This window comes from Aquabacterium humicola (genome assembly GCF_030167915.1).
Lineage (GTDB): Bacteria > Pseudomonadota > Gammaproteobacteria > Burkholderiales > Burkholderiaceae_C > Pseudaquabacterium > Pseudaquabacterium humicola.
This window is the reverse complement of record NZ_JARGNB010000002.1, coordinates 1-225,082: the sequence shown is the minus strand read 5'-3', so window position 1 is coordinate 225,082 and position 225,082 is coordinate 1. Positions and strand designations below refer to the sequence as shown.

The 225,082-nt window shown below is 70.9% G+C and carries 208 protein-coding genes and 1 other RNA gene (1 of these 209 cut by a window edge); 122 read left to right on the top strand and 87 right to left on the bottom strand.

The annotated features are described in order from the left end of the window. Both P1K89_RS11300 and rsgA (P1K89_RS11295) read right to left on the bottom strand, forming a co-directional pair. Positions 1-626: the 5' portion of a GGDEF domain-containing protein gene (locus P1K89_RS11300; protein ID WP_284616554.1), read on the bottom strand. The gene continues 589 nt to the left of window position 1, outside the view; the window shows 626 of its 1,215 coding nt (coding positions 1-626); its start codon is at positions 624-626; the stop codon falls past the left edge of the window. 53 nt (positions 627-679) lie between these two features. After that, the gene (rsgA, locus tag P1K89_RS11295) at positions 680-1,771 is read right to left on the bottom strand and encodes a ribosome small subunit-dependent GTPase A (protein ID WP_284616553.1); all 1,092 of its coding nucleotides are present in this window, start codon (positions 1,769-1,771) and stop codon (positions 680-682) included. A gap of 403 nt (positions 1,772-2,174) precedes the next feature. On the opposite strand from rsgA (P1K89_RS11295), the gene P1K89_RS11290 reads away from it, so the two are divergent. Beyond that, a complete protein-coding gene (locus P1K89_RS11290) occupies positions 2,175-2,429 on the top strand; it encodes a hypothetical protein (RefSeq protein ID WP_284616552.1) in 255 nt (84 codons plus the stop codon). A gap of 126 nt (positions 2,430-2,555) precedes the next feature. Next, entirely contained in the window at positions 2,556-3,386 is an 831-nt protein-coding gene (locus tag P1K89_RS11285) for a DUF3047 domain-containing protein (protein WP_284616551.1), read from the top strand. Here the strand turns inward: P1K89_RS11285 and P1K89_RS11280 are convergent. The 4 genes from P1K89_RS11280 to P1K89_RS11265 are packed head-to-tail and all read right to left on the bottom strand — an operon-like array spanning position 3,383 to position 6,341. Then, the gene (locus P1K89_RS11280; protein ID WP_284616550.1) at positions 3,383-4,669 is read right to left on the bottom strand and encodes a sensor histidine kinase; all 1,287 of its coding nucleotides are present in this window, start codon (positions 4,667-4,669) and stop codon (positions 3,383-3,385) included. The genes P1K89_RS11285 and P1K89_RS11280 overlap by 4 nt on opposite strands. Then, positions 4,666-5,364: a response regulator transcription factor gene (locus P1K89_RS11275; RefSeq protein ID WP_284616549.1), complete on the bottom strand. Its 699-nt coding sequence runs from the start codon at positions 5,362-5,364 to the stop codon at positions 4,666-4,668. Before P1K89_RS11275 ends, P1K89_RS11280 begins: the two co-directional genes overlap by 4 nt. Positions 5,365-5,377: 13 nt before the next feature. After that, positions 5,378-5,890 (bottom strand): methyltransferase family protein, encoded by a 513-nt coding sequence (locus P1K89_RS11270; protein WP_284616548.1) that lies wholly within the window; start codon positions 5,888-5,890, stop codon positions 5,378-5,380. Further along, complete coding sequence (locus P1K89_RS11265) at positions 5,862-6,341, bottom strand: Spy/CpxP family protein refolding chaperone (RefSeq protein ID WP_284616547.1); 480 nt, start codon at positions 6,339-6,341, stop codon at positions 5,862-5,864. The genes P1K89_RS11270 and P1K89_RS11265 overlap by 29 nt, the downstream gene beginning before the upstream one ends. A 107-nt stretch (positions 6,342-6,448) precedes the next feature. On the opposite strand from P1K89_RS11265, the gene P1K89_RS11260 reads away from it, so the two are divergent. The 6 genes from P1K89_RS11260 to P1K89_RS11235 are packed head-to-tail and all read left to right on the top strand — an operon-like array spanning position 6,449 to position 13,771. Beyond that, entirely contained in the window at positions 6,449-7,078 is a 630-nt protein-coding gene (locus P1K89_RS11260) for an RluA family pseudouridine synthase (protein WP_284616546.1), read from the top strand. A 30-nt stretch (positions 7,079-7,108) separates the two neighbouring features. Beyond that, positions 7,109-7,864 (top strand): SDR family NAD(P)-dependent oxidoreductase, encoded by a 756-nt coding sequence (locus P1K89_RS11255; RefSeq protein ID WP_284616545.1) that lies wholly within the window; start codon positions 7,109-7,111, stop codon positions 7,862-7,864. A gap of 6 nt (positions 7,865-7,870) precedes the next feature. After that, a complete protein-coding gene (locus P1K89_RS11250; RefSeq protein ID WP_284616544.1) occupies positions 7,871-9,613 on the top strand; it encodes an ABC transporter ATP-binding protein in 1,743 nt (580 codons plus the stop codon). Then, entirely contained in the window at positions 9,600-11,411 is a 1,812-nt protein-coding gene (locus tag P1K89_RS11245; protein WP_284616543.1) for an ABC transporter ATP-binding protein, read from the top strand. Before P1K89_RS11250 ends, P1K89_RS11245 begins: the two co-directional genes overlap by 14 nt. Continuing rightward, on the top strand, positions 11,408-12,637 hold the full coding sequence (locus tag P1K89_RS11240; protein ID WP_284616542.1) for an MFS transporter: 1,230 nt from the start codon (positions 11,408-11,410) through the stop codon (positions 12,635-12,637). The genes P1K89_RS11245 and P1K89_RS11240 overlap by 4 nt, the downstream gene beginning before the upstream one ends. Positions 12,638-12,685: 48 nt before the next feature. Continuing rightward, positions 12,686-13,771: a GGDEF domain-containing protein gene (locus P1K89_RS11235; RefSeq protein WP_284616541.1), complete on the top strand. Its 1,086-nt coding sequence runs from the start codon at positions 12,686-12,688 to the stop codon at positions 13,769-13,771. Positions 13,772-13,970: 199 nt separating this feature from the next. On the opposite strand, the gene P1K89_RS11230 is transcribed toward P1K89_RS11235, so the two are convergent. Both P1K89_RS11230 and P1K89_RS11225 read right to left on the bottom strand, forming a co-directional pair. Next, on the bottom strand, positions 13,971-15,488 hold the full coding sequence (locus P1K89_RS11230) for a S10 family peptidase (RefSeq protein WP_284616540.1): 1,518 nt from the start codon (positions 15,486-15,488) through the stop codon (positions 13,971-13,973). Positions 15,489-15,528: 40 nt separating this feature from the next. Further along, positions 15,529-16,296, bottom strand: coding sequence for a 2OG-Fe dioxygenase family protein (locus tag P1K89_RS11225; protein WP_284616539.1), 768 nt, complete (start codon positions 16,294-16,296; stop codon positions 15,529-15,531). Positions 16,297-16,378: 82 nt separating this feature from the next. Here P1K89_RS11225 and P1K89_RS11220 point away from each other — a divergent pair, with 82 nt between their 5' ends. From P1K89_RS11220 to P1K89_RS11210, 3 genes are all read left to right on the top strand, one after another. Beyond that, positions 16,379-16,588 (top strand): hypothetical protein, encoded by a 210-nt coding sequence (locus P1K89_RS11220; RefSeq protein ID WP_284616538.1) that lies wholly within the window; start codon positions 16,379-16,381, stop codon positions 16,586-16,588. 50 nt (positions 16,589-16,638) lie between these two features. After that, complete coding sequence (locus tag P1K89_RS11215; RefSeq protein ID WP_284616537.1) at positions 16,639-19,734, top strand: hybrid sensor histidine kinase/response regulator; 3,096 nt, start codon at positions 16,639-16,641, stop codon at positions 19,732-19,734. Positions 19,735-19,831: 97 nt separating this feature from the next. Then, positions 19,832-20,533: a PEP-CTERM sorting domain-containing protein gene (locus tag P1K89_RS11210; protein WP_284616536.1), complete on the top strand. Its 702-nt coding sequence runs from the start codon at positions 19,832-19,834 to the stop codon at positions 20,531-20,533. A gap of 6 nt (positions 20,534-20,539) precedes the next feature. On the opposite strand, the gene P1K89_RS11205 is transcribed toward P1K89_RS11210, so the two are convergent. Continuing rightward, positions 20,540-22,591: a M3 family metallopeptidase gene (locus P1K89_RS11205; RefSeq protein WP_284616535.1), complete on the bottom strand. Its 2,052-nt coding sequence runs from the start codon at positions 22,589-22,591 to the stop codon at positions 20,540-20,542. A 154-nt stretch (positions 22,592-22,745) separates the two neighbouring features. On the opposite strand from P1K89_RS11205, the gene P1K89_RS11200 reads away from it, so the two are divergent. Genes P1K89_RS11200 through P1K89_RS11185 form a run of 4 tightly spaced genes read left to right on the top strand, consistent with a single transcriptional unit; the run spans position 22,746 to position 26,767 of the window. Then, positions 22,746-23,276, top strand: a complete 531-nt coding sequence (locus tag P1K89_RS11200) for an SRPBCC family protein (protein WP_284616534.1) — start codon at positions 22,746-22,748, stop codon at positions 23,274-23,276. Next, positions 23,273-24,316, top strand: coding sequence for an oxidoreductase (locus tag P1K89_RS11195; RefSeq protein ID WP_284616533.1), 1,044 nt, complete (start codon positions 23,273-23,275; stop codon positions 24,314-24,316). Before P1K89_RS11200 ends, P1K89_RS11195 begins: the two co-directional genes overlap by 4 nt. Before the next feature lie 10 nt (positions 24,317-24,326). Next, positions 24,327-25,190 carry a KPN_02809 family neutral zinc metallopeptidase gene (gene ypfJ, locus P1K89_RS11190; protein WP_284616532.1) on the top strand — a complete coding sequence of 288 codons (864 nt, stop codon included), beginning with the start codon at positions 24,327-24,329 and terminating at the stop codon, positions 25,188-25,190. 47 nt (positions 25,191-25,237) lie between these two features. Beyond that, positions 25,238-26,767 (top strand): AMP nucleosidase, encoded by a 1,530-nt coding sequence (locus P1K89_RS11185; protein ID WP_284616531.1) that lies wholly within the window; start codon positions 25,238-25,240, stop codon positions 26,765-26,767. Positions 26,768-26,783: 16 nt separating this feature from the next. Here the strand turns inward: P1K89_RS11185 and P1K89_RS11180 are convergent, their stop codons facing one another. Further along, positions 26,784-27,716 (bottom strand): MBL fold metallo-hydrolase, encoded by a 933-nt coding sequence (locus P1K89_RS11180; RefSeq protein WP_284616530.1) that lies wholly within the window; start codon positions 27,714-27,716, stop codon positions 26,784-26,786. Between the two features lie 66 nt (positions 27,717-27,782). Here P1K89_RS11180 and P1K89_RS11175 point away from each other — a divergent pair, with 66 nt between their 5' ends. From P1K89_RS11175 to fusA, 6 genes are all read left to right on the top strand, one after another. Next, the gene (locus tag P1K89_RS11175) at positions 27,783-28,286 is read left to right on the top strand and encodes a MerR family transcriptional regulator (protein WP_284616529.1); all 504 of its coding nucleotides are present in this window, start codon (positions 27,783-27,785) and stop codon (positions 28,284-28,286) included. Between the two features lie 74 nt (positions 28,287-28,360). After that, positions 28,361-29,848, top strand: coding sequence for an efflux transporter outer membrane subunit (locus tag P1K89_RS11170; RefSeq protein WP_284616528.1), 1,488 nt, complete (start codon positions 28,361-28,363; stop codon positions 29,846-29,848). Continuing rightward, a complete protein-coding gene (locus P1K89_RS11165) occupies positions 29,845-31,167 on the top strand; it encodes an efflux RND transporter periplasmic adaptor subunit (protein WP_284616527.1) in 1,323 nt (440 codons plus the stop codon). The genes P1K89_RS11170 and P1K89_RS11165 overlap by 4 nt, the downstream gene beginning before the upstream one ends. A gap of 67 nt (positions 31,168-31,234) precedes the next feature. Then, positions 31,235-31,954 carry an ABC transporter ATP-binding protein gene (locus tag P1K89_RS11160; protein ID WP_284616526.1) on the top strand — a complete coding sequence of 240 codons (720 nt, stop codon included), beginning with the start codon at positions 31,235-31,237 and terminating at the stop codon, positions 31,952-31,954. A 6-nt stretch (positions 31,955-31,960) separates the two neighbouring features. Next, a complete protein-coding gene (locus P1K89_RS11155) occupies positions 31,961-33,178 on the top strand; it encodes an ABC transporter permease (RefSeq protein ID WP_284616525.1) in 1,218 nt (405 codons plus the stop codon). Between the two features lie 159 nt (positions 33,179-33,337). Continuing rightward, entirely contained in the window at positions 33,338-35,410 is a 2,073-nt protein-coding gene (gene fusA / locus P1K89_RS11150) for an elongation factor G (RefSeq protein WP_284616524.1), read from the top strand. Here fusA and P1K89_RS11145 read toward each other — a convergent pair. After that, on the bottom strand, positions 35,407-35,964 hold the full coding sequence (locus P1K89_RS11145) for a hypothetical protein (protein ID WP_284616523.1): 558 nt from the start codon (positions 35,962-35,964) through the stop codon (positions 35,407-35,409). The genes fusA and P1K89_RS11145 overlap by 4 nt on opposite strands. Before the next feature lie 134 nt (positions 35,965-36,098). Between P1K89_RS11145 and P1K89_RS11140 the strand changes: the two genes are divergently transcribed. The 3 genes from P1K89_RS11140 to P1K89_RS11130 all read left to right on the top strand — a co-directional run bounded on the left by P1K89_RS11140 (position 36,099) and on the right by P1K89_RS11130 (position 41,038). Next, positions 36,099-36,662, top strand: a complete 564-nt coding sequence (locus P1K89_RS11140; RefSeq protein WP_284616522.1) for a YaeQ family protein — start codon at positions 36,099-36,101, stop codon at positions 36,660-36,662. 141 nt (positions 36,663-36,803) lie between these two features. After that, positions 36,804-38,903 (top strand): prolyl oligopeptidase family serine peptidase, encoded by a 2,100-nt coding sequence (locus P1K89_RS11135; protein ID WP_439897988.1) that lies wholly within the window; start codon positions 36,804-36,806, stop codon positions 38,901-38,903. Further along, the gene (locus P1K89_RS11130) at positions 38,900-41,038 is read left to right on the top strand and encodes a prolyl oligopeptidase family serine peptidase (RefSeq protein ID WP_284616520.1); all 2,139 of its coding nucleotides are present in this window, start codon (positions 38,900-38,902) and stop codon (positions 41,036-41,038) included. The genes P1K89_RS11135 and P1K89_RS11130 overlap by 4 nt, the downstream gene beginning before the upstream one ends. Positions 41,039-41,231: 193 nt before the next feature. On the opposite strand, the gene P1K89_RS11125 is transcribed toward P1K89_RS11130, so the two are convergent. Beyond that, positions 41,232-42,098 (bottom strand): MBL fold metallo-hydrolase, encoded by an 867-nt coding sequence (locus P1K89_RS11125; RefSeq protein WP_284616519.1) that lies wholly within the window; start codon positions 42,096-42,098, stop codon positions 41,232-41,234. Between the two features lie 65 nt (positions 42,099-42,163). Between P1K89_RS11125 and P1K89_RS11120 the strand changes: the two genes are divergently transcribed. The 4 genes from P1K89_RS11120 (at position 42,164) to P1K89_RS11105 (ending at position 45,256) form a co-directional block, all read left to right on the top strand. Continuing rightward, on the top strand, positions 42,164-43,123 hold the full coding sequence (locus tag P1K89_RS11120) for a GlxA family transcriptional regulator (RefSeq protein ID WP_284616518.1): 960 nt from the start codon (positions 42,164-42,166) through the stop codon (positions 43,121-43,123). Positions 43,124-43,275: 152 nt separating this feature from the next. Next, complete coding sequence (locus tag P1K89_RS11115; protein ID WP_284616517.1) at positions 43,276-43,860, top strand: DUF924 family protein; 585 nt, start codon at positions 43,276-43,278, stop codon at positions 43,858-43,860. Between the two features lie 13 nt (positions 43,861-43,873). Further along, positions 43,874-44,710 carry a helix-turn-helix domain-containing protein gene (locus tag P1K89_RS11110; RefSeq protein ID WP_284616516.1) on the top strand — a complete coding sequence of 279 codons (837 nt, stop codon included), beginning with the start codon at positions 43,874-43,876 and terminating at the stop codon, positions 44,708-44,710. A gap of 87 nt (positions 44,711-44,797) precedes the next feature. Further along, positions 44,798-45,256 (top strand): VOC family protein, encoded by a 459-nt coding sequence (locus P1K89_RS11105; RefSeq protein ID WP_284616515.1) that lies wholly within the window; start codon positions 44,798-44,800, stop codon positions 45,254-45,256. A gap of 51 nt (positions 45,257-45,307) precedes the next feature. Here P1K89_RS11105 and P1K89_RS11100 read toward each other — a convergent pair whose 3' ends face one another. Continuing rightward, the gene (locus tag P1K89_RS11100; protein WP_284616514.1) at positions 45,308-47,014 is read right to left on the bottom strand and encodes a long-chain fatty acid--CoA ligase; all 1,707 of its coding nucleotides are present in this window, start codon (positions 47,012-47,014) and stop codon (positions 45,308-45,310) included. 134 nt (positions 47,015-47,148) lie between these two features. Further along, the gene (locus P1K89_RS11095) at positions 47,149-49,119 is read right to left on the bottom strand and encodes a serine/threonine protein kinase (RefSeq protein WP_284616513.1); all 1,971 of its coding nucleotides are present in this window, start codon (positions 49,117-49,119) and stop codon (positions 47,149-47,151) included. 186 nt (positions 49,120-49,305) lie between these two features. Between P1K89_RS11095 and P1K89_RS11090 the strand changes: the two genes are divergently transcribed. Then, positions 49,306-49,821 (top strand): putative pterin-binding protein, encoded by a 516-nt coding sequence (locus P1K89_RS11090; protein WP_284616512.1) that lies wholly within the window; start codon positions 49,306-49,308, stop codon positions 49,819-49,821. A 2-nt stretch (positions 49,822-49,823) separates the two neighbouring features. Further along, positions 49,824-52,037: an ATP-binding protein gene (locus P1K89_RS11085; protein ID WP_284616511.1), complete on the top strand. Its 2,214-nt coding sequence runs from the start codon at positions 49,824-49,826 to the stop codon at positions 52,035-52,037. A 120-nt stretch (positions 52,038-52,157) separates the two neighbouring features. Here the strand turns inward: P1K89_RS11085 and murB are convergent, their stop codons facing one another. Then, the gene (gene murB / locus P1K89_RS11080) at positions 52,158-53,186 is read right to left on the bottom strand and encodes a UDP-N-acetylmuramate dehydrogenase (protein WP_284617479.1); all 1,029 of its coding nucleotides are present in this window, start codon (positions 53,184-53,186) and stop codon (positions 52,158-52,160) included. 189 nt (positions 53,187-53,375) lie between these two features. On the opposite strand from murB, the gene P1K89_RS11075 reads away from it, so the two are divergent. Together P1K89_RS11075 and P1K89_RS11070 are read left to right on the top strand one after the other, a co-directional pair. Continuing rightward, positions 53,376-53,876, top strand: a complete 501-nt coding sequence (locus tag P1K89_RS11075; RefSeq protein WP_284616510.1) for a YajQ family cyclic di-GMP-binding protein — start codon at positions 53,376-53,378, stop codon at positions 53,874-53,876. 4 nt (positions 53,877-53,880) lie between these two features. Then, positions 53,881-54,522: a retropepsin-like aspartic protease family protein gene (locus P1K89_RS11070; protein WP_284616509.1), complete on the top strand. Its 642-nt coding sequence runs from the start codon at positions 53,881-53,883 to the stop codon at positions 54,520-54,522. 16 nt (positions 54,523-54,538) lie between these two features. On the opposite strand, the gene P1K89_RS11065 is transcribed toward P1K89_RS11070, so the two are convergent. Continuing rightward, positions 54,539-56,071 carry a methyl-accepting chemotaxis protein gene (locus tag P1K89_RS11065; RefSeq protein WP_284616508.1) on the bottom strand — a complete coding sequence of 511 codons (1,533 nt, stop codon included), beginning with the start codon at positions 56,069-56,071 and terminating at the stop codon, positions 54,539-54,541. Positions 56,072-56,266: 195 nt separating this feature from the next. Here P1K89_RS11065 and P1K89_RS11060 point away from each other — a divergent pair, with 195 nt between their 5' ends. Continuing rightward, a complete protein-coding gene (locus tag P1K89_RS11060; RefSeq protein WP_284616507.1) occupies positions 56,267-57,448 on the top strand; it encodes an acyl-CoA dehydrogenase family protein in 1,182 nt (393 codons plus the stop codon). 11 nt (positions 57,449-57,459) lie between these two features. Next, on the top strand, positions 57,460-58,575 hold the full coding sequence (locus P1K89_RS11055; protein ID WP_284616506.1) for an acyl-CoA dehydrogenase family protein: 1,116 nt from the start codon (positions 57,460-57,462) through the stop codon (positions 58,573-58,575). A gap of 5 nt (positions 58,576-58,580) precedes the next feature. Here P1K89_RS11055 and P1K89_RS11050 read toward each other — a convergent pair whose 3' ends face one another. Beyond that, on the bottom strand, positions 58,581-59,483 hold the full coding sequence (locus P1K89_RS11050) for a LysR family transcriptional regulator (protein WP_284616505.1): 903 nt from the start codon (positions 59,481-59,483) through the stop codon (positions 58,581-58,583). A gap of 137 nt (positions 59,484-59,620) precedes the next feature. Between P1K89_RS11050 and P1K89_RS11045 the strand changes: the two genes are divergently transcribed. From P1K89_RS11045 to P1K89_RS11020, 6 genes are all read left to right on the top strand, one after another. Further along, on the top strand, positions 59,621-59,794 hold the full coding sequence (locus P1K89_RS11045; protein WP_284616504.1) for a hypothetical protein: 174 nt from the start codon (positions 59,621-59,623) through the stop codon (positions 59,792-59,794). Positions 59,795-59,809: 15 nt separating this feature from the next. Continuing rightward, the gene (locus P1K89_RS11040) at positions 59,810-60,190 is read left to right on the top strand and encodes a tautomerase family protein (RefSeq protein WP_284616503.1); all 381 of its coding nucleotides are present in this window, start codon (positions 59,810-59,812) and stop codon (positions 60,188-60,190) included. Positions 60,191-60,260: 70 nt separating this feature from the next. Beyond that, a complete protein-coding gene (locus P1K89_RS11035; RefSeq protein ID WP_284616502.1) occupies positions 60,261-61,241 on the top strand; it encodes a P1 family peptidase in 981 nt (326 codons plus the stop codon). 25 nt (positions 61,242-61,266) lie between these two features. Next, the gene (locus tag P1K89_RS11030; RefSeq protein ID WP_284616501.1) at positions 61,267-62,643 is read left to right on the top strand and encodes a twin-arginine translocation pathway signal; all 1,377 of its coding nucleotides are present in this window, start codon (positions 61,267-61,269) and stop codon (positions 62,641-62,643) included. Then, a complete protein-coding gene (locus P1K89_RS11025) occupies positions 62,643-63,371 on the top strand; it encodes a pseudouridine synthase (protein ID WP_284616500.1) in 729 nt (242 codons plus the stop codon). The genes P1K89_RS11030 and P1K89_RS11025 overlap by 1 nt, the downstream gene beginning before the upstream one ends. Positions 63,372-63,378: 7 nt before the next feature. Further along, positions 63,379-64,338 (top strand): bifunctional riboflavin kinase/FAD synthetase, encoded by a 960-nt coding sequence (locus P1K89_RS11020; RefSeq protein WP_284616499.1) that lies wholly within the window; start codon positions 63,379-63,381, stop codon positions 64,336-64,338. A 3-nt stretch (positions 64,339-64,341) separates the two neighbouring features. On the opposite strand, the gene P1K89_RS11015 is transcribed toward P1K89_RS11020, so the two are convergent. Continuing rightward, the gene (locus P1K89_RS11015; protein WP_284616498.1) at positions 64,342-64,755 is read right to left on the bottom strand and encodes a VOC family protein; all 414 of its coding nucleotides are present in this window, start codon (positions 64,753-64,755) and stop codon (positions 64,342-64,344) included. Positions 64,756-64,860: 105 nt separating this feature from the next. On the opposite strand from P1K89_RS11015, the gene P1K89_RS11010 reads away from it, so the two are divergent. Then, positions 64,861-65,502 (top strand): TetR/AcrR family transcriptional regulator, encoded by a 642-nt coding sequence (locus P1K89_RS11010; protein ID WP_284616497.1) that lies wholly within the window; start codon positions 64,861-64,863, stop codon positions 65,500-65,502. 13 nt (positions 65,503-65,515) lie between these two features. On the opposite strand, the gene P1K89_RS11005 is transcribed toward P1K89_RS11010, so the two are convergent. After that, positions 65,516-66,316 carry a MipA/OmpV family protein gene (locus P1K89_RS11005; RefSeq protein WP_284616496.1) on the bottom strand — a complete coding sequence of 267 codons (801 nt, stop codon included), beginning with the start codon at positions 66,314-66,316 and terminating at the stop codon, positions 65,516-65,518. A gap of 243 nt (positions 66,317-66,559) precedes the next feature. Between P1K89_RS11005 and ileS the strand changes: the two genes are divergently transcribed. Continuing rightward, entirely contained in the window at positions 66,560-69,442 is a 2,883-nt protein-coding gene (gene ileS, locus P1K89_RS11000) for an isoleucine--tRNA ligase (RefSeq protein WP_284616495.1), read from the top strand. Between the two features lie 144 nt (positions 69,443-69,586). Here the strand turns inward: ileS and P1K89_RS10995 are convergent, their stop codons facing one another. After that, a complete protein-coding gene (locus tag P1K89_RS10995) occupies positions 69,587-70,255 on the bottom strand; it encodes a GNAT family N-acetyltransferase (protein ID WP_284616494.1) in 669 nt (222 codons plus the stop codon). Positions 70,256-70,448: 193 nt separating this feature from the next. On the opposite strand from P1K89_RS10995, the gene lspA reads away from it, so the two are divergent. Further along, positions 70,449-70,961: a signal peptidase II gene (gene lspA / locus P1K89_RS10990; protein ID WP_284616493.1), complete on the top strand. Its 513-nt coding sequence runs from the start codon at positions 70,449-70,451 to the stop codon at positions 70,959-70,961. Further along, a complete protein-coding gene (locus P1K89_RS10985; protein WP_284616492.1) occupies positions 70,958-72,475 on the top strand; it encodes a hybrid sensor histidine kinase/response regulator in 1,518 nt (505 codons plus the stop codon). Before lspA ends, P1K89_RS10985 begins: the two co-directional genes overlap by 4 nt. 6 nt (positions 72,476-72,481) lie before the next feature. Here the strand turns inward: P1K89_RS10985 and P1K89_RS10980 are convergent, their stop codons facing one another. Continuing rightward, positions 72,482-73,465, bottom strand: a complete 984-nt coding sequence (locus tag P1K89_RS10980; RefSeq protein WP_284616491.1) for a quinone oxidoreductase family protein — start codon at positions 73,463-73,465, stop codon at positions 72,482-72,484. 174 nt (positions 73,466-73,639) lie between these two features. Here P1K89_RS10980 and P1K89_RS10975 point away from each other — a divergent pair, with 174 nt between their 5' ends. Beyond that, positions 73,640-74,410, top strand: coding sequence for an SDR family oxidoreductase (locus P1K89_RS10975; RefSeq protein ID WP_284616490.1), 771 nt, complete (start codon positions 73,640-73,642; stop codon positions 74,408-74,410). Here P1K89_RS10975 and P1K89_RS10970 read toward each other — a convergent pair. Both P1K89_RS10970 and P1K89_RS10965 read right to left on the bottom strand, forming a co-directional pair. Beyond that, positions 74,407-74,919 (bottom strand): RNA polymerase sigma factor, encoded by a 513-nt coding sequence (locus P1K89_RS10970; protein WP_284616489.1) that lies wholly within the window; start codon positions 74,917-74,919, stop codon positions 74,407-74,409. The two genes, P1K89_RS10975 and P1K89_RS10970, sit on opposite strands and share 4 nt — an antisense overlap. Next, positions 74,919-75,116 (bottom strand): YgaP family membrane protein, encoded by a 198-nt coding sequence (locus P1K89_RS10965; protein ID WP_284616488.1) that lies wholly within the window; start codon positions 75,114-75,116, stop codon positions 74,919-74,921. The genes P1K89_RS10970 and P1K89_RS10965 overlap by 1 nt, the downstream gene beginning before the upstream one ends. A gap of 184 nt (positions 75,117-75,300) precedes the next feature. Here P1K89_RS10965 and P1K89_RS10960 point away from each other — a divergent pair, with 184 nt between their 5' ends. Beyond that, positions 75,301-75,918, top strand: coding sequence for a histidine phosphatase family protein (locus P1K89_RS10960; protein ID WP_284616487.1), 618 nt, complete (start codon positions 75,301-75,303; stop codon positions 75,916-75,918). Positions 75,919-75,958: 40 nt separating this feature from the next. Here the strand turns inward: P1K89_RS10960 and P1K89_RS10955 are convergent, their stop codons facing one another. The 5 genes from P1K89_RS10955 to P1K89_RS10935 form a co-directional block, all read right to left on the bottom strand. Next, positions 75,959-76,597, bottom strand: coding sequence for a glutathione S-transferase family protein (locus P1K89_RS10955; protein ID WP_284616486.1), 639 nt, complete (start codon positions 76,595-76,597; stop codon positions 75,959-75,961). A 107-nt stretch (positions 76,598-76,704) separates the two neighbouring features. Continuing rightward, positions 76,705-77,553 carry an archaetidylserine decarboxylase gene (asd, locus tag P1K89_RS10950; protein WP_284616485.1) on the bottom strand — a complete coding sequence of 283 codons (849 nt, stop codon included), beginning with the start codon at positions 77,551-77,553 and terminating at the stop codon, positions 76,705-76,707. Positions 77,554-77,635: 82 nt separating this feature from the next. Next, positions 77,636-78,796, bottom strand: a complete 1,161-nt coding sequence (locus P1K89_RS10945; protein WP_284616484.1) for a tetratricopeptide repeat protein — start codon at positions 78,794-78,796, stop codon at positions 77,636-77,638. A 130-nt stretch (positions 78,797-78,926) separates the two neighbouring features. Next, the gene (locus P1K89_RS10940) at positions 78,927-79,715 is read right to left on the bottom strand and encodes an SDR family oxidoreductase (RefSeq protein WP_284616483.1); all 789 of its coding nucleotides are present in this window, start codon (positions 79,713-79,715) and stop codon (positions 78,927-78,929) included. A 30-nt stretch (positions 79,716-79,745) separates the two neighbouring features. After that, positions 79,746-80,657 carry a DMT family transporter gene (locus tag P1K89_RS10935; protein WP_284616482.1) on the bottom strand — a complete coding sequence of 304 codons (912 nt, stop codon included), beginning with the start codon at positions 80,655-80,657 and terminating at the stop codon, positions 79,746-79,748. Positions 80,658-80,857: 200 nt separating this feature from the next. On the opposite strand from P1K89_RS10935, the gene P1K89_RS10930 reads away from it, so the two are divergent. After that, the gene (locus P1K89_RS10930; protein ID WP_284616481.1) at positions 80,858-83,170 is read left to right on the top strand and encodes a response regulator; all 2,313 of its coding nucleotides are present in this window, start codon (positions 80,858-80,860) and stop codon (positions 83,168-83,170) included. A 119-nt stretch (positions 83,171-83,289) separates the two neighbouring features. Here P1K89_RS10930 and P1K89_RS10925 read toward each other — a convergent pair whose 3' ends face one another. The 7 genes from P1K89_RS10925 to ompA form a co-directional block, all read right to left on the bottom strand. After that, entirely contained in the window at positions 83,290-84,798 is a 1,509-nt protein-coding gene (locus tag P1K89_RS10925) for a tripartite tricarboxylate transporter permease (protein WP_284616480.1), read from the bottom strand. A gap of 10 nt (positions 84,799-84,808) precedes the next feature. Then, the gene (locus tag P1K89_RS10920; RefSeq protein ID WP_284616479.1) at positions 84,809-85,273 is read right to left on the bottom strand and encodes a tripartite tricarboxylate transporter TctB family protein; all 465 of its coding nucleotides are present in this window, start codon (positions 85,271-85,273) and stop codon (positions 84,809-84,811) included. Positions 85,274-85,391: 118 nt separating this feature from the next. Continuing rightward, positions 85,392-87,233 carry a GspE/PulE family protein gene (locus P1K89_RS10915; protein ID WP_284616478.1) on the bottom strand — a complete coding sequence of 614 codons (1,842 nt, stop codon included), beginning with the start codon at positions 87,231-87,233 and terminating at the stop codon, positions 85,392-85,394. A 129-nt stretch (positions 87,234-87,362) separates the two neighbouring features. Then, positions 87,363-87,739: a transfer-messenger RNA gene (ssrA, locus tag P1K89_RS10910) on the bottom strand. A gap of 14 nt (positions 87,740-87,753) precedes the next feature. Beyond that, entirely contained in the window at positions 87,754-88,431 is a 678-nt protein-coding gene (gene gph / locus P1K89_RS10905) for a phosphoglycolate phosphatase (RefSeq protein ID WP_284616477.1), read from the bottom strand. Positions 88,432-88,498: 67 nt separating this feature from the next. Then, positions 88,499-89,203 carry a bifunctional 2-polyprenyl-6-hydroxyphenol methylase/3-demethylubiquinol 3-O-methyltransferase UbiG gene (ubiG, locus tag P1K89_RS10900; protein WP_284616476.1) on the bottom strand — a complete coding sequence of 235 codons (705 nt, stop codon included), beginning with the start codon at positions 89,201-89,203 and terminating at the stop codon, positions 88,499-88,501. Positions 89,204-89,330: 127 nt separating this feature from the next. Next, positions 89,331-90,014: an outer membrane protein OmpA gene (gene ompA / locus P1K89_RS10895; RefSeq protein WP_284616475.1), complete on the bottom strand. Its 684-nt coding sequence runs from the start codon at positions 90,012-90,014 to the stop codon at positions 89,331-89,333. A 276-nt stretch (positions 90,015-90,290) separates the two neighbouring features. On the opposite strand from ompA, the gene gyrA reads away from it, so the two are divergent. From gyrA to lapB, 10 genes are all read left to right on the top strand, one after another. Next, entirely contained in the window at positions 90,291-92,927 is a 2,637-nt protein-coding gene (gene gyrA, locus P1K89_RS10890; protein ID WP_284616474.1) for a DNA gyrase subunit A, read from the top strand. 11 nt (positions 92,928-92,938) lie between these two features. Beyond that, positions 92,939-93,535, top strand: a complete 597-nt coding sequence (locus tag P1K89_RS10885; protein ID WP_284616473.1) for a DUF2059 domain-containing protein — start codon at positions 92,939-92,941, stop codon at positions 93,533-93,535. A gap of 22 nt (positions 93,536-93,557) precedes the next feature. Next, positions 93,558-94,661 carry a 3-phosphoserine/phosphohydroxythreonine transaminase gene (gene serC, locus P1K89_RS10880; RefSeq protein ID WP_284616472.1) on the top strand — a complete coding sequence of 368 codons (1,104 nt, stop codon included), beginning with the start codon at positions 93,558-93,560 and terminating at the stop codon, positions 94,659-94,661. Continuing rightward, positions 94,654-95,772: a prephenate dehydratase gene (gene pheA, locus P1K89_RS10875; protein ID WP_284616471.1), complete on the top strand. Its 1,119-nt coding sequence runs from the start codon at positions 94,654-94,656 to the stop codon at positions 95,770-95,772. The genes serC and pheA overlap by 8 nt, the downstream gene beginning before the upstream one ends. Before the next feature lie 27 nt (positions 95,773-95,799). Further along, the gene (locus tag P1K89_RS10870; protein ID WP_284616470.1) at positions 95,800-96,687 is read left to right on the top strand and encodes a prephenate dehydrogenase; all 888 of its coding nucleotides are present in this window, start codon (positions 95,800-95,802) and stop codon (positions 96,685-96,687) included. A gap of 55 nt (positions 96,688-96,742) precedes the next feature. Continuing rightward, on the top strand, positions 96,743-98,749 hold the full coding sequence (locus P1K89_RS10865; protein ID WP_284616469.1) for a bifunctional 3-phosphoshikimate 1-carboxyvinyltransferase/cytidylate kinase: 2,007 nt from the start codon (positions 96,743-96,745) through the stop codon (positions 98,747-98,749). A gap of 213 nt (positions 98,750-98,962) precedes the next feature. Further along, on the top strand, positions 98,963-100,678 hold the full coding sequence (gene rpsA / locus P1K89_RS10860; RefSeq protein ID WP_284616468.1) for a 30S ribosomal protein S1: 1,716 nt from the start codon (positions 98,963-98,965) through the stop codon (positions 100,676-100,678). A 155-nt stretch (positions 100,679-100,833) separates the two neighbouring features. After that, entirely contained in the window at positions 100,834-101,148 is a 315-nt protein-coding gene (locus tag P1K89_RS10855) for an integration host factor subunit beta (protein ID WP_284616467.1), read from the top strand. Positions 101,149-101,237: 89 nt separating this feature from the next. After that, positions 101,238-101,561, top strand: a complete 324-nt coding sequence (locus P1K89_RS10850) for a lipopolysaccharide assembly protein LapA domain-containing protein (protein WP_284616466.1) — start codon at positions 101,238-101,240, stop codon at positions 101,559-101,561. Between the two features lie 9 nt (positions 101,562-101,570). Beyond that, positions 101,571-102,725: a lipopolysaccharide assembly protein LapB gene (lapB, locus tag P1K89_RS10845; RefSeq protein WP_284616465.1), complete on the top strand. Its 1,155-nt coding sequence runs from the start codon at positions 101,571-101,573 to the stop codon at positions 102,723-102,725. Between the two features lie 7 nt (positions 102,726-102,732). Here the strand turns inward: lapB and P1K89_RS10840 are convergent, their stop codons facing one another. From P1K89_RS10840 to P1K89_RS10830, 3 genes are all read right to left on the bottom strand, one after another. Further along, positions 102,733-103,515 carry a fibro-slime domain-containing protein gene (locus P1K89_RS10840; RefSeq protein ID WP_284616464.1) on the bottom strand — a complete coding sequence of 261 codons (783 nt, stop codon included), beginning with the start codon at positions 103,513-103,515 and terminating at the stop codon, positions 102,733-102,735. Positions 103,516-103,633: 118 nt separating this feature from the next. Then, positions 103,634-104,596 carry a lipopolysaccharide heptosyltransferase I gene (gene waaC / locus P1K89_RS10835; protein ID WP_284616463.1) on the bottom strand — a complete coding sequence of 321 codons (963 nt, stop codon included), beginning with the start codon at positions 104,594-104,596 and terminating at the stop codon, positions 103,634-103,636. Between the two features lie 82 nt (positions 104,597-104,678). Beyond that, positions 104,679-105,335 (bottom strand): DUF4254 domain-containing protein, encoded by a 657-nt coding sequence (locus P1K89_RS10830; RefSeq protein ID WP_284616462.1) that lies wholly within the window; start codon positions 105,333-105,335, stop codon positions 104,679-104,681. A gap of 106 nt (positions 105,336-105,441) precedes the next feature. On the opposite strand from P1K89_RS10830, the gene P1K89_RS10825 reads away from it, so the two are divergent. From P1K89_RS10825 to P1K89_RS10810, 4 genes are read left to right on the top strand one after another with little or no spacing between them, the layout of a single operon-like run. Continuing rightward, positions 105,442-106,422 carry a glycosyltransferase family 9 protein gene (locus P1K89_RS10825; RefSeq protein WP_284616461.1) on the top strand — a complete coding sequence of 327 codons (981 nt, stop codon included), beginning with the start codon at positions 105,442-105,444 and terminating at the stop codon, positions 106,420-106,422. Then, positions 106,419-107,531: a glycosyltransferase family 4 protein gene (locus P1K89_RS10820; RefSeq protein ID WP_284616460.1), complete on the top strand. Its 1,113-nt coding sequence runs from the start codon at positions 106,419-106,421 to the stop codon at positions 107,529-107,531. The genes P1K89_RS10825 and P1K89_RS10820 overlap by 4 nt, the downstream gene beginning before the upstream one ends. Before the next feature lie 8 nt (positions 107,532-107,539). Then, positions 107,540-108,805 (top strand): glycosyltransferase, encoded by a 1,266-nt coding sequence (locus P1K89_RS10815; RefSeq protein ID WP_284616459.1) that lies wholly within the window; start codon positions 107,540-107,542, stop codon positions 108,803-108,805. Continuing rightward, positions 108,802-109,500: a class I SAM-dependent methyltransferase gene (locus P1K89_RS10810; protein WP_284616458.1), complete on the top strand. Its 699-nt coding sequence runs from the start codon at positions 108,802-108,804 to the stop codon at positions 109,498-109,500. Before P1K89_RS10815 ends, P1K89_RS10810 begins: the two co-directional genes overlap by 4 nt. On the opposite strand, the gene P1K89_RS10805 is transcribed toward P1K89_RS10810, so the two are convergent. The 3 genes from P1K89_RS10805 to dnaE form a co-directional block, all read right to left on the bottom strand. Further along, positions 109,497-110,729, bottom strand: coding sequence for a patatin-like phospholipase family protein (locus tag P1K89_RS10805; RefSeq protein ID WP_284616457.1), 1,233 nt, complete (start codon positions 110,727-110,729; stop codon positions 109,497-109,499). The genes P1K89_RS10810 and P1K89_RS10805 overlap by 4 nt on opposite strands. 74 nt (positions 110,730-110,803) lie before the next feature. Further along, entirely contained in the window at positions 110,804-111,307 is a 504-nt protein-coding gene (locus P1K89_RS10800) for a hypothetical protein (RefSeq protein WP_284616456.1), read from the bottom strand. A gap of 62 nt (positions 111,308-111,369) precedes the next feature. After that, a complete protein-coding gene (gene dnaE / locus P1K89_RS10795; RefSeq protein WP_284616455.1) occupies positions 111,370-114,963 on the bottom strand; it encodes a DNA polymerase III subunit alpha in 3,594 nt (1,197 codons plus the stop codon). 39 nt (positions 114,964-115,002) lie between these two features. Between dnaE and P1K89_RS10790 the strand changes: the two genes are divergently transcribed. Continuing rightward, positions 115,003-115,734: a sulfurtransferase gene (locus P1K89_RS10790; protein ID WP_284616454.1), complete on the top strand. Its 732-nt coding sequence runs from the start codon at positions 115,003-115,005 to the stop codon at positions 115,732-115,734. Between the two features lie 3 nt (positions 115,735-115,737). Continuing rightward, positions 115,738-116,694 carry an alpha/beta fold hydrolase gene (locus P1K89_RS10785; protein ID WP_284616453.1) on the top strand — a complete coding sequence of 319 codons (957 nt, stop codon included), beginning with the start codon at positions 115,738-115,740 and terminating at the stop codon, positions 116,692-116,694. 19 nt (positions 116,695-116,713) lie between these two features. On the opposite strand, the gene P1K89_RS10780 is transcribed toward P1K89_RS10785, so the two are convergent. The 4 genes from P1K89_RS10780 to P1K89_RS10765 form a co-directional block, all read right to left on the bottom strand. Next, a complete protein-coding gene (locus P1K89_RS10780; protein ID WP_284616452.1) occupies positions 116,714-118,039 on the bottom strand; it encodes a DUF1501 domain-containing protein in 1,326 nt (441 codons plus the stop codon). 121 nt (positions 118,040-118,160) lie between these two features. Next, positions 118,161-119,930, bottom strand: coding sequence for a DUF1800 domain-containing protein (locus P1K89_RS10775; RefSeq protein ID WP_284616451.1), 1,770 nt, complete (start codon positions 119,928-119,930; stop codon positions 118,161-118,163). 89 nt (positions 119,931-120,019) lie between these two features. Next, positions 120,020-120,733, bottom strand: coding sequence for a DUF599 domain-containing protein (locus P1K89_RS10770; RefSeq protein ID WP_284616450.1), 714 nt, complete (start codon positions 120,731-120,733; stop codon positions 120,020-120,022). Positions 120,734-120,779: 46 nt separating this feature from the next. Further along, entirely contained in the window at positions 120,780-121,481 is a 702-nt protein-coding gene (locus P1K89_RS10765) for a pirin family protein (protein ID WP_284616449.1), read from the bottom strand. Positions 121,482-121,599: 118 nt separating this feature from the next. Between P1K89_RS10765 and P1K89_RS10760 the strand changes: the two genes are divergently transcribed. Genes P1K89_RS10760 through P1K89_RS10750 form a run of 3 tightly spaced genes read left to right on the top strand, consistent with a single transcriptional unit; the run spans position 121,600 to position 123,902 of the window. After that, a complete protein-coding gene (locus P1K89_RS10760; protein ID WP_284616448.1) occupies positions 121,600-122,589 on the top strand; it encodes a LysR substrate-binding domain-containing protein in 990 nt (329 codons plus the stop codon). 16 nt (positions 122,590-122,605) lie between these two features. Continuing rightward, on the top strand, positions 122,606-123,496 hold the full coding sequence (gluQRS, locus tag P1K89_RS10755; protein ID WP_284616447.1) for a tRNA glutamyl-Q(34) synthetase GluQRS: 891 nt from the start codon (positions 122,606-122,608) through the stop codon (positions 123,494-123,496). Positions 123,497-123,545: 49 nt separating this feature from the next. Then, positions 123,546-123,902 carry an FKBP-type peptidyl-prolyl cis-trans isomerase gene (locus P1K89_RS10750; protein ID WP_284616446.1) on the top strand — a complete coding sequence of 119 codons (357 nt, stop codon included), beginning with the start codon at positions 123,546-123,548 and terminating at the stop codon, positions 123,900-123,902. Here P1K89_RS10750 and P1K89_RS10745 read toward each other — a convergent pair. Beyond that, positions 123,824-125,884, bottom strand: coding sequence for an acetoacetate--CoA ligase (locus P1K89_RS10745; protein ID WP_284616445.1), 2,061 nt, complete (start codon positions 125,882-125,884; stop codon positions 123,824-123,826). The two genes, P1K89_RS10750 and P1K89_RS10745, sit on opposite strands and share 79 nt — an antisense overlap. A 250-nt stretch (positions 125,885-126,134) precedes the next feature. On the opposite strand from P1K89_RS10745, the gene P1K89_RS10740 reads away from it, so the two are divergent. Beyond that, positions 126,135-126,731 (top strand): DUF2087 domain-containing protein, encoded by a 597-nt coding sequence (locus P1K89_RS10740; RefSeq protein ID WP_284616444.1) that lies wholly within the window; start codon positions 126,135-126,137, stop codon positions 126,729-126,731. A 64-nt stretch (positions 126,732-126,795) separates the two neighbouring features. Here the strand turns inward: P1K89_RS10740 and orn are convergent, their stop codons facing one another. Continuing rightward, positions 126,796-127,389, bottom strand: a complete 594-nt coding sequence (gene orn, locus P1K89_RS10735) for an oligoribonuclease (protein ID WP_284617478.1) — start codon at positions 127,387-127,389, stop codon at positions 126,796-126,798. 72 nt (positions 127,390-127,461) lie between these two features. Between orn and P1K89_RS10730 the strand changes: the two genes are divergently transcribed. Genes P1K89_RS10730 through rsgA (P1K89_RS10720) form a run of 3 tightly spaced genes read left to right on the top strand, consistent with a single transcriptional unit; the run spans position 127,462 to position 129,984 of the window. Further along, positions 127,462-128,733: a M48 family metallopeptidase gene (locus P1K89_RS10730; RefSeq protein ID WP_284616443.1), complete on the top strand. Its 1,272-nt coding sequence runs from the start codon at positions 127,462-127,464 to the stop codon at positions 128,731-128,733. Positions 128,734-128,749: 16 nt separating this feature from the next. After that, the gene (locus tag P1K89_RS10725) at positions 128,750-129,085 is read left to right on the top strand and encodes a 4a-hydroxytetrahydrobiopterin dehydratase (RefSeq protein WP_284616442.1); all 336 of its coding nucleotides are present in this window, start codon (positions 128,750-128,752) and stop codon (positions 129,083-129,085) included. Next, positions 129,082-129,984, top strand: coding sequence for a ribosome small subunit-dependent GTPase A (gene rsgA, locus P1K89_RS10720; protein WP_284616441.1), 903 nt, complete (start codon positions 129,082-129,084; stop codon positions 129,982-129,984). Before P1K89_RS10725 ends, rsgA (P1K89_RS10720) begins: the two co-directional genes overlap by 4 nt. A gap of 8 nt (positions 129,985-129,992) precedes the next feature. Here rsgA (P1K89_RS10720) and P1K89_RS10715 read toward each other — a convergent pair whose 3' ends face one another. From P1K89_RS10715 to rpsP, 6 genes are all read right to left on the bottom strand, one after another. Next, positions 129,993-130,979 (bottom strand): CobD/CbiB family protein, encoded by a 987-nt coding sequence (locus P1K89_RS10715; RefSeq protein WP_284616440.1) that lies wholly within the window; start codon positions 130,977-130,979, stop codon positions 129,993-129,995. Positions 130,980-131,025: 46 nt separating this feature from the next. Further along, complete coding sequence (locus tag P1K89_RS10710) at positions 131,026-131,700, bottom strand: CoA pyrophosphatase (protein WP_284616439.1); 675 nt, start codon at positions 131,698-131,700, stop codon at positions 131,026-131,028. Between the two features lie 170 nt (positions 131,701-131,870). Further along, positions 131,871-132,224 (bottom strand): 50S ribosomal protein L19, encoded by a 354-nt coding sequence (rplS, locus tag P1K89_RS10705; protein ID WP_284616438.1) that lies wholly within the window; start codon positions 132,222-132,224, stop codon positions 131,871-131,873. A 139-nt stretch (positions 132,225-132,363) separates the two neighbouring features. After that, entirely contained in the window at positions 132,364-133,116 is a 753-nt protein-coding gene (gene trmD, locus P1K89_RS10700) for a tRNA (guanosine(37)-N1)-methyltransferase TrmD (RefSeq protein WP_284616437.1), read from the bottom strand. A 13-nt stretch (positions 133,117-133,129) separates the two neighbouring features. Next, positions 133,130-133,717: a ribosome maturation factor RimM gene (gene rimM / locus P1K89_RS10695; protein WP_284617477.1), complete on the bottom strand. Its 588-nt coding sequence runs from the start codon at positions 133,715-133,717 to the stop codon at positions 133,130-133,132. Positions 133,718-133,749: 32 nt separating this feature from the next. Beyond that, positions 133,750-134,025, bottom strand: coding sequence for a 30S ribosomal protein S16 (gene rpsP, locus P1K89_RS10690; protein WP_284616436.1), 276 nt, complete (start codon positions 134,023-134,025; stop codon positions 133,750-133,752). 252 nt (positions 134,026-134,277) lie between these two features. On the opposite strand from rpsP, the gene P1K89_RS10685 reads away from it, so the two are divergent. Beyond that, complete coding sequence (locus tag P1K89_RS10685) at positions 134,278-134,718, top strand: NINE protein (protein ID WP_284616435.1); 441 nt, start codon at positions 134,278-134,280, stop codon at positions 134,716-134,718. Between the two features lie 21 nt (positions 134,719-134,739). Here P1K89_RS10685 and P1K89_RS10680 read toward each other — a convergent pair whose 3' ends face one another. The 9 genes from P1K89_RS10680 to murJ form a co-directional block, all read right to left on the bottom strand. Then, positions 134,740-135,756 carry an inorganic phosphate transporter gene (locus tag P1K89_RS10680; protein ID WP_284616434.1) on the bottom strand — a complete coding sequence of 339 codons (1,017 nt, stop codon included), beginning with the start codon at positions 135,754-135,756 and terminating at the stop codon, positions 134,740-134,742. A gap of 31 nt (positions 135,757-135,787) precedes the next feature. Continuing rightward, entirely contained in the window at positions 135,788-136,435 is a 648-nt protein-coding gene (locus P1K89_RS10675; protein WP_284616433.1) for a DUF47 domain-containing protein, read from the bottom strand. A 179-nt stretch (positions 136,436-136,614) separates the two neighbouring features. Beyond that, positions 136,615-137,088: a 2-amino-4-hydroxy-6-hydroxymethyldihydropteridine diphosphokinase gene (gene folK, locus P1K89_RS10670; RefSeq protein WP_284616432.1), complete on the bottom strand. Its 474-nt coding sequence runs from the start codon at positions 137,086-137,088 to the stop codon at positions 136,615-136,617. After that, positions 137,085-138,716 carry a polynucleotide adenylyltransferase PcnB gene (gene pcnB, locus P1K89_RS10665; RefSeq protein ID WP_284616431.1) on the bottom strand — a complete coding sequence of 544 codons (1,632 nt, stop codon included), beginning with the start codon at positions 138,714-138,716 and terminating at the stop codon, positions 137,085-137,087. Before pcnB ends, folK begins: the two co-directional genes overlap by 4 nt. After that, positions 138,713-139,381: a histidinol-phosphatase gene (locus tag P1K89_RS10660; protein WP_284616430.1), complete on the bottom strand. Its 669-nt coding sequence runs from the start codon at positions 139,379-139,381 to the stop codon at positions 138,713-138,715. Before P1K89_RS10660 ends, pcnB begins: the two co-directional genes overlap by 4 nt. Beyond that, positions 139,378-140,043, bottom strand: coding sequence for a DnaA regulatory inactivator Hda (gene hda, locus P1K89_RS10655; protein ID WP_284616429.1), 666 nt, complete (start codon positions 140,041-140,043; stop codon positions 139,378-139,380). Before hda ends, P1K89_RS10660 begins: the two co-directional genes overlap by 4 nt. Continuing rightward, a complete protein-coding gene (locus P1K89_RS10650) occupies positions 140,040-141,101 on the bottom strand; it encodes an AI-2E family transporter (protein WP_284616428.1) in 1,062 nt (353 codons plus the stop codon). Before P1K89_RS10650 ends, hda begins: the two co-directional genes overlap by 4 nt. A gap of 138 nt (positions 141,102-141,239) precedes the next feature. Continuing rightward, positions 141,240-142,106 carry a SirB1 family protein gene (locus tag P1K89_RS10645; RefSeq protein ID WP_284616427.1) on the bottom strand — a complete coding sequence of 289 codons (867 nt, stop codon included), beginning with the start codon at positions 142,104-142,106 and terminating at the stop codon, positions 141,240-141,242. Between the two features lie 10 nt (positions 142,107-142,116). Further along, entirely contained in the window at positions 142,117-143,682 is a 1,566-nt protein-coding gene (murJ, locus tag P1K89_RS10640) for a murein biosynthesis integral membrane protein MurJ (RefSeq protein WP_284616426.1), read from the bottom strand. An 80-nt stretch (positions 143,683-143,762) separates the two neighbouring features. Between murJ and rpsT the strand changes: the two genes are divergently transcribed. Next, entirely contained in the window at positions 143,763-144,077 is a 315-nt protein-coding gene (rpsT, locus tag P1K89_RS10635) for a 30S ribosomal protein S20 (protein ID WP_284616425.1), read from the top strand. A 78-nt stretch (positions 144,078-144,155) separates the two neighbouring features. Here the strand turns inward: rpsT and P1K89_RS10630 are convergent, their stop codons facing one another. After that, the gene (locus P1K89_RS10630; protein WP_284616424.1) at positions 144,156-144,503 is read right to left on the bottom strand and encodes a DUF3579 domain-containing protein; all 348 of its coding nucleotides are present in this window, start codon (positions 144,501-144,503) and stop codon (positions 144,156-144,158) included. Positions 144,504-144,735: 232 nt separating this feature from the next. On the opposite strand from P1K89_RS10630, the gene P1K89_RS10625 reads away from it, so the two are divergent. The 6 genes from P1K89_RS10625 to P1K89_RS10600 all read left to right on the top strand — a co-directional run bounded on the left by P1K89_RS10625 (position 144,736) and on the right by P1K89_RS10600 (position 150,929). Next, positions 144,736-145,938 carry an aspartate aminotransferase family protein gene (locus P1K89_RS10625; protein WP_284616423.1) on the top strand — a complete coding sequence of 401 codons (1,203 nt, stop codon included), beginning with the start codon at positions 144,736-144,738 and terminating at the stop codon, positions 145,936-145,938. Positions 145,939-145,951: 13 nt separating this feature from the next. Then, positions 145,952-146,911 carry an ornithine carbamoyltransferase gene (gene argF, locus P1K89_RS10620; RefSeq protein ID WP_284616422.1) on the top strand — a complete coding sequence of 320 codons (960 nt, stop codon included), beginning with the start codon at positions 145,952-145,954 and terminating at the stop codon, positions 146,909-146,911. 53 nt (positions 146,912-146,964) lie between these two features. Further along, positions 146,965-147,708, top strand: coding sequence for a metallophosphoesterase family protein (locus P1K89_RS10615; RefSeq protein ID WP_284616421.1), 744 nt, complete (start codon positions 146,965-146,967; stop codon positions 147,706-147,708). Continuing rightward, entirely contained in the window at positions 147,698-149,227 is a 1,530-nt protein-coding gene (locus tag P1K89_RS10610; RefSeq protein ID WP_350080912.1) for a serine/threonine protein kinase, read from the top strand. Before P1K89_RS10615 ends, P1K89_RS10610 begins: the two co-directional genes overlap by 11 nt. Before the next feature lie 94 nt (positions 149,228-149,321). After that, entirely contained in the window at positions 149,322-149,588 is a 267-nt protein-coding gene (locus P1K89_RS10605) for a helix-turn-helix domain-containing protein (protein ID WP_284616420.1), read from the top strand. 6 nt (positions 149,589-149,594) lie between these two features. Beyond that, the gene (locus P1K89_RS10600) at positions 149,595-150,929 is read left to right on the top strand and encodes a type II toxin-antitoxin system HipA family toxin (RefSeq protein WP_284616419.1); all 1,335 of its coding nucleotides are present in this window, start codon (positions 149,595-149,597) and stop codon (positions 150,927-150,929) included. Positions 150,930-150,935: 6 nt separating this feature from the next. On the opposite strand, the gene P1K89_RS10595 is transcribed toward P1K89_RS10600, so the two are convergent. After that, positions 150,936-151,385 carry a DUF3052 domain-containing protein gene (locus tag P1K89_RS10595; RefSeq protein WP_284616418.1) on the bottom strand — a complete coding sequence of 150 codons (450 nt, stop codon included), beginning with the start codon at positions 151,383-151,385 and terminating at the stop codon, positions 150,936-150,938. On the opposite strand from P1K89_RS10595, the gene P1K89_RS10590 reads away from it, so the two are divergent. The 6 genes from P1K89_RS10590 (at position 151,366) to P1K89_RS10565 (ending at position 157,637) form a co-directional block, all read left to right on the top strand. Next, positions 151,366-151,713: a YkgJ family cysteine cluster protein gene (locus P1K89_RS10590; RefSeq protein WP_284616417.1), complete on the top strand. Its 348-nt coding sequence runs from the start codon at positions 151,366-151,368 to the stop codon at positions 151,711-151,713. The two genes, P1K89_RS10595 and P1K89_RS10590, sit on opposite strands and share 20 nt — an antisense overlap. A gap of 79 nt (positions 151,714-151,792) precedes the next feature. Further along, entirely contained in the window at positions 151,793-152,419 is a 627-nt protein-coding gene (gene kynB / locus P1K89_RS10585; protein ID WP_284616416.1) for an arylformamidase, read from the top strand. A 2-nt stretch (positions 152,420-152,421) separates the two neighbouring features. Next, positions 152,422-153,726 (top strand): kynureninase, encoded by a 1,305-nt coding sequence (gene kynU, locus P1K89_RS10580; RefSeq protein WP_284616415.1) that lies wholly within the window; start codon positions 152,422-152,424, stop codon positions 153,724-153,726. 23 nt (positions 153,727-153,749) lie between these two features. Further along, positions 153,750-154,625 carry a tryptophan 2,3-dioxygenase gene (gene kynA / locus P1K89_RS10575; RefSeq protein ID WP_439897987.1) on the top strand — a complete coding sequence of 292 codons (876 nt, stop codon included), beginning with the start codon at positions 153,750-153,752 and terminating at the stop codon, positions 154,623-154,625. Between the two features lie 41 nt (positions 154,626-154,666). Then, complete coding sequence (locus tag P1K89_RS10570) at positions 154,667-155,473, top strand: ABC transporter substrate-binding protein (protein ID WP_284616413.1); 807 nt, start codon at positions 154,667-154,669, stop codon at positions 155,471-155,473. Positions 155,474-155,489: 16 nt separating this feature from the next. Continuing rightward, positions 155,490-157,637 carry a sensor histidine kinase gene (locus tag P1K89_RS10565; protein WP_284616412.1) on the top strand — a complete coding sequence of 716 codons (2,148 nt, stop codon included), beginning with the start codon at positions 155,490-155,492 and terminating at the stop codon, positions 157,635-157,637. A 4-nt stretch (positions 157,638-157,641) separates the two neighbouring features. Here P1K89_RS10565 and P1K89_RS10560 read toward each other — a convergent pair whose 3' ends face one another. Continuing rightward, the gene (locus P1K89_RS10560; protein WP_284616411.1) at positions 157,642-159,111 is read right to left on the bottom strand and encodes a Do family serine endopeptidase; all 1,470 of its coding nucleotides are present in this window, start codon (positions 159,109-159,111) and stop codon (positions 157,642-157,644) included. Between the two features lie 132 nt (positions 159,112-159,243). Then, positions 159,244-159,651, bottom strand: a complete 408-nt coding sequence (locus P1K89_RS10555) for a ribonucleotide reductase subunit alpha (RefSeq protein WP_284616410.1) — start codon at positions 159,649-159,651, stop codon at positions 159,244-159,246. A 160-nt stretch (positions 159,652-159,811) separates the two neighbouring features. Here P1K89_RS10555 and P1K89_RS10550 point away from each other — a divergent pair, with 160 nt between their 5' ends. The 16 genes from P1K89_RS10550 to P1K89_RS10475 all read left to right on the top strand — a co-directional run bounded on the left by P1K89_RS10550 (position 159,812) and on the right by P1K89_RS10475 (position 175,528). After that, positions 159,812-160,975, top strand: coding sequence for a CaiB/BaiF CoA transferase family protein (locus P1K89_RS10550; protein ID WP_284616409.1), 1,164 nt, complete (start codon positions 159,812-159,814; stop codon positions 160,973-160,975). Between the two features lie 43 nt (positions 160,976-161,018). Beyond that, the gene (locus tag P1K89_RS10545) at positions 161,019-162,053 is read left to right on the top strand and encodes an AraC family transcriptional regulator (RefSeq protein ID WP_284616408.1); all 1,035 of its coding nucleotides are present in this window, start codon (positions 161,019-161,021) and stop codon (positions 162,051-162,053) included. A 215-nt stretch (positions 162,054-162,268) separates the two neighbouring features. Further along, positions 162,269-163,252, top strand: coding sequence for a Bug family tripartite tricarboxylate transporter substrate binding protein (locus P1K89_RS10540; protein ID WP_284616407.1), 984 nt, complete (start codon positions 162,269-162,271; stop codon positions 163,250-163,252). A gap of 136 nt (positions 163,253-163,388) precedes the next feature. Continuing rightward, positions 163,389-164,573, top strand: a complete 1,185-nt coding sequence (locus tag P1K89_RS10535) for a lipid-transfer protein (RefSeq protein ID WP_284616406.1) — start codon at positions 163,389-163,391, stop codon at positions 164,571-164,573. A gap of 19 nt (positions 164,574-164,592) precedes the next feature. Further along, complete coding sequence (locus tag P1K89_RS10530; protein WP_284616405.1) at positions 164,593-165,036, top strand: MaoC family dehydratase N-terminal domain-containing protein; 444 nt, start codon at positions 164,593-164,595, stop codon at positions 165,034-165,036. A 19-nt stretch (positions 165,037-165,055) separates the two neighbouring features. Then, positions 165,056-165,475, top strand: a complete 420-nt coding sequence (locus P1K89_RS10525) for a MaoC family dehydratase (protein WP_284616404.1) — start codon at positions 165,056-165,058, stop codon at positions 165,473-165,475. 19 nt (positions 165,476-165,494) lie between these two features. Continuing rightward, complete coding sequence (locus P1K89_RS10520) at positions 165,495-166,655, top strand: acyl-CoA dehydrogenase family protein (protein ID WP_284616403.1); 1,161 nt, start codon at positions 165,495-165,497, stop codon at positions 166,653-166,655. 132 nt (positions 166,656-166,787) lie between these two features. Then, complete coding sequence (locus tag P1K89_RS10515; protein WP_284617475.1) at positions 166,788-168,482, top strand: long-chain-fatty-acid--CoA ligase; 1,695 nt, start codon at positions 166,788-166,790, stop codon at positions 168,480-168,482. A gap of 35 nt (positions 168,483-168,517) precedes the next feature. Beyond that, a complete protein-coding gene (locus P1K89_RS10510) occupies positions 168,518-169,507 on the top strand; it encodes a Bug family tripartite tricarboxylate transporter substrate binding protein (protein WP_284616402.1) in 990 nt (329 codons plus the stop codon). Between the two features lie 112 nt (positions 169,508-169,619). Then, complete coding sequence (locus tag P1K89_RS10505; RefSeq protein ID WP_284616401.1) at positions 169,620-170,036, top strand: PaaI family thioesterase; 417 nt, start codon at positions 169,620-169,622, stop codon at positions 170,034-170,036. Positions 170,037-170,047: 11 nt separating this feature from the next. Then, the gene (locus P1K89_RS10500) at positions 170,048-171,580 is read left to right on the top strand and encodes an acyl-CoA synthetase (RefSeq protein WP_284616400.1); all 1,533 of its coding nucleotides are present in this window, start codon (positions 170,048-170,050) and stop codon (positions 171,578-171,580) included. After that, positions 171,577-171,981: a PaaI family thioesterase gene (locus P1K89_RS10495; protein ID WP_284616399.1), complete on the top strand. Its 405-nt coding sequence runs from the start codon at positions 171,577-171,579 to the stop codon at positions 171,979-171,981. The genes P1K89_RS10500 and P1K89_RS10495 overlap by 4 nt, the downstream gene beginning before the upstream one ends. Beyond that, entirely contained in the window at positions 171,978-172,790 is an 813-nt protein-coding gene (locus P1K89_RS10490) for an SDR family oxidoreductase (RefSeq protein ID WP_284616398.1), read from the top strand. The genes P1K89_RS10495 and P1K89_RS10490 overlap by 4 nt, the downstream gene beginning before the upstream one ends. A gap of 22 nt (positions 172,791-172,812) precedes the next feature. After that, positions 172,813-173,592 carry an enoyl-CoA hydratase/isomerase family protein gene (locus P1K89_RS10485; RefSeq protein ID WP_284616397.1) on the top strand — a complete coding sequence of 260 codons (780 nt, stop codon included), beginning with the start codon at positions 172,813-172,815 and terminating at the stop codon, positions 173,590-173,592. 41 nt (positions 173,593-173,633) lie between these two features. Beyond that, a complete protein-coding gene (locus P1K89_RS10480) occupies positions 173,634-174,551 on the top strand; it encodes an SDR family NAD(P)-dependent oxidoreductase (RefSeq protein ID WP_284616396.1) in 918 nt (305 codons plus the stop codon). Positions 174,552-174,568: 17 nt separating this feature from the next. Beyond that, on the top strand, positions 174,569-175,528 hold the full coding sequence (locus P1K89_RS10475; protein WP_284616395.1) for an NAD(P)H-dependent flavin oxidoreductase: 960 nt from the start codon (positions 174,569-174,571) through the stop codon (positions 175,526-175,528). Here P1K89_RS10475 and P1K89_RS10470 read toward each other — a convergent pair. Then, positions 175,525-177,264 carry a biotin/lipoyl-containing protein gene (locus P1K89_RS10470; protein WP_284616394.1) on the bottom strand — a complete coding sequence of 580 codons (1,740 nt, stop codon included), beginning with the start codon at positions 177,262-177,264 and terminating at the stop codon, positions 175,525-175,527. The genes P1K89_RS10475 and P1K89_RS10470 overlap by 4 nt on opposite strands. 252 nt (positions 177,265-177,516) lie before the next feature. On the opposite strand from P1K89_RS10470, the gene P1K89_RS10465 reads away from it, so the two are divergent. After that, positions 177,517-178,026, top strand: a complete 510-nt coding sequence (locus P1K89_RS10465) for an endonuclease V (protein ID WP_284616393.1) — start codon at positions 177,517-177,519, stop codon at positions 178,024-178,026. A gap of 24 nt (positions 178,027-178,050) precedes the next feature. Here P1K89_RS10465 and P1K89_RS10460 read toward each other — a convergent pair whose 3' ends face one another. Continuing rightward, positions 178,051-179,313: an MFS transporter gene (locus P1K89_RS10460; protein ID WP_284616392.1), complete on the bottom strand. Its 1,263-nt coding sequence runs from the start codon at positions 179,311-179,313 to the stop codon at positions 178,051-178,053. Between the two features lie 215 nt (positions 179,314-179,528). Here P1K89_RS10460 and P1K89_RS10455 point away from each other — a divergent pair, with 215 nt between their 5' ends. Beyond that, complete coding sequence (locus P1K89_RS10455) at positions 179,529-180,965, top strand: aminotransferase-like domain-containing protein (RefSeq protein ID WP_284616391.1); 1,437 nt, start codon at positions 179,529-179,531, stop codon at positions 180,963-180,965. Next, positions 180,965-181,312, top strand: coding sequence for a hypothetical protein (locus tag P1K89_RS10450; RefSeq protein WP_284616390.1), 348 nt, complete (start codon positions 180,965-180,967; stop codon positions 181,310-181,312). Before P1K89_RS10455 ends, P1K89_RS10450 begins: the two co-directional genes overlap by 1 nt. Here P1K89_RS10450 and P1K89_RS10445 read toward each other — a convergent pair. Next, positions 181,207-182,327 (bottom strand): IS3 family transposase gene (locus P1K89_RS10445; RefSeq protein WP_284616389.1). Its coding sequence is split into 2 segments (ribosomal slippage): positions 181,207-182,072 and positions 182,072-182,327, totalling 1,122 coding nucleotides; the frame shifts between segments, so codons are not numbered across the junction. The two genes, P1K89_RS10450 and P1K89_RS10445, sit on opposite strands and share 106 nt — an antisense overlap. Positions 182,328-182,356: 29 nt before the next feature. Between P1K89_RS10445 and P1K89_RS10440 the strand changes: the two genes are divergently transcribed. Continuing rightward, positions 182,357-182,635: a DM13 domain-containing protein gene (locus tag P1K89_RS10440; protein ID WP_350081436.1), complete on the top strand. Its 279-nt coding sequence runs from the start codon at positions 182,357-182,359 to the stop codon at positions 182,633-182,635. Between the two features lie 105 nt (positions 182,636-182,740). Here P1K89_RS10440 and P1K89_RS10435 read toward each other — a convergent pair whose 3' ends face one another. Together P1K89_RS10435 and P1K89_RS10430 are read right to left on the bottom strand one after the other, a co-directional pair. Further along, complete coding sequence (locus P1K89_RS10435) at positions 182,741-186,805, bottom strand: COR domain-containing protein (protein ID WP_284616388.1); 4,065 nt, start codon at positions 186,803-186,805, stop codon at positions 182,741-182,743. Positions 186,806-186,891: 86 nt separating this feature from the next. Next, positions 186,892-187,803: a LysR family transcriptional regulator gene (locus tag P1K89_RS10430; protein ID WP_284616387.1), complete on the bottom strand. Its 912-nt coding sequence runs from the start codon at positions 187,801-187,803 to the stop codon at positions 186,892-186,894. A gap of 144 nt (positions 187,804-187,947) precedes the next feature. On the opposite strand from P1K89_RS10430, the gene P1K89_RS10425 reads away from it, so the two are divergent. The 6 genes from P1K89_RS10425 (at position 187,948) to P1K89_RS10400 (ending at position 194,706) form a co-directional block, all read left to right on the top strand. Then, a complete protein-coding gene (locus P1K89_RS10425; protein ID WP_284616386.1) occupies positions 187,948-188,946 on the top strand; it encodes a Bug family tripartite tricarboxylate transporter substrate binding protein in 999 nt (332 codons plus the stop codon). A 29-nt stretch (positions 188,947-188,975) separates the two neighbouring features. Beyond that, positions 188,976-190,493: a class I adenylate-forming enzyme family protein gene (locus P1K89_RS10420; protein WP_284617473.1), complete on the top strand. Its 1,518-nt coding sequence runs from the start codon at positions 188,976-188,978 to the stop codon at positions 190,491-190,493. 71 nt (positions 190,494-190,564) lie between these two features. Next, positions 190,565-190,969, top strand: a complete 405-nt coding sequence (locus P1K89_RS10415; protein WP_284616385.1) for a Zn-ribbon domain-containing OB-fold protein — start codon at positions 190,565-190,567, stop codon at positions 190,967-190,969. After that, on the top strand, positions 190,966-192,144 hold the full coding sequence (locus tag P1K89_RS10410; RefSeq protein WP_284616384.1) for a thiolase family protein: 1,179 nt from the start codon (positions 190,966-190,968) through the stop codon (positions 192,142-192,144). Before P1K89_RS10415 ends, P1K89_RS10410 begins: the two co-directional genes overlap by 4 nt. Positions 192,145-192,160: 16 nt before the next feature. Continuing rightward, a complete protein-coding gene (locus tag P1K89_RS10405; protein WP_284616383.1) occupies positions 192,161-193,525 on the top strand; it encodes an MmgE/PrpD family protein in 1,365 nt (454 codons plus the stop codon). Positions 193,526-193,548: 23 nt separating this feature from the next. Beyond that, positions 193,549-194,706, top strand: coding sequence for an acyl-CoA dehydrogenase family protein (locus P1K89_RS10400; RefSeq protein ID WP_284616382.1), 1,158 nt, complete (start codon positions 193,549-193,551; stop codon positions 194,704-194,706). A gap of 28 nt (positions 194,707-194,734) precedes the next feature. On the opposite strand, the gene P1K89_RS10395 is transcribed toward P1K89_RS10400, so the two are convergent. After that, entirely contained in the window at positions 194,735-195,400 is a 666-nt protein-coding gene (locus P1K89_RS10395) for a GntR family transcriptional regulator (RefSeq protein ID WP_284616381.1), read from the bottom strand. Positions 195,401-195,529: 129 nt separating this feature from the next. Between P1K89_RS10395 and P1K89_RS10390 the strand changes: the two genes are divergently transcribed. Next, on the top strand, positions 195,530-197,260 hold the full coding sequence (locus P1K89_RS10390; protein ID WP_284616380.1) for a 2-hydroxyacyl-CoA lyase: 1,731 nt from the start codon (positions 195,530-195,532) through the stop codon (positions 197,258-197,260). Between the two features lie 14 nt (positions 197,261-197,274). After that, the gene (locus P1K89_RS10385; protein WP_284616379.1) at positions 197,275-198,825 is read left to right on the top strand and encodes a class I adenylate-forming enzyme family protein; all 1,551 of its coding nucleotides are present in this window, start codon (positions 197,275-197,277) and stop codon (positions 198,823-198,825) included. Between the two features lie 3 nt (positions 198,826-198,828). Here the strand turns inward: P1K89_RS10385 and P1K89_RS10380 are convergent, their stop codons facing one another. The 3 genes from P1K89_RS10380 to P1K89_RS10370 all read right to left on the bottom strand — a co-directional run bounded on the left by P1K89_RS10380 (position 198,829) and on the right by P1K89_RS10370 (position 201,024). Next, positions 198,829-200,025: an alpha/beta hydrolase family protein gene (locus P1K89_RS10380; RefSeq protein ID WP_284616378.1), complete on the bottom strand. Its 1,197-nt coding sequence runs from the start codon at positions 200,023-200,025 to the stop codon at positions 198,829-198,831. Positions 200,026-200,176: 151 nt separating this feature from the next. Continuing rightward, positions 200,177-200,590 carry a nuclear transport factor 2 family protein gene (locus P1K89_RS10375; protein ID WP_284616377.1) on the bottom strand — a complete coding sequence of 138 codons (414 nt, stop codon included), beginning with the start codon at positions 200,588-200,590 and terminating at the stop codon, positions 200,177-200,179. After that, positions 200,587-201,024 carry a MerR family transcriptional regulator gene (locus tag P1K89_RS10370; protein WP_284616376.1) on the bottom strand — a complete coding sequence of 146 codons (438 nt, stop codon included), beginning with the start codon at positions 201,022-201,024 and terminating at the stop codon, positions 200,587-200,589. The genes P1K89_RS10375 and P1K89_RS10370 overlap by 4 nt, the downstream gene beginning before the upstream one ends. 80 nt (positions 201,025-201,104) lie before the next feature. On the opposite strand from P1K89_RS10370, the gene P1K89_RS10365 reads away from it, so the two are divergent. From P1K89_RS10365 to P1K89_RS10355, 3 genes are all read left to right on the top strand, one after another. Beyond that, positions 201,105-201,323, top strand: coding sequence for a cysteine-rich CWC family protein (locus tag P1K89_RS10365; RefSeq protein WP_284616375.1), 219 nt, complete (start codon positions 201,105-201,107; stop codon positions 201,321-201,323). 98 nt (positions 201,324-201,421) lie between these two features. Next, positions 201,422-201,892 carry a DUF2214 family protein gene (locus P1K89_RS10360; RefSeq protein WP_284616374.1) on the top strand — a complete coding sequence of 157 codons (471 nt, stop codon included), beginning with the start codon at positions 201,422-201,424 and terminating at the stop codon, positions 201,890-201,892. A gap of 153 nt (positions 201,893-202,045) precedes the next feature. Further along, on the top strand, positions 202,046-202,228 hold the full coding sequence (locus P1K89_RS10355) for a hypothetical protein (protein ID WP_284616373.1): 183 nt from the start codon (positions 202,046-202,048) through the stop codon (positions 202,226-202,228). A gap of 99 nt (positions 202,229-202,327) precedes the next feature. On the opposite strand, the gene P1K89_RS10350 is transcribed toward P1K89_RS10355, so the two are convergent. After that, on the bottom strand, positions 202,328-202,696 hold the full coding sequence (locus tag P1K89_RS10350) for a GFA family protein (protein WP_284616372.1): 369 nt from the start codon (positions 202,694-202,696) through the stop codon (positions 202,328-202,330). A 199-nt stretch (positions 202,697-202,895) separates the two neighbouring features. Here P1K89_RS10350 and P1K89_RS10345 point away from each other — a divergent pair, with 199 nt between their 5' ends. Both P1K89_RS10345 and P1K89_RS10340 read left to right on the top strand, forming a co-directional pair. Continuing rightward, positions 202,896-203,078, top strand: coding sequence for a hypothetical protein (locus P1K89_RS10345; RefSeq protein WP_284616371.1), 183 nt, complete (start codon positions 202,896-202,898; stop codon positions 203,076-203,078). Between the two features lie 350 nt (positions 203,079-203,428). Further along, positions 203,429-203,647, top strand: coding sequence for a hypothetical protein (locus P1K89_RS10340; protein WP_284616370.1), 219 nt, complete (start codon positions 203,429-203,431; stop codon positions 203,645-203,647). A 75-nt stretch (positions 203,648-203,722) separates the two neighbouring features. On the opposite strand, the gene P1K89_RS10335 is transcribed toward P1K89_RS10340, so the two are convergent. The 3 genes from P1K89_RS10335 to P1K89_RS10325 are packed head-to-tail and all read right to left on the bottom strand — an operon-like array spanning position 203,723 to position 205,298. Beyond that, entirely contained in the window at positions 203,723-204,178 is a 456-nt protein-coding gene (locus tag P1K89_RS10335; RefSeq protein ID WP_284616369.1) for a GNAT family N-acetyltransferase, read from the bottom strand. Further along, entirely contained in the window at positions 204,175-204,816 is a 642-nt protein-coding gene (locus P1K89_RS10330) for an FMN-binding negative transcriptional regulator (protein WP_284616368.1), read from the bottom strand. Before P1K89_RS10330 ends, P1K89_RS10335 begins: the two co-directional genes overlap by 4 nt. Positions 204,817-204,827: 11 nt before the next feature. Next, positions 204,828-205,298 carry an OsmC family protein gene (locus P1K89_RS10325; RefSeq protein ID WP_284616367.1) on the bottom strand — a complete coding sequence of 157 codons (471 nt, stop codon included), beginning with the start codon at positions 205,296-205,298 and terminating at the stop codon, positions 204,828-204,830. A 79-nt stretch (positions 205,299-205,377) separates the two neighbouring features. Here P1K89_RS10325 and pdxR point away from each other — a divergent pair, with 79 nt between their 5' ends. Beyond that, on the top strand, positions 205,378-206,808 hold the full coding sequence (pdxR, locus tag P1K89_RS10320; protein WP_284616366.1) for a MocR-like pyridoxine biosynthesis transcription factor PdxR: 1,431 nt from the start codon (positions 205,378-205,380) through the stop codon (positions 206,806-206,808). Between the two features lies 1 nt (position 206,809). Here the strand turns inward: pdxR and P1K89_RS10315 are convergent, their stop codons facing one another. Further along, the gene (locus P1K89_RS10315; RefSeq protein ID WP_284616365.1) at positions 206,810-208,054 is read right to left on the bottom strand and encodes an ATP-binding protein; all 1,245 of its coding nucleotides are present in this window, start codon (positions 208,052-208,054) and stop codon (positions 206,810-206,812) included. A 131-nt stretch (positions 208,055-208,185) separates the two neighbouring features. Beyond that, the gene (locus P1K89_RS10310) at positions 208,186-208,869 is read right to left on the bottom strand and encodes a response regulator transcription factor (protein WP_284616364.1); all 684 of its coding nucleotides are present in this window, start codon (positions 208,867-208,869) and stop codon (positions 208,186-208,188) included. Positions 208,870-208,974: 105 nt separating this feature from the next. On the opposite strand from P1K89_RS10310, the gene P1K89_RS10305 reads away from it, so the two are divergent. Continuing rightward, a complete protein-coding gene (locus P1K89_RS10305) occupies positions 208,975-210,378 on the top strand; it encodes an NAD(P)/FAD-dependent oxidoreductase (protein WP_284616363.1) in 1,404 nt (467 codons plus the stop codon). Positions 210,379-210,461: 83 nt separating this feature from the next. Continuing rightward, positions 210,462-212,273 (top strand): aminopeptidase P family protein, encoded by a 1,812-nt coding sequence (locus P1K89_RS10300; protein ID WP_284616362.1) that lies wholly within the window; start codon positions 210,462-210,464, stop codon positions 212,271-212,273. A 77-nt stretch (positions 212,274-212,350) separates the two neighbouring features. Here the strand turns inward: P1K89_RS10300 and P1K89_RS10295 are convergent, their stop codons facing one another. The 3 genes from P1K89_RS10295 to P1K89_RS10285 form a co-directional block, all read right to left on the bottom strand. Beyond that, positions 212,351-213,892 carry a methyl-accepting chemotaxis protein gene (locus P1K89_RS10295; protein WP_284616361.1) on the bottom strand — a complete coding sequence of 514 codons (1,542 nt, stop codon included), beginning with the start codon at positions 213,890-213,892 and terminating at the stop codon, positions 212,351-212,353. A 67-nt stretch (positions 213,893-213,959) separates the two neighbouring features. Beyond that, positions 213,960-215,492, bottom strand: coding sequence for a methyl-accepting chemotaxis protein (locus P1K89_RS10290; RefSeq protein ID WP_439897986.1), 1,533 nt, complete (start codon positions 215,490-215,492; stop codon positions 213,960-213,962). Positions 215,493-215,550: 58 nt separating this feature from the next. Then, a complete protein-coding gene (locus P1K89_RS10285; RefSeq protein WP_284616359.1) occupies positions 215,551-217,350 on the bottom strand; it encodes a methyl-accepting chemotaxis protein in 1,800 nt (599 codons plus the stop codon). 137 nt (positions 217,351-217,487) lie between these two features. On the opposite strand from P1K89_RS10285, the gene P1K89_RS10280 reads away from it, so the two are divergent. Continuing rightward, positions 217,488-218,462, top strand: coding sequence for an ROK family protein (locus tag P1K89_RS10280; RefSeq protein WP_284616358.1), 975 nt, complete (start codon positions 217,488-217,490; stop codon positions 218,460-218,462). Between the two features lie 51 nt (positions 218,463-218,513). Here P1K89_RS10280 and P1K89_RS10275 read toward each other — a convergent pair whose 3' ends face one another. Continuing rightward, on the bottom strand, positions 218,514-219,317 hold the full coding sequence (locus tag P1K89_RS10275) for a LytR/AlgR family response regulator transcription factor (protein ID WP_284616357.1): 804 nt from the start codon (positions 219,315-219,317) through the stop codon (positions 218,514-218,516). After that, positions 219,314-220,426, bottom strand: coding sequence for a sensor histidine kinase (locus tag P1K89_RS10270; protein ID WP_284616356.1), 1,113 nt, complete (start codon positions 220,424-220,426; stop codon positions 219,314-219,316). The genes P1K89_RS10275 and P1K89_RS10270 overlap by 4 nt, the downstream gene beginning before the upstream one ends. A gap of 332 nt (positions 220,427-220,758) precedes the next feature. Here P1K89_RS10270 and P1K89_RS10265 point away from each other — a divergent pair, with 332 nt between their 5' ends. Beyond that, positions 220,759-222,300, top strand: a complete 1,542-nt coding sequence (locus P1K89_RS10265) for an outer membrane protein assembly factor BamB family protein (protein ID WP_284616355.1) — start codon at positions 220,759-220,761, stop codon at positions 222,298-222,300. A gap of 127 nt (positions 222,301-222,427) precedes the next feature. Here the strand turns inward: P1K89_RS10265 and P1K89_RS10260 are convergent. Then, the coding region (locus P1K89_RS10260; RefSeq protein WP_284616354.1) for a zinc-dependent metalloprotease at positions 222,428-225,082 on the bottom strand (2,655 nt) is incomplete at its 5' end.

Genomic DNA, 225,082 nt, shown 5'->3' with positions numbered 1-225,082 from the left:
AAGACCGCCAGCACGAAGGCGAAGCCCGCGCCCATGATGCTCAGGAAGGACATCAGGAAGGTCAGGCCCTGGCCGAGGCTGGCCTGCAGCAGGTCGGTGTATTCCGCGGCGTTGAACCACGCGTGCACCGCGCGCACCAGCAGCGCGCCGGCGGCCAGTCCCATCGTGACGGCGACCGTGCGCAGCGAGCGTTCGGCGTTCCAGCCATGGCGCACGACGACCCACACCGCGGGCAGCAGCAGCACGACGAAGAACAGCGACACCACCGCCGTGCGCTGGTGCAGCGGCCACGGCAGCAGCGCAACGATGCCCAGCACGAAGCCGCCGCAGCCCACCGCCTGCCAGCGCGGCAGCGGCGCGTCCAGCAACATGCGGTAGAGCGCCCGGGTGTACATCAGGATGCCGAGGCAGATCAGGCCGTTGCCGATCACGATCGACATCGACACCGGCAGCACCAGCCGCGCGGCCAGCATCGCGAAGCCGCCGAACAGCGCCCAGCAGCCCCAGGTCCAGCTGCGCAACTCCGGCCGGTTGTGCAGCCGGCGCAGCGCCACGCCGAGCTCCAGCGTCAGCAGCAGGAAGCCCAGCAGCAGGGCGAGCATCAGGGTCGGGATGTGCAGGGTCATGGGCCGCCGCACAGTATGCCGCCGGGCTCCGCGGCCCTTCCCTGCCGCGGCGCTCAGCCCGATCGTTTCGCGCGAATGCGTTGCGCCGCCGCACGGCCACGCGCCTTCCACTGCGACACCACCTCGCGTTTCTCCAGCGCGGTCAGCGTGTCGCGCTTCGCCTCGCGCTGCAGCTTGTGGAAGTTGCGCACGCGCTCCGGCGCCACCTCGGCCCGCACCGCGCAGCCGGGCTCCTCCTGGTGCCGGCAGTTGCGGAAGCGGCAGGCCGTCGCCCACCGCGCGATGTCGCCGAACACCTGCTGCAGCTGCTGCTCGTCGCCGACATCGAGCCGCAGGGCGCGCAGGCCCGGCGTGTCGATGATGCAGGCGCCAGACGGCGTGCGGTGCAGCGTGCGCGTGGTCGTCGTGTGGCGGCCGCGGCTGTCGTCGTCGCGCACGGGCCCGGTGTACTGCAGCGCCTGGCCGGTCAGCGTGTTCGTCAGCGTGCTCTTGCCGGCGCCGCTGGAGCCCAGCAGCACCAGCGTCTGGCCAGCGACCAGCCACGGCGCGAGCGCCGCCGCCGATGCCGGGTCACGGCCGTCGAGCGCGAACACCGGCGTGCCCTCCGGCACGCAGCCGCTCGCCTGCTCGATGCGCCGCGCCATCAGCGAAGGTTCCGCCTGGTCGGCCTTGGTCAGCACCAGGGCCGCGGCTATGCCCGCCAGCCGCACCAGCGCCAGGTAGCGTTCCAGCCGCCGCAGGTTGAAGTCATGGTCCAGGCCCATGACCAGCAGCGCCGCGTCGACGTTGGCCACAAGCACCTGCCGCTGCGGGCTGCCGCGGCCGTCGTTCGTGCGGCGCGACAGCTGCGTCGAGGGCGTCAGCCGGTCGACCACCCGCCAGCCGAGCGGCGGGTCGGGCCGGCCCAGCACCCAGTCGCCGACGGCCACCGCGTCGTCGCCGCTGTCCAGCAGGCGGATCAGCGCGTGGTCCAGGCGTCCGCGGGCGAGCGCCTGGCCGTCATGCAGCAGCAGGTGCTCGCGCTGCAGTTCGACGACGCGCATCAGGCGCACCGCCGGGTCCAGCATCAGCGTGTTCAGTTGCTGGAGGATGGGCGCGCGCAGCCCGATGCTGCGCAGCGCCTCGAAGTCGAGGAATTCCAACATGTCGGATCGATCCGTTCGATGCTCGAGAGAGGTCCGCGCCGCGCGGCACAGGGCCGGTGGCAGCGGTTCGGCAAACGAGGGTCGGCGGCGAGCAGGCGCCGCGGCGGAATCGATCCGGGCCGAAGGACCCGAGAAGCGGGTGAACGCCTAGCGCGAGGAACGCGCCGCCGACAGGGCAAGGGCAATCTGCGTGGCAGTCATCGTCGGCCTCCTGTCGGCTGGGTTGAAGAAGGCCGCGAGTGTGAACGCAGCGAGCGCCCGCGTCAATGCGGGACCCGAAGTTTGCGAAATCCTCACGGTCGCCAGTGATTTAGGTGTTTACCCTAGGCGTTGGCTAAGTACTAACCCTATACTGCACCGCAACACGAAACCAAACCGGGTTCGTTTCAACGGAGAACACACCATGTCCGCCTCCATGACCTTCGGCCGCGCTACACGCCTGTCGGCTCCCCGTGGGTCCATCTGGTTCGCCAACGCCGCCGCCGCGCTGATCAGCTTCCTGCGCCGTCTCGACCAGTGGCAGCTCGAGCGCGCGAAGGCCGAACCGCAGAACGCCGAAGAAGTCCTGCAATGGGCCCGCAGCATCGAAGGCTCGGACCCCGGCTTCGCAGCCGACCTGCGCGCGGCGGTCTACCGCTCGCAAAGCCGCGACAACTGATCGCGAACTGATCGGGATGGACCTGCTGTTCGGTCAATTGCCCGTCAGCAACGACCGTTAACATCCGCGCCGCCGGTGGTCGACGCAAGGCCGCGTCGCTTGCCGGCTGATGTTCAAGGATGTGGCATGCCCCCGCAGTATCCGCTGGTCGCCGATGACGACCAGCCCCCCGGCGCCCGCCGCGCCGTCTTCCGCCGCTTGGTTGGCCTCGGTGCGCTCGGGCTCGGGGCCTGCGCGCAGCGGGGTCCGCTGATCGACGAGGCGGCCCCCGCCGTGTCGTCGCCGATGCCCGATGCGATCGCGCCGTTCTCGTCGGCGACCGCCGGCACCCGCCCGCCCGCGGGCTGGCAGCCTTACGCGCTGCGCAAGGACAAGGCGCCGACGCGCTACAGCGTGGTGCGCGACAACGACCGAATGGTGCTGCACGCGCGTTCAACCGCCGGCGCCACCGGCCTGCGCTGCCCCGTGCGCATCGATCCGAAGCAGCACTCGACGCTCCAGTTCAGCTGGCGCGTGCAGCAGGTGCCGAGCCAGGCCAGCGTCGACGTGCCCGAATACGACGACGCCCCGGCTCGCGTGATCCTGGCCTTCGACGGCGACGATGCCCGCCTGTCGCTGCGCGACCGTCTGATCTTCGACCAGGTCGAGCTCTTCACCGGCCAGCGCCTGCCTTTCGCGACGCTGATGTACGTGTGGTGCGCAACGCTGCCGCCGGAGTCGGTCGTGCGCAACCACCGCACCTCGCGCATCCACTACCTGACGGTGGAGAGCGGCGCCAAGCGCACCGGCCAGTGGCTGCACTACGAACGGGACGTGGTCGCCGACTACAAGCGTGTCTACGGCGAAGCACCCGGCATGATCAGCAGCGTCGGCGTCTTGACCGACAGCGATGCGCTGAAGCACGAGCAGCAGGCCTGGTACGGCGACATCGTGCTGAACCGGCCGAAACGCGGCTAACGCCAAGGCAGCTCGGCCGTCACCTCCAGCCCGGGCTGCGCATTGCGCAGCGTCAGCCTGCCGCCGTGCGATTCGGCGACCAGCCGGCACAGGTACAGGCCCAGCCCGACCCCGCCGCCGCTGCGGCTGCGCGCGGCATCGGGCCGGTAGAACGGCTGCGCCAGCTTCTGCAGATCCTCGTCGGCGACACCGGGCCCGGCGTCGCGCACGACGATGCGCACCGACGTGCCGTCAACCGGCGATGTGCTCAGCCGCACCGGCGTGCCGGACCCGGCGTTGTGCCGCAGCGCATTGTCCAGCAGGTTGCGCAGCAGCATCCGGATGCGCGCCCGGTCCAGCAGCAGCGGCGGCAGCGCATCGTCGAGCGCCAGTTCGACCGCCTGCCCGGCGAACTGCTGCGTGACGAGCTCCGTCGCCAGTGCGTTGAGGTCCAGCCGCTCGGTCTGCAGCGCCGCCGCGCCGCCGGCCAGGCGCTCGCTCTCCAGCAGGTCGCTGATCAGGTCGCGCATCAGGTTCAGGTCGCGCAGCAGCGCGTCGCGCGACGTGCCCTCGGCCACCAGCTCGGCATTCAAGCGCGCGCGTGTCAGCGGCGAGCGCAGCTCGTGGCTGATCGCCAGCAGCAGCCCGCGCTGGCCTTCGAGCAGGCGTTGCAGCCCGTCGGCCATGCCGTTGACCTGCGCCGCCAGGTCGCCCAGTTCGTCGCGCCGGCGCAGCGGAATCGGCTGGCTGAAGTCCCCGGCGCCGTAGCGCAGCGCGCCGGCACGGATGTCGTCGATCGGCCGGAACAGGTGCCGCACGTAGCCGTAGGCCAGCAGCAGCAGCAGCAGCAGGCCGGCCAGCATCCACCAGCCGACGCGCCGGGGCCGGTCCTCGTTGTGCCAGACGTCGCCGAGGCCGAAGCGGATCGTGTGGCCGTCGGCCGTGCTGCGCGTCAGCAATGCGGCGAAGGCCGCGTCCTTCGGCCCCGACGGCCGCTCGTGCGAGGCCCAGTTGACCGCCGGCCCCTCGATGCGCACCGAGATCGGCAGCCGCTGCACCAGCGCCTGCGCGCGGGCGACGTCGGGCGGGCTGCCGACTTCGTTCGCGAGGCGATCGACGTAGTCGCGGAACAGCGGCTGCACCAGCTGGCGCCAGCCGCTGCCGACCATCTGCCGCGTGCCGCCGATGAAGACGAAGGACGTGCACACCGCCAGCAGCAGGAACAGCGTGACCAGGCGCCAGCGCAGCGAATGGCGCAGGCGCTTGTGCCAGGGCCGCGGCGGGCAGTGCCGTCGGTGTTTCATGCGCTGCGCGCCAGCGCGAAGGTGTAGCCGGCGTTGCGCAGCGTCTTGATGCAGGCCAGCGGCTCCAGCTTGCGTCGCAGCCGGCTGACCAGGATGTCGACCGCCCGCGTGTAGAGGTCGGCATCGCGGCCGCGCAGCCGGTTCAGGATGTCGTCGCGGTGCCAGACCTTGTTCGGCTCGCGCGCCAGCAGCAGCAGCAGCTCGAACTCGGTGCCCGTCAGCTCGACCGGCTCGCCCTGGCGCCGCACCTCGCGGCGCTCGACGTCGATCGACAGGCCATCGAAGCGCAGCTGCATCGGCTCGGCAACGGCGCCTGCCGGCGGCGCGGCGGGACGCAGCCGGCGCAGGATGGTCTGCAGACGCGCGGCGAGCTCGCGCGGCTCGAAGGGCTTCGGCAGGTAGTCGTCGGCGCCGAGCTCGAGGCCGACGATGCGGTCGGTGACGTCGCCACGCGCGGTCAGCATCAGCACCGGCACCTCGCGGTTGTCGCGACGGATGCGGCGGCAGACCTCGAAGCCGTCCATCTCCGGCAGCATCACGTCGAGGATCACCGCGTCGATGCCGCCGGCGGCCAGCCGCGCGAGGCCGTCGCTCGGCCGCAACGCCGATTCCAGCTCGAGGTCGAAGCGCTTCAGGTACACCGCCAGCGGCGCGGCCAGGTGCTCGTCGTCGTCGATCAGCAGGATGCGGTGCATCACCTTCAGGACATCAGATCCATCGCCGAACGTCGGCAGCGTAGTCACTGTACCAACCACCGAAACGGCGGCGCAGCCGGGCTTCCTCGAACGGGATGTGCAGCCGGTCGACGATCAGCACGAAAGCCACCGCCGCCAGCGCCAGCAGCGGCGAGCCGAGCGCGACGCCGCCGCCGGTGATCACCAGCGCCAGCCCCAGGTACATCGGGTTGCGGCCGTAGCGGAACGGCCCCTCGTCGACCAGCACGCGTGGCTCCGCGGTCGGCAGCACCGGCGTCGCCGCGCGGCGGAAGCACCACCACGCCCACAGCACCCAGGCCGCGCCGGCCGCGGCGATCAGTGCGCCGACCGCCGGCAGCCGGCCCAGCGGCGCCTCGATGCCCCACAGCGCCGCATGCAGCGCCACCGCCGCGGCCATCAGCGCCTGTGCGATGCGCGGCGGCCGCAGCGTCACCCAGCGTGGCGGCGATCGGTCCACCGCGCCGGGCGAGGCGGCCTCAGCCGCGGAAGAAGTGACGGTGGCCATGGCCGCGGTTCATGTAGTCGCGCAGCTTCTGCTGCTGCTCGGGGCGCAGGCTGTCGTAGAAGTCGCCGAAGGCGGTGATCAGCGACGGCGCCTGCTCGCGGATCGCGCTCGTCTTGCCGTCGATCAGCGCCTGCGCCTTCGCGCGATCGAACTGCGCGCCGGCGACCAGCGACTGCAGCGCATCGCGCGGCCGCTCGCCGCCGCTCATCAGCGCGTTGCGCTGCGCCTTGATGGCATCGGCGAGCACGCCGAGGCGGGCCTGCTGCGCGGCGTCGAGCTCGAGCGCACGCGTGGCCTTGTCCATCACCCGCTCGCGCAGCTTGGCGATCTCGGCCTCGGTCATCGGCGTGCCGCCGTGCTGGCGGTGGTGCGAGCAGGCCGCGAGGCCGCCGCCGATCAGGAAGGTGGCGCCGATCGCGCCGATGAAGGTTCGTTTGAGCCAGCGTCGCATGGGGAGTCCTTTCGTGGGCCTTGCGGTGAAGATGCACGCCATCGTCGCGGCCGCGCCGCGCGGCGTCCTTTCGCCGCGGTTTCGCCGTGTATCGTTTCTTTTCACCGATGACGACGACGCTGATCCACCTCGACGACGCGCTGATCGCCGCCGACAAGCCCGCCGGGCTGCTGGCGGTGCCCGGCCGCGGGCCGGACAAGGCCGACTGCCTTGCCGTACGCGTGCAGGCGCTGCATGCCGATGCGCTGATCGTGCACCGGCTCGACATGGCGACCTCGGGGCTGATCGTCTTCGGCCGCGGCGCGGCGATGCAGCGTGCGCTGTCGATCGCCTTCGCCGAGCGGCGCGTCGACAAGACCTACGTCGCGATCGTCGACGGGCTGGTCGCCGACGACGAAGGCGAGGTGAATCTGCCGATGATCTGCGACTGGCCGAACCGCCCGCGGCAGAGGGTCGACCACCAGCATGGCAAGCCCTCGCGCACACGCTGGCGCGTGCTCGAACGCGACCCCGAACGCGGCCGCACCCGCATCGCGCTGCAACCGGTCACCGGCCGTTCCCACCAGTTGCGCGTGCACCTGATGGCGATCGGCCATGCGATGCTCGGCGACGAGCTGTATGCCCCGCCCGATGTCGCCGCGGCGGCACCGCGCCTGCTGCTGCACGCGAGCCGCTTGCAGCTCGCACATCCTTCCACCGGCGACGCCCTCGATCTGCACAGCCCCCCGCCCTTTTGAGCGCCTCGTGCTGGCGTATGCTGCCGCGCCATGCAACACCATCTCTACATCGTCACCGGCTCGTCGCGTGGCCTCGGCGCTGCGTTGGTGGGCCGGCTGCTGAAGCCCGAGCACGTGGTGCTGGGCATCGCGCGCCATGCCAGTCCCGCCCTGCAGGCGAAGGCCGAAGCCGCCGGCAGCGCGCTGGCGCAGTGGCCGCTCGACCTGAACAACCCGCTGCCGGTGGCCGAGCGCCTGCGCGCCTGGTTGTGCGACGTCGACGCGGCGCAGATCGCCAGCGCGACGCTGATCAACAATGCCGCGGCGATCGGCGGCGGTGCACCGCTGCAGCAGGTGCCGCTGACCGCCCTGTCGAACGCCCTGCGCGTCGGCCTCGAAGCGGCGCTGCTGCTGTCGGCCACCTTCCTCGACGTGACGGCCCACTGGAGCGGCCAGCGCCGAGTGCTGAACATCTCGTCGGGCCTCGGCCGCCGCGCGATGGCGGGCAGCGCCGCGTACTGCGCGGCCAAGGCCGGCATGGACCACTTCAGCCGCGCGCTGCAGCTGGAGCAGGCGACCGAAGCGAACCCGGCGCGCGTGGTGTCGATGGCGCCCGGCGTGATCGACACCGACATGCAGGTCGAGCTGCGATCGGCCGATCCCGAGCGCTTCCCGGAGCGCGAACGGTTCGTCAAGCTGCAGGCCGACGGCCTGCTGGTGACGGCCGACACCTGCGCCGAAGCGCTGCTCGCGCGGCTCGAACGCGACGACTTCGGCAGCGATCCGATCGGCGACCTGCGCGACTGACGCCGCATGTCCCTGTCCCGTCTGATCGGGAGCTTCGTGCTCCGCCACTGGCGTGCCTATGCCGCGTCGGGGGTGATGCTGTTCGGCATCGCGCTGCTGATCGTCTGGCTGCCGCGGCAGATCGGATCGATGGTCGACGGCCTGGTCGCGCGCCAGCTGAGCGGGCCCGCGCTGTGGCGTGAGCTGGCGCTGCTGCTCGGCGCCGGCGCGCTGATCTACGGGCTGCGCGTGGCGTGGCGGCTGCAGCTGTACTCGGCCGCCTACCGCATGGGCGTCGAGCTGCGCACTTCGCTGTACCGGCGGCTGTCGCTGCAGGGCCCGCGTTTCTTCCAGACCCGCCGCACCGGCGACCTGATGGCGCTGGCCACCAACGACGTCGACGCGGTCGAGATGGCCGCCGGCGAGGCGATGCTCGCCGGCTTCGACGGCACGCTGACCTTGATCCTCGTCGTCGCGACGATGACGCTGGGCGTCGACTGGCGCCTCGGCCTCGTCGTGCTGCTGCCCTTCCCGGCGATGGCGCTGTCGTTCTGGTGGATCTCGCGCCATGTGCACGACGCCTCCCGCGCGTCGCTGGCCGCCTTCGGCACCTTGAACGACCATGTGCAGGAGACGCTGGCCGGCGTGCGCACGCTGCGCGCGCTGGGGCTCGAAGCGCGCAGCGCGCAACGCTTCGGCGAGCTCGCGCGCGGCGCCGCCGACGCCAGCTTCCAGGCCCAGCGCTGGGAGGCGAGCTACGAGCCGGCCGTCGGCTTCACGCTGACCACGGCGATCGTGCTCGCCCTCGGCTTCGGCGGCTGGCTGGTGTGGCGCGGCGAGATGACCGTCGGCCAGCTCACGAGCTTCGGCATGTACCTCGGCCAGCTGATCTGGCCGATGTTCGCCACCGGCTGGGTGCTGTCGCTGATCGAGCGCGGCCGCGCCGCGTGGGGCCGCCTGCAGCCGGTGCTCGACGAGCCGCTGACGGTCGACGACCACGGCACCGCCGCGACGCTGCAGCCGGGCGCGCTGGATGCCGACGGCGTGCGCTTCGCCTACCCCGGCCAGGCGCAGCCGGCGCTCGATGGCGTGACGCTGCACCTGCCCGCAGGGTCGACGCTCGGCCTGGTCGGCCCCACCGGCGCCGGCAAGAGCACGCTGCTGAAGCTGCTGTTGCGCCAATGGCCGCCGCAGGCCGGCAGCCTGCGCTGGGGCGGCGTGCCCCTGGCCGACTACACGCTCGACGCGCTGCACGCCGGCATCGCCTGGGTGCCGCAGGAGGCCTTCCTGTTCTCCGCCAGCGTGGCCGAGAACATCGCACTGGCGCGGCCGGATGCCACGCGTGAACAGATCGAATCCGCCGCCCGCGCCGCCGCCGTGCACGACGATATCGTGCACCTGCCGCAGGGCTACGACACGCCGGTCGGCGAACGCGGCGTCACTTTGTCCGGCGGCCAGCGCCAGCGTGTGGCGATCGCTCGCGCGCTGCTGGCCGATGCGCCGCTGCTGCTGCTGGACGACGCGCTGTCGGCCGTCGACACCGAGACCGAAGCGCGCATCCTGGCGTCGCTGCGCGATGCGCGGCGCGGCCGCACGGTGATCATCGCCAGCCATCGGCTGTCGACGCTGCAGGACGCCGACCAGGTGGTGGTGCTGCGCCATGGCCACGTCACCGAACGCGGCAGCCACCGCGAGCTGGTCGAGCTCGGCGGCTGGTACGCGACGCAATGGCGGGTGCAGCAACTGGAGGCGTCGCTTGAGTCCGACTGAGAACGCCGCGGCCGCACCGCGTGGCGAGAAGCGCGCGGCCCTCGAACTGCTGCTGCGCGCCGCGCTGCCCGAGGTCGCGCTGCTGAAGACGTCCATTGCCTGGCTGGTGCTGGCCGCCGCGCTCGAAGCCGCCGGCCCGGCGCTCGGCAAGGCCTTCATCGACCACTACCTGCTGCCGCGCAACGCCGACATCCCGGCGATCGTCGGCCTGCTCGGCGGCGCGCTGGTCACCGGCTGCCTGGCCAGCTGGGTCCGCTACGGCCAGCTGGTGCGCCTGGCGGGGCTCGCGATGCGCTCGGTGCAGCGCATCCGCGAGTCGGTCTACGGCCATGTGCTGCGGCTGCCGATGCGCTTCTTCGACCGCGCGATCACCGGCCAGCTCGTCAGCCGCGTCACCAACGACACCGAGGCGGTGAAGACGCTGTACGTGCAGGTGCTGTTCGTGATGCTCGACAGCGTGATCTCGCTGCTCGGCATGATGGCGATGATGGCCTGGCTCGACTGGCGGCTGATGCTGATCGTCGCCACGCTGGTGCCCGCGGTCTTCGGCATCGTGTGGCTTTACCAGCGCCTGTCGGCCCCGGCGGTGACACGCAGCCGCGCGCTGCGCAGCGACCTCAACGCGCAGGCCGCCGAGTCGATCGCCGGCATGGCGGTGATCCAGGCCAGCGGTGCGGCGCCGACCTTCAGCGCACGCTTCGCCGCGACCAACGCCGCGCACTACGCGGCCCGCCGCGACGAGCTACGCGCGAACGCCTGGCTGCTGCGGCCGGCGCTCGACTTCCTGAACGTCGCGATGCTGGGCGCCGTGATCTTCGTCTTCAGCCAGCGCAGCGGCGGCGGCGGCGCCGGTGGCCTGTCGGCGATCGAGGTCGGCGTGCTGTACGCCTTCGTCGCCTACATCTCGCGCGTCGTCGAGCCGCTGATCCAGATCACGATGCAGTTCTCGCAGCTGCAGCAGGCGATGGTCGCGGCGGCCCGCGTCAACACGCTGCTCGACGAAGCCGAAAGCCTGCCGGCCCAGGACCACGGCGAGGTCAGCGACGGTGCGATCAGCATCCGCGGCCTCAACTTCGCCTACCTGCCCGGCCGCCCGGTGCTTCACGACATCGACCTCGAGATCGCGCCCGGCAGCTTCGTCGGCATCGTCGGCCACACCGGGTCGGGCAAGAGCACGCTGCTGTCGCTGCTGCTGCGCTTCTACGAGGCGCCGCCGGGTGCGCTGCTGATGGACGGCCAGCCCATCGACCAGCTCGGCGATGCCGCGTTCCGCCGCGCCGTCGGCCTGGTGCCGCAGGAGCCCTTCCTGCTTGCGGCCAGTGCCCGCGAGAACATCGACATGGGCCGGGGCCTGAGCACCGACGAGATCGAGGCCGCCGCCCGCGCTGCGCATGCCGACGGCTTCATCCGCCGGCTCGAGCACGGCTACGACACGCCGCTCGGCGAAGGCGGCGCGCGGCTGTCGGTCGGCGAGAAGCAGCTGATCGCGATCGCCCGCGCGCTGGCCGGCGAGCCGAAGATCCTGTTCCTCGACGAGGCCACCTCGCACATCGACAGCGAGACCGAAGGCGTCGTGCAGCAGGCCCTCGCCGGGCTGCGCGGCCACGTCACCGTGGTGGCGATCGCGCACCGGCTGTCGACGATCCGCGATGCCGACGAGATCGTCGTGCTGAACCACGGCCGGCTCGCCGAGCGCGGCCGCCATGCCGCGCTGATGGCGATCGACGGCGGCCTCTACCAGCGCCTGGTGCAGCTGCAGCAGCTCGAAGCGCTGGACGAGGAAGAAGACGAGCAGTGAGCGACGGGGCCGCCGCCGCGACGCCGGGCCTGCTGCGCCAGCCCGACTTCTTCCGCTTCTGGTCGGCGCGGCTGGTCGCCACCGCGGCCGGCCAGATGATGATGGTCGCGCTCGGCTGGCAGATGTACGACCTGACCGGCAGCGCGTGGGACCTGGGGCTGATCGGCCTCGCGCAGTTCGTGCCCGCGCTGGTGCTGGCGCTGCCCGCCGGCCATGCGATCGACCGCAGCGATCGCAAGCGCGTGCTGGCCGCGTCGATGGCGGTGCAGCTGATCGTCGCCGCGGTGCTCGCGCTCGGCTCGTGGCATGACGCGCTCGGCCGCACCAGCCTGCTCGCGCTGTCGATGGTGCTGGGGGCCGTGCGCGCCTTCCAGATGCCGGCGTCGCAGGCGCTGCTGCCGCAGCTGGTGCCGGTGGAATCGCTGCCGCGTGCGCTGGCGCTGTCGTCGTCGGCGATGCAGGGCGCGATCATCGCCGGCCCGGCGCTCGGCGGGCTGCTGTACGGGACCGGCGCGGCGGTGGTCTACGGCAGCGCAGCCGCCGGCTTCGCGCTGTCGACGATCGCCATCGCGCAGTTGCATCCGCGGCCGGCACAGCTGTCGCGCGAGCCGATGTCGCTGGCGACGATGCTCGCAGGGCTGCACTTCATCATCGAGCGCAAGGTGGTGCTGGGCGCCGTGTCGCTGGACCTCTTCGCGGTGCTGCTCGGCGGCGCCACCGCGCTGCTGCCGATCTTCGCGAAGGACATCCTCGACGTCGGTCCGAGCGGCCTGGGTCTGCTGCGCGGCGCGCCGGCGGTCGGCGCACTGGGCATGTCGCTGGCGCTGGCGCGCTGGCCGATCGAGCGCCGCACCGGCACCTGGCTGCTCGGCTCGGTGGCCGCCTACGGCATCACGATGGTGGTGTTCGGGCTGTCAAAGGGGTTCTGGCTGTCGCTCGTGGCGCTGGCGCTGTCGGGCGCGGCCGACATGGTCAGCGTGGTGATCCGCCACACGCTGGTGCAGCTGGAAACGCCCGACGCGATGCGCGGCCGGGTGAGCGCGGTCAACTCGGTGTTCATCGGCGCCAGCAACCAGCTCGGTGAATTCGAGTCGGGGGCTGTCGCCGCGTGGCTCGGCCCGGTAGCATCCGCGGTCACGGGCGGCATCGGCACGGTGCTGGTCGTATTGACGTGGACCCGGCTGTTCCCCGCCCTGGCGCGGCGCGACCGCCTGGTCCGCGACTAGCGCCAACACCAAAGGCACCACCACGGGCTGCTGGGGAGGGACCACGGCTTGAACGAGGCTGACTTTCTCGCGCTCGCGCAACTGCTCGAGGGCCAGGGCCTGGGTTTCGCGCTGACCGACACGGTCGGCCGGGCGCTGGTCAGCAACAAGCTGCACCGGCACGGCGCGTCGCGCGGCCACACGCTGACCCTCAACGATGGCCGCCGCGTCGCGATCCTGCCGCGCCCGGTGGACACCGACCTGCGCTTCAAGCTGCTGGCCGAACACTCCACCGACCTGATCGTCGCGGTCGATGCCGACCTCGCGATCCGCTACGCGTCACCGGCGACCCGAACGCTGCTCGGCAGCCAGCCGCCGGAGCTGCACGGCCACACGCTGGCCGAGCTGCTGGTGCCCGAGGACCGGGCCGCCTTCATCACCCGCCATTTCACCAAGACCGCGCAGCAGGCCCGCGGGCCCGACCTGTTCCGCGTGCTGCGGCGCGACGGCGGCACGCGCTGGGTCGAGGCGCGTGTTGCGTCGCTGCCGCCGGGCAACGGCCTCGGCGACTACCTCGTCACCCTGCGCGACGCCGAGCAGCGCCGCCGCGCCGAGGAAGCGCTGGGCCAGGCGAATGCCGAGCTGTCCGCGCTGGCCTCGACCGATGCGCTGACCGGCCTGCCGAACCGGCGCCAGTTCGACGCGACGCTGCAGAAGGAGTGGTACCGCGCGCTGCGCGACGGCGCGCCGCTGGCGCTGATGATGATCGACGTCGACCACTTCAAGGCGCTGAACGACCTCTTCGGCCACCAGACCGGCGACAGCTTCCTCGCCCGCGTCGGCCGGCTGATCCGCGACAGCGTGCGCCGCGCCGGCGACATGGCCGCGCGCTACGGCGGCGAGGAGTTCGCGGTGGTGCTGCCCGGCACCGGTTCGTCCGGCGCGCTCGACACCGCCGAAACCATCCGCCGCGCCGTCGCCAGCGCCGACTACTCGGCGATCGTCGAAGGCGGCTACCCGATCAGCGTGAGCATCGGCGTCGCCGCCAGCGTGCCGCTGGCCGGCGCCGGCGCCGCCGCGCTGGTGCACAACGCCGACGCGGCGCTGTACCAGGCCAAGCGCAACGGCCGCAACCGGGTCGAGATCCTCCAATAGCTGAAAAAAATCCCCTGGTGCGGTCACACACCAGGGGAAATGCTCCTCATCGCTTTCGCCGCTGTCGGAGGGCCGGAAGCATCGGTTCCGGCACAGCAGCGAGTGCAGACTACGCCCGCACCGGCTGCCGTGCATCCGTGAAAAACCAGAGGAACTTTTGGCCCCGTGCCGTATTCCACGGCAAACGCCTTGCCGCGTGTCAACGCGATCCGGCTTCCAGCCATGCAGCGAGATCGTCCTTCAGCTGCTTCAGGTCCGCCGGCCGGGTGTAGAACATGTGCCCGGCGTCGTAGTAGCGGTGCGTCACCCGCTTCATGACCTCGGCCGGCACGTCGAGCTGCGCCAGCGACCAGTCCGATGCCGAATACGGCGTGCCCAGGTCGTAGCGGCCGCTGGCGGCCAGCACCCGCAGGTGCGGGTTGCGCCGTAAGGCCCTTCCCAGGTCGACGCTGGTGCAGGTGAACCCGTTGGCCTCGTGCATGCCCTCGCCGCTGCCGCGCGTCCATTTCCAGCCCCGGTTGACCTCTCGCGACAGCACCTCGTAGCGTGTCTCGGTCGGAATGCCGAGCGCGGCGTAATTGGCCAGCGCCGCCGTCGTGTACGGCGCGGCGATCGCCTCGATGCCGGGATCGAACTCCCAGTCGCGCGTGCGGCTCGCGGCCATCGGACCGGTGACGCGCGCCTCGAGCCGGCCGACGATGCGGCCCTCGTCGCGCAGCGCCTCGAAGAAGAAGGTCTGCTCGCTGATGCGCAGGTTCTTCTCCTGCACCAGCGCCGGCGCCAGGCCGGTCAGTTCGGCGATGCGCTTCTCGATGCGCGTGCGCGCGCGCCCGTCCAGGCGCGCGCCCAGGTGCAGCGCGCCAAGATAGTCCTCGGCGACGAAGGCCTCGGCGGCAGCGCGTGCGGCCTCCGGCGATTCGCTCAGCGAGCCCTTCAACCGGCCGTGGAACTGCGCGACGTTGGCGAAGGCCGGCAGGAACAGCGCGTAGGGCAGGTCGTTGCGCGGCGCGAAGACCAGCGTCTGCAGGTCCATCGCGCAGGACACCAGGATCACGCCATCGAAGACCAGCCCGAGGTCCAGCATCTTGTCGGCCAGCGCCGCGCCGCGCGTGGTGCCGTAGCTCTCGCCCGCCAGGTACAGCGGCGCGCCGAAGCGGCCGTTGCTCGCCAGCCAGTGGCGCATCGCCTCGGCCAGTGCGTCGACGTCGCCGTCGACCGACAGCAGCGTCTTGCGCGCGGCGTCGTTCACCGCCAGCGAGTAGCCGGTGTGCGGCGGATCGATGAACACCAGGTCGAAGTGTTCGAGCCAGGTCAGCGGGTTGTCGACCAGCGTGTAGGGCGCGCGCGGCATCGTGCCGTCGTCGTTGATCGGAACCCGCTTCGGGCCCAGCGCACCGAAGTGCAGCCACACCGAGCTCGAGCCGGGCCCGCCGTTGAAGGCGAAGCACACCGGGCGCTGCTTCCCCTCCTGGGGCGCGACGCTGTAGGCGATGGTGAAGATCGCCGCCTGCAACTCGCCGCGCTGCGCGTCGATGCCGCCCTGCGCCACCGGCACGAAGGCGGCGCGCACGCCGTAGTCGAGGCGCCGGCCGCCGGCCAGCGTCACCGAGCCGCTGCCGAGCGCCGGTGCGCGGGCCAGCAACTGCTCGACCTTCTCGCGCTGGCGCTTGTCGGCATCGGCATCCTGGGGTTTGTCGTTGTTCGTCTTGTCGCTCAAGGTCGTCTCCGCAATGTCGTTGTCGTGGGGACCCGCCGGTTCAGGCGGGACCCTGGAAGCCATGCCGGCGGAAGGTCAGCACCAGCGTGTCGCGGTGCCGCGGCTCGTTCGGCGAGGCCGGCTGGATCGGTGTCGTCTCGTGGATCACGCGCTCGTCGTCGAGCAGCAGCACGCTCCACGGCTCGGCCAGCGTGAAGCGCATGCCCTGCGGGCCGCGTGCGTCGAACACCCGCGTCTCGCCGCCTTTCACGCCGTGGCGGCCGACCATCAGCACCGCGACGAGGTCGACGCCGTCACGGTGCGCGCCTTCGGGTGTCGGTCGGCCGATGCCGTCGGTGGTGTCGATGCGGAACGGGTGCGCCTCGACGTACCACGGCGCATCGGCCGCGCCGTCGCCGCGAAGGTGGGAGGCCCGGTCGGCCAGCGCGACCAGCAGCTTCGCCCAGTGAGGATCGTCGGTCATCGCCGGCGCCATCGGCTCGAACCAGCGCTCGATGCCGCCGTGCAGCGCGTTGTACTCGACGGGCTGCCAGTGCGCCCGGTGCGGCGCCGCCTGCAGCCGCGACACCGCGCCGGCCGAACCCGGCGCGACAACGAAGCAGCCGTGGCGCCGCCGCCGGTAGCGGCCGCCGTCGCGCAGGTGCGGATCAGGCGGCAGCGCGTCCCAGCAGCCCCGCCAGGCCTCGAAGTCGGCCACCGCGACACCGGCCAGGCGGGCCAGCGACGGGGCGTCCAGCACCGCATAGCCGCTGGCGGCGAGTTGCGCATCCAGGTCGGCCAGCGCGGTCAGGGGCGGCGGCAGGCTCATCAGAGTCCTCTCTCTAGCGGTGGTCGGCTTGTCGGCGCCGCGGGCCGTCGCAACGTTGAGTGCTGACGCATTCTCGCTTGCCATGAACGACGTCAACGCCTCCACCCGCCTGCTGGTCGACTGGGTCGACCTCAAGTGGCTGATGGCCGCCGAAGGCCACTGCGTCGACCTCGACCGGCTGACCAGCGACCCGCTGTACGCCTCGCGATGCTGCGAGCTGGCGCAGGCCTCGCCGCAGGCCGCGCTGCGCCGGCTGGCGAAGCGGCTGCGCGCGGCGCAGGTCGCGGTTTAGACTGCGCCGACCTCCTGCCGCCCGACGGCTGTCCTGCCGGCGGCCTTTCGATGACGCCGCAGCACCCGCCGGCCCCGCCGGACATCGCCGCCTACGAGTTGCTCGACCTGCCGGTGGCGCTCACCGATGCGCAGGGCCGGCTGCAGGCGGTCAACCAGGCCTTCGTGCGTTTCACCGGCTTCGCCGACCCGGCCCGCTGGGTCGGCCACCGCTTCGACGAACTGCTGTGCGACAGCAGCACCGATCCGGCGCTGCGGTTGTGGCTGCTCAAGCGCCTGCGCACCGGCGAGGGCTTCGCGCCAGTCGACTTCAACGGCCAGGACGCGCGCGGCGCGGCACTGCATGCGCAGCTGGGCCTGCGTTTCGCGCCCGACGGCAGCGGGGTCCTCACGCTGCAGCCAGCCGCGCGCACGCAGGCGCTGGTGGCCGACCGGCGGCGGCTGACCGAGCTGCTGGACATGGCGCAGGACTACGGCCACATCGGCGTCTGGGAACGCGACGTGCGCACGCTCGAAGGCCGCTGGGATCGCCATGTGTGGCAGTTCTGGGGCCTGGACCCGCGCAGCGGCGCGTTGAGCTTCGACACCGCGCTGAGCGGCGTCGTGGCGGAGGACCGCGAGCCGCTGGAGACGCTGTTCAAGCGCTCGCTGCAGCGCTGCGGCCGCTACGCCATCCGCTTCCGCCTGCGCTCGGGCGACGGGCGGCTGCGCCATGTGCGCTCGCAATGGGAAGTGCGCCCCGGCGCCGACGGCATGCCCGAGCGCGCGCTGGGCGTGCTGATGGACGACACCGAGGCCTTCCAGCTGGCGCAGACCTACGGCGAGACCCATGCCCAGCTGCGGCTGGCGATGGACCTGGCCGACATCGCGCTGTGGCGCTACGACGCGGCGCGGCGCCGCGTATATGCCAATGAACGCGGCTGGGCGCTGCTGTCGCGGCCGGCCCCCGAGGACGGCCTGCCTGTGCGCGCGCTGCTGCGACTCGTCGACCACGGCGATCGCGCCGAGCTGCGCGAGCGGCTGCGCCAGGCGCGCGCGCAGGACGGTGCGGTGGAGATCGGCCTGCGCATGCGGCGCGGCGACGGCGAGCTGCGCTACCTGATGGCGCGCTGCATCGCCCAGCACGCCGAAGCCGGCCCCGCGCTCGGCGCCTATGTCGGCGTGGCGATCGACATCAGCGAGCGCTTCGAGCAGTCGAGCCGCGAACTGGCGCTGGCGCGGCGCCTGGAGATGGCCACCGGCGCCGCCGGCGTCGCCGTGTGGACGCTGTCGCTCGACACCGGCGAGGTGCACTGGGACGAGCAGATGCGGCGCCTGCACGGCGGTGCCGAGGCGGTCGTCTCGCCGACCGTGGACGATTACATCACGCGTTATCTCCATCCCGACGACCGGGCCGCCGCGCTGAAGGCGGCGCAGGCGACCCTCGGGCGCCAGGGCCGGCTCGTCGACGTCGACCTGCGCATCCTCCGGCCCGACGGCAGCGAGCGGCGCGTGGCCTCGCGCACCTCGTTGGAGATCGGCCCGGGCGGACGCACGCTGGCCGGCGTGATGCTCGACGTCACCGAGCGCCACGCCGCGGAGGCACGCCTGCGCGAGGCGGCGGAGCGCATCGCGCTGGCCACGCGCGGCGCCGGCATCGGTACCTGGACCACCGACGTGGTCGCCGAACAGGGCTGGTGGGACGAGCAGATGTACCGCCTGCGCGGCCGCGCCCCGCTGGACGGGCCGATCAGCCGCGAGCTCGCGCTGACCTGGGTGCATCCGGCCGACCGCGAGATGGTGACGAACGAGATCCGCGCCTCGAGCGCCGATGGCCGCGCGTCGAACTACGCCTTCCGCGTCGTCTGGCCCGACGGCAGCGTGCACTGGCTGGCGTCGCGCTCGGTGGCGATGCACGACGACAACGGTCGCACGGTGCGGCGCATCGGCATCAACTGGGACATCACCGACGCGCGCGCCGCCGCCGAGGCCCAGGACGAGATCCGGCTCGCGCAGCGCGAGAGCCAGGCCAAGTCCCGCTTCCTCGCGCGCATGAGCCACGAGCTGCGCACCCCGCTGAACGCGGTGATGGGATTCGCGCAGCTGCTGCTGGCGGACGGCCCGGCCCAGGACGCGGCGATGGTGCAGCGGCGCGCCGAGCACATCCACGCCGCCGGCAAGCACCTGCTGCTGCTGATCAACGACGTGCTCGACCTGTCGAGCCTGGAGTCCGGCGAGCGGCCGCTGGAGCTCGTCGCCGTGCCGCTGCAGCCGCTGCTGCAGTCGGTGCTGCCGCTGATCGAGCACATGGCGCAGGCGGCGGACGTCGCGATCCGCTGCGGTGCGCTCGAGGGCGCGGTGCGCGGCGACCCGATGCGCTTGCGCCAGGTGCTGATCAACCTGCTGACCAACGCCATCAAGTACAACCGCGCCGGTGGCTGGGTGCGCATCGGCGCCGAAGCGGCCCCGGCCCCCGAGACCGGGCGCGTGCGGCTGGTCGTCGAGGACGGCGGTCGCGGCATGACCGCCGAGCAGCTGCAGCAGGTCTTCGAGCCCTTCAACCGCCTCGGCCGCGAAGCCGAGGGCATCGACGGCACCGGCATCGGCCTGGCCATCGTGCAGGCCTCGGTGCAGCGCATGGGCGGGCGCATCGAGGTGCGCAGCGAAGCCGGCATCGGCAGCGCGTTTGCCCTGGTACTCGACGCGGCCGATCCGGCCGACGACACGCTGCCCGACAGCGGCTTCCAGCCGCTGGCCGCCGAGGCGCAGGCGCCGCCGGCGGCCGCGCGGCGGGTGCTCTACATCGAGGACAACCCCGTCAACCTGCTGATCGTCAGCGAGCTGCTGAGCCGCCGGCACGACCTTCACTTCGATGCCGCCCCGGACGGCCTGAGCGGCATCGCGCGCGCCCGGGCCACGCAGCCGGCGCTGATCCTGATCGACATGCAGTTGCCCGACATCGACGGCCACGAGGTACTGCGCCGCCTGCGCGCCGACCCGTCGACCGCCTGTATCCGCTGCGTCGCGCTGTCGGCCAATGCGATGCCGGACGACATCCGCCGGGCCCTGGCGGCGGGCTTCGACGACTACTGGACCAAGCCGCTGGACCTCCGCCGCTTCATGGCCTCGCTGGAGGCCCTGCTGAGCCCCGCGCCGCCCCCCGCTTGAGTGGCCCCGACGTCGGGGGAAGCGGGACTTATTGCCGCTCGAGTATCACTTTTAGCACCTAGACTCCGGTTCGTTGCAATTTGTATCCGGAGCCTCCATGCCCTTCCCGTCCCCGCGTCGTCTCGTGCAGGCCCTCGCCGCGCCCCTACTGGCGGCCGCCGCACTCTCGGCGCAGGCCGCACCCGTGTCGGTCGCCGTCAGCGGCTTCAGCTTCACACCGGGCGGTGGCTACGGCGTCGATGCGGCCGAGAACAGCGGCACGCTGCTGGACGTGCTGTTCAGCAGCGCCGGCTTCGGCGGCAGCAGCTTCTCGCTGGCCACCGCCGGCGCGGCCTACACCTTCGACGTGGGCAGCGTGCAGCTGCGCGAAGCCAACGCCCACGGCGGCATCCGCGCCGCCGAAACCGACGGCCTCGGCGTGCTGGCGACGCTGACCTTCGCCAGCCCCTTCGCCGCCCCGCTGGCCTTCCAGTTCACCGGCGACGCCGTCGCCGGCTCGGTGTCCGACAGCTGGGTGGACCTGACGCTGTCGTGGACGCCGATCGAGTGGGTACTCGCCGATGGTGCCGTGCTCGGCATCGCGCTGAATGCGCTCGAGTTCACCACCCAGCAGACCCTGACGCAGACCGCGACGGTCACGCTGCTGCAGGCCGCGCCGGTGATCACCGTGCCGGTGGACAACGGTCCGACCGGCGGCACCGCCGGCACCGGCGCCGCCGCAGTGCCGGAGCCGAGCGCGTGGCTGCTGGCCCTCACCGCCCTCGGCGCGCTGGGCCTGTCGCGCCGCCGCCGCGGCTGAAGGCGCCTACAGCAGCCCGCGGTCCTTGAGCATCGGCTCGAGCCGCGGGTCGCGGCCGCGGAAGGCGCGGAACGCGGCCCCCGGCTCGACGCTGTTGCCGCTGCCGTAGATCCACTGCCGCAGGCGTGCGGCGGTCGGCGCGTCGAACGCGTCGCCGGCCTCGACGAAGGCCTCGAAGGCGTCGCAGTCCAGCACTTCGGCCCACAGGTAGACGTAGTAGCCGGCCGCGTACGACGCACCGGAGAACAGGTGCTGGAAGTGCGGCAGCCGGTGGTTCATGCCGGCGGCCGCCGGCGCGCGCCGGTCGGCCAGCACGCGGCGCTCGAAGTCGACGATGTCGTCCACCGGCTCGGCCGCCTCGTGCGCGGCCATGTCGACGATCGCGCTGGCGGTGTAGCGCACCGTCTCGTAGCCCTGCCCGAACTTGCGCGCGGCCTCGATGCGCTCGATCAGCGCGTCGGGGATCGGCTCGCCGGTCTGGGCATGCAGCGCATGGGCCTTGAGCACCTCGCGCTCCTGTGCCCAGTGCTCGAACAGCTGCGACGGCAGCTCGACGAAGTCGCGCAGCACCTTGGTGCCGGACAGGCGCGCGTAGCCGACGTCCGACAGCAGGCCGTGCAGGCCATGGCCGAACTCGTGGAACAGCGTGCGCACGTCGTCCAGCGACAGCAGCGTCGCTTCGCCCGGCGCGGCCTTCGCGAAGTTGTTGTTGTTCAGGATCACCGGCCGCACGGCCTCGGCGCCGTCGCCGCCGTTGCGGTGCTGCCAGCGCAGTGCGCTCATCCACGCGCCGCTGCGCTTGGCGGGGCGCGAGAAGTTGTCGTGCAGGAACAGGCCGATCGAACGCCCCGCGGCATCGCTGACCTCGTAGGCCAGCACGTCGCCGTGGTAGGCGGCGAGGTCGTCGCGGCGGGTGAAGCGCAGGCCGAACAGCCGGCCGGCGCAGTCGAAGACCGCGGCCACCATGTTGGGCAGCGCGAAGTACGGCTTCAGCTCGGCTTCGTCGACCGCGAAGCGCGTCAGGCGCACCTTCTCGGCCCAATAGCGCCAGTCCCAGGGCTCGATCGGGCCGGTCACACCGGCGCGCGAGCGCGCTTCGTCGAGCAGCGAACGTTCGGCGTCGAAAGCCACCAGCGCGCGTTCCCAGACCTCGTCCAGCAGCTTCCAGACCTGCGCGCGCGTCTGCGCCATCGTGTCGCTGAGCGCGTAGTCGGCATAGGTCGGGAAGCCGAGCAGCTGCGCCTGCTCCCGGCGCAGCGCGAGGATCTCGCGGGCCAGCGGGCGGTTGTCGTGTTCGCCGGCCTGCTCGCCGCGGCCGACCCACGCGCGCCAGGCCTGCTCGCGCAGGTCGCGGCGCTCGGAGAAGGTCAGGAAGGGCACGATCAGCGAACGCGACAGCGTGACCACCGGCCCGTCCAGCCCGCGTTCGCTGGCCGCCTGGCGGGCAGCCGCGCGCACGAAGTCGGGCAGCCCGGCCATCGCGGCCTCGTCCGGCAGCGGCAGCGTGTAGGCGGCCTCGTCGTGCAGCACGTTCTGGCCGAACGCCGTCGTCAGTTCGGCGAGCTTCTGCACCACCGCGGCATAACGCGCACGTGGCGCGTCCGCGAGTTGCGCGCCGGCGCGCACGAAATCGATGTGGAAGCGTTCGACCAGGCGCTGCTGCTCGGGCGTCAGGCCGCTGTCCGCGCGACGCGCGTGCACCGCGTCGACGCGAGCGAACAGCGTCGCGTCCTGGTAGACGCTGCTCCAGTGCGCGGCCATCGGCCCGGCCAGCTCGCGCTGCACCGCCTGCAGCGCGGGCGAGGTGGCCGACGCGGTCAGGTTGTAGAAGGCGGCCTCGATGCGGGTGAGCAATTCGCCGGCACGGTCGAAGGCGGCGATGGTGTTGTGGAAGTCGGGCGCGGCGGCCTGCTGCGCGATCGCCGCCAGCTCGGACTTGTGCAGCCGCATCGCACGTTCGAGCGCCGGGCGGAAGTGTTCGGGCTTGGCCTGCGCGAACGGCGGCAGTCCGAAGGGCAGGTCCCAGTCGACCAGCAGCGGGTTGGTTTCGGCGTCCAAAGAAGTCTCCATGTCTGCGCGGGTGGCCGGCTCGTGGCCGCCTCGCGCCAAGGTCTTGCCAGGGTCTTGCGATCGGCGGCAATGATGCCATTGCGCCCCGACACGAATCTGGTGAGACTGCGCGCCACACTGGACACCGCAGGGGCATGCGCGCATGAAGCTCGTCAAGTGGCTGCTGATCGCCGTGCTCGGCCTGGCGGCCGTGCTGTTCGTCGGCGGCCTCTTCCTGTCGCCGCAGTTCAAGGTCACGCGCAGCATCACCATCGCCGCGCCGGCCGACAAGATCTACGCGCTGATCGCCGACCCGCGCGCATGGAACCGCTGGGCGGTGTGGAACCAGCGCGACCCGCAGATGAAGATCGAGTACAGCGGGCCGCCGTCCGGCAAGGGCGCCACCTGGGCGTGGCAGAGCAAGAGTGAAGGCGATGGCCGCATGACCTTCACCGAGGCCGTGCCGGGCCGCCACGTGATCTACGAGCTGTACTTCCCCGATTTCGGCACCACGTCGCACGGCGAGATCGAGATCGCGCCCGACGGCGCCGGCCACCGCGTGACCTGGGCGATGAACGGCAACATGGGCCGCAACCCGCTGTTCCGCTGGCTCGCGCTGAATGCCGACAGCATGGTCGGCAACGATTTCGACGCCGGGCTCGCGAACCTGAAGGCGCTGGCGGAGAAGCCGTGACCGCTGCCTTGAACGTCGGCCTCGTCGGCTTCGGTTATGCCGGCCGCACGCTGCATGCGCCGCTGATCCGCGCGACGCCCGGGCTCGTGCTCGCCGCGGTGTCGAGCCGCGATGCCGGCGCGGTGCAGGCCGCACTCGGCCCGGACGTCCGCGTGCATGCCAGCGCCGACGCGCTGATCGACGACGCTTCGCTGGACCTCGTGGTGCTCGCGTCCCCGAACGCCACGCATGCGCCGCTCGCGCGCCGCGCGCTCGAGGCCGGCCGCCACGTCGTGATCGACAAGCCGATGGCGCTGCACGCCGCCGAAGCCGCGCCGCTGCTGCCGCTGGCGCAGGCAGCCCGGCGCGTGCTGAGCGTCTTCCACAACCGGCGTTTCGACGGTGACTTCCTCACCGCGCAGGCGCTGCTGGCCGACGGCACGCTGGGCCGCATCACCGAAGCGCGGCTGCATTTCGACCGCTACCGGCCGCAGGTGCGCGCCCGCTGGCGCGAAAGCGCCGAACCGGGCGGCGGGCTCTTCGCCGACCTGTCGCCGCACCTGATCGACCAGGCGCTGCAGCTCTTCGGCGAGCCGGTCGCGCTGTCGGCCGACATCATGATCCTGCGCGACGGCGGCCTGACCGACGACGCTTTCGAGTGCCGGCTGCGTTATGCCAGCGGCCTGCGCGTGACGCTGGCCGCGAGCATGCTGGCCGCGCTGCCGGGCCCGCGTTTTGCGCTGCATGGCACGCGCGGCAGCTGGACCTCGTGGGCGCTCGATCCGCAGGAAGACGCGCTGAAGGCGGGCCTGTCCCCGGATGCCGCCGAAGCCGCCCCCGGCGAGCTGTGCATCGTCGAGGGCGACGCCGGCGAGCCCCGCGCACGGGCCTGGCCGACCCGCTCGGGCCGCTGGAGCCACTACTACGCGCAGCTGCGCGACGCGATGCTCGGTCGCGGGCCGAACCCCGTGCCGCCCGACCAGGCATGCCGCGTGCTGAAGCTGCAGGACCTCGCCCGCGCGGCTGCCGCGGCGCGGCGCGAGCTGCCCGTCGAACCTTGAGGAGACCGTCATGCGACTCGATGGCCATCGTGAAAGCTCGAACGTCGAGGATGCCCGCGGGCTGGGCGGCGGTGGCGGCCGGCGCTTCATCGGCGGCCGCGGCATCGGCATCGGCACGGTGGCGGTCGCGCTGGTGGCCGGCTGGATCTTCGGCATCAACCCGCTGACGATCCTCGGCGCGCTCAGCGGCGGCGGCATGCCGGTGGCCGAGCAGCAGGCCCCGGCCGGCGCGCCGCCGGCGGACGATCCGAAGGCGCGCTTCGTCTCGATGATCCTGGCCGACACCGAGGACGTGTGGCGCGCGCAGTTCCAGGCCATGGGCCAGACCTACCGCGAGCCCAAGCTGCGCCTGTACAGCGGGTCCGAGGTCACCGCCTGCGGCGGCGGCGAAGCGGCCATGGGACCGTTCTACTGCCCGGCCGATCAGAAGGTCTACATCGACCTGTCGTTCTACGAGGACATGCGCAGCAAGCTCGGCGCGCCGGGCGACTTCGCACAGGCCTATGTCATCGCGCACGAGGTCGGCCACCATGTGCAGAACCTGCTCGGCACGTCCGAACGTGTGCAGCAGGCGCGCGCCCGCAGCGACCAGCGCACCGGCAACCAGCTGAGCGTCGCGCTCGAGCTGCAGGCCGACTGCTACGCCGGCGTCTGGGCGCACCACGCGCAGCGCGCGCGCCAGGTGCTCGAGCAGGGCGACATCGAGGAAGGCCTGAACGCCGCGTCGAAGATCGGCGACGACGCGCTGCAGAAGGCCGCCGGCCGCCGCGTCGTGCCCGAGAGCTTCACGCACGGCAGCAGCGCGCAGCGCGTGGCGTGGTTCAAGCGCGGCCTGCAGGGCGGCTCGATGCAGCAGTGCGAGACGCTGCGCTAGCGTAGCGCACGTCGGGCGCGCGTCCGCCCGCGCTGGCAAAATGGGCCATGACGAGCCCGACGCTGATCACGACGCAGACCTTCGCCGACGCCGACGCGGCCCTCGCGCACGCGGCGACCATCTACCAGAGCGGCATCCAGTACCTGCGCCAGACCTTGCAGGACTTCGTGACCGGGCACACGCCGTCCGCCCGCGTGCGCGCCTGCTACCCGTTCGTGCGCGTGCGCACCCACACCGTCGTGCGGGCCGATTCGCGGCTGTCCTTCGGCTTCGTCGCCGGCCCCGGCGTCTACGAGACGACGCTGACGCGGCCCGACCTCTTCGCCGACTACTACCGCGAGCAGTTCCAGCTGCTGCTGAAGAACCACGGCGGCGTGCTCGAAGTCGGGCTGTCGAGCCAGCCGATCCCGATCCACTTCTCGCTGGCGCAGCACGACCACCTCGAAGGCACGCTGTCGCCCGAGCGCCGCGTGCTGATGCGCGACCTGTTCGACCTGCCCGACCTCGCGGCGATGGACGACGGCATCGCCAACGGCACGCAGGAACTGCGCCCCGGCGACCCACAGCCGCTGGCGCTGTTCACCGCGCCGCGCGTGGACTATTCGCTGCACCGGCTGCGCCACTACACCGGCACGAACCCCGAGCACTTCCAGAACTTCGTGCTGTTCACGAACTACCAGTTCTACATCGACGAGTTCGTGCGCCTGGGCCACGAGATGATGGCCAAGCCGCTCGGCCAGGGTGGCGGGCTGCTCGGCGACGCGCCGGAGCAGGCCGTCGGCAGCGACGGCTACGTCGCCTTCGTCGAGCCGGGCAACGTCGTCACGCGGCGTGCGGGCATGGCGCCGGAACCCGAGGACCAGCTCGGCGCGCCGCCCCCGCGGCTGCCGCAGATGCCCGCCTATCACCTGATCCGACCGGATCGTTCGGGCATCACGATGGTCAACATCGGCGTCGGCCCGGCGAACGCCAAGAACATCAGCGACCACATCGCGGTGCTGCGCCCGCACGCCTGGCTGATGCTCGGCCACTGCGCGGGCCTGCGCAATACGCAGCAACTGGGCGACTACGTGCTGGCCCACGGCTACGTGCGCGAGGACCACGTGCTCGACGAGGAGCTGCCGCTGTGGGTGCCGATCCCGCCGCTGGCCGAGGTGCAGCGCGCGCTCGAGCAGGCGGTGGCCGACGTCACCCGGCTCACCGGCTTCGAGCTCAAGCGCCTGCTGCGCACCGGCACCGTCGCGTCGACCGACAACCGCAACTGGGAGCTGCTGCCGCACCCGGGTCCGGAGCGCCGCTTCAGCCAGAGCCGCGCGGTGGCGCTGGACATGGAAAGCGCGACCATCGCCGCCAACGGCTTCCGCTTCCGCGTGCCCTACGGCACCCTGCTGTGCGTCAGCGACAAGCCACTGCACGGCGAGATCAAGCTGCCCGGCATGGCCAACCAGTTCTACCGCGAGCGCGTCGACCAGCACCTGCGCATCGGCATGCGTGCGGTCGAGCTGCTGCGCCGCCAGCGGCTGGACCAGCTGCATTCGCGCAAACTGCGCAGCTTCGCCGAGGTGGCCTTCCAGTAGCGCCCGCCACCGGCCTTCAGTCGATCCAGGCGGGAAAGCGGCCGAGCCGGTCGAACACGGCGCCGTCGTGCGCCGGCACGATGACCAGCGCCGGGTCACGCGCGGCCGCGGCGCGGATGCGCTCGATCGCCCGCTGCGTGCCGTCCACGTCGGCATCCACCAGCAGTCGCGCGGCCCAGATCTTGGGCCGACCCTCGGCCAGCGCGCCGCTGTGCCAGAGCACGTCGCCGACGAAGAAGAAGCGCCGCCCCGAACCGGTGGTCAGGAACAGGCCCACCGAGCCGGGCGTGTGGCCGCGCATCGGCACGAACACCACGCTGCCGTCGCCGAACCAGTCGCGGCTGGTCTCGAAGCCCTCGTGCGCCGGTCCGTCGAACACCAGGGCATGCCAGCTCAGCGGCTTGTCGCTGACCTGCGAGGGCCACGCGGTGGCGACGCCGGCGCGGGCCTGGCGGATCTGCGCCAGTTCCTCGGCGGCGGCGTAGACCTCGGCGCCGGGAAACTCCTCGAGCGCGCTGGCATGGTCCCAGTGCGCATGGCTCAGCACGATGCGCTGCGGCAGCGGGACGCCCGCGGCCCGCAGCTGCGCAGCCGCGGGCCGCACCGGCTGCTCGTAGCCGAAGGCGCCGCGGGCCCACCACGGCATGTCCTGCGCGAACTGTTCGGCGATGCGGCCGCCCAGGCCGGTGTCCAGCATCAGCGTCTGGTCGCCATGGCGGATCAGGAACGCGGCGAAGACGCTGTGCGCCTTCTCGCCGAAGCGGCCGCCGGCGAAGAGCATCGCCTCGCGCACCGTCACCTGGCCGGTCGGCAGGATCGTGAAGCTGGCCTGGGGCCGCGCCGCGACGGTCGGCGCCCGCGCCGCGGGCGCATCGGGCGCGGCGGCGGCGTCGGTGCCGTGAACCACGCAGAGGATTGAGACGAGCAGCGCTTGCAGCAGGGTCGGCATGGGGTCGGGACCGGAGGGTCGGCGTGTGGACAATGGCCGGCAGCCTAAAGTCTGGAGTCCACTCCAATGTCAAGCCTTCCGCGCCCGTCGTCGATGAGCATCGGCCTGCTCGCCGAACAGAGCGGCGTGTCCACCGACACGCTGCGCTTCTACGAGCACCAGGGCCTGCTCGACACGCCGGCACGCGGTGCCAACGGCTATCGGCGTTATGGACCGGAGGCCCTTGCCCGCGTGCGCTTCGTGCGCGGCGCACAGGCGCTGGGCTTCTCGCTCGCCGAGATCCGCAGCATCGTCGGCCGGCTGGCCGCGGGCCTGGTGGGTCGCGCCGACCTGGAGCGCGCGCTGCAGGTCAAGATCGACGATGTCGACGCGCACATCCGCCGCCTGCGGGACCTGAAGCGCGCGCTGCGTGCGGCCGCCGGCATGCTGGACTGCGTGCCGGCCGACGCGGTGCCGATCGCGAGCGCGACGCCGAAGGCGCGCAATCCGCGCACACCCGCCGCGCGGGCTTCGCCGAAGCGGCGTTCGCCAGGGGCATCGCGTCATCCCCCATTCGCAGGGGGGCAATGATTCTTTACCGCCCGCCGCCGAACGCTTGACGCCGGCTCGGTACAAACCCGAGGACGATGATGACGCGCCCCCGGATGAGCCTCCCGAACCGCACCCCGCTCGTGCTGCTGCTGGCCGCCGCGCTGGCGGCGGGTTGCGCCGCTCCGCCGCGGCGTGAGGCGGCGTCGACGCTGCAGCCGCCGTTGGCCGAGCGCTGGCAGCGTGCGCCGGCCGACGTCGCTGCCGGCCCGGCCGATGCGCAGGCGCTCGCCGCGTGGTGGCGCGGGGTCGACGATCCGCTGCTCGCCACGCTGGTCGACGAGGCGCTGGCCGCCAACCTCGACCTGAAGAGCGCGCAGGCCGCGCTGGCCCGGGCGCGGGCACTGCGCGACGTCAGTGCCGCCGGCGCCTCGCCGCAGGTCGGCAGCAATGCCTCGGCCAGCCGCAATCGCAGCAATGAACGCAACAGCACCAGCCTGTCGCTGGGCCTCGACGCCAGCTGGGAGCCCGATGTCTTCGGCGCGATCGGCGCCGGCATCGCCGCTGCCGACGCGCAGGCCGAGGCCAGCGCGATGAACCTCGCGGCCACGCGCATCGCGGTCGCCGGCGAGGTGGCGCTGGCCACCCTGCAATGGCATGGCACGCGGCGCCAGATCCGCGTCGCCGAGGACAACCTCGCGCTGCAGGCCGAGTCGCAGCAGGTCGCCGAATGGCGCTCGGGCGCCGGCCTCGCGACGGTGCTCGATGTCGAGCAGGCGCGTTCGTCGGCCGAGCAGACACGCGCGCGCATTCCGGCGCTGCGCTCGACCCTGCAGCAGACCGAACACCGCCTCGCGCTCCTGCTGGGCCAGCCGCCGACGGCATTGACCGAGCGCCTGTCGCGCATCAGCGTCCCGGCGACCGCCGCCGCGCTGCCCACGTTGCCGGCCCTGCCCGCGGTCGGCCTGCCCGCCGACCTGCTGCGCCGGCGCCCGGACATCCGCGCCGCGGAAGCGTCCGCCACCGCGGCCCTCGCGACGCTCGCGCAGCGCGAGGCCGAGCGCCTGCCGAGCTTCTCGATCAGCGGCCGGCTCGGCCTGCAGGCGCTGACACTGGCCGCGCTGGGCCAGCCGGGTGCGCTGGTCGCCGGCCTGACGGCGGCTGTGCAGTGGCCGGTGATCGACGGCGGCGCGGGGCGCGCGCAGGTCGCCGCGCAGCAGGCGGCGCTGGACAGCGCGCGCTTCGCCTACCGCTCGGCGGTGCTGGTCGCGCAGCAGGACGTGGAGAACACGCTGGCGGCGATCGTCGCCGGGCGCGACCAGGTCGCCAGCCTCGAACGCGCCGCCGCGGCGGCGACCGAAGCCGCATCGCTGGCGCGGCTGCGCTACCAGTCCGGCACGATCGACTTCACGCCGCTGCTCGATGCGCAACGCAGCGCTTTGTCGGCCGACGACGCGCTCGCGTCCGCACGCACCGAGCTGGCGCTGAACCAGGTGCGCCTGTACAAGGCCCTCGGTGGGGGCTGGGATCCGTCCACCACCGCCGGCACGCCGGCTGCCGCGTCCGCTTCGACCTCCACCACCATCGCCGGGACCCGACCATGAAACCCAGCTCCCGCGAAGAAGCCGCCGCGCTCGGTGCCGTGCTGGGCGACGCGGCCCACCGCCCCTGGTGGAAGCACACCACCGTCTGGCTGATCGCCGCCGCGCTGCTCGCGGCCATCGCCGGCCTCGCGTGGTGGAACCAGTCGAACCAGGCCGCCCAGGCGCCGCGCTACGTCACGACGCCGCTGGCGCGCGGCAACCTCGCGGTCACCGTCACCGCCAACGGCACGCTGCAGCCGACGCGCTCGGTGGCCATCGGCAGCGAGCTGTCGGGCACCGTCGCGCGCGTGCTGGTCGATGTCAACGACACGGTCAAGAAGGGCCAGCTGCTGGTCGAGCTCGACACCGCGAAGCTGCAGGACGCGCAGGCCGCCTCGCGCGCCGACCTGGCCGCCGCCGAAGCGCGCCAGCGCCAGGCGGCGGCGACGGTCACCGAGGCCACCGCGGCGCTCGGCCGGCTCGACGAGCTGGCCCGGCTGTCCGGCGGCAAGCTGCCGTCGAAGGCCGAGCTCGACGCCGCGCGCGCGACGCTGGCCCGTGCCAACGCCGATGCCGGCTCGGCGCAGGCGGCGGTGACGCAGGCGCGCGCCAACCTGTCGACCGCGCAGACCAACCTCGGCAAGGCGGCGATCCGCTCACCGATCGATGGCGTGGTGCTCAGCCGCTCGGTCGAGCCGGGCTACGCGGTGGCCGCCTCGCTGCAGGCGGTGACGCTGTTCACGCTGGCCGAGGACCTGTCCAAGCTGAAGCTGTCGGTCAATGTCGACGAAGCGGACGTCGGGCAGGTGAAGGCCGGCCAGAACGCGCGCTTCACCGTCGCCGCGCAGCCGGGCCGGCAGTACCCGGCCACCGTCACCCGTGTCGCCTACGGGTCCACGACCACCGACAACGTCGTCACCTACACCACGCTGCTCGACGTCGCCAACGCCGACCTGAGCCTGCGCCCGGGCATGACCGCCACCGCCACCATCGCCGCCCAGGAGCGCCGCGGCGTCTGGCTGGTGCCCAACAGCGCGCTGCGCTTCAGCCCGGCCGACAGCGCCGCCGCGGCCGGCGGGCGCAGCAGCAGCGATCCGGGCATCCTCGGCCGGCTGTTGCCGCGGGCGCCGGGCCTGGGCGGCCGCCGCGGCGGCAACAACGCCGACGTGCGCGGCGGCACCGGCGAAGGCCGCATCTGGGTGCTGCGCGGCGGCCAGGCGGTGCAGCTGAAGGTGAGCAAGGGCCTCAGCGACGGCCGCCACACCGAGGTGTCCGGCGAAGGCCTCGCCGAGGGCCTGCCGGTGATCACCGACCAGACCGCCAACGGCGCGTCGACATGAGCCCGCACGGCCGTCCGAAGGGCGAATTCCCCCTTGGGGGGACGGGCCGCAGGCCCAAGGGGGCCACATGAGCGAGGTGCCGCTGATCCGCCTGCGCGGACTGACCAAGACCTACGGCACCGGCAGCGCCGCGTTCCAGGCGCTGCGCGGCGTCGACCTGCAGATCGAGGCCGGCGAGTTCGTCGCGGTGATGGGCCCCAGCGGCTCGGGCAAGAGCACCGCGATGAACCTGATCGGCTGCCTCGACACGCCGACCGCCGGCAGCTACCGCTTCCGCGGCATCGAGGTGGCCTCGCTCGACCGCGACCAGCGCGCGCTGCTCAGGCGCCACCAGTTCGGCTTCGTCTTCCAGGGCTTCCACCTGCTCGCCCGCACCACCGCGCAGGAGAACGTCGAGCTGCCGCTGCTGTACCGCGGCAGCGGCCGCAAGGAGCGCCAGGCCCTCGCGCGCGAGGCGCTGGCCCGCGTCGGCCTGACCGGCTGGGAGACGCACACGCCGGCGGAGCTGTCCGGCGGCCAGCAGCAGCGCGTGGCGATCGCCCGCGCGATCGTCACCCGCCCGACGGTGCTGCTGGCCGACGAACCCACCGGCAACCTCGACAGCGCGCGCAGCGTCGAGATCATGGAACTGCTGACCGAGCTGAACCGCGACGGCATCACGGTGGTGATGGTGACGCACGAGCCGCCGATGGCCGCGTACGCGCGCCGCATCGTGCACTTCCTCGACGGCGTCGTGGCGCGCGAGGAGCGGCCGGCGACGCAGTCCGCCGTGCCCCAGGAGGCGTGACGTTTCATGTGGGGCAATACGCTGCTGCTGGCGCTGCGCGCGATCCGCCGCAACCTGATGCGCTCGGTGCTGACGACGCTGGGCATCGTCATCGGTGTCGCCGCGGTGGTCACGATGGTCACCGTCGGCCAGGGCGCGACCTCGGCGGTGAAGACGCAGATCGAGAGCCTGGGCAGCAACCTGCTGATGGTGCGGCCGGGCCAGCGCATGGGCCCGGGCAGCGGCGGCGGCGGTGCGCCGACCTTCAAGATGGCCGACGTGCAGGCCATCGCCAGCCAGATCGGCGGCATCGCGGCGGTGGCGCCGGAGGTTCGTTCCGGCGTCACCGTGGTGGCCGAGGGCAGGAACTGGTCGACCAGCGTCGCCGGCACCACCAACGAGTACTTCCAGACCAACAACTGGCGCCTGGCCGCCGGCCGGGTCTTCGAGCCGGCCGAGCTGGAAGCCGGCGCCCCGGTCTGCGTGATCGGGGCGACGGTGCGGCGCGAGCTCTTCGGCCGGCGCGATCCCGATGCGGTGCTGGGCCAGCCGCTGCGCGTCAAGCAGTTCAGCTGCACCGTGGTCGGCCTGCTGGCCGGCAAGGGCCAGGCGGCGATGGGCATGGACCAGGACGACACCGTGATCCTGCCGCTGGCCACGGTGCAGCGCCGCGTCACCGGCTCGACGCGCATCAATACGCTGCTGGTGTCGATGAACGCCACCAGCGACGCCGAGCGCGTGAAGGCCGCGCTGACCGACCTGCTGCGCGAGCGCCGCAAGCTCAATGCCGGCGACGAGAACAACTTCAACATCCTCGACACGCAGCAGGTGGCCGAGACGCTGTCGGGCACCACGCGGCTGCTGACCTCGCTGCTCGGCGCGGTGGCCGCGGTGAGCCTGCTGGTCGGCGGCATCGGCATCATGAACATCATGCTGGTCAGCGTCACCGAGCGCACCCGCGAGATCGGGCTGCGGCTGGCGATCGGCGCCTTCGAGCGCGAGGTGCTGGCGCAATTCCTGGTCGAGGCGGTGGTGCTGGCGGCGCTGGGCGGCCTGGCCGGATTGATGCTGGCGACGCTCGCGTCCTGGGCCATCGCGCAGCTGATGAGCGTGCCCTTCCTCTTCAACCCCGGCATCAACCTGCTGGCCTTCGCCTTCTCGGCGGCCATCGGCGTCGTCTTCGGCTTCGTGCCGGCGCGGCGGGCGGCCCGGCTGGATCCGATCGAGGCGCTGCGGCACGAGTAGGGGGGCGCCGGGCCCTCCCGCCGCCACCCCCTGTCCGGCGGTCAGCCGCGTTGATTTCCCCCGATTGCGTTGCGCCGCCGACAGGCATAGGCTGGGCTCACGAAGACGGCGGCCCGTTCCCGCCCGGCCCGGGTGGACGGCGCACGCGAAGGAGAACGCATGCCAAGCCCACTCCCGTCCGGCGCCGCCACGGTGGCCGACATCCGCACCCTGGCGCTCGTCGGACCTGCCGCCGCCGGAAAGACCAGCCTCGCGGAGGCCTTGCTGCACAAGTCGGGCGCGATCGGCGCCCAAGGATCCCTGGAGCGCGGCTCCACCGTCAGCGACTGGGACCCGCTCGAACGCCGCATGCAGCACTCGCTGAACGCCAGCGTGATGCACACCGCGCATGCCGGCACCCGCATCCACTTCATCGACACCCCTGGCGGACCGGACTTCGTCGGCCAGAGCCTGCCGGCGCTGGAAGCGGTGGAGACCGCAGCCGTGGTGATCAACGCCGCCGTCGGCATCGAGCCGATGGCCGTGCGCATGATGGAGTACGCCGCCGAGCGCCAGCTCGACCGCATGATCATCGTCAACAAGATCGATGCGCAGGGCATCGACCTGTCGGCGCTGCTGGGCCAGATCCAGGCCGCCTTCGGCAAGGAATGCCTGCCGCTGAACCTGCCCGACGAGGGCGGCGCGAAGGTGGTCGACTGCTTCTACAACCGCGAAGGGCACTCGGACTTCGGCTCGGTCGACGCGGCGCACCGCGCGCTGGTCGAGCAGGTGGTCGAGGTCGATGCCGCGTTCGTCGACCGTTATCTGAACGACGGTGACATCGACGCCAGCGAGCTGCATGCCCCGCTGGAGCAGGCCCTGCGCGAAGGCCACCTGATCCCGGTGTGCTTCGTGTCCGCACGCACCGGCGCCGGCATCGCCGAGCTGCTGGACGTGATCGTCAAGCTGCTGCCGCACCCGGGCGAGGGCAATGCGCCGGACTTCCTCAACGGCGAAGGATCCGACGCGGTGCTGATGCACGCGCAGCCCGACCCGGACGCCCATGTGCTGGCGCATGTGTTCAAGATCGCGGTCGATCCCTACGTCGGCAAGATGGGCGTGATCCGCGTGCACCAGGGCACGATCACGAAGGACAGCCTGCTCTACGTCGGCGACGGCCGCAAGCCGTTCAAGGTCGGCCACCTGTTCATGCTGCAGGGCAAGGACCATGTCGAGGTGCCGCGCGCGATTCCCGGCGACATCTGCGCCATCGCCAAGGTCGACGAGCTGCACTTCGACGCCGTGCTGCACGACGCGGCCGAGGACGACCACATCCACCTGAAGCCGCTGCCCTTCCCGGTGCCGGTGCACGGCCTGGCGATAGCGCCCAAACGGCGCGGCGACGAACAGCGCATGTGGGAGATCATGAGCAAGCTGGTCGACGAGGACCCGTGCCTGAAGATCGAGCACGTGCCGACGACCAACGAGACCATCATCTACGGCCTCGGCGAGCTGCACCTGCGCATGCTGCTGGACCGGCTGCGCGAGGTCTACCGGTTCGAGGTCGACACCCGCCCGCCGCGCATCGCCTACCGCGAGACCATCACCGCGAATGCCGAGGGCCACCACCGCCACAAGAAGCAGACCGGCGGCGCCGGCCAGTTCGGCGAGGTGTACCTGAAGGTCGAGCCGCTGCCGCGCGGCGCGGGCTTCGAGTTCCTCGACCAGGTCAAGGGCGGCACGATTCCCAACCAGTTCATCCCGGCGGTCGAGAAAGGCGTGCGCGAGGTGCTGGCCACCGGCGCGATCGCCGGTTATCCGGTGGTCGACGTACGGGTGATCGTCTACGACGGCAAGAGCCACTCGGTCGACAGCAAGGAAATCGCCTTCGTCACCGCCGGCAAGAAGGCCTTCATGGCGGCAATCCGCGAGGCGCGGCCGATCGTGCTGGAGCCGATCGTCAACGTCGAGATCACCGCGCCCGATTCGGCGATGGGCGACATCACCGGCGACCTGTCGGCCAAGCGCGGCGTGGTCAGCGGCACGCACAACGGCGTGGGAACCGGAGGACAGGGCACGATGGTCGTCCAGGGCCAGGCGCCGCTGTCGGAGCTGTCGGGTTACCAGTCGCGCCTGAACGCGATGACCAGCGGCCAGGGCCGCTACACGCTGGCGCTGTCGCACTACGAGCCGGTGCCGCCCACCGTGCAGCAGCAGCTGATGGGCAGCTTCAAGGCCAAGGACGAGGACTAGGGACGTTCGGTCCGGCCCGGTGCGCTGCCGAAGGCCGGCACCTTCGGCACCGCGGGCATGGCGGCCGGCGGCTTGAACTCGGCGCGCGACCGGCCCTCGTGCCACCAGGCCGCGGCGCCGATGACGGCGAACACCGTCACGACGACGGCGAGCACGCCGGCGGCGCGCGCCGCCGGGCTCCACCGCCCGAGCAGAGTCGACGCCGCGCCACCGGCTGACGGCCGCTCGAGCCGCGCGAGGATGAGCCGCCACGCGGCGGCCTCGTCGACGCCCGCCGCACCGGCCTGGCGCGTGATCTCCCAGTCGAAGAAGCGCCGCAGGAAGGCGAGCAGCGCCGCCTCGGAGTCGAAGTGCTCCAGGCCGGTCCACTCGCCGTGGTCGGCGCGCACGAAGCGGCGGCCGTCGAAACGGATCGTCGTGCCGCCTTCCTTGTGCGAGGTGGAGAACCGGGCGCCGCGGCGCAGGCCGCGCACCACGGCGCGCTGCAGCTCGGCCACGTCGCCCGAGGGCTCGGCGCCGGGCCGGGGGGATGCATCGGGGGCGGAGGTCGGCACGGTGCTCCTGTTCCGTCGGTATCGGATGGCGACGGCCCGGACTGTGCGCGATGGCCGTTTCATGCACATCGCGCACGATGCGCCGGCTTGTTGCGATTGTTGCCCGCGGCGTTCGAAGTACCATCCCGCCCCTCATGGCCCTCAAGTCAACCATCTACAAGGCGACGATCCAGCTCGCCGACATGGACCGCCACGTCTACGGCGAATACCCGCTGACGCTGGCGCTGCACCCGTCGGAAACCGAAGAACGGCTGATGGTGCGCGTGCTGGCCTTCGCGCTGCAGCTGCCGGCCGACGACCAGCGCGGCATGCTGCAGTTCGCGCGCGGGCTGTCGGACACCGACGAGCCCGACCTGTGGCAGAAGGACCTGACCGAGCAGATCGTGCACTGGATCGAGGTCGGCCACCCCGACGAGCGCCGCATGGCCAAGGCCTGCGCGCGCTCCGAACGGGTGACGATCTATGCCTACGCCGCGTCGACGCCGGTCTGGTGGGCGGGCCTCGAGACCAAGATCACCCGGCTGCGCAACCTGCAGGTCTGGCAGCTGGCGGCCGACGAGTCGCAGGCGCTGGCGGCGATGGCCCAGCGCTCGATGCAGCTGCAGGTGCAGATCCAGGACGGCCACGTCTGGGTGCGCGACGAGAAATCGGCGGTCGAGGTGCTGCCCAAGCCGCTCTGGCGCCCAGAAAACCCCTGACGCCTCGCACCCGGCCGGGCTTTTATCATCCGGCCACCGCCCCAACACCAGCGGCCCCATGAGGGCCGCTGTCGTTTCATGCCCCGCGTTCTGACCTCCCTGCTGCCCGCGCTGCTGCTGGCCGCCACCACCCCCTTGACGATGGCCGCCACCCCGACCGACTCTTCCACTGGCGCCGCCGGCCCCACCAGCACGGCCACCGCCGACGACCCCTACCTCTGGCTCGAAGACGTGCAGGGCGACAAGGCCCTGGCCTGGGTGCGCGAGCGCAATGCGCAGTCGCGCGCCCTGCTGCAGGCCTTCCCGCGCTTCGGCACGATGCGCGACACCTTCCGCGCCATCCTCGATTCGCGCGAGAAGATCCCCTACGTCAGCCGCCGCGGCGGCCACCTCTACAACTTCTGGCGCGATGCCGGCAACCAGCGTGGCCTGTGGCGCCGCACGACGCTGGACGAGTACCGCAAGCCGAACCCTGCGTGGGAAACGCTGATCGACCTGGACGCGCTGGCCAAGGCCGACAACGAGAACTGGGTCTGGTCCGGCGCCGACTGCTTCGGCCCCGACTACAACCGCTGCCTGCTGAAGCTGTCGCGTGGCGGCGCCGACGCGGTGGTGGTGCGCGAGTTCGACATCGCGAAGAAGGCCTTCGTCGCCGGCGGCTTCACGCTGCCCGAGGCCAAGACGCAGATCGAGTGGCAGGACGCCGACACGGTGTACGTCGGCACCGACTTCGGCCCCGGCTCGATGACCGACTCCGGCTACCCGCGCATCATCAAGCGCTGGAAGCGCGGCACGCCGCTCGCCGAAGCAAGCACGGTGTTCGAGGCGCAGCCGAAGGACGTCTACGCCTATGCCAGCGTCGACCGCACGCCCGGCTTCGAGCGCACCGTGTTCGGCCGCGCGAGCGACTTCTACAACACCGAGCTCACGCTGCTCGAAGGCGGCAAGCCGGTGCGGCTGGAACGCCCGAGCGACAGCGACTTCACCTTCTGGCGCGACCAGTTGCTCATCCAGCTGCGCAGCGACTGGAAGCTCGGCGACGTCACCTGGAAGAGCGGCTCGCTGCTGGTGACCGACGCCAAGGCCTACCTCGCCGGCGAGCGCCGCTTCACCGCCCTCTTCACGCCGACGGCGACGCGTTCGCTGGGCGGCATCAGCACGACGCACGGCACGGTGGTGCTGACGGTGCTCGACAACGTCGCCGGCCGGCTCGAGGAGTGGCGGCACGTGGACAAGCGCTGGCAGCGCCGCGAGGTGAAGGCGCCCTTCCCCGGCACCCTGGGGGCGAGCAGCCTGCACGACCCGCTGCTGAAGGACGATGCGCTGGCCGAGTCCTACCTCGTGACGTACACGGACTTCGTCACGCCCGATTCGCTGATGCTCGCGCGCACCGGCAGCGACGAGCGCACGCTGCTGAAGGCGCGGCCGGCCTTCTTCGATGCCAAGGGCATCAAGGTCGAGCAGCGCTTCGCGACCTCCAAGGACGGCACCAAGGTGCCCTACTTCATCGTCTGGCCGCCGGGGGCGAAGGCCGATGGCCGGAACCCGACACTGCTGTACGGCTACGGCGGCTTCGAGGTGTCGCAGCAGCCGTGGTATTCGGCGGGGTTCGGTACGGCCTGGTACACCCAAGGCGGCGTGCTCGTCGTTGCCAACATCCGGGGCGGGGGCGAGTACGGCCCCGCCTGGCATCAGGCTGCCACGAAGGCCAACAAGCAGAAGAGCTACGACGACTTCGCGGCCGTCGCCGAGGACCTGATCGCGCAGAAAGTCACCAGCGCGCAGCACCTGGGCATCGAGGGCGGCAGCAACGGCGGGCTGCTGGTCGGCGCGGTGATGCTGCAGCGGCCCGAGCTGTTCAAGGCCGTCGTCTGCCAGGTGCCGCTGCTGGACATGCGCCGCTATCACAAGCTGCTCGCCGGCGCGTCGTGGATGGCCGAGTACGGCGACCCGGACAAGGCCGACGAGTGGGCCTGGCTCTCGAAGTACAGCCCGTACCAGAACGTCCGGCCCGGCATGAAGCTGCCGAAGGTGCTGTTCACGACCTCCACCCGCGACGACCGCGTGCATCCCGGCCATGCCCGCAAGATGGCCGCGCGCATGCTGGAGCAGGGCCATGCGCCGCTGTACTACGAGAACATCGAAGGCGGCCACGGCGGCGCGGCCGACAACGCGCAGCGCGCCGACCTGATGGCACTGGAGTTCTCGTTCCTGTGGCAGCAACTCTCCACGGCGCCATGAAGGCCTCGCTCGTGAAGGTGATCGCCGCCGCGCTGCTGCTCGGCGCCGCCCTCGGCACGGCCCGTGCCGACGGCCCGGTGGCCGACCCCTACCTGTGGCTCGAGGACGTGCAGGGCGAGCGCGCGCTCGACTGGGTGCGCGCGCAGAACAAGGCAACGCGCGCCGTGCTGGAAGTCCACCCGAGCTTCGCCGCGACGCGCGAGCAGCTGCGCGCGGTGCTCGACTCGACCGCGCGCATCCCGCAGGTCACGCGCCACGGCGCGCAGCTCTACAACCTGTGGCGCGATGCCGGGCATCCGCGCGGCCTCTGGCGGCGCACGACGCTCGACGAGTACCGCAAGGCGGAGCCGGCCTGGGAGACGGTGCTCGATCTCGATGCGCTGGCCGCGGCGGAGAAGGAGAACTGGGTCTGGGGCGGCGCGCAGTGCCTCGGTCCGAGCTACCGCCGCTGCCTGCTGAGCCTGTCCCGCGGCGGCGCCGATGCGAAGGTGCTGCGCGAGTTCGACACGGTGGACAAGCGCTTCGTCGACGGCGGCTTCACGCTGCCGGAAGCCAAGTCCGACGTCACCTGGGCCGGTGCGGACACGCTGTACGTCGCCACCGACTTCGGTGCCGGCTCGATGACGACGTCCGGCTACCCGCGCATCGTCAAGCGCTGGCAGCGCGGCACGCCGCTGGCCGCCGCGACCACCGTGTTCGAAGCCGAGCCGGCCGATGTCGGCGCCGATGTCGAGGTCGACTTCAGCGACCGCGGCCGCGCGCGCACCGTGCTGACGCGCTACGTCAGCCGCTGGGACATCCGCCGCTCGCTGCTCGGCGAAGACGGCCGCCTGCAGGCCATCCCGATCCCGCGCGACGCCCGCCTGCGCTTCTGGGGCCCGCGCGCGCTGATCGAGCTGAAGAGCGACTGGCAGGGCCATGCGCGCGGTGCGCTGCTGGTGGCCGACTTCGCCGCGCTGATGCGGGGCGAAGCGACATTCGAACGCCTCTTCGAGCCGACCGCGAAACGCTCGCTCGCAGGGTATGCGACGACGCGCACGCAGCTGCTGCTGAACGTGCTGGAGGATGTCGCCGGCCGCCTCGAAGCCTGGGCACCTGCGGCCGACGGCTGGCGCCGCCGCGACATCGCCACCCCGGCGCCCGGCACGCTGACCCTCGCCGGCCTGCACGACCCGTGGCTCGCCGACGATGCGCTGGCCGAGGCCTATTGGGTCACGCACACCAGCCTGCTGGCGCCGGACACGCTGTACCTCGCCGACACCGCACGCGACCAGCTGCAGCGCACGAAGGCGCTGCCGGCGTTCTTCGATGCCGACGGCGCACGCGTCGAACAGCGCTTCGCCGTATCGAAGGACGGCACCAGGGTGCCCTACTTCATCGTCTGGCCCAAGGGCGCCAAGGCCGATGGCGACAACCCGACGCTGCTCTACGGCTACGGCGGCTTCGAGATCGCGCAGCTGCCGCGGTATCTGCCGACCTACGGCAGCGCGTGGGTGGCGAAGGGTGGTGTCTTCGTCATCGCCAACATCCGGGGCGGCGGGGAGTACGGCCCGGCCTGGCATCAGGCTGCCATCAAGGCGAACAAGCAGAAGAGCTACGACGACTTCGCGGCGGTGGCCGAGGACCTCGCCGCCACGAAGGTCACCCGCGCGAAGCGCCTGGGCATGCTGGGCGGCAGCAACGGCGGGCTGCTGGTCGGCGCGGTGATGCTGCAGCGGCCGGAGCTCTTCGGCGCGGTGGTCTGCAAGGTGCCGCTGCTCGACATGCAGCGCTACCACAAGCTGCTCGCCGGCGCCTCGTGGATGAGCGAATACGGCAACCCCGACAAGCCCGAGGAATGGGCCTGGATCGCGCCCTACAGCCCCTACCAGAACGTCCAGGCCGGCGCGAAGCTGCCGAAGGTGCTGTTCACCACCTCGACGCGCGACGACCGCGTGCATCCGGGCCACGCCCGCAAGATGGCCGCGCGCATGGTCGAGCAGGGTCACGCGCCGCTGTACTACGAGAACATCGAAGGCGGCCATGCCGGGGCCGCCGACAACGCGCAGCGCGCTGACCTGCTGGCGCTGGAGTTCGCGTTCCTGTGGCGCCAGCTGGGCGGCCTCGACAGCGCCGCCCGATCCTCAACGCGCTGAGGGCGCGGCGCCGCCCGATGCGCTTGGCCGTCGCCGAGTAGCGGAACGCCCGGCGGCGTCGATCCACTCGATCGACCCCGTGACCCGACCTGGCGCCGTCGCCGATGTCGGACAGTGGTCGTTCCGATAACTCAGGAAGTGATCGAGCACGAGCGCGTCGAGAAGAGGCTCGTCGGACGAAGAACAACCGACGTCATGGCAGGCCGATGGTGTCGAGGGCCGGGGTGGCGGGCGGCCGGCGGGCGCCGCAGTGTTCGCCGGCAGGTGACGTGTCCGTCCGGCCGGCGTCGAAGCACATCGTGTCGCCGTCCTCCGGCACGAGGAAGCGCGCGCCCAGTCCGCGCGTTGCCGCCTGCGCGCGCAGGCTGTCGCGGCGCGTGGGGCAATGGTCCAGCGCCTCGAGGTGGTTGGCGATGAAGACGCCGTCGCCCGCCAATGCCAGTGCCAGGGCCTGCGCGCCATCCATGATCAGCTCGCCGCCGAGGTCGAAGGCGGCGCCGCCGGCCGGCACGATGCTCACCGCGGGGCGGCGATCGGTCACGCACCGGCGCACGTCGTCCGTCAGCACGGTATCGCCGGCGATGTACAGGCTGGGCTCGCCGGGGTGCTCGATCAGGTAGCCATGGCCGTGCGCCATCAGGCGCCCGAGCATCCAGCCTTCGCCGTGCAGGCAGGGGACCGGGCTGATGCGCAGGCCGTCGACAGTGCTAGTGCCCTCGGCCGCCAGCGCCTCGACCGCGAGGCCGCGCCGGCGCAGGTGCTCCGCATCCTCGGGCATGCACAGCACGGGCAGCTGCCGTTCGCGCAGCCAGCGAATGCCGGCGCGGTCGAGGTGGTCGAAGTGCCCCTTGCGGCAATGCGTGATCAGCGCCCGCGTGGCCGTGTCCAGCAGGCCCGGCGCCTGGGGCGGCAGATCGACCAGCGGATTGCGCCGGCGGCGCGGGGTGAACCACTTCAGCGAAGGCAGGGCGCCCTGCTTGGCGAGCATCGGGTCGACCAGCAGGCGATGGGGGCCGATCTCGACGAGAACGGTGGCGTTGCGCAGTTGGGAGATCTTCATGCCGCGATGCTGCGCCAGCGTCGCCCCGGCTACCATGGCTTGTTCTGACAATTCTGGTGCGATTCATGCCAACCCTCGATGTCGGCCTCCTGCTCTACCCGCAGTGCATGCCGGCCGGGCTCTTCGCGGCGGCCGACCTGTTGCAGGCAGCGAACGTGCGGGCGAACAAGGCGCTCTTCAGCTGGCAGTTCGTGGCCTTGCGGGGCGGTGCCGTCCGATGTGCCCACGGGATCGAGCTGCACGCTGCGCTCGCCGTGGAGGACGCGCGATGCCAGGTGCTGCTGGTGCCCGGGTTCTGGGCCAACTCGGCCGCCAAGGTGGCGGCGGCGGTCGACGCGCAGGCACCGCTCGTCGGCGCGCTGCGAGCGCTGGATCGCCGCGTGAGGTGCTGGGGCTACTGCACGGGCGTGGCGCTGCTGGCGGCGGCCGACCGCCTGCGCGACGAGCCGGCCACGGCCAGTTGGTGGATGGGTCCGTGGCTGTCCGAACGCTTCCCGCGCATCGACTGGCAGTGGGGCCACAGTGCCGTGATCGCCCGTCGGAATTCGACGGCGTCGGGCACGCACGGCTACCAGCCGATCGTCGCGGCAGAGGTCGAGCGGGTACTCGACGCCGAAGCCTGGCGCGACATCGCCCGCTTCGTCGTGCTGCCGCAACCACCCCCTGCGCCCTCGGTGTTCCAGCGGCTGGAGATGGTCGATGCCGATCCCCTGCTGCGCCGCCTGCGCCTCGTCGTGGAGCGGACGCCGGCCTGCGACACACGCCTGGCGTCGCTGGCGGCCGCGCTGGCGACGACACCACGCACGCTGGCGCGCAAGGTGAAGCTGGCGGCGGGATGCAGCGTCGGCGAGCACGTTCGGCTGCTGAAGCTGCGGCAGGCCGGCGAGCGGCTCCTGCAGTCGTCGCAGACGGTGGCGCAGGTCTGTCACGGCCTCGGCTACGCCGACGATTCCAGCTTCCGGCGGGCGTTCAGCCGCGTCGCAGGCATGACGCCGACGGCGTTCAGGCGGCGGTACGCAACCTGACCGCGATCGACGGCCGCCGCGCCACCGGCTCGCCCCTCCCGCCGGCCGGGGTTCGGCGCCGCCGGCCTTCGCATCGCTGCTATCGTGCGCAGCCAGCCAGCCCCCGCCGCGCGAACCGGTGCGCGGCTTCGCGCGAACCCATGACCGCCGCCATGCCACCCGATACGGCCCGTGCCGTGCTTCACTTCTGGTTCGCCCCGCCCGGCGATCCGGAGCACCTGCAGACGCGCGCCGTCTGGTTCCGCAAGGACGAGGCCTTCGACGCGCAGATCCGCGAACGTTTCGGCACGACCATCGACGCGGCGATCGCCGGTGGCCTCGACGCGTGGGCGGCGACACCGGAAGGCGCGCTGGCGCAGGTGATCGTGCTGGACCAGTTCACGCGCAATGCCTTCCGCGGCACCGCGCGCGCCTTTGCCGGCGATGTGCGCGCACTGGCGGTGGCGCGGGCGATGGTCGCCAGCGGCGCGGACCGCGGGCTCGCCGGCGTGCAGCGGCAGTTCGTCTACCTGCCCTTCGAACATGCCGAGGACATCGATTGCCAGCGCGAGGCGCTGCGGCTCTTTGCGCAGCTCGAAGCCGACGAGCCGGCGCTGGCCGGGCTGTCGCGCTGGGCACAGGCGCACCACGACATCGTCGAGCGCTTCGGCCGCTTCCCGCACCGCAACGCGGCGCTCGGCCGCGCGAGCACGGCCGAAGAAGTCGCCTTCCTGCAGCAGCCGGGATCGAGCTTCTGACGGGTCGCCAGCGATGGCCGTCGACACGCCGCCCCCCACAGCGCCGAGCCGCCGCCCGGCACCGCCGCTCGATCGGTTCATCGAGCGCCTGTGGACCAGCGAGCGCCACTCGGCCGCCCCGCATGCGCGCGAGTGGAACCTGCCGACCGGCTGCGCCGACCTGGTCGTGCCGCTGACGCAAGGCGCGCTGCGCCGCTTTGCCGGCCGCGACGATGCGCGTGGCCATTGGCTCGCCGGCGGCGTGCTGCAGGGTGCGCAGCAGCACGCGACCCTGCGCGACACCGGCGGCGCGCTGGCGGTGGTCGGCGCGCACTTCAGGCCCGGCGGCTTGACCGCCTTCGTCGACGCGCCGGCCGACGAATTCACAGGCCGCAGCATGGCGCTGGACACGCTGTGGCCGGGGTTCACCGCCGCGCTGCAGGACCGGCTGGTTCGCGGCGGCACGCTGGCGACACCGGCCGCGCGGCTCGACGCGCTGGAAGCCGCGCTGCGCGCCCACCTGAGGCCCGAGGCCGACCTCGAGCGCTGGCTCGGCTGGGCGGTGAGGCGGCTGGCCGCGGGCGCGCGCGTCGGCGACGTGCAGCGCGACATCGGCCTGTCGCCGGCGCGCTTCATCGACCGCTACCGCGCGACGGTCGGCCTGGCGCCGAAGGTGCACGCCGCGCTGCTGCGCTTCAACGGGCTGCTGCACGCCGCGGACCCCGGCACGCCGTGGGCCGAGGCCGCGTCCGATGCGGGTTATGCCGACCAGGCGCACCTGGCGCGCGAGTTCCGCCGCTTCGCCGGCTTCACGCCCGGCGACTACCGGCGCGGCGCCACCCACTTCCCGAGCCACGTCGCCTGCCGCTGACGCGCGCGCCGCGCGGCGAAAAAACGTTCAAGACCGCGCCGCGCGTGCGACGTAAGCTGAACGCATCCCGATTCAAGGAGGCACGCGATGAGCTCCAATCCCCCGGTGATCCACGAGGTCTTCCCCTACCTGCGCGTCAAGGGTGCGGCCGATGCGATCGCCTTCTACGTCAAGGCATTCGGCGCGGTCGAGAAGATGCGGCTCGTCGAGCCGTCCGGCCGCATCGGCCACACCGAGCTGCAGCTCGGCCCGACGGTGCTGATGCTCAGCGAGGAATACCCGGAGTACGGCCTGCACGCGCCGCAGGGCGAGACCTCGATCGGCGCGTCGATCCACCTGCACGTCGACGACTGCGATGCCTGCGCCGCACGCGCGGTGGCCGCGGGCGCGACGATGGAGATGGAACCGGCCGACCAGTTCTACGGCGAGCGCAGCTGCCGCCTGCGCGACCCCTTCGGCCACCAGTGGCTGATCGGCCACCACCTCGAGGACCTGTCGACCGAAGAGATGCAGCGGCGCTACGACGAGCTGATGAAGCGGGCTTGACGCGGCGAACGGCCGCTCCGATGGCCGCTCGATGGCCGCTCGTTTCGTCGCCTAGGCGGCGGCCGCTTCCTTCTCCTGCAGCAGCCGCCACATCACCTTGCCCGAGCCCGACTTCGGCAGCACGTCGACGAACTCGACGATGCGCGGCGCCTTGTAGGCGGCCATGTGCTCGCGCGCCCAGTCGATGATGTCCTGCTCGGTCGTCTTGCCGCGCGCCTCGGGCTTCAGCACGATCACCGCCTTGACGGTCTCGCCGCGGTAGGCGTCGCGCGCCGAGATCACGCAGGCTTCCTGCACGCCGGGGCACTTGAACAGCAGCAGCTCCACTTCGCTCGGCCAGACCTTGAAGCCGCTGGCGTTGATCATGCGCTTCAAGCGATCGGTCATGAAGAAGTAGCCTTCCTCGTCCATGCGGCCGAGGTCGCCGGTGCGGAAGAAGGGCTTGCCGTCGATCTCGATGAACGCGGCCTTCGTCGCCTCCGGGTGGCCCCAGTAGCCCTTGAAGACCATCGGGCCGTGGGTGACGATCTCGCCGACCTCGCCGACCTCGCCGGGCGGCAGCTCGGCCAGCGTCTCGGGATCGATCACCCGCGAGTCGGTGCCGAAGATCGGGATGCCCAGGCACTGCAGCTTCGCGCGCTCGGGCGGGTTGGCATGCGTGGGCGCGGCGGTCTCGGTCAGGCCGTAGCCCTCGGCGAAGGTGATGCCGAACTCCTTCTGCAGCCGCTCGGCCACCGCGAACGGCATCGCCGCGCCGCCGCCGGACAGGTAGCGCAGGCTCGACAGGTCGAAGCTCGCGAAGTTCGGGCTCGCCATCAGGTCGATGATCATCGTCGGCACGCAGGTCCAGTGCGTCACCCGGTGGCGCGACAGCAGCCGCCCGGCGAGCTCGCGTTCCCAGCGCGGCAGGATGATGGTGGTCGCGCCGCCGGCCGGCGAGCTGAGCACGCCGTAGACGAAGCCGGTGATGTGGAACATCGGCACCACGCCCAGGCTGATCGTCTCCGGCCCGCTGCAGCCCCACTGGCTGGCGCCGAAGACGTTGTGCATCAGCGTGCGGTGGGTGTGCATGCAGCCCTTGGGCAGGCCGGTGGTGCCCGAGGTGTAGGGCAGCAGCGCCAGGTCGTCCGGCTGCGCGGTGTGCGGGCCGGGCACGTGGCCGGCGGCCAGCACCTCGGGCCAGCGCTGCGTGCCGGCGGGCAGCGGCGGGTCGGCCTGCAGCCATTGCAGCACCGCCTCGCTCGGCCGCTCCTCGGGCTCGATCTCCGCGGGCAGCGCGTCGGCGTAGCGCGTGGCGACCAGGTGGCGCAGGCGCTGCGACTCGGGCAGGCGGCTGTCGGCCTCGGCGACGATGCCGGCGAGGTCGGCGCTGCAGATCACCACCTTCGCACCCGAATCGGTGATGTAGTGGCCGAACTCGTCGGCCTTGTTCATCGGGTTCACCGGCACGACGACAGCGTCGGCGCGCAGGATGCCGTGCACCGCGATCGGAAACTGCGGGCAGTTCTGCATGAAGACGATCACCCGGTCGCCCTTGGCGACGCCTTGTGCCTGCAGCCAGCCGGCCAGCGCCTCGGCCTGGCGCTTCATGTCCGCATAGCGCAGCGGGCGGCCGAGGAAGCGGTACGCGGCCCGCTGCGGGAAGCGGGTCGCGGCGACCTCGAGGTTGAACCACAGGCTGGTCTCGGGCAGGACCAGTTCGCGCGGCAGGCGCTGGGGCCAGATCGCATGGTGCGGGCGGACGGCGGGCAGGCTCATGGTGGCGGCAGTGGAAGGGGACTGCCGCTGGTGTAGCCCAGCCGCCAGCGCGCCGCATCCCGGCGAACCCGCGACTTGTCACCCTGGTGACGCGGCCTTCGCCGCCTAGATCCGGGGACCGTGTCGCCTGCGCGTCACTGCGGGTTCATGCGCTGCCGCGTGCGTTCCTCGATCGCCCGCACTTGCACGCACTCGGGGTGCTCGGCGTAGGCGGGCTTGGCGCATTCGCGCACCAGGCACAGGTGCAGCGCGATCAGCATGCGGCTGCCGCAGTTCTCGCGCGGATCGCGCGCGGCGGCCACCGGCGCGGGCGCGGGCGTCTCACGGGCCGGCGGTGGCGGTGACGCCGGCTCCGGACGGGTCGGCAGCGTCGCGCGGCCGCTGCCCGGGCCGGGGCCGGTATCGGTGGTGGTCGTCGGGCGTTGCGGCAGCGGCCGCAATGCGGCGCTGGCCACCGACATCTGCGGGCTCGGGGCCGGGACCTGGGCCGTGGGCGCCGGTAACGTGGGCCGCGGTGCGGGGGCGGGCGTGGCGGCGACCGGCGCCGCCGGACGCTGTTGCGCGGAGGGAGCGGGCGCGGGCGTGGTCGCCACGGGCGCGGGCGTCGGCGCGGGGGCCGGCGCGGGTTCGGGCGTCACCGCCACCGGCGCGGGGGCGGATGCCGGCTCGGCCGCCGGCGCGGGCACCGAGGCCATGGCGGCCGGGGCCGGCGCGGATGCGGCCTGCGGCGGCACCACGACGGGCGGGGCGTCGGGCCGGGTCAGCATCCACACCAGCGCGGCGGCAGCGGCCGCGACGGCCCCACCGCCGGCGATCCAGGGCAGGCGACTCGGCTTCGCGGCCGAGGCGCTGGACGCCGCGCGTGGCGCCGGTGCGGGCGCGCTGTGCATGGGCATCGGCCGCGACGGCACGAAGTCCAGCCGGTCCAGGGCCGGCTGCGCCGGCCGCGGCGCGGCGCGCGTGGCGGTCGGCGGCACCGTGTCGCGGCGCGGCGCGGCGCGTGTCGTCTCGTCGTCGCGGTTGAGCTCGGGATCGACGCGCCGCGACACGGTGCCGGTCGGCGCGACCGGCACCGGCATCGGCAGCGGTTCCTGGTGCACGATCGAGGTGGTCGGCACCGGCGCGGCGGGCGGGTGGTAGAGCTCGGTGCGCTGCCAGGCGGTGGCCGACGGCGGCGGCAGCGAACGCACCGGCACGCCGCGGCGGCCGGCCAGCACCTCGCGCAGTTCGGCCACCGATTGCGGCCGGTCCTGCGGCCGCGGCGCCAGCATCCAGTCGACGACGTGCAGGAAGCCTTCGGAGATGCCTGGCCGCGGCAGGCTGGCCAGCGGCGGCACGTCGTCGCTGATCGTGCGCACGGTGGCCGGGGCGGGCGGCGACTCGGTGATCAGGTAGTGCAGGGTCGCGCCCAGCGCGTAGAGATCGGTCCACGCGCCCTGGCGCAGGTTGTTCGCCTCGCCGTACTGCTCGATCGGCGCGTAGCTGGGCTTGAGGATCGCGGTCAGCGTCTGGCTGCGGCCGTGGATCACGTGGCGCGCGGCGCCGAAGTCCAGCAGCATCGGCACGCCGTCGTCGCCGATCAGGATGTTGTCGGGCGCGATGTCGCGGTGGAACACGTCCTCGCGGTGCAGCACCTCCAGCGCGCCGAGCACCGGGTCGAGCACCCCGCGCAGCCAGGCCTCGGTGGGCGGCTGCTCCATCAGCCGGCGGGCCTCGCGCAGCGTGCGGCCGCGCAGCAGCGGCATCACCATGTAGGCGGTGCCGCGCTCTTCCCAGAAGCGGTGCACCTTGATCAGCGAGCGGTGGTCGAAGCGGGCCAGCAGCTTGGCCTCGTTGACGAAGGACCGCAGGCCGAGCTTGAAGGTTTCCTCGTTCGACGGCGAGGTCAGCGAGACATGCAGCGATTCGGTGCGCGACGCCAGCGACGACGGCATGTACTCCTTGATCGCCACCTCGCGCTCGAGGCCGTGGTCGAAGGCCATGTAGACGATGCCGAAGCCGCCGGCGCCGATGACGCGGCGGATCTCGAATTCGCCCAGCCGCGTGCCCTTGGGCAGTGCGTTGGCCTGGCCGCCTTGAGTGGTCGGTCCCAAGGTGGAAGACATCAGGCGACGGCGGTGGAAAGGATGGAAATCATCAATCCGGCAGCTTAACGCAGCAAGTGCTCGCGTCACCCCCTCCAAGTGCTGATGCACCAGCCAAGCGTGCGCAGTTGTCATCCGGGTCAACCCTTGGCAGACCGGCGGTTAATATCGCTCCCCCCACGATTGCCAGCCGCCTTCCCGCCTCCGATGCAGCGCCGTTCCCTGCTGAGCTTCGCCGCCTTGCCCTGGCTCGGTGCCAGCCTGGCGGTCCGGGCACTCGACAACCCCGAGGGCCCGGTCGTGCTCACCGTCAACGGGCGCGTTCGCCTGCCCAACCGGCAGACCAATGGCGAGCCGCAGGCCGAGTTCGACATGGCGATGCTGGAGAAGCTGCCGCAACAGAGCTACACCACGCGCACGCCCTGGTACAGCCAGCCGCGCAAGTTCACCGGCCCGCTGCTGCGCGACGTGCTGTCCGCGGCGTCCGCGCAGGGCCAGGCGCTGCGCGCGACGGCGCTGAACGACTACCGCGTCGACATCCCGTTCGACGACGTTCAGCGCTTCGACGTGCTGCTCGCGCGCCTGCTCGACGACAAGCCGATGTCGGTGCGGGACAAGGGGCCGCTGTTCATCATCTATCCGTTCGACAGCAACGCCACCCTGCGCAAGGCGCTGTACTACACGCGCTGCGCCTGGCAGCTGCGCAGCATCGAGGTGACCTGAGCATGGAGGCGCCGGCGCCGCCACCGCAGCGTCTGACGCCGTGGTTCGGCGTCACCGGCCTGCTGTTGCTGGCGACGCTGCTGGCGGCCGCCTTCGTGCAGGTGCGGCAGTACGCGCTGCTGAGCACCACCGTGCAGTACCAGGACGACTACCTGGTGCTGAGCCTGTACCAGCTGGAAACCGAATACCTGCGGCTGCGCGAGCAGTGGCGCCAGGATGTCGAACCGACCGTCGGCACGCCGGCGCAGCTGCAGCTGCGCTACGACATCTTCGTCAGCCGCGTCACGCTGCTGCGCACCGAGCGCGCGAACCGGCTGCTGCGGCAGGTGACCGGGTACGAGCAGGCCCTGCGCCAGATCGACCGCTTCACCGCGCGCGCCGATCTCTACCTCAGCGCCCAGCCGCGCGGTCCCTTGAGCCCGCAGGCGGCGCGGGCGCTGCTCGACGAATTGATCGCACTGTCCGATCCGATCCACCAGTTGCTGCTCGACGCCTCGCACCAGGTCGCCGCGCAGGTCAGCGAGCGCCAGGACAAGGTGCGCCAGCACAACCAGATCGGGCTGGCGCTGACCGGCTTCCTGTCGGCGATGGTGCTGGTGTTCGCGATCATCGCGCTGCGCCAGATGCGCAAGCTCGAGCAGCGCCGCCGCCACCTCGAGGCGCTGGCCGACGAGCTGCGCGACGCCCGCATCGAGGCCGAGGCGGCGAGCCACGCCAAGAGCGAGTTCCTCGCCGACATGAGCCACGAGCTGCGCACGCCGCTGCACGGGCTGCTGGGCATGCTGGCGCTGCTGAGGCAGCCGCAGGCCGACCCCGCGCAGTCGGCCGCGTGGCTGCAGACCGCCGACGAATCCGCCGCGCACCTGCTGCGACTGCTCGACGACATCCTGGACCTGGCGAAACTCGAGTCGGGCACGCTGGCGCTCGCGCCGCAGGTCGTCGACCTGCCGGCGCTGCTGCAGGAAGTGCAGGCGCTGATGCTGCCGCAGGCCACCGCCAAGGGCCTGGCGCTGGAGCTGCGCATGGACGAGCGCCTGCCCACCCACGTGCGGCTCGACCCCACGCGCACGCGCCAGGTTCTCTACAACCTGCTGAACAACGCGATCAAGTTCTCCGAGCGCGGCAGCATCGTGCTCGGCTGCCGCGCGCGCAGCACCGAGGACGGCCAGCGGCAGCTCGAATTCGACGTCACCGACAGCGGCATCGGCATGGACCCGACGACGGTCGACCGCCTGTTCCAGCGCTTCACCCGTGCCGACGATCCGCTGGTGCGGCGCCAGGGCGGCACCGGTTTGGGCCTGGCGATCTCGCGCAACCTGGCGCAGCTGATGGACGGCGAGTTGCTCGTGCGCAGCATGCCGGGCGCCGGCAGCGTGTTCTCGTTCCACTGTCCGCTGGTGCCGGCCGCCGCGGTGCAGCCGGCGCCGGCGCCGGCCGACGCGGCGCACGCAGGCGGGCTGCGCGTGCTGGTAGCCGAGGACCATCCGGTCAACCGCCTCTACCTGGGCGCGCTGCTCGAGCGCCTCGGCCACCACGGCCACCAGGTCGGCAACGGGCTGGAGGCGGTGCAGGCGATGCGCGAGCAGCCCTTCGACCTGGTGCTGATGGACGTGCACATGCCGGTGATGGACGGCGTCACCGCCACCGAGGCGATCCGCGCACTGCCGGCGCCGGCGTCGCGCATACCGATCATCGCGTTGACGGCCGACGTCTTCGCCGACACCCGCGAGCGCTGCCTGCGCGCCGGCATCGACGAGGTGATGACCAAACCGGTGAGCCTGGAGGCCTTGTCGGCCCTGTTCGCGCGCCATGCCGGCGCGCCCCCGCAGCCGGCGCACCCGCCCGCCGCCGAAGCCGCGGCCACGGCCCCCGGCCTGATCGACCACGCGGCCCTCGCCGCGGTCACCGAGCTGATGGGCGCGGCCCGCTCGCCGGCCCTCTATGGCGACTTCTTCGCCCAGGCCGACGCCGCCGCGCACCGCATGCGCGACGCGATGCGCGATGCCGACACCGACCGCCTGCGCGAGGCCGCCCATGCGGTCAAGGGCGCGGCGCTGAACCTCGGGCTGCCGGCGCTGGCCGATGCCGCGGCGGTGCTCAACCGCGATGCCGGCACGCTGGGTGCGCCGCAGCTGGCGCTGGCCGTTCAGCGCTTCGAGGAACTGGTGCTGGCAACGCGGCGGCTGTGCGAAGCCGAGGGCATCGTCGAGGCGTAGCCCCCCAAGGGGGTCGCGAGCCGCCTTGGGGCGGCCCTGCGGCCGTCATGAGGCCCCCACGTCGCTTCGCTCCTGCCCCCCAAGGGGGCCGCGAGCCGCCTTGGGGCGGCCCTGCGGCGGCTAGACAACCACCGGCTCCGGCTCCAGCCGGATGCCGAAGCGGCCGTAGACGCTTTCCTGGATCGCCCGCGCGAGCGTCACCACCTCGGCGCCGCTGGCGCCGCCGCGGTTCACCAGCACCAGCGCCTGCTTCTCGTAGACGCCGGCGCGGCCGATCGACTTGCCCTTCCAGCCGCAGGCATCGATCAGCCAGCCGGCGGCCAGCTTGAAGCGGCCGCCGTCGATCGGGTAGTGCACGATGTGCGGGTCGCGCGCGATGATGTCGCGGCACTGCTCGGGGCTGACCACCGGGTTCTTGAAGAAGCTGCCGGCGTTGCCGATGTCGGCCGGGTCGGGCAGCTTGGCGCGGCGGATCGCGCAGACCCAGTCGAAGATCGTGCGCGCATCCGGCTGCGTGATGCCGGTCTCGGCGATCTTGCGCTCGAGGTCGAGGTAGCCGATCACCGCATGCCAGGGCTTCGGCAGCTTCAGCCGCACGCGGGTGATCAGGCTCTTGCCGGCGAGGCCGCCGAAGCCCGTCTGCTTGAACACGCTGTCGCGGTAACCGAAGTTGCAGGCCGCGGCCGACAGGGTGACGCTGCGGCCGGTGACGAGGTCGACCGCGTCGAGGGACTCAAAGCGATCCTTCAGCTCGATGCCGTAGGCGCCGATGTTCTGCACCGGCGCGGCGCCGACGGTGCCGGGGATCAGCGCCAGGTTCTCCAGCCCTGGCCAGCCCTGGTCCAGCGTCCAGGCGACGGCCTCGTGCCAGGTCTCGCCGGCGCCGAGCTCGACGATCCAGGCGTCGTCGCGTTCCTCGACGAGGCGCCGGCCCGCCACCTCGACGCGCAGCACCACCGCCTGCGGGTCGCGCGTCAGGATCAGGTTGCTGCCGCCGCCGAGGACCAGCTTCGGCGCGCGGCCGTGCTCGGGATGGCCGAGCAGGCGCCGCACGTCGGCATCGCTGGTGATGCGCACCAGCGTGTGCGCCACCGCCGGCAGGCCGAAGGTGTTCAGCTCGCGCAGGCTGACGCCGTGATCGATCTGCAGGGCTGGCGCGGTGGACATCAGCGCCCGCCCGGCCGCCCATAGAAGGGCGCTGAGCCCCCATGGATCCCGGGAGGGATCCTTCGGATCCTTGGGGGAGCGAACGAAGTGAGCAGGGGGCAGACCATCAGTGGATTTTCGCCGAAGCAGGTCAAGTTCCCGGGCGGGGCCGCGTGGCAGAATTTCGACCCCATGCCAAGCTTCGACACCGTCCTCGAACCCAACCTCGTCGAACTGCGCAACGCGGTCGAGCAGAGCAACAAGGAAATCGGCACGCGCTTCGATTTCAAGGGCTCGTCCGCGCACATCGAGAGCGTGGAATCCGGCAAGGACCGGTCGCTGCAGTTGCTGGGCGACAGCGATTTCCAGATCGGCCAGGTCAAGGACATCCTGCTGGCCAAGCTGACCAAGCGCGGCGTCGACGTGCGCTTCCTCGATTTCAGCGCCAAGATCGAGAAGATGGGCGGCGACAAGGTGCGCCAGACCGTGCCGGTCAAGCAGGGCATCGACTCGGACACCGCGAAGAAGATCCAGCAGCTCATCAAGCAGAGCAAGATGAAGGTGCAGGCCGCCATCCAGGGCGACAGCGTGCGCATCACCGGCGGAAAGCGCGACGACCTGCAGGCGGCGATCGCGCTGCTCAGAAAAGAAGTCAGCGACGTGCCGCTGGCCTTCAACAACTTCCGCGACTGATCCCATGCGCCGCGGCCTCGCGTTGCTCGCCGCTGCCCTGCTGCCATTCGCGGCCATGGGACAGAGCGTCAGCCTGTCCGGCAGCCTGGGCGCGAGCAAGGCGCTGCTGCTGATCGACGGCCAGCCGCACACGGTGTCGGTGGGTGCAACGGTCAAGGGCGTGACCCTGACGCGCATGGGCGATGGCGAGGCCGAGGTGGTGGTCAATGGCCGCGCCAGCCTGCTGCGGCTGGGCGCGGCGCCGGCCGCTGTCGTCGGCGCGGGGGCCACCTCCAGCAGCGGCAGCCAGATCGTGCTGCCGGTCGGCCAGGGCGGGCATTTCACCGCCAATGGCAGCATCAACGGCAAGCCGGTACGCTTCATGGTCGACACCGGCGCGACGGTGGTGGCGATGAGCGCCAGCGAAGCGAACCGCCTGGGGCTCGATTGGCGGCGCGGCGAACGCGCCGTCTCCAGCACCGCCGGCGGGCTGGTGCCGGTGTACCAGGTGATGCTGCAGTCGGTGCGCATCGGCGACGTCGAGGTCTTCAACGTCGAGGCGGTCGTGATGCAGGCCGAGATGCCGTTCACGCTGCTGGGCAACAGCTTCCTCGGCCGCTTCTCGATGCGCCGCGACGGCGACACGATGCGGCTGGAGCGGCGCTAGAGCCGCCGCCTCGGGTTCACACCCGGAAGACCTGCATCGCCTGCGCCATCTGCGCGGCCTGCACCTTCAGGCTCTCGGCCGCCGCAGCGCTCTCCTCGACCAGCGCCGCGTTCTGCTGCGTCACCTGGTCGAGCTGCGCCACCGCGTCGCCGACCTGGCCGATGCCCTGGCTCTGCTCGTGGCTGGCGGCGCTGATCTCGCCGATCAGCTGATTGACCCGCTTCACCTGCGCGACGATCTCGTCCATCGTGCGGCCGGCTTCGCCGACCAGCGAGGTGCCGGACTCGACCTTGCCCGCGCTCTCGCCGATCAGCGCCTTGATCTCGCGCGCGGCCTGCGCGCTGCGCTGCGCGAGCGCACGCACCTCGGCGGCCACCACCGCGAAGCCGCGGCCCTGCTCGCCGGCGCGGGCGGCTTCCACCGCGGCGTTCAGCGCCAGGATGTTGGTCTGGAATGCGATGCCATCGATGACGCCGATGATGTCGGCGATCTTCTTCGCGCTGGCGTCGATCGCCTCCATCGTCGTGACGACGCGGCCGACGACGTCGCCGCCCTGCGCCGCGGCATCGGCCGCCTGCGCGGCGATCTGGCTGGCGGTGCGCGCGGTCTCGGCGTTCTGGCGCACGGTGGCGGTCAGCTCCTCCATCGACGCGGCGGTCTGCTGCAGGTTGCTCGCCTGCTCCTCGGTGCGCTGGCTCAGGTCGGCATTGCCGGTGGCGATCTGCGACGAGCCGGTGGCGATCGAGTCGCTGGCGTTGCGCATCTGCGTGACGATGCCGGCGAGGCTGTCGTTCATGCGCTTGAGCGCGCCCAGCAACTGGCCGGTCTCGTCCGTCGCGCGGGTGTCGAACTGCTGGCGCAGGTCGCCGGTGGCGACGCCTTCGGCCAGCTGCACGGCCTGCGCGAGCGGCGCGACGATCGAGCGCACGAGGCGCCAGGCCCACAGGCCGGCGCCGGCGACGACGATCGCGGCGATCACGATGCTGCGCCACAGCGCGGCGCTCGCCGCTTCCTGGCTGCGCTGGTACTGCGCCTCGGCGACTTCCAGCTGCACCTGCATCAGCGCCTCGACGACGCCGGCGATCGGATCGATCACCGGGTACATGTCCTTGGCCGCGAAGGCGCGCAGGGCCTCGGTGTCGTTGGCCTTCATCAGCGCGACCAGCTTCTGCACGCTGGCATCGGCGGCGGTCAGCAGCGGACGGCCCTTGTCGATCAGCGCTCGTTCCTGCGCATTGCGCTGGCCCTCGGTGAAGGCCTTCCACTGCGCGTCGATCGCCGTGCGGGCCTCGGCAACGGCCTTCATGCCGGCCTCGGGCGTCATGCCGCCGTCGCGCACCTTGTGCGCCGCGTCGACGATGCCGACGGCATACCCGTCGGCGACGACCTTCAGCTGCTTCAGCGGCACCACGCGGTCGTGGTACAGCTCGCTGAGCGTACGGCTGGCCTGGCCGGCCCGCAGCACCGTCAAGGCCACCGAGGCCACCAGCAGCGCCAGCAGCGCCGCGACGAGCAGGCCCAGGCGGGCCTTGATGCTGAACTTGTTCAAGTGGGACGCTCCGTATACAGCTTGACTAAGCGGTGCCGGCATTGTCAGGAGACCTTGACCGGCGCGGTCCGGCGACAAGGGCGGCCTTCGCCCGTCACTTCTTGCCCCGCATCAAGCCCTGGCCTTGTCCCGGCCGGGACAGAAGGAAAGCGAACGGTCGTGCTAAAACCCGTGGCGCGGCCAAATGGAGACGCCATGGACCTGAACTTCACCGCGGAAGAACTGGCCTTCCGCAACGAGATCCGCGAATGGGTCGCGGAGAACCTGCCGAAGGACCTGAGCCACAAGGTGCTCAATTCGCTGCGCCTGTCGCGTGACGACATGCAGCGCTGGGCCAAGATCCTCGGCAAGAAGGGCTGGCTGGGCTACGGTTGGCCCAAGCAGTTCGGCGGCCCCGGCTGGAACGCGGTGCAGAAGCACCTCTTCGAGGAGGAGTGCGCGCTGGCCGGCGCGCCGCGCATCGTGCCCTTCGGGCCGGTGATGGTGGCGCCGGTGATCATGCACTTCGGCACGCCCGAGCAGCACAAGCGCTTCCTGCCCGGCATCGCCTCCGGCGAGGTCTGGTGGAGCCAGGGCTACAGCGAGCCGGGCTCGGGCTCGGATCTGGCGTCGCTGAAGACGCGCGCGGAACGGGTCGGCGACAAGTACATCGTCAACGGCCAGAAGACCTGGACCACGCTCGGCCAGTACGGCGAGTGGATCTTCTGCCTCGTGCGCACCAGCAGCGAAGGCAAGCCGCAGACGGGCATCTCGTTCCTGCTGATCGACATGAAGTCGCCCGGCATCACGGTGCGCCCGATCATCACGCTCGACGGCGAGCACGAGGTCAACGAAGTCTTCTTCGACAACGTCGAGGTGCCCGCCGAGAACCTGATCGGCGAGGAAAACAAGGGCTGGACCTACGCCAAGCACCTGCTGGCGCACGAGCGCACCAACATCGCCGACGTCAACCGCGCCAAGCGCGAGCTCGAGCGGCTGAAGCGCCTGGCCAAGGCCGAAGGCCTCTACGACGACCAGCGCTTCCGCGACCAGATCGCGCTGCTGGAGGTCGACGTGGTCGCGCTGGAGATGATGGTGCTGCGCGTGCTGTCGGCCGAAAAGAGCGGCAAGGCGAGCCTGGACATCGCAGGCCTGCTGAAGATCCGCGGCAGCGAGATCCAACAGCGCTACACCGAGCTGATGATGCTGGCCGCCGGCCCGTCCACCGTGCCCTACGTGCACGAGGCGATGGAAGCCGGCTGGCAGGGCGACTTCGCCGGCGCCGCGATCTGCGCGCCGCTGGCCGGCACCTACTTCAACTACCGCAAGACGACGATCTACGGCGGTTCGAACGAAGTGCAACGCAACATCGTCGCGCAGACGGTGCTCGGTTCCTGAGGAGGCAAGACATGGACTTCGAATTCACCGACGACCAGGTCTCGCTGCGCGACGCGGTGGCCCGCTGGGTCGACAAGGGCTTCACCTTCGAGCGCCGCCATGGCATCGCCAAGGCCGGCGGCCGGACGCGCGAGGTGTACGCCGAGCTCGCCGAGCTGGGCCTCGCCGGCCTGATCGTGCCCGAGGCGCACGGCGGCATGGGCTTCGGCCCGGTCGAGGCGATGGTCGTGATGGAAGAGCTCGGCCGCGGGCTGGTCAACGCGCCCTACGCGGCCGCCGCACTGATGGCGCCCGCGCTGCTGCAGGCCGGTTCGCCGGAACTGCAAGCCGCCTGGCTGCCGAAGATCGCAGGCGCCGAATCTCTCGTGATTCCCGCGTGGCAGGAACGCGGCGCACGCTACCGGCTCGACAAGATCTCCACGAGCGCGACGGCCCAGGGCGCGGGCTTCGCTCTGAGCGGCGCCAAGCACGTCGTGCCGGCGGCCGACGAAGCCGATGCCTTCATCGTGCCGGCGATGCTGGACGGCCGGGTCGCGCTCTTCCTCGTCGAGAAGGCCGCGGCGGGCGTCGAGGTCAAGGCCTACCCGACGCAGGACGGCGCGCGCGCCGGCGAGCTGAAGCTGGCCAACGCGGCGGCGACGCTCATCACGAAGGACGGCCTCGCGGCCCTGGAGACCGCCACCGACATCGGCATCGCCGCGGCTTGCGCCGAAGGCGTCGGTGCGATGGACAAGCTGGTCGCGCTGACGGTCGAGTACCTGAACACGCGCAAGCAGTTCGGCGTCACGCTGGCCACCTTCCAGGCGCTGCGCCACCGCATCGCCGACGTCAAGATGCAGCTCGAGCTCGGCCGCTCGATGAGCTACTTCGCCAGCCTGAAGCTCGGCGAGCTTGGCGCCCAGCGCCGCCGCGCGCTGTCGCAGGCCAAGGTGCAGCTGGGCAACAGCATGCGCTTCGTCGGCCAGCAGTGCATCCAGATGCACGGCGGCATCGGCGTCACGGACGAGTACATCGGCAGTCATTACTTCAAGCGCCTGACGGTGCTCGAGATGACGCTGGGCGACACGATGCACCACCTGGGCGAGGTGTCCAACCGCATGCAGGACACCGCGGGCGTTTTCGCGTGAACTGATCAGGCCGGCCGGCTGCCGAACCAATCTGCCCAGAAGTCCAGGCAGGCGCGGATCTTCGGCAGCCGCTGCCGCGCCGACGCGGTGACGGCGTAGATCGGCACCGGCTGCGGGTCGCTGAACGCGGGCAGCACCGGCACCAGCCGGCCTGCCTGCACCAGCGGCGCGCCGACCAGCGTCGCGAGGCGCCCGATGCCCAGGCCCTGCAGCACCATGTTCGCGGCCAGGCCGGTGTCGTTGGTGCGCCAGAAACCGTCGACCGAGAGCTTCATCGCGCGGCCGTCGACGATGAACGGCCAGTGGTTCAGCTGCGTCGCCGCGGTGTTGGCGACCAGCCGGTGGCGGTGCAGGTCCTCGGGCTGTGCGGGCAGCCCATGTCGCTCGGCGTAGAGCGGCGACGCGTACAGCGCACGGCCGAGCTCGCCGATGCGGCGCGCGATCATCGTGTCCGGCAAGGCGCTCGAGGTGCGGATCGCGATGTCGATGCCGTCGCGCGCCATGTCCACCAGCCGGTCGCTGACCTCCAGTTCAACGCGCAGCTTCGCATGACGCTCGGCCAGCGTCGCCAGGCTGGGCAGCAGCTGGTACTGCGCGATCACCGTGCTCGCGGCGACCCGCACCAGCCCGGCCGGCTCGCGCGCCGAGTCGGCGAATTCGCCTTCGAGCGACTCGATCGTCGAGCCCAGGCGCTGGCAGTAGTCGAGGAAGGTCTCGCCCTCGGCGGTCAGCGCCAGCGCATGCGTGGAGCGGTGCACCAGGCGCGCGCCGCAGGTCTTCTCGATGCGCGCCAGCGCGCGCGACACCTGGCTCACCGGCACATCGCGCTCGCGTGCGACCGCCGACAAGGTGCCCAGTGCGGCGACACGGGCGAAGAGTTTCAGGTCGTCGAAAGCCAGATCGTCCATGGGCCTGCATCGTAGGTTGAAGCCAGCGGTGGTGCAGCCGGTGTTGCAGATGCCGCAAGACCGATTTGGGCGGCGCGCCGTTTCCGAGTCGGCCGCCGATTCCTAGAGTGGCGTCACACCATTCGAAGGAACCCGCCATGCATCAGCCCCTGCCTCTTCAACTCCTCACCCCGCGCGATCGCAGCGCGCTGACCGCCGCCGCGCGGCGCCGGGCCATCGAACTGCGCGAGCAGGCCCGCCAGGACTTCTGGAACGCCGTGGCACGCCGGCTGCGCTCGCTCTTCGCCGCCGCGCGCCCCACCACCCGCTGACCGGAGATTCCCACCATGCCCCTCGTCACCCTGACCCTGCGCGAGCAGCACCCGCCCGCCTACAAGACCGCGCTGCTCGACGCGGTGCATGCCGCGCTGGTCGCCACCGGCGTGCCAGCGGCCGACCGCTTCCAGCGCGTGATCGAGCTGAAGGCCGACAACCTGCGCGTCGATGCACGCTATCCGGACCTCGAGCGCGACCGCAACGAGCAGTTCGCGATCATCGAGATCCTGTGGTCGGCCGGCCGCAGCGTGAAGGTCAAGCGCGGGCTGCTGAAGGACCTGATGACCCGGCTGGCGGCGCAGGACGTCGACACCGAGCAGGTGATGGTGATCTTCCAGGAAACGACCTGGGAGAACTGGGCCTTCGGCGGCGGACGGCAGCCGCACATCTAGGCCGGCTCATAGGGCCGATCCTGACGCGTCGACGACGCGTCCGCCTGACGGCCGGTGATACGCTGGCCGCATGCATTCCGGTTCTCTCGTCGACGTCCGCGGCCTGAAGGTCGGCCACTTCACCGACCCTCGCCGGCCCACCGGCTGCAGCGTCGTGCTGTGCGAAGCCGGCGCGGTCTGCGGCGTCGATGTGCGCGGCGCCGCGCCGGGCACGCGCGAGACCGACCTGCTGCATCCGAGCAACGTGATCGAGCACGTGCATGCCGTGCTGCTGTCCGGCGGCAGTGCCTTCGGCCTGGCCGCGGCCGACGGCGTGATGCGCTGGCTCGAGGAGCGCGGCATCGGCGTCGAGGTCGGTCCCGCCCGCGTGCCTATCGTGCCAGCCGCGGTGCTGTTCGACCTGTGGGTCGGCGATGCGCACATCCGCCCCGATGCCGCGGCGGGCCATGCCGCCTGTGCGGCCGCGAGCACCGACGCCCCGGCGCAGGGCTCGGTCGGCGCCGGCGCCGGCGCGTCGGTCGGCAAACTCTTCGGCATCGACCACGCGATGAAGGGCGGCATCGGCAGCGCGTCGATCAAGGTCGGCGCGATCACCGTCGCGGCGCTGATGGCGGTGAACGCGATTGGCGACGTCATCGACCCGGCCAGCGGCCGCCTGCTCGCCGGCTCGCGCGCCGACGATGGCCGCACACCGCGCGACACCATGGCCGCGATCCGCGCCGGCGCGCTGCCCGCGCGCCTGCTCGACGGCATGGCGACGACCATCGGCGTCGTCGCGACCGATGCCGCACTCACCAAGGCGCAGGCCAACAAGCTGGCCTCGATGGCCCACGACGGCCTCGCGCGCAGCATCAACCCGGTGCACACGCTGACCGACGGCGATACGCTGTTCGCGCTGGCCACCGGCGCCAGCGGACGGGCCGGCCACCTGACGGTGCTGGGTGCGCTGGCCGCGGAGGTCACGGCGCGCGCGGTCGTGAACGCGGTGCGCGCCGCCAGCGGATTGAACGATCCCCCCCTGCCCTCGTCGAGCGAACTCGGCTGGGGCTGAACCAGAAGACGCGAGGAGACCGCCGATGAGATTCACCCGCCGTTCGCTGCTGCTGCTGATCCCCGCCGGGGCCGCGCTTCTCGCGGCCTGCGCCAGCGGCAGCCCGCCCGCGTCCGAAGCGACGCCGCCGATCGTCTTCGTGCATGGCAACGGCGACACCGCGGCGCTGTGGACCACCACGCAGTGGCGCTTCGAATCCAACGGCTGGCCGCGCGAGCGCCTGCACGCGGTGCACTTCCCCTACCCGCTGGCGCGCGACGACGACGCGAAGGAGCAGCCCGGGCGCAGCTCGTCCACCGAGCAGCGCGAGCACCTCGCCGCCGAAGTGCAGCGCGTGCTGAAGGCCACCGGCGCCGACAAGGTCGTGCTGATCGGCAACTCCCGCGGCGGCAACGCGATCCGCAACTACATCCAGAACGGCGGCGGCGACAGGATGGTCTCGCACGCCATCCTCGGCGGCACGCCGAACCACGGCGTGTGGGCGAATCCGACCTTCCGTCCGGGCAACGAGTTCAACGGCGCCGGCCCCTTCCTCACCGCGTTGAACGCGCCGAAAGGGCCCGACGGTGCGGAGGTCACCCCCGGCGTGCGCTGGCTGACGGTGCGCTCGGACAACAACGACAAGTTCGCACAGCCCGACGGCGTGTGGATCGGCGCCAAGGGCACGCCGACCAACGTCACGTTCGACGGCCCGGCGTTGAAAGGCGCAGAGAACGTCGTGCTGCCGGGCCGCGACCACCGCGAGGTCAGCTACCACGCCGAGGCCTTCGCCGCGGCGCACCGCTTCCTCACCGGCTGCGCGCCGGCGACGCTGGCGATAACGCCTGAAGCACGCGTCACGCTGGACGGCCAGGTGTCCGGCCCCGGTCCGGGCGGGCCGACCAACCTGCCGCTGCCGGGCGCGAAGGTCGCGGTCTACGCGGTCGATCCTGCCACCGGTGCACGGCGCGGCGCGGCGCTGATCGACAGGACCGTCGGCGCCGATGGCCGCTGGGGCCCGGTGACGGTGGACAGCGGCACCGCGCTCGAGTTCGAGGTCGCCGCGCCCGGCCTGGCGACGACCCATGTCTACCGCTCGCCCTTCCCGCGCTCGTCCGACCTCGTGCACCTGCGCGCCGAGCGTCTGGCCGATGCCGACAAGGACGCCGCATCGGTGGTCACGCTGAGCCGGCCGCGCGGCTACTTCGGGCTGCCGCGCGACCGGATCGTCTTCGACGGCCAGGCGACGCCACCCGGCATCCCGCCCGGCGTCGCCGGCGTGTCGGCGTCGAAGCTCAAGCTCGCCGACGCCGGCCGGCCGGTGGTGGCCGACTACCGCAGCGGCGACATCGCCGAGCGCATCGTCGGCGTCGCCTGGCCGGCGCGCGAGAACCGCGTCGTGCTGATCGAGCTGCACCACTGATGGCGAAGAAGGCAGAGGCGGCGACGCAGCGGCTGGACGATCTGCTGTTCTCGCAGGGCTTCGGCACGCGGCGCGTCGTCGCCGGCCTGATCGACGCCGGGCTGGTGTGCATCGGCGGCGAGGTGCGGCGCGATCCGGGCGAACGTTTCGCGACCGACGGCCTGGCCTTCGAAGTCGAGGGCCAGCCGTGGACCTATCACGCAAAGGCCCTGGTGCTGCTGCACAAGCCGGCGGGCTACGAGTGCTCGCAGAAGCCAGCGGCCTGGCCCAGCGTGCTGCTGCTGCTGCCGCCGCCGCTGCGCCAGCGTGGCGTGCAGCCGATCGGCCGCCTCGACCAGGACACCACCGGCCTGCTGCTGCTGACCGACGACGGCGCGCTGATCCACCGGCTGACGAGCCCGAAGAAGCAGGTGCCGAAGGTCTACGAGGTCACGACGGACCGCCCGGTCGACGAGCACCAGATGCAACGGCTGCTCGGCGGCGTGATGCTCGACGACGAGCCGACACCGGTGCGCGCCGAAGGCTGCGAGATCACCGGTGAGCGCGCGCTGCGGCTGACGCTGGTGCAGGGCAAGTACCACCAGGTCAAGCGCATGGTGGCGGCGGTGGGCAACCACGTGGTCGGCTTGCACCGCAGCCGCTTCGGCGCGCTGGTGCTGCCCGACGATCTGGCGCCCGGCAAGTGGCGGTGGCTGGACGGACCCGGCGCCATCACCGGGCCACAATAAGCCCACGATGCGTGTCTTCCGCGGCTTCCACCATCCTGGCCTGGCAAGCGCCTGCGCGCTCACGATCGGCAACTTCGACGGCGTGCACCGCGGGCACCAGGCGATGCTGGCGCTGCTGACGAACGAGGCGCGGCACCGGCACCTCGCGAGCTGCGTGATGACCTTCGAGCCGCATCCGCGCGACTACTTCGCGCGGCTGATGGGCCAACCCGGCGCGGCGCCCGCGCGCATCGCGACGCTGCGCGACAAGCTCAGCGAGCTGGAACGCTGCGGCGTCGACCAGGTCGTGGTGCTACGCTTCGACGCGCGCTTCGCAGGCCAGAACCCGCAGGCCTTCATCGACGACGTGCTGCTCGATGGCCTGCGCGCGCGCTACGTGCTGGTCGGCGACGACTTCCGCTTCGGCGCGAAACGCGCCGGCGACTATGCGATGCTCGACGCGGCCGGCACCCGGCAGGGCTTCGATGTCGCCCGCATGATGAGTTATGAGGTGCACGGGCTGCGCGTGTCGTCGTCGGCGGTGCGCGATGCGCTGGCCGCCGGCGACATGGAGCGCACGGCCGCGCTGCTGGGCCGGCCCTACAGCATCAGCGGCCACGTGGTGCATGGCCGCAAGCTCGGCCGCGAGCTCGGCTTCCGCACGCTGAACGTGCGTTTCCCGCACCCCAAGCCGGCGGCGATGGGCATCTTCGTCGTGCGCGTGCACGGGCTGGCGGGCGCACCGCTGCCGGGCGTCGCCAGCCTGGGCGTGCGGCCGACGGTCGAGGACGCCGGCCGCGTGCTGCTGGAAGTGCACTGCCTCGACTGGCCGCTGCCGATGGACGCCGGCTACGGCCGCGTGCTGCAGGTCGAGCTGCTGCACAAGCTGCACGACGAGCGCAAGTACGCGTCGCTCGACGCGCTGCGCGAAGGCATTGCGCGCGACGAGGCGGACGCGCGCGCCTGGTTCGCTGCGGCTGCGGGCTGACGTTCAGCTCGCCATCATCTTGCCGCCGTTGATCAGCCACGGCGTGCCGAAGCGGTCGGTGACCATGCCGAAGATCTCGACCCAGAAGGTCGGCTCCAGCGGCATGCCGACGGTGCCGCCTTCGGACAGCGCCGCGAACACGCGCTTCGCCTCGGCCACGGTTTCGAAGGCCAGCGTGACGCCGAAGCCCTGCATGCCGGTGTAGGGCTGACCCGGCATCGTGTCCGAGGCCATCAGCGAGTGGCCGGCGATGTCCAGGTGCGCGTGCATCACGCGTTCTGCCGCCTCGGGCGGGCACGGCATCTCGGGCACGTCCTTGAAGCGCATCAGGTCCAGCTTGCCGCCGAACACGGATTGGTAGAAGGCCATCGCTTCGGCCGCGTTGCCGTCGAAATTCAGGTAGGGGCGAAAGTGCATCGTGTGCTCCGGTTGGTGGGGTGGATCGGTGTTTTGTGTACACCGTCCACAAACCATAGCAGACATAATGGACAGTGTCCACATCGTTGTTCATCTGCCCAGCCGATGGCCACCCGCCCCGCCCCGCCGAACCGCGCCGCCTACCGCCACGGCGACCTGCGCAATGCGCTGCTGGAGGCCGGCCTGGCGCTGGCGCGCGACGGCGGTCCGGACGCGGTGGTGCTGCGCGAAGCCACGCGCCGCGCCGGCGTGGTGCCGAACGCCGCCTACCGCCATTTCGCGAGCCGCGACGACCTGCTGGCCGCGGTGCGTGATGCGGCGGTGGCGATGGTCGCGCGGGCGATCGAGCAGGAGCTCGCCGCGCTGGGCGATCCGAAACCGTCGGCGCGCTACGCGCGCGCGACCCTGCGCGCCGTCGGCACCGGCTACATGCGCTTCGCGCGCGCCGAGCCGGGCCTCTTTCGCACCGCGTTCGCGCGGCGTTTCGACCCCTCGGGGCCGGCCGGCCCGGCCACGGCGGGCGACAGCGGCCTCGGACCTTTCGGCCTGCTGCGCCGCGCGCTGGACGCGATGGTCGCCGCCGGTGCACTGCCGGCCACACGCCGGCCGGGCGCGGAGTTCCTCGCCTGGTCCGCGGTGCACGGTCTCTCGCTGCTGGCGATCGAAGGCCCGCTGAGCGGCGTGCCGGCCGCGATGGTCGATGCGCTGTCGGAGCGTCTGCTGGAGATGGTCGAGCGCGGGCTCTGACCCGCGCCGCGCATCAGAAGCGCCAGGCGAGGCCGGCGCCCAGGCTCCAGTTCGCCGCGCGCCGGGTCAGCGGGCTGTCCGCGGCCGGGCCGATCAGGCGCGAGACGCCGAGGTTCGTGAAGCCGACCCAGTGCGGGCCGAAATCGGTGCGCAGGCCGACGCTGGCGCCGACGTCGCGCAGCCCCGAGCCGGGGCGGTAGACCGGGTGGCCGGAGCGCTGGCTCTCGGCCTCGGTGATGCCGAAATAGCTCTGCAGGTGGCGCGCGTCGGCCCAGGTCGCGCCGACATTGGCGTTCGCCCGCACCGTCGGCGTCAGCGCCCAGCCGTAACCGAGGCCGGCATCGACATAGCTGCCGCCGTCGCGGTTCAGCAGATCCGGGTTCCAGCCGGCGCGCACCTGCCAGCCGCCACCGAGGGTGCGCGCGACGCCCAGACGGCCCCGCAGCGTCGAGCGGCGCTTGTCCAGGCCGGCCAGCGCGGCATCGCTGCCGGGATCGCGCCCGCCGGCGAAGCGGAAGGACAAGCTGACGCGAAAGTCGTCGCGCTGCACCAGCTCGGCCGCCAGGCCGCCGCGGGTCGATTCGTCGGTCGACGAACGCGACGCGAAGCCGCTGGTCGTCGTGACGCTGAAGCGGCCGTAGCGCAGGAACAGGCCCGGCACGACGCGGCTGCGGTGCTCGGTCGCGCCGGCGTAGGTGGGGCCATGGCGCAGCACGAGGCCGATGGCGCCTTCCCAGCCGTCGCGGGCAGGCTTGTCGGCCTTCGGCGGCTCGTCGGCACGGGCGGCGGGCAACAAGGTCAGTCCGGCCAACATCGCAGCGGCTGCCGGCGCTGCGAGGGCCCTGGCTAGAATCGGCACCGTGGCATTGTGCATGGTCCCCCCCTGGCAGCCGCGCGGTACCGACCCGCGCGGTCACGCCGCCACGCGCCGGCAGACCACGCGCGATCGAATTCGGCGTTCACTCGTCTGAGTGCCACGCGGCGCCCGCACGCGCCGCGACCGTTCGCCCCTCCAACGATGCGTGCGCCGGCCCCTGCCCCGGCGTGAGAGCCCGCCATGACCGAATCGACCACCCCCCTTCCCGCAACCAGCGCCGCGACGACCGACTACCGATCGACGCTGAACCTGCCCGACACCCCGTTCCCGATGCGCGGCGACCTTGCGCAGCGCGAGCCCGGCTGGGTCAAGGCCTGGCAGGACCAGGGCCTGTACAAGCGCCTGCGCGACGCGCGCTGCGGCGCCCCGAAGTTCATCCTGCACGACGGCCCGCCGTACGCCAACGGCCAGATCCACATGGGTCATGCCGTCAACAAGGTGCTCAAGGACATGATCGTCAAGGCGCGCCAGCTCGCCGGCTTCGACGCCCAGTACGTGCCGGGCTGGGACTGCCACGGCCTGCCGATCGAGAACGCGATCGAGAAGGCGCACGGCCGCAACCTGAGCCGCGACGACATGCAGGCCAAGAGCCGCGCCTATGCCACCGAGCAGATCGCGCAGCAGATGGCCGACTTCCAGCGCCTGGGCGTGCTCGGCGAGTGGGGCCGCCCGTACCGCACGATGGACTTCGCCAACGAGGCCGGCGAGATCCGCGCCTTCAAGCGCGTGATCGAGCGCGGCTTCGTCTACCGCGGCCTGAAGCCGGTGTACTGGTGCTTCGACTGCGGCTCGTCGCTGGCCGAGTTCGAGATCGAGTACGCCGACAAGAAGAGCCAGACGCTCGACGTCGCCTTCCCCTGCGCCGAGCCCGACCGCCTGGCCGCCGCGTTCGGCCTGCCGGCGCTCGACAAGGAGGCCTTCGTCGTCATCTGGACCACCACCGCGTGGACCATCCCGGCCAACCAGGCGCTGAACCTGAACCCGGGGCTGGACTACGCGCTGGTCGACACGCCCAAGGGGCTGCTGGTGCTGGCCGCGTCGCTGGTCGACAAGTGCCTGGAGCGCTACGGCCTCACCGGCACCGTGCGCGCGACCACCGCCGGCGAGAACCTGGGCGGCATCCAGTTCCGCCATCCGCTGGCGCATGTGCACCCGGGCTACGACCGGCCGAGCCCGGTGTACCTGGCCGAGTACGCCACCGCGGACGACGGCACCGGCATCGTGCACTCGTCGCCCGCCTACGGCCTGGACGACTTCCAGTCGTGCGTCGCGCACGGCATGAAGTACGAGGACATCCTGAACCCGGTGCAGGGCAACGGCGCCTACGCGCCTGACTTCCCGCTGTTCGGCGGCCAGCACATCTGGAAGGCGGTGCCGGTGATCATCGACGCGCTGCGCGATGCCGGCCGCCTGCTGCACACGACGACGATCACCCACAGCTACCCGCACTGCTGGCGCCACAAGTCGCCGGTGATCTACCGCGCCGCGGCGCAGTGGTTCATCCGCATGGACGAAGGCCCCGGCGTCTTCACGAAGGACAAGGCGCCGAAGACGCTGCGCCAGATGGCGCTGGACGCCATCGACCAGACCGGCTTCTATCCCGAGAACGGCCGCGCGCGCCTGCGCGACATGATCGCCAACCGGCCCGACTGGTGCATCTCGCGCCAGCGCAGCTGGGGCGTGCCGGTGCCCTTCTTCCTGCACAAGGACTCGGGCGAGCTGCACCCGCGCACGATGGAGATCCTCGACCAGGCCGCGGACATCGTCGAGAAGGGCGGCATCGAGGCCTGGAGCCGCGTGACGGCCGAGCAGATCCTGGGGCCCGCTGACGCACCGCACTACACCAAGAGCAGCGACATCCTCGAGGTCTGGTTCGACTCCGGCTCGACCTTCTGGCACGTGCTGCGCGGCACGCATGCCGAGCAGCACGGCAGCCAGGGCTTCCACGACAAGGGCCCCGAGGCCGACCTGTACCTCGAAGGCCATGACCAGCACCGCGGCTGGTTCCACTCGTCGCTGCTGCTGGCCTGCGCGCTCGAAGGGCGTGCGCCGTACCGCGGCCTGCTGACGCACGGCTTCACCGTCGACAGCCAGGGCCGCAAGATGAGCAAGTCGCTCGGCAACGGCATCGAGCCGCAGGCGGTGAGCAAGAAGCTGGGGGCCGAGATCATCCGGCTGTGGGTGGCCGCCAGCGACTACTCCGGCGACATCGCCGGCGACGACAAGATCCTCGCGCGTGTCGTCGATGCCTACCGCCGCATCCGCAATACGCTGCGCTTCCTGCTCGCGAACACCAGCGACTTCGATCCGGCCGCCGATGCCGTCGCGCCGGCCGAGATGCTGGAGATCGACCGCTGGGCGCTGGCGCGCGCCGCGCAGTTCCAGGCCGAGGTGCTCGCGCACTACAACGTCTACGAGTTCCACCCGGTGGTCGCCAAGCTGCAGGTGTTCTGCTCGGAAGACCTGGGGGCGTTCTACCTCGACGTGCTGAAGGACCGCCTGTACACCACGGCGCCGAAGAGCCTGGCCCGCCGCAGCGCGCAGACCGCGCTGTGGCAGATCACGCACGCGATGCTGCGCTGGATGGCGCCTTTCCTGAGCTTCACCGCCGAGGAAGCGTGGACGGTGTTCGGCAAGGGGCCGTCCATCTTCACCGAAACCTACTGGCAGTTCGATGCCACGCTGGCCGGCGACGCCGCGCTGCTGCAGAAGTGGGCCCGCATCCGCGAGGTGCGCGAGGCGGTGAACAAGGCGATCGAGGACGTGCGCGGCTCGGGCGCGGTCGGCAGCTCGCTGCAGGCCACCGTGCGCGTGACGGCGCCGGACGACGTGCACCCGCTGCTGGCCTCGCTCGGCGACGACCTGAAGTTCGTCTTCATCACCTCGGCCGCGACGCTGGCCGCCGGCGAGTTGGCGGTCGAGGTCACGCCGTCCACGGCGACCAAGTGCGAACGCTGCTGGCACTGGCGCGACGACGTCGGCCACGATGCCGCCCACCCGACGATCTGCGGCCGCTGCACGAGCAACCTGTACGGCAGCGGCGAGCAGCGCCAAGTCGCCTGAGCGCACTAGCCTTCGTCGGTCTGACTGGAGTCTCCCTCGCGGAGGGAGGCTGGAGGGAGCGGTCCGACGCGCTGGAGCCCCCTCTCGGAGGGGGCTCGGGGGAGCACAACACTCTGCAGCGCGCGCTGCTTAGGCGCCCGGCGCCTAAGCGGCGATCCGTTCTGCCGGCTGCGCCGTCTCGGGCGTGTCGAACAGCGTCACGTCCGGGTGGTAGGTCTCGAAGATCGTCGTGTAGAGGGTGTGGCGGCCTTCGAACCAGTTGCGCTCGGTGGCGACGATGTCGAGCGCCAGGATGCGGTGCTCGAGGCCGCCGCCGTGCGCCAGCGGCAGCGGATTGCCGTGCTCGAAGGCGTCGACGAAGCCCAGCCGCTGGTAGATGCGCACCAGCGCCTCGCTGCGCGCGCCGATCACCATCCAGCGGATCTGGTTCGCGGCGCAGAACAGGAAGCTGGCCTTGACCAGCATCGTGCGCAGCGCCGGGTCGGCGCCGGGCATCACCGCCAGCCGCGAAACCTCGGCGCGCGGGCGCGCGGTCAGCCAGTCGGGCAGGTCGACGTCATGCTCCAGCTCCACCGGCGATCGGGGGGCGCGGCGCTGCACGCGGGCGGTGCCGATCGGCTGGCCGCTGGCCTTGTCGCGTGCCAGCAGCACCGCGGTGCCGGGGTCGCGGTCGACCTCATCCGGCTGCGCGAGCGCCGCCTTCAGTTGCGGCAGGTGGTGGCCGTAGGCGGCGGCGCGCACGGCGCAGGCATCGTGCAGATCCTGCGAAGAGCGGGCAACGCCCAGGCGAAAGCTGAGCCAGGCAGTGGACATTCAGATCCCCAACGACATGCGGCGTTTTGAATGGCTCTTGTTGTCATCCACCGGGTCTGCCGGTGGCGTGGCCACGCCTCTTGAACGCTTGGAACAGGGCAACCCCAACGACCGCCGATGTCCCGGACCGCTACAGTAGCGCCCGTTCTGTGCGCCACCGTGCAGTATTTCCACTGATCAGCCTGACGCCGAGATGACAGCTTCCCGTTCTTCGTCCACCCCGATGGCGCTGTGGCTCGGCCTCGCGCTCGCGGTGATCCTGCTCGACCAGCTGACCAAGGTGCTGATCCTCGGCGAGTTCGCGCTGCACGACAGCCGCACCATCACCTCTTACTTCAACCTGGTGCGTGCGCACAACACCGGCGCGGCCTTCTCCTTCCTCGCCGACGCCGCCGGCTGGCAGCGCTGGTTCTTCGTCGCGCTCGGCTTCGTGGCCTCGGGCTTCATCATCTGGATGCTGAAGACGCACCCCGAGCAGCGGCTCTTCTGCTTCGCGGTGTCGATGATCCTCGGCGGCGCGCTCGGCAACGTCATCGACCGCCTGCTGCACGGCTACGTCGTCGACTTCCTGCAGTTCCACTGGCGCTGGCTGGCGCCGATGTTTCCCGGCGGTTACTTCCCGAGCTTCAACCTCGCCGACAGCGCGATCACGCTCGGCGCGGTGTGCCTGGTGATCGACGAGCTGCGGCGGGTGCGCAAGGCGTGAAACCGATCCGCCGCAGCAGCCGCCTGCCGCGCCGCGACGACAGCGCGCCGCCGCAGCCGCTGCTCGGGTTTGACGAACTGCGCCACTACGAATGGCTGCAGCTGCCGATGTGGGTGTTCGACGCCGACCGCTCGGCGATCCCGTGGGCCAACGAGGCGGGCCTGGTGTTCTGGCGCGCGACCACCGGCGACGAGCTGGCCGCACGCGACTTCTCCGACATCTCGCCCGCCGCGCGCGAACGGCTGGTGGCCAGCATGGCGCAGCACGCGCAAGGGCGGCTGGTGCGCGAATCCTGGACGCTGTACCCACGCGACGAGCCGCTGACCTCCGAGCTGGTCTCGCGCGGCGTGCGCCTGCCCGATGGCCGGCCGGCGATCCTGTTCGCGTCCGAACCGCTGGCCGCCAGCTATGACGCGAGCATGCTGCGCGGGCTGGAGGCGCTGCGCCATGCGGCGGTGCGCGTCGCGCTGCACCGCATCGACGGTGGTCCGGCGCTGATGCGCAACCCCGCCGCGCTGGCCGCCTTCGGCCCGATCGACGGCGCCGACGCGCAGCCGGAACCGACGCTCGACGCGCTGCTGGTCGAGCCGGCGCTGACCGAAGCCATCGTCGAGACCGTGCGCGACGGCCAGGCCTACGCCGGCGAGGCGCTGCTGCGCACGCGCGACGGCGAACGCTGGCACGCCATCGACGCCCGCGCGGTGCGCGACCCGGTCACCGGCAACGCGGTGCTGCAGTTCAACGCCCGCGACATCAGCGACCTGAAGGCCGCGCTCGCCGCGCTGGAAGCCGCGCGCGATGCCGCGGAAGCGGCCAACCGCGCGAAGAGCGCGTTCCTGGCCAACATGAGCCACGAGCTGCGCACGCCGATGAACGGCGTGCTGAACCTGACGCGCCTGGTGCTGGAAACGCGGCTCGAACCGCGCCAGCGCCACTTCCTCGAGCTGTCGCTGCAGTCGGCACAGGGGCTGATGCAGATCATCGACGACGTGCTGGACCTGTCGAAGATCGAGGCCGACAAGATGCAGCTGGCGCCGCTGCCGGTGTCGCTGAACGAGGTGCTGCGCGGTGCGCTGGCGCCGCTGCAGGTGCAGGCCACGCAGCGCGGCCTGGCCTTCGACTGGACCATCGACGCCGACGTGCCCGACGCGGTGGTCGCCGACGCGCCGCGCTGGCGCCAGATCCTGCTGAACCTCGCCGGCAACGCGCTGAAGTTCACCGAGCAGGGCGGCGTGCGCGTGCACCTGCAGAAGCTGGCCGCCGACGCGTCGCACGCGCTGCTGGCGTGCAGCGTGAAGGACAGCGGCATTGGCATGACGGCCGAGCAGCTGGCCGTCGTCTTCGAGCCTTTCACGCAGGCCGACTCCAGCGTCACCCGGCGCTATGGTGGCACCGGGCTCGGCCTGTCGATCGTGCGGCGCCTGGTGCAGCTGATGGGCGGCCGCATCGAGGTCGACAGCCACCCCGGCGTCGGCAGTTGCTTCCGCTTCGTCGTGCCGGTGGGGATCGCCTGACGCCGGTTACGGCAGCAGCACGCTCGAGCCGGTCGTATTGCGGGCCTCGAGTTCCACATGCGCCCGGGCCACGTCGGCCAGCGGATAACGCTGGTCGATGCGGATCTTCACCGCGCCGCTTTGCACCACGCCGAACAGGTCCTCGGCCATCGCCTGCGTCGCCTCGCGCGTCGCGATGTGGGTGAACAGCGTCGCGCGCGTCACGTACAGCGAGCCCTTGGGGCCCAGGATGCCGGGCGCGAACGGCGGCACCGGGCCCGACGCGTTGCCGAAGCTCGCCAGCAGGCCGAACGGCCGCAGCACGTTCAGCGAGCCTTCGAAGGTGTCCTTGCCGACCGAGTCGTAGACCACCTTGACGCCGGCGCCGCCGGTGATCTTCTTCACCTCGGCGACGAAGTCCTGCGTGCGGTAGTTGATCGCATGCGCGGCGCCGTGCGCCAGCGCCAGCGCGCACTTGGCGTCGCTGCCGGCGGTGGCGATCAGCTGCAGGCCCATCGCCTTCGCCCACTGGCAGGCGATCAGCCCGACACCGCCCGCCGCGGCATGCCACAGCACGTGGTCGCCCGCCTGCAGGCCGCCCTGCGGCTGCGTCTTCTTCAGCAGGTACTGCGCGGTCAGGCCCTTGAGCATCATCGCCGCCGCGGTGTCGAAGGCGATGTCGTCGGGCAGCTTCACCACGCACTTGGCCGGCATCACCCGCGCCTGCGAATAGCTGCCCGGCGGGTTGCTGGCGTAGGCCGCGCGGTCACCGGCCTTGAGGTGCGTGACGCCCTCGCCGACCGCCTCGACGATGCCGGCGCCCTCCATGCCCAGGGTCAGCGGCAGCGGGTTCTGGTACAGGCCGGTGCGTTGGTAGACATCGATGAAGTTCAGGCCCACCGCGTGGTGGCGGATGCGGATCTCGCCCGGGCCGGGTTCGCCGACCGCGACGTCGACGAGCGTCAGCACCTCGGGGCCGCCGTACTGCTGGATCTGGATCGCCTGCGTCATGTGCCGCTCCTCGGGTGCTGTGGGAATCCCGGAGAGCCTACGCGATGTCGCAACAACCCTGCACGAGCGAGATGATTGACGCACGCGCTACCGCTGGCACCTTGGCGACTGTCCGCCGGCGTGGGCGCGGTGAAGATCGCGACCGATCGATTCGCTGCACTTCGGGAGACTTCCATGTCCGACCTCTTCTCGCTCACCGGCCGCGTCGCGCTGGTCACCGGCGGCTCGCGCGGCATCGGCCGCATGATCGCCGCCGGCTTCCTGCGCGCCGGCGCCGCGCGCGTCTACATCACCGCGCGCAAGGCCGACGCCTGCGTCGCCGCGGCGGCCGAGCTGTCGTCGCTGGGCCCCTGCATCGCGCTGCCGCACGACATCTCGACGCACGTCGGGCTGCAGGCGCTGGTCGACGAGATCACGGCGCGCGAACCTGCGCTGCACATCCTCGTCAACAACGCCGGCGCGGCCTGGGGCGCGGCCTTCGACGAGTTCCCCGAGAGCGGCTGGGACAAGGTGATGAACCTCAACGTCAAGACGCCGTTCTTCCTGACGCAGGCGCTGCACGCGCCGCTGAAGAAGGGGGCGACCGAAGCGCAGCCGGCCAAGGTGATCAACATCGCGTCGATCGACGGGCTGTCGGTGAACCCGATGGAGACCTACTCGTACGCCGCCAGCAAGGCCGGCCTGATCCACCTGACCAAGCGCATGGCGCTGCGCCTGGTGCAGGACCACATCGTCGTCAGCGCGATCGCGCCCGGCGCCTTCGCGTCCGACATGAACAAGGACGCGCGCGACCACGGCGATGCGGTCGCCAAGCGCATCCCGTCCGGCCGCATCGGCGTCGACGACGACATGGCCGGCGCGGCGATCTACCTCGCCTCGCGCGCCGGCGACTACGTCGTCGGCACGACGCTGACGGTGGACGGCGGCGTGACGCTGGCGCGCTAGGCAAGAAGGTACTCGCGCGCCATCTCGCGCGCGCGGTGCAGCCGGCTCTTCACCGCCGCCGGCGTCAGCTGCAGGCGCGCGGCGAGCTCGGCGATCGACAGCTCCTCGAAATCGCGCAGCAGGATGACCTCGCGGTAGTGCGCCGGCAGCGACTGCAGCGCCTGCGCGAGCTCGACGCGCAGCTGGTCGGTCGTGCGCACCGCGAGCCAGCGTTCGAGTTGCGCTTCGTCGTAGGGGTCATAGCGCAGCGCGACGCGGCCCAGGCGCCGGCACTCGCGCTGCACGATGCGGATCAGCCAGCCCGAGAACGCCGCCAGCGCACGCAGCTGGTGCACGCGCCGCGCCAGCACCCACAGCGCTTCCTGCACCGCATCGTCGACGTCGCTGATCAGGCAGTGGCGCTGCGCGTAGCGGCGCACGTCCGGACGCGCGATGCGCAGCAGCTGCTGCAGCGCGTTGGCGTCGCCGGCATGCGCGGCGACCAGCACCGGTTCGGCGCCGGTGAACATCAGTTCAGCTTCCGGCCGACCATCGCGCAGGCGGGGCACCAGCCCAGCAGCCCCGACACGACGAGGCCGCCGACGCCCGCGGCGACCAGCCAGCTCGTCGGCGCCGGCAGCAGCAGCAGCGCCGCCACCGCCCCGCAGCCGCCGCCCACCACGCGCAGCACCCGTTCCCATCCCGGCACATTCTTCACGTACAGCATGTTCTCACTCTCCGAAGTTGATCGAGGACGACCCTCGCCCCCCAAGAGGCGCGCAAGATGCGGATGGATTCGCGCTGCAACGAAAAAAAGTTCGCCCTCGGGTCCTCCCACAATTGAAGCGGCCCGGCGTGGCCGCTAGCCTGCATCGCTTCGCCCCCTCCCGCCTGCCGACCACGCGCCGCCGATGACCCTGCTGTTGATCCGCCATGGCGAGACCGCGCACAACGCGGGCCGCGTGCTGCAGCCCGCGGACACGCCGCTGTCGACGCGCGGACAGGCGCAGGCGCGCGCGCTGGCGAAACGGCTGGCCGGCGCCGGCATCGCCGGCATCGCGACGAGCAACCTGCCGCGCGCGCACCAGACCGCCTGCGCGATCGCCAAGGCCTGCGGCCTGCCGCTGATCGAGCTGCCGCTGCTGCAGGAGCGCAACTTCGGCGTGCTGCGCGGCCGGCCCTACGACGAGCTCGGCTTCGATCCGCTGGCCATGGAAGAAGCGCCCGCGGGCGGCGAATCCGCGCGCAGCTTCGAGGCCCGCGCCGCCGCCGCGTTCGAAGCGCTGCTGCCGCTGCGGCGCGAGTTCGGCGGGCCGCTGGCGGTGGTCACGCACGGCCTGCTGCTGCGCGCCTGGCTGCAGCGCGGGCCGCTGCAGCTCGACAGCGGCCAGGCGCCGCCGACCTCCATCGCCAACGCCTCGATCACGATCGTCACCGCGCGCCCGCCGCACCACGTGCTGCGCGTCAACGACACCGAGCACCTCGACGACGGCGTGCGCGGCGCGGGGCGCACGCTGGCCGGCGGCTGAACCGGACGCACAGGACGCTGGCGAACAACGGGCGGAAGCCCTAAGGCTGCTGCGGCCAGTGCCGCTCGAACACCGCGACAAACGCCGGGTGCTGCTCGACCTTCTCGAAGACCAGCGCCCAGGCCGGCCGCGCGGCGCGCAGATGCGGGCGCGAGCCCGACCACTTCGACACCACGGTGGCCAGGATGTCCAGCGCGCTCGGCGCCGCGCCGCCGAGGAAGGGATGGGCGGGAAACTGGTCGGCGAAGCGGTCCCAGAGCTCATGCAGCCGCGCCCGGCTGCGCTGCACGACGCGCTTGGCTTCGTCCTCGCTGGGGCCGGGCAGCACGCGCTCGGGGTAGTCGATGACGCCGATCGTCGCGTAGCAGTTGGCGGCGATGTAGACCAGGCCGCGCAGCACCGTCGCGCGGCCGGCCGGGTCTTCCGGCAGCAGGCCGCTCGCCGGATGGCGCAGGCCCAGCTCGATCAGGATCGCGGCGCTCTCGCTCATCACCGTGCCGTCGTCGAAGACCAGTGTCGGGATCTGCGCCAGCGGGTTCACGCGCTTCAGCTCGTCCAGCGACGACGCCGGGTCCCAGCTGGCTGCATTGACGAGCTGGTACGGCCGGTCCACCAGGTTCAGTGCCGCTTCGATCGCGGCGGAGCCGCTGCCCTGGTAGCCGTACAAGGTCAATGACATGCCGATCGCTCCTGAGGCCAAGTGCAGGGGAAGAGGGAGCCCTCCGCGGCAAGCCGCGTGCCGCAGCCGTCCGTCACGAACAAGAGACGTTGCGCGCCGGGCCGCCGTCAGCCCGACGTCGCCATCACTTCGCCCATGCGGATCGCGCCGCCGGGCGCCCAGCGCGGGTTGAAGCGCAGGGCCTGCTTCGGGAACAGCATCACCACCGTCGAGCCGAGCAGGAAGCGCCCCATCTCGTCGCCCTGCTTCAGCAGCACCGGCGCGCCGTCGTCGTAGCGCCACTCGCGCAGCTGCCCGCTGCGCGGCGGGTTGACGACGCCGTGCCACACCGTCGCCATGCTGCCGACGATCGTCGCACCGACCAGCGCCAGCACGAAAGGACCGAGCGGCCCGTCGAAGACGCAGACCACGCGCTCGTTGCGGGCGAAGAGGCCCGGCACGCCGCGCGCCGTCGTCGGGTTCACCGAGAAGAGGTCGCCCGGCACGTGGATCATGCGCCGCAGCCGGCCGTCGCACGGCATGTGGATGCGGTGGTAGTCCTTCGGGCTCAGGTACAGCGTCGCGAACCAGCCGTGGTCGAACAACGCGGCCAGCGTCGCGTCGCCGCCGACCATCGCGGTCGTCGAGTACCGGTGCCCCTTGGCCTGGAAGATCTGGTCGTGCTCGATCGCGCCGAACTGGCTGATCGCACCATCGACCGGGCAGATCAGCGCCGCGTCGGCAAGCGGCCGCGCGCCGGCCTTCAGCGCGCGGGTGAAGAACTCGTTGAAGCTGGCATAGGCCGCCGGATCGGGCTCGGCCGCCTCGGCCATGTCGACGCCGTAGCGCGCGATGAAGCGCCGGATCGCCGCCGTCGTCAGCGCACCCGCGCGCCGCGACGCGAACGCACCGGCCAGCGTGGTCAGCGCCTGCTTGGGCAGCAGGTATTGCGGCAGGACGGCGAGGCGGTCGGACACGGGGGCGGGGCCTGCGGGCCTTCGAAGCGGGCCGCCAGTGTAGCGAGGCGGACTCCGCGCGCCGCGGAGCCGGGCTCGCCGCTCAGTGCACCGCCGCCGCCTTCAGCTTCGACAGCTTCGCCGAGTACCGCATCTGGTCCTCGCGCGTGCCGCTGTTCTCGGCGGCGATCGCCAGGTGCTTGCGCGCCTGCGCCGCATCGCCCAGGTGCAGGTGCGCGAGCGCGAGCCAGAAGTGGAACTCGTGGTAGTCGGGGTCGCGGCGCAGCTCGCGTTCGAAGGCGCTGCGCGCGGCGCGGTAGTCGGCGCGGCGCATCGCTTCGAGGCCCTCGTTGAAGTGCTTGAACGGCGGGTCGGGCTGCAGCTTGGCCAGCGTCGCCAGCAGCTGCTGCGATTCCTCGTGCTGGCCGCGGTCGGCCAGCAGCTGCGCGAGGTTGCCCATCACGTTGGTATTGCGCGGCTCCAGCGCCAGCGCGAAGCGCAGCACGCGTTCGGAATCGTCGATGTTGCCGTGGCGGCGGTAGACGACGCCCAGCGTGTTGTAGGCGATCAGCAGCTGCGGGTCCTGGCGTATCGCGGCGCGGGCGTACCAGTAGGCCTCGTCGAGCCGGTTCGCGGCCATCGCCTCGGCGGCGCGGTTGTTGAAGTACATCGCCACCAGCGTCTCTTCGTCGACCAGCTCGAAGCGCTGGCCGCGCAGGTCGGCCTGCGGCAGGAAGTCGATCGTCAGCCAGTCGGGGCGGCCGAAGTCGGCGCCGGGCATGCGGGTGAGCAGCCGGCCGAGCGAGACGTTGACATGGCCGAAGGTGAAGTACAGGTCGCCGCGGCGGCCCCAGGTCGGGTCGACGAAGACGCTCTGGTAGCGCACCGGCATGCCGGCATGCTTGGCGAAGGCCGCGGTCATGATGACCAGCGACATGCAGTTGCCCGCGCGTGCCTCGAAGGCCTGCGCGGCGCCGCGGGTGAACTCGTTGTCGTAGCGCAGCTTGAGCCGGTCGCTGGTGTACAGCGCCTCGATCAACCCGCGCTGCATGCCCTGGCGGCGCTGCATCGGCTCGACCACCTGGTCGTAGTACTCGCGCATCGCCGGTGTCATCTCGAAGACGCTGGCCGGGTCGATGCGCTCGGCCGGCGGCGCGAAGGCGCCGTCGTTGAACAGCACCTGGGTGCTCGTCGTCGGCACCACCGGCTTGGCCGCGCACGCGGCCAGCAGGACCGTCATCAGCCACAACACCCAACGTCTCATCGCCCGCTCCTTCCGGCACCACGTGCCCACGGACCGCCTGCCAGCGCGAGTCCGCGGCCGCCGCGCTCGTCATGCAACCAGCATAGGCGATCGGAGGTGTCCGCGGCGAGCGTGATGCGATGGGCGGCGGTCAGAACGTGCCAGGGTACGCGCCGCCGTCGATCAGCAGGTTCTGCCCGGTCAGGTAGCCGGCGTGGCGGCTGCACAGGAACGCGCAGGCCTGGCCGAACTCGTCGGCGTTGCCGAAGCGCTGCGCCGGAATCGCCTCGCGGCGCGACGCGGCGATCTCGTCGGGCAGCCGGCCGCTCTTGGCCGCGGCGTTGCGGAAGCCGGCCTGCAGGCGGTCGGTGTCGAAGGCGCCGGGCAGCAGGTTGTTGATCGTCACGTTGCGCCCGGCCAGCCGCGGCTGGCGCGCCAGCCCGGCGACGAAGCCGGTCAGCCCGCTGCGGGCGCCGTTGGACAACCCCAGCGTGTCGATCGGCGCCTTCACCGCGCCCGAGGTGATGTTGACGATGCGGCCGAAGCCGCGCTCGGCCATCGCATCGACGGTCGCCTTGATCAGCTCGATCGGCGTCAGCATGTTGGCGTCGAGCGCGCGGATCCAGGCCTCGCGGTCCCACTCGCGGAAATCGCCGGGTGGCGGGCCGCCGGCGTTGTTGATCAGGATGTCGATGCGCGGGCAGGCGGCCAGCGCCGCGGCACGGCCCTCGGGCGTCGTGATGTCGCCGGCGACCGTGCGCACCTCGATCGCCGGATGGATCGCGCGCAGTTCGGCCGCGGTGGCCTCCAGCGCCTGCGGCCCGCGCGCGGTGACCACCAGGTTCACGCCCTCGCGCGCCAGCGCCTGCGCGCAGCCCTTGCCGAGGCCCTTGCTCGCGGCGCACACCAGCGCCCAGCAGCCTGCGATGCCCAGATCCATCGTCCATCCTTTCGAGAGAAGAAAACCGTGTCAGCGCCAGCGCGCCAGCAACCAGACGCCGGCCAGCACGCCGAGCGTGCCGGTGGCGGTCCACGACGTGAAGGGTTCGCCGAGGATCAGCACACCCATGATGATCGTGCTGACCGGCCCGACCATGCCGATCTGCGAGGCCAGCGCCGGTCCCAGGCGCTCGATCGCCAGCATCGTCAGCAGCACCGGCGTCACGGTGCAGGCCACCGCGTTCAGCAGCGACAGCCCGATGACCGGCGCCGGCACGATCGCGTCGCCCAGCGGCCGCAGCAGCAGGAACTGCGCGATGCACAACACGCAGGCGACGGTGCTGGCCAGCCCCGTCAGCCGCAGCGCACCGAGGCGCTGCACGACCTCGCCGCTGAAGAGCAGGAACAGCGCATAGCTGGCCGTGCTGCCGAGCACCAGCAGCGCGCCGAGCGCGATCTGCGGCCGCTGCAGCCCGAGCTCGTGGCCGAAGACCAGCGCGACGCCGGCATAACTGACGCTCATCGCCAGCACCTGCCGACCGGTGATGCGGCGGCCGTGGCGCCACCAGCCGAGCAGCAGCACGAAGGTCGGCGTCAGGTACAGGATCAGCCGCTCGAGGCTCGCGCTGATGTACTGCAGGCCGGCGAAATCGAGGTAGCTCGCGAGGTAGTAGCCGCTGAAGCCGAGGCCGAACACCGCCAGGCGGTCGCGCCGGTCCAGCGGCAGCCGGCCGCGACCGGCCCACCAGGCGATCAGCACGAACAGCGGCAGCGCGAACAGCATGCGGTACATCAGCAGCACGACCGCGTCGACATCGTGGCGGTAGGCCAGCTTGACGATGATGGCCTTGCCGGAAAACGCGATCGCGCCGCCGAGCGCGAGCGGCAGGCCGGGCCACAGCTGCACGGGCGCCGCCGCGGCGGACGAAGGAGGGGAACTCACCGGCTCATTCTCGCCGCCCCCCGGCTGGAGGGTTCGACCCCCCGCCGATGCGGGGCTTGCGCCGATGCGTCGGCCGGGATGCCGGTGCTAGGCTGCGAAATCCTCGCCGTCGCCGAAGCGCGCGCATGCCCTCCTCCATCCACTCGACCCCTTCCTCGCCCGTCGCCTTGCCCGGGTCCGGCACCATTCCCGTGACCCCGATGGCGCGGCTGGCACTGTCGCTGCTGCTGGTGGCGGCGGTGCCGCTGCTCTGGCAGCTGAGCCCGCAATACGACATCTCCGGCGTGATGGTCGCGCCGCTCGTGCCGGCGCTGGCACTGGCGCTGGCGGCCACCGCCTGCATCGGCTGGCGCGCGCTGCCGGCGCTGGCCGCCGGCGCGGCGATCGGCGCCGCCGGCTGGCCGCTCGGTGCGCCAGGCGCGGTCGGCATCACCGACGCGCTGACGCTGCTGGCGCAGGCGGCCTTCGGCGGCCTGCTGATGCGGCGTTCGGGCCGCCCCGATGACCTCGCACTGGAAACCGACGGCGCGATCCGGCGCCTCGCCGCGTCGGCGCTGGCCTGCGGACTGATCGGCGGCTTCGCGCGGCTGGCGCTGGACCTCGCCTGGGCCGACTCGCCGGCGCAGCGGCCGCTGTTCGTCGCGCTGGTGCGCGCCACCGCCGACGGCGCCAGCGTGCTGCTGCTGACGCCGGTGCTGCTGGCCTTCCTCGCGCCGCAGAAGCAGCGCTGGCAGGCGCGCCGGCGCACCGTCGTGCTGCCGCTGGCGCTGCTGGTGGCGCTGTCGCTGGCGGCTTTCGCCGGCATCGAGAACCGCGAGCGCGGCCACGCCCAGGCCCGCTTCGAGCGGGATGCCGATGTCGTCTTCGCACGCACGCAGGCGCTGCTGGACGCCCCGGCGCTGGCGGTGCAGGCGCTGGGCGGCGCGATGCGCAACGCGAACCCGGCCCTGAGCGCACCGGCCTTCGACGCGCTGGCGCGGCCCTGGCTCGCGCGCATGTCGGGCGTGGCCCATCTCGGCTGGCTCGACACGCCGCGTGGCGACGGCAGCGGCGCACCGACGGTGCGTCACCTGATCGGCCGGGGCGCGACCGCCGGCGGCGCGCCCGCCGCGGACACCGACACCCTGCCGGCGAGCCTGCTCGCCCGCAACGGCCTGGGGCGCACGCTCACCGCCGATGCGGTGCAGGCGTCGCCGCTGGCGTCCATCGGCAACGACCGTTCGGGCTTCGTGCTGTACCAGGCCTTGCCGCTGGAAGCCGGCGCCAGCGCCCGGTCCGTCGTCTTCGCCACCGTGCTCGGCGATGCGCTGATGACACCCTTGCTGGCCTCGCGCACCGACGCGCTGCGGGTGTGCCTGGTCGATGCCGACGGGCGCTCCGAACGCCGCCGCCTCTACGGCGGCAGCGGCTGCGAGAGCGCGATCGGTGCCGACAGCAGCGGCTTCGCGCGCGAAGCCGGCTTCGACTTCGGCGGGCGCCGCTGGACGATGCGCATCAGCCAGCCGCTGCGCACGCCCGGCGGCGTCTGGCTGTTCGCGCTGCCGGCGCTGGCCGGCGGCGGGCTCTTCGCACTGCTGCTGCTGAAGGTCACCGGCCGCGTCGAGCGCATCGAGGCCGACGCGCGCAGCCGCACCGGCGAGCTGCGGCGCGAGATCGAGCAGCTGCGCCAGGCGCACCACCGCGACGAACAGGCGCTCGATGGCGCCTTCGAGGCCGCCCAGACCGGTCTCGCGCTGCTCGAAGCCGACGGCCGCGTGCAGCGCGCCAACGCGGCCTTCGCCGAGCTGGTCGGCCTGCCGGTGGCCGACGTGAAGCGCAAGCCGATCGACGAGCTGCTGGGCGACGCGACGCGCCCGCAGCGCGACGCGCTGGCGACGATGCTGCACGAGGCCGGCAACGAGCTGGTGCACCAGACGCTGCGGCTGAAGCTGCCGTCGGGCCGGGTGCTGCCGGCGCTGGTGACCCTGCGCGTGCTGCGCGACACCGACGGCCGCGCGACGGCCGCGGTCTGCGCGCTGCACGACCTGTCCGACCAGCTGCGCCGCCGCCACGCCGAACGCGTGCTCGGCGAGGTGATGGATCTGTCGGGCAGCAACCCGCCGACGCTGCCGCCGCCCTTGCGCACGACGACGCGCAGCGTCCCGACATCCGCGCAGCGCATCCTGTGCATCCACCGCGATGCCGCGCACGCGGCGGTCGTGCACCAGGCCCTGGCCGACCGGCCGCAGGTGCAGCTGGCGCTGGCCGAGAGCGGTGCGAGTGCCCTGTCGCGGGCGGTGGCCGATGCCCCGCACCTGATCGTGCTCGACGCCGAGCTGGCAGACGGCGACGGCCTGCAGGTGCTGCGCCAGCTGCAGGCCGACCAGCGCACGCGGTCGATTCCGGTGGTCGTGCTGTCGGACGATCCGCGCCCGGCGCGCATCGATGCCGCATTCGCCGAAGGCGCGCGGGCCTACCTGACCCGGCCCGTCGACGCGGCCAAGCTGTCGGCGACGATCGACGAGCTGATCTGATCGCCGCCTCGGCCGCGACGCGGCCGGAGCAGCCACAAGAAAAAGCCGGCCCGCGGGCCGGCTTTTCTTGATGGCAGCGGACGAGCGGCCAGCCGTTCGGTGGCCGCTCCTCTGGGGCGCTAGTCCTCGTCCTGGAACGCTTCCTGGCGCTTGGCCTTGATCGACGGCAGCATCACGATCGCGATCAGCGCCGCGGCGGCGAGCAGCAGGCCGGCCGACAGCGGCTTGGTCCCGAAGGTCATCCAGTCGCCACGCGACAGCAGCAGCGCGCGGCGCAGGTTCTCCTCCATCATCGGCCCGAGGATGAAGCCCAGCAGCAGCGGGGCGGGTTCGCAGCCGAGCTTGTAGAACGCGTAGCCGACGACGGCAAAGACGGCCGTCATGTAGACGTCGAAGCTGTTGTTGTTCAGCGTGTACGTGCCGATGCAGCAGAAGGTGACGATGGCCGGGAACAGGAAGCGGTAGGGCACCGTCAGCAGCTTGATCCAGATGCCGATCAGCGGCAGGTTCAGCACCACCAGCATCAGGTTGCCGATCCACATCGACGCGATCAGGCCCCAGAAGAGCTGCGGGTTGCTGGTCATCACCTGCGGACCGGGCTGGATGCCCTTGATCGTCATCGCGCCGACCATCAGCGCCATCACCGCGTTCGGCGGGATGCCCAGCGTCAGCATCGGGATGAACGAGGTCTGCGCACCGGCGTTGTTGGCCGACTCGGGGCCCGCGACACCGCGGATGTCGCCCTTGCCGAAACGGCCGCTCGGTCCGGCGATCTTCTTCTCGAGCGTGTAGGCCGCGAAGGACGACAGCAGCGCCCCGCCGCCCGGCAGCACGCCGAGGATCGAGCCCAGGGCCGTGCCGCGCAGCACCGCCGGCCAGGCTTCCTTGAAGTCCTGCTTCGTCGGCCACAGGCCCTTGACGTCCTTCGTGAAGACCTCGCGGTGCTCGGCCGGGCGGCCGAGGTTGGCAACGATCTCGCCGAAGCCGAACACGCCCATCGCGATGACGACGAAGCCGATGCCGTCGGTCAGTTCGGGGATGTCGAAGCTGTAGCGCGGCACGCCGGAGATCACGTCGGTGTTGATCTGCCCCATCAGCAGGCCGAGGATGATCATCGCGATCGCCTTGATCAGCGAGCCGGAGGCCAGCACGACCGCGCCGACGAGGCCCAGCACCATCAGCGAGAAGTACTCGGCCGGGCCGAACTTGAAGGCCAGCTCGGTCAGCGGCGGCGCGAACGCGGCGATGACGATGGTGCCGACGCAGCCGGCAAAGAACGAGCCGAGGCCCGCGGCGGCGAGCGCCGCGCCAGCGCGGCCCTCGCGCGCCATCGCGTAGCCGTCGATCGCCGTCACCACCGAGCTCGACTCGCCCGGCACGTTGATCAGGATCGCGGTCGTCGAGCCGCCGTACTGGGCGCCGTAGTAGATGCCGGCCAGCATGATCAGCGCCGGCGTCGCGTCGAGCGCGTAGATCGACGGCAGCAGCATCGCGATCGTCGCGACGGGTCCGAGGCCCGGCAGCACACCGATCAGCGTGCCCAGCACCGCGCCGCCGAAGGCGTACAGCAGGTTCTGGAACGTGAAGGCGACGCCGAAGCCGAGCGCGAGGTTTTGCAGCAGTTCCATCGCGTCGTCCTCAGGTGGTCAGGAAGGTCGGCCAGAGCGGGATCACCAGCTTCAGGCCGAGGATGAAGATCAGGTACGAGCCGATCGTCAGCACGAGCACGCTGATCACCGCGTCCTTCCAGTGGAACTCGTCGCCCGCGAGGCTCGTCATGATGATCAGGATCGGCAGCGAGATCGCCATGCCCAGCCGAGGCAGCAGCAGGCCGAAGACCACGACCGCGACAACGATCGTGATCAGCGGCTTCCAGGCCCAGGCGCCGATCGGCTCGCCGTCGTCGGTCTCGATGGTCAGCGCCTCGAACAGGATGAAGGCGCCCAGGATGGCCAGCAGCACGCCGAGGCCGAACGGGAAATAGCCGGGCCCGGGACGGGCGGCCGCGCCGAAGCTGTAGTTCGTGGCGCCCCAGGCGAAACCGACGCCGACGGCAACGAACATCAACCCCGACCAGAAGTCTTTCTGGCTCTTGATCTTCACGACCACTGTCTCCTCGGGAACCACCCCCGGATGCGAAAGATTCTAGGGAGCGGTCCCGGGGCCTGCGGTGTGGTTTCCACGCATGCGGCCCGAAGCCGTCGGCCCCGTTCGCCGCGCTTCAGGCTTCGTTCCAGCCCGGGGTCGAGCGCAGCACTTCGTCGATGGTGGTCAGGCCTTCGGCGACCTTCATCGTGCCGGCCAGGCGCAGTGGCCGCATGCCTTCCTTGACGGCCACCTTGCGCAGCGCGGCGACATCGAGCTGCGGATGGATCGCGCGCCGCGCGTCATCGCCGAGGACCAGCAGCTCGTAGAGGCCGACGCGGCCGCGGTAGCCGGTGTTGCGGCATTCGAGGCAGCCCACCGGCTTGTACGGCCGCACGCCGCCGGACAGCCGCCACGGCTTCGAGAAGTCGTCAAGCGCGTCGCGCGTCAGCGTTTCGTCGCGCGCCTTGCAGGCCGGGCACAGCGTGCGCGCGAGCCGCTGCGCGAGCACGCCGATCACCGTCGCGGTGATCAGGTAGGTCGGCACGCCGAGGTCCGCCAGCCGGGTGATCGCCGAGGCCGCGTCGTTGGTGTGCAAGGTGCTGAAGACGAGGTGGCCCGTCAGCGCGGCCTGGATCGCCATCTCGGCCGTGGCCAGGTCGCGGATCTCGCCGACCATGATGATGTCGGGGTCCTGCCGCATCAGCGCGCGCAGTCCTTCGGCGAAGCCCATGTCGAGCGCGGCCTGCACCTGGGTCTGGTTGAACGCCGGCTCGATCATCTCGATCGGGTCCTCGATGGTGCAGACGTTGACCTGGTCGGTGGCCAGCGACTTCAGCGTCGAATAGAGCGTCGTGGTCTTGCCGCTGCCGGTGGGGCCGGTGACGAGGATGATGCCGTGCGCCCGCCCGATCAGCGACTGCCAGCGCTCGCCGTCGTGCGACGAAAAACCGAGCGCCTCTACCGTCTTGACCACCGTCTCCGGATCGAAGACCCGCATCACCATCTTCTCGCCGAAGGCGGTGGGCAGCGTCGACAGGCGCATCTCGACCTCGCCGCCGGGTCCTTCGGGCGTGTCCGGCCGCTTGGTCTTGATGCGCCCGTCCAGGGGCCGCCGCTTCTCGACGACGTCCATGCGGCCGAGCAGCTTGATGCGCGCGATCATCGCGTTCATGACCGTCAGCGGCACCTGGTAGACCGTGTGCAGCACGCCGTCGATGCGGAAGCGGATCACGCCCATCTCGCGACGCGGCTCCAGGTGCAGGTCGCTCGCGCGCTGGTCGAAGGCGTACTGCCACAGCCAGTCGACGACCTGCACCACGCCCTGGTCGTTGGCATCGAGCTGCTTGTTGCTCTTGCCCAGCTCGACCAGCTGCTCGAAGCTGGCGGTGGCCGACGCCTCGCCGGTCTTCTGCGCATGGCGCACCGACTTCGCCAGCGCGTAGAACTCGGTCGTATAACGCGCGATGTCATCGGGGTTCGCGACCACCAGCTTCACCCGCCGGCGCGCATGCGATTCGATCTCGCCGACCCAGCCGGTATCGAAGGGCTCGCTGGTAGCGATGGTCACCTCGGTCACGCTGACGTTGACCGGCAGCACCTTGCGCATCTCGGCGTACTGCACGCTCATCACGTCGGCGACGCGGCCGACGTCGACCTTCAGCGGGTCGATGCGCAGGTACGGCAGCTTCGCGCGGCCGGCCAGCCACTCGGTCAGCGCTTCGGTGTCGAGCGCCCTGTTCCCGCGTTGCAGGCCGGCCCGGCCCAGCCGCACCAGCGCCGGCAGGCTCGAGTCGCCGGCGCCGAAGCGCTTGCCCACGCGCTCGGCATCGGCCGGCTGCACCCAGCCGTCCTCGCGCAGCCAGTCCAGCAGCTGGCGCCAGTCGAGCCGGCCGCGCGGCGCGGCGGGCGGAGACGGCGAAGCCGGCGCCGAAGCGGCAGCGGGAGGTCGAGGACGCGGCGCATGGGTGGCGGTCATCGGGCCCCATCTTAGCCCTGGCCCGGCGCGCGCCTGCCGAGGGCCCCGCCAGCCGTCTCCTATCTCACGAAAGACGCGGCCAAGCGACAAAAAAAAGGCCCGCCGTCCGGCGGGCCTTCGCTGTGGTCTTGGTGGAGCCGGCGGGAATCGAACCCGCGTCCGCAAGCCGTCATCGGCCAGTTCTACATGCGTAGCTGTCTGATTTGAGTCTCGCGGTCCCGGTCGCGCAGCAGCACGCTACCGGACCCGCCAGTCACTTGAGTCTCGCTCCGTCCCGAATGACGCGGGACGGCACCAGCCAATGTGAATAACCTCGCAGGCGTCGACCCTTGCGGATCTCAGCCCCGGCCCATCGGCCAACCGTTGCGAGGCTCACCGGTGTTAAGCGGCGAGGGCGTACGAAGTATCGTTCGCAGTTACTTTGTTTCCAGTTGGATTTACGAGCTCACTGGCGCTCGGCATGCCCTGAACCGACTCTGTACCCACGTCGAAGCCAGGTCGGCCCCAGCGAAGCGGTAGTTTAGGCCAGACCCGGCCATTTCAAGAGCGCAGGGGGTTCTTCGAGGATCGCATCGGCGCCCCAGCGCTCGATCGGCTCGCTCGCGCCCAGGTAACCCCAGGCGGCGGCCAGCGTCGGCATGCCCGCGGCGCGGCCGGCCTGCATGTCGCGCAGGTCGTCGCCGACGTAGATGCAGGCCGACGGATCGAGGTCCAGCCGGCGTGCGGCCTCCAGCAACGGCGCGGGATGCGGCTTGGCGTGCGGCGTCGTGTCACCGGCGATCAGCACCGCCGCGCGCCGGTGCAGCCCGAGGCCTTCGACCAGCGGCGCGGTGAAGCGCATCGCCTTGTTGGTCACGATGCCCCAGCGCCGGCCGCTGGCCTCCAGCGCCGCGAGCACGGGCGCCATCGCCGAAAAGACCTGCGTGCGCTTGAGCAGGCCCTGCTCGTAGCGGGCGAGGAAGGCATCACGCAGGCCCTCGAAACGGTCATCGCCCGGCGCCACGCCGAAGGCCGCGCCGACCATGCCGCGCGCACCGCTGCCGACCATCGGCCGCAGGGCTTCGTACGGCAGCGGCGGCAGGCCGTGCTCGGCACGCAGGTCGTTGGCGGCGCCGGCGAGGTCTGGCGCGCTGTCGACCAGCGTGCCGTCGAGGTCGAACAGCACCGCCTCGCAGCGCAGGGACACGGCGTCGGTCATGAGACCCACTTGGCGCTGCGCGCCGTCCCCCCGAGGGGGAATTCGCCCTTCGGGCGGCCGTGCGGGCTCATGACGGGCGCCGGCAGGCCACGAGGTAGTTCACCGAGGTGTCGGCGCTGAGCCAGTAGCGCTGCGTCAGCGGGTTGTATTCCATGCCCTTGAGCTGATCGACCACCAGACCGGCCTCGCGCGCCCAGCCGGCCAGCTCGCTCGGGCGGATGAAGCGCGCGTACTCGTGCGTGCCCTTGGGCAGCATCTTCAGCAGGTGCTCGGCGCCGACGATCGCGAAGGCGAAGGCCTTGGCGTTGCGGTTGATCGTCGAGAAGAAGACCCAGCCGCCGGGCTTGACCAGCGCGGCGCAGGCCTGCACCACCGAGGCCGGCGTCGGCACGTGCTCGAGCATTTCCATGCAGGTGACCACGTCGAAGCCGGCGGGCGCTTCAGCGGCCAGCGCCTCGGCCGCGACCTCGCGGTAGTCGAGGTTCTCGACGCCCGCTTCCATCGCGTGCAGCTGCGCGACGCGCAGCGGCTTCACCGACAGGTCGATGCCCAGCACCGACGCGCCACGCGCGGCCATCGACTCGGCCAGGATGCCCCCGCCGCAGCCGATGTCGACGACGCGCCGGCCCTTGAGCTTCGCGAGCCCGTCGATCCAGTCCAGGCGCAACGGGTTGATCTGGTGCAGCGGGCGGAACTCGCCCTGCGGGTCCCACCAGCGGTGGGCCAGCTCGCCGAACTTCGCGAGCTCCTGGGGATCGGCGTTGATCGTCATGAGGACGCCATCGTAACGGTGCGCGAAGCACTGCTTCACGATCCCGGTCAGGAAAAGAAAAACCCCGCCGAGGCGGGGTTCGCAGATCGGGTCCGCGCGATGCGGACCCGGGAGCGGCTACAGGCGCTTACTTGCGCGTGCGCGTACCGACGACCTCGATCTCGGTGCGGCGGTTCTTCGCGCGGCCTTCGTCGGTCTTGTTGTCGGCGACCGGCTGCTTCTCGCCCTTGCCTTCGGTGTAGACCCGGTTCTTCTCGACGCCCTTGCTGACCAGGTACTCCTTGACGGCTTCCGAGCGCTTCACGGAGAGCTTCTGGTTGTAGGCGTCCGAGCCGATCGAGTCGGTGTGGCCGACGGCGATGATGACCTCGAGGTTGATGCCCTGGGTCTTGCTGACCAGGTCATCGAGCTTGGCCTTGGCTTCCGGCTTCAGCACCGACTTGTCGAAGTCGAAGAACGCGTCGGCGGCGAAGGTGACCTTCTCGCTGACCGGGGCCGGCGGGGCGGGCGGCGCAGCGGGCGCGGCGGCCGGCGGCGCGGCCGGAGCGGGTGCGGCCGGAGCGGCGGCCGGGGGCGGGGGCGGCGCGACCGGAGCCGGCGGCGGCTTGATCTCGCCGTCGCAACCCGGCGCGGCGGTCGCCGGCGTCCAGTTCGCATTGCGCCAGCACAGCGTGCCGTCGCCATTGCGCCAGACGGTGGCGTTGTCGGCCGCGCGCCAGTTGTCGATCGACTTGGCCTGCGCGAAAGCGACCATCGGCACGGCCAGAGCGGCCGAGGCGAAGAGCACCGCCACCTTGTTCAGTTTCTTCATGATTCTCCTCTCGAGGAAAGCCGCAGTAGCCTGCGAAACGTCCAAATCGGAAGCAAGAAAAGCTGGCAAAGACCTGTTTTGGCGAGCCTTCACCACCGACGAGTCATTGTGCCAGCAGGATTTCGCGCAAGGCCTGTTTTGGCCGCCGCCGGCCCGGCCGCTCCGCCGCGATGTTGCTCGGCCGCGACAGCGTTGGGCGCCGCATAGAATCACCGATTGCCGCACGGGCCGTTCCGCCGCGGCCGCCCTCGCCTCGGCCTCCGCGCCAACCCCTCGATGACCCAGTTCGCCAAGGAAACCCTCGCCGTCAGCCTCGAAGAGGAGATGCGGCGCTCGTACCTCGACTATGCGATGAGCGTGATCGTCGGGCGTGCACTGCCCGACGCGCGCGACGGCCTGAAGCCGGTGCATCGCCGCGTGCTCTTCGCGATGCACGAGCTGAACAACGACTGGAACCGCCCGTACAAGAAATCCGCGCGCATCGTCGGCGACGTCATCGGCAAGTACCACCCGCACGGCGACACCGCGGTCTACGACACCATCGTGCGCATGGCGCAGGACTTCAGCCTGCGCCACATGCTCGTCGACGGCCAGGGCAACTTCGGCTCGGTCGACGGCGACAACGCCGCGGCGATGCGCTACACCGAGATCCGCCTGTCGAAGATCGCCCACGAGATGCTGGCCGACATCGACAAGGACACCGTCGACTTCGCGCCCAACTACGACGGCTCCGAGAAGGAGCCCACGGTGCTGCCGACGCGGCTGCCGAACCTGCTGGTCAACGGCGCGGCCGGCATCGCGGTGGGCATGGCCACCAACATCCCGCCGCACAACCTCAACGAGGTGGTCGACGCCTGCCTGCACCTGCTGAAAGCCCCGCAGGCGACGCTCGAGGAGGTGATGGAGATCATCCCGGCGCCGGACTTCCCGACCGCGGGCATCATCTACGGCCTCAACGGCGTGCGCGAGGGTTACCGCACCGGCCGCGGCAAGGTGATCATGCGGGCGAAGTGCCACTTCGAGGACATCGACCGCGGCCAGCGCCAGGCGATCATCGTCGACGAGATCCCCTACCAGGTCAACAAGAAGACGCTGCTCGAGCGCATCGCCGAGCTGGTGCACGAGAAGAAGATCGAGGGCATCAGCCACATCCAGGACGAGTCCGACAAGTCGGGCATGCGCGTCGTCATCGAGCTCAAGCGCGGCGAAGTGCCCGAGGTGGTGCTGAACAACCTGTACAAGCAGACGCAGCTGCAGGACACCTTCGGCATCAACATGGTCGCGCTGATCGACGGCCAGCCGAAGCTGTGCAACCTGAAGCAGCTGCTGGACATCTTCCTGGAGCACCGGCGCGAGGTCGTCACGCGGCGCACCGTGTTCGAGCTGCGCAAGGCGCGCGAACGCGGCCACGTGCTCGAGGGCCTGGCGGTCGCGCTGGCCAACATCGACGAGTTCATCGCCATCATCAAGAACTCGCCGACGCCGCCGGTGGCCAAGGCCGCGCTGATGAACAAGGGCTGGGACTCGTCGCTGGTGCGCGAGATGCTGGCCCGCGCCGAGGCGGACACCGCCGGCGGCCGCGCCGCCTACCGCCCCGAGGGCCTGCCGACGCAGTACGGCCTGCAGGCCGATGGCCTGTACCGCCTGTCCGACGACCAGGCCGGCGAGATCCTGCAGATGCGCCTGCAGCGCCTGACCGGCCTGGAGCAGGACAAGATCATCGGCGAGTACAAGGAGGTCATGGCGCAGATCTCCGACCTGCTCGACATCCTCGCCAAGCCCGAACGCGTGACGACGATCATCGCCGACGAGCTGACCGCGCTGAAGGCCGAGTTCGGCACGACGAAGCTCGCCGCGCGCCGCAGCGTGATCGAGCACAACGTGCAGGAGCTCGGCACCGAGGACCTGATCACGCCGACCGACATGGTCGTCACGCTCAGCCACACCGGATACATCAAGAGCCAGCCGCTGGCCGAGTACCGCGCGCAGCGCCGCGGCGGCCGCGGCAAGCAGGCGACGCAGACCAAGGAAGACGACTGGATCGACCAGCTCTTCATCGCCAATACGCACGACTGGATCCTGTGCTTCAGCAACCGCGGCCGCGTCTACTGGCTGAAGGTCTGGGAAGTGCCGCAGGGCTCGCGCAACTCGCGCGGCAAGCCGATCGTCAACATGTTCCCGCTGCAGGCGGACGAGAAGATCACAGTCGTGCTGCCGCTGACCGGCGAGTTCCGCAGCTTCCCGGCGGACCACTACATCTTCATGGGCACCGCGCTCGGCACGGTGAAGAAGACCTCGCTCGACGAGTTCAGCAACCCGCGCAAGGCCGGCATCATCGCCGTCGACCTCGACCCGGGCGACCACCTGATCGGCGCCGCGCTGACCGATGGCAAGCACGACGTGATGCTGTTCAGCGACGGCGGCAAGGCGGTGCGCTTCGACGAGGACGACGTGCGCCCGATGGGCCGCCAGGCCCGCGGCGTGCGCGGCATGATGCTCGAGGACGGCCAGCGCGTGATCGCGATGCTGGTCGCCGAAGACGAGACGCAGAGCGTGCTGACGGCCACCGAGAACGGCTACGGCAAGCGCACCTCGATCGTCGAGTACACGCGCCACGGCCGCGGCACCAAGGGCATGATCGCCATCCAGCAGAGCGAGCGCAACGGCAAGGTCGTCGCCGCGACGCTGGTGCGGCCGACCGACGAGATCATGCTGATCACCGACCGCGGCGTGCTGGTGCGCACGCGTGTCTCCGAGATCCGCGAGCTCGGCCGCGCGACGCAGGGCGTCACGCTGATCGCGCTCGACGACGGTTCGCAGCTGTCGGGCCTGCAGCGCATCGTCGAGAACGATGCCGCCGACGGCGCCGGCGATGCCGACGTCGACGCCGATTCCACTCCTCCGACCCCTTGAGACCCATGACCATGAAGCGTTGGATCGCGGCCGCCGTCCTGGCCGCCACCGCGGGCGTTTGCGCCGCACAAGGCGGCGCCGTCTCGCCGGCCAAGAAGGAGCTGGTGCAGAAGGTGCTGGCGCTGCAGAAGCAGAGCCTGGAGGCGATGGGCAATGCGCTCGTCGGCCAGGTCGGCAACCGGGTGCTGCAGGCCGCCGCGCAGGCGGCGTCGCGCGCGGCGCCCGACAAGCGCGAGGCCCTCGGCGTCGACATCAAGGCCGACGTGCGCAAGTTCTACGACGAGACCGCGCCGGTGGTGCGCGAGCAGGCCGTCAAGCTGGGGCCGACGCTGATCGGCAGCGCGCTCGAGGAGAAGTTCAGCGAGGACGAGCTGAAGATCCTGATCACCTGGCTCGAGTCGCCGGTGAACCGCAAGTTCCAGGAGTTCGCCGGCGAGATGCAGCGGCAGCTGCAGCAGAAGCTCGTCGCCGAGACGCGCCCGACGCTGGAGACCAAGCTGAAGGCCCTCGACCAGACGATCGCCCGGCGCTTGACCGAAGCCGGCGTGCCGACCGCGGCGCGCAGTGCGTCGGCGCCGGCGTCGAAGCCGGCGGCAGCGAAGAAGTGATGCGGCTTCCGACCTCCACGCGATGAGCACGACCCGACGCCCGTTCAACTTCGCTCCCGGCCCGGCCACGCTGCCCGAGTCGGTGTTGCGCCGTGCCGCCGAGGAGATGCTCGACTGGCACGGCAGCGGCATGGGCGTGATGGAGATGAGCCATCGCGGCCCCGAGTTCGTCTCGATCGCCGAGAAGGCCGAGAGCGACCTGCGCACGCTGCTCGCGGTGCCGGCGCAGTTCCGCATCCTGTTCATGCAGGGCGGCGGCCTGGCCGAGAACGCGATCGTGCCGCTGAACCTGTCGCGCGGCGGTGCGGTCGACGTGGTGGTCACCGGTGCGTGGTCGCAGAAGTCGGCCAAGGAAGCCCGGCGTTATGCCGACGTGCAGGTCGCCGCGAGCAACGAGGCCGACGGCCACACGACGCTCCCTGACCCGGCCACCTGGCAGCTGCGGCGCGGCGCGAGCTACGTGCACGTCTGCACCAACGAGACCATCCACGGCATCGAGTTCAACACGCTGCCGGACCTGAAGGCGCTGGGCAGCGATGCGCCGCTGGTGATGGACTGCTCGTCGCACATCCTGTCGCGTTCGATCGACTGGTCCAAGGTCGGCCTCGCCTTCGCCGGCGCGCAGAAGAACATCGGCGCGGCCGGTGTCACCGTGGTCATCGTGCGCGAGGACCTGCTGGGCCATGCGCTCGCGGCCTGCCCGTCGGCCTTCGACTACAAGACCGTCGCCGACAACCGCTCGATGTTCAACACGCCGCCGACCTACGCGATCTACATCGCCGGGCTGGTGTTCGAGTGGATCGCGGCGCAGGGCGGTGTCAGCGCGCTCGAGGCCCGCAACATCGAGAAGGCGCGCCTGCTGTATGCGGCGCTCGACGGTTCCGACGGCTTCTACGACTGCCGCGTCGCGAAGAACGCACGCTCGCGCATGAACGTGCCGTTCTTCCTGCGCGACGAGTCGCTCAACGAGGCCTTCCTCGCCGCCGCGAAGGACCGCGGCCTGCTGCAGCTGAAGGGCCACAAGAGTGTCGGCGGCATGCGCGCGTCGATCTACAACGCGATGCCGCTCGAAGGCGTGCAGGCGCTGGTCGACCACCTGAATGACTTTGCCCGCCGCCATGGCTGACACCCCTGCCTCCCCGCCCGCGCCGGTGCAGCCCGAGCTGCTCGCACTGCGCGAGCGCATCGACGCGGTCGACCGCGATCTGCTGGCGCTGCTGAACCGGCGCGCGCAGCTCGCGCTGGAAGTCGGCGAGATCAAGCGCCGCGAAGGCTCGGTCGTCTTCCGGCCCGAGCGCGAGGCCCAGGTCATCGACGGCCTGAAGGCGGTCAACCCGGGTCCGCTGCAGAACGAGAGCGTCGCGCCGATCTGGCGCGAGGTCATGTCGGCCTGCCGCGCGCTCGAGACGCCGACGCGCGTCGCCTACCTCGGCCCCGCCGGCACGTTCAGCGAAGAGGCCGCGCTCGGCTTCTTCGGCAGCTCGATCGTGCGCGTGCCTTGCGCGAGCTTCGACGAGGTCTTCCGCGCCACCACCGCCGGCGCCGCCGACTTCGGTGTCGTGCCGGTCGAGAACTCGACCGAAGGCGTGGTCGCACGCTCGCTCGACCTGTTCCTGACGACGCCGCTGTTCATCATCGGCGAGACCAGCCTGATCGTGCGCCACAACCTGCTGCGCAAGCAGAACGCGCTCGAGGGCATCCGCACCGTCTGCGCGCATCCGCAGGCGCTGGCGCAGTGCCACGACTGGCTGAGCCACCACCTGCCCGACGTCGAGCGTCGCCCGGCGTCGAGCAATGCCGAAGGCGCGCGCCTGGCGTCGCTCGATCCCTCGCTGGCGGCCATCGCCAGCCCGCGCGCGGCCACCGAGTTCGGCCTGCACATCGTCGCCCCGGCCATCCAGGACGACGCGCACAACCGCACCCGCTTCGCGATCATCACGCACCCGGACCGCCACCCGGCGCCGAAGCCCTCCGGCCACGACTGCACCAGCCTGATCGTCTCGGTCGACAACAAGCCCGGCGCGGTGCATGACATGCTGGTGCCGCTGAAGGCGCATGGCGTGTCGATGACGCGCTTCGAATCCCGCCCCGCGCGCTCGGGCCAGTGGGAGTACTACTTCTACATCGACATCGAGGGCCATCCTGACGATGCGCGCGTCGGCACCGCGTTGCGGGCCCTGCGCGAGGCCTGCGCCTTCTTCAAGGTGCTGGGCACCTACCCGATCGACGTGCACTGACGACAGAAGCGAAAGAACGAATCGGCGATGTTCAACCAGCTCGGCGTCATCGGATGCGGCCTGATGGGCGGCTCGTTCGCGCTTGCGCTCAAGCGCGCGGGGCTGGTGCGCCGCGTGATCGGCTACAGCAAGTCGCCATCGACCACCGAGCTCGCGAAGCGCCTGGGCGTGATCGACGACGCGGCCGAATCCGCGCTGCTCGCGGTGGCCGGCTCCGACATCGTGCTGCTGGCGGTGCCGGTGGCGGCCACCGAGGCCACCTTCAAGGCCATCCGCCACCTCGTCGAGCCGGGCGTGCTGTTCATGGATGTCGGCTCGACCAAGCGCGACGTCGTCGACACCGCGCGCCGCGTGCTGAAGGAACGCATCGGCTCCTTCGTGCCGGCGCATCCGATCGCCGGCAAGGAAAGCGCCGGCGTGACGCATGCGGACGCGGCGCTGTACAGCGGCCGCCAGGTCATCCTGACGCCGCTGCCCCAGACCGATCCGGTGCTGGTGCAGAAGGCCACCGACGTCTGGTCGAAGATCGGCTCGCAGGTGCTGAAGATGTCGGCCGAGAACCACGACGCGGCCTTCGCGGCGGTGAGCCACCTGCCGCACCTGCTGGCCTTCGCGTACTTCTCGGCGATCATCAACCAGCCCGCCGGCCGCGACTTCCTGTCGCTGGCCGGCCCCGGCTTCCGCGACTTCACCCGCATCGCCGCCAGCGACCCCGCGGTCTGGCGCGACATCCTGCTCGCCAACCGCGAGGAAGTGCTGAAGCAGACGCAGCGCTTCCGCCATTCGCTCGATGCGATCGAGCATGTCATCAAGGCCGGCAATCCGCAGGCGCTCGAGGACCTGATCCGCGGCGCCGCCGACGGCCGCAGCGGCTGGCAGATCGGCGGCGGCCGCGGCGGCTCGTCCGGCAAGTAGCCCTTCCCTTTCCGCGCCGGCCGCTCGCGGCCGGCTCCTCGATCCCCGACGCGCCATGTACGACCTTCCCCACCTCGACCTGCCGCCGCTGCGCGAGGCCAGCGGCCGCGTGCGCCTGCCCGGATCGAAGAGCATCTCGAACCGCCTGCTGCTGCTGGCGGGACTGAGCGAAGGATCGACGCGGCTGCACGACCTGCTGGAGTCGGACGACACCCGCGTGATGCTCGCCGCGCTGCGTGCGCTGGGCTGCGGCATCACGCACGAAGCGGGCGGCAGCGTGACCGTCGAGGGTCTCGGCGGCCGGCTGGCCGTGCATGAGGCGTCGCTCTTCCTCGGCAATGCCGGCACCGCGATGCGGCCGCTCGCCGCGGCGCTGGCGGTGCTGGCCGCGCTGCAGGGCGGCTCGTTCGAGCTCTCCGGCGTGCCGCGCATGCACGAGCGGCCGATCGGCGACCTCGTCGATGCACTGCGCCAGCTCGGCTGCGCCATCACCTGCCTCGGCCAGGACGGCTACCCGCCGCTGCGGCTGGCCGGCGAGGCCGGCGGCCAGCTCCGGACGCAGGCCCCGATCCACGTGCGCGGCGACGTCTCCAGCCAGTTCCTCACCGCGCTGCTGCTGGCGCTGCCGCTGGCCAGCGACGCCGGCCCGGTGACCATCGCGGTCGACGGCGAGCTGATCAGCAAGCCCTACGTCGACATCACGCTGAACCTGCTGACGCGCTTCGGCATCGCGGTGCACCGCGACGGCTACGCGTCCTTCACGATCCCGCAGGGCAGCCGCTACCGCTCGCCGGGCGAGCTGCATGTCGAGGCCGACGCGTCGTCGGCCTCGTACTTCGTCGCGCTGGGCGCGATCGCCGGCATGCACGGCGCGGTGCGCATCGACGGCGTCGGCCTCGATTCGATCCAGGGCGACATCCGCTTCGTCGACGCGGCGCGCGCGATGGGAGCGCTGGTCGAGGGCGGCCCCGGGCACCTGGAGGTGCGCCGCGGCGCCTGGCCGCTGAAGGCGATCACGCTCGACTGCAACCACATCCCCGACGCCGCGATGACGCTGGCGGTGATGGCGCTGTACGCCGACGGCACGACGCGGCTGACCAACATCGCCAGCTGGCGCGTCAAGGAGACCGACCGCATCGCCGCGATGGCCGCCGAGCTGCGCAAGATGGGCGCGACGGTCGACGAAGGCCCGGACTGGATCGCGGTGACGCCGCCCGAGCGCTGGACGACGGGATCGATCCACACCTACGACGACCACCGCATCGCGATGTGCCTGTCGCTGGCGGCCTTCAACCCGGCGCGGCTGCCGGTGCGCATCCTCGACCCGAAGTGCGTCGCGAAGACCTTCCCGGACTACTTCGAGACGCTGTTCTCGATCGCCCGCACCGAACCCGAAGCGATCCCGGTGATCACCATCGACGGCCCGACCGCCTCCGGCAAGGGCACGCTGGCGGCCAGCGTCGCCGCGCGCCTGGGCTGGCACCAGCTCGACTCGGGCATGCTGTACCGCGCCACGGCGCTCGCCGCGCAGCGCCAGGGCGTCGCGGCGGACGACGAGGCCGCGCTGGCGCGCGTCGCCCGCCACCTGCAGCTGCGCTTCGACGGTGAGCGCGTGCTGCTGAACGGCGACGAGGACGTGGCCACCGAGCTGCGTTACGAAGCCGTCGGCGCGATGGCCTCGAAGATCGCCGCGCTGCCGGCGGTGCGCGCGGCGCTGAACGCGCTGCAGCTGTCCTTCCGCCAGCTGCCGGGGCTGGTCGCCGACGGCCGCGACATGGGCACGGTGATCTTTCCGGACGCGCCGCTGAAGGTCTTCCTCACGGCCAGCCCCGCGCAACGCGCGGAACGCCGGCATAAGCAATTGATTTCTAAGGGAATTTCGGCTAGCATCGCCGACCTTCGGGCCGACCTCGAGGCACGCGATGAGCGGGACAGAAACCGTGTCGTGGCCCCGTTGAAGGCTGCGGAACATGCGCTTTTGCTCGACAACTCGGGCCTCTCGATCGACCAATCGGTCGACCAGGTGCTCGGATGGTGGAACCAGCGCAACCCGTTCGGCTGAACGGGAATCGGAAGTCGAATCCCCGTTGTTTGAACGGGGAGTCGGAAATCGAGTCGAATCAGCCTTTAGCCGTCCCGCTGCGCTTCCCGCCCTTCGTCGCCTGACGAGCCCCGAGCGCCGCGGATCCTGCAACCAACCGCAGCCCTCGGCTGCATCACCCCCGCCGGCTCTACACCACCAACCTTGGGTTCCGCCGGCACCAAGGAAATCCACATGTCCCAAACCCAAACTGCCACCACGTCCAGCGGCATGGAAAGCTTTGCCGCGATGTTCGAAGAGTCGCTGCAACGCAGCGACATGCGCGCCGGCGAAGTCATCTCCGCCGAAGTCGTTCGCATCGAGTTCAACCACGTGGTGGTGAATGCCGGCCTCAAGAGCGAGGCCTATGTCCCGATCGCCGAATTCAAGAACGACCAGGGCGAGCTCGAAGTCCAGGTCGGCGACTTCGTCTCGGTGGCCATCGACGCCATCGAGAACGGCTACGGCGACACCATCCTGTCGCGCGACAAGGCCAAGCGCCTGGCGTCGTGGCTGTCGCTGGAGAACGCGCTCGAGTCCGGCGACTTCGTCACCGGCACCGTCTCCGGCAAGGTCAAGGGCGGCCTGACCGTGCTGGTCAACGGCATCCGCGCCTTCCTGCCCGGCTCGCTGATCGATACGCGTCCGGTCAAGGACCTGACGCCGTACGAAGGCAAGACGATGGAGTTCAAGGTCATCAAGCTCGACCGCAAGCGCAACAACGTCGTGTTGTCGCGCCGCGCCGTCGTCGAGGCTTCGATGGGCGAAGAACGCGCCAAGCTGCTCGAGACGCTGACCGAAGGCGCCATCGTGCACGGCGTGGTCAAGAACATCACCGAGTACGGCGCGTTCGTCGACCTCGGCGGCATCGACGGCCTGCTGCACATCACCGACATGGCCTGGCGCCGTGTCCGGCACCCGAGCGAAGTGGTGACGGTCGGCCAGGAGCTGACGGCCAAGGTCCTGAAGTTCGACGCCGAGAAGAACCGCGTCTCGCTGGGCATCAAGCAGCTGGGCGACGACCCGTGGCACGGCGTGTCGCGCCGCTACCCGTCGGGCACGCGCCTGTTCGGCAAGGTCACCAACATCGCCGACTACGGCGCGTTCGTCGAGATCGAGCCGGGCATCGAAGGCCTGGTGCACGTCTCCGAAATGGACTGGACCAACAAGAACGTGGCCCCGGCCAAGGTCGTCTCGCTGGGCGACGAGGTCGAGGTCATGGTGCTCGAGATCGACGAGGACAAGCGCCGCATCAGCCTGGGCATGAAGCAGTGCAAGGCCAACCCGTGGGAAGAGTTCTCTTCCAACGTCAAGCGCGGCGACCGCGTCAAGGGCCCGATCAAGTCGATCACCGACTTCGGCGTCTTCGTCGGCCTGTCGGCCGGCATCGACGGCCTGGTGCACCTGTCCGACCTGTCCTGGCACGAAGCGGGCGAGCAGGCGGTGCGCAACTACAAGAAGGGCCAGGAAGTCGAAGCGATCGTGCTCGGCATCGATGTCGAGCGCGAGCGCATCTCGCTGGGCATCAAGCAGCTCGACGGCGACCCGTTTGCCAACTACACCTCGGTCAACGACCGCGGCGTGCTGGTCAACGGCAAGGTCAAGTCGGTCGACCCGCGCGGCGCCGAGATCCAGCTGACGGAAGACGTCACCGGCTACCTGCGCGCTTCCGAAATCAGCCGCGACCGCGTCGAGGACGCCCGCAACGTGCTGAAGGAAGGCGACGAGGTCTCGGTGATGATCATCAACGTCGACCGCAAGGCGCGTTCGATCCAGCTGTCGATCAAGGCCAAGGACGCCGTCGACCAGCAGGAAGCCATGCAGCGCCTGGCGCAGAGCAACGAGCGCGAGACCGCCGGCACGACCAGCCTCGGCGCCCTGCTGCGCGCCAAGCTGAACGACCGCGAGTAGTTGTTGGCCCCGGCCGCCTGGCGGCCGCCCCCGAGGGGCTGACCAAACCGGACCGGGAAACCCGGATCCGGTTTGGCGCTCCGACAGGGACCGCGCTCCCCAGGCCGCCTTCGGCGGCCTGTCCCCTCCGGGGAATACAAGGCTGAACCACCGACATGACCCGATCCGATCTCGTGGCCAAGCTGGCCGAACGCTTCGGCCAGCTGACGCAGCGCGACACCGAATTCGCGGTCAAGACGATCCTCGATGCGATGACCGACGCGCTCGCGCGCGGCCACCGCATCGAGATCCGCGGTTTCGGCAGCTTCTCGATCAACCGGCGGCCGCCGCGCGTCGGGCGCAACCCGCGCAGCGGCGAGAAGGTGACGATCCCCGAGAAGCTGGTGCCGCACTTCAAGCCCGGCAAGGCGCTGCGCGAATCGGTCGACGACCGCCTGCCGGTGCTCGACGACGAACCGCCGTCGCGCTGAAGCGGCCCGCGTCAAGACTGTTTCGAGGGACCCACACGGGTCCCTTTTTCATGGAGCCGCCCGAGCACCATTCATAGAATGGCGCCGCGATGCGCATCCTCGTCTGGGCCGTGCGGGCCTTCATCTTCTTCACGCTGTTCGCGTTCGCGCTCAACAACGAACAGCAGGCGGTCGTGAACTGGTTCTTCGGCGCGCAGTGGCGCGCGCCGATGGTGATCATCGTGCTCGCCGCGTTCGCCGGCGGCGCCGCCCTGGGCGTGCTGGCGATGGTGCCGGCATGGTGGAAGCATCGCCGCGTCGCGCGCCGCGCCACGCCAACGCCCCCCCCGCCGCCGAAGCAAGCGGCCACCGAGCCCATCACCGTGACGCCGTCCGAGTTCGGACCCGAGCACCCGCCGCGCGAAGGCCTGTAGACGCGGCGCATGGAGAACTTCGACTTCTTCCAGTGGTTGCTGATCGGCCTGCCGGTCGCCTTCGCACTCGGCTGGACCGCCTCGCGCTTCGACCTGCGGCAGTGGAAACGCGCCGACCGCGCCGCGCCCAAGGCCTACTTCAAGGGCCTGAACCTGCTGCTCAACGAACAGCCCGACAAGGCCATCGATGCCTTCATCGAGGCGGTGCAGGCCGATCCGGACACCAGCGAGCTGCACTTCGCGCTCGGCAACCTGTTCCGCCGGCGCGGCGAGTTCGAACGCGCGGTCCGCGTGCACGAACACCTGCTGCAGCGGGCCGACCTGGCGACGGCCGACCGCCAGCGCGCGCAGCATGCGCTGGCGCAGGACTACATGAAGGCCGGGCTCTTCGACCGCGCCGAAGAGGCCTTCCGCGCGCTCGAAGGCACGCCCTTCGACACCGAGGCGCGGCTGGCGCGCCTGGGCCTCTACGAACGCTCGCGCGACTGGCGCGGCGCCGCGGAAGTGGCCGTGCAGCTGGAAAAGAGCGGCACCGGTTCCTTCGCCACCCGCATCGCGCATTACCAGTGCGAACTGGCGATCGAAGCCGACGACCGCGGCGACAGCGCGGCCGCCGACACGGCGCTGGCGAAGGCCCACGAGGCCGCGCCGCATGCGCCGCGGCCCCTGCTGCTGCGCGCGCAGCGCCTCGCGCGGCAGGGACGCACGGACGACGCGATGGCCGCCTGGGCCGAGCTGCGCCAGCGTGCACCCGAATCCTTCGCCCGCCTCGCGCACGAATTCGCCGCCTTCGCCCAGTCGGCCGGCCAGACCGAGGCGGCGCTGCAGGTGCTGAAGCAGCTGTACGAACGTTTGCCGGGCATCGACCTGCTGCGCGCGCTGGCGACGCTGGAAGGCACGCCGGCGGGCGCCGCGCCGCAGCTGCTGGAGCTGCTGCGCAGCCAGCCCAGCCTGTCGGCGGCGCTGGAGCTGCTGGACACGCCGCGCGCCACCTGGCCCGAGTTTGCGCGCCAGAGCGTGCGCGACGCGGTGGCCCGCGCCGCGCGGCCGCTGCAGCGCTACCGCTGCGCCGCCTGCGGCTTCGAGGCCCAGCGGCACTTCTGGCAGTGCCCGGGCTGCCTCAGCTGGGACAGCTTCCCGCCCCAGCGCATCGAGGAGCTCTGAGGCCTGCTCAGCCTCGGCGCGCCATGCGGCGCGACGCCGCCCCGAGCGCGGCCAGCGCAAGCGCCACCAGCGCCAGGCCCGGCGGCTCGGGGATCCCCGGTGGCGGCGGCGGCGCCAGCACCAGCGACGTCTCGATGTGCAGCGTCGATGCCGAGGTGTGCCGCTCGGCGAAGAAGAAGTCGAAGCTGTAGGTGCCGGCCGCCTTCGCGCCGGGCGTGCCGAAGCCGAACAGCGTGTCCAGGCTCACGGTGGACGAGGCCGCGCCATGCACGCCGCCCAGGTCGATGCCGATGATCTTGTCGAAGTAGACCCAGACGTCGTCGTCGCCGGTGAAGCTGAAGGTCTGGCCGGTGCCCGGCGCGTAGTCGAACGTGGCGGCGATCTGGTAGGTGAAGTGGAAGTTGGTGCCCGGCACGCCGGTGTTCAGCAGCAGGCCGTCGATCGGGAAGAAGCTGAGGTCGGTGTACTCGTAGATGCCGGGGCTGCCGGCCTTCTCGGTCAGCGTCAGCGCGAGCGGCATCGAGTCCGCGGCCTTGGTGTACCAGAGCGGGAAGCCGCCGGCACCGGCGCTGCTGATCAGCGTCGAGCCGAAGGCGGTCAGCGTCGGCGAGGGTCCGGCGAGCGTCGGGCTCACCAGGCCCGGGACGAGGCCGATGATCGACCCCTCGAAGTTGACGCCGTCGGCGGCGAAATCGCGCACCGTGCCGGTCAGGGTGATGGCCGCCTGGGCGGCGATGCTGCCGGCGCACAGCAGCGCCGCGGCAGCGAGGTGGGGCAGGCGCATCGACATCAGGGCCTCCTCTCGACGACACACAACAGGTGTCGTTGTGCGCCAGTGTTGCACTGCGCGCGGCCCCGTGGCGTCTGCGTGCTAGGGGTCACCCCGCGTTCGCGGGAGTCGATGGCGCTCAGCCGCGCGGCCGCTTCAGGTGCTCTTCCAGCTTCGCCAGCACCGCCTCGCACGTCGGCACCTGGCCCTTGCCGCCGAGGCTCCCGACGCGCCCCGGCCCGGTGATGCCGGCCAGCCCCGGCTCGTGGTCGCAGTAGATGCCGATCGTCGGTGCGCCGAACGCGGCACCCAGGTGCGAAAAGCCGGTGTCCAGCCCGACCACCTGGCGCGCCTGGCCGAGCACCGCGGCGGTCTCGGCGACGGTCAGGAACGGCGGCACGAGGCCGTCGCAGCCGGCGGCGATGCGCTCGGCGCGCTGGCGCTCCTCGTCGTTGCCCCACAGCACGACCGGCTTCAGCCTGGCCCGCACGAGACGCTGGCCGACGGCGATCCAGTGGTCTTCCGGCCACAGCTTCTCCGGCCGGCTGGCGCAGGGGATCAGCGCGGCACCGAGCACCGGCGCTTGCCACGATCCCGAGGGCGGCGCGTGGATCCCGAAGTCGGGCGGTTCGGGCGGCATCGGGTAGGCCAGGTGCGCGGCAGCGAGGCGGCGGCAGCGCTCGACGGCATGCAGCTCGCGCGACACCGCGGCGGTGCGCTGGTAGCACAGCGCCGCCAACGGCTCGCGGATGCTGGCGCGGTCGTAGCCGACCAGCGGGCCGCGCGCCTGCAGCCCCCACATCACGCTCTTCAGCAGGCCCTGCAGGTCGAGCACGAGGTCGTAGGACTCGCTGCGCAGTTCGTCGCGCAAGGCCGTCATCGCTGCGCGCGTCTCGCGCTGCAGCAGCGACTTGCGCCACTTGCGCCAGGCCAGCGGCAGCACGCGGCGCACCGCCGGATGCAGGCGCGGGATCGCGGCGAACGGCGCCTCGACCAGCCAGTCGATCACCACGCCCGGCCGCAGCCGCCGGATGTCGCTGATCGCCGGCAGCGCATGGACCACGTCGCCCATCGACGAGGTCTTGACGATCAGCAGCTTCACGTCACTGGCCCCTCGGCGGCGGAGTACCGCCACCGGTCCCCCGAGGGGACTTCGCCGGCCTTGGGGCGGCCCGGCGGCCGGCTCACCCGCGCGCCTTCTCGGCCACCAGCGCCGGGTTGAAGCGCGGATCGTTGTACATCTTGAACTGCCGATAAACCTTGAAGTACGCGCGTCCGGCGGCCGCATCGGCCAGCAGCGCATCGAGGCATTGCCCCAGGTCGGCGCGCTGCTGCTCGAGCCGCGCCAGCTTGCCGCGGCTGGAATCGACGTGCGCCGCGTCGACGTCGGTGCGCAGCGTCTGCGCCCGCATGGCGTGCACCTTCAGCGCCATGATCGACATGCGGTCGATCATGCTGCCGGCGGTCTCGCTGTTCAGGCGCGCGCCGGCGGGCACGGTCGACACGGGCGCGTCGGTGCGCGCCGAGGCCGCATCGACGAGGCCCAGCGCGATCAGCAGCAGCTCGTCGACCCGTTCGGTGGCGTCGTTGCGGGCCTGGTTGAAGCCGTCGATCGCGCGCTTGTTGGCGGCGATCTCGCTGTCGGACACCTTGGTGCGGCGCGCCAGGTCTTCCTCGGCCCACAGGCGGCAGTTGAAGCGGTGGTTGCTCTGCACCCAGCGCCACAGGCCGTCGTCGCGGGGGGCCGGCTCGTCGCCGGGCCAGTCGGCGCGCGCCAGCAGGTCGTCGTGCAGCGCGATCACCTCGGCGGCGCGCGGAAGGGTCGGCGGTGAATCGCTCATGGTCGCGGATGGCAGAATGCGGACCCGGAATTATCCTTGGCTTGCTCAGCGCCCGGCACGGCGGCGCCAACGCCGTCCCCCGTAAAGCATGACGCCGCCTCGCCCGTTGATCGTTCGCCTGCGCAACTGGGTGGGAGACGTGATCCTCGGCGTGCCTGCGCTGCGGCTGCTGCAGTCGCACGGCTACGAGCTGCAGCTGGTGGGCGAGCGCTGGGCCGCGCCGCTGCTGGCCGGCGAACAGTGGGCGACGCATGCGCGGCCCAAGCGGTTGAAGGAGCGTGTCGCGCAGCTGCGCCGACTGCACGTCGACGCGGCGGCACGCGACCCCGGCTTCGACCGCCGCGAGAACGCGCTGGTGCTGCCGACCTCCTTCTCCAGCGCGCTCGAGATGCGCCTGGCCGGCCTGAAGGCGGTGGGCTACCGCCAGGAAGCCCGCAGCCTGCTGCTTCGCCGCAGCGAGCCCCTGGTCTACGGCGGCCATGCGCTCGCCAGCTACTGGCAGCTCGCCTGCCGCTTCCTGCGCATGGACGCCGCGCCGCCGCCGGTGATCGATCTGAAGACGCGCCCGGCCGACCAGCAGCGGGCCGACGAGGTGCTCGCGCGCGCCCAGGTGCGGCCCGGCTTCGTCGTGGTCTGCCCGTTCGCCGGCGGCCTGTTCGAGGACCAGGAGAAGACCTGGCCGGCCTTCCCCGAGTTCGCGCTGGCGCTGCAGCGCTGCGGCCGCGATGTCGTCGCCTGCCCCGGGCCGGGCGAAGACGCGCTGATCACCTCGCACTACCCGGGCGTGAAGCTGCTCGCCGGCGTCGACCTCGGCGCCTACGGAGGGCTGCTGCGGCGGTCCGCGCTGGTGGTGTCGAACGACACCGGGCCGGCCCACCTCGCCGCCGCGGTCGGTGCGCCGGTGCTCAGCGTGCTCGGACCGACCAAGCCCGAACAATGGGCCCCCTGGGGGCCGACCGTGCAGATCGTGCGCCGCTGGCCCGAGTGGCCGTCGGTCGACGAGGTGATCGAGCGCGTGCAGGCGCACCTGGCCGATGGCGGAACCGCGGCACCCGCGCCCGCACCGGCCGAGACCCGCATCGGATGAGCCCTTCGCCGCCGCTGCGCCACGTCGGCATCGGCCTCGGCCACATCCGCCACTGGAACGACGGCCTGGGCGAGTTCTCGCGCCAGCTGTGCGGCGCGCTCGCCGCGCGCGCCGACGAGCTGCGCGAAACCGAGCGCATCGCGCTGCACTTCCACCTGCCGGCCGCGTTCCAGGGCCTCTTCGGCGACCGCGTCGGCTACCTGCCGACCCACACGCTGCAGCGGCTGCTGCATGTCGCCGCGCCGCGCTTCGCGGCCGAGGGCGGCCAGCGCTTCGACCTCTGGCACACGCTGCACCAGCACAACCGCCTGCGCGCGCCGCTGGGGTCGCGCCGACGCATCGAGACGGTGCACGACCTGAACTTCCTGCACACCAAGAGCGGCGCCAAGCGCGAGCGCTATCGCGCACGCCTCGCGCGGCGGCTGGCGCCGCTGGACGCGGTGGTCGCGATCACGCACTACGTCGCCGGCGACCTCGCGCGCGAGCTGCCCGCGCTGCGCACGCCGCCGGTCGTGGTCCACAACGGCGCGACCGACCTGACGCGCATCGCGCAGACCCGCCCCGAGGGCCTGCCCGAACGGCCGTACCTCTTGCACGTCAGCAGACTGGCGCCGACGAAGAACATCGCCGCGCTGCTCGACCTGGCCGCGGCCTGGCCCGACCACGCGCTGGTGCTGGCCGGCGCGACCAGCGACTACACCGCCACCGTCGAGCGCGGCATCGCCGAACGCGGCCTGGCCAACGTCACGCTGCGCCTGGACATCAGCGAGGCCGAGAAGGCCTGGCTCTACGCCCACTGCGAGGGCTTTCTGTTCCCGTCGCTCGCCGAAGGCTTCGGCCTGCCGCCGATCGAGGCGATGCACTTCGGCAAGCCGGTGTTCCTGTCACGGCTGACCTCGCTGCCGGAAGTCGGCGGCGACGCGGCCTACTACTTCGACCGCTTCGACGCCGCGCACATGCGCGCGGCCATCGAAGCCGGCCTCGCTGCGCACCGCACGCCCGGCCGGGCCGAGGCCACCACCGCCCATGCCCGCCACTTCGCGTGGCCACGCTGCGCGGACGCGTACCTTGGCGTCTATCGGCGCGTCCTGGCCTCCGGCCGGGGGTGACGGGCAGCATGAAGCGCATCGCCATCGTCGTGCAGCGCTACGGGGCCGAGGTCAACGGCGGCGCCGAGCTGCACGCGCGGCTGCTGGCGCAGGCGCTGCGCCCGTTCTACGAGATCGACGTGCTGAGCTCGCGTGCGCTCGACTACCGGCATTGGCATCCGCACTATCCGGCAGGCGAGTCGACGCTGGACGGCTGCCGCGTGATTCGCTTCGACCATCCGCCGCGCACCCGCGGTCGCCAGCGCAACCTGCCGCTGCGCCACAAGCTGCGTTTCCTGCTGCGCGGCTGGCTGCCGCGGCTCGGCCTGCGGCCAGTGGCCGAACCGGCGGGCGACGAGGTGCTCGACGGCGTGCGTTACCTGCGTGCGCAGGGCCCGACGATGGACGGCCTGATGGCGCACCTCGCGCAGCACGCGGCCGACTACGCGGCGCTGATCTTCCTCACCGCACGCTTCCATCCGACCGCGCTGGGCGTGCTGGTCGCGCCCACGCGCAGCCTGCTGGTGCCGACGCTGCACGACGAGAAGACGATGGTGCTGCCGCATTTCCACCGCGTCTTCCGCGCGCCGCGCCGCATCCTCTACAACACCGCGGCCGAGCAGGCCGTCGCACGGCGCCTGTACGGCGACGACCTGGCGCCCGGCGAGGTGGTCGGCGTCGGCATCACGATGCCGGCTGCGCAGGACGAGACGGCCTGGCCGGCGCTGGCCGCGAAGCACGGCCTCGCCGGCCGCTACCTGATCTACGTCGGGCGGGTCGATGCCAGCAAGGGCTGCGACGAGCTCTTCGACCACTTCGCGCGCTTCGCCGATCGGCATCCCGAACCGCTGCAGCTGGTCGTCTGCGGCAAGCTGGTGATGCCCGCGCCGGCCCATGCGCGCATCGTGCTCGCCGGCTTCGTCGACGACGCCGAGCGCGATGCGCTGGTCGCGCACGCCGCGGCGCTGGTGGTGCCGTCGCGCCACGAGAGCCTGTCGCTGGTGCTGCTGGAAAGCCTGGCGCAGGGCTGCCCGGTGATCGTCAACGCCGGCAGCGAGGTGCTGCGCCGGCATGTGCAGGACAGCGGCGTCGGCGCCAGCTACGAGGGCTTCGAGGGCTTCGCAGGCGCGGTCGCGCGCACGCTGGCGCTCACCGAAGCCGAGCGGGCCGACCAGGCCGAGCGCGGCCGCCGCTACGTCGCCGAGCGCTACGGCTGGCCGCGCATCGTCGCGCGCTACCGGGCCCTGATCGAAGAGATCGACGCCGGCCCCCGAAACCCCGAGACGCCCCGATGAACGCCCCGACGCAGGAACTGACGGACTACACAACCTGGAAGCAGTGGGACGCGGCGCAGTTCGGCCGCTGCTCGCGCGGCGATGCGCGCTACTTCGCCTGGCACCTCGCGCGCTGCCACCCGGCGCCGATCGCCCAGGCGCTCGAGATCGGCTTCGGCAACGGCAGCTTCCTCGGCTACGCCCGCAGCCGCGGTGTGACGGTGGTCGGCATCGAGACGCAGGACGAGCTGCGCCGCCGCGCGGCAGCCGCGGGCATCGAGGCCCATGCCGCTATCGACGGGCTCGGCGAGCGGCGCTTCGACCTGATCGCCGCCTTCGATGTCTTCGAGCACATCGAGCAGGCCTCGCTGATCCCGCTGTTCCAGCAGCTGGCCGGCCTGCTCGAACCGGGCGGCGTGCTGCTGTGCCGCGTGCCGAACGGCGAGTCGCCGTTCGGCCGCATCTACCAGCATGGCGACCTGACGCACGTGACGACGCTGGGCCTGTCGAAGCTGCGCCAGATCGCCAGCGCCAGCGGGCTCGTGATCACCTGCCATGGCGAGGTGCCGTGGTATCGCAGCGCGCGCAATCCGAAGCGCCTGGCGCGCGCCGGGCTGCGGCGGCTGATCGAACGTGTGGTCGCCTTCGCCTACCACTGGGACGCCGAGGCGCTGGCGCCGAACCTGGTGGTCGGCTTGCGCCGCGCCGGCAGCTAACGCGCCAGGAGAGCGTTTGCCGCCGGCGCCCGCGAGACCGTCGCCGGCTGCCAGCCGAAGAAGCTCAGCACCTCGTCGCGCCGCGCCATCGCATCGGCCATGCCCAGCGCCATCAGCTCGCGCGTGTACGAGGCCTCGAACAGCAGGTAGCTGGCCAGCGCCGCGCCGCGGGCATCCTGGCCCGAGCCGCTGACGCCGACACCACGCAGCAGCGCCCGCACCGGCGCCGGCAGGTCGTGCTGGTGGCGCGCGGCGATGTCGTCCAGGCGCTGCGACGGCGCGATCACCAGCGCCTGCAGGCTGCGCAGCGGCGTCTTCAGCCGCGCCTCCTCGGGCAGCAGCGCCAGCGTGCGGTTGACGCGCTCCATGCGCTCGACATCGAGCATCAGCGCATCGAGGAAGATGCCCGACAGCGCATGGCCGGCGATCTGCGCCAGCGTCGGGTAGCCGGTGTTGGCCACATGGCGTCCCGGTGGTTCGTGCATGCGCCCGGCGCCGATGATCACCAGCCGCTGGGCCCCGAGGTGGATCGCCGGCGAGATCGGCGCGGTCTGGCGCATCGAGCCGTCGCCGAACCATTCGCGGTGGTCGTCGCGGGGCAGTTCGGCGGCCGGGAAGACGAACGGGATGGCCGACGACGCCAGCAGGTGGGTGTGGTCCATCCGCGCCGGCACCGCAACGCGCTGCGAGCGGGTCCACGGCTCGACCGCGCTGGCTGCCTGGTAGAAGGTGACGTGCTCGCCGCTGGAGTAGCTCGACGCGGTGATCGCCAGCGCCTGCAGGTGGCGCGAGGCCAGCAGCGACGGCAGGCGGTCGAACTGCACCGTGCGCATCAGCAGGTCGTGCAGCGGGCTGTTGTCGAGCAGCGAACGCGGCCGGGCGCGGCGCCAGCGCGCCAGCACCCAGCCGATCGACAGCATCGTCAGCCATTGCGCGCCGCTGCGGATCACGCCGAGCGAATCGGCGCGGTAGACCTGCTCGGCATGGAACTCGCGCCAGACGCGCGACAGCACCTCGACCGCCGCATCGAAGCGGTCGGCCTGGCAGGCCAGCGCCGCGCCGTTGATCGCGCCGGCGGAGGTGCCGCAGATGACGGCGAAGGGGTTGCGGCGCAGGTCGGTGCCCGACTCGCGCCGCAGCTTGGCCAGCGCGTTGAGCACGCCGACCTGGTAGGCGGCACGCGCACCACCGCCGGTGAGGACCAGGCCGGTGATGGGCGTTTCGTACATGGCGACATTCTGTCGCCGGGACGACGGGCAACCCGCTCGGGAGTTGCCCGAAGCGGACGGTCACTCGCAGCGGATCAGTCGTGCTTGTTCTTGTGCTTGCCGTGGCCTTGGCCATGGCCTTTCCCCGGATGGCCGTCGCCGCGCACGTGCTGGTTGTACCAGCGGTCCTCGACGAAGTAGACCGGCACGCCGCAGGCACCGTAGTGCTTGCAGTGATGGCGCCAGTTCTTGCGGTGACCCGGCGGCACCCACATGTAGACCGGCTGCACCGGCTGGGCTACGACGACCGGCCCAGGCTGGTGAATGATCACCGGTTGCGGCAGCACGACCGTCGGCTGGGGGAAGCGACCGATATCGATGCGGCCGTAGACGCCGGGCTGGCTGATGCCGATGGACACGCCGACGTCGGCGGCGTGCGCGGTGCTGCCGAGGGCACCGAAAAAGACGGTCAGGCCGATCGATGCGGCGGTGATGGTTTTCATGAGGCACTCCTCGACCCGGCGGGTCGTCGAACGATATTTCAACGGGGGCCCGGCGCCACCCGTTGTCAGCGGACATGCCGTCGTCGCGTCAGCCATGGCTTGCGAGCTGTGCAAGATGTCACGGACTGGCGATCCGGCCGCGTCGGCGACCCGCGGCGCTAGCCTTCGTAGACGATCGCCGCCTGCCCGTTGGTCAGCGCCTGCCAGCGCTGCAGCGCCTCGTCGCTGGGCCAGAAGCGGCCGTCGTCGCCGAGGTCGAGCTCGGCGCTGGCGGTCGGCCGGCGGATCGCGAGGCGCACGCCCAGGCCCTGCACGAGGTCGCCCTGCTCGGTGCTCTCGCGCTTGGCCGGCCAGTCGCGCAGCAGGTCGGTCAGCGGCCGCAGCTCGCCGTCGAGCGCCCCGTTAAGTGCGCCGTTGAGTGCGCCGTTGAGTGCCACCTGGAGATAACGTCCGAAGCGGGCGCGTGCCGCGGCCAGGCTCCACACCTGGTTGACATTCAGCCGCAGGCCGCCGGAGAAGCGGTCCGGCTGCACCTTGCCCTGCACCACCAGCAGCTCGTCGTCCTTCAGCAGGTCCTTGTTCGCCTCGATCAGGTCGTCGTTGGCGACGGCCTCGATGGCTTCGCTCTTGTCGTCGAGCTTGAAGATCGCGACGCGGCCGCGCTGGCCGTTGACGAATCGCAGCTCGCTGACGATGCCGGCCAGCATCTGCGGCTCGCGGCTGTCGACGAGGTCGGCGATGCGCCGCTTGCAGAAACGCCGCACCTCGGCTTCGTTCTGGTCGAAGAGATGGCCGCTGAGGTAGAAGCCCAGCGCCGTCTTCTCGTGACCCAGGCGCTCGCGGATCGTCCAGTCCTCGCCGGGCTGCAGCGGCGGCTCCTGCGTCGACGAGCCGTGCACGTCGCCGAGGTCGTCGAAGAGGCCGCCCTGCGAGGCGTTGACCACCTGCGTCTCCGCCCAGTCGAAGGCCAGGCCCACCGAGGCCAGCAGGCTCGACCGGTCGGGGTTCATTGCGTCGAAGGCGCCGCCCTTGATCAGCGCCTCGACGACGCGCTTGTTGACGCGCTTGCGGTCGACCCGCGCGCAGAAGTCGAAGAAGCTGCGGAAGGGGCCGTCCCCGGTGCCGGAGGCACCTGCGGTGCCGGAGGCACCTGCGGTGCCGTCGCGCGCCTCGACGATCGCCTCGATCGCGCCCTGCCCGGTGCCCTTGACCGCACCGAGGCCATAGCGCACCAGCTTGTCGGTCACCGGCTCGAAGCGCCAGACGCCGCGGTTGACGTCGGGCGGCTCGAAGGCCACCGCGAACAGCTTCGCATCGTTCAACAACACCTTCAGCTTGTCGGTGTTGTCCATTTCGATGGTCATGTTGGCCGCGTAGAACTCGGCCGGGTGGTGCACCTTCAGCCAGCCGGTGTGGTACGCGAGCAGCGAGTACGCGGCGGCATGGCTCTTGTTGAAGCCGTAACCCGCGAACTTCTCCATCAGGTCGAAGACCTCGTCGGCGGTCTGCTCCGGGATGTCCTTCTTCGCCGCGCCCTCGCGGAAGATGATCCGGTGCTTGGCCATCTCCTCGGGCTTCTTCTTGCCCATCGCGCGGCGCAGCAGGTCGGCGCCGCCGAGCGAGTAGCCGCCCAGCACCTGCGCGGCCTGCATCACCTGCTCCTGGTAGACCATGATCCCGTAGGTCTCGGCCAGCACGCCCTCGAGCAGCGGGTGCGGGTACTCGACCTTCTCGCGGCCGTGCTTGCGCGCGACGAAGCTCGGGATCAGGTCCATCGGGCCCGGCCGGTACAGCGCGTTCAGCGCGATCAGGTCCTCCAGCCGGCTCGGCTTGGCGTCGCGCAGCATGCCCTGCATGCCGCGCGATTCGAACTGGAACACGCTTTCGGTGAGGCCCTCGCTGAAGAGCTTGTAGACGCGCGGGTCGTCCAGCGGCACGGTCTCGAAGGAGAAGCCCTTCTTCTCGGGATGGCGCGCGACGATGAAGTCCTTCGCCAGCTCCAGGATCGTCAGCGTCGCCAGGCCCAGGAAGTCGAACTTCACCAGGCCGATCGCCTCGACGTCGTCCTTGTCGTACTGGCTCACCGCCGAGTCGCTGCCGGGCTGCTGGTAGAGCGGGCAGAAGTCGGTGATCTTGCCCGGCGCGATCAGCACGCCGCCGGCGTGCATGCCGATGTTGCGCACGATGCCCTCGACACGCGTGGCCAGCGCCAGCAGCTCGGCCACTTCCTCGTCGGACTGCTCGCGCTGCTCGAGCTCGGGCGCTTCCTTGCGGGCGTAGATGATGCTGCTGTCGGGTTCGTCGGGCACCTTGGCCAGCGTGACGGTCTTGCCCGGGGGCGCGGGGATCAGCTTGGCGATCGAGTCGACGTGGCCGTAGCCCATGCCCAGCACGCGGCCGATGTCGCGCAGGGCGGCCTTCGCCGCCATCGTGCCGAAGGTGGCGATCTGGCTCACCGCCTGGCGGCCGTACTTGTCCTTGACGTAGTCGATCACCCGGTCGCGGTTGCCCTGGCAGAAGTCGATGTCGAAGTCGGGCATCGACACGCGCTCGGGGTTCAGGAAGCGCTCGAACAGCAGCTTGTACTGCAGCGGGTCGAGGTCGGTGATCTTCAGCGCATAGGCCACCAGCGAGCCGGCGCCCGAGCCGCGGCCGGGGCCGACCGGGCAGCCGTTGTTCTTCGCCCAGTTGATGAAGTCCGCGACGATCAGGAAGTAGCCGGGGAAGCCCATCTTCAGGATCGTCGCGATCTCGAACTCGAGCCGCTCGACGTACTCCGGCCGCACCGCGTCGCGCTTCGCGGCGTCGGGGTACAGCGCCAGCAGGCGATCCTCGAGGCCCTCGAAGCTCAAGCGCCTGAAGTACGCGTCCATCGGCATCGGCGCGCCGTTCTCGATCGGCGTCGGGAAATCCGGCAGGTAGTTCTTGCCCATCGCCAGCTGCAGGTTGCAGCGGCGCGCGATCTGCACGCTGTTGGCGATCGCCGAGGGCACGTCGGCGAACAGCGCCTCGATCTGCGCCTGGGTCTTGAAGTACTGCTCGCGCGAGAAGCGCTTGGTGCGTTTCGGGTTCGCCAGCGTCTCGCCGTCGGCCACGCACACGCGCGCCTCGTGCGCGTCGAAGTCGTCCGGTGTCGCGAACTGCACCGGGTGCGTCGCGACGACCGGCAACTGCAGCTCCGCGGCCAGCGGCACGGCGGCGCGCACGTGCGACTCGTGCGTCGCGAGCCCGGCACGCTGCAGCTCGATGTAGAAGCGCTGCGGGAACAGCCCGGCCAGCCGCCGCGCGGCCATCGTCGCGCGTGCGATGTCGCCGGCCAGCAGTGCCTGTCCGACCGCGCCGAACTCGGCGCCCGACAGCGCGATCAAGCCGCCGCCCAGCTCCTCGAGCCATTCGAGCTTCAGCCAGGCCTGCGCCCGCTGCGCGTTCTGCACCCAGCCGCGCGCGAGCAGCTCGCACAGGTTCAGGTAGCCCTGCCGGTCCTGCACCAGCAGCAGCAGGCGGCTGGGCTGCTTGCCGTCGCCGCCGAGCGAGGCGTCGGGCTCGAGGAAGACATCGGCGCCGATGATCGGCTTGATGCCCTTGCCGCGACAAGCCTTGTAGAACTTGACCGCGCCGAACAGGTTCGACAGGTCGGTGATCGCCAGCGCCGCCTGGCCGTCCGCCTTGGCCGCGGCGGCCGCATCGTCGATGCGCAAGGTGCCGTCGACGACGGAATATTCGGTGTGAGTGCGCAGGTGGACGAACGGCATCGGCGGATTTTAAGGACGCGACTTCTAGAATCCGGCGCCGTGTCGCCCGTGCTCAACATCTCCACCTATCGTTTCGTGCCGCTCGACGGGCTGCCCGCGCTGCGCGACCACCTGTTCGCCGAAGCCGAGGCCCGCGCGCTCAAGGGCACGGTGCTGCTGGCCGAGGAAGGCATCAACCTGTTCCTGGCCGGCGCACCCGAGGCGATCGACGGCTGGCTGGACGTCCTGCGGGCCGATGCGCGCTTCGCCGGGCTGGACGCCAAGCGCAGCTTCAGCGACACGATGCCGTTCAAGCGCCTGAAGGTGAAGGTCAAGCGCGAGATCATCCGCATGAACCGGCCCGCGGTGCGCCCGGCGACGGGCCGCGCGCCCGCCATCAGCGCGAGCACGCTCGCGCGCTGGATCGGCCAGGGCCACGACGATGCCGGCCGGCCGCTGCTGATGCTGGACACGCGCAACGGCTTCGAGGTCGACGCCGGGGCGTTCGAGGGCGCGGTCGACTGGCGCCTGCACAAGTTCAGCGACTTTCCCGCAGCGCTCGAAGCGCAGCGTGCCGCGCTTCAGGACCACACCGTCGTCAGCTACTGCACCGGCGGCATCCGCTGCGAGAAGGCGGCGCTGGTGATGCAGGCGATGGGCCTCGAGCACAGCTTCCAGCTCGAAGGCGGCATCATGAAGTATTTCGAGGACACCGGCGGCGCCGCACCCGGGTGGCGCGGCCGCTGCTTCGTCTTCGACGAACGCGTGGCGCTCGACACCTCGCTGAGCTGACCCATGGGCCGGGTCGCACTGCGTTTCATCGGCCTGCTGCTGATGTTCACCGCGCTCGCGGTGCCGCTGCTGCGCGCGCCGGCACGCAGCGTCGAATCGCTGGTGCACCGCTGGGCACCGCCGCCGTCGGAGTTCCTCGACCTGAACGGCCAGCTCGTGCACTACCGCGACGAAGGGCCGCGCGGCGACGCCCTGCCGATCGTGCTGGTGCACGGCACCTCGGCCAGCCTGCACACCTGGGAAGGCTGGGTGCGCGCACTGCGCGGCCAGCGCCGCGTGATCACCTTCGACCTGCCGGCCTTCGGCCTGACCGGGCCGTTCGCCGGCGCCTACGCCGGCCGGCCCTACACCGGCCCCGAGTACGCGCGCTTCGTGCTGGATCTGCTCGACCGACTGGGCGTGCAGCGCTTCGCCATCGGCGGCAATTCGCTCGGCGGCGAAGTGGCCTGGCAGGTCGCCGCGGCCGCGCCGGCGCGGGTCGACCGGCTGGTGCTCGTCGACGCGGCCGGCTACGCGTTCCAGTCGCAGTCGGTCCCCATCGGCTTCCAGGTGGCGCGCCTCGGCGGCGTCGACACGCTCGCCGAGTGGTTCCTGCCGCGCGCGATGGTCGCCAGCAGCGTCCAGAACGTCTACGGCGATCCCGCGCGCGTCACCGATGCGCTCGTCGACCGCTACTTCGAGATGTCGCTGCGCGAAGGCAATCGCCGCGCGCTGGTCGAGCGCATGCGCGAGGCCGGCAAGCCGAAGGACGAGGCGCGCATCGCGACGCTGAAGCTGCCGACGCTGGTCCTCTGGGGCGGCCGCGACCGGCTGATCCCGCCGGCCAACGCCGCACGTTTCGGCAAGGACATCGCCGGCAGCCGGGTCGTGATGTTCGAGGCGCTGGGCCATGTGCCGCACGAGGAGGACCCGGCCGCGACGGTGGTCCCGGTGAAGGCCTTCCTCGGCATCGCGCCCTGACGACGACGCCGCTGCCGGCTCAGGCGTTCATCAACCCGATCTCGCGATCGAAGTAGCGCAGCCGCGGGAACACCTCGTCGGTCAGCGCGGGGTCGGCGCCGAACCAGCGCGCGAGCTCGCCGCCCAGCTGGTCGAGCGCGAGCCCGGGGATCCAGACGCCCTGCCCGACGTCGTCGGGGCCGCCGATCGCCAGCTCCGGGAAACGGCCGACGATGCGGCCGCCGCGCACGGCACCGCCGACCACCCACTGGTGCGCGCCCCAGCCGTGGTCGGTGCCGGCGCCGTTGGAGGCGAAGGTGCGGCCGAAATCGCTGGCGGTGAACAAGGTGACGTCGCGCGCGACGCCGAGCTCGACGGTGGCCGCATGGAAGGCCGCGACTGCGCCGGCGATCTCTCCGAACAGCTCGTTCTGCCGCTGCAGCTGGTCGTCGCCGTGGGTATCGAAGCCGCCGATGCTGGCGAAGAAACACTGCCGCGACAGGCCCAGCGCAGCACGCGCGCCGATCAGCCGCGCGGCCATCTGCAGCTGCCGGCCGAGCCCGGTGTTCGGGAAGGTCGTCGTCAGCGCCGCCGCATCGAGCGCGCCGCTCAGCACGCGCTGGTTGTCGATCGAGCGGCCCATCAGGTTCAGCCAGGTCTGCTCGAAGGGATCGGCGCGTGTTTCGCCCAGCACGCCATTGATCGCCACCGACAGCGGATCGGTGCCGGCCGGGTCGTAGAAATCGAAGCCGAACTCGCCGCTGGACGACACGCGGTAGGGCGACAGCCCGCGGTCGCCGGCTTCCCACAGGTTGCCGCCGGCAACGCTGACCGCGCAGTAGCCGCGGTTGCTGGTGCCGGCGGCCACCGCACGCTCCAGCAGCCGCCCGCCCCAGCCGCTGCGGCCGCCGCCGTCGGCCACCGCGCTCTGCCAGGCCGACTGCTGATCGCTGTGCGAATAGAGGTTGGCGGGCAGCGGCACCGAACGCGCCTGGTGCTGCGCCTTCGTCGTCGGCACCATCAACGGGCCGACATTGGCGACCAGCGCGGCCTGGCCGCCGTCGAACAACGGCTTCATCGGCGCCATCGCCGGGTGGATGCCGAAGCCGTTCGCCGTGCCGCCCGGCGCCAGCGGGACGAGCACATTGCGCGATAGCGCGAGGTTCGGCCGCGCGCGCTGGTACAGCGTGTAGCGCGCATCGTCGGTCGGCACCAGCAGGTTGTTGGCGTCGTTGCCGCCGAACATGAACAGGCACACCAGCGCGCGGTAGCCCGGGCCGCCGGTGGCCTGCGCCAGCAGCGACAGCGGGGTGAACGGCGTGGCGGCCAGTGCGGCCGCCTGCAGCAGCGTGCGTCGTTGAATCATCGGAGACCTCTCTAACCGTGGCAGGTCGGGTTCGGCCAAGCGGCCGCCGCGGAGCCGGCTCTGCCGGGCCGCTGGCGGCGCCCCCTTGAGGGGGAAGCGCCGAAGGCGCTCCGGGGGTGGGTCATTTCTGGATCACATGGTCGGGCGACAGCGCGACCAGCGTCAGCGCCGACTTCACCCGCTGCAGCCGCTTGTCGGCGTTGGTGCCGGGCAGCGCCTGGATCAGCGTCGACAGGCGCTGCCGCGTGCTGGCGCTCATCTGGCGGTCGAAGAACAGCCCGTCGAGCCGGTCGATCAGCGCGGCGCCGTTGCCGTCGGCCAGCGGCACCAGCGGCGCGAAGTCCAGCATCAGCTTCGAATCGCCGCTGCCGTAACCACCGCGGCGGAAGAACGCGGCGAAGAAGTTCAGCGACCCGACGACGGTGGTCTCGCTGGTGATCTGGAACTCCGGCGCGACGAGACCGGCCGTGGCCAGCGGCCCCGCGGGCCGGAAGCTCGGCGAGTAGAAGTTGAAGACCGAGGGCGCGAGCAACGGGCTCTGGCCGAGCGCGTCGTCGGCGCCGTCGAGGTAGTGGATGGAGTTACGCCCGTTTGCACTCTTGGCGTTCAGCGCGCGCAGGAACATCGCGAAGCGCAGCACCGGCTCGCGCTGCTTGCCGAAGCGCGCGCGGCCCGCCGCATCGTCGCCGCGCGCTTCCGCGTCCAGCAGGATCGCGCGCACCACCGCGCGCAGGTCGCCGCGCACGCCGTGGCCGTTGTCGGCGAAGACGCGCGCGATGCGCTCGATGTAGGCGCCGCTGGGGTTGCTGGTGACCAGGCGCTGGATCAGCTGGCGGCCGACGAAGGGCCCGACGTTCGGGTGCTGGAAGATGTTGTCGAGCGCGTCCTTCAGGTCCTTCTGCGCGGTCTGGCCGGCCGGCAGCGTGCGGCCATCGAGCAGGGTCTTCGCGCCCTCGTCGTGGTACGCGGCCCAGGCCTGCATCGGCGTGATCCACAGCGCCTCGACGTTGTCGTCGTAGTGGTAGAAGAGCTTGGCGTTCGAGGTATCGCGACCGCCGTGGCTGAAGCCGCTGAAGGCCTTTGCGAAGCCCTTGACGACCGCTTCGTCGTAGGTCGGCACCGGCTTGCCGGCCGCATCGAGCTGGGGCGTGCCGTCGGGGTTGAGCTTCACGAGGCCGATCGAGAACAGCTGCAGCACCTCGCGCGCGTAGTTCTCGTTCGGGTGCGTGCCCTTCTTCGGATCCTCCTTCGCCGACCCCAGCATGTTCAGGTAGTAGCCCATCGCAGGGTGCAGCGTGACCTCCTCCAGCAGTTGCCGGTAGTTGCCGAAGGCGTTGCGGTTCAGCAGGTCGAGGTAGCTGCTCATCGCATGCGGCCGCAGGTCGGGCGCGATGTTCGAGATCACGAAGAGCTGCAGCAGCGCCCACGACACGCGCGCGCGCAGCGGGTCGGCACCGAACAGCCACTGCTGCCACACCGACTCGTAGCTCATCTCGTCCTGCGGCTTGCCGTGCTCGTTGCGCGTGCGCTGCTCCTCGAGGTAGGCGACGTGGTTGACCGAGGCCGGCGCCTCGAACTGCTGCTGCAGCCACTGCTCGAAGCCAGTCGCGCGCAGCGCTTCGACTTCTTCCGTGGAGCGCGGACCGAAACTGGCCTGGCTGAGGAAACGCGCGGCGTCGCGGGCGCTCGGCGGCGTCGCCGGCGGTGGGGCCGGCGGCGGCGGCGAAGGGGATGCCGGCCCCTGGCCACCGCCGCCGCTGTCGCCCCCGCCACCGCAGGCCGCCAGCATCAAGGCGGCGGCCGCGGCGGCATTCAGCCGAAGCGGCGTCTCGACACCGCCAGGCGCGACCTCGTCGGCGACCATGCCGGTCGTCCCGTGCTCCTCGTCCATCGTGCGCTCCCCGTGCGACCGAAGGGCCGCACTGTGCGCGCGCAAGCTTTGCTAGCGGCTACCAGCTGTAAACATCGTCACGATGGCGATCAGCTCAGGCCTTCGCGCAGCGCGCCCAGCACCTCGGAGCGGAACTCGCGCCGGTACAGCACCCACAGCACCGCCACCGTGCCGGCGATGAAGGCCCAGGGCGAGAAGAACCAGCCGATCACCGCGAAGGACATGTAGTACGCGCGCAGCCCGTCGTTGAAGGTCTCGGCCGCAAGCCCCATCACGCGGCCGGCGCGGTCGGCGAAGGCGATGCGCTCGGCATCGCCGTCGATGAACTTCGCGTCGGGCACTGCGGCGACCAGGATCGCGCCGAAGCTGTACTGGCGCAGGCTCCAGGTGAAGCGGAAGAAGGCGTGCACGAAGATGCCGGTCAGCAGCACCAGCTTGAGGTCGAACACCAGCACCGAGGTGCGGGCGGCGAACGGGATCTCGCGCACCAGCTCGCTGGCCTTGTCGGTGGTGCCCAGCACCGCGAGCAGGCCGCCGATGATCAGGATCGTCGTCGAGGCGAAGAACTGCGGGCTCGCCGACAGGCTCTGCAGCACCGCGGAGTCGACGATGCGGTTCTCGCGCCGCGTGGCCTGCAGCATCCAGTGCCAGCGCCACCGGTTGGTCGTCGCCAGCACCGTCGGTTCGATCTGCGCCCGGCGCTTCGCGAACAGTGCATAAGCGACCCAGCCGCCGAAGAACAGCAGCATCGCGGCCCAGTCCAGCGCGGGCAGCAGCGTGAAGGGCTTGAGCAGGACGTCCATGCGGGCATTGTCGCGGCCGTGGCCGCGACCCCCCGCCGGACGTCGATCAGGGGGCGAGGTCGAACACCAGCACCTCGGCGCCCTCGCCGTTCGCGAGCGCCAGCGCCGTCTCGTTGCGCAGCGCCGCCGCATCGCCGGTGTTCAGGCGCTGGCCGTTGACATCGATGTGCCCGCGCGCGACGAAGACATAGGCCAGCCGCGCCGGATCCAGCGCCAGCCGGGCCGACTCGTCGCCGTCGAACAGGCCGGCATGGATGGCCGCGTCGGCATGCACCGTCACCGAGCCGTCGCGGCCGTCGGAGGATGCGACCAGGCGCAGCCGGCCCCGCTTGTCGGCTTCGCTGAAGGCCTTCTGCTCATAGCCGGGCGTGATGCCCTGCCGGTCGGGCAGCAGCCAGATCTGCAGGAAATGCGTCGTGGCGTCCTGCGCATGATTGAACTCGCTGTGGCGCACGCCGGTACCGGCGCTCATGCGCTGCACCTCGCCGGGCACGATCGCCGCGCCGTTCCCCATGCTGTCCTTGTGCGCCAGCGCGCCTTCGAGCACGTAGCTGACGATCTCCATGTCGCGGTGGCCATGCGTGCCGAAGCCGGTGCCCGGCGCGATGCGGTCTTCGTTGATCACGCGCAGGTTGCCGAAGCCCATGTGCGCGGGGTCGTGGTAGTCGGCGAACGAGAAGCTGTGGCGGCTGTGCAGCCAGCCGTGGTCGGCGAGGCCGCGGTCTTCGGATCGGCGCAGGGTGATCATGGCGGTGATGTCCTTTCGAAGTGCGCACATGGTCCCACTCTACGCAGCCGACCCGGCGGCCGGGCCTTTGAAGGGGCCGTTCAAATAAGATGAAGGCCATGCCGCCTCCTGCCCGCCGATGACCCAGCCGCGCCGCAATGCCCTGACGCCCGAGGCCCTGCTGATGATGGACACCATCGCGCGCAGCGGCAGCTTCGCGGCGGCGGCGCGCGAGCTGGGCCGCGTGCCCTCGGCGCTGACCTACAGCGTGCGCCAGCTCGAGGACGCACTCGACGTGCTGCTGTTCGATCGCCGCTCGCGCCAGGCCAAGCTGACCGCGGCCGGCCACGAACTGCTGAACGAAGGCCGGCGGCTGCTGGCCGAGATGGACGCGGTGGCCAACCGCGTCAAGCGTGTGTCCACCGGCTGGGAATCGGAGCTGACCATCGCCGTCGACGGCGTGATCTCGCGCCAGACGCTGCTCGAGCTGGTCGAGGCCTTCTACGCGCTGCGCCCGGACGGCCAGCGCGCGCCCGGCACACGGCTGCGCCTGCGCACCGAGGTGATGGCGGGCCTGTGGGAGGCGCTGGTCAGCGGCCAGGCCGACCTGGCGATCGGCATCGGCCGCGACATGCCGCCGCATGCCGGCATCGAGCAGGCGGCGCTCGGCGAAGTGGCGTTCGTCTTCTGCGTCGCCCCGCACCACCCGCTGGCCGCCGGCGAGACGCCGATCAGCGACGACGAGCTGCTGAACTACCGCGCGATCGCGGTGGCCGACTCGGCGCAGCGCCTGTCGCGCCGCACGGTGAACCTGCTGCCGGGGCAGGACGTGCTCACCGTGTCGTCGATGCAGGCCAAGATCGACGCGCTGGTGCGCTGCCTCGGTTGCGGCTTCGTGCCCGAGCCGCTGGCGCACGAGCACATCCGCGCCGGCCGCCTGGTGGTCAAGCCGGTCGCGCGCATCAACGCGCCGATCCGCATGGGCTACGCCTGGCGCAGCAGCGCGACGCCGCAGCCGCGCCAGGCGCCGCAGGGCCTGGCGTTGCAGTGGTTCCTGGAGCAGCTGAAGAGCCCGCCGACACGCCAGGCGCTGCTGCACCGGCACCACGGCCAGCCGTCGGTCGACTGACGAACGGCGGCACACGATGAGCAAGCCCTACGTCGGACGCTTCGCGCCCTCGCCGACCGGGCCGCTGCATGCCGGCTCGCTGGTCGCCGCGCTGGCCAGCTGGCTCGACGCGCGCGCCCACGGCGGCCGCTGGCTGGTGCGCATCGAGGACGTCGATGCGCCGCGCTGCGTGTCCGGCGCCGACGAGGTCATCCTTGGCCAGCTGGCCATCTGCGGGCTGCTGCCCGACGAGGTGCCGGTCTACCAGTCGCGCCGAGGCGAGGCCTACCAGGACGCACTCGACCGGCTGCACAAGCTGGGGCTGACCTATGCCTGCGGCTGCACGCGCCGCGCGATCGAGGAAGCACTGGTGCAGCTGGGCATCCTGCACGAGCGCTTCGAGGAACGGGTCTACCCCGGCACCTGCCGCCAGGGCCTGCACGGCAAGCAGCCGCGCGCCACGCGCGTGCTGACGGTGTGCGGCGGCATCGAGGCCGTCATCACCTGGACCGACCGGCGCCTGGGCAAGCAGCGGCAGAACGTCGCGCGCGAAGTCGGCGACTTCGTCGTGCACCGCGCCGACGGGCTGTGGGCCTACCAGCTCGCGGTGGTGGTCGACGACGCCTGGCAGGGCATCACCGATGTCGTGCGCGGCGAGGACCTGGCCGACAACACTGCGCGCCAGATCCACCTGCAGCGGCTGCTCGGACTGGCGGTGCCGCGCTACCTGCACACGCCGCTGGTGCTGGGTGCGGACGGCCACAAGCTGTCGAAGCAGAACGGCGCGACGGCCTTCGATGCCGGCGAGCCGATGGTCGCGCTGCAGGCGGCGGCGACGACGCTGGGCCTGCCCCGCCTCGAGGCCGGCAGCGTCTCGCAATGGCTGGCCGCCGCGGTGCAGGCCTGGCACGCACGCTGGGTGGCATGATGCGGGCCCCTCCAACGTCAGCGGCGCGGCTTCGCGCGCCCGTCACGCCATGAATACCACCGCCTCCGGCCTGCAGTACGACGACACCACGCCGGGCACCGGCGCCGAGGCCCGCGCCGGCGCCACCGTGCGCGTGCACTACACCGGCTGGCTCTTCGACCCGTCCAGGCCGGACAACCGCGGCGCCAAGTTCGATTCCAGCAAGGACCGCAACGACCCCTTCGAGTTCGACCTCGGCGCCGGCATGGTGATCCGTGGCTGGGACGAAGGCGTGCAGGGCATGAAGGTCGGCGGCACCCGCCTGCTGCAGATCCCGCCGGACCTCGGCTACGGCGCGCGCGGCGCCGGTGGCGTGATCCCGCCGAACGCGACGCTGCTGTTCGAAGTGGAGCTGCTCGAGGCCTGAGCCGCCTGCGCCGCGTACCAGGCCAGGCACTGCGGGTTGGCCATCGCGTCGCGGTTCACGACCCGGTCCAGCGGCTGGCCGAGGAAGAGCTTCTTGATCGGCACCTCCTGCTTCTTGCCCGACAGCGTGCGCGGGATCTCCGGCGCCTGCACGATCGCGTCGGGCACGAAGCGCGGCGACAGCGCCGCCTTGATCGCGCCGGCGATGCGCTCGCGCAGCGCATCGTCCAGCACCGCGCCCTCGCGCAGCACGACGAACAGGCCCAGCCAGCTCGGCCGGCCGAGCATCTCGAGGTCGATGACCATCGAGTCGACCACCTCGGGCAGCGCCTCGACCGCCGCGTAGATCTCGCTGCTGCCCATGCGCAGGCCGTGGCGGTTGATCGTCGCATCGCTGCGGCCGTAGATCACGCAGCTGCCGTCGGCGCCGATCGACAGCCAGTCGCCGTGGCGCCACACGCCGGGATAGACGTCGAAGTAACTCGCCAGGTAACGCGCATTGTCAGCGTCGCCCCACAGGTACAGCGGCATCGACGGCAGCGGCTTCGTCAGCACCAGCTCGCCGACCGCATCGACCACCGGCTGGCCGGCCTCGTCCCAGGCCTCGACCGCGCAGCCGAGCTGGCGACAGGCCATGCGCCCGGGCTGCTGCGGCAGCTCGCGGTGGCCGCCGATCACCGCGGCGACGAAGTCGGTCCCGCCGGAGATGTTGTGCCACCACGGCGCCGGCCTGCCCAGGCGCACGAACTGCGCATCGATCGCGCGCTGCACGTCCTCGGCGAGCGGTGAGCCGGTCGAGCCGAGCGCGCGGATGCGCGACAGGTCGCCGCAGTCCGCGAGGTCCAGCCCGGCCTTGACGCAGCCGGCGAAATACGCGGCGCCGGCGCCGAACCAGGTCACGCGGTGCTTCGCCGCGAAGCGCCACAGCACGCCCCAGTCGGGCTGTGCCTTCGGTCCGCTCGGGCTGCCGTCGTACAGGCAGATCGTGGTGCCGTTCAGCAGGCCGCCGACCTGGCAGTTCCACATCACCCAGCCGGTCGAGCTGTACCAGTGGAAACGCTCGCCGAAGCTGTTGGCATCGTAGGACGGGCCCTGGTCGCCATGCTTGACGGCCGCGGCCATCATCAGCAGCACACCGCCGTGGCCCTGCACCAGCGCCTTGGGCAGGCCGGTGGTGCCGCTGGAATAGACGATCCACAGCGGGTGGTCGAAGGGCAGCCACTCGGGCTCGAAGGTGGCGGTCGAACGATCGTCGCGGGCCAGGATCCTGTCCAGCGACAGCTCGGCGTCGAGCGGCGCCGCCGCATGCGGGGTGCGCACGGCGATCAGCGTCTCGACGCTCGGCAATGCCTCGCGCAGTTGCGCGACGGTCGCGCTGCGGTCGAGCGCCTTGCCGGCGTAGTGCACGCCGTCGGCGGCGATCAGCAGCTTCGGCTCGATCTGGCGGAAGCGGTCGACCACCGCCTGCAGACCCATGTCCGGCGCGCAGACGCTCCAGACCGCGCCGATGCTGGCGCAGGCCAGCAGCGCGATCGTGGCCTCGGGCACGTTGGGCAGGTAGGCGGCGACCCGGTCGCCGGGCTGCACGCCCTGGGCCCGCATCGCCAGCGCCAGCGCGGCGACCTGGCGCTTGAAGTCCGGCCACGCGATCTCCCGGGCTTCGCCGAGCTCGTTGTCGGCGACGATCGCCGGCTGCCCGGCCGCCTGGGCCGCCTGGGCATGGCGCCACACGCGCTGCGCGAGGTTCACCTGCGCGCCCGGGAACCACACCGCGCCCGGCATGCGGCCATCGGCCAGCGCGGCGCCGTGCCGCGTCGGCGAGCTGAAGCCGTCGTGGTCCCAGATCGACTGCCAGAACGCCTCCGATTCGGTCACCGACCAGCGCCACAGCGCGTCGTACGACTCGAAGCGCAGCCCGCGTTCGGCTTCGAGCCAGTGCTGGTAGCGGCGGATCAGCGGGACGAAGGGCGGTGTCGGATGCATGCACGAAAGCCTAGCGCACGCACTCGGGCACAACCATTGAAACCACTCCGGATCACGGCCCGGGCCTAGAATTGAGCCTTGGTCGGCAGTTCACCCAGGCGTTGCCGCGCGATCCGTCGCGAGCTAAACCTGCCCTCGATCCTTCGAGACCCCTCAGCCTCATGCGTCACTTGTCGTGCGCGCCGAAGCTGGAAGTCGGCAACCCCCAGCGCCCGAAGCCGGGCCAGCCAGGCGCCACGGAAGGACTGTCATGAGCCGCTTGCCGCTCCCGTTCGTCGTGCCCGATGCGTCGCAATTCGCGCGATCGCTGGGCCAATCCCTCAAGACCCGCCAGGCCGAACGCACCGCCGAGCCGCCCGGCCATGTCGAGCTGCTGAACCTGATCGCCCGCGCCTTGGGCCATCGCAACTTCCAGGCGATGCAGGCCTCGCGCACGCTGCCCGAGCTGCCGACCGCCGCCGAGGACCTGCCGCCGCCGCTGCCGCTGTCCGACAACGCGCGCAAGGCGCTGATGCAGTTCGATTCGCGTGGCCGCCTGCTGCGCTGGCCGAACAAGTTCAGCGTGCAGAAGCTCGCGATGTGGGTGCTGTGGACGCTGTTCGACAGCCAGAAGGTCTACAGCGAGCGCGAGGTCAACGAGATCCTGAAGGCCGCCAACGCCTTCGGCGACCACGTGACCCTGCGCCGCGAGCTGATCAACCACCAGCTGCTGACACGCAAGAGCGACTGCTCGGAGTACAGGAAGCTTCCGGCGCGGCCGGACGACGAAGTGCGCGCGCTGATCGGCGCGTGGCGGGCGCTGCGGCGCACGCGGCAGCTGCGCACCGCGGCGCCGGTGGCGCACTGATCGGGCCGCCCGCCGACGCGGGCGGTCCTTCGTCAAACCGCCAGCAGATGCTGGCGGTCCTTCCTCAAACCGCCAGCAGATGCTGACGGTAGTGCACCAGCTCGTCGATCGACTCGTGGATGTCGGCGAGCGCGGTGTGCGACTGCGCCTTCTTGAAGCCTTCGAGCGCCGAGGGCTTCCAGCGCTTGGCCAGCTCCTTCAGCGTGCTGACGTCGAGGTTGCGGTAGTGAAAGAAGGCCTCCAGCGTCGGCATCGTATTGGCGAGGAAGCGCCGGTCCTGGCAGATCGAGTTGCCGCACATCGGGCTCTTTCCGGCGGGCACGTACTGCTTCAGCCAGGCGATCACCTGCGCCTCGGCGATGGCCTCGTCGACCATCGAGGCCTTGACGCGGTCGATCAGCCCGCTGCGGCCGTGCGTGCCCTTGTTCCAGGCGTCCATCGCGTCGAGGGTCTCGTCGCTCTGGTGGATCGCGAACACCGGGCCTTCGACGCGCACGGTGAGCAGCGGATCGGTGACGACGACGGCGATCTCGATGATGCGGTCGGTCGCCGGCTGCAGGCCGGTCATCTCGAGGTCGATCCAGATCAGGTTCTGCTCGCTGGGCGCGAGCGCCGGCGTGGCAGCGGCGCTGGCGTCGGCAGTGGCGGTGGGGGGCATGTCCATGCGGGCATTGTCGCAGCGGCGGCGGCCGAAGAATCCTCCGGAGGCGGGCGCATAAACTCTCGCCCCATGTCCTCGAACCTGCTCACGATGCTGTTCGCGGCGGCACTGGTGTTGTCGATGGCCGTCAAGCTCTGGCTGGCGACCCGGCAGATGCGCCACGTCGCCGCCCACCGCCATGCGGTGCCGCCGGCGTTCAACCGCACCGTGTCGCTGCAGGCGCACCAGCGCGCGGCCGACTACACGCTGGCCAAGGGCCGCTTCGGCATCCTGGCGACCGCCTTCGGCAGCGTCGTGCTGCTGGGCTGGACGCTGCTCGGCGGCCTGCAGTACCTCAACACCTGGCTGCTGGCCACCGTGCAGCCCGCGGGGGGCGACCTGGTCTACCAGCTGGCGCTGATCGCCTCGTTCGTGCTGATCGGCGGCCTGCTGGAGTTGCCTTTCGACCTGTGGAGCACCTTCCGCATCGAGCAGCGCTTCGGCTTCAACCGCACGACGCCGGCGCTGTTCTTCAGCGACCTGGCGAAGGGGCTCGCGCTCAGCGTGGCCATCGGCCTGCCCATCGCCGCGCTGATCCTGTGGATCATGGAAGCCACGGGCCGCTGGTGGTGGTTGTGGGCCTGGGGCGCGTGGATGCTGTTCAACCTGCTGGTGATGGTGCTGTACCCCACCGTCATCGCGCCGCTGTTCAACAAGTTCGAACCGCTGAAGGACGAAGCCCTCGCCGGCCGCGTGCAGTCGCTGATGCAGCGCTGCGGCTTCTCGGCCAAGGGCCTGTTCGTGATGGACGGCAGCCGGCGCTCGGCGCACGGCAATGCCTACTTCACTGGCCTGGGCGCCGCCAAGCGCGTGGTGTTCTTCGATACGCTGCTGGCCAAGCTGTCGCCCGGTGAGGTGGAGGCCGTGCTGGCGCACGAGCTCGGCCACTTCAAGCACAAGCATGTCGCCAAGCGCATCGCGATGGTGATGCTGATGAGCGGCGCGGGCCTCGCGCTGCTCGGCTGGCTGGCCGGCCAGCCGGCCTTCTACACCGGCCTGGGCGTGCAGCCGAACCTGCAGGCTCCGAACAACGCGCTGGCACTGCTGCTCTTCATGCTGGTGGTGCCGGTCTTCGGCTTCCTGCTGTCGCCGTGGATGTCGAAGCTGTCGCGCCGCCACGAGTTCGAGGCCGACGCCTACGCCTGCGCGCAGGCCGACGGCAGCGCGCTGGCCAGCGCGCTGATCAAGCTGCACGAGGACAACGCGGCCACGCTGACGCCCGATCCGCTCTACGTGCGCTTCTACTACTCGCACCCGCCCGCCGGCGAACGGCTGGCGGCCCTGACCCTGCAACCTCGCTGACCGCACCCCCCTGCACATGAGCACCGACCTGACCCGCCGCCACTGCCAGCCGCTCGAAGGCCATCCGGCGATGACAGCCGCCGAGATCACGCAGCACCTCGCGCTGGTCGAGGGCTGGCAGCTCGCCGGCGGCTTCATCGAGAAGCGCTACACCTTCCCCGACTTCCACCGCACGATCGGCTTCGTCAACGCGCTGGCATGGATCGCCAATGCCGAAGACCACCATCCCGAGCTGGCGCTGAGCTACGGGCATTGCACGGTGCGTTTCAACACGCATTCGGTGAACGGCATCTCGATCAACGATTTCATCTGCGCGGCGAAGGTCGACGCGCTGCTGAAGACCGGCGCATGACCGGTGCGGCCGGCGCCCCGGGCCTGGTGGTCGGCGCGCACGGCCGGCATTTCATGGTCGAGGCCGCGGACGGCACGCGCGTGCTGTGCCACCCACGCGGCAAGAAGAGCGACTGCGTCGTCGGCGACCGCGTCGCCTGGCAGCCGGCCGGCGACGAAGGTGTGATCGAGCGCATCGAGCCGCGCCGCAACCTGCTGTTCCGCCAGGACGAAGTGCGCAGCAAGTCCTTCGCGGCCAACCTCGACCAGCTGCTGGTGCTGGTGGCCGTCGAGCCGATGTACTCGGAAAGCCAGATCTCGCGCGCCTTGATCGCCGCCGATGCGGCCGGCATCCCGTCGCTGATCGTGCTGAACAAGGTCGACCTCGCGGGCGTCGATGCCGCGCGCGAACGCCTGGCGCCCTATCGCGCGATGGGCGTGGCCGTGGTCGAGTTGTCGCTGAAGGCCGCGGGCGACGCCGCGGTCGCCACGCTGGCGCCGCTGTTCGCCGGCAAGGCCACGCTGGTGCTGGGCCCCAGCGGCATGGGCAAGAGCACGCTGATCAACCGCATGGTGCCGAGCGCCGCCGCGCAGGTGGGCGAGATCTCGCAGGCGCTGAACACCGGCCGCCACACGACCACGACGACGACCTGGTACTGGCTCGACGCCGAGCGCACCAGCGCGCTGATCGATTCACCCGGCTTCCAGAACTTCGGCCTGCGCCAGATCGACGCCGCCGCGCTGCCGCAGCACATGCCCGACCTGCGCGCGCACGCCGGCGATTGCCGCTTCTACAACTGCACGCACCTGCACGAACCCGGCTGCGGCGTGCGCGATGCGCTGGAACGCGGCGAGATCAGTCCGTCGCGCTACCGCATCTACCAGGAGCTGCACGAGGAACTGTCGGCGACGCGGTATTGACGCGCGGCCTACCCGACCAGGTTCGCCAGCGTCAGCAGCGCAACCAGCAGCATCCACAGGATCACCGAGCGCCACACCAGCCCGACGACGCTGCGCAGGTGGCCCAGCTGCGGCGGCACGCCGGCGGTGGAGCCTTCCGCACCTGGCGAATCGGTCGGCCCGGCTTCGAAGGTGCGCGAACGCTCGGGCGTGACGCCCGGGGCGGCGTCGCCACCGAGCTGCACGCCGACCGCGCCGGCCGCCGCCGCGAGGATCACGCCTTCGTTGACGTGGCGCCAGAGCACCGAATCGCGGCGCCAGTTGTTGATCGCTTCCTCGAAGTTGCCGACCACCGCGAAGCCGAAGGCGGTCAGCCGCGCCGGGATGTGGTCGATCAGCGAGAACATGCGCTGCGAGATATGCATCAGCCGTTCGTTGGCCGGCACGCCGAGCGACTTGCTGGGATAGGTCCAGTAGCGGCTGGCGAATTCGGCCATGCGGTACAGCACCGCGCCGAGCGGCCCGAGGCCCAGCGTCGACAGCAGCACGAACCAGAAGAAGACGCCGAAGACATGGCGGTGCGCAGCCAGCAGCGCATGCTCGATGACATGGCGCATCAGCTCGGTGCGCGGCAGTTCGCTGGCGTCGAGGTGCCGCCACTGCGCGAGCAGCCGGCGCGCCTCGATCTCGTCGCCGCGCTCGAGCGCGTCGCGGATGTCGGTGAAGTAGTGGCTGAACTGCCGGAAACCGAGCGTCAGGTACAGCACGACCACGTCGAACACCAGTGCCAGCACGGCGCTGTAGTAATTCAGCGCGAGGTAGAGACCCGAGATCACGATGCCGGGCGTCAGCACCGAGACGCACCACACGACCCAGGCATGGTGCTCGCGGCCGGCATCGAAGTTGCGACCGGTCCAGCCGACCCAGGACACCAGCGTGTGGTGCACCCAGTTGTCGCGCGGCAGCGGTTTCAGCTGCTCGATCACGAGGGCAAAGAGGACGGCGAAAAAACTCATCGGTGCGGGTTTGGCCGCCCGGATGATAACCAGCGCCCCGAGGCGGTTATGCCGAGAGGAAGCGGTAGAAGTTGCGCAGCATCGCCGCGGTGGCGCCCCAGATGAAGTAGCCCTGCCACGGCATCGACAGGAACTGCCGCTGCTGGCCGGCGATCTCGACCTGGTGGCGGCGGTGGTTGGCCGGTGTCATCAGGAAGTCCAGCGGCACCTCGAAGGCCTCGGCGACCTCGAAGCTGTCCAGCGCGAGCGTGAAGCCCGGCTGCACCAGCGCGACGACCGGCGTGACGACGTAGCTGGTGACCGTGGTGTAGTCCGGCATCGAGCCGATGACCTCGATGCGCTCGCGCGGCAGGCCGATCTCCTCCTCGGTCTCGCGCAGCGCGGTGGCGATCGCATCGGCATCCCCTTCGTCGACGCGGCCGCCCGGAAAGCTGATCTGGCCGGCATGATCGTGCAGGTGGTCGGTGCGCCGGGTCAGCAGCACGCGCAGCCCGTCGTCGTGCATCACTAACGGCACCAGCACCGACGCGGCGCGCGGTTCGCGCTCGAAGAAGCGGCGGCCGTCGCCGGGGATCTCCGGCGTCCAGACCGGCGGGGCTTCGAAGCGGCGGCGCAGCGCCAGCGGCTGCAGATGCTCCGCGCCCACCGGCGGCAGGTGGTCGTCGATGCCGGCGACGGGAATCGCGTGCGGGTCGAGGATGCGGGGGACTGGGGTGGTCATGAACCGTCGAGGATAGCGGGACGGAAAAGCAAAAGCCGCCCGGAGGGGCGGCTTGTTGGGGCGGCTCTGGCAACGGAGGCCCTGGCAGGGCTCGCTTTGCGCTGCGCGCGTCCGCTGTTCGTTGCGCTTCGCGCAACGAGTCGCCTACGGCGACTGCCTGAGGCTTCGCCTCAGGCCAGCTTCTCCTTGATCCGGGCCGACTTGCCCGAACGCTCGCGCAGATAGTACAGCTTGGCACGGCGGACATCGCCGCGGCGCTTGACGTCGATCGAGGCGATCAGCGGGCTGTAGAGCTGGAAGGTACGCTCGACGCCTTCGCCGCTCGAGATCTTGCGCACGATGAAGCTGGAGTTCAGCCCGCGGTTGCGCTTGGCGATCACGACGCCTTCGTAGGCCTGCACGCGCTTGCGGGTGCCTTCGACGACGTTGACGTTGACGATCACGGTGTCGCCGGGGGCGAAGGCCGGGATGGTCTTGTTCAGGCGAGCAATCTCTTCCTGTTCGAGGGTGCGGATCAGGTCCACAAGGTTCTCCTGGAGCGATCGTGCCGGCACTCAAGGCGAGACTTTCGCGAGACGGTTCAGCGAGGGTTCGCTGGACGCTCTTTGCCCGGCAGAGGATCGAAAAGCCGGCGATTATAGCCTGAGCGCCGCGGCGCGCCGGTCAGGGCTGAAGCGAGCGCAGGAAGGCCTCGTCGCGCTTGGTCAGCCGGCCGGCCGCCCGCGCCGCGTCGATCAGGTCGGGACGGCGGCGCGCGGTGAGCTCGAGCTGGCGTTCGCGGCGCCAGCGCGTGATCTCGGCATGGTGGCCGGACAGCAGCACCGCCGGCACCGGCAGCGGACCGTCGGCCGTCTGCAGCACCTCCGGCCGGCTGTAGTGCGGGCAGTCGAGCAGGCCGTCGGAAAAGCTGTCCTGCTGGTGCGACGGCGCGTTCAGAACGCCGGGCTGCAACCGCGCCACCGCATCCAGCAGCGCCAGCGCCGGCAGCTCGCCGCCGGACAGCACGAAGTCGCCGAGGCTCAGCTCCATCGTCACATGGCGGTCGATGAAGCGCTGGTCGATGCCTTCGTAGCGGCCGCACAGCAGCACCGCGCCGTCACCGGCGGCCAGCGCCTCGATGCGCGCCTGCGTCATCGGCAGGCCGGTCGGTGTGAAATGCACCACCGGCACGGGGTCGCCGCCACGGTCCACACGCGCCGCCGCAAGCGCCCGCTCCAGCGGCTCGACCAGCATCACCATGCCGGGGCCGCCGCCGTACGGCCGGTCGTCGACGCGGCGGTAGGCATCCTCGGCGAAGTCGCGCAGCGGCCACAGCCGCACGTCGACCTGGCCCGACGCGAACGCGCGGCGCGTGATGCCCTGCGTCAGGTGCGGCGCGAACAGCTCGGGGAACAGCGTGACGACGTCGAAGCGCATCGGCCGCACGCCGTCAGTAGTCGAGGCCCCAGTCGACCGTGATGCGGCGCTCGGCGAGGTTCACGTCGTCGACGTAGGCGGCGACGAAGGGAATCAGGCGCTCGCTCTCGTCGAGCGATGCGCCCGGCGCGGCATCCGGCCGGCGCACGCGCAGCACGCTGTGCACGCCGGTGTCGAGCAGGTCGGTCACGCTGCCGAGCACCACGCCGTCGCGATTCACGACGGTCAGGCCGATCAGGTCGATCCAGTAGTACTCGTCGGTGCCGGCGGTCGGGAAGCTCGAACGCGCGATGAAGATGCGCGCGCCCTTCAGCGCCTCGGCCGCGGTGCGGTCGGGCACTTCCTGCGCGGCAGCGACGACGCCATCGCCCTGCTCCTTCGAGTGGGTGATGCGCAGCAGCGGGGGAAGCGTCGGCCGCCGGGGGCCGGCGGTCTCGGACGGCCGCAGGAACCAGCGGCGCGACGAGAACAAGGCCTTCGGATCGGAGGAGAAAGGCTGGACGCGGATCCAGCCCTTGATGCCGAAGGCACCGACGATGCGACCGACCTCGATCGCGTCGTCGGGGAACGCGGGGTCTTCACCCGCACCCGGGGCCGGCATCGTCACGAGCGGCGCCGCGGGTTGGCCGGAACTCAGGCCGCCGGGGTGGCGGGCGCTGCGACCTGGGCCTTGGCGGCGTCGACCACGAGGCGCTTGACGGTGGGCGACAGCTGGGCGCCGACACCCTTCCAGTAGGTCACGCGGTCCAGCGCGACGCGCAGCGGCTGCTCGCCGCCGGCGGCCATCGGGTTGTAGAAACCGACGCGCTCGATGAAGCGGCCGTCGCGGCGCTCACGCGAATCGGCGACGACGATGTTGTAGAACGGGCGCTTCTTGGCGCCGCCACGAGACAGTCGAATGACGACCATGTTGATCTTCCGAAAAATCGTTGGCGACAGGACAGCCCGGGAGACACGACGAGGCCGAACCAATCTGGGTCGCCGGACTTCACTTCGCGCACCACGCGCTTGATGCACAACGCGCTTGAAGCTTCGATCCGGCACAGTTCCGGCTCACCGTAGATACGCCGGTGTTCTCCACCGGCCGGCGCCGAAACCGCGCATTATAAACTTTCTGTCCTGCTGCTCCAGCCCGGCCGATGGCCGGGCCGCTCCGCCCCCATGTCCGCTCCGTCGCGCTCGAAAACCGTCGCCACCTGGCTCGCGCTGCTCGGCGGCACGCTGGGCGCCCACCGCTTCTACCTGCACGGCAAGGGCGACCTCCTGGCCTGGCTGCATCCGTGGCCGACATTGCTCGGCCTGGGCGGCGTGCTGCGCATGCGCCACCTCGGCCAGGACGACCAGCTCGCCTGGCTGCTGATCCCGGTGCTCGGGCTGATGATCGCGCAGGCGATGCTGGCGGCGATCGTCATCGGGCTGACGCCGGACGAACGCTGGCAGGCCCGCTTCGCGCCCGGCGAACCGCTGCGGCCGACCGGCTGGGCGGCGGTGATCCCGGTGATCGCCGCGCTGATGGTCGGCGGTGCGGTGCTGATGGGCACGATCGCCTTCGGCGGCCAGAAGTTCTTCGAGTGGCAGGCCGCGCAGACCCGCCCCGGCTGAAGCCGCCGGCGGCCCTGCCGATCAGAACAGCGACAGGCTGGCCCAGTAGGCCACCGCGGCGACGAAGGCCGATGCCGGGATCGTGAAGATCCAGGCCCAGACGATGTTGCCCGCCACGCCCCAGCGCACGGCCGACGGGTTGCGCACCGAGCCGACGCCGACGATGGCGCCGGTGATCGTGTGCGTGGTCGACACCGGGACGCCCATCGCGGTGGCGATGAACAGCGTCAGCGCGCCGCCGGTCTCGGCGCAGAAACCGCCCACCGGCTTGAGCTTGGTGATCTTCTGGCCCATGGTCTTGACGATGCGCCAGCCGCCGAACATCGTGCCCGCGCCGATCGCGAGGTAGCAGCTCCAGATCACCCAGGTCGGCGGCAGCTTGTCGCCCGCCACCGCGTAGCTCGGCCCGGCCGCGATGAGCAGCATCCAGATGATGCCGATCGTCTTCTGCGCGTCGTTGCCGCCGTGGCCGAGCGAATAGGCGCCCGCCGAAACCAGCTGCATGCGCCGGAACCAGCGGTCGATGCGCAGCGGCGACGAGCGCCGGAAGACCCAGGCCACCAGCACCATCATCAGCCCCCCGAGCAGGAAGCCCAGCAGCGGCGAAACGAAGATGAAGGCCACCGTCTTGGCGATGCCGGCGCCCACCAGCTTGTTGGCGCCGGCCTTGGCGATCACCGCGCCGACGATGCCACCGATCAGCGCGTGCGAGCTCGACGACGGGATGCCGTAGTACCAGGTGATCAGGTTCCAGGTGATGGCCCCGAGCAGCGCGCCGAACACCACGTGCTGGTCGACCACGCCCGGCTCGACGATGCCCTTGCCGATGGTGGCCGCCACGCTGAGGTGGAAGGCAAAGATCGCGACGACGTTGAAGAACGCGGCGAACAGCACCGCCTGCTGCGGCTTCAGCACGCCGGTGGAGACGACGGTGGCGATCGAGTTGGCGGCGTCGTGGAAGCCGTTCATGAAATCGAACGCGATCGCCAGCACGACGAGCATCGCGACGACCCAGAAGCTGACCTGGATGGCATCCATGCGGAAGGGGTCCGGGCGGAAGCCGCGCGGATCAGGAGTTCTCGAGGACGATGCCCTCGATGATGTTGGCGACGTCCTCGCAGCGATCGGAGATCGATTCCAGGTGCTCGTAGACGGCCTTCAGCTTGATCAGCTCGCGCACGTCGATGTTGTCGCGGAACAGCCGGCTCATCGCCGAGCGCATCACGCGGTCGGCATCCGACTCGAGGCGGTCGATCTCCTCGCAGGTCTTCAGCGCCGCCTCGTGGGCGGTCTGCTGGCTCAGCTTGGGCAGCAGGCTCACGGCGTGCTGCACGCGCTCGCAGCACTTGGCCGAGATGTCCGCCAGGCGCAGCACGTCCTCGCTGACCGTCTGCAGGTCGTACAGCGACATCACTTCGGACGAGTCCTGCAGCAGGTCGAGGATGTCGTCCATCGCGTTGATCAGGCCGTGGATCTGCTCGCGGTCGATCGGCGTGATGAAGGTCTTGTGCAGCAGGCGGTTGACCTCGGCGGTGATGCGGTCGGCCTGCTTCTCGGCGGCGTCGACGTCGGCGGCGTACTTCTGGCGCAGCGACGGGTCGTTGTAGTACTGGACCATCGACGTGAACGCCCGCGCGCCTTCGGCGATGTGCTTGCCGTGCTCGTTGAACATCTCGAAGAAGTTGCCTTCTCGCGGCAGCAGCTTGCCGAACAGCATGGGGAATCTCCAGGGGGGACCGGCTGCGGACGCAGCCGTTGGTCATCGAACCGTCACCGGTTCGTCACGGGCCGGGATTGTAGGCGGGCGTCCGGCCTCGCCCGGGCTCGAGGCCCCCACGTCGCTTCGCTCCTGCCCCCGAGGGGGCGCGAGCCGCCTTGGGGCGGCCCGGCGGCGGCTCAGCCGGCGAGGCGCTCTATCCCTTGGCCCGCGGTCGCCGGCAGCCAGGCCGACAGCGCCCCGAGGCCGGGGGCCTGCAATGCCGGCGCCAGTTCCAGCAGCGGCTGCAATACGAAGGCGCGTTGATGCAGCCGGGGATGCGGCAGCGTCAGCGACGGGGTCCCAACCACCTCGTCGCCATACAGCAACAGGTCCAGGTCGAGCGTGCGCGGCGCGTGGCGGAACGGCCGCTCGCGGCCGAAGTCGGCCTCGATCGCCTGCAGCGCGGCCAGCAGCGCGGCCGGGTCGAGCGTCGGCTGCAGTTCGACGACGGCATTGACGAAGTCCGGGCCGCCGGCGTCGACCGGCGCCGAGCGGTACAGCGACGAGCAGCGCAGCGCACCGAGCGGTCGCAGGCGTTCGCAGGCGGCGCGCACCGTCGCGCGGGCGTCGCCGAGATTGGCACCGATGCCGACGTAGGCCAGCGGCCTCATTCGCCCGCCGGCGGGGCCGGGGCCGCGTCGGCGCCCGTGCCGGCACCCGCGGATACCCCGCCGCCCGACGGCTTGCGGCGGCGCCGGCGGCGCTTGCGCGCGGGCGGGGCGTCGCCCGCCGGCTCGGCGGCCGCCTCATCGCCATCCACCGGGGCCTCGGCGCTCGCTTCGCCTTCGCCGGACGATGCCGGCGCGGCGGCCCGCTTGGGCGCCGACACCCGACGCGGTCCGCCGCGGCTGGCCTCGCGTGCGGCGACCAGCAGCGCCTCGCGCTCGTCATCGGTGCCGAGCGAGAAGTCCTCCCACCATTCGGCGAGCTCGGCCGGCGCCTCGCCGACATCGGCGCGCAGGCGCAGGAAGTCGAAGCCGGCGCGGAAACGCGGCTGCTCGATCAGCGCGAACGCGGTATTCGCCTGCCGGCGCTCGAAGCGCGGCTGCATCATCCAGATCTCGCGCATGTCGGCACCGAGCTTGCCGCGGCCGGAGATGTCGCCGATGCGCGCATCGAAGGCGGCGTCGATCGACTGCTGCAGCGCCGGGATCAGGTGCTCGCCGTCGGCGCGGCGGCGCTTCCAGCCGGCCAGCACCTCGTGCCACAGCAGGCAGGCGAGCAGGAAGCTCGGCGCCACCGCCTTGCCCTCGCCGACGCGGCGGTCGGTGTCCGCCAGCGCCTGACGGATGAAGGCCTGCTCCTGCGGCGTACGCGCGTCGTCGAAGATCACGTCCAGCACCGGGAACACGCCGCGGTGCAGGCCGTGCTCCTTCAGCGCGGCGACGCTGGCCAGCGCATGGCCGGTCTGCAGCAGCTTGACCATCTCGTCGAACATGCGCGAGATCGGCACGTTGGCCAGCAGCGGCGCCAGCGACTTCACCGGCGCGGCGCTGCCGGGCTCCAGTGAAAAGCCCAGCTTCGCGGCAAAACGCACCGCGCGGATGATGCGCACCGGGTCCTCGCGGTAGCGTGTCGCCGGATCGCCGATCAGCCGCAGCGCGCGCTGCTGCACGTCGGCCAGGCCACCGTGGTAGTCGACGACGATCTGCGTCTCGGGGTCGTAGTACATCGCGTTGATCGTGAAGTCGCGGCGTGCGGCATCCTCGATCTGCGGCCCCCAGACGTTGTCGCGCAGCACGCGGCCGGAGGCGTCGACCGCGTGCGACGAGCCGGCGAGCTCGGCCTTGCTGGTGCGCTCGTTGCCCTCGACCTGCGTCGCGTCGGCGGAGTCGAGGTAGGCGCGGAAGGTCGACACCTCGATCACCTCGTGGTCGCGGCCGCGGCCGAAGATCACGTGCACCAGGCGGAAGCGCCGGCCGATGATGAAGGCGCGGCGGAACAGGCCCTTGACCTGCTCGGGCGTCGCGTTGGTCGCGACGTCGAAGTCCTTCGGCCGGCGACCGACCAGCAGGTCGCGCACCGCACCGCCGACGACATAGGCCTCGAAGCCGGCCTCCTTCAGCGCGCGCACCACCTTGACCGCGCGCTCGTCGAGCAGCGAGGGGTCGATGCCGTGCGTGCTGGCCGGCACCTCGACGCGCTGGCCGAGCGGGATCTTCGGCACCGGCGGTGCGGCGGGCGGGTCGACGTCGGGCGCGGACTTGCCGAGCAGCTTGTTGATCAGGCGCTTGATCATGCGAAGAGCCTCAGGATGCGCCAGCCGCGTTCGCGTGCGATCGCTTCGAGCGCGGGGCTGGGATTGGTGGCCACCGGCTCGCTCGCGCGTTCAAGCAGCGGCAGGTCGTTGGTGGAGTCGCTGTAGAAGACGGTGCGCTGGAAGTCGCCCCAGGCGGCGCCCTGTCCGGCCAGCCAGGCGTCGACGCGCGCGATCTTGCCTTCGCGGAACGAGGGCACGCCGTCGATGCGGCCGGTGGCCCGGCCCGACGCGTCGCGCTCCAGGCGCACGGCGATCAGCTCGGGCACGCCGAAGGCATCGGCGATCGGGCGGGTGATGAATTCGTTGGTCGCGGTGACGATGGCCACGCGGTCGCCGGCCTGCTGGTGCGCACGCACCAGCGCCAGCGCCTCGGGCCGCAGCATCGGCTGCACCACCTCGACCATGAAGCGCTGCATCGCGGCGCGCTGTTCGCTTTCAGGCCGCGAGCGCCACGGCGCGGTGGCGAAGTCAATGTAGGACGCGATGTCCAGGCAGCCGGCCTGGTACTGCTTGAAGAATTCGTTGTTGCGGCGGTGGAACTGGTCGGCATCGACCCAGCCGAGCGCGATCAGGAACTCGCAGAAGGCGTGGTCCGAATCGCCGGGGATCAGCGTGCCGTCGAGGTCGAAGAGGGCGAGGCTCATGCTTGTTCGGCGAGCATCTTTTTCAGCAGCGGCACGGTGACCGCACGATGCTCCGAGAGCGCGAATTCGTCGAGCTGGTCGAGCAGCTGCATCAGGTGCTTCAGGTCGCGCTGGAAGCGCGTCAGCAGGTAGTCCATCACGTCGTCCGACAGCAGGATGCCGCGGCGGTCGGCCTCGCGGCGCAGCGCAGCGCGGGTTTCGCCTTCGCCCAGCGCCTGTAGCGCGAAGACATGGCCCCACGCGAGCCGCGTGCGCAGGTCGTCGCGCAGAGGCAGGTCCACCGGCGGCAGGCGGCCGGCCGCGGCCCACTGCACGCCGTGGCTGCCGGCCTCGACGAAGAGGGCGAACGCGGCCTGCTGGTGCATCGCATCGAGCGCCTCGCAGTTGTCGACGATCACCAGCGACCAGGTTTCGTCGAGCGCCCACGGCAGCGGGTCCGCGGCATCGAACCAGCCGATGCGCTCCCCTTCCTGCTGGCGCTCGGCCGCCAGGGCGCGCAGCAGGCGCGTCTTGCCCGTGCCGCTGCCGCCCCACAGGTAGACCGGCGCCGCCGGCATCACCAGCGAGCGCAGGTGCTGCACGGCCTGCGCATTCGGCCCCTGCAGCAGGGAATCGAAGCCGCCCGATTGCGGCGGCACCAGCGCCAGCGGAATCTGCTTCATCCCTGATACAGCCGGCTCGCAAGATAGGTGTCGCGCATGCGCCGCAGGGCGACCGCGGCCACCGCGCTCGCCGGCAGCGCGATCAGCACGCCGACGAAGCCGAACAGCTGGCCGAAGGCCATCAGCGCGAAGATCACCGCCAGCGGCGACAGCCCGATGCGCTCGCCGACGAGGCGCGGCGTGAGCACGAAGCTCTCCAGCAGCTGGCCGATGCCGTACACCGCCGCCACCGCCAGCACGCCGGCCAGGCTGCCGAACTGCAGCAGCGCGGCGAGCAGCGCCAGCAGCATGCCGAGACCGAATCCGACGTACGGGATCGCCACCGCCAGCCCGGTGAAGACGCCCAGCGGCAACGCGAGGTCGAAGCGCGCGATCGCCAGCGCCGCCGAGTAGTACACCGCGAGCACGACCATCACGACCAGCTGGCCGCGCAGGTACTGGCCGAGCATCGTGTCGCATTCATCGAGGAAGCCGAGCGCGCGATCGCGCAGGTGCGGCGGAATGAGCTGCTGCGCCTGCTGCACCAGCCGAGCCCAGTCGAGCAGCAGGTAGAACAGCACCACCGGCACGAGCACGGCATTGCCGATCAGCGACAACATGACGCTGCCGCCCAGCCGGACCGAACTGAGCGCCGCGCCCAGCCAGTCTTCCATGTTCGCGTCGAGCACCTTGGCCAGCCACGTCTTGATGGACGCGACATCCAGGCTCACCTGGATGCCGAACTGCGCGAGCCAGGGCGAGAGCGTCTGATCCAGCCGATCGAGCAGCGGCGGAATCTGCGCCTTCAGCAGCGGCAGTTCCTTCAACAGCACCGGCACCAGCAGCAGCACCAGCAACAGCACGATCAGCAGCGTCAGCACCTCGACGCCGAGCACCGCCAGCACGCGCGGCACGCGGCGCGCGGCGAGTTTCTCGACCAGCGGGTGCAGCACATAAGCCAGCACCGCCCCGATGACGAAGGGCATCAGCACCGGCGCCAGCAGCCACAGCAGCAGTGCGGCGCCGATGGCGAGCGCGAGCCAGGTCAGCGTCTGTCGTTGGGCAGCGGTGAGGTTCATCGTGAGGGGATGGCTGGCGCGTCAGCGGCGGGTTAGCCCCGGCGAGCCCCGGACATGGCGACCGGTCGCATGTCGGCCGGGCACAATTTCGCATTGTAAGAGCCGCCCCGTGCGACCCGCCGAACGCGACCCACGTGATCAATGCAGGTGCGGCCGGCCGGCCGCGCGCAGCGCGCGCACGCGTTCGCGCAGCTCGTCGGCGTCATCGCCGTCGGGGCGCTGCACCAGGTAGGCCTCCAGGTCGGCCAGCGCCTCGTCGGTGCGGCCGAGCTCGGCCCAGGTCAGCCCGCGGTCGCGGCGCTCGTCCACCGCCCCCGGCAGCAGCAGCACCAGGCGCTGCTGCACGGCCAGCAGCCGCGGCCAGTCGGCGCCGCTGCGGTGGATCTCCTTCAGGTTGCGCAGCATGCGCGAGACCACGTCGCGCGGCGCCGCCGCTTGCAGGAACAGGCCCAGCGGCGTCTCGAAGTCGCCGACCAGGCCATGGCGCTTGCGGTACGGCGCCAGGCGTTCGTCCAGCTCTTCGCGCGACAGCGAGCGGCCGCTGAAGGCATCGATCACCACTTCGCCCTGCGGCATGCGCAGCTTGACCAGGAAGTGGCCGGGGAAGGCGACGCCGCGGGCGGTCAGGCCGACCTGCGACGCCAGCTCGGCATACACCAGCGCCAGCGTGATCGGGATGCCGCGGCGCGTCGCCAGCACATCGTTGAGGTAGCTGTTGCGGGGGTCGTAATAGTCGTTGATGTTGCCGGCGAAGCCCAGCTCTTCGAAGAAGAAGTGGTTCAGCGCCCGCAACCGCTGCATCGGCGACGCATCGGCAGCCAGCCGGCGCTTCAGCCGCGCGGCGAGGCCGTCGATCTCGGCCAGCACGGCCTGCGGATCGAGCTGCGGGTACTCGTCCTGGGCGATCGCGATCGCCGCTTCGAGCAGCGCAAAACCGTCGTCCTCGGCGACCAGCGCGGCGAAGTACTCCAGCGCCGTCGGGACCTGCAACAGCAGGTGTTTCATCGCCACGAGTCTAGACGCGCCGGCGCAGCAGTTCGCGCAGATTCGTGCCGCAGAGCAACAGCACGGCGAAGTAGACGCCGATGGCCACGACGATCACCCCCGCCAGCAGCCCGGCCCGTTGCAGCTCGTGCTGGCCGAGTGCCACCCAGTCGACCCGCCAGCCGACCCACGCCAGCCCGGCGCCCATCACCGCGCTGGCCGTCAGCACGCGCAGCGTGAACAGGCCCCAGCCGGGCGCCGGGCGCCACAGTTCGAGCCGCCGCAGGCCGCGCAGCAGCCAGGCGGCGTTGACGGTCGCCGCCAGCCCGATCGACAGCGCCAGCGCCGCGACGCCCAGCCAGGGCACCAGCGCCGCGTTGAAGACCTGCGTCAGCACCATCACCGCGATGCCGATGCGCATCGGCGTCTTCATGTCCTGGCGGGCGTAGAAGCCCGGCGCGGCGATCTTCACACCGACCAACCCGAGCAGGCCGACACCGTAGCCCATCACCGCAAAGGAGGTCAGCCGCACCGACTGTTCGTCGAAGGCGCCGCGGTGGAACAGCGTCGCCACCAGCGGCTCGGCGAACAGCAGCAGCGCGGCGGCACAGGGCAGCGCCAGCAGCACCGTCATGCGCAGGCCCCAGTCGAGCAGGCCGGAGTAGGCGGTCCAGTCCTGCTTCGCCTGCGCCGACGACAGCTGCGGCGTCAGCACCACGCCGAGCGCGACGCCCAGCAGCGCCGTCGGCAGCTCCATCAGCCGGTCGGCGTAGACCAGCGTCGACACCGCGCCCGCGCCCAGCCACGATGCGATCTGCGAATTGATCATCAGCGACAGCTGCGCCACCGAGACGCCGATCACCGCCGGCCCCATCTTGCCGAGGATCTGGCCGACGCCGGGTTGGCGCCAGGCGGCCCGGAGCGGCGACCAGCCCAGGCCGATGCGCGGCAGCGCCGCGATGCGCGCCAGCGCCGGCACCTGGAACCCCAGCTGCAGCACGCCGCCCAGCATCACGCCGGCCGCCAGCGCGTAGACCGGCTCGATGCCGTGGCGCCGGAACACCGGCACCAGCCCCCAGGCGGCACCGATCATCGACAGGTTCAGCAGCACCGGCGTGAAGGCCGGCACCGCGAAGCGGCGCCAGGTGTTCAGCACGCCCGAGGCGAGCGCCACCAGCGACATGCAGCCGATGTACGGGAACATCCAGCGTGTCATCAGCACCGCGGCGTCGGTGGTGGCGGGATCGAAGCCCGACGCCAGCAGCCAGACCAGCACCGGCGCGGCGACGACGCCGAGCGCGCAGATCACCAGCAGCGCCCAGGCCATCACGGTGGCCACGGCGTCGATCAGCGCCTTGGTGGTCTCGTCGCCGTGCTCGGCACGGGTGGCGGCCAGCAGCGGCACGAAGGCCTGCGAGAACGCGCCCTCGGCGAACAGCCGGCGCAGCAGGTTCGGAATGCGGAAGGCGATCCAGAACGCGTCCATCGTGGCCGACGTGCCGAACAGCGCCGCGTTGACCGCGTCGCGCACCAATCCGGTGATGCGCGACAACATCGTGAACGCGGAAATCGAGAAGGCGGCCTTGAAGAGATTCATTGGGGTGAGGACACCGGCATGGACGCCGAGGGCCGCAATGCTATACTCGCGGTCTTTGCTCATCCGGGCCAGAACACACCATGGCAACCTCCTCCAAAGCCAAGAAGAAGACCGTCCGCCTCGCTTCGGGCCGCAAGCGCGCCCGCCAGGACGTCAAGCTGAACGCGCAGAACACCTCGCTGCGTTCGCACTTCCGCACCGTCATCAAGAACGTCCAGAAGGCGATCGACAAGGCCGTCACCGGTGGTGACAAGGCCGCGCCGGCCGCCCTCTTCAAGATCGCCCAGCCGGTGATCGACTCCGTCGCCGACAAGGGCATCTTCCACAAGAACAAGGCCGCTCGTCACAAGAGCCGCCTGGCCGCCAAGATCAAGGCGCTGTCCGCAGCCGCCTGATCCAAGTTTCCGGATGAGCAGACAAGGCCCGCCTCGGCGGGCCTTTGTCATTCTCGGGCCCGCCGCTGCGGGCCTTTGTCATTTGCGCGGGTCCTTCTGCGCAGGCTTCGCCGTGCCGGCGGGCAGCAGGCAGGCCTCGACCACCTGCAGCTCGTTGTCGCGGGCGAAGTTCATCACGAAGTCCCAGGCCATCGGCTCGATGTCGCGCAGCGCCTCGTTGACGATCACGCACTTGACGTTGTCGATGACCCGCGGCACGCAGTACGGCGAGTAGCCGATGTGGGCGCCGGGTCCTTGCCGCGCACCGCCGGGCCGGAAGCTCGACAGCGCACCGGCCAGCCGCTCCGCCCAGTCGCTGGGGCGAAAGGTCCGCCCGCTGCGGGTGATGCCCTGGATGAAGAGCTCGCGCTTGGGGGAAGCGGACATGCGAAGCGGTACGGCGTACAGGGGGCCCGGAGCGGGCAAAACGCGTATTGTGCCGTGGAAGTGCTGCGCCGCAGCATGCCCAAGTCCGGCCGAACGCCGCATCGTTCACGCCGCCCGCCCCCGTCACACCCCGCTGTTTAGAATCGACTCCCCAGCAGGCCGGCGCATCGCCCTCAGAGTGGAGATCGCCGGCCTTGTCGTTCCAACCCAGCCGCCGACGGAGCCCGCGCCGATGACCTCTCACGTGATGAACACCTATGGCCGGCTGCCGTTCGCGCTGTCGCACGGCCGGGGCTGTCGCGTCTGGGATACCGACGGCCGCGAGTACCTCGACGGGCTGGCCGGCATTGCCGTCAATACGCTGGGCCATGCCCACCCGAAGCTGGTGCCGGCGCTGCAGGACCAGATCGAGAAGCTGATCCACTGCTCGAACTACTACCAGGCGCCGTTGCAGGAAGCGCTGGCCGCGAAGCTGTGCGAGCTGTCGGGGCTGTCCGCCGCCTTCTTCTGCAACAGCGGCCTCGAGGCCAACGAAGGCGCGCTGAAGATCGCGCGCAAGTTCGGCCATGACAAGGGCATCGAGCGGCCCGAGATCATCGTCTACGACAAGGCTTTCCACGGCCGCTCGATCGCCACGCTGTCGGCCACCGGCAACCCGAAGGTGCAGAAGGGCTTCGAACCGCTGGTCGAAGGCTTCGTGCGCCTGCCGCTGAACGACATCGACAAGGTGCGCGAGGTCGCCCGCACCAACAAGAACGTGGTCGCCGTGTTCCTCGAGACCATCCAGGGCGAAGGCGGCATCAACCCGACGCGCTGGGAGACGCTGCGCGAGCTGCGCGCGGTCTGTGACGAGAACGACTGGCTGCTGATGCTCGACGAAGTGCAGTGCGGCATCGGCCGCACCGGCAAGTGGTTCGCGCACCAGTGGGCCGGCATCCAGCCCGACGTGATGCCGCTGGCGAAGGGCCTGGGCTCCGGCGTGCCGATCGGCGCCATCGTCGCCGGCCCACGCGCCAAGGACGTGCTGGGCCCGGGCAACCACGGCACCACCTTCGGCGGCAACCCGCTGGCGATGCGCGCGGGCATCGAGACGCTGCGCATCATGGAAGAAGACCGGCTGCTGGAGAACGCGCAAGTTGTCGGCGAGCGCCTGAAGCACGGCCTGCTCGAAGGCCTGCGCGACGTGCCGGGCTTCGTCGAGATCCGCGGCCAGGGCCTGATGCTCGGCGTGCAGCTCGACCGGCCGTGCAACGAACTGCTGGCGCGCGCGGCGAAGGAAGCGGGCCTGCTGATCAGCGTCACCGCCGACAGCGTGATCCGCCTGCTGCCGGCGCTGATCCTCTCGGCCGCCGAGGCCGACGAGCTCGTGCAGCGCCTGGTGCCGCTGGTGCGCGATTTCCTCGGCGAGCCGGGCGGCGTCGGCCAGCCGGTCTGACCGTCGTTCCGCGATGAAGCCGGGTCACAGCCTGATGAAGCACTACCTGCAGTTCAAGGACTTCCGCGCCGAGGAGTACGCCTACCTGTTCGAGCGCAGCGCGATCATCAAGAAGCGTTTCAAGAACTACGAGCGCTACACGCCGCTGGTCGACCGCACGCTGGCGATGATCTTCGAGAAGGCCAGCACGCGCACCCGCGTCAGCTTCGAGGCCGGCATGTACCAGATGGGCGGCTCGGTGGTGCACCTGACCACCGGCGACAGCCAGCTCGGCCGCTCCGAGCCGATCGAGGACTCCGCGCGCGTCATCAGCCGCATGGTCGACGTGGTGATGTTCCGCACCTTCGAACAGACCAAGATCGAGCGCTTCGCGGCCCATTCCCGCGTGCCGGTGATCAACGGGCTGACCAACGAGTTCCATCCCTGCCAGATCCTCGCCGACCTGTTCACCTTCATCGAGCACCGCGGCGCGCGCGACGGCCAGGATGCGCTCGAATGCCTGCGCGGCAAGACGGTCGCCTGGGTCGGCGACGGCAACAACATGGCCAACACCTGGCTGCAGGCCGCCGACATCCTCGGCTTCACGCTGCACGTCAGCACGCCCAGCGGCTTCGAGGTCGATCCGGCGGTGGCCGGCGTGTCGAACCCCGCGTGCCAGAAGGTCTTCAAGAGCCCGTTCGCCGCCTGCGAAGGCGTCGACCTGGTGACCACCGACGTCTGGACCAGCATGGGCTACGAGGCCGAGAACGAGAAGCGCATCAAGGCCTTCGCCGACTGGTGCGTCGACGCGCAGATGATGTCGCTGGCACGCAAGGATGCGCTGTTCATGCACTGCCTGCCCGCGCACCGCGGCGAGGAAGTCAGCGCCGAGGTCATCGACGGGCCGCAATCCGTGGTCTGGGACGAGGCCGAGAACCGCATGCATGTGCAGAAGGCGCTGATGGAGTACCTTCTGCTGGGCCGGATCGGCTGAGTTGTCGTCCCCGCGGCCAGCGGGGCGTCAGCCTGCCCGGCGATGATGCCGCCATGAAGACCGCGCTGCTGTCCGACCTGCATGCCAACCGCGAAGCCGTGGAGACGGTGCTCGAGCATGCGCGCGGCCAGGGCGCCGAGGCCTACGTCCTGCTGGGCGACTTCGTCGGCTACGGGGCCGATCCGGGCTGGGTGGTCGACGAAGTGCGCGCACTGGTTCGCGCCGGCGCGCTCGCGGTCCAGGGCAACCACGACCGCGCGGTGGTGATGGGCGCGACGCCGTCGATGCGGCCCGAGCCGCGCCAGGTCATCGAGTGGACGCGCGCGCAGCTCGATGCGGCGCAGATCGACTTCCTCGGCTCGCTGCCGATGACGCAGCAGCAGGGCGACCGGCTCTACGTGCATGCCAACGCCTGGGCGCCCTCGGGCTGGGACTACATCGTCGGCCGCAGCGAGGCGATGCGCAGCCTGCAGGCCACCGCCTGCCGCTACACCTTCTGCGGCCACATGCACGAGCCCAAGCTCTACCACCTGTCGGGCACCGGCAAGTGTGGCGACTTCGTGCCGACGCCGGGCATCGCGATTCCCGTGCCGCCGCACCGGCAGTGGCTGATGATCCCCGGCTCGGCCGGCCAGCCGCGCGACGGCAACCCCGCTGCCTGCTACGCGATGTTCGACGACGACGCGCACAGCATCACCTACCACCGCGTGCCCTACGACCACGAGACGGCCGGCGCGAAGATCCGCGCCGCCGCGCTGCCGCAGCGCCTGGCCAGCCGCCTCGAAGATGGCGAGTAACACCGACACCGCGAACACCGGCGCCGGCAGCGCGCGGAACGAACCGGCAACGATGGGCTTCGCCGCACGGCGCAGCGGCCTGCCGGCGCCGATGCAGCTCGAGCCCGGCCAGGTGATCGACCGCTTCCGTCTCGAGGAGAAGCTGCACACCGGCGGCATGGCGCACCTGTGGCGCGTCAGCGAGGTCAACCATGCCGGCGACTCGCGGCTGCCGCTGATCATGAAGGTGCCGCGCATCAAGGGCGGCGAGGACCCGGCGACGATCGTCGGCTTCGAGGTCGAGCAGATGATCATGCCGATGCTCTCGGGCCCGCACGTGCCGAAGTTCATCGCCAAGGGCGACTTCACCCGCCAGCCCTACATCGTGATGGAGCGCATCGAGGGCCCGTCGTTGAAGCCCCGGCTCGACGCCGCGCCGCTGCCGCTGGACGAGGTGATCGAGATCGGCTCGCGCGTCGCGACCGCGGTGCACGAGCTGCACCGCCAGCACCTCGTGCACCTGGACATCAAGCCCAGCAACATCCTCTTCCGCCCCGACGGCACCGCGGTGCTGGTCGACTTCGGCCTGTCGCGCCACGACCACCTGCCCGACCTGCTCGACGAGGAGTTCATGCTGCCGATGGGCACCGGGCCCTACATGTCGCCCGAGCAGATCCAGTTCGTGCGCAACGACCCGCGCAGCGACCTGTTCGCGCTCGGCGTGATGCTGTACCACCTGACGACGGGCGAGCGGCCCTTCGGTTCGCCCGACAGCGTGCGCGGCCTGCGCCATCGCCTGTGGCGCGACCCGACGCCGCCGCGCGCCCACCGCGCCGACTGCCCGCCGTGGCTGCAGGAGCTGATCCTGCGCTGCCTGGAGGTCAAGCCCGAGCGCCGCTACCAGAGCGCCGCGCAGCTGGCGCTCGACCTGCAGAGCCCCGCGCAGGTGGTGCTGACCCGGCGCGCCGAGCGGCTGCAGCGCAGCGGCGCGTGGAAGACCTTCCGGCGCTGGTTCACCGCCCTCGGCGCGGAGCCGGGCGAGCCGCAGGCCAGCGCCACCGGGCAGCTGTCGAAGAGCCCGATCATCGCGGCGGCGGTCGACGTCGACGGCGCCAGCGACGAGCTGCTCGAACGCCTGCGCGAGACCGTGCGGCGCCTGGTGCAGACCGAGCCCGGCGCGCGCCTGGCCTGCATCAGCGTGATGAAGACCGCGCGCATCGGCATGGACGAGCTGGTCGACGGCGAAGGCCGCAGCGTGCACGTCAAGCAACTGGTCGGACTGAAGCACTGGGCCCGGCCGCTGGCGAAGCTGCTCGAAGGCGACGACGCGCGGCTGACCTTCCACGTGCTCGAGGCGCCCGACGCCGCGGCCGCGATCGTCGAGTTCGCGCGCCGCAACCAGGTCGACCACATCGTGATGGGCGCACGCGGCGCGTCGGGCCTGCGGCGCTACCTCGGCAGCGTGTCGTCGCAGGTGGTGGCGGAGTCGGATTGCACGGTGACGGTGGTGCGGGCGGCTGGCGGCGCCGCAGAGTCCTGATCACGGGGTACGCCTGAAAGTGGTATTTGACGATTACTCTTTACAGGAGTAATCTGCAAATACCCGTCTCGCTGGCAGGCGGTGGGCTCCGCCGATGAAACAGCTGATCTCCGTGCCGGCGCAGGCCGGCGCGCTGTTGCAGGCCGCGCGCAAGGCCGCCCGCCTGTCGCAGACCACGCTCGCGCAGCGCCTGGGCCTGAGCCAGAGTCGCGTGTCGGCGATGGAGCTCGACCCGGGCTCGATCAGCCTCGAGCAGCTGCTGGCGCTGTGCGCGGCGCTGCAGTTGGAGCTGGTGATGCAGACCCGGCCCGCACCGGGTGCCGACATCGCCGCCGCCGAACCCTCACCGCCCGAGTGGTAGCCCGGCATGGGTCGCCCTTCGCATTCGCGGACACTGTCGGTGTGGACCAATGGCGAACGCGTCGGCCTGTGGACGCTACCTTCGCGCGGCGAGGCCACCTTTCGCTACGACGAGACGTGGCTCGCGCTGCCGGCAGGCCGGCCGCTGTCGCTGTCGCTGCCCTACACCGGTCGCACGCTCGCCGGCGAGCGTGTGCTGCACTACTTCGACAACCTGCTGCCCGACAGCGAAGCGATCCGCCGGCGCCTGGCGACGCGCTTCGGCACCGGCAGCACCGACGCCTTCGACCTGCTCGCGGCGATCGGCCGCGACTGCGTCGGCGCGGTGCAGCTGCTCGGTGTCGACGAGACGCCGACGGACGTGCAGCGCCTCACCGCCACGGTGCTGACCGAGCAGGAGATCGAGCAGCTGCTGCTGCGGACCACCGGCAGCGGGCCGCTCGCCGGCTTGCACGATCAGGACGAGCTGCGTATCTCGCTGGCCGGCGCGCAGGAGAAGACCGCGCTGCTGTGGCATGACGGCGCCTGGTGGCGCCCGCACGGCGCGACGCCGACCACGCACATTCTGAAGCTGCCGCTCGGCCTCGTCGGTCACCGCCGCGCCGACTTCAGCAGCTCGGTCGAGAACGAATGGCTGTGCATGAACCTGCTCGCCGAGTTCGGCCTGCCCGTCGCAACCACCGCGCTGCTGCGCTTCGGCGAGCAGAAGGTGCTGGGCGTGCAGCGCTTCGACCGCCAGCTGCACTCGTCCGGCCGCTGGTGGCTGCGGCTGCCACAGGAGGACTTCTGCCAGGCGCTGGGCCGGCCCGCGCACCTGAAGTACGAGGCCGACGGCGGCCCCGGCCTCGCCGAACTGGCCGGCGTGCTGCGCGGCTCGGTGAACGCGCGCGCCGATCTCGACACTCTGCTTGCCGCGCAGCTGCTGTTCTGGCTGCTCGCCGCGCCCGACGGCCATGCGAAGAACTTCAGCCTGCGCCTGCTGCCGGAAGGGCGCTACGCGCTGACGCCGATTTACGACGTGATGTCGATCTGGCCGGTGATCGGCGACGGCGCGAACCAGCTCAGCCGCCACCGCGCGAAGCTGGCGATGGCGCTGCTCGGCCAGCACAAGCATTACGGCCTGCGCGACATCCAGCGACGGCACTTCAATGCGACAGCGGCGCGCTGCTTCCTGCGCGACGATGCCGAGGACCTGATCGAGCGGGTGCTCGCGCGCGTGCCGGGCGCGATCGATGCGGTTGGCGCGCGGCTGCCGGCCGGCTTTCCCGAGAAGGTCGCGCAGTCGATCTTCGACGGCCTGCGCTGGTCGGCTGCGCAGCTCGCGCGCATGTCGGCGAATTGAGCGGCCTCACCGCAACTCCTTCCGCACCACCAGCTTCAGCCCCGACCACGTCGCATCCACCGCACACACCTTCACGTCGACCCAGCCCAGCGGCAGCGCGTCGGCGCGGATCGCATCCTCGGTGATGTCGGTCGGCCGCTTCGAGGCCTTCTTCGGCCACGAGATCCACAGCACGGCGTCAGGCTTCAAGGTCTTGCGCAACGCGGCCAGCTGCTTCGCCAGCAGCGCGCGCTGCTCGACGAACAGGTGCACGAGATCGACCCCGACACCGGGCTTCGCGACGACCGTGATCGGCTGCGGCACGCCGTCGATCAGCGCGTCATAGTCCGCGGGCCCGCCGATGACGCACACGCGCTGCCCGGCCGCGTAGCCCAGCTTCTTCCACAATGGCGTGCCCGAGTAGCCCGCCGTTCCTGCCGTTGTTCCGCTCGTAGTCATGACGCTGCCCTCCTTCATCGACAACCCCTGCACCCGCTGCGGCGCCTGCTGCGCGAGCTTCCGCGTCGATTTTGCAAGCGAGGAGTTGCAGAGCGCCGGCGGCTGCGTGCCCGACGGCCTGGCCGTACCGCTGCTGCCCGGGCTGCACCGCATGCGCGGCACCGACCATGCACGGCCGCGCTGCGCCGCGCTGGTCGGCAAGGTGGGCGAGCAGGCCTCCTGCGGCATCTACGAATGGCGGCCGAATCCTTGCCGCGAATTCGGCCTGCGGGCCCCGCAGGGCATCGGCGACGACGCCTGCGCACGCGCGCGGCGCATGCACGGCCTGCCGCCGCTGCCGGTCTGATCCCGGTCTGATCCCGGTCTGGAAGTCGACCAAAATACTTTAGTTGTCAATCTTTCAGCCGACGCCTATCATCGCGCCGATGAAGCGTCTGTGGGACATCTCGCCGCCGGTCGACGCGGGTTCGCCGGTCTTCCCGGGCGACACGCCGTACGAGCAGGCGTGGAGCGCCTCGATCGGCCCTGGGTGCCCGGTCAACGTCGGCAAGCTGACCTTGTCGCCGCACGTCGGCGCGCACGCGGATGCCCCGTTGCACTACGACCCGGCGGGCGTCGCGATCGGGCTGGTCGACCTGTCGCCCTACCTCGGCATCTGCCGCGTGATCCATGCCATCGACTGCGGCCCGCTGATCGAGCCGCGCCATGTCGCCCATGCGCTGGGCGAGGGCCTGCCGCCGCGCGTGCTGGTGCGCACCTACGCGCGCGCACCGGCCTGCTGGGACCCGTCGCTCGCCGCCTACTCGCCCGAGCTGGTCGAGCGCCTCGCCGATGCCGGCGTGCGGCTGATCGGCATCGACACCGCGAGCATCGATCCGGCCGACAGCAAGTCGCTCGACAGCCACCAGGTCATCCGCCGCCGCGACCTGCGGGTGCTCGAGAACCTGGTGCTCGACGACATCGCCGAGGGCGACTACGAGCTGATCGCCCTGCCCTTGAAACTGGTCACCGCCGACGCCTCGCCGGTGCGGGCCGTCCTGCGGGAACTTTGACGATGACAAGCTTCACGACGCGACAGCAGGCGCTGCAGCGCGACGCCGACGATGCGCTGGCGCCGCTGCGCGCGCAGTTCGCGCTGCCCGACGGGCTGATCTACCTCGACGGCAATTCACTCGGCGTGCTGCCGCGCACCACCGCGGCGCGGCTTTCGCAGGTGGTCACCGACGAGTGGGGCACCGGCCTGATCGGCAGCTGGAATACCGCCGGCTGGATGCAGCTGCCGCAGCGCATCGGCGACAAGATCGGCGCGCTGGTCGGCGCGAAGCCGGGCGAGGTGGTCGCCGCCGACTCGACCTCGGTGAACCTGTTCAAGGTGCTCAGCGCAGCGCTGAAGATTGCCCGCGACGGGCAGCCCGATGGCAGCGCCCGCACGGTGATCGTCAGCGAGCGCAGCAACTTTCCGACCGACCTGTACATCGCCGAGACGTTGGCGCGCGAGCACGGCTGCACGCTGCGGCTGGTGGCCTCGCCCGAGCAGATCCCGGCCGCGCTCGACGGTTCGACCGCGCTGCTGATGCTGACGCACGTGAACTACCGCACCGGGCGCATGCACGACATGGCCGCGCTGTCGGCCGCCGCGCACGCGGCCGGCGCACTCGCCGTGTGGGACCTCGCGCACTCGGCCGGCGCGGTGCCGGTGGACCTGCATGCCGACGGCGCCGACTTCGCGGTCGGCTGCGGCTACAAGTACCTCAACGGCGGTCCCGGCGCGCCGGCCTTCTGCTGGGTGCATCCGCGGCACGTCGACCGCTTCGTGCAGCCGCTGTCGGGCTGGATCGGCCATGCCTCGCCCTTCGAGTTCACGCCCGGCTACGCGCCGGCCGCCGGCATATCGCGTTATCTGTGCGGCACCCCGGCGGTGTTGTCGCTGGCCGCGCTGGAGTGCGGCGTCGACACCTTCGACGCCGCGGCGCCCTTCGGCGGCATGGCGGCGATCCGTAGCAAGTCGCTCGCGTTGACGCGCCTGTTCATCGAGCTGGTCGACGCGCGCTGCGCCGGCCACGGGCTGGAGATGATCTCGCCGCGAGACGACGCCCGGCGCGGCAGCCAGGTCTGCCTGGGTCGCCAGCTCGGCGACGGCGGCTATGCGATCGTGCAGGCGCTCATCCAGCGTGGCGTCGTCGGCGACTTCCGCGCCGGCGATGCGAAGGACGGCCTGCCCGACATCCTGCGCTTCGGCGTCACGCCGCTGTACACCCGCTTCGTCGACGTCTGGGACGCGGTCGAGCACCTCGTGCAGGTGCTGGACAGCGGCGAGTGGCGCGAGGAGCGTTTCCATCGCCGGGGAGCGGTGACATGAGCGACAACACGCACGGCTGCCCGATGGGCTACGGTGCCGCGCCGGCCCCGGCAACGCCGCCCGCATCGACGGCCGCCAGCGAACACGCGCACGGCGCGCAGCTCGACTTCGCCCACGACATGAGCTACGGGGACTACCTCGGGCTCGACACGCTGCTCGCCTCGCAGCATCCGCGCTCGCCGCACCACGACGAGATGCTGTTCATCGTGCAGCACCAGACCAGCGAGCTGTGGATGAAGCTGATGCTGCACGAGCTGCGCGCGGCGATCGCCGCGATCGCCGGCGACCAGCTCGGTTCGGCCTTCAAGATGCTCGCGCGCGTCTCGCGCATCATGGAGCAGCTGGTGCATGCCTGGGACGTGCTGGCGACGATGACGCCGCCCGAGTACAGCGCGATCCGGCCCTTCCTCGCGCGCTCGTCCGGCTTCCAGAGCTACCAGTACCGCTGCATCGAGTTCCTGCTGGGCAACAAGCAGGCCGAGCTGCTGCAGCCGCACGCGCACCGGCCCGAGCTGCTCGCGCAGGTGGAGGCCGCGTACCGCGCACCCTCGCTCTACGACGAATCGCTGCGCCTGCTCGCGCGGCGCGGCCTGGCCGTGCCGGCCGACCATGTCGAGCGCGACTGGACCCAGCCCTACGCCGCGAGCCCCGCCGTCGAGGCCGCGTGGCTCGAGGCCTACCGTGCGCCGCAGCAGCACTGGGACCTCTACCAGCTCGGCGAGGAGCTCACCGACCTGGAGGACGCGTTCCGCCTGTGGCGCTTCCGCCACCTGACGACGGTGCAGCGCATCATCGGCGACAAGCGCGGCACCGGCGGCACCAACGGCGTCGGCTACCTGCGGCAGATGCTCGACGTCGTGCTGTTCCCCGAGATCTGGACGCTGCGCACCGCACTTTGACGCTGGCCGCCGCGCCGCGGCGGTGTGACACTCGGGCGCTGATGCCGGCGCGCGCAAGCCTCCTTTCGCTGCTGGGTGCCGTCCTGCTCGGCACCGCCTTGTCGTGGCCGGCCGACGCCTGCGCCGGCGACGTCTTCAACCGCCTGCGCGCGCGCGGCCTGCTGCGCGTGTGCATCTGGCCCGAGTACTACGGCATCACCTGGCGCAACCCGCGCACCGGCCAGCTCGCCGGGCTGGACATCGACCTGTCGGCCGAGTTCGCGCGCGAGCTGGGCCTGACGTTGAGCTACGTCGACTCCTCCTTCGCCGCGCTGATCGACAACCTCGTCGGCGAGCGCTGCGACATCGCGATGCACGCGGTCGCGGTGCTGCCGGCGCGCACCGAGAAGCTGGCCTTCACCCGCCCCTACCTGCGCAGCGGCATCGTCGCGATCACCACCCGCAGCCAGCGGGCGGTGAAGACCTGGGACGACATCGACCGGCCGGGCGTCCGGGTCGCGGTGCAGGCCGGCACCTTCATGGAACCGGTGATGGCCAGCCGCCTGAAGGCCGCCCAGCTGGTGGTGATCAAGCCGTCGCAGACGCGCGAGCAGGAGCTCGAGGCCGGCCGCATCGACGTCTTCATGACCGACTACCCCTATGGCCGCCGGCTCGTCGACCTGGCCGACTGGGCCCGCATGCTGGCGCCGGGCGAACCGCTGCACCCGCTGCCTTACGCGTACGCGGTCAAGCCCGGCGACGCCGAATGGCTGCAGGCCGCCGATGGCTTCGTCGAGCGCATCCGTCGCGACGGCCGGCTCGCCGAGCTGGCGCGGCGCCACGGCCTGGCGGCCATCGTCGAGCGCTGAGGTGCCCGCCCGGCCCATGCACGCCGCACCCGCGCCGCCGACCGCCCCCGGCACCCTGCCGCGCTGGCTGCGCAGCCGCTACGTGCCGTGGACGGTCGCGGTGCTGGCGCTGCTGCTGCTCGCGGCGGCCGCGTCCTTCGTCGCCTATCAGCGCCGCGGCTTCGAACGCGCTGCGCTCGAGCGCGCCGAGCTCTACGCCCGGGTGGTCGAGGACCATGCCAACCGCACCTTCGATGCCACCGAGCTGACGCTGCAGGCGCTGGCCCAGGCGATCGACGGCGGCGCGGGGGCCAGCACCGACACGCACGGCGCCGCCGTGCCGGTCGACGTCGCCCGCGTCACCGGCCTGCTGGCCGATGCGCTGCGCGGCCAGCCCTTCCTGCGCAGCCTGAGCCTGGTCGACGCGCAGGGCCGCGTGCTCGCCAGCTCGCAGCCCGAGAACCTCGGCCACACGCTGCCGCTGCGCGACTGGACACCCCCCGGCGGCCACCCGCCGGCCCTGGGGCCGCTGCAGCGCGGGCGCGACTGGTCGTCGCTGCGTGTCACGGGTGCGGCCTCGCCCGGGTTGCTGCCGATGCTGCGGCCGCTGTCGACACCGGGCCGCTGGCTGGTGGCCGCGCTCAACACGGGCTACTTCGAGAACCAGCATGCGCTGATCATCGGCCAGGAGCCCTTCGCCGCGGCGCTGCTGGGCTTCGACGGCCAGCTGATCGCCGCCACCGACCTGATCCATGCCGAGCCCGGCAGCCTGCTCGGGCAGCACCGCGTCTTCCAGGACTTCCTGCCCGCGCGCGAGGCGGGCCGCTTCGAAGGCCCGGGGCTCGACGGCGAACCCGCCTACAGCGCCTTCCGCAGCATGCGCCGGCATCCGATGCTGCTGCTGGTCGAGACGCCGCGGCGCCACGTCGACGAGCAGGTCGCCGAGGCCGCCCGCGTGGCCGCGGCGATCAGCGTCACGATGTTCGGCGTGATCACCGCGCTCGGGCTGCTGGCCTGGCGCAGCCTGCGCGGCCACGAAACCGCGCGCGTCGACCTGGCCCACGCCCGCGGTGCCGCGGCGGCGCAGCATGCCTTCACCGACCGGCTGTTCGAAGTCAGCCCGGTGCCGACCGTGGTGCGCGGCATCGACGGCCGCTACCAGCGCGTCAACCGGGCCTGGTGCGCCTTCACCGGGCTGGTCGCCGACCGCGTGATCGGGCGCCGGCTCGAGGAAGTGGTGCCGGTCGAGCGTGCCGAACGTTACGCGGTGCGCGAGCGCGAGGCCCTGGCCAGCGGCCAGCTGGTCGTCTACGAGGCGGTGGTGCCCGACCGCCACGGCCAGCCGCGCGACGTGATGATCCGCATCGCGCCGTTCACCGACCCGGCCGGCGCGGTGGCCGGCGTGATCACCAGCGTGCTCGATGTCACCGAGTTCCGCGAGGCCGAGCGCCAGGTGCGCGAGGCCAAGGAAGCGGCCGAGCGCGCCAACGACGCGAAGAGCGAGTTCCTCGCCAATATCAGCCACGAGCTGCGCACGCCGCTGCAGACCATCCTCGGCTTCGCCGAGCTCGGGCTGCGGCGCTCCGGGTCGCAGCCAATGCTGCAGCGCATGTTCGAGGACATCGTGCAGGGCGGCAAGCGCATGCTGCACCTGGTGAATACGCTGCTCGACCTGTCGCGGCTCGATTCCACCGTCGGTGCGATCCGCCTGCAACGCATCGACATCGAGCCGGCGCTGCGCGAGGTGGTGCAGGAGCTGGCGCCGATGGCGCGCGAGCGCGGCCTCCGTTTCGCCGTGCCGGCGCCGGTGCACCTGCTGGTCGACGCCGATGCCTTCCGGCTGCAGCAGGTGCTGCGCAACGTGCTGGCGAACGGGCTGCGCTTCGCACCAACCGGCACGGCGATCGAGCTCGACTGGCAGTCGCCGGCCGGCGGGGGTGCGCTGATCCAGGTGCGCGACCGCGGTCCCGGCATCCCGCCGGACGAGCTGGAGACGATCTTCGAGCCCTTCGTGCAGTCGTCGCGCACGAAGGACGGCTCCGGCGGCACCGGCCTCGGGCTGGCGATCTGCCGCAAGGTGCTGGCGGCGCACCGCGGCTCGATCCGGGCCCGCAATGCCGACGGCGGCGGCGCGGTCTTCGAGATCCGCCTGCCACCGCCGGGGCCCGACGTGACGCTCTCCTAACGCGTCAGCCGAGCGGCACCGGCACGAACAGCCGGTCGCCGTTGCGCCAGATCAGCAACGCGACGTTCTTCGGCTTCGCGTCGATCACGCGCTTGATGTCGTCGACCGAGTTCACCGGCTTGCCGTTGATCGCCAGCACCACGTCGCCCTGCTCCAGGCCGGCGCGGGCCGCGGCGCCCTGAGCTCCCTGCACCAGCAGGCCCTGCTCGAGCTGCGACTGCTGGCGCTCCTCGCGTGTCAGCGGCCGCAGCGCCAGGCCGAGCTTCGCGCCGCCTTCGCCGCCCGAGGTCGCCGCGGCGGCCTCGGTCTCGCCGCGCGCGGTGCCCAGCGTGACCTCGATGTCGCGCTCGGCGTTGTCGCGCCAGACCTTCAGCTTCACCTTCTGGCCCGGCGCCGACAGCCCGATGCGGCTCGAGACGCCGCCGGCCTGGATCACCGGGTCGCCGTCGATCTGCAGAATCACGTCGCCCGACTTCAGGCCGGCCGCGGCCGCCGGGCTCTTCGGCTCGACACCGGCGATCAGCGCGCCGTCCGGGCGCTTGAGCCCGAACGATTCGGCCAGCGACTGGTTCAGGTCCTGCACCGACACGCCGAGCTTCGCATGCTGGGCCTTGCCGGTGGCGACGATCTGGTCGCGCACCTTCAGCGCGACGTCGATCGGGATCGCGAAGCTCACGCCCTGGAACCCACCGGTGCGCGAGTAGATCTGCGAGTTGATGCCGACGACGTTGCCCGCCGCATCGAACAGCGGACCGCCCGAGTTGCCCGGGTTCACCGCCGCATCGGTCTGGATGAACGGCACGAAGGCGTCACCCGGCAGCGAGCGGCCCTTGGCGCTGACGATGCCGGAGGTGGCCGTCTGCTCCAGGCCGTAGGGCGCGCCGATCGCCAGCACATGGTCGCCGACCATCAGCGACTTCGGATCGCCCAGGCGCACCGCCGGCAGGCCCTTGGCGGAGATGCGCAGCACCGCGATGTCGGTGCGCGCATCGCTGCCCAGCACCTTGGCCGCGTACTCGCGCCGGTCGGCCAGGCGCACGGTCACTTCCTTCGCGTCGCGCACCACGTGGGCGTTGGTCAGGATCAGGCCGTCGTCGCTGACGATGAAGCCCGAGCCCTGGCCGCGGAAAGGCTGCTGCGCATCGGGCATGCCGCGCCAGCCGGGCAGGCCGCGGAAGAAGCGCTGCAGCGGGTCGGGCACCGCGGAGCCATCGTCGTCGCCCGCACCGGTGCGGCGTGTACCTTCGACGGTCACGCCGACGACGGCGGGCCCGTACTGCTGCACGATGGCGCGGTAGTTGGGTACGACGCCGGGCGGCAGCGGCGCCGCAGGCGCCTGTACGGCCACCGGCGCGGTGACCGCGGGCTTGTCCTTGTTCTTCGACCAGGGCAGCTCGAAGGCGCCGACGCCGCTCGACAGCACGAGGCCGGCGCTCAGCAGGCTGAGGGCCAGGGGCTTCAGGGTGAGGTTCATGGTGTTCGCTCCAGGAGCGCTCCCGGCAGCCGGGACACGGCGGGGAGGTCTGCGGTTGTGATGGCCCGCAGTCTGGGGCGCCCAGGTGAGCGCTTCGTTAGCGCTGGATGAGGCGAGGATTAAGGCCGCTGCTCAGTGGAACTGCAGCAGTTCGCCCTGCGCCGACAGCGCGAGCAGGCCGTCGACCGCACCGGCGCGCACGCGGCCGACCAGGTCGCGCAGCGCCGCGTCGACCATCGGCCCCGCCGGCGGCTGGCCGTCGTGGCCGGAAAGGCCGGCGGCGAACAGCACCTGCCACGGCGGCCCGGCCTCGCGCGACTCCTCGACCAGCGCGTCGAAGGTGCTCAGTTCGTCGAGCGTCTTCTCGACGCACATCAGCGGGGTCAGGTGGCCGCCGGCGCCCTGCTGGAAGCGTGCACGCTGTGCCGGCGTGGCATCGGGCGGCAGCTCGGCGGCGGCGAAGACGAACAGCAGCGTCTGCGGCTCGGGCTGGGCCGCGGCGGCTGCCAGCAGCTGGTCGAAGGGCGGGGAAGCAGTCATGAGCGCCATGCTCGCAGCCCCCCTGTCCGGTCGCCTTGCGCATCGTCAATTGCGGGTCCTGAGATGCGGATCGCCGGCGGGCCGCGCTGAATGTTCCGGCCAATGCGATTCAGCCAATCGGCCATCGTGCATGCCGCGGGCGCTTCCTTAGACTGCCCGCATGACCGCCACCGCCTCCTCCGCACCGCTGGCCGGCGTGCGTGTACTCGACCTGACCCGCCTGCTGCCCGGCCCGATGTGCACGCTGCACCTGGCCGACCTGGGTGCCGACGTGATCAAGGTGGAGGACACCGGCGCCGGCGACTACGCCGCGCCCGCGCTGCGCACGCTGGTGCAGCGGAACAAGCGCGCGCTGCGCGTCGACCTGAAACAGCCCGAGGGCGTCGCCGTGCTGAAGGAGCTTGCGTGCAGCGCCGACGTGCTGGTCGAGAGCTTCCGTCCCGGGGTGATGGAGCGGCTCGGCGTCGGCTACGCGACGCTGTCGGCGCTGAATCCGAAGCTGGTCTTCTGCAGCATCACCGGCTTCGGCCAGGACGGCCCCCACCGCGACGAGCCCGGCCACGACCTGAACTACTGCGCGCTCGCCGGCGTGACTGACCAGATCGGCCGCGCGGGCGAGCCGCCGGCGCTGTCGAACGTGCCGGTGGGCGACCTGATGGGCGGCTCGCTGACCGCGGCGATGGGCCTGCTCGCGGCACTGTTCGATGCGCAGCGCAGCGGCCGCGGCCGGCACGTCGACATCGCGATCGCCGACAGCATGCTGGCGCATGCGGTGGTGCCGATGATCAGCGTCCTGAAGCACGGCCATGTGCAGCCGGCCGGCACCGACAAGCTCGGCGGCGCGCTGGCCTGCTACGGCGTCTACGCCACCCGCGACGGCCGCCATGTCGCGCTGGGTGCGCTCGAACGCAAGTTCTGGGACCGCTTCTGCGAGGTGCTGGGCCGCGAGGACCTGAAGCCGCGGCACCTGGGCGCCGATGCCGATGCCACGGCCGCGCTGCGCGCCGAGCTGACCGAGATCTTCGCGTCGCAGCCGCTCGCGCACTGGCAGCAGCGCTTCCACGACACCGGCTGCTGCGTGACGCCAGTGCTGCGCCTGGAGGAAGCGCTGGATCACCCGCAGTTCCGCGCCCGCGGCATGCTGGTGGAGCCGGCCGACGGTGGCCCGCGCCAGCTCGCCTGCCCGGTGAAGATGACGGGTTACGCCTTCGCGGTGCACCGCCCCGCGCCGGCCCCCGGCGAACACAGCGAGGAGCTGCTCGCCGAGCTGGGTTATGGCCCGGCGCAACGCACCGCGCTGCGCGCGCGCGGTGCGATCGCCTGAGGCGGTCAGGCCACCCGCTCCGGGCTTCCTAGAATCGCCGGCAGTGGCGACGACTCCGGGCTTCACCCACCACACCATCGCGATCCAGCAGGTCGAGCAGATCCTGCTCGGCGCGCGCGAGCGCGGCGCGGACATCGGCGCGCTGCTGCGGCACGCCGACATCTCGCCGGCGCTGCTGGACGCGCCGCTGTCCCGCGTGACCTTGAAGCAGTACGCCGCGCTGATCTTCACGCTGCGCCACGCGATGCGCGACGAGCTGTGGGGCCTGTGCCCGCGCCCGCTGCCGCTGGGCAGCTTCGCGCTCGGCTGCCGGCTGCTGGTCGATGCACGCACACTCGGCGAAGCGCTGCAGACCGGCCTGCGCTACTACCGCCTGCTGCTCGCCGACTTCGTGCCCCGGCTGCAGCTGCAGGGCGGGACCGCGCGCCTGTGCCTCGTCTCGCGCAGCGTGCCGAGCCCGGCGCAGGCCTATGCCGAGCGCGCGTTCTCGTTCTTCGCCTACGGCCTGGCCTGCTGGCTGGTCGCGCGGCGCGTGCCGCTGACCGGCGTCGACTACCCCGCCACCGCGCTCGGGCACAGCAACGATGCGGGCATGCTGTTCCAGGCCCCGGTGCATTACGACCAGCCCTGCACCGGCTGGCGTTTCGACACCCGCTGGCTGGCGCTGCCCGTGGTGCAGAACGCGCAGAGCCTGGTCGAGTTCCTGCAGCAGGCCCCCGCCAGCCTGCTGGTGAAGTACCGCGACTCCAGCAGCATCACCGAGCGCATCCGCCGCATCCTGCGACGCCACCTGGCCGACGAGGAACTGCCCTCGCTGGAGCAGATCGGCCGCCAGCTGGCGATGACGCCGCAGACGCTGCGCCGCCGCCTGCATGACGAAGGCCAGGGCTTCCGCGCGATCAAGGACGACCTGCGCCGCGACGCGGCCATCGAGTACCTCGCGCGGCCCGAGCTGACCCTGCCCGAGATCGCCGCGCAGCTCGGGTTCTCCGAGGCCAGCACCTTCCACCGCGCGTTCAAGCACTGGACCGGCGTCGCGCCGGGGGAATACCGGCAGACGCGGCTGCGCGAGCGCTGAAGCGCGAAGAAGCCGAGACCGAAGGGAAGCCCGGCCGCCGCCGGGCCGCCCCAAGGCGGCCGGGCACCCGCTTGGCGGGTGGCCTCGTGTACTCGCGAGGCCGGGTGCTCCAGCTTGTCACTTTCTGCCAATGACGCGAGCGTCGCGGCCATTGGAAGCAGGCCTGTCGGCTCCCACACTGGTCCACCCCACAGACCAGCGACGGAGACAACCCCATGAGCCCGCACCGTTCCCTCACGCGCCGCACCGTCGTCGGTGCGCTCTCGGCCCTCGCCCTGACCGCCGTCTTCGCGCAACCCGCCGCGCCGGCCTACCCGCGCCAGCCGATCAAGCTGGTCGTGCCCTACCCGCCCGGCGGCGCCACCGACACGCTGGCGCGGCTGGTGGGCACCAAGCTGCAGGAGGCCTGGGGCCAGACGGTGATCGTCGAGAACAAACCCGGCGCCTCCGGCACGCTGGGCAACGACATGGTGGCCAAGGCCCCGCCCGACGGCCACACGGTGCTGATGGCGATCACCGCGATCGTGCAGGTGCCCGCGCTGATGCCCAACCTGCCCTACGACGTGGCGAGGGACCTGCAGCCGCTGGCGATGGTGGCCAGCACCAACTCGCTGCTCGTCGTGCCGCGCAATGCGAGCGTCAGTACGCTGAAGGAATTCGTCGAGCAGGTGAAGGCCAATCCGGCCAAGTACAACTACGGCTCGTACGGCGTCGGCACCTCGTCGCACATCCAGGGCTCGCTGCTGAACCTGCAGGCGAAGCTCGACCTCGTGCACGTGCCGTACAAGGGCGCCGCGCCGCTGCTGCAGGACCTGCGCGGCGGCCAGCTGTCGTCGGCCTTCATCGACATGGCCACCGCGCGGCCGCAGCTCGAGACGATGAAGCCGCTGGCCGTCACCGGCCCGAAGCGCAACCCGCTGCTGCCCAACGTGCCCACCTTCGCCGAGCTCGGCTACCACTCGTTCGAGCCGCTGGGCTGGTTCGCGCTGTTCATGCCCAGCGGCGTGCCGGCACCGATCGCGAAGAAGTTCGCCGACGAGGCGCAGCGCATCCTGCGGCTGCCCGACGTGGTCCAGCGCATCGAGCAGCTGGGCATGACGCCGGGCCACCTGACGACGGCCGAATTCGCGAAGGTGGTGCGCGACGACGCGGCGATCTACGCCCGCATCATCCGCGACACCAACATCCGGCTCGAGTGAGGTCCCGTCGCCACGCGCCGCCCGCGGCGGTGCATGGTCGCTTCGGCCAATGCACTTGAACGCGGCGGCCATTGGTAGGCCAACGGCCGAAGCGCAAGCTCCGGTCATCGCACTGAAAACCGCAAGGACCCTCCGCATGAATCGCAAAGTTGTCGTCGCCGGCGTCGGCATGATCCCGTTCACCAAGCCCGGCAAGAGCGACCCGTACCTCGTGATGGGCGAGCGGGCCGCGAAGCTGGCGCTGGAAGACGCCGGCGTGCCCTACGACCGGGTCCAGCAGGCCTACGTCAGCTACGTCTACGGCGACTCCACCGCCGGCCAGGCCGCGATCTACCGCGTCGGCCTGACGGGCATCCCGGTCTTCAACCTGAACAACAACTGCTCCAGCGGCTCCAGCGCGCTGTTCCTCGCGCGCCAGGCCGTCGAGAGCGGTGCGGTCGAATGCGCGATCGCGCTCGGCTTCGAGCAGATGGTGCCGGGGGCCTTGAAGGGGGCCTGGGACGACCGCCCGTCGCCGATGGCGCGCTTCGCCGACACGATGAGCGAGCTGCAGGGCTACAGCGACACCGCGCCGCGCGCCGCGCAGTTCTTCGGCGGCGCCGGCCGCGACTACATGAAGGAACACGGCATCCGCGCCGACACCTTCGCGCGCATCTCGGTGAAGGCGCGCCAGCATGCCGCGCGCAATCCGCTGGCGGTGTTCCGCGAGACCGTCACGCTGGACGAGGTGATGGCCGCGCCCACCGTCTTCGAGCCGCTGACGCGCCTGCAGTGCTGCCCGCCGACCTGCGGCGCCGCCGCCGCCATCCTGTGCTCGGAGGACTTCGCGCGCCGCCACGGCATCGGCACCCAGGTGATGATCGCCGCGCAGGCGATGACCACCGACACGCCGAGCACCTTCGAGCAGCGCGACATGCGCCAGCTGGTCGGCTACGACATGAGCAAGGCCGCCGCCGCGCAGGTCTACGCCGCTGCCGGCATCGGCCCGGACGACATCGACGTCGTCGAGCTGCACGACTGCTTCACCGCCAACGAGCTGATCACCTACGAAGCGCTGGGGCTGACGCCGGAAGGCACGGCGGAGAAGTTCATCGTCGACGGCGACAACACCTACGGCGGGCGCGTGGTCACCAACCCGTCCGGCGGCCTGCTGTCCAAGGGCCACCCGCTGGGCGCCACCGGCCTCGCGCAATGCGCCGAGCTGACCTGGCAGCTGCGGGGCCGGGCCGAGCAGCGCCAGGTGGAAGGCGCGCGGCTGGCACTGCAGCACAACCTGGGCCTGGGCGGCGCCTGCGTGGTGACGCTCTACCAGGCGATGTGAGCGTCGACCGGAGCAAACGATGATTGACCGCCGCCACATCGGCCACACGATGCCCGCCTTCACCGTGCCGGTCGAGGCCGGCCGGCTGCGCTTCTTCGCCAAGGCCACCGGCCAGGCCGACCCGGTCTACGGCGACCCCGCCGCCGCGCGCGACGCCGGCCACCGCGACCTGCCGGTCCCGCCCACGTTCCTGTTCTGCCTCGAGATGGACGGCCCGAACCCGGGCGCGATCCGCGAGCTGCTGGGCCTGGACTACCGCCGCCTGCTGCACGGCGAGCAGCAGTTCACGTACCACGCCCCGGCCTGCGCCGGCGACGTGCTGCGCTTCGAGCAGCGCATCGAGGACATCTACGACAAGAAGAACGGCGCGCTGGAGTTCGTCGTGCGCAGCACGCGCGTGAGCAACCAGCACGGTGCGCTGGTCGCCGAGCTGCGATCCGTCACCGTGCAACGCAACGGCTGACCCCATGACTGGAACCACGATGACCCTGCCGAGCTACGAATCGCTGCAGGTCGGCGACAGCCTGCCTGCATTCACCACCGAGCCGATCTCGCGCCTGGCGCTGGCGCTGTACTGCGGCGCCTCGGGCGACCACAACCCGATCCATGTCGACCTCGACTTCGCGCGCTCGGCCGGACAGCCCGACGTGTTCGCGCACGGCATGTTGTCGATGGCCCATCTCGGCCGGCTGCTGACGAACTGGGTGCCCCAGCAGGCGCTGCGCCAGTACGGCGTGCGCTTCGTATCGATCACGCCGGTGGGCGCGCGCATCACCTGCCGCGGCACGGTGGTCGAGAAGTTCGAGGCCGACGGCGAGCGCCGCATGCGGCTGGCGTTGTCCACCGTCGATCAGGACGGCCAGGTCAAGTTGAGCGGCGACGCGGTGATCGCCCTGCCGTGATGCACCAGGAGTGAACAAGATGCCGATCACCGCCCCGCCGCGCGCCTGGATGGACCCCGAGCTGGAGCTGCTGCGCGACACCGCGCGGCGCTTCTTCGAGACCGAGTGCGCGCCGAACCACGAGGCCTGGGCGTCACAGAAGCATGTCGACCGCCGCATCTGGAAGCGCGCCGGTGATCTCGGCCTGCTCTGCGCCGGCATTCCCGAGCAGTACGGCGGGGGCGGCGGCCACTTCCTGCATGAAGCGGTCATCTGCGAAGAACAGCAGCGCGCGCTGGTCAACAGCTTCAGCATCAACGTGCACTCGGGCATCGTCGCGCACTACCTGCTGGCCTATGCCAGCGAAGCGCAGAAGCAGCGCTGGCTGCCGGCGATGGCCAGCGGCGAGATGATCGCCGCCATCGCGATGACCGAGCCCGGCGCCGGCACCGACCTGCAGCGCATCCGGACCACCGCGGTGCGCGACGGCGATCACTACGTGGTCAACGGCACCAAGACCTTCATCACCAACGGCTTCCACGCCGACCTGGTGATCGTCGCGGTGAAGACCGATGCGCAGGCGCAGGCGAAAGGCGTCTCGCTGCTGGTGGTCGAGACGCGCGACCTGCCGGGCTTCCGCCGCGGCCGCCTGCTCGACAAGATCGGCCAGCGTGCGCAGGACACGGTGGAGCTGTTCTTCGACGACGTGCGCGTGCCGGTGGACAACCTGCTCGGCGGCGAAGAAGGCCGCGGCTTCTCGCAGCTGATGCAGCAGCTGCCGCGCGAGCGGCTGCTGATCGCCGTCGGCGCCGCCGCGACGATGCAGCGCGCCGTCGACGACACGCTGGCCTACGTGCAGCAGCGCAAGGTCTTCGGCGAGCCCTTGATGGCGATGCAGAACACGCGCTTCAAGCTCGCCGAATGCCAGACCGCCTCGACCATCGCGCGCAGCTTCGTCGACGACTGCATCGCGCGGCTGCAACGCGGCGAGCTCGACGTGCCGACCGCGGCGATGGCCAAGTGGTGGATCACCCAGCAGCTGTGCCAGGTGGTCGACGACTGCCTGCAGATGCACGGCGGTTATGGCTACATGAACGAGTACCCGATCGCCCGCATGTACGCCGACGCGCGCGTGGGCCGCATCTACGGCGGCGCCAACGAGGTGATGAAGGAAGTCATCGCGCGCGCGATGGACCGCTGAACCCGGCTCGGCGCCCCTGCCCTTCCGCTGCGCGAAACCCCCGCTTCGCGAAATGCAGATAGGCACCGGCCACCCCGCCGCCTAGCATCGATCGACACCGTGACCGACCGCACGCCGACCTTCCCGTCCGAGATGACCACGCCGCACGCCCCGCCCGCCGCCGCCCGCAGCGCCCCGTGGTTCGGCGCGTGGCCGAAGCACCTGCCGCGCACGCTCGAGCTGCCCGAGGTCACGCTGATCGACCATCTCGACGCCGCCGCCGCGCGGCATCCGGACAAGCCGGCGCTGATCTTCTTCGACCGCCACTTCAGCTTCGCCGACGTGAAGGCCCAGGTGGAGGCGCTCGCCGGCCACCTGCAGCAGCGCGCCGGCGTGCAGCCCGGCGACCGCGTGCTGCTGATGAGCCAGAACTGCCCGCAGTTCACCATCGCCTTCCACGCCGTCGTGCGCTGCGGCGCGGTGGTGGTGCCGGTCAACGCGATGAGCACCGCCACCGAGCTCGACCACTACATCGCCGACAGCGGCGCCGCGGTCGCGCTGGTCGCCCAGGAACTGCTGCGCACGGTGCAGCCCGCGATGGCCGACGGCCGGCTGCGGCATGCCGTCGTGCACACCTATGCCGACGCACTCGGCCGCAGCACCGACCTGAACGTGCCCGACGGGGTGCGGGCACCGCGCGAGCCGCTGGACGATCCGCGCCTGGTGCACTGGCAGCAGGCGATCGGCGCGGGCCTCGCTGCCGGCGCGGTGAACGCGTCGCCCGACGACCTGTGCCTGCTGCCCTACACCTCCGGCACCACCGGCCGGCCCAAGGGCTGCATGCACACGCACCGCACGCTGCTCGCGTCCACGCTGGCGGCCATCGCCTGGCGCGGCTTGCACCGCGCCTCGGTGGTGATGGGGGTCGCGCCGCTGTTCCATCTGCTGGGCATGCAGAACGCGATGCTGATGCCGATGGCGCTGGGCGCCACGGTCGTGCTGCAGCCGCGCTGGGACGCGGCCAACACCGCGCGGCTGATCGAGCGCTACCGCGTCAGCGCCTGGGCCGCGCCGCCGGCGATGCTGGTCGACTTCTTCGCCCACCCCGAAGCGCAGCGCCGCGACCTGACGAGCCTGGCGGTGCTCAATGGCGGCGGCGCCGCGATGCCCGATGCGGTGTCGGCGATGCTGAAGGAGCGTTTCGGACTCACGTACATCGAAGGTTATGGCCTGACCGAGACCGCATCCTTCCTGCACTGCAACCCGCTGGGCCGCGGCAAGCGCCAGTGCCTGGGCATCCCGGCCTTCGGCGTCGATTCGCGCATCGTCGATCCCGAGACGCTGGCCGAGCTGCCGGCGGGCGAGGTCGGCGAGCTGGTGACCAGCGCGCCGCAGGTGATGCAGGGCTACTGGCATGACGACGCAGCCAATGCCGCGAGTTTCTTCGAACGCGACGGCCAGCGCTTCTTCCGCACCGGCGACCTCGCGAGCATGGACGGCGAAGGCTACTTCTTCATGCGCGACCGCCTCAAGCGCATGATCAACGTCAGCGGCTACAAGGTCTGGCCGGCCGAGGTCGAGAGCCTGCTGTACCGCCACCCGGCCGTGCACGAGGCCTGCGTCGTCGCGGTGCCGGATGCGCGCCAGGGCGAATCGGTGAAAGCGGTGGTGGTGCTGAAGCCGGGCCACGCCTTGAGCGAGGCCGAGCTGATGGCCTGGTGCCGCGAGCAGATGGCCGTCTACAAGGCGCCGCGCACGGTGGAATTCCGCGCCGCGCTGCCCAAGTCCGGCACGGGCAAGGTGGCCTGGCGCGAGCTCCAGGCCGAGCAGGCCGCGGCCGCTTCCTGAACCCCACACCACCCAACACCGACACGGAGACAACGATGCGCGCATTCCCCCGTTCCCGCCACGACCCCCGGCTCTGGCTGCTGGCCGGCCTGGCGCTTTGCGCGATGCTGCTGCTGCCGAACGCGGCCCGCGCGCAGGCCTGGCCGAACAAGCCGATCACGCTGGTGCTGCCCTTCCCGCCGGGCGGCTCGTTCGACCCGATCTTCCGCGCGCTCGGCAACGCCGTCGCCAAGGACCTCGGCCAGCCCGTCGTGCTGCTGCACAAGCCGGGCGCCGGCGGCGTCACCGGGACCGCGGGGCTGGCGACGATGGGCGACGCCGACGGCTACACGATCGCGGTGATGCACAACTCGGTGATCCGCCAGCCCCTGATCGCGAAGACAAGCTGGGATCCGCTGAAGGACTTCACCTACATCATCGGCCTCGCCAGCCTGTCGACCGGCATCGCGGTGGCGGCCGATTCGCCGTGGAAGTCGATGGCCGACCTGCTTGCCGAAGCGAAGAAGCGGCCGGGCGAGGTCAGCTGGGGCAACGTCGGCGCGATCAGCGTCAACCGCATCATGGCCGAGCGCCTCGCGAAGTCGGCCGGCGTGAAGTTCAACCTGATCCCGTTCAAGGGCGGCAGCGAAGCCTTCACGGCGCTGATCGGCGGCCACCTCGACGTCTACGGCGACCCCGGCTTCGGCGCGATGGCGACCTCGGGCAAGGTGCGGCTGCTGGCGACGATGACCGAGACGCGCCTGCAGCGCTGGCCGAACGTGCCGACCTTGAAAGAGCTGGGCCACGATTTCGTCGTGCAGTCGAACATCGGCCTCGTCGCACCGCGCAACCTGCCGCAGCCGATCCTCGAGCGCCTGCACGGGGCCTTCCGCAAGGCCACCGAAGACGCCGACTACAAGCGCGTCGCCAACGACTTCGACCTGGCGCCCGCGCTGCTCGACCCGGCCGGCTACAAGGCCTATGCGACGGCGCAGTTCCAGCGCGAGAAGGCCATGCTCGACGAGATCGGCTTCAAACCGGAATGAACGCGCAGACATGACCACCCCCGTAGCGCCTTCGGCGCCACCCCCTCAAGGGGGCGCCCCCAGCGGCCCGGCAGAGCCGGTTCCGCGGCGGCCGCTTGACCAAGGACCCGACGTGCAGGTTGCAGAACGCTTCATCCCCTTCCTCGACAAGATCGGCATGCGCCGCGTGCGCGTCGGTGGCGGCGAGGCGGTCGTCACGCTGGAGCTGCAGCCCGACCTGCTGAACAACCACGGCGCGGGGCATGGGGGCGTGGTGATGACCCTGCTCGACAGCGCCATGGCCAACGCGGCCCTCAGCAAGGTCGACTTCAGCCGCGAGGTGGTGACCATCGACATGCACATCGGCTTCATGCGCCCGTCCAGCGGCCGGCTGGAGGCCACCGGCCGCGCCACCGGCGGCGGCAAGTCGGTGTGCTTCTGCGAGGCCGAGGTGACCGACTCGACCGGCGAGGTCGTCGCCAAGTCGATGGGCACCTTCCGCTACCGCACGAAGCACGCGGCCACATCGGACGACGGCGCAGCGCGCTGAAAGGCCCCACGATGTACCTGACCCAGGGCCTGCACCGCGCGCTGCAGCGCCACCCGCACAAGGTGGCGTTGCAGCACCTGGCCGACGGCCACGAGCGCCACTGGACCTTCGCCGAGTTCGCCGAGCAGGTCGGCCGCCAGGCCGCCGCGCTGCAGGCCCGTGGCGTCGGCGCCGGGGACCGCGTCGCGCTGCTGGCGCCAAACAACGACAAGCTCATCACGCAGCTGGTGGCCTGCTGGTGGCTGGGCGCCGTCGCCTGCCCGCTCAACACGCGCTGGAGCCTGCCCGAGCTGCGCTTCGCGGTGGCCGACTGCGAGGCGCGCTTGCTGGTCGCCGACGAATCGTTCGAGGCCAATGCCGCGGCGCTGGCCGACGTCGTGCCGGCCGCGCACGCCGACGCCATTGCGGCCGAGGGGGCTCGCCTCGCACCGATCGACGACACGCGCACCGGCGGCGACGCGCTGGCCGCGATCCTCTACACCGGCGGCACCACCGGTCGCTCGAAGGGCGTGATGCTGTCGCACGCGAACTTCTGGACCGCATCGATGACGCGCGGCGCCGAGTTGAACAACGCACCCGACAGCGTATCGCTGCTGGTCGCGCCGCTGTTCCATGTCGCGGGACTCGGCCGCCTCATCGGCCAATCGATCGTCGGCGGCACCTGCGTGACGATGCCGCAGTTCCGCGCCGACGCGGTGCTGGCCGCCATCGAACGTCACGGCATCACCGACACCATCGTCGTGCCGACGATGCTGCAGGCGCTGCTCGACGCGCCCGGCTTCGATGCCGCGAAGCTGCAGAGCCTCAACCGCATCGCCTTCGGCGCCGCGCCGATGCCGCCGGACCTGCTGGACCGCGCGCTCGCGGCCTGGGCCCACGCCGAGTTCTTCCAGGCCTACGGCCTCACCGAGACTGCCGGCGCGGTGTGCATCAACCTGCCGGCGAACCACCGTGCCGAAGCCCGGGCGCGGGGGCTGCTGCGCTCGGTCGGCCGCGCCGGGCTGGGCGCCGAGATCCGCGTGATCGACGAACAGGGCCGCAACGTGCCGCGCGGCCAGGTCGGCGAGATCATCGTGCGCGGCCCGATGGTCACGCGCGGCTACTGGAAGCTGCCGGAGGCCAGCGCGCAGGCGCTGCAGAAGGCACCGAACGACGGCTGGTTCCACACCGGCGACGGCGGCCGGATGGACGACGAGGGCTACCTCTTCATCGCCGACCGCCTGAAGGACATGGTCATCACCGGCGGCGAGAACGTCTACCCGGCCGAGGTCGAGGCCGCGCTGCGCAGCCACCCGGCCGTCAGCGAAGCCGCGGTGATCGGACTGCCGGATGCACGCTGGGGCGAGACGGTGCACGCGGTGGTGGTGCTGCAGCCGGGTGCCGACATCGATCCCGCCGCCGTCGCCGAGGTGCTGCAGGCCTGGTGCCGGCAGCAGCTGGCCGGCTACAAGTGCCCGCGCAGCGTCAGCGTGCGCGATGCGATGCCGCTGTCGGCGGCGGGCAAGGTGCTGAAGACGACGCTGCGCAGCGAGCACATGGCATGAACGACATCGCCGACCGCCACCAGGCCTTCGCGCGCGTGCCCTTCATGCACTTGCTGGGGGTGCGGCGCGAGTATTCGGTCGACGGCCGCGCGCGCCTCGTCGTCGACGAGCGGCGCGAGTTGCACAACCTGATCGGCGCGATGCACGGCGGCGTCGTCGCGACGCTGGTCGACGTGGTGATGGCCAGCGCCGCGGTGTCGAAGGTGGACTTCATGCGCACCGCCGTCACGCTGAACCTCAATACCAGCTACCTGCAGCCGGGCCGCGGCCGGCTGACCGCCGACGGCGAGGTGATCGCCGTCGATGACGGCGTCGCGCTGTGCCGCGCCGTCGTCACCGACGCCGACGGCCGCGAGGTCGCCCGCGCCACTGGTTCGTTCCGCTACCTGGACCCGAGATGACACCCACCCTCACCGACCTGTTCGATTTCAGCGGCCGCCATGTCTTCGTCGCCGGCGGCAGCAGCGGCATCAACCTGGGCATCGCCGACGCGTTCGCGCAGCGCGGCGCGAAGGTCTGCATCGCCAGCCGTTCGGCCGACCGTGTGGCGAGCGCCGTCGAGCACCTGCGCCGCCACGGGGGCGAGGTGCTCGGCCACAGCGCCGACGTGCGCGACTACGACGCGATCGACGCGGCGCTGGCGGCCGCGCGCGAGGCCTTCGGCCCGATCGACGTGCTGGTATCGGGCGCCGCCGGCAACTTCGTCGCACCGGCGCTCGGCATGTCGAGCAAGGGCTTCCGCACGGTGGTCGACATCGACCTGATCGGCAGCTTCAACGTGCTGCGCTCGGGCCATGCGCACCTGCGCAAGCCGGGCGCGTCGGTCATCAACATCTCGGCGCCCCAGGCCAGCAACCCGACGCCCTACCAGGCGCACGTCTGCGCCGCGAAGGCCGGCATCGACATGCTGACCCGCGTGCTGGCGATGGAATGGGGGCCGGACGGCGTGCGCATCAACTCGATCGTGCCGGGCCCGATTGGCGACACCGAGGGCATCCGCCGGCTCGCGCCGACACCCGACGCGGTGGCCGCGATGACGGCCAGCATCCCGCTCGGCCGCTTCGGCACCACGGGTGAAGTCGCCGACATGGCGCTGGTGCTGAGCTCGTCGCTGGCCAGCTTCGTCACCGGCGCGGTGATCCCGGTGGACGGCGGCTCGTCGCTGGCCGGCGGCCGTGACCTGTCCGCGGCAGTGAAGGCTTCTGCCTAGTTCTCGAAAGACGCGTCAATTCATGGACACCATTCACTTCGAGATCCGCGAGCAGGTCGCGACGCTGACGCTGGACAAGGCCGCGACCCGCAACGCACTGAGCCCGGCGATGCGCGAGGAGATCGCCGAGGTCGTGCAGACGATCAAGCGTGACCGGGATATCCGCGCGCTGGTGATCACCGGCGCCAACGGCCACTTCTGCTCCGGCGGCGACCTGCGCAACATCGCCACCGCCGGCCTGGACAACCAGGGCTGGCGCGAGCGCATGCAGGCCCTGCACGACTGGCTGCGCGACCTGATCGCGCTCGACCGCCCGGTGATCGCCGCGGTCGACGGCGCGGCCTACGGCGCCGGCTTCGGCCTGGCGCTGGCGGCGGACTTCGTGATCGCGACGCCGCGCGCACGCTTCTGCGTGTCCTTCCTGAAGGTCGGCCTGGTGCCGGACTGCGGCACCTTCTACACCTTGCCGCGCATCGTCGGTGCGCAACGCGCGAAGGAGCTGATGCTGTCGGCGCGCGAGGTCGGTGCGGACGAAGCCGTCCGGCTGGGCGTCGCGATGGAACTGCAGCCCCCGGAACGGCTGCTGGCGCGCGCGCAGCAGATCGCGGCGAGCTTCGTGCATGCCTCGCCGCTGGCAGTGAGCCTGGTCAAGCGCGCGGTGGCCGCCGGCGGCGACCTGGCGGCGCAACTCGAGTTCGAAGCCGACGCGCAGGCGCTGGCGATGGGCACGGCCGTGCACAAGGATGCGGTGCAGGACTTCCTGTCGAAACGACCGCCCAGGTTCAGCTGGCCGGCCGCCTGAATTCATCAACCCCTTCTTCTTTTGAACGCCAGGAGATTCTCATGAGTGCAGCATTGCTCGAAGGCAAGGTCATCGTCGTCACCGGGGCCGGTGGCGGCATCGGTCGTGACATCGCCCTGGCGCTGGCGCGCGAAGGCGCCCGTGTCGTCGTCAACGACATCGGCGCGTCCGTCGCCGGCGAAGGGTCCGACGCCGGCCCGGCGCAGCAGGTGGTCAACGAGATCCGCGCTGCCGGCGGCGAGGCGGTGGCCAACACCGACAGCGTGTCCGACGCCCGCGCGGCCGCCCGCATCGTCGGCAGCGCGCTCGACAGCTTCGGCCGCCTCGACGGCGTGGTGAACAACGCCGGCATCCTGCGCGACCGCTTCTTCCACAAGATGAGCGACGACGAATGGGACAGCGTGATCAAGGTGCACCTGTACGGCAGCTACCACGTCAGCCGCGCGGCCGCCACGCACTTCAAGGAACAGCAGTCCGGTGCCTTCGTGCACATGACCTCGACCTCGGGCCTGATCGGCAATTTCGGCCAGGCCAACTACGCGGCGGCCAAGCTCGGCATCGCGGCGCTGTCGAAGTCCATCGCGCTGGACATGCTGAAGTTCAACGTGCGCTCGAACTGCATCGCGCCCTTCGCCTGGAGCCGCATGATCGGCTCGATCCCGACCGCGACCGAGGCCGAGCAGAAGCGTGTCGACCGCATGAAGCAGATGACGCCGGCGAAGATCGCGCCGCTGGCGGTGGCGCTGCTGAGCGACCAGGCGGCCGACACCAACGGCCAGATCTTCGCGGTGCGCAACAACGAGATCTTCCTGATCAGCCAGCCGCGGCCGGTGCGCAGCGTGCACCGCGGCGAAGGCTGGGACCCCGAGACGGTGCTGAACCATGCGCTGCCGGCGCTGAAGGCGCAGTACTTCGGGCTGGACCGCTCCAGCGACGTGTTCAGCTGGGACCCGATCTGAGCGACGAGGAACGCACCATGGCCCTGCCCCCGCGGCTTCAGAACCTGCGCCTGCCGGTCATCGCCTCGCCGCTGTTCATCATCAGCGTGCCGCAGCTGGTGATCGCGCAATGCAAGGCCGGCGTGGTCGGCTCGATGCCGGCGCTGAACGCCCGGCCCGCCGAGCTGCTGGACGACTGGCTGGCCGAGATCACCGAGGCGCTGGCCGCGCACGACCGCGCCCACCCCGAGGCGCCGGCCGCGCCCTTTGCGATCAACCAGATCGTGCACAAGAGCAACGACCGGCTCGACCGCGACCTCGCGGTGTGCGAGAAGCACAAGGTGCCGCTGGTGATCACCTCGCTCGGCGCGCGGCCCGAGCTGAACCAGGCCGTGCACCGCTGGGGCGGCCTGGTGCTGCACGACGTGATCAACAACACCTTCGCGCACAAGGCGATCGACAAGGGCGCCGACGGGCTGGTCGCGGTGGCCGCCGGGGCCGGCGGCCATGCCGGCACGAAGAACCCGATGGCGCTGATCACCGAGATCCGCGCCTGGTTCGACGGTCCGCTGGCCTTGAGCGGCGCCATCGCCACCGGCGGCGCGATCCTCGCCGCGCAGGCGATGGGCGCGGACCTGGCCTACATCGGCTCGGCCTTCATCGCCACCGACGAAGCGCGCGCCGACGAGGCCTACAAGCGCATGATCGTCGACAGCAGCAGCGACGACATCGTCTACTCCGACCTCTTCACCGGCGTGCACGGCAACTACCTGAAGCCCTCGATCCGCAACGCCGGCCTCGATCCGGACGCGCTGCCGTCGAGCAGCCCCCATGCGATGAACTTCGGCAGCACGAGGAAGCCCTGGAAGGACATCTGGGGCTGCGGCCAGGGCATCGGCGCGGTGCGGGCGGTGGAGCCGGTCGCCATGCGGGTCGAGGCGCTGGCGCGCGAGTACGCCGCGGCGCGGACGCGGCTCACCGAAAACGTCGTTCCCTAGACGATGAGCTTCATGATCGGCTGGTTCCAGCCGATCCCCTGACCGTCCTCAACGAGGATTTCTGCAATCACCGCGTCAAACGGCATCTCGATTTCGTTCATGATCTTCAACGCCTCGACGATGTAAGCCGGCTCACCAGCGCGCAAGCGTGCGCCGACCGTGGCGAACGGCTGCGCACCGGGAGACGCCGCGCGATAGAACGTACCCAGCAGAGGCGCCCGAATGATGAGGCCGACTCCGAGCACACTGGCGAGACGATCACCAAACTGCACCCTTTCTCCTCCTTGCTTGTGGTACGCCATCAGCTGGCCTTCCGCGATGTCGATGCGAAGACTGACGACGACATTGTTGCCCCTGACCTGACAAATAACGGATCTGGGGCTCACCGCAGTGCCCGGACGAAGGGTCGGATGCATCACTCCAGAGATCGGTGAAGCCAGATCGAACCACGCCGGTTGAGCTGACACGAGCGGCGACAGCAGGAGGCTCAGTTCCGTCGCGGACGTACGAACGGTGACCAACGTCCTTCCTACGTGAACCGGAGAGCCCTCTTTGACGTGAACGTGCGCAATCGTTCCCGCTTTTGGAGCCGCTACGTCGTCGGTGTCCACGCCATCTCTGATCGTTCCAAGTCTTGCTCCCCTTCTGACTTTCATTCCGATCTGGAGGGTATCAGCAGGCGAGAAGAGTCCCGCGGTCTTCGCCAGGACGGCCGACAAGCCGGATTGACCGATTGATTCGCATTCAAGGATGTAAGGTGGTCGATTGGCTTGATCAGCACCGAGTTTCCATAGGCTCGCGGCAAGTATCGGCGTGTACTTCAACGATGATGAGTACGTCTGTCCCCTGGTCGTAGAAAATGGCGGATGAATCAGATTCGCCTTCGGGATGTAGATCTTGCCGATCGGGTCGTTTGCGTTCACTTGGGAGCCGTGACCAACTGTCGAGTGGATGTACAGCCTAGTTCTCGCAGTAACGCACACGGGCTCTCTTGAGCTAGCCTCGATGACAGCCATGAACGATTGCTGTGGCTCTACGCGCTTCAGACCTCTCAGGAGTGGCCGATCAAAAAACACCTGATTGTCCCAGACCGGCACTTCAGGTCCGGCCCGCGTCGACACTACCGCATAGTCGCAGACGAAGCCCAACACCGGCGCATTGACCTCGGCAACAACCATTGCGTCAATGTTGGGTACGCCATCCGTCTCGATTACGACCGGAACGGTCTCGGCGGCCTCGCGCGCCAATGAGCTCGCGTCAGAAACAGCGACCGGAATTTCCACTGGAGGTGGCAAGACTTCGGGCTCGCCATTGAGGTGCCCGACAAGGAGGTCGAATTGAGCGGGAATCGTGTAGAACTTGAACTGCCTGAACGGCAGCGGGATGTCATCTTCGCTACCGGAGTCAGGGATCACGGCAATGAAGCGATGATTCCTAGTTCGATTGCTGTAGAGCACGTGATTGGCGATCATTGCCTCCCATGTCACTCCCTGGGAGGACTTGTCCTTGCCCTCGAATCTCAGCTTATAGCGCGGAGTACAGACAAACAGCGTGTACTCCGCGCTTTCAATCTGGTTCTGCATCCACTGCGGAAGTGGTACGTCCGGGATGACGTACCGGTCGATGATGGACTCCAGCCCCCGCTTCCTGAGCGAACCCGCAAGATCGAGCACCCACTGACTGTGCAGGTCTGATTCATGGCTGTAGCTCACGAAGACGCGCTTGGGCATCGTCATGCTTCTCGCACCGTTTGTCAGGCAGGATGGCCCGATGGACATTCTGTACGGGGCCGGCGATTCGGCCAAGCGCCGAAAGTCGACAGGTTCTTGCTCCAACCGAGAGTTGGCGCCTGATTCGAGGTACATGCCCGTGCGGACGGCCGAACCACTTGCTGGCTCCAGCCACCAGGCTCTCGACGCCATCGCAACGCCAGTCACGCTCAGTGAAGTCGCCACCACCGAGAAGTCGCGTAGAGTGAGTGGCACGCCATGAAACTCGCTGCCGCCGTTCATCTTAAAGACGATGTCGCCTGGGCCGCCGCGGTGACCTTCGACGAGTGGGACGCGCGCGAAGCCTTGCGCACGGTGACGTCGCGCATCGACGGTCTGGAGAAGCCGGCACCGGGTGAGCTCGACCTGCGCGAAGCGGCAGCGCTGGCGCAGCTGCTGGGCCGGCACGGGCTGCAGCCCGACACCATCGTGATCGACGGCCCGGTGCACATCGACGCCGCGGAGACGCCGGGATGGGGCCGCGCGCTGTTCGATGCGCTGGGCGGGCGCATCCCGATCATCGGCATCTCGGCTGCAGCGCTGCGCGGCCTGCCGGCGCAGTTCGAGGTCCACCGCGAGGAAGAAGGCCGGCCGGTGCTGGTCACCTGCGCCGGCCTCGACCTCGGCGCGGCGAAGGCCCGCGTGCGCACGATGCACGGCAAGCGGCGCATGCCGACGCTGCTGAAGCTGGCGGCACGCACCGCGCGCGACGCCGCCGACCCGGCTTGAAGCCGGCCGTCGCGACGGCGCCGGTCAGCGCTGCGTCCCCGTGAAGGCCTCCGGGTAGGTCCTGCCGTACCAGTCCTTCACGTCCTCCGGCCCGAGCCGAAGGAACCGGCCCAGGTCCGGCACGGCCAGCAGCAGCAGGCCGCTGCCGAGGAAGGCCGCCGCCAAGCTCAGGTAGACCACCGACACCGGCCAGCGCAGCAGCAGCGCACCCGCCAGCGCCGGTGCCAGCATCGCCGCGAGCTGCGCGATCGTCAGGTGGCCGGCGGCCATGCGCGCGCGGAAGGCGTGCGGCACGGCCAGCGCACGATGCGTCTGGCCGACGAGCTGGGTGACGGACAGGCACAGCCCGACGATGCCGAACAGCAGCACCAGCGCCATCGCGTGGTCGCACAGCCCGACGGCCCCGATACTGAGCCCGCAGGCGACCACCGCGATGCCGATCGCGCGCAGGCGGCCGACACGGCGGATCAAGGCATCGGCCCCGCCCGCGACACCCGCCAGCACCCCGAGCGACAGCGCCGCGCCGCAGGCCCCGAACCACGACGCCGACAGCTGCAGCGACTGCAGCCGCAGCGGCAGCAGCAGCCCGGTGCACGGCAGCAGGAAGACCATCATCAGCGCACCCGCCAGCGTCCACCAGCGGTCGAGCCGCACCCGCCATTTCGCGCGCAGGCCGGCGGCGAGGTCGTCGAACCAGCCGGTCGCCGCCGCGTGGCTCGCCGGCGCCGTCGACGCGCCCAGCTGCCAGGCCGCGCAAGCGCACAGCACGAACAGCGCGACGTTGAGCAGCGCCGCCAGCGGCACGCCGCCCGCGGCCAGCGCGGCGCCCCCCAGCGCCGGCCCCAGCAGGCCGCCGATGGCCTGCGCGCCGCGGCGCCAGCGGATCGCCTCGGGCAGCCGGTCGGCCGGCACCAGGTCGGGCAGCAGGCTGGCCTGCGCGGGCAGCAGCACCGCCTGGGCCAGCACCGACAGCGCGCCACAAGCGCACAGCAGCGGCAGCCGGTAGAGGTCCTGCCAGGCCAGCAGCGCCAGCAGCACGGCATCCAGCAGCAGCCCGGCCTGGGCCAGCCGGATCAAGCGGCGCCGGGACCAGCGGTCGCCCAGCGGCGACAGCAGCGGCAAGGCGAGCAGCGAGATCGCCGCCATCGCCGCGCCGTAGCGCGCCAGGTCGGCGCCGCCACCGCGCGCGGCCAGCCACCAGGCCACGGTGGTCTGGGCCGCGGCACTGGCCAGCAGGCCGACCCCTTCGCCGAGCAGCAGCGCCCGCACCGGGCCCGTGCCCGACATCCCCCTCCGCCCCCGTGGCCGCAGCATGCTCGTGCTCCCCTGTCGTTGAATGCGGCGGCAGTCTAGGAAGCGGTTCGCCGCGCGGTAAGGCACAGCGCGGTGGCCAGCGCATCGCTACAGGCGAGGCCGTGTATCGATCGGCCGCGGCGGCCGCTGTGTCGATACAGGGGCGACCGAAGCCGCTATCGTGCAGCCCTTCGACCGCACCCGCCGCCGTGACGTCCCGCCGCCCGCACCGCTACCGCACGCTGTCCTCCGCGCTCGCCGGGGCGCTGCGCTCGGGCCGTTATCCGCCCGGCAGCCGGCTGCCGTCGGTGCGCCAGCTGTGCGATGAACACGAGGCCAGCCTCGCGACCGTCACCCACGCGCTGCACGAACTGGAAGACGCCGGGCTGATCGAGGCGCGGCCGCGCCAGGGCTTCTTCGCACGCGCCGCCGCCGCACCCGTCGCGGCCGCGGTCGCGGCATCGCCGATCGCGCTGGCCGGCCGCCGCCAGCGCGTGATCGCGCTGGCCGCGTCGCGCGACGACTGCCTGTCGCTCGGCCACCTGGCGCTGCCGCCCGCGCTGCTGCCGCTGGCCGCGCTGCGCCGCCTGGCGACGCGCCAGCTGCAGGCCGATGCGTCCCTGCTGGGCACCGGCCTGGTGTTCGGCTCCGACGCCTTGCGGGCGCAGCTGGCCCGGCGCTCGGCCGCCCTCGGCTGCCGCTTCGATCCCGAGCACATCGTGGTCACGCACGGCGAAGGGGAGTCGCTGCAGCTGTGCCTGCAGCTGCTGGCCCGGCCCGGCGACGTCATCGCGGTCACCAGCCCCGCGCCGCTACGGGCGCTGGAACTGATCGCCAGCCTGGGCCTGCGCGCGCTGGCGCTGCCGTCGTCGGCCGATGGCGGCTTGTGCGCGGCGGCCCTCGAGCAGGCGATCCGCCACGGCCCGATCGCCGCCTGCATCACCGCGACGGGTGGCAGTGCCGTGGACGGCCGCGTGCCCGGCGACGCAGCGCAGTCCGCGCTGGCCGACGGCCTCGCACGGCACGCGTTGCCGCTGATCGAGCTGGACATGATGGGCGAGCTGCACCCCGGCCTGCGGCGGCCGCGCCCGCTGAAGGCGGTCGACGCCGACGATCGCGTGCTGTACTGCGGCAGCTTCGCCTGCATCACCGGCCCCGGCTTCAGCCTGGGCTACGTGGCCAGCGGGCGTCACCGCCTGCAGCTGCGCGCGGCGCGTGCGGTGCACGGCGAGCTCCTGCCGGCGCTGACCGACCGGGTGCTGGCCGACTTCCTCGCCGGCGAGGGCTACGAGCGCCACCTGCGCCGGCTGCGGCGGCAATTGAAGACGCAGGTCGACGACTGGCGGCGCGCGGTGCTGCAGCACTTCCCGCGCGGCACGCGTATCGGCATCGGCGACTGCGGCTACGCGCTGTGGGTCGAGCTGCCCGACGGCATCGACGCGCTGGCCTTGCTCGAGCAGACGCGCGAGCAAGGCTACAGCTTCGTGCCGGGCGCCGTCTTCGCCACCGGCACGCACTACGACCACTGCCTGCGGCTCACCGCGGCGCATCCGCTGGACGAAACGCGGCAGGCGGGCGTGCGGCTGCTGGGGCAGATCGCATCGACGTTGTGTAAGCCCGGGCCCGCCGCCGCCGCCTGCCCGTGATGAAACGCCTGCTGCTGATCGCCACGCACCTGCTGGCCCTCGGCCTCGGCTTCGCCCTCGGCATCTATGCCTTGCCGCTGCTGATCGCGCCGCAGGCGCCGAGTGCGGCCGAGTTGCAGGCGCTGATGGGACCGACGCTGTGGACCGGCCGCTTCCGCCGCGACCTGAAGGACAGCGATGCGCTGCACTGGGGCGAAGGCACGGTGTCGATCGGGCCGCGCAGCATCCGTAAGCTCCCCCGTCAAGTAGACAGTTCAGAAGTAGAGACTTCCGCGTTGAACACCCTGGGCCGGAACACCGCCGGCGGCACGTTGCCCAGGGACTCGTGGGGCCGGCATTCGTTGTAGTCGACCAGCCATTCATCAGCCGCCGCCTGTGCCTCGCTGACCGCATTGAACAGCCATGCGTTCAGCACCTCCTCGCGGAAGCTGCGGTTGAAGCGCTCGACGAAGGCGTTCTGGTTGGGCTTGCCGGGTTGGATGAACAGCAGCTTGATCCCATGCTCCTTGGCCCAGTCGGTGAACTTGTCCGCTGTCAGTTCCGGCCCGTTGTCGAGCCGGATGGCTTCCGGCTTGCCGTAGACCTCGATGAGTTGGTCCATGACGCGCACGACTCGCGCCGATGGAATCGATGTGCCGCACTCGATCCGCAGCGCCTCGCGGTTGCCTTCGTCGATGACGTTGAGCGTTCTGAACGGCCGTCCGTCATAGAGCGTGTCACGCATGAAGTCCAGCGCCCAGACCCGGTTGACTTCGTGGCTCGTCAGAAGGGGCTGGCGCTCGCGTGTGATGAGCCGACGCTTGGCCCTGCGCTTGAGGTTCAGACGCATCCCGCAGTACACGCGATATACGCGCTTGTGGTTCCAGCCATGACCGTCCGAGCGCAGCCGCTCAAAGCACTTCCAGAAGCCCCAGCGTGGTCGCTTGTCGACGACAGCGTTGATCGCATCAATGAGCGGCGCATCCTTGGCTAACTGGTCCGTTGTGGGCTTGTACAGCGCCGACCGCGGCAGGCCCACGGCCCTGCAGGCTCGAGCGCGCGACAGATCGTGTTCTTCAACCATGATCTTCACGGCAGCTCGCCTGGCGGTCGGCGTCACAGCTTTCGGGACAGCACGTCCTTGATGGCTGCGTTCTCCAACGCCAGCTCGGCGTACATCCGCTTGAGCCGGGCGTTCTCGGCCTCCAGCTCCTTGACCTTCTTCAGCTCGTTGGCCGACATGCCCGCGTACTTGCTCTTCCACTGGTAGTACGTCGCCGTGCTGAGGCCGTGCTTGCGGCAGACCTCCGCTACAGGCATGCCTGCCTCGCCTTCGCGCAAGACCGCCAAGATCTGCGCTTCCGTGAACCTGGACTTCCTCATCGCTCTGCCTCAAAGATGCGGAAGTCTCCATTTTCAAACTGTCCCCTCAGCGGGGGAGCTTACGCATCAGCCTGGACGGCAGGCTGGCGCCCGGGCCGGACTACAAGCTCTACCTGTCGCCCGAGTTTGTCGAGACCGAGGCGGACTTCCGGCGCCTGAAGGCCACGATGCAGCGCGTCGGCGACGTGAAGACCTTCGACCACTTCATCGTGCCGGTGCCCGCGGGCATCGACCCCGGGCGCTACACGACGGTGATCGTGTGGTGCGAGACCTTCGGGCAGTTCATCTCGGCGGCGCGGTATCGGTAGAGCCGAACCCTTCCGCGGAGCTTGGCTGCATGGGCCAGATCGCACCGACCATGGCTGGCACTTGCGCTCGTGCTGATGACCTGCCCCCCCGATCTAGTCATCGCCTTATTCACGTGAGAGGTCCAGCAGCAGATCAATCTGGTCGCGAAAATGGCGCTTGAGGTGCTCTGAGCTCTCGTAGGAGGTGAAGAAGTGACCAAGCTCTGTCAACTTGTCCTTGAACGCCCAAAGTGACTCCAAATCCTGCCGCTTTGCGCGACTCAAGGACACATTTGCTTCCTTGAAATAGGTATAGATCCGTGGCTTTCCGGTTCGCCGGAACTGATCGAACGCAACGCTGAACTCCTCCGCGCTGAAAGCGCCGGCCTTTGTCTCGAAAAGGCTCACAAAGACGTCGCATGCCCGCACTTCCTTGTTGTAGTCGTCTTGCAACCGAGTCTCGGACATTGCGTCGAGATAACTCTCCCAACGCACAATCCTCAAGTAGACCCCCTGTCGACGAAGCCTGTCGTTCTGCTGCCTGAAGTAGCGCTCAAACTCATCCCGGTCATCATTCAGGTCACTCGACGACGCCAAGAAGATCGTGATCTCCCGCGTTGCGGGGCCAGGCGTTGGTCGCAACTCCTCAGGCGCGCTCGCCCAATCCGGCAGAAGCCCGACCTCAATTCCGTCGAGCAGTTCCCGAACGCTCACGTCTTCATAGGGCTCTCGCCGGCACTCGATCGTCCCTTTGCTTCTCCTCTTCCTTTCAACGAGTTCTGGAAAGCTATACATCTGAGGATCAGTCGTCACTCGGCAAACGCTGCAAATGCAAGGAACGAGCTTTTCAACTCGATCTCGCAAGCCATGGAACGTCTCATTGATTGTTTCCAAGTCGCCTACAAGCACACTTAGCAATTCCTTCGACTCCGGGCCCCGGGCGCGCAGTTCGATTTCGCTGCCTCGCCGAGTCTCCTGCACTAGTGCCTGAGTGCTTCCATGCTCAAAGAATGCTCCATGGGCCCAAGACCATTCCAGCCTCCTCGCGAAGCGATGTTGGCGGACCATAAGACGATTCACCAGTCCACGAGGAAGGAATGTGTATCGGAATCGCACCACGAGATCGGTTGGATCCGCCCAATCGGCAAGCTCGGAGGGTAGCGACGGCGTCAACAACTGCGGAGCTAGCCAACACTCTGGGTCGCTGTCCCGAAGCGGATAGCAAAGTTCAAACTTTCCCATCAGACCGATAAGCTCGGCGTGCATATCGTCGTACCGCGCATCCGACCAAACGCGCTCGCAGTCCTGCAAGGCAAAGCGACCGAACGCCTTCTTTATCGCTTCGTCATCCAATATGCGAAACACTGCGTCCGTCGCCCATTGATTCTGCAAAATCACCGTCTTGCGCAGTAGCAAGTCGTCTTGAAAATGCAAAAACACCCCCAGATCGTGCAAGTAGCGACTCAGATAGAGCGCCCTGGATCGATCAAATTCAAGGTAGGAAGCATAAAGCGCAAAGTACTCCTCCAGCGTCATGAACGGCCTTTTCGAAGCTTCCGCTTCAATCGCTTGCCGCACGGCGATCCACATGGCCGGCACCTCACTACCAACGTGAGGAAGCCGTTGAACGTAATACTGAATCGCCTTTCGCAGGTGGCTCACTGAGTCAGTGTGCTCCAAGTTGCCAGAGTAGATGTCAGCGACATTCGGAAAGCGCCCTCTGATGCCGGCAATGTCGATGGCCTTGCTCCGCCCCCCCTTCTCATTCTGAAAGATCAACAGTGGGCTCTTGTCACTCAGGGTTTCAACGACCTCAAGCCAGAATTTGAAGGATTCATCGTGGATCGACTTGTCGCTCTTTCGCGTGTCGTCGACCAGCACGTAAAGCGAACTCTTTGTCAAGAAGAACTGATGCGTTGAGTGATAGATTTGCTGTCCACCAAAGTCCCAGACGTTAAGCCTAAACTGGCCACCATGATCCGCGGCAAAGTCCTGCTTATGAACAACGATTCCACGCGTTGTTTCATCTTCGCCCGGCAGTGGAAGATCAACTTGATAGAGACGACGTACCAAGCTTGTCTTACCAACACCCCCATCGCCAACGACCAACACCTTGGCTTCGTGCAGTCGAGCGACCGTCTGGCGCCTACGTTCCGTGAAGTAGTTGAGAACAGCGGCTGGCCCTTGCCGGGCGATCTCGACAGGCGGGATCTCGAGCGGACAATCTCTTACCCCAATACCTTCATAGGACCAATCCCAACAAACTGACCACCCACTCTCGATTCGCGCGGCGAGAGGCGAGAGATCTGAAACCGAGGTGGCCTCGACGCGAAGCCTTTTCAGTGACAGATTGGACGCAAGGGGACTCAGGTCGGAAACCCGCTCATTCTTCGACAGGTCGAGGTAGGAAATAGAGCTACTGAGCGCGATCGCGGCGACCCCACTGTCGCCGACGCCGCCATCCTCAATGGAGAGGTACTGCAAGTTTGGAAGCCTCTCGACAAGCAGCCGAACTCCCTCATCACCGATCTTGTTTTGATCAAGCGACAGGAACCTAAGCTTGCGGAGGCTTCCAGACAGCGCTCGCGCGCCTGCGGCATCAATGTCGCACCTTACGGCACTGAGATCTCGAAGCCGAGATAGTCGTCCGATGTGTCGCGCGCCGTCGCTACCAATGCTGTTATAAGATATCCCAAGAGACTCGAGCGTTGAGAGACTTGCACCTATGGCATCGCAGCCATCTCGCGAAATCTTGTTGCTGTGAATCTTTAGGGAAGTCAGAGTATTCAGCTGGGTGGCAATTGAACGCACCCCGGGATCACCAATCTCGTTGAAACCGATGGCGAGCTCGACCAGCCCATTTAGTCGAGCAATCGCTTCTGCACCTGCATGTGTGATGTCATTGCTTTCGATCTCTAGGTGTGTGAGATCGCGCAAACACGAGCCAACAGCGATTGCGCCAGCGTCACCGATACTGTTGTGGCCGACGTCGAGATCCGTGAGGAGCGGCAATTTCTGAGCGATCGAGGCGCAACCAACACTTCCGATTTCGTTCCAGGCAATGTCGAGATGCCTTAGCCGCTGCAGCCCTGAAGCCAAGGCTGCACCACCAGTCTCGCCAATCTTGTTCCAGCCGATATCGAGGAACACAAGGTTGGCAAGATGACCACCGATCAAAGTAGCACCTACGTCGCCTATGTCGTTGCTGCGAATGTTGAGATCGGTTAGTTGCAGAAGACTCTGGCTAATGGCTTTGGCGCCGTCTTCGCCTAAGCCGTTCTTGCTTATGCTCAAGGATTTGAGTCGCCGCAGACGCCGCGTGATTTCGCTCGTTCCGGCGACACCAATTTCGTTCCGACTGATCTCTAGCGAAGTCAATTGATCGAGCTGCTGAGCAATCGCAGACGCGCCGGCCGCTCCAATTCTGTTGTCGCTAATATCCAACCTCTGCAGATTCACAAGACTTGAGGCGATCTCCTTTGCGCCCCACTCTCCGAGGTCGTTGCCGCTGATGTCCAAGAACGTCAACTGCGGAAGACGTTGCGCGATAGTGCGCACACCAATCTGCCCAATCTTGTTGCGTCCAACATCGAGCCTCTCCAAGGCTCCCAAGCCTTCAGCGATTGCAACTGCACCCCTCTCTCCGATCTTGTTCGACCCGATTCGAAGGGATTTCAGTCGTGGAAAGCGGTGAACTATGGTGCACGCACTAGCCTCTCCAATATTGCTTCCACTAACGTCGAGGGATTCGAGGCGCTCAAGGCCGTCCGCAATGAAGAGCAACGCTTCATCTCCGATTTCGCTGCCGCTTAGGTCCAGTGACGTCAATTGTGGAAGCCCTTCGGCAATGACGCGCACGTCTTCTCTTCCAAGGCCGGCCCCCCAAACGCCCAGCCTGCTTAAACGACCAAAATCCCGCCCTATCGCGCGAACATCGTCGGTCGATAGATCGAGGCTCCCTAGTACGAGTTGGTTCAGGTGGTTGAGCCCCGCCAGTGTCTCAAGCAGAAAACTGCTCCACCTTGTAAGACGATAGATTGGGTGGCCTGGCAAGTCGTACGAGAGGTCTAGGAGTGCACGCCCACTACAACTCGCTCCGATTAGTGTGATTTCAGAAACTTCTTCGGCCTTGCTGCGTAGGATAGCGTCCAGTTCCTCGGCACTGACATTGATCACCTGGGGCGTTGTCATGACCGAACCTCCAACTCGCGTTCACTTGATTGCTAGGGGCCGCGAGGGGCGCGCCGCCTCGGACGCTGGTCGCAGCTGGATCTAGGCTACAACAACCGCTCCTCGAACTGGAAGTTCGCCAGGTGCCGGATCAGCTCCCCGGCCAGCTTCGGCAGCGCTGCATGCGCGCGGCTGACGATCTTCGTCTCGCGCTTGGCCCACTCGTCGGCCAGCGACACCATCTGCAGCTTCATCGTGCGCGCATGCCGCAGCGCCGAGGATTTCGGGATGATGCCGATGCCCACGCCCGCCTCCACCAGCAGGCAGATCGACTCGAAGCTGCTGACCTGGATGCGAAAGCTCAGCTGACGGCCGAGCGCGCGCGCCAGCGGCGGCAGGAAGCTGGCCAGCGCGCTGCCTTCGGCCAGCGAGATGTGGTGCTCGTCGAGCGTGTCGACGAAGTTCGCGCGCGCGCCCTTGCCCTGCGCCAGCCGGTGGCCCAGCGGCACGACGACGACCAGTTCGTCGCCGACGAAGTCGCGCACTTCGAGGCCCTCGGTGTCGACGTTGCCGGCGATCAGCCCGATGTCGGCATGCGCCTCGTTGATGGCGATGACGATCTCGTGGCTCAGGCGCTCGTGCAGGTCGATGCTGACGTCCGGATGCCGCGCCAGGAAGCTGGCCAGCGCGGCGGGCAGCGCGCTGCTGATCGACGTGGTATTGGCCAGGATGCGCACGTGGCCCTTGATGCCGCTGGCGTACTCGCGCAGGTCGACCTTCAGGTGCTCCACCTGCTGCAGCACCAAACGCGCATGGTGCAGCAGCGCCTCGCCGGCCGGATTCAGCTCCACGCCCTGCGGCTTGCGGTAGAAGAGCTTGGCGCCGATGTTGTCCTCGAGCTGCTTGATGCGCGTGCTGGCCGCGGCCAGCGAGATGCAGGCGCGCTCGGCGCCCTTGCGCAGGTTGGACTCCTCGGCCACGTAGACGAAGAGCCGCAGGTCCGTCAGGTCGAAATGCATGGCGGCGTCGGGGGTTGCGGCCATTGTGCGGCAGCCCCCTGCCCGGCCGGCCGGGCCTGAACACCCCCTTTCGGAAATACAGATGGCGCCCGCGGGCCGCCGCGGCCATCCTTCGCCAGGACGCAGCCGCTGAAGGAGACAACGATGACCCTGCCCTTTACTCGCTTGGGGCGCCGTGCGCTCGTCGCGGCCTTCGCCGCCGCGGTGAGCGCGGCCGCGCTGGCGCCGGCACGCGCGCAGGCCCCCGCGAATGCCTCCGGCACGCCGTTGCGGCTGGTCGTCGGTTACGCGGCGGGCGGCCCGGTGGATTCGGCCGCGCGGCAGTTCGCCCCGCTGCTCGCGCGCGAGCTCGGCCGCCAGGTGCTGGTCGACAACCGCCCGGGCGCCGCCGGCCTGCTCGGCGCCGAGCTCGTCGCCAAGTCGCCGCCCGACGGCACGCTGCTGTACTTCGGCGCCAGCCCGACGCTGACGATCAGCCCGCACGTGCTCAAGCCCACCAACATCGACACGACGAAGGACCTCGCGCCGGTGTCGCCGGTGCTGAGCTACGCGAACGCGCTGGTGGTCAACAAGGACCTGCCGGTGAAGTCGCTGCAGGAGCTGATCGCGCACGCCAAGGCGCATCCCGGCACGCTGGCCTACGGCTCGGCGGGCATGGGCGCGTCCAACCACCTGAGCGGCGAGCTCTTCGCGAAGCAGACCGGTACGCAATTGATGCACGTGCCGTACAAGGGCAACGCGCCGGCGATGACCGACGTCATCGGCGGCCAGCTGGCGATGATGTTCGACATCGTCAGCACCGCGCGCACCTACATCCAGTCGAACCGCGTGCGTGCGCTGGCGGTGACGTCGAAGACCCGCAATCCGTCGCTGCCCGACGTGCCGACGATGCACGAAGCCGGCCTGCCCGGCTACGAGGTGATCGGCTGGTACGGCGTCTACGGCCCGGCCAAGCTGCCGGCCGAGCAGGTGAAGCAGCTCAATGCCGCGGTGAACAAGGCGCTGGCCGACGAGGGCCTGCGCAAGACCTGGGCCGACGCCGGCTACGAGATGTGGACCGGCGAGCCGGCGAAGCTGGCCGCGCAGCAGCGCGCGGACTTCGAGCTGTGGCGCGGCGTCACCGCCGGCATCAAGTTCGAATGAGCTGATTCGCTGAGGGGGTGGTGAAGACGATGGCGATGCAGCGTTTCCACGAGGCCTTCGACGACTGGCTCCGGCGCGAGCCGGCGCGGCCCTTCCTGCATCTGCCGGACCGCGACGTCGACTTCGGAACGCTCGGCCGGCTGGCCGATACGCTGGAACACGAGCTGCGCGGCGACGGCGTGCGCGCCGGCGACCGCGTGCTGATCGTCGCCGAGAACTGCCCCGAGCATGTCGCGCTGCTGGTGGCCTGCAGCCGCATCGGCGCCTGGTCGTGCGGCGTCAATGCGCGCATGGCGCCGGGCGAGGTGCAGGCTTTTGCCGACAAGGCCGATGCCCGCTGCGTCTACTTCACCGCCGCGGTATCGAGCGCGGCGGCACGCCATGCCGAACGTTTCGGCGCCACCGGCTCGGCCGTGCCGGGCCTCGCGCGCAGCGCGGTGCGCGCCGAGGCCCGCGCCGAGACCGGCGCGCTCGCCGAGCGCATCGCCGCGATCATCTTCACCTCGGGCACCACCGGCACGCCGAAGGGCGTGATGGTCACGCACGACGGGCTGCTGCACTTCGGCCGCGTGTCGGCACAGTCCCGCCATCTCACGCCGGACGACCGCGCCTACGCCTACCTGCCGATGACCCACATCTTCGGCCTGGGCACGGTGCTGATGGCCTCGCTGGCCGCCGGCGCGAGCCTGGTGATGCGCAGCCAGTTCGATCCGGCCGACGTGCTGGACGCGCTGGCGCGGCACCGGGTGTCGCAGCTGCAGGGGCCGCCGACCTTGTTCTCGCGGCTGCTGGCGTTCATGGACGAGCGGCGCATCGAGCGACCGGCCGCGCCCGCGCTGCGTTATGTGTACACCGGCGCCGGCCCGCTCGACATGGCGTTGAAGCGCCAGGTCGAGGCGCGCTTCGGCCAGCCGCTGCACCACGGCTACGGGTTGTCGGAGTACGCGGGCTCCGTCTACGTCACCGCGCTCGGCGAGCACCGCGACGACACCTCGGCCGGCACACGCGTCGACGGCGCCGAGCTGCGCATCGTCGGCCCCGACGGGCGCGACCTGGCCGTGGGCGAGCGCGGCGAGATCCTGATGCGCGGCCGCGGCCTGATGGCCGGCTACTTCCGCGACGCAGCGGCCACCGCCGCGGTGATGCGCGACGGCTGGTACGCCAGCGGCGACCTGGGTTACCTCGATGCCGCCGGCGCGCTCTTCGTCGTCGGGCGGCTGAAGGAGATGATCATCCGCTCGGGCTTCAACGTCTACCCGGCCGAGGTCGAAGGCGCGCTGCATGCGTTCCCCGCGATCCGCGCCGCGGCAGTGGTCGGCCGGCCCGAAGGCGACGGCAACGAGGAGGTGCTGGCCTTCGTGACCTTGAAGCCGGGCTTCGAGCTCAACCACGCGGCACTGGACGCCCACCTGCGCGAGCGCCTCGCGCCGTACAAGCGGCCGGCGCGCATCAAGGTGGTCGACAGCTTCCCGATGACGCTCAGCGGCAAGGTGCTCAAGCGCGAGCTGCTGGCGACGCTGGACGCGCCCGCCGCCGCGTCGCGCTGAACACCCCCTTTTGCATTCGCAGATTGCGCTTCCAGCGCGCCGCGCCGATGCTCCAACCCATGCAAGACGCCATGACTCCCCCCCTCGATCCCGCCGGCGGCGTGCTGGCCCGCCACCAGGCGGCGCTGAACGACGGCACCTTCCTGATCCAGCGCTGCGGCGGCTGCCGCAAGGCGGTCTACTTCCCGCGGGCGCTGTGCCCGCACTGCGGCCACGGCGAGCTGGCCTTCGAGGCACCGCAGGGCACCGGCACGGTCTACGCGGCGACGACGGTGCGCCGCAAGGCCGAGGCCGGCGGCGACGTCAATGTCTCGCTGGTCGACCTGGACGAAGGCGTGCGGCTGATGAGCCGCGTCGAAGGGGTGCCCTGCAGCGACGTGCGCATCGGCCAGCGCGTGAAGGCGCGCGTCGTGCAGCAGAACGGGCAAGGCGTGGTCGTGTTCGACCTGCTGGTCGGCGAAGGAGCCAAGGCATGAGCGGCGACCTGACGTCCTTGCGGGGCAGCGCGGCGATCGTCGGCGCCGCCACCTTCGGCTGCGGCGAAGCGCCCGGCTACACCGACATGGAACTGCTGGCCCACGCCGCGCGCGCCGCGGTGGCCGATGCCGGCCTGACGATGCCCGACATCGACGGCCTGTGCACCGCCAGCGCCAGCGCGACGATGTGGACCCTGCCGGTGGTCGAGTACCTCGGCATCCGGCCCACCTACATCGACGGCACGATGATCGGCGGCTCCAGCTTCATCGCGCACCTGCTGCCGGCGATGCGCGCGCTGCAATCGGGCCAGTGCAATGCCGCGCTGGTCTGCTACGGCAGCGCGCAGCGCACCGCCACGTTCGGCCGCAAGGAGGTGGTGGCGAGCCGCCGCTTCCTCGACCCGCAGCCCTACGAGATGCCCTACGAGCCGATGCTGCCGCTGTCGGCCTACGCGCTCGCCGCCTCGAGCCACATGCACCAGTTCGGCACCACGCGGCGCCAGCTCGCCGAAGTGGCGGTGGCCGCGCGCCAATGGGCGCAGCGCAACCCCGAAGCCTTCATGCGCGATCCGTTGAGCATCGACGAGGTGCTGAACGCCCGCATGGTCAGCGACCCGCTGACGGTGCGCGACAGCTGCCTCGTCACCGACGGCGCCGGCGCGGTCGTGCTGGTGCGCGCCGATCGCGCGCGCGACCTGCCGAAGACCCCGGTCTACGTGCTCGGCAACGGCACCGCGGTGTGGAACCGGCAGATCTCGTCGATGCACGACCTGACGGTGACCGCCGCGCGCGATTCGGGGAAAGCCGCGTTCGCGATGGCGGGTCTCGCGCCCAAGGACATCGATGTCGTGCAGCTCTACGACGCGTTCACGATCAACGTGCTGCTGTTCCTCGAGGACCTGGGCTTCTGCGCGAAGGGCGAAGGCGGCGCGTTCGTCGAGAACGGCGGCATCGCGCCGGGCGGACGTCTGCCGGTGAACACCAATGGCGGCGGGCTGTCCTGCGTGCACCCGGGCATGTACGGCATCTTCGCGCTGATCGAGGCGGTGCGGCAGCTGCGCGGCGAAGGCGGCGCACGCCAGGTGGCGAACGTGAAGACCGCGATCGCGCATGGCAACGGCGGCACGCTGTCCAGCCAATCGACGGCCGTGCTCGGCCTCGCCGAGACCCTGTGAGCGAAAGGACCTTCTCATGAGCGGGCACGACCATCCCAGCAGCACCCTCGCCGCCTTCGCCGCCGGGCTGCGGCTCGACGACATCCCCGCGCCGGTGCAGCGCCGCACCGAGGACCTGTTCCTCGACTGGCTCGGCTCGGTGCTGGCCGGCAAGGGTTCGCGGCCGGTGGAAAGCATCGCGCGGATCGCGAAAGTCATGGGCCCGGCCGACGGACCGAGCGAGGTGCTGATCTCGCGCACGCGCTCGAGCCCGCTGTTCGCCGCGATGGTCAATGCCGCCGCGTCGCACGTGGCCGAGCAGGACGACGTGCACAACGGCTCGGTCTTCCATCCGGCGGCGGTGGTGTTCCCGCCCGCGCTGGCGGTGGCGCAGGCCATCGGTGCGTCGGGGTCGGAACTGATGGCCGCGTCGGTCGCGGGTTATGAAGTCGGCATCCGCGTCGGCGAGTTCCTGGGTCGTTCGCACTACCGCATCTTCCACACCACCGGGACCGCCGGCACGCTGGCCGCGGCGGCGGCGGTCGGCCGGCTGCTGAAGCTGGACGCGGCGCAGATGCTGCATGCCTTCGGCTCGGCCGGCACGCAGGCCGCGGGGCTGTGGGAATTCCTGCGCGATGCGGCGGATTCCAAGCAGCTGCACACCGCGAAGGCGGCGTCGGACGGGTTGCTGGCCGCCTACCTGGCGCAGGACGGTTTCACCGGCGCGCAGCGCATCCTCGAAGGCCCGCAGGGGCTGGCCGCCGGCATGTCGCGCGGCGATGCCGATCCGGCGAAGCTGACCGAGGGCCTGGGCAGCCGCTGGGCGCTGGCCGAGACCTCGTTCAAGTACCACGCCTCCTGCCGCCACACCCATCCGGCCGCCGACGCGCTGCAGCAGGTGATGCGCACGCACGGCCTGCGCGCCGAGCAGATCGAGCAGGTCACCGCGCACGTGCACCAGGGCGCGATCGACGTGCTGGGGCCGGTGGTGAATCCGCAGACGGTGCACCAGAGCAAGTTCTCGATGGGCACGGTGCTGGGGCTGATCGCGGTATTCGACCGCGCCGGCCTCGCCGACTTCGATGCGCACTACCAGGACCCGCGCGTGGCCGGCGTGCGTCGAAAGGTGCAGATGCAGCACGACGACGAGGTCGATCGCGCGTACCCGCAGCGCTGGATCGGCAAGGTGAGCGTGCTCACCACCGACGGCCGCACGCTGCACGGCCGTGTCGACGAACCCAAGGGCGACCCGGGCAATACCTTGAGCCGCGCCGAGATCGAAGCCAAGGCGCGTGCCCTGGCCGCCTACGGCCAGGGCGCGAGCAGCGCGGAGATGGACCAACTGATGGCCCGCGCCTGGCACCTGGCCGAGTGGCCGCGCATCGAGCGCCTGCTGCCCTGAAACCGAATGCGAGGAACGTCCCCATGATCCGCGACCCCGACACGCTGAACGCCTTCCTCGACAGCCTGCGCCGCTTCGTCAAGGAGCGGCTCCTTCCGGCCGAGCACACCGTCGCCGAGACCGACGAAATCCCCGAGGACATCGTCGCCGACATGAAGGCGATGGGCCTCTTCGGCCTGACCATCCCCGAGTCCTACGGCGGCCTCGGGCTGACGATGGAGGAAGAGGCGCTGGTGATGTTCGAGATGGGCCGCACCTCGCCCGCGTTCCGCTCGCTGTTCGGCACCACGGTGGGCATCGGCTCGCAGGGCATCCTGATCGACGGCACGCCGGCGCAGAAGGACAAGTACCTGCCGCTGCTGGCCAGCGGCGAATTGATCGCGTCCTTCGCGCTGACCGAGCCGGAAGCCGGCTCGGACGCCGCCTCGCTGCGCACCACGGCGCGCAAGGACGGTGACCACTACATCGTCAACGGCACCAAGCGCTTCATCACCAACGCGCCGCAGGCGGGGCTGTTCACGCTGATGGCGCGCACCGATGCCAGCAACAAGGGCGCGGGCGGCGTGTCGGCCTTCATCGTCGACCGCCACACGCCGGGCATCACGATCGGCAAGCCCGACAAGAAGATGGGCCAGCGCGGCGCGCACACCGCCGACGTGATCTTCGAGGACGCGCGCGTGCCCGCCGCCAACCTGATCGGCGGCCAGGAGGGCATGGGCTTCAAGACCGCGATGAAGGTGCTGGAGAAGGGCCGCATCCACATCGCCGCGATCTGCGTCGGCGTGGCCGAGCGCATGCTGGAGGACGCGCTGCATTACGCGATCGAGCGCAAGCAGTTCGGCCAGCCGATCGCCGAATTCCAGCTGGTGCAGGCGATGCTGGCCGACAGCAAGATGGAGTGTTACGCCGCGCGCTGCATGGTGATCGATGCCGCGCGCCGCCGCGATGCCGGCGAGAACGTGGCCACCGAGGCCTCGTGCTGCAAGCTCTTCGCGTCCGAGATGTGCGGCCGCGTAGCCGACCGCGCGGTGCAGATCTTCGGCGGCTCGGGCTACGTGGCCGACCACGGCATCGAGCGCTTCTACCGCGACGTGCGCCTGTTCCGCATCTACGAGGGCACCAGCCAGATCCAGCAGCTGGTGATCGCGCGCAACATGATTCGCGAGGCGGCGCAGGCGTAGCGCGGCGAAACACGCCGCACGGCGGCGCTCAGGCCGCTGCTTCCCGCCGCAGCCGCGCCACCATGTAGTCGCCGGCCTGTGTGATGTGCCGGCGCGCCAGCGCCTCGGCTTCATCACCATCGCCGCGCATGATGGCGTCGAGCATCGCCTCGTGCTGGTCCCAGATGTCGCGCGGCGCCTCGTCGCGCAGCAGCACCTCGCCCATCACGCGCTGCGTCGCGCTCCAATGCGCGGCCATCGCCGGCGCCACCAGCGGGTTGCCGGACAGCGCGTAGATCAGCTCGTGGAAGCGCATGTCCGCAGCGACGAGCTTGGGCACCGAACCCGAGGCCACCGCCTTGCGGCCGGCCTCGATCAGCGCCGGGCCCTGCCGCGCGGCGCGCTCGGCGTTCGTCTCGGCGGCGCGTCGCGCGGCCAGGCCCTCGATCACCGCACGCATCGCGTACATGTGCTCGACCTCGTCGGGATCGAGCGCGGCGACGATCAGCCCGCGCCCCGGCGCCTCGCGCAGCACACCCTGGTTGCGCAGCAGCAGCAGCGCCTGCTGCACCGGCTGGCGCGACACGCCCAGCGCGGCGGCCACCTGCTCCTGGATCACGCGTTCGCCGGCCTTCAGCGCGCCGGATTCGATCTCCGCGAGGATCGCGTCGCGCACCTGCTCCGCGAGGTTGGGTTGCACCGACAGCGTCTTCATGCGCGCAGTGTAGTCCAGCGACCGGCATTCGAACTCTGAATTCAGAACTCCGCGTTTACCCTCATGGAACTCTGAATTCAGAGTTCTAAAGTGGCCGAATCGCCTGCCCGCCCTGCCGAAAGGATCGCCATGTCCCTTGCCAACGACCGCACCGGCCGCACCGTCGCCGAGATCGTCGCCCGCTTCCTCGTTGCCCGCGGCGTCGACCGCATCTTCGGCCTGCAGGGCGGCCACATCCAGCCGATCTGGGACCACCTGGCGCAACTGGGCGTGCGCATCGTCGACGTGCGCGACGAAGGCGCCGCGGTGCACATGGCGCATGCGCATGCGGCGCTGTCGGACACGGTGGGCATCGCGATGGCCACCGCCGGCCCCGGCGTCACCAACTGCGTCACCGCGATGACCAACGCGCACCTCGAGCGCGTGCCGGTGCTGCTGATCGGCGGCTGTCCGCCGCGCCCGCAGGACGACCTGGGGCCGCTGCAGGGCATCGACCATGCAGCGATCCTGACACCGGTGACGCGCTCGTCCCGCACCCTGCGCGTGGCCGAGCAGATCGCGCGCGACCTCGACAAGGCCTGGGCGATGGCCGACGGCGATGGCAATTCGCCGGGGCCGGTCTACATCGAGATCCCGACCGACGTGCTGCGCCAGGTCGTTCCGGAGGCCTGGGTGCTCGACGAGCACCTGCGCGCCAAGCCGCGCCGCGTGCTGTCACCCGTTGCCGCCGACGTGGCCCGCGCCGCCGACCTGCTGCGCGAGGCGCGTCGTCCGCTGGTCATCACCGGCCGCGGCGCCCGCGGCTGCGGCGCCGCGCTGACCAGCCTGCTCAACGCCTGCGGCGCGCTCTACCTCGATACGCAGGAAAGCCGCGGCCTGGTCGAGCCGTCGCATCCGGCCATCGCCGGTGCGGTGCGCGCCCGCGCGATGGCCGAAGCCGACTGCGTGCTGGTGGTCGGCCGGAAGCTCGACTACCAGCTGGCCTACGGCTCGCCGGCGGTCTTCAAGGCCGCACGCTTCATCCGCATCGCCGACCATGCCGACGAGCTGCGCGACAACCGCCGCGGCGAGGTTGAGCTGCTCGCCGACCCGGCGCTCGCGCTGACGGCGCTGGCCGAAGCCGTGAAGTCGCCGTCGACGTCGCTCGACCACGGCTGGACCGAAAGCCTGCATGCCGAGCACGTCAAGCGTTCGACGACACACGCGCAGGCGCTCTCGCGCGCCGAAGCCGGCCGCGACGGCCACATGCATCCGAACCGCATCTTCGGCGCGCTGCGCGAGGTGCTCGGGCCGGACGCGATCACCATCGCCGACGGCGGCGACCTGCTGAGCTTCGCGCGCATGGGCCTGGAGTCGCGCCACTACCTCGATGCCGGCGCCTTCGGTTGCCTGGGCGTGGGCACGCCCTACGCGGTGGCAGCGGCGCTGCTGCATCCCCAGCGCCAGGTGGTGGCGATCACCGGCGACGGCGCCTTCGGCATCAACGCGATGGAAATCGACAGCGCCAAGCGCCACGGCGCGAAGGCGGTGTTCATCGTCTCGAACAACGCCGCCTGGAACATCGAGCGGCTGGACCAGGAGATGAACTACGGCGGCCGCGTGGTCGGCACCACGCTCGCATACAGCGACTACGCGGCGATGGCGCGCGCCTTCGGCCTGCATGCCGAGCGCGTGACCGACCCGGCGCGCTTGAAGGCGGCGATCGAAGAAGCCTTCGCCAACGCACCGGCACTGATCGACGTCGTCGTCACGCAGGACGCGCTGAGCTCCGACGCCGGCAAGGGCCTGGGCTGGGTGCCGGACCGCCAGGCGCTCACCGCGTGGGACGAGGCCGAGCAGGCCCGCTCGAACCAGGGCTGACGAGGAGCGCCGCGATGAGCCACCTGCTGACCCTGTCCGATTCGCTCGCCGCACACGCGCGCACGCAAGGCGCCAAGCCCGCCGCGCGCGACTCGCGCCGTTCGCTGAGCTACGCCGAATGGGACCAGCGCGCGAGCCGGCTCGCCAATGGCCTGCTCGCGCTGGGCCTGGTCAAGGGCGACCGGGTCGCGCTGCTGGCCTACAACGCCATCGAATGGCTGGAGCTCTATGCCGCGCTGGCGCGTGCGGGCCTCGTCGCGGTGCCGGTGAACTTCCGCCTCACCGGCGCGGAGATCGCCTACATCGTGCAGCACAGCGAAGCCCGCGCGATGGTCGTGCAGGACGCGCTGCGCGAGACGGTCGAACGCATCCGCGGCGAGCTCGATGTCGACCCGCAGCGCTACGTGCTGTTCGACGGCCCGCTGCGGGGCGGCTGGCAGGACTACGAGGCCCTGATCGGGGGCGCGCCGGCCACGGCGCCGCGCATCACGGTCAAGCCCGAGGACCTGTTCGCGCTGATGTACACCTCCGGCACCACCGGCCGGCCGAAGGGGGCCATGCGCAGCCACGAAGGCAACGCGCTGCTGGCCTTCGCCACCGCGCTGGAGTTCGGCCTGAGCGCCGCGGACACCGGCCTGCTGGTGATGCCGCTGTGCCATGCGAACTCGCTCTATTTCGCGGTCACCTTCACGATGCTGGGCGCGACCATCGTCATCGACGACCGCCGCCATTTCGATCCCGAGGCGCTGCTGACGACGCTGGCGAACCAGCGCATCAGCTTCACCTCGCTGGTGCCGACGCACTACATCATGATGCTGGAGCTGTCGGCGCAGACGAAGTCGAAGCACGACCTGAGCGCGGTCGGCAAGCTGCTGGTGTCGTCGGCACCGGCGCGGCGCGAGACCAAGCTGGGCATCCTGGCGCTCTTCCCGCAGGCGAAGCTGTTCGAGCTGTACGGCTCGACCGAAGCCGGCTGGGTGACGATCCTGCGGCCCGACGAGCAGATCGCCCACCTGGGCTCGGTCGGCCGCGAGTGGGCCGGCACCGGCGCGATCAAGCTGCTCGATGCCGACGGCCGCGAGGTGGCCGACGGCGAGGTCGGCGAGCTGCATTCGCGCACCGCCTATGTCTTCGACGGCTACTGGAAGAACCCGGAGAAGACGGCCGAGTGCTTCCGCGGCGACTGGTGCTCGGTGGGGGACCTCGCGCGCCGCGACGAGCAGGGCTTCATCCACCTCGTCGATCGCAAGAGCCACATGATCATCAGCGGCGGCGAGAACATCTACCCGTCGGAGGTCGAGGCGATGCTCGGTGCGCACCCGGCGGTGCAGGACGTCGCGGTGGTCGGAATCCCCGACGCCAAGTGGGGCGAGGCCGTGCTGGCAGTGGTGGTGAGCAAGCCCGGCGAAGCGGTGACGGAAGCCGCGCTGCTGGACTGGTGCCGCGAGCGCATCGCCGGCTACAAGCGCCCGCGCGCGGTGCGCTTCATCGACGCGGCCGAGATGCCGCGCACGGCCACCGGCAAGATCCAGCACCGGCTGCTGCGCGAGCGCTACGCGCGCTGACGCTCAAAGATCCCGCGCGCTCAGGGCGAGCTGGTTCAGCATGAAGCTCCAGTAGGGCACCACGCATTCCAGGTGCCCGGCGGGAATCGCGGGGCAGTCGGTCAGCGTGACGCCGACGGCGCCCTGCGCCTGCATCGCCGCGACGGTGCGCGTGCTGGCCGGGTACGGCACGGTGCGGTCGTCGCGGCCGTGGTACAGCTTCGGCGCCAGCGCCGGCTTCCAGTCGTGAACGTTGCTCACGCGCTCGATCTCGGCGGTGTCGTCGGCGAGGAAGTTGTCGAGGAAGGTGACGTCGAAGTTGACGTCGGCATCGTCGGGCAGCAGGTGCTTCAGCAGCTCGTCCCGCACCTGGCGGCGCGCGCTGGCGCCCAGGTTCTTCAGCAGGCCGGGGCGGATCAGCGCGCCCAGCAGCGGGTTCTCGTCCGACACCAGGTCGAGCAGGGCATCCAGCGTCACCTTGACGCTGTACGGCCCCGCGCCTGGCACCACGCCGGCCAGGTTCGCCAGGTGGGGGCTGGCCTGGGACTGCAGCGCGCGGTGCGCGGCCATCGTCACGTAGCCGCCTTCGGAATAGCCGGCGAGGAACAGCTGCTTGTTGTCGAGCACACGGTGGGTCTGGCGCCAGTACTTGGCCGCGGTGATCAGGTCCAGCACCGCGGACGCCGACGGCGCCGACAGCAGGTAGGGATGCGGCGCGCCCTTCGAGACGCCATAACCCACGTAGTCGGCGGCCACGACGATGTAGCCGAGCGAGGCCATGATCAGCGCCGGCTCGGACGCCACCGCATGGTTGCTGGGCGCCTCGTTGTCGCGGAACAGCGTGCCGTGCTGGTACGCGAGCACCGGGCTGCGCTGGCCGGCCGGCTTCACCGGCACGCCGATCAGTGCCGACGCCAGGATCTCGCGGCCCTGGCCGTCGCGCGTCAGGTAGGTCAGGCGGTGGGCGGTGACCGCGTAGCGCGGCGTGATCACCGGCGCGCGCGTGCCGGCCGCCGCGATGGCCTGCGTCATCTCGCCGGTGGACACCACGCGCAGCTGCGTCGCCGACTTGAACTGGCCGGGGCCGACGGTCTCGACGATCGGCTCTTCGGGCTCGGGCGGTGGCGTCGGGGAGCCACCTCCGCCGCCGCCACAGGCGACGAGCAGCACGACCAGCGCAGCGAGCGCCATGCGCCGCGCCGCGATCAGGGAGGGAAACATGGCAAGGCGAAACAGGAAGTCGCGAAGTGCAGCCATTGTGCGACCGCCGGGTCTCGCCGCGCGCGCCGATGGCGTCGTCGCGCCACCCGGCCCTGATCTCGATCATCGAAGCGGCGGCAGCAGCAGCGGCCGCCCCGGGCACGTTCGCCGCTCAGGCTGTCTCCGGGGCACCGAGCACCTGCATCGCGTGCTCGGTGTCCATGTACTCGACCAGGTGCTTGAGCTTGCCGCCGGCCAGCCGGCAAACGTAGCAGTAGGTGTTGCGGTAGGCCGCCCCGCCGTGCGTCAGCACGTCGCCGCGGCACTCGACCACCACGTGCTCGTCCTCGGCGACGAAGCGCAGCGCGCGGTTGGTATAGGTCGTCGCGAAGCGGGCGAACAGCGGCTTGAACAGCTCGCGCCGCACCGCCGCCTTGCCTTCCCAGCGGCGCGACCAGGCCGAGTGGCCGGCGATCTCCCAGACGAAGTCCTCGTCCATCGCGTCGACGAAGGGCCGGCCGTCGCCGTCGGCCAGGGCATCGAAGATGCGCTGCATCAGCTGCTTGTTGTCGTGCGTCGTGTTCATCGGTTGCGCTTTCGTCGGGAAGAGACGGGGGGCAGCAGCGGTGGACGCTTCCCGGTCGCCATCCACTGCCCGTAGAAATGGATCTTCTCGTCGAGCAGTTCCAGCGCCTGCGTCCAGTCGGCGATCGTCGCCTCCACGCGCGCGCGGTGCTCGCGCAGCATCGTCTCGCGCTGCGCCAGCGTCGCGCGGCCCTGCTGCACCAGCGCGGTGTAGCGGCGCATCTCGGCGATCGACATGCCGGTGCGGCGCAGCCGTTCCATCAGCTGCAGCCAGCCGACGTGGCGCTCGTGGTACCGGCGCCGGCCGCCGCCGTCGCGCTGCACGCCGGGCACCAGGCCCTGCGCTTCGTACCAGCGGATGGCGTGCACCGTTCGGCCGGTGCGGGCGGCGAGCTCGCCGATGGCGAGCGTGGAGGCATCGTCGGGGGTGGTCATGCACAGCTCCGGCGGCGATTGGACGACCTAGAGTGCACTCGAAGTCAAGCCCTTTGTGCAATGGGGCCGATACTGGCGCAATGGACCTGCCCGCTGCCGCCCCGCTGCCGAACCTTCGCTGCCCGCTGTGCGGCGGTCCCAACGACTGCGCACCGGCCGGCTGCGGACGCTTCGACGTCGACTGCTGGTGTTCGCAGGCACGCATCCCCGCCGCGCTGCTCGACCGCGTGCCGGCGGAGCAGCGCGGCCTCGCCTGCATCTGCCGGCGGTGCGTGGACGCCGGACGCGGCGACGGCTGACCGTCGGCCCGGGCGCCGGCAGACCTTCGGCGCGCCGCCGCGCCGATGGCAGACTCCGTCGCCGCTCCCAACGAGAACCCACGAGGACTTTCACCGCCATGAACGCCCTGCTCTTCGACAGCCTGCTCGCCTATGCCCACTTCGTCGCGCTGATCGGCACCGCCTGCCTGCTGGTCGCCGAACTGCTGCTGGTGCGCCCGATCCTGCGCGCCGACGCGCTGCACCGCCTGAGGACGCTCGACGGCCTCTACGGCGGCTTCGCGGTGCTGACCCTGGTCACCGGCGGGCTGCGCCTCTTCATGGGCCTCAAGGGCAGCGCCTACTACCTGTCCAACCCGGTCTTCCACGCCAAGTTCACGCTCTTCGTGCTGGTCGGCCTGGTCTCGATCCTGCCGACGCTGCGCTTCCTGCAATGGTCGAAGGCAGCGAAGGCCGACGCCGCCTTCACCCCGCCTGCCGATGCCGTGCAGCGCGTGCGCCGCTGGTTGTTGATCGAGCTGCACCTGCTGGCACTGATCCCGCTGGCGGCGACGCTGATGGCGCACGGGATCACCGGGCGCGGGGCCTGAAGCCGCCCGCCGGTCCCGCTTCCGTCGCGGCCGGCGACAGTTCATCCGCCACCGCCCGCAGTTCATCGCAAGCCGCTGTCGCGCCCGGGCGCCGTTCCCTAGAGTTCACTCCATCGCAACACCGCGATGCCACTCGACAGACCGGAGCCCACCATGTTCAAGCAGATCAGCACCCAAGCCACCGCCTTCGGCCTCGCCGCGATGGTCACGCTGGCCTCGCTGGGCAGCATGGGCGCGCTGGCGAACAACAGCGTCGCGAACCACGAGATGGCCCAGGCCGACAACGCGCCGGTGCAGCAGGTGGTGGTGATCGGCAAGCGCGACGCGCGCGGCTGATCGCTCCCCCCCGCTCCGAATCACGAAGCCCCGCCTCGGCGGGGCTTTCGCATTGCTGGCGGGCGAGGCGCCCTCAGCAGGGATCCTTCTCGTGCACCGTCACGCCCTCCGGCAAGCGCACCCACGCATGGCGCCGGCAGTCGTACACCGAGTCGGTCGGCGGTCGCCGAACGCGCCGACGGCCACCGAGACGCCGTCCTGCTCGAAGCCCTCTTCGGTGTGGAAGACGGTCGAGCCGCAGACCGGGCAGAAGCGGAAGCGGAACTGCGCGCCTTGGTCGCCGGTTCGAACGTACTCGGTGGCCGTGCCGGTCACGGTGTAGGGCGGCGCGAACCCCGCGAGCGCTGCGAACACGCTGCCGGTGCGGCGCTGGCACGCCAGGCAATGGCAGACGCCGACGGCACGCGGCTCGCCACGCAGTTCGATGCGCAGCTGGCCGCATTGGCAGGACGCGGTGCGTGATGTCATGGAGCCTCCCTGAAGGACCGTGCGAGACGACGCCGGTCCACTGTGGCCGTCCGTCCTCGGGAACCGACCGTCGCGGCCACCGACGGTTCATCCACCGCCGCCGGCGCTTCATCGCAAGCCGCTGTCGCGCCGCAGCCCCGATCCCTAGAGTTCACCCCATCGCAACACCGCGATGCCACTCGACAGACCGGAGCCCACCATGTTCAAGCAGATCGCCACCCAAGCCACCGCCTTCGGCCTCGCCGCGATGGTGACGCTGGCATCGCTGGGCAGCATGGGCGCGCTGGCGAACAGCAGCGTGGCGAACCACGAGATGGCCCAGACCGACAACGCGCCGGTGCAGCAGGTGGTGGTGATCGGCAAGCGCGACGCGCGCGGCTGATCGTCCCATCCGCTCCGAACAGAAAGCCCCGCCTCGCGGGGCTTTCGCCGTTCCAGGGTTCACGTTTCGCTCGTTGCGCCGCCGGCACCGTCTACGATCGCCGCGCCAGCGTGGCGGAACGGTAGACGCACGGCCACAGCCGTCCCTCTTCGACAGGGTGCAGGCTTCGAGACCTGCCGCTGGCATCCCCGGGCCCACGCCGCGTGGCGCGGAGCGCGTCGCAGCCGGCCATCGGCTTCCACGGCAGTTCATCCGCGGCAGCCCTCGCCTCGTCGCAAGGCGCTGTCGCGCCGCGGCGCCGCTGCCTACAGTTCACTCCAACGCAGCCAACGAACCCACCGGAGCCCACCATGTTCAAGCAGATCAGCACCCAAGCCACCGCCTTCGGCCTCGCCGCGATGGTCACGCTGGCCTCGCTGGGCAGCATGGGTGCACTGGCCAATACGAGCGTCGCGAGTCACGACCTGGCCCAGGCCGACAGCGCGCCGGTGCAGCAGGTGGTCATCGTCGGTCAGAAGCTGCCGGTGCAGCAGGTGGTGGTGGTCGGCCAGAAGTCGCGCCGCGCCTGAGCGTCGTACGCCAGCGCCTGGCAAGCGCCCATCGGACCCAGGCCCCGCAGCGCGGGGCCTTGTCGTTTCCGGGGTTCAGGCCTGATCCAGCGCGACGTCGTAGCGCAGGAAACCCCGCCACTGCGCGACGCGGTCGTACAGCGCGCGTGCACGCGCGTTCTCGTGGTGCGTCGTCCAGTGGAAGCGCGAGGCCTTCGCGGCGCGCGCCTTCGCCGCCAGCACCTCGATCAATGCAGCGGCGATGCCCTGGCCGCGCGCGGCTTCGTCGACGTACAGGTCCTGGAGGTACAACGCGTCGGTGCTCCAGGCCGTCGGATGGAAGTAGGCGTGCGCGATGCCGAGGATGCGGCCGTCGCGGCGCGCCGCCAGGCCCCAGATGGTCGTGCCCTCGACGAGCCGGGCGAAGGTCGCGTCGTACTCGGCGTCCGTCTGCGCCGTCTTGTAGAAGGCCTTGTAGCCGCGGGCCAGCGGCTCCCAGCCGGCACGGTCGGCGGCGACCAGCGGCGAGATCTCGAGCTTTCCGGCGCTCATGCCTGCGGCTCCAGCCGCTGCATCCAGTCGACCATCGCGCGGCGCTCGCCGCCGCCATCGGCGATCAGGCCGTCGCGCACGCCGGCGCGGTCGGCCGCGGGGCGGTTCTGGCTGAGCTTGAACTTGCCGACCAGCGCATCGATCGTGATGCGCACGCCGACGATCGCGCGCAGCAGCGTGTCGATGAACTCCGGCGGCGCCTCGTCGACCGACCACGGGCGCACCCGTCCCCCTTCATGCCTCGCGCTCAGGCGCTGCACGATGTCGAGCACGGCCGCGCGGTCGTCCTGGATGGTCACGCGACCACGCGCCTGCACCATCGCGTAGTTCCAGGTCGGCACCACCTTGCCGTGCTCGGCCTTCGACGGGTACCAGCCCGGGCTGACGTAGGCCTGCGGGCCCTGAAAGACGACGAGCACCTCGTCGCCGGTGGCCAGCTCCTTCCACAACGGGTTCGCCCGCGCGACGTGGCCGACCAGCGTGCCGGCGGGCGTGTCCCCGGCCTCCAGCAGCCACGGCACGGTGTCGGCCACCAGTCCGCCGGGTCCATGGCGCACCAGCAGGCCCAGCGGATGCGCGGCGATCAGCTCGTGCAGCACCTCGGTGCGCACCTCTTCGAAATGCTTCTGCAGGTACATCGCGGGTCCTTTCAGGCCACGAGGCGCGGTTCACAGCGCACCTGGGCGCTCACCGAATGCGCGATATAGCAGGCATCGTGCGCCGCGTGGTGCAGCCGCTCATGTTCGGCGTCATCCGGCCGGCGCTCGCCGGCGAAGCGCACCTGCGGCCGCAGCGTCACCTGCGTCATGGCCATCCGGCCCTGCGCATTGCGGCTCATCACGCCGACGGCATCGTCGTCGTAGTGGTCGACCACCCAGCCGGCCTGCGCGGCGAAGTCCAGGAACCACAGCATGTGGCAGCTCGAGATCGACGCGACGAAGGCCTCCTCCGGGTCGACCGCCGCCGGGTCGGAGTACGGCACCTTCACCGAATGCGGCGACGACGAGCCGGGCACCACGGCGCCGCCGTCGAAGGCCCACTGGTGGCGGCGGCTGTAACGCCGGTCGACGAAGGGCTGGTCCTGGCGCTGCCAGGTGATGCGGGCGGTGTAGTCGCTCATGGTGGCGGGTTGTTGGCCATCGCTGAATTGGTTCCTGTAGCGTAGACCGATATGCTCGCGGTGAAGGAGCCAATACCCGATGGCCGATGGAACCAATGCGCCGGCCGCGCCGCTGCGGCTGCGCGTCTACCAGCAGCTGCGCCAGGCGATCGAGCAGGGCACGCTGGGGCCGGGCACGCGGCTGCCGCCGTCGCGCGAGCACGCCCGTGCGCTCGGCGTCGCGCGCAACACGGTGTTGTGGGCCCTGGAGCGGCTGCGCGCCGAAGGCTACGTGCAGGCGCGGGTCGGCGACGGCAGCTATGTCGCCCCCAGCCTCGCGGCGCTGCGCACGCCGGCCGCGGCGCGCGTGCTCGACGACCACGCGCTGTCGCTGCGCGGCCGCGCGATCGCCGACACCGCGTTGCGCTGGCGGCCCCCGGCGGTGGCCGCGGCGCCCTTCCGCATCGGCGCGCCGGAGGTCGCGGCCTTTCCGCACGCGGTGTGGGACCGCCTCGCGCGGCAGCTGACGCCGGCCGAACGTTTCGCCACCGCGCAGTACCTCGACCCCGCGGGCCTGCCGGTGCTGCGCGAGGCGATCGCGCAATGGCTGCTGTTCTCGCGCGGCCTGCGCTGCGAGGCCGCGCAGGTGCTGGTGTGCTCCGGGTCGCAGCAGGCGATCGACCTGATCGGCCGGCTGCTGCTCGACGATGGCGACGAGGTGCTGGTCGAGGACCCCGGTTACCCCGGCATCCGCGCCTGCCTGATCGGCCAGGGCGCGAAGGCGCGGCCGGTGGCGGTGGATGCCGACGGCCTGGACATCGCCGCCGGCGCGCGCGACTGGCCGGCCGCGCGCATGGCGGTGGTGACGCCGACGCACCAGTTCCCGCTCGGCGTGCGCATGAGCCTGGAACGCCGGCTCGCGCTGCTGGCGTGGGCGCGCGCGCGCGACGCCTGGATCGTCGAGGATGACTACGACGGCGAGTTCCAGTACGGCGCGCACCGCATCCCGCCGCTCGCGGGATTGGCGCGCGCCGAACGCGTGCTCTACGTCGGCACCTTCTCGAAGTCGCTGCACCCGGGGCTGCGGCTGGGTTTCATCGTGCTGCCGCCGGGCCTGGCACCGGCCTTCGCCAGCGCCAAGGCGCTGAGCGACCGCCACAGCCCCGGCGAGCTGCAGCTGCAGCTGGCGCGCTTCATCCTCGACGGCCACCTGCTGCGCCACCTGCGCCGCATGCGCGAGCTGTACCCGCAGCGCCAGGCGCTGCTGATCGACGCGCTGGCGAAATCGACGCGCGGCGCCGTCAAGCTCTCGCCCAGCGAGCAAGGCATGCACCTGACGCATGAAGTGAGCGGCCGCCGCAGCGACGCGGCGCTGTCGGGCCGTGCGCGCGAAGCCGGCGTGCTGCTGGCGCCGCTGTCGGCGTACGCGATCGAGTCGCCGCGGCGCGGCTGGCTGTTCGGCTACGCGGGCTACGACGCGGCCGCGCTGCGCGATGCGGCGCGGCGGGTGGGACCCCTGTTGTCCGCGTGACTCAGTCCGCCGGAAAGTCGACGTCGATGCGCAGGCCGCCCAGCGGCGAGACATCGAGCCGCACCGCCGCGCGATGCCGTTCGGCGATCGAGCGCACGATCGCCAGGCCGAGGCCGCTGCCGCTCTCCGAGGCCGCGCCGCTGCCGCGCACGAAGCGCTCGAAGACGCGCTCGCGATCGCTTTCGGGAATGCCGGGGCCGGAGTCGTCGATGCGCAGGCGCACGCGGTCGCCCTCGCGCTGCAGGGCCACGCGCACCTCGCCGCCCGCGGGCGTGTAGCGCAACGCGTTGTCGACCAGGTTGCGCAGCAGCACCGCCAGCGCCGCCGCATCGCCCTGCACCGCGGCCTGCTCGTCGGCCTCGAGCGCCAGGCGGCTGCCGCGGGCCTGCACCAGCGGCGCCAGGTCCGCCAGCACCTGGCGCGCGACCGGCGCCAGCGCCACCGTCTGCGCGGGCCCCGGCTGCTCCTGCCGCGCCAGGGTCAGCAACTGCTCGACCAGCCGCGTCGCCCGGTCGACGCCGGCCACCAGCGCATCCAGCGCCGCAGCGCGAGCGGCTTCGTCGGGCGCGCGCCGCACCAGCTGCGCCTGCAGCTTCAGCGCCGTCAGCGGCGAACGCAGCTCGTGCGCCGCATCGGCGACGAAGGCCCGCTGCCCGTCGAAGGCCTGCGCCAGGCGGCCGAGAAGGCCGTTGAGCGCCGCGACCAGCGGCGCCACCTCGTCCGGCAGTCCCGTCGCCTCGACCGGCGACAGGCTGTCGGCCGCGCGCCCGCGCAGCTCGCCGGCCAGCCGCGACACTGGCCGCAGCGAGTGAGCGATCAGCCACCACAGCGCCGCCGCCAGCAGCGGCGTCACCGCGACCAGCGGCAGCACGCTGCGCAGCGCGGCGTTGGCAGCCAGCCGCTGGCGGATGCGCACCGGCTGCGCGACCTGGATCACCCGTTCGCCGGCGGTGACGCCGAAGCTGCGCCAGGGCTGGCCGTCGACCTCGATGTCGGCGAAGCCGAGCTTGGTGTGCGACGGCAACGCGCGGTGCTGTCGCGTCGCGTAGACCGTGCGCCCGTCGACGTGCCAGATCTGCACGACGAAGTCGAGCGCCTCGTCCTGCAGCGCGGCCGCGTCGCCGCCGGAGACTTCGCCCTGGTCGCGCAGCGACAGCGCCATCTGCCTTAGCTGGTAGTCGAACAGCGACTCGGTCTCGGCCAGCACGTTGCGGTAGGCGATGACGCCGGTCAGCGCAGCCGACAAGGTCAGCGCCGCCAGCAGCGACAGCAGCAGGCGCGCGCGAAGGGACCGCGTGAAGTGGCCCCCCAGGCGCCCTCGGCGCCGGCCCCCCGAGGGGGCGCGTCCAGCTTGGGACGGCCCGGCGCTGGACTGCCTCACGACACGTCGAGGAAGTAGCCGACGCCGCGCATGCTTCCGATGAACTCGGCTCCCAACTTTTTGCGCAGCTGGTGCACGTAGACCGACACCGCGTTGCTCTCGACCGCGTCGCCCCAGCCGTAGAGCCGGTCCTCCAGCTGGGCACGCGACAGCACCGCGCCGGGCCGCTGCATCAGCGCCTCGAGCACCGCGTATTCCCGCGCCGACAGCAGCACCGGGTGGCCGTCCTTCGTCACGCGGCGGGTCGACGGATCGAGCTTCACGCCGCGGTGCTCCAGCGCCGGCTCGGCGCGGCCGGCGTGGCGTCGCGCGACGGCGCGCATGCGCGCGGCGAGCTCGTCGAGCTCGAACGGCTTGACCAGGTAGTCGTCGGCGCCGGCATCGAGGCCGGCGACGCGGTCGCTGGTGGCGTCGCGCGCGGTCAGCACGATCACCGGCGTGCCATCGCCGCGCGAACGCAGCTCGTTCAGCAGCGACAGCCCGCTCGCCGGCTGCGGCGCGCCGCCGGCGGCGAGCGGCAGGCCGAGGTCCAGCAGCACGAGGTCGAAACGTTCGCTGCCCAGCGACGTGCGCGCCGCCGCCAGGTCGTAGACCCAGTCCACCGCATGGCCCTCCAGCTTCAGCGCCTGGCGCAGGCTGTCGCCGATCATGCGGTCGTCTTCGACGAGCAGTAGTCGCATGCTCGAAGCATACGGGCAAGGACAACCGGCGAAAGGCGAGCATCGGACGCGGGCAAGGCCGGCCGTGCCGCCGGCCGCCGCGCGCCCAGCGTATGCTGACGCACCATGACAACCACCCGCGTCTGCGTGATCGGGTGCGGATTCGGTGGCCTGGAGGCGGTGCGCGCGCTGGCGCGCAACGAGGCGGCCGAAGTGATCCTGATCGACCGCACCAACCACCACCTCTTCCAGCCGCTGCTCTACCAGGTCGCCACCGCCGACGTCGCGGCCCCCGCGGTGGCCGGACCGATCCGCCACATCCTGCGGCGCCAGATGCGCCGCGGCCGGCTGACCATCCTGCGGGCCGAAGTCACCGGCATCGATGCCGCGCAAAGGACGCTGCAGCTCGACGACGGCAGCGCGGTCGCCTACGACCACCTGATCGTCGCCGCCGGCGCCACGCACAGCTACTTCGGCAACGACCAGTGGTCGGCGTTCGCGCCGGGGCTGAAGACCCTGGCCGACGCCTTCGCGATCCGCGCCCGCATCATCGGCGCCTTCGAGCAGGCCGAGCGCACTGCCGACGACGCCGAACGTGCTGCCTGCCTGAACTTCGTGATCATCGGCGCCGGCCCCACCGGCGTGGAGCTGGCCGGCGCGCTGGCCGAGATCGCGCGCCACACGCTACCGGGCGAGTTCCGCCGCATCGATTCGCGGCATGCACGCATCGTGCTGATGGAAGGCGGGCCGCGCGTGCTGTCGGCCTTCGACGAGGTCCTGAGCGCGAGCGCTGCCGACCAGTTGCGCCGGCTCGGCGTCGAGCTGCACACCGGCTGCCAGGTCACCGGCATCGATGCCGAGGGGGTCGACTACCGCGAAGGCGGCGAAGCCAAGCGCCTGCCCGCGCGCACGGTGCTGTGGGCCGCGGGCGTCGCTGCGTCGCCGCTGGGCAAGGCGCTGGCGGCGAGCGCCGGCGCGCAGCTCGACCGGGCCGGCCGCGTGCTGGTGCAGCCCGACCTCTCGCTCGCCGGCCATCCGGAGATCCAGGTGATCGGCGACCTGGCGGCGGTCACCACGCCGACCAAGGCCGGACCGAAGCCGGTGCCCGGCGTCAGCCCGGCGGCCAAGCAGATGGGCCGACTGGCGGCCGCCAACATCGGTCGGCGCCTGCGCAGCGAGACGCCGCAGCCCTTCCGCTACGCCGACTACGGCTCGCTGTCGACGCTCGGCCGCAATGCCGCGGTGGTGCAGCTGGAGGCGCCGCTGCTCGGCCGCGTGCGCTTCTCGGGCTACCCGGCATGGCTGTTCTGGCTGTTCGCGCACATCTACTTCCTGATCGGCTTCCGCAACCGGCTGGTCGTGCTGATCGACTGGGCCTGGAGCTACTGGACGTTCGCGCGCCATGCCCGCATCGTCGCGCAGCCGGCCGGCGCGGCGGCCGACGCCGCCGCCGCCGCGCCCCGGCGGACCGTGCCGCCGCTCACGCCCGCGGGCATCCCCGCAGATCGGCCGCCCGAGCACGCCGCCTAGAATTCCGCCCTTCGCCCGCCGCTTGACGCGCACCTTCGCCCGGCGTCCCACCCGGACACCCGCGGCCCTTGTGGAGCCTGACCATGGACACCCGCCTCTCCCCCGTGCGTGAACGCGTCGAACGCGTGCGCGAAGCCCTCGCCCGCCACGGCGCCCACGCCCTGCTCGTGCCCTCGGCCGATCCGCACCTGTCCGAATACCTGCCCGGCCGCTGGCAGGGCCGCGAGTGGCTGTCGGGCTTCACCGGCTCGATGGGCACGCTGGTGGTCACCGTGGACAAGGCCGCCCTCTTCGCCGACAGCCGCTACTGGGAACAGGCCGAGCGCGAACTGCAGGGCAGCGGCATCGTGCTGGTCAAGATCCCCACCGGCGCCGCGCTGCACCACATCGACTGGCTGGCGCGCGAGACGCCGCGCGGCGGCCAGGTGCTGGTCGACGGACAGGTGCTGGGCCTGGCGACGGCGCAGCTGCTGCGCAATGCGCTCGACGCCGCCGGCGTGACGCTGCGCACCGATGCCGACCTGCTGGCTGACGTCTGGCCCGACCGCGCCGGCCTGCCGGTGGCGCCGATCTTCGCGCACGCCGCACCCGAAGCCACCGAGCCGCGCGCGGCGCGCCTGGCCCGCGTGCGCGAGGCGATGGCCCGCCACGGCGCCAGCCACCATTTCGTCTCCACGGTCGACGACATCGCGTGGATCACCAACCTGCGCGGCGCCGACGTCGAGTACAACCCGGTGTTCCTCGCGCACCTGCTGATCGACGCGACGCGCGCGACGCTGTACGTCGGCGCCGGCAAGGTGTCCGCCGAACTGGCCGCGCAGCTGCAGGCCGACGGCCTGGCGCTGGCCGACTATGCCGGCGCCGCCGCCGCGCTGGCCGCGCTGCCGGCCGGCAGCACGCTGCTGGTCGACCCGCGCCGCATCACGCTGGGCTTCCGCGAACAGGTCGCGGCCGGCGTGCGGGTGGTCGAGGCGATCAACCCGAGCACGCTGTTCAAGAGCCGCAAGGGCGCGGCCGAAGCCGGCTTCATCCGCGCCGCGATGGAAGAGGATGGCGCCGCGATGTGCCACTTCTACGCCTGGTTCGAAGCCGCGCTGGCGCGCGGCGAGCGCATCAGCGAGCTGACCATCGACGACAAGCTCAGCGCCGAGCGCGCGAAGCGGCCCGGCTTCAAGGGCCTGAGCTTCTCGACCATCGCCGGCTTCAACGCCAACGGCGCGCTGCCGCACTACCGCGCGCTGCCCGAGGCCTACGCGTGGATCGAAGGCAGCGGCCTGCTGCTGATCGACTCCGGCGGCCAGTACCTCGGCGGCACCACCGACATCACCCGCGTCTGGCCGATCGGCACCGTCAGCGCCGCGCAGCAGCGCGACTACACGCTGGTGCTGAAGGCGATGATCGCGCTGTCGCGCGTGCGCTTCCCGCGCGGCACGCTGAGCCCGATGCTCGATGCGATCGCCCGCGCGCCGCTGTGGGCCGAAGGCTGCGACTACGGCCACGGCACCGGCCACGGCGTCGGCTACTTCCTGAACGTGCACGAAGGCCCGCAGAGCATCAGCAAGGCGGTGCCCGAGGCGACGATGGCGATGGAGCCGGGCATGATCACGTCGAACGAGCCGGGCCTGTACCGCACCGGCCAGTGGGGCGTGCGCATCGAGAACCTGGTGATGAACGTGCCGGCCGAGACGCCCGAGAACGGCGCCTTCGGCGAGATGCTCGAGTTCGAGACGCTGACGCTGTGCCCGATCGATACGCGCTGCATCGACAAGCGCCTGATGCGCGCCGACGAGATCGCCTGGCTGAATCACTACCACGCGACGGTGCGCGCGCGCCTGGCACCGAAAGTGAGCGGCGACGCGCTGGCCTGGCTGGAACAGCGCACGCAGCCGATCTGACGCCTCGTTCCCCGGAATGAACGACGCCCGGAGCTCCGCAAGGTGCCCGGGCGTTGTTGTTGGAAGACGCCTGCTGCTTACGCGAGCCTGAACGTCGACACCACGCCGGCCAGGTTCTCGGCCTGGCCCTTCAGGCTTTCCGCGGCCGCGGCACTCTCTTCGACCAGCGCGGCGTTCTGCTGCGTCATCTGATCCAGCTGCACCACCGCGCCGTTGACCTGGCCCAGGCCCTGGCTCTGCTCGCGGGTGGCGTTGGTGATCTCGCCGATGATGTCGGACACCCGCTGCACGCTGGCGACGATCTCGCCCATCGTGCTGCCGGCATCGCCGACCAGGCGGCTGCCTTCGCCGACCTTCTCGACGCTGGAGCCGATCAGGCTCTTGATCTCGCGCGCGGCTTCGGCCGAACGCTGCGCCAGCGAGCGCACTTCACCCGCCACCACCGCGAAGCCGCGGCCCTGCTCGCCGGCCCGCGCGGCTTCCACCGCGGCGTTCAGCGCCAGGATGTTGGTCTGGAACGCGATGCCGTCGATGGTGCCGATGATGTCGGCGATGCGCTTGGAGCTGGTATTGATCTCTTCCATCGTCGCGACGACCTGGCTGACGACCTGGCCGCCGCGCTGGGCGACCTCGGCGGCGGAGCTCGCCAGCTGGTTCGCGGTGCGCGCCGATTCGGCGGTCTGGCCGACGGTGGCCGTGAGCTGTTCCATCGAGCTCGCGGCTTTCTGCAGGTTGCCCGCGGTCTGCTCGGTGCGCTGGCTGAGGTCGGCATTGCCGGTGGCCACTTCGCTGCTCGCCACCTGGATGCTCTCGGCCGACTGGCGCACCTGCGTCACCATGCGGCTCAGGCCGTCGCGGGTGCGCTGCACGGTGCCGATCAGGCGGCCGATCTCGTCGTCGCGGCCGGCATCGATGTGCACCGCCAGGTTGCCGGCGGCGATCGCCTGCAGCCCCTGCTCGACCAGCGCGAGCCGGCGCTTCAGCGAGCCGGCGAGCACCTGCACGAAGGCGAACACGCCCACCGACAGCACCAGGCCGACGGCCAGGTTGACGGCCGCGAAACGCACGGCGGCTGCACGCACCTCGTCGATGTAGACGCCCGAGCCGACCACCCAGCCCCAGGGCTGGAAGGTGGCGACGTACGAACGCTTGGGCTCCGGGTCCTTGCTGCCCGGCTTCGGCCACAGGTAGTCGACATGGCCCGAGCCGTCCTTCTTGACCGTCTCGACGAACTCGACGAACAGCCGCTTGCCGTTCGGGTCCTTGTACTCGCCGAGGTCCTGGCCGTTCATCTCCGGCTTGATCGGGTGCGCCACCATCTTCGGCGCCATGTCGTTGATCCAGACGTATTCCTTGCCCTCGTAGCGGATCGCCATGATCTCGGCGATCGCCTTCTTGCGGGCGTCGTCGGCCGACAGCTTGCCGGCCTTCTCCTCGTCGTGGTACTTCTGCGCGATGGCCTGCGACTGGCCGACGACGGCCCGCGTGGTGCTCAGCCGCTGGTCGACCGAGGCGTCGTAGTAGGCATATCCGGTATAGGCCGCGACCGAAAGCACGGCCACGGTGATGAGGCCGGCCATCACCCGAAGGCGGCCGACGATCGAAAGGTTGAGTGCCACGCTGTACTCCTCTTGCAGTGGACGTCGATTTCGGACGTCAGGCGGCCTGCGCCTCGGGTGGAAGACTTCAGGCGGCCTGCGCCTCGCCCTTCAGGCGGAAGGTGGCCACCAGCCCGGCCAGGCGGCCGGCTTGCTCGCGCAGGCTCTCCGCCGCGGCGGCGGACTCTTCCACCAGCGCCGCGTTCTGCTGCGTCATCTGGTCGAGCTGCGTCACCGCGCCGTTGATCTGGCCGAGGCCCGAGCTCTGCTCGGCCGACGCGGCGGTGATCTCGCCGATGATGTCGGTCACGCGCTGCACGCTGGCGACGATCTCGTTCATCGTCGTGCCGGCATCGCTCACCAGGCGGCTGCCGGTCTCGACCTTGTCGACCGAGTTGCCGATCAGCGCCTTGATCTCGCGCGCGGCTTCGGCCGAACGCTGCGCCAGCGAGCGCACTTCGCCGGCCACCACCGCGAAGCCGCGGCCCTGCTCGCCGGCCCGCGCGGCTTCCACCGCGGCATTCAGCGCCAGGATGTTGGTCTGGAAGGCAATGCCATCGATGGTGCCGATGATGTCGGCGATCTTCTTCGAGCTGGCATTGATCGCGTCCATCGTCGTCACGACCTGCGAGACGACCTGGCCGCCGCGCTGTGCCACTTCGGCGGCGGAGGCCGCGAGCTGGTTGGCCTGCGACGCGGCGTCGGCGCTCTGGCGCACGGTGCCGGTCAGCTGCTCCATCGAGCTGGCGGTCTGCTGCAGGTTCGATGCCGCCTGCTCGGTGCGCTGGCTCAGGTCGTGGTTGCCGGTGGCCACCTCGGTGCTGGCCACCTGGATCGAATCGGCGGTCTGGCGGATCTCGCCGACCAGCACGCGCAGGCGGTCCTGCATGCCGGCGATGGCCTGCAGCAGGCGGCCGATCTCGTCGTGGCCACCCTGCTCGACGCTGCTGCCGAGGTCGCCTTCGGCGATGCGCTCGGCGACGCGCACCACGCGGTCCAGCGGCTTGCACACCGCGCGCGAGGTCAGCCAGGCCAGCGGCAGGAACAGCGCCAGCGTCATGCCCATCAGCGCCAGCTTGACCGCATCGGCGATCGTCGCGCGCTGCTCGGCATGCTTGCGCACGGATTCCACGCGCACCATCTGCGCCTTGGTCAGCGCATCGACGTTGGCGACCATCGCCTTCACGGTGCCCTCGGCCTTGGCCGCATAGGCCAGCGCGACGGCGCCGTCGATCTGCGCACCCTTGAGCTGCGCGGCCAGCGGCTGGATCACCGCGGCGTATTCGCCCAGCAGCTTGCCGTGGTTGGCGATCATCGTGCGCACCTCGTCGGTGGCCGATTCGCCCTTCGCGATGCGCTCGGCGACGGCCTTCGAAGCCTTCACCGCCGCTTCCCATTCCTTGCCCAGCCGCTCGACCTCGATCGCGTTGGTCGCGCCGACGGCCATGATGCTCGCCTCGAGGCGGCGCATCTGGGCCATCGATTCACGCATCTCGCCGGCGTCCAGCAGCGCGGCGTTCGATTGTTCGAACACCTGCTGCGCGTCCTGGCGGTTGGCGCGGTCGCTGAGCGCGTTGACCGCCGCCGTCACCACCAGCGAGGCGGTGACGATGCCGATCATGACGTTGAAGCGGGCGCGGATCGAAAAGCGGTTGAGCAGTTTCACGGCGAGACTCCGATCAGAAGGATTCCCAGTCGTCACCGGCCGGCGCTGTCGCGGCCGGTGCGGGAACCTTGGCCGGCGCAGCGGGCGCCACCGTCGTCTCGGGCTTGCCAGGGGCCGCCGCCTTGGGGGCGACGCTCGGGGCCGGCTTCTTGACCGCGGGGGCGGCGGCCGGCTTGGGGGTCTGTACGGCGGTCGGCGCGGCGGTCGCGGCCACCGTCACCGCCACGCTGGCCGGTTTCGCGGAAGCGTGTGCGCTGTCGCCCAGGTTGAAGGTCGCCACCAGCGAGGCCAGGCGGCCGGCCTGCTCGCGCAGGCTCTCGGCCGCCGCAGCGGACTCTTCCACCAGCGCCGCGTTCTGCTGCGTCATCTGGTCGAGCTGCGTCACCGCGCCGTTGATCTGGCCCAGGCCCGAGCTCTGCTCGGCCGATGCGGCGGTGATCTCGCCGATGATGTCGGTCACGCGCTGCACGCTGGCGACGATCTCGTTCATCGTCGTGCCCGCGTCGGTGACGAGCCGGCTGCCGGTCTCGACCTTGTCGACCGAGTTGCCGATCAGCGCCTTGATCTCGCGCGCGGCCTCCGCGCTGCGCTGCGCCAGGGAGCGCACTTCGCCGGCCACCACCGCGAAGCCGCGGCCCTGTTCGCCGGCGCGCGCGGCCTCGACCGCGGCGTTCAGCGCCAGGATGTTGGTCTGGAACGCGATGCCGTCGATCGTGCCGATGATGTCGGCGATCTTCTTCGAGCTGGCGTTGATCGCGTCCATCGTCGTCACCACCTGGCTGACGACCTGGCCGCCCCGCTGCGCCACCGAGGCGGCCGACGCGGCGAGCTGGTTGGCCTGCGACGCGGCGTCGGCGCTCTGGCGCACAGTGCCGGTCAGCTGTTCCATCGAACTGGCGGTCTGCTGCAGGTTGCTGGCGGCCTGCTCGGTGCGGGCGCTGAGGTCCTGGTTGCCGGTGGCCACTTCGGCACTGGCGACCTGGATCGAATCCGCGGTCTGCCGGATCTCGCCGACCAGGCTGCGCAGGCGGGCCTGCATCGCGGCGATCGCGTGCAGCAGGCGGCCGATCTCGTCCTTGCTGTCGTTGTGCTCGACGTTGCTGCCGAGGTCGCCTTCGGCAATGCGCTCGGCCACGCGCACCGCGCGTTCGATCGGCAGCTTGATGCCGCGCGTGATGCGCCAGGCGACGATCACGCCGATGGCGATCGCCGCGGCGACCAGCACCGCTTCGATGATCACCGCGCGACGCGTGCCGACGGTGGCGGCGGTCGCGCTCTCTGCATTCTGCTTGGCCTGCAGCGTGATCAGCTCGTCGACCTTCTTGCGCCACACGATCTCGGCCGGCCGCACCTGCAGCGTCAGCGTCATCGTCGCGTCGATGTTCGCGCCTTCCTGGCCCTGCTTGGCGGCATGCGCGATCAGCGGAATCGTCTTTGCGGCCGCCTGCGTGATCTCTTCCGTCAGCTTCTTCGGCGCGGCGTCGGCATCGGCCATCAGCGCGACCAGCGCTTTCTCCTGCTTCAGGTACTCGCCCCTCGACTTCTCGAAGAGCTTGAGCTCGGCCTCGATTTCCTTCGCGTCGGTCAGCAGCGTGATCGAACGCGCCTGGATGGCCATCGCGTTCATGCCGTCGAGCATGCGGTAGGCCGTCGCCGAGCGTTCGTTGTTGACCTCGACGATCTGGCGCACTTGTTCGCCCAGCCGCTGCGTCGTCATGGCGGCGAAGCCGGCGACGAGGACCAGCAGCACGATCAGCGCGCCGAAGCCGAAGGCCAGGCGGCGACCGATGGAAGCGGAGATTCTTGACAGCATGGGATGTCTCCTGAATGAACAGACAGCAGGACGGATCGGATTCTGGAAATCCGGCGTCCAGCCTGATCGCTGGAATATCGGCCGGCTTTACAGCCAGTTAAGCTTTCCGGACCCCGCTGAGGGGCTCCTGAACCCTGATGCCCGCCAACTCCTCCCCACATGCCGATGCTTCACCGACCCCCGGCGCCGGTATCACCGGCGCCGCGATCGGCGTCGACCTGGGCGGCACCAAGATCGAGGCGGTGCTGCTGGATCCGACCGGTACGGAATGCTGGCGGCACCGCATTCCGTCGCCATCGTCGGACTACGGCGCGCTGCTGGACGCCATCGCCGGGCTGGTCGACCAGGCGCGGGCACAGTTGCCGGCCGGTGCCGGGGCCACGGTCGGCCTGGGCACGCCGGGCAGCACCGGCGCCGACGGCCTGATCAAGAACGCCAACACCACCTGCCTGAACGGCCGACCGCTGGCGGCGGACCTGTCGGTGAGACTCGGCCTGCCGGTGCGCCTGGCGAACGACGCGAACTGCCTGGCGCTGTCCGAAGCCACCGACGGCGCGGGCGCGGGCGCCGACGTCGTCTTCGCCGCGATCCTCGGCACCGGCACCGGCGCCGGCATCGCGGTGCACGGCCGCGTGCTGCAGGGGCCGAACGGCCTGGCGGGCGAGTGGGGCCACAACCCGCTGCCCTGGGCGCCGGCCGACGAGCCGCGGCCCGCCTGTTATTGCGGCCAGGCCGGCTGCATCGAGACGCTGGTCAGCGGCCCGGCCATCGCCGCCGACCATCGGCGGCATGGTGGGCAGGCGCTCACTGCGGCGCAGATCGCCGTGGCCGCGGCGGCCGGCGATCCGGCCTGCATCGCGAGCATCGACCGCTGGCTGGACCGCCTCGGGCGTGCGCTGGCACAGGTGATCAACCTGCTCGACCCCGACGTGATCGTGCTCGGCGGCGGGCTGTCGCGCATCGCGCGGGTCTACGACGAGCTGCCGGCACGCTGCCGGCCGTGGGTGTTCAGCGCCGGCAGCGGTGCGCCGCTGCGCACCCGTGTGCGGCCGGCGCTGCACGGCGACTCATCGGGCGTGCGCGGGGCGGCCTGGCTGTGGCGCGCGCCGTGAGCCGGGGCTTGCCGATCGGCGAACGGACCGCGGCTGCGCCAGCGACCACCCTCACATCTGCCGGAACAGGTGCAGGTAGCTGCGGCTGACCGGCAGCGTCTCGGTGCGGCCCTTCAGGTGCACGTCGGCGGTCTCGTTGGCGCCGCGGGTGACCTGCGCGACGTGGCGCAGGTTGACGATCACCGAGCGGTGCACCTGCACGAACTGCTCGGGGTCCATCTCGTCGACGAGCTCGCGGATGGGCTTGCGGATCAGCGCCTCGCCGCCTTCCCAGACCACCAGCGTGTACTTCTCGTCCGAGCGCAGGTAGGCGATCTGCTCGACCGGGATCAGCCGCACGGCGTTGCCGACAGACGCCTTGATCCACTGCAGCCACGGCTTGCCGCTGGCCTGGTGGCGCAGCTGGGCCGCGAGGCGGTCGAGCACCGACTCGAGGCGGTCGCCGGCCTCGTCGCCGTCGGCACCGACCGCCGCCGCGGGCACGGCACCGGCGCGCAGGCGCTCCTTCAGGCGGCCGATGGTGTCGGTCAGCCGTGTTTCGTCGAAGGGCTTGATCAGGTAGTCGATCGCGCCCTGCTCGAAGGCCTGCACCGCGTACTGCTCGTAGGCGGTGACGAAGACGGTCATCGCGCGGCGGGCGATCGCGCGCGCGGCCTCGATGCCGTTCATGCCGGGCATGTGCACGTCGAGGAAGACGATCTGCGGCTGCTCGCGCTCGAACAGCTCGACCGCCTCGCGGCCGTTGCGCGCCTGGCCGACGATCTGCAGCTCGGGCCACAAGCGGCCGAGGTGGGCCTGCAGGTGGTCGCGCAGCAGCGGTTCGTCGTCGGCGATGAGGGCGGTGATCACGGTCATGAGCGGGCTTTCGGCGCGGCATCGGCCGCAGCCGGAATGATGATCTCGGCGCGCACGCCGTGGGGGGGTTGTTCGCTCAGCTCGAGTGTCGCGCCGGCGCCGAACACGCCCTGCAGGCGCGCGCGCAGGTTCGCGAGGCCGGTGCCGGGCGCGGCGTTCTCGGCCAGCCCGACGCCGCTGTCGGCGACCCACAGCCGCCAGCCGCCCTCCGGCTCGCGACGGCCGCCGACGTCGATGCGGCCGCCCTCCTCGCTCGGGTCCACGCCGTGGCGCACGGCGTTCTCCACCAGCGTCAGCAGGGCCATCGTCGGAAAGCGCTCGGCATGCAGCTCGGCCGGCACGTCGACCGCGAACTGCAGGCGGTCCGGCATGCGCAGGTGCATCAGCTCGAGGTAGGCGCGCACCAGCTGCAGCTCGTTGGCCAGCGCCGGCAGGCCGCCGGGCTCGTGCAGCTTCGGCAGCGCCGCGCGCAGGTAGGCGATCAGGCTCTTCAGCACCTGGGCCGCGCGCGGCGAACCGGTCTCGACCAGCGCCTGCACGTTGGCCAGCGTGTTGAACAGGAAGTGCGGCTCGATCTGCGCCGTCAGCAGCGCCAGGCGCGCGTCGAGCGCCTGCTTCTCCAGCTTCGCGCGCTCGAGCTCGAACTGCAGCTGCATCGAGCGTGCCAGCGCCTCGCGCTCGCGCACCATCGCGGCGGTGGCCAGCACCAGGCCGATGAACAGCGCACAGCCGGCGATCCACATGAAGCCGGCGACGCGGCCGGGATGACTGACGATCGCCGAGAAGTCGCCGCCGGTGGCGACGAGGTAGACCAGCAGCGTCGCCAGCGGCGCCGCGAGCACCACGGCCAGCGTCTGCGCCAGCCAGCGCGGCAGGTACTTGTGCTGCAGGTTGCCGGCCAGCGTGAAGGTCAGCAGCAGCACCAGCGCGACGAAGATCGTGCGGCCCAGCAGCACCGGGAACGGCGGCGCGAAGATCGGGTTCAGCGCCGCGGCGACCAGGAAGGCCAGGCCCAGCGCCCAGCCGACCTTGCCGGCGCTCAAGCTGCGCAGCGCCGCGGCCCAGCCGCCGGGTGCAGGCGTGATCGAAGAAGCAGAGGTCGAATCCATCGTGGCCGGCACGATAACCGGCCGGCGCGTCCGGTCCAATGCGCCGGGCGGGTCGGTGCGACGAACGACGAACGGCGGGGCGTGAGCGGAGGGCCGCGTGCGCACCGGTGCGGACTGCATCGGGGGCGCCGCGCCGGCCCACCCCCTAGTTCGAACCGGCCCGGCGCGGCGGCATCGGTAGTAGCCCCGGTTCGCAAATTGTTACTTGAGGCGTCACATGGTCCGACGGCAGGCCATCAGTGCTTGCGAGAGGAACCATGATGAAGTTGCGTTCGAGGTCCGTCGAGCTCACGCGAGTCGTCGGTTTGGCCGCCTGCTGGTTTGCAGCGTGCGTGCCCCCGGCCGGGGCCAGCGAAGGCCAGCAATGGAATTTCTCCGGCGGCGACCGCGAGAATACGCGCCACCAGGCCTCGGAGAACCGGATCGGCCCGGCCAACGTGGGCAGCCTCGCGGTCAAGTGGTCGTTCACCACCGCCGGCGACGTGTCGGCCACACCGGCGGTCGATGGCGACACCGTCTACGTGCCCGACTGGGCCGGTTACCTCTACGCGGTGGATCGCCGCACCGGGCAGCTGCGCTGGAGCGTGCACCTGCCGGCGCTGACCGGCGTGGCCGGCGACAAGGCGCGCGCGACGCCGGCCATCGCCGACGGCAAGGTGATCGTCGGCACCCAGGGCGCGATCCTCTTCGGCGGCGGTCCCGGCGGCCGCGTGCTGGCCCTGGACAAGCTGACCGGTGCGCTGCTGTGGAATACGCAGGCCGAGGCCCATCCGGCGGCGATCATCACGCAGGCGGCGACGGTGCACGACGGGCGGGTCTACGTCGGCGTGGCGTCGCAGGAGGAAGCGCTGGCCGCCTTCGTGCCGGGCTACCAGCTGTCCTTCCGCGGCAGCATGCTGGCGCTGAACCTGGCCACCGGGCAGGTCCTGTGGAAGACCTACACGGTGCCGGCGTCGCCGGCCGGCTACACGGGCAACGCGATCTGGGGCAGCTCGCCGGCCATCGACGTCAAGCGCGGACAGGTCTACGTCGCCACGGGCAACAACTACTCGGTGCCGCAGTCGGTGCTCGACTGCGTCGCCGCGGCGGGCAGCGATCCGGTGGCCAAGGCCGCCTGCCTGCCGGCGAACGACCATTTCGACAGCGTGCTCGCGCTGGACCTGAAGACCGGCGCCGTGCGCTGGGCGACGCGCGCGATTCCCTACGACGCCTGGACGGTCGACTGCATCCCGTTCTTCGGCGATGGCGACCTCTGCCCCAGCCCCGCCGGCCCGGACTTCGATTTCGGCCAGGCCCCGGCGCTGTTCAAGGCACGCGACGGCCAGGGCAAGCCGCTGGAGCTCGTCGGCGCCGGTCAGAAGAGCGGGCAGTACTGGGCGCTGAATCCGGACACCGGCGCCGTCGTCTGGGTCACGCAGACCGGCCCCGGCGGCACCGCCGGCGGTCTGCAATGGGGCTCGGCGGTCGACGGCAAGCGGGTCTACACCCAGAACCCGAACAGCAACGCGATTCCCTGGACGCCCCTGGGCGGCGCGTCGACGACGCACGGCGGCTGGAGCGCGCTCGATGCGGCCACCGGCCAGATCCTGTGGCAGACCGCCGACCCGCGGCTCGGTGCCGGCTTCGGCGGCGGGCCGTCGGGCCCGGTGTCCAGCGCCAATGGCGTGGTCTACGGCTGTTCGCTCGACGCCGCCGGCCACATGTACGCGCTGAATGCGGCCACCGGCGCCATCCTGTGGAGCTTCCCGAGCGGCGGCTCCTGCCTGTCCGGTGCGGCGATTTCCGGCGGCATGGTGTTCTGGGGCTCGGGTTACTCGAACCTGGGCTTCGGCATGCCGAACAAGAAGCTCTACGCGTTCGGCCTGCCGAACTGACCGCGGTCGGCCGGGCTTCGGCCCGGCCCGGCGATCCCGACCGGGCCGAAGCCTCCCGGCCTCCCGGCCTCTCGGCCTCTCGGCCTCTCGGCCTCTCGGCCTCTCGGCCTCTCGGCCTCTCGGCCGCTCAGACCCCCGCGCGCTGCAGCGGCGCCGCCAGCGCGGCGCGCAGCGTGTCCGCGCTGTCCTTCAGGTGCAGCCGGGCGGCATCGCTCAGCCCGGGCCGCTTCGCGGCCGCTTCCAGCCGCGGCAGCAGCCCGGCCGCCTGCGTGCGCCACAGCGCGCGGGCATCGGCGCGCTGGCCGGCACCGGGCCGCAGCAGCGCGGTGGCCACCCGGTTCAGGTGCTCGCGCTGCAGCTCGCGCCGCGCCGGCGGGATGTCACCGGCCTTCGCACCGAGCTCGCTCCAGACGTCGGCCTCGAGCTGGCGGTACAGCTCGGCGAGGCGGAAGGCCTGCTCAGGCTGCGCCGCCTTGGCCTCGCTGTCGAGCAGGCGCGTGGCGAGCTGGTCGCTCATCAGCTGCGTCAGCACCGCGCGCCGCATCTCGTGCAGCGCCTGGGCGATCGGGTAATCGGTCGGCACGTCTTCCTCGCCGAACAGCACCGCGTCGCCGCGCTCGAGGTAGTCGGGCGCCAGCCGCCGCTGCAGCGCCGGCGAGACGACCAGGCTGTCGGCCGCCAGCACATGCTTGGACAGCAGCGCCATCGCCGCGCGCTGCTCGGCCGGCGGCACCGGCTGCAGCGGGTCGCGGCCGCTGTTCGGAAAGTCGCGCAGGGTGCGCATGCCGCCGACCTGGCGCAGCACCGTGCCGGCGGCGCGGCCGGCATCCAGCACCGCGAAACGCAGCCCGCGGCGCAGCACGCCGTAGTCCTGGTCCGGCGACAGCCGGCGCCGCTCCTGCCGCGCGAACAGGTCCTGCGCGATCTCGAAGCGCTTGCGCGCGAAGGCCAGCGGGTCGCGGCCGAGGTCCATCTGCAGCGAGTCGGGATCGATGCCGAAGAAGTTGTCCTCGTCGGTGCCGAAGGCGAGCTCGGGCTCGGCGCTGCGCGCCGCGATGCGCTTGAGCTCCGCGGCCTCGTCGGCCGGCGCCAGGGGCTTGTAGGCGTACTCGACCGCCCAGTAGTCGTAGGGCCCCAGCGTGGCCTGGAACGGCGCCGGGCGGCGTTCGCCGGGCCGCGGCAGGTTGATCGCCGGGTACTCCATCACCGACCCGGTCAGCGCATGGCTGCGGGTGAACTCCGGATCGGCCAGCTGCTGCTCGGTGTAGATGCGCGACGCGCGGAAGTTGTGGCGCAGCCCGAGCGTGTGGCCGACCTCGTGCATCGTCGTGTCCTTCAGGTAGGCGAGCACGAAGGCCTCGGCCTCGGGACTGTCGGGCTCGATCTCGCCCTGCGCGGCCAGCACGTCGAGGCCGTAGGCCAGCTGCTCGGCCCCGAGCGCCGCATGCTGGCAGGTGGCGTCATGGGCATGGCCCTGCGCCGCCTGCATCGCCGCGGCCGGCTGCGCCACCTGCAGCAGCTCGGCCCATGCGGCCTGCGCGGCGGCCGGATCGCCGCCGAAGATGCGCGAGCGGTAGCTGCGCACGTTGCGCGAGGACAGGCTCTCGAACGCGATGTCGGCATCGAGGATCTCGCCCGAGCGCGGGTCGACATGGCGCGGGCCGATCGCACCGAACGCCGGGCTGGCGTTGACCATCCAGCGCACCGACGCAATGCCGTAATCGAGCGTGTCGAAGTCGGCGTCGTCGGGCTGCACCTTGACGACCACCGCGTCCTTGAAGCCGATGCGCTCGAAGGCCTTGTTCCACTCGAGGATGCCCTCGGTGATCGCGCCCCGGTACTTCAGCGGCACGCTGCGGTCGATCCAGTAGGTGATCGGCTTGACCGGCTCGGACAGCGGCGCCGCCGAGTCCTTCTTCTCGAGCCGCCAGCGCGCGACGTGGCGCAGCTTCGGCGTGCGCGCGAGGTCGTCGCCGAAGTCGTGCTGCAGGTGCACGAAGTGGCCGATGCGCGGGTCGGCCGGCCGCGCCGCCATCACCTGCTCCGGCAGCTTCGCGATCGAGTAGTGCAGCTTGACGAACAGGCTGCGCGCATCGGGCAGCGTGCGCGGGATCGTCGGCAAGGGCGCCGTCGGCGGTGCGCCGGGCGTCGGCACCGCGATCGCTGCCGTCGCGAAGTGGCCGGTGACCTCGAGCACCAGCATGTCGGGCTTGGCGCGCACCGCGGTGACCGCCGAGTTGCGGGCATCGAAGCCATAGGCCTGGCGGAAGCTGCGCTGCAGCTGCGGCGCCACCTGCAGCAGGTCGCCGACGAACAGGCTGCTGGCATCGACCAGCACCGTGCCGCGCGAGGGATGCGGCAGGCTGGCCACCGGGGCAGCGGCCAGCAGGCTGGGTGAATAGGCGGCGGCGATCGCGCGCGCCTCGGGCGTCGACGGCTTCGCGATGTAGGCGGTGTTCAGCGCGCGCAGCTGCACCAGGTTGTACAGGCGATGGAACTCGACCACCTGCGGCCGCGCCATCATGCCGCCGAAGACCTGCGCTTCGCCGATGCCGCTGGCGAGCTTGGGCGACAGGAAGAAGGGCTTGTCGAAGTCCGTGGGCTTCAGCTCGAACCACACCCGCTCGTCCTTGCGCCAGACGGTGAACAGCCCATCGTCGATGCGCTGCGCGTCCCGCACGACGGTCGCAAACGCCGGCGGCTGGCCGGGCGTCGGCGCGGCCGCCGGGGCCGAGGCCGCGGCCGCGGCGCCCGGGGGCCGGGCGGCGAACGGGCTCGAGGC

Coding starts and splice junctions, on each gene's coding strand:
- P1K89_RS11010 (WP_284616497.1), top strand. CDS start 64,861: ATGGCCACCCGCCCCGCCCCGCCGAACCGCGCCGCCTACCGCCACGGC.
- P1K89_RS10725 (WP_284616442.1), top strand. CDS start 128,750: ATGAGCACCGACCTGACCCGCCGCCACTGCCAGCCGCTCGAAGGCCAT.
- kynU (WP_284616415.1), top strand. CDS start 152,422: ATGACAAGCTTCACGACGCGACAGCAGGCGCTGCAGCGCGACGCCGAC.
- P1K89_RS11075 (WP_284616510.1), top strand. CDS start 53,376: ATGCCAAGCTTCGACACCGTCCTCGAACCCAACCTCGTCGAACTGCGC.
- P1K89_RS10395 (WP_284616381.1), bottom strand. CDS start 195,400: ATGAAGACGCTGTCGGTGCAACCCAACCTCGCGGAGCAGGTGCGCGAC.
- P1K89_RS10500 (WP_284616400.1), top strand. CDS start 170,048: ATGTACCTGACCCAGGGCCTGCACCGCGCGCTGCAGCGCCACCCGCAC.
- P1K89_RS10380 (WP_284616378.1), bottom strand. CDS start 200,025: ATGTTTCCCTCCCTGATCGCGGCGCGGCGCATGGCGCTCGCTGCGCTG.
- P1K89_RS10930 (WP_284616481.1), top strand. CDS start 80,858: ATGGCGCGGCTGGCACTGTCGCTGCTGCTGGTGGCGGCGGTGCCGCTG.
- P1K89_RS10280 (WP_284616358.1), top strand. CDS start 217,488: ATGCCCGCCAACTCCTCCCCACATGCCGATGCTTCACCGACCCCCGGC.
- P1K89_RS10550 (WP_284616409.1), top strand. CDS start 159,812: ATGACCGCCACCGCCTCCTCCGCACCGCTGGCCGGCGTGCGTGTACTC.
- P1K89_RS11040 (WP_284616503.1), top strand. CDS start 59,810: ATGCCCCTCGTCACCCTGACCCTGCGCGAGCAGCACCCGCCCGCCTAC.
- P1K89_RS10405 (WP_284616383.1), top strand. CDS start 192,161: ATGAGCGGGCACGACCATCCCAGCAGCACCCTCGCCGCCTTCGCCGCC.
- P1K89_RS10495 (WP_284616399.1), top strand. CDS start 171,577: ATGAACGACATCGCCGACCGCCACCAGGCCTTCGCGCGCGTGCCCTTC.
- P1K89_RS10425 (WP_284616386.1), top strand. CDS start 187,948: ATGACCCTGCCCTTTACTCGCTTGGGGCGCCGTGCGCTCGTCGCGGCC.
- P1K89_RS10850 (WP_284616466.1), top strand. CDS start 101,238: ATGCGCATCCTCGTCTGGGCCGTGCGGGCCTTCATCTTCTTCACGCTG.
- P1K89_RS11175 (WP_284616529.1), top strand. CDS start 27,783: ATGTCAAGCCTTCCGCGCCCGTCGTCGATGAGCATCGGCCTGCTCGCC.
- P1K89_RS11260 (WP_284616546.1), top strand. CDS start 6,449: ATGACGACGACGCTGATCCACCTCGACGACGCGCTGATCGCCGCCGAC.
- P1K89_RS10770 (WP_284616450.1), bottom strand. CDS start 120,733: ATGGACGTCCTGCTCAAGCCCTTCACGCTGCTGCCCGCGCTGGACTGG.
- P1K89_RS10355 (WP_284616373.1), top strand. CDS start 202,046: ATGTTCAAGCAGATCAGCACCCAAGCCACCGCCTTCGGCCTCGCCGCG.
- P1K89_RS10730 (WP_284616443.1), top strand. CDS start 127,462: ATGTCCTCGAACCTGCTCACGATGCTGTTCGCGGCGGCACTGGTGTTG.
- P1K89_RS11130 (WP_284616520.1), top strand. CDS start 38,900: ATGAAGGCCTCGCTCGTGAAGGTGATCGCCGCCGCGCTGCTGCTCGGC.
- P1K89_RS11095 (WP_284616513.1), bottom strand. CDS start 49,119: ATGTCTTCCACCTTGGGACCGACCACTCAAGGCGGCCAGGCCAACGCA.
- P1K89_RS10925 (WP_284616480.1), bottom strand. CDS start 84,798: ATGGAACTGCTGCAAAACCTCGCGCTCGGCTTCGGCGTCGCCTTCACG.
- P1K89_RS10285 (WP_284616359.1), bottom strand. CDS start 217,350: ATGCTGTCAAGAATCTCCGCTTCCATCGGTCGCCGCCTGGCCTTCGGC.
- P1K89_RS10525 (WP_284616404.1), top strand. CDS start 165,056: ATGACCCTGCCGAGCTACGAATCGCTGCAGGTCGGCGACAGCCTGCCT.
- P1K89_RS10745 (WP_284616445.1), bottom strand. CDS start 125,884: ATGCATCCGACACCGCCCTTCGTCCCGCTGATCCGCCGCTACCAGCAC.
- P1K89_RS10465 (WP_284616393.1), top strand. CDS start 177,517: ATGAAACTCGCTGCCGCCGTTCATCTTAAAGACGATGTCGCCTGGGCC.
- P1K89_RS10460 (WP_284616392.1), bottom strand. CDS start 179,313: ATGTCGGGCACGGGCCCGGTGCGGGCGCTGCTGCTCGGCGAAGGGGTC.
- P1K89_RS10760 (WP_284616448.1), top strand. CDS start 121,600: ATGACCCAGCCGCGCCGCAATGCCCTGACGCCCGAGGCCCTGCTGATG.
- P1K89_RS10940 (WP_284616483.1), bottom strand. CDS start 79,715: ATGGATCTGGGCATCGCAGGCTGCTGGGCGCTGGTGTGCGCCGCGAGC.
- rsgA (WP_284616441.1), top strand. CDS start 129,082: ATGACCGGTGCGGCCGGCGCCCCGGGCCTGGTGGTCGGCGCGCACGGC.
- P1K89_RS11155 (WP_284616525.1), top strand. CDS start 31,961: ATGTGGGGCAATACGCTGCTGCTGGCGCTGCGCGCGATCCGCCGCAAC.
- P1K89_RS10865 (WP_284616469.1), top strand. CDS start 96,743: ATGTACGACCTTCCCCACCTCGACCTGCCGCCGCTGCGCGAGGCCAGC.
- P1K89_RS10375 (WP_284616377.1), bottom strand. CDS start 200,590: ATGAACACGACGCACGACAACAAGCAGCTGATGCAGCGCATCTTCGAT.
- P1K89_RS11165 (WP_284616527.1), top strand. CDS start 29,845: ATGAAACCCAGCTCCCGCGAAGAAGCCGCCGCGCTCGGTGCCGTGCTG.
- P1K89_RS10630 (WP_284616424.1), bottom strand. CDS start 144,503: ATGTCCGCTTCCCCCAAGCGCGAGCTCTTCATCCAGGGCATCACCCGC.
- P1K89_RS10605 (WP_284616420.1), top strand. CDS start 149,322: ATGAAACAGCTGATCTCCGTGCCGGCGCAGGCCGGCGCGCTGTTGCAG.
- folK (WP_284616432.1), bottom strand. CDS start 137,088: ATGAGGCCGCTGGCCTACGTCGGCATCGGTGCCAATCTCGGCGACGCC.
- ypfJ (WP_284616532.1), top strand. CDS start 24,327: ATGCGACTCGATGGCCATCGTGAAAGCTCGAACGTCGAGGATGCCCGC.
- P1K89_RS10650 (WP_284616428.1), bottom strand. CDS start 141,101: ATGAACCTCACCGCTGCCCAACGACAGACGCTGACCTGGCTCGCGCTC.
- P1K89_RS10680 (WP_284616434.1), bottom strand. CDS start 135,756: ATGGATGCCATCCAGGTCAGCTTCTGGGTCGTCGCGATGCTCGTCGTG.
- P1K89_RS10975 (WP_284616490.1), top strand. CDS start 73,640: ATGTCCGACCTCTTCTCGCTCACCGGCCGCGTCGCGCTGGTCACCGGC.
- P1K89_RS10485 (WP_284616397.1), top strand. CDS start 172,813: ATGGACACCATTCACTTCGAGATCCGCGAGCAGGTCGCGACGCTGACG.
- orn (WP_284617478.1), bottom strand. CDS start 127,389: ATGCCCCCCACCGCCACTGCCGACGCCAGCGCCGCTGCCACGCCGGCG.
- P1K89_RS11090 (WP_284616512.1), top strand. CDS start 49,306: ATGCAGCGCCGTTCCCTGCTGAGCTTCGCCGCCTTGCCCTGGCTCGGT.
- P1K89_RS11265 (WP_284616547.1), bottom strand. CDS start 6,341: ATGCGACGCTGGCTCAAACGAACCTTCATCGGCGCGATCGGCGCCACC.
- P1K89_RS11160 (WP_284616526.1), top strand. CDS start 31,235: ATGAGCGAGGTGCCGCTGATCCGCCTGCGCGGACTGACCAAGACCTAC.
- P1K89_RS10995 (WP_284616494.1), bottom strand. CDS start 70,255: ATGTCCACTGCCTGGCTCAGCTTTCGCCTGGGCGTTGCCCGCTCTTCG.
- P1K89_RS10600 (WP_284616419.1), top strand. CDS start 149,595: ATGGGTCGCCCTTCGCATTCGCGGACACTGTCGGTGTGGACCAATGGC.
- P1K89_RS11280 (WP_284616550.1), bottom strand. CDS start 4,669: ATGAAACACCGACGGCACTGCCCGCCGCGGCCCTGGCACAAGCGCCTG.
- P1K89_RS11025 (WP_284616500.1), top strand. CDS start 62,643: ATGGCGAAGAAGGCAGAGGCGGCGACGCAGCGGCTGGACGATCTGCTG.
- P1K89_RS10530 (WP_284616405.1), top strand. CDS start 164,593: ATGATTGACCGCCGCCACATCGGCCACACGATGCCCGCCTTCACCGTG.
- P1K89_RS10780 (WP_284616452.1), bottom strand. CDS start 118,039: ATGATTCAACGACGCACGCTGCTGCAGGCGGCCGCACTGGCCGCCACG.
- rpsT (WP_284616425.1), top strand. CDS start 143,763: ATGGCAACCTCCTCCAAAGCCAAGAAGAAGACCGTCCGCCTCGCTTCG.
- P1K89_RS10570 (WP_284616413.1), top strand. CDS start 154,667: ATGCCGGCGCGCGCAAGCCTCCTTTCGCTGCTGGGTGCCGTCCTGCTC.
- P1K89_RS10885 (WP_284616473.1), top strand. CDS start 92,939: ATGAAGCGTTGGATCGCGGCCGCCGTCCTGGCCGCCACCGCGGGCGTT.
- pcnB (WP_284616431.1), bottom strand. CDS start 138,716: ATGATCAAGCGCCTGATCAACAAGCTGCTCGGCAAGTCCGCGCCCGAC.
- dnaE (WP_284616455.1), bottom strand. CDS start 114,963: ATGCCGTTCGTCCACCTGCGCACTCACACCGAATATTCCGTCGTCGAC.
- P1K89_RS11200 (WP_284616534.1), top strand. CDS start 22,746: ATGAAGCTCGTCAAGTGGCTGCTGATCGCCGTGCTCGGCCTGGCGGCC.
- P1K89_RS11020 (WP_284616499.1), top strand. CDS start 63,379: ATGCGTGTCTTCCGCGGCTTCCACCATCCTGGCCTGGCAAGCGCCTGC.
- P1K89_RS11105 (WP_284616515.1), top strand. CDS start 44,798: ATGAGCTCCAATCCCCCGGTGATCCACGAGGTCTTCCCCTACCTGCGC.
- gyrA (WP_284616474.1), top strand. CDS start 90,291: ATGACCCAGTTCGCCAAGGAAACCCTCGCCGTCAGCCTCGAAGAGGAG.
- P1K89_RS11100 (WP_284616514.1), bottom strand. CDS start 47,014: ATGAGCCTGCCCGCCGTCCGCCCGCACCATGCGATCTGGCCCCAGCGC.
- P1K89_RS10625 (WP_284616423.1), top strand. CDS start 144,736: ATGACCTCTCACGTGATGAACACCTATGGCCGGCTGCCGTTCGCGCTG.
- argF (WP_284616422.1), top strand. CDS start 145,952: ATGAAGCCGGGTCACAGCCTGATGAAGCACTACCTGCAGTTCAAGGAC.
- P1K89_RS10480 (WP_284616396.1), top strand. CDS start 173,634: ATGAGTGCAGCATTGCTCGAAGGCAAGGTCATCGTCGTCACCGGGGCC.
- P1K89_RS11045 (WP_284616504.1), top strand. CDS start 59,621: ATGCATCAGCCCCTGCCTCTTCAACTCCTCACCCCGCGCGATCGCAGC.
- P1K89_RS11015 (WP_284616498.1), bottom strand. CDS start 64,755: ATGCACTTTCGCCCCTACCTGAATTTCGACGGCAACGCGGCCGAAGCG.
- P1K89_RS10275 (WP_284616357.1), bottom strand. CDS start 219,317: ATGACCGTGATCACCGCCCTCATCGCCGACGACGAACCGCTGCTGCGC.
- P1K89_RS11005 (WP_284616496.1), bottom strand. CDS start 66,316: ATGTTGGCCGGACTGACCTTGTTGCCCGCCGCCCGTGCCGACGAGCCG.
- pheA (WP_284616471.1), top strand. CDS start 94,654: ATGGCTGACACCCCTGCCTCCCCGCCCGCGCCGGTGCAGCCCGAGCTG.
- P1K89_RS10430 (WP_284616387.1), bottom strand. CDS start 187,803: ATGCATTTCGACCTGACGGACCTGCGGCTCTTCGTCTACGTGGCCGAG.
- P1K89_RS10855 (WP_284616467.1), top strand. CDS start 100,834: ATGACCCGATCCGATCTCGTGGCCAAGCTGGCCGAACGCTTCGGCCAG.
- kynA (WP_439897987.1), top strand. CDS start 153,750: ATGGGCTACGGTGCCGCGCCGGCCCCGGCAACGCCGCCCGCATCGACG.
- P1K89_RS10945 (WP_284616484.1), bottom strand. CDS start 78,796: ATGAGACGTTGGGTGTTGTGGCTGATGACGGTCCTGCTGGCCGCGTGC.
- P1K89_RS10350 (WP_284616372.1), bottom strand. CDS start 202,696: ATGACATCACGCACCGCGTCCTGCCAATGCGGCCAGCTGCGCATCGAA.
- P1K89_RS10555 (WP_284616410.1), bottom strand. CDS start 159,651: ATGACTGCTTCCCCGCCCTTCGACCAGCTGCTGGCAGCCGCCGCGGCC.
- P1K89_RS11070 (WP_284616509.1), top strand. CDS start 53,881: ATGCGCCGCGGCCTCGCGTTGCTCGCCGCTGCCCTGCTGCCATTCGCG.
- P1K89_RS10540 (WP_284616407.1), top strand. CDS start 162,269: ATGAGCCCGCACCGTTCCCTCACGCGCCGCACCGTCGTCGGTGCGCTC.
- kynB (WP_284616416.1), top strand. CDS start 151,793: ATGAAGCGTCTGTGGGACATCTCGCCGCCGGTCGACGCGGGTTCGCCG.
- P1K89_RS10290 (WP_439897986.1), bottom strand. CDS start 215,492: ATGATCGGCATCGTCACCGCCTCGCTGGTGGTGACGGCGGCGGTCAAC.
- P1K89_RS10470 (WP_284616394.1), bottom strand. CDS start 177,264: ATGACGATGCCCAAGCGCGTCTTCGTGAGCTACAGCCATGAATCAGAC.
- P1K89_RS10970 (WP_284616489.1), bottom strand. CDS start 74,919: ATGTTCACCGGCGCCGAACCGGTGCTGGTCGCCGCGCATGCCGGCGAC.
- P1K89_RS11275 (WP_284616549.1), bottom strand. CDS start 5,364: ATGCACCGCATCCTGCTGATCGACGACGACGAGCACCTGGCCGCGCCG.
- rsgA (WP_284616553.1), bottom strand. CDS start 1,771: ATGTTGGAATTCCTCGACTTCGAGGCGCTGCGCAGCATCGGGCTGCGC.
- P1K89_RS10510 (WP_284616402.1), top strand. CDS start 168,518: ATGCGCGCATTCCCCCGTTCCCGCCACGACCCCCGGCTCTGGCTGCTG.
- P1K89_RS10710 (WP_284616439.1), bottom strand. CDS start 131,700: ATGACCACCCCAGTCCCCCGCATCCTCGACCCGCACGCGATTCCCGTC.
- P1K89_RS10830 (WP_284616462.1), bottom strand. CDS start 105,335: ATGAGCGATTCACCGCCGACCCTTCCGCGCGCCGCCGAGGTGATCGCG.
- P1K89_RS10345 (WP_284616371.1), top strand. CDS start 202,896: ATGTTCAAGCAGATCGCCACCCAAGCCACCGCCTTCGGCCTCGCCGCG.
- lapB (WP_284616465.1), top strand. CDS start 101,571: ATGGAGAACTTCGACTTCTTCCAGTGGTTGCTGATCGGCCTGCCGGTC.
- P1K89_RS10765 (WP_284616449.1), bottom strand. CDS start 121,481: ATGATCACCCTGCGCCGATCCGAAGACCGCGGCCTCGCCGACCACGGC.
- P1K89_RS10330 (WP_284616368.1), bottom strand. CDS start 204,816: ATGTACCTGCAGAAGCATTTCGAAGAGGTGCGCACCGAGGTGCTGCAC.
- pdxR (WP_284616366.1), top strand. CDS start 205,378: ATGGCCGATGGAACCAATGCGCCGGCCGCGCCGCTGCGGCTGCGCGTC.
- P1K89_RS10310 (WP_284616364.1), bottom strand. CDS start 208,869: ATGCGACTACTGCTCGTCGAAGACGACCGCATGATCGGCGACAGCCTG.
- P1K89_RS10785 (WP_284616453.1), top strand. CDS start 115,738: ATGGGCCGGGTCGCACTGCGTTTCATCGGCCTGCTGCTGATGTTCACC.
- P1K89_RS10955 (WP_284616486.1), bottom strand. CDS start 76,597: ATGTCATTGACCTTGTACGGCTACCAGGGCAGCGGCTCCGCCGCGATC.
- P1K89_RS10565 (WP_284616412.1), top strand. CDS start 155,490: ATGCACGCCGCACCCGCGCCGCCGACCGCCCCCGGCACCCTGCCGCGC.
- P1K89_RS10800 (WP_284616456.1), bottom strand. CDS start 111,307: ATGGCTGACGCGACGACGGCATGTCCGCTGACAACGGGTGGCGCCGGG.
- P1K89_RS10560 (WP_284616411.1), bottom strand. CDS start 159,111: ATGAACCTCACCCTGAAGCCCCTGGCCCTCAGCCTGCTGAGCGCCGGC.
- P1K89_RS10520 (WP_284616403.1), top strand. CDS start 165,495: ATGCCGATCACCGCCCCGCCGCGCGCCTGGATGGACCCCGAGCTGGAG.
- P1K89_RS10365 (WP_284616375.1), top strand. CDS start 201,105: ATGGACCTGCCCGCTGCCGCCCCGCTGCCGAACCTTCGCTGCCCGCTG.
- P1K89_RS10980 (WP_284616491.1), bottom strand. CDS start 73,465: ATGACGCAGGCGATCCAGATCCAGCAGTACGGCGGCCCCGAGGTGCTG.
- ileS (WP_284616495.1), top strand. CDS start 66,560: ATGACCGAATCGACCACCCCCCTTCCCGCAACCAGCGCCGCGACGACC.
- P1K89_RS10535 (WP_284616406.1), top strand. CDS start 163,389: ATGAATCGCAAAGTTGTCGTCGCCGGCGTCGGCATGATCCCGTTCACC.
- P1K89_RS10615 (WP_284616421.1), top strand. CDS start 146,965: ATGAAGACCGCGCTGCTGTCCGACCTGCATGCCAACCGCGAAGCCGTG.
- P1K89_RS10645 (WP_284616427.1), bottom strand. CDS start 142,106: ATGAAACACCTGCTGTTGCAGGTCCCGACGGCGCTGGAGTACTTCGCC.
- ompA (WP_284616475.1), bottom strand. CDS start 90,014: ATGAAGAAACTGAACAAGGTGGCGGTGCTCTTCGCCTCGGCCGCTCTG.
- P1K89_RS10750 (WP_284616446.1), top strand. CDS start 123,546: ATGAATACCACCGCCTCCGGCCTGCAGTACGACGACACCACGCCGGGC.
- P1K89_RS10385 (WP_284616379.1), top strand. CDS start 197,275: ATGAGCCACCTGCTGACCCTGTCCGATTCGCTCGCCGCACACGCGCGC.
- P1K89_RS10435 (WP_284616388.1), bottom strand. CDS start 186,805: ATGACAACGCCCCAGGTGATCAATGTCAGTGCCGAGGAACTGGACGCT.
- P1K89_RS11170 (WP_284616528.1), top strand. CDS start 28,361: ATGAGCCTCCCGAACCGCACCCCGCTCGTGCTGCTGCTGGCCGCCGCG.
- P1K89_RS11220 (WP_284616538.1), top strand. CDS start 16,379: ATGAACGACGTCAACGCCTCCACCCGCCTGCTGGTCGACTGGGTCGAC.
- P1K89_RS11225 (WP_284616539.1), bottom strand. CDS start 16,296: ATGAGCCTGCCGCCGCCCCTGACCGCGCTGGCCGACCTGGATGCGCAA.
- P1K89_RS10715 (WP_284616440.1), bottom strand. CDS start 130,979: ATGAGTTTTTTCGCCGTCCTCTTTGCCCTCGTGATCGAGCAGCTGAAA.
- P1K89_RS10370 (WP_284616376.1), bottom strand. CDS start 201,024: ATGACCACCCCCGACGATGCCTCCACGCTCGCCATCGGCGAGCTCGCC.
- P1K89_RS11180 (WP_284616530.1), bottom strand. CDS start 27,716: ATGCCGACCCTGCTGCAAGCGCTGCTCGTCTCAATCCTCTGCGTGGTT.
- P1K89_RS10305 (WP_284616363.1), top strand. CDS start 208,975: ATGACAACCACCCGCGTCTGCGTGATCGGGTGCGGATTCGGTGGCCTG.
- P1K89_RS10610 (WP_350080912.1), top strand. CDS start 147,698: ATGGCGAGTAACACCGACACCGCGAACACCGGCGCCGGCAGCGCGCGG.
- P1K89_RS11125 (WP_284616519.1), bottom strand. CDS start 42,098: ATGAAGATCTCCCAACTGCGCAACGCCACCGTTCTCGTCGAGATCGGC.
- P1K89_RS10675 (WP_284616433.1), bottom strand. CDS start 136,435: ATGCTGTTCGGCAAGCTGCTGCCGCGAGAAGGCAACTTCTTCGAGATG.
- P1K89_RS10515 (WP_284617475.1), top strand. CDS start 166,788: ATGACCACGCCGCACGCCCCGCCCGCCGCCGCCCGCAGCGCCCCGTGG.
- P1K89_RS10590 (WP_284616417.1), top strand. CDS start 151,366: ATGACGCTGCCCTCCTTCATCGACAACCCCTGCACCCGCTGCGGCGCC.
- P1K89_RS11215 (WP_284616537.1), top strand. CDS start 16,639: ATGACGCCGCAGCACCCGCCGGCCCCGCCGGACATCGCCGCCTACGAG.
- P1K89_RS10410 (WP_284616384.1), top strand. CDS start 190,966: ATGAGCGGCGACCTGACGTCCTTGCGGGGCAGCGCGGCGATCGTCGGC.
- P1K89_RS11085 (WP_284616511.1), top strand. CDS start 49,824: ATGGAGGCGCCGGCGCCGCCACCGCAGCGTCTGACGCCGTGGTTCGGC.
- ubiG (WP_284616476.1), bottom strand. CDS start 89,203: ATGACGATCAACGCCGATCCCCAGGAGCTCGCGAAGTTCGGCGAGCTG.
- P1K89_RS10660 (WP_284616430.1), bottom strand. CDS start 139,381: ATGAGCCTCGCCCTCTTCGACCTCGACGGCACGCTGATCCCCGGCGAT.
- gph (WP_284616477.1), bottom strand. CDS start 88,431: ATGACCGACGCCGTGTCCCTGCGCTGCGAGGCGGTGCTGTTCGACCTC.
- fusA (WP_284616524.1), top strand. CDS start 33,338: ATGCCAAGCCCACTCCCGTCCGGCGCCGCCACGGTGGCCGACATCCGC.
- P1K89_RS10420 (WP_284617473.1), top strand. CDS start 188,976: ATGGCGATGCAGCGTTTCCACGAGGCCTTCGACGACTGGCTCCGGCGC.
- P1K89_RS10390 (WP_284616380.1), top strand. CDS start 195,530: ATGTCCCTTGCCAACGACCGCACCGGCCGCACCGTCGCCGAGATCGTC.
- P1K89_RS10335 (WP_284616369.1), bottom strand. CDS start 204,178: ATGAGCGCCGGAAAGCTCGAGATCTCGCCGCTGGTCGCCGCCGACCGT.
- P1K89_RS11270 (WP_284616548.1), bottom strand. CDS start 5,890: ATGGCCACCGTCACTTCTTCCGCGGCTGAGGCCGCCTCGCCCGGCGCG.
- P1K89_RS11135 (WP_439897988.1), top strand. CDS start 36,804: ATGGCCGCCACCCCGACCGACTCTTCCACTGGCGCCGCCGGCCCCACC.
- P1K89_RS11050 (WP_284616505.1), bottom strand. CDS start 59,483: ATGGACGATCTGGCTTTCGACGACCTGAAACTCTTCGCCCGTGTCGCC.
- P1K89_RS11140 (WP_284616522.1), top strand. CDS start 36,099: ATGGCCCTCAAGTCAACCATCTACAAGGCGACGATCCAGCTCGCCGAC.
- gluQRS (WP_284616447.1), top strand. CDS start 122,606: ATGAGCAAGCCCTACGTCGGACGCTTCGCGCCCTCGCCGACCGGGCCG.
- P1K89_RS10400 (WP_284616382.1), top strand. CDS start 193,549: ATGATCCGCGACCCCGACACGCTGAACGCCTTCCTCGACAGCCTGCGC.
- hda (WP_284616429.1), bottom strand. CDS start 140,043: ATGAAGCAGATTCCGCTGGCGCTGGTGCCGCCGCAATCGGGCGGCTTC.
- P1K89_RS10415 (WP_284616385.1), top strand. CDS start 190,565: ATGACTCCCCCCCTCGATCCCGCCGGCGGCGTGCTGGCCCGCCACCAG.
- serC (WP_284616472.1), top strand. CDS start 93,558: ATGAGCACGACCCGACGCCCGTTCAACTTCGCTCCCGGCCCGGCCACG.
- P1K89_RS11030 (WP_284616501.1), top strand. CDS start 61,267: ATGAGATTCACCCGCCGTTCGCTGCTGCTGCTGATCCCCGCCGGGGCC.
- P1K89_RS10810 (WP_284616458.1), top strand. CDS start 108,802: ATGAACGCCCCGACGCAGGAACTGACGGACTACACAACCTGGAAGCAG.
- P1K89_RS10490 (WP_284616398.1), top strand. CDS start 171,978: ATGACACCCACCCTCACCGACCTGTTCGATTTCAGCGGCCGCCATGTC.
- P1K89_RS10965 (WP_284616488.1), bottom strand. CDS start 75,116: ATGCTGTACGTGAAGAATGTGCCGGGATGGGAACGGGTGCTGCGCGTG.
- P1K89_RS11185 (WP_284616531.1), top strand. CDS start 25,238: ATGACGAGCCCGACGCTGATCACGACGCAGACCTTCGCCGACGCCGAC.
- rpsA (WP_284616468.1), top strand. CDS start 98,963: ATGTCCCAAACCCAAACTGCCACCACGTCCAGCGGCATGGAAAGCTTT.
- rimM (WP_284617477.1), bottom strand. CDS start 133,717: ATGCCGGCCCCGGGTGCGGGTGAAGACCCCGCGTTCCCCGACGACGCG.
- P1K89_RS11055 (WP_284616506.1), top strand. CDS start 57,460: ATGGACTTCGAATTCACCGACGACCAGGTCTCGCTGCGCGACGCGGTG.
- P1K89_RS10915 (WP_284616478.1), bottom strand. CDS start 87,233: ATGACCGCCACCCATGCGCCGCGTCCTCGACCTCCCGCTGCCGCTTCG.
- P1K89_RS11290 (WP_284616552.1), top strand. CDS start 2,175: ATGTCCGCCTCCATGACCTTCGGCCGCGCTACACGCCTGTCGGCTCCC.
- P1K89_RS11035 (WP_284616502.1), top strand. CDS start 60,261: ATGCATTCCGGTTCTCTCGTCGACGTCCGCGGCCTGAAGGTCGGCCAC.
- P1K89_RS10300 (WP_284616362.1), top strand. CDS start 210,462: ATGGACACCCGCCTCTCCCCCGTGCGTGAACGCGTCGAACGCGTGCGC.
- P1K89_RS11115 (WP_284616517.1), top strand. CDS start 43,276: ATGCCACCCGATACGGCCCGTGCCGTGCTTCACTTCTGGTTCGCCCCG.
- P1K89_RS10595 (WP_284616418.1), bottom strand. CDS start 151,385: ATGAAGGAGGGCAGCGTCATGACTACGAGCGGAACAACGGCAGGAACG.
- P1K89_RS11285 (WP_284616551.1), top strand. CDS start 2,556: ATGCCCCCGCAGTATCCGCTGGTCGCCGATGACGACCAGCCCCCCGGC.
- P1K89_RS10815 (WP_284616459.1), top strand. CDS start 107,540: ATGAAGCGCATCGCCATCGTCGTGCAGCGCTACGGGGCCGAGGTCAAC.
- P1K89_RS10475 (WP_284616395.1), top strand. CDS start 174,569: ATGGCCCTGCCCCCGCGGCTTCAGAACCTGCGCCTGCCGGTCATCGCC.
- P1K89_RS11210 (WP_284616536.1), top strand. CDS start 19,832: ATGCCCTTCCCGTCCCCGCGTCGTCTCGTGCAGGCCCTCGCCGCGCCC.
- P1K89_RS10360 (WP_284616374.1), top strand. CDS start 201,422: ATGAACGCCCTGCTCTTCGACAGCCTGCTCGCCTATGCCCACTTCGTC.
- trmD (WP_284616437.1), bottom strand. CDS start 133,116: ATGCGCTTCGACGTCGTCACGCTGTTCCCCGAGCTGTTCGCGCCGCAC.
- P1K89_RS11250 (WP_284616544.1), top strand. CDS start 7,871: ATGTCCCTGTCCCGTCTGATCGGGAGCTTCGTGCTCCGCCACTGGCGT.
- P1K89_RS10325 (WP_284616367.1), bottom strand. CDS start 205,298: ATGAGCGACTACACCGCCCGCATCACCTGGCAGCGCCAGGACCAGCCC.
- P1K89_RS11110 (WP_284616516.1), top strand. CDS start 43,874: ATGGCCGTCGACACGCCGCCCCCCACAGCGCCGAGCCGCCGCCCGGCA.
- P1K89_RS10685 (WP_284616435.1), top strand. CDS start 134,278: ATGTCCGCTCCGTCGCGCTCGAAAACCGTCGCCACCTGGCTCGCGCTG.
- rpsP (WP_284616436.1), bottom strand. CDS start 134,025: ATGGTCGTCATTCGACTGTCTCGTGGCGGCGCCAAGAAGCGCCCGTTC.
- P1K89_RS10805 (WP_284616457.1), bottom strand. CDS start 110,729: ATGTACGAAACGCCCATCACCGGCCTGGTCCTCACCGGCGGTGGTGCG.
- lspA (WP_284616493.1), top strand. CDS start 70,449: ATGACAGCTTCCCGTTCTTCGTCCACCCCGATGGCGCTGTGGCTCGGC.
- P1K89_RS10870 (WP_284616470.1), top strand. CDS start 95,800: ATGTTCAACCAGCTCGGCGTCATCGGATGCGGCCTGATGGGCGGCTCG.
- P1K89_RS10775 (WP_284616451.1), bottom strand. CDS start 119,930: ATGGACGAGGAGCACGGGACGACCGGCATGGTCGCCGACGAGGTCGCG.
- P1K89_RS10340 (WP_284616370.1), top strand. CDS start 203,429: ATGTTCAAGCAGATCAGCACCCAAGCCACCGCCTTCGGCCTCGCCGCG.
- murJ (WP_284616426.1), bottom strand. CDS start 143,682: ATGAATCTCTTCAAGGCCGCCTTCTCGATTTCCGCGTTCACGATGTTG.
- P1K89_RS11255 (WP_284616545.1), top strand. CDS start 7,109: ATGCAACACCATCTCTACATCGTCACCGGCTCGTCGCGTGGCCTCGGC.
- P1K89_RS11120 (WP_284616518.1), top strand. CDS start 42,164: ATGCCAACCCTCGATGTCGGCCTCCTGCTCTACCCGCAGTGCATGCCG.
- P1K89_RS10270 (WP_284616356.1), bottom strand. CDS start 220,426: ATGGATTCGACCTCTGCTTCTTCGATCACGCCTGCACCCGGCGGCTGG.
- P1K89_RS10960 (WP_284616487.1), top strand. CDS start 75,301: ATGACCCTGCTGTTGATCCGCCATGGCGAGACCGCGCACAACGCGGGC.
- P1K89_RS11060 (WP_284616507.1), top strand. CDS start 56,267: ATGGACCTGAACTTCACCGCGGAAGAACTGGCCTTCCGCAACGAGATC.
- P1K89_RS10450 (WP_284616390.1), top strand. CDS start 180,965: ATGAAACGCCTGCTGCTGATCGCCACGCACCTGCTGGCCCTCGGCCTC.
- P1K89_RS10840 (WP_284616464.1), bottom strand. CDS start 103,515: ATGTCGATGCGCCTGCCCCACCTCGCTGCCGCGGCGCTGCTGTGCGCC.
- P1K89_RS10740 (WP_284616444.1), top strand. CDS start 126,135: ATGAGCCGCTTGCCGCTCCCGTTCGTCGTGCCCGATGCGTCGCAATTC.
- P1K89_RS10820 (WP_284616460.1), top strand. CDS start 106,419: ATGAGCCCTTCGCCGCCGCTGCGCCACGTCGGCATCGGCCTCGGCCAC.